Source organism: Serratia marcescens subsp. marcescens ATCC 13880 (assembly GCF_017299535.1).
Classification (GTDB): domain Bacteria; phylum Pseudomonadota; class Gammaproteobacteria; order Enterobacterales; family Enterobacteriaceae; genus Serratia; species Serratia marcescens.
The window spans coordinates 1,421,101-1,647,765 of record NZ_CP071238.1; the positions used below are offsets into that span (position 1 = coordinate 1,421,101).

219 protein-coding genes and 3 pseudogenes (2 of these 222 cut by a window edge) are annotated in these 226,665 nt (G+C 58.8%); 129 read left to right on the forward strand and 93 right to left on the reverse strand.

What is annotated here, in order from left to right:
- Together J0F90_RS06725 and J0F90_RS06730 are read right to left on the reverse strand one after the other, a co-directional pair.
- Positions 1-71, reverse strand: a pseudogene (locus tag J0F90_RS06725) (hypothetical protein) (its annotated part extends 182 nt beyond the left edge of the window); the annotation flags it as partial.
- Positions 52-199, reverse strand: a pseudogene (locus J0F90_RS06730) (IS5/IS1182 family transposase); the annotation flags it as partial. The pseudogenes J0F90_RS06730 and J0F90_RS06725, both read right to left, overlap by 20 nt.
- Positions 200-947: 748 nt before the next feature.
- On the opposite strand from J0F90_RS06730, the gene J0F90_RS06735 reads away from it, so the two are divergent.
- The 19 genes from J0F90_RS06735 to J0F90_RS06825 all read left to right on the forward strand — a co-directional run bounded on the left by J0F90_RS06735 (position 948) and on the right by J0F90_RS06825 (position 20,237).
- Positions 948-1,214, forward strand: a complete 267-nt coding sequence (locus J0F90_RS06735) for an acyl carrier protein (protein ID WP_033640993.1) — start codon at positions 948-950, stop codon at positions 1,212-1,214.
- Between the two features lies 1 nt (position 1,215).
- The gene (locus tag J0F90_RS06740; RefSeq protein ID WP_033640992.1) at positions 1,216-2,112 is read left to right on the forward strand and encodes a hypothetical protein; all 897 of its coding nucleotides are present in this window, start codon (positions 1,216-1,218) and stop codon (positions 2,110-2,112) included.
- Positions 2,105-2,770 carry a hypothetical protein gene (locus tag J0F90_RS06745; protein ID WP_033640991.1) on the forward strand — a complete coding sequence of 222 codons (666 nt, stop codon included), beginning with the start codon at positions 2,105-2,107 and terminating at the stop codon, positions 2,768-2,770. Before J0F90_RS06740 ends, J0F90_RS06745 begins: the two co-directional genes overlap by 8 nt.
- Entirely contained in the window at positions 2,757-3,848 is a 1,092-nt protein-coding gene (locus J0F90_RS06750) for an acyl-CoA dehydrogenase family protein (protein ID WP_227944645.1), read from the forward strand. Before J0F90_RS06745 ends, J0F90_RS06750 begins: the two co-directional genes overlap by 14 nt.
- Positions 3,849-3,869: 21 nt before the next feature.
- Positions 3,870-5,240 carry an MATE family efflux transporter gene (locus tag J0F90_RS06755; protein WP_033640990.1) on the forward strand — a complete coding sequence of 457 codons (1,371 nt, stop codon included), beginning with the start codon at positions 3,870-3,872 and terminating at the stop codon, positions 5,238-5,240.
- Positions 5,241-5,287: 47 nt separating this feature from the next.
- A complete protein-coding gene (locus J0F90_RS06760) occupies positions 5,288-6,862 on the forward strand; it encodes a class I adenylate-forming enzyme family protein (RefSeq protein ID WP_033640989.1) in 1,575 nt (524 codons plus the stop codon).
- On the forward strand, positions 6,859-7,671 hold the full coding sequence (locus J0F90_RS06765) for an efflux RND transporter periplasmic adaptor subunit (protein ID WP_227944644.1): 813 nt from the start codon (positions 6,859-6,861) through the stop codon (positions 7,669-7,671). Before J0F90_RS06760 ends, J0F90_RS06765 begins: the two co-directional genes overlap by 4 nt.
- A 31-nt stretch (positions 7,672-7,702) precedes the next feature.
- Positions 7,703-8,868, forward strand: a protein-coding gene (locus J0F90_RS06770; RefSeq protein WP_103086435.1) for an IS3 family transposase whose coding sequence is annotated in 2 segments (ribosomal slippage) — positions 7,703-7,967 and positions 7,967-8,868 — 1,167 coding nt in all. Because the reading frame shifts where the segments join, the coding sequence is not laid out codon by codon here.
- An 81-nt stretch (positions 8,869-8,949) separates the two neighbouring features.
- A complete protein-coding gene (locus J0F90_RS06775; RefSeq protein ID WP_229601636.1) occupies positions 8,950-9,750 on the forward strand; it encodes an efflux RND transporter permease subunit in 801 nt (266 codons plus the stop codon).
- On the forward strand, positions 9,747-10,694 hold the full coding sequence (locus tag J0F90_RS06780) for a ketoacyl-ACP synthase III family protein (RefSeq protein ID WP_033640987.1): 948 nt from the start codon (positions 9,747-9,749) through the stop codon (positions 10,692-10,694). Before J0F90_RS06775 ends, J0F90_RS06780 begins: the two co-directional genes overlap by 4 nt.
- A complete protein-coding gene (locus tag J0F90_RS06785) occupies positions 10,691-12,289 on the forward strand; it encodes an AMP-binding protein (protein ID WP_033640986.1) in 1,599 nt (532 codons plus the stop codon). The genes J0F90_RS06780 and J0F90_RS06785 overlap by 4 nt, the downstream gene beginning before the upstream one ends.
- A gap of 2 nt (positions 12,290-12,291) precedes the next feature.
- Positions 12,292-13,212: a 3-oxoacyl-[acyl-carrier-protein] synthase III C-terminal domain-containing protein gene (locus tag J0F90_RS06790; protein ID WP_050072209.1), complete on the forward strand. Its 921-nt coding sequence runs from the start codon at positions 12,292-12,294 to the stop codon at positions 13,210-13,212.
- On the forward strand, positions 13,190-14,767 hold the full coding sequence (locus J0F90_RS06795; protein ID WP_161781921.1) for an AMP-binding protein: 1,578 nt from the start codon (positions 13,190-13,192) through the stop codon (positions 14,765-14,767). The genes J0F90_RS06790 and J0F90_RS06795 overlap by 23 nt, the downstream gene beginning before the upstream one ends.
- Positions 14,748-15,668, forward strand: a complete 921-nt coding sequence (locus tag J0F90_RS06800; RefSeq protein WP_033640984.1) for an alpha/beta hydrolase family protein — start codon at positions 14,748-14,750, stop codon at positions 15,666-15,668. The genes J0F90_RS06795 and J0F90_RS06800 overlap by 20 nt, the downstream gene beginning before the upstream one ends.
- Positions 15,661-16,587, forward strand: coding sequence for a transglutaminase-like domain-containing protein (locus J0F90_RS06805; protein ID WP_033640983.1), 927 nt, complete (start codon positions 15,661-15,663; stop codon positions 16,585-16,587). Before J0F90_RS06800 ends, J0F90_RS06805 begins: the two co-directional genes overlap by 8 nt.
- Positions 16,575-17,516 carry a ketoacyl-ACP synthase III family protein gene (locus tag J0F90_RS06810; RefSeq protein ID WP_227944637.1) on the forward strand — a complete coding sequence of 314 codons (942 nt, stop codon included), beginning with the start codon at positions 16,575-16,577 and terminating at the stop codon, positions 17,514-17,516. The genes J0F90_RS06805 and J0F90_RS06810 overlap by 13 nt, the downstream gene beginning before the upstream one ends.
- A gap of 24 nt (positions 17,517-17,540) precedes the next feature.
- Entirely contained in the window at positions 17,541-17,849 is a 309-nt protein-coding gene (locus J0F90_RS06815; RefSeq protein WP_033640981.1) for a hypothetical protein, read from the forward strand.
- A 51-nt stretch (positions 17,850-17,900) separates the two neighbouring features.
- A complete protein-coding gene (locus J0F90_RS06820) occupies positions 17,901-19,163 on the forward strand; it encodes a pyridoxal-dependent decarboxylase, exosortase A system-associated (RefSeq protein WP_227944636.1) in 1,263 nt (420 codons plus the stop codon).
- Positions 19,164-19,202: 39 nt separating this feature from the next.
- Positions 19,203-20,237, forward strand: coding sequence for an alpha/beta hydrolase family protein (locus tag J0F90_RS06825; RefSeq protein ID WP_033641466.1), 1,035 nt, complete (start codon positions 19,203-19,205; stop codon positions 20,235-20,237).
- A gap of 368 nt (positions 20,238-20,605) precedes the next feature.
- Here J0F90_RS06825 and J0F90_RS06830 read toward each other — a convergent pair.
- From J0F90_RS06830 to bhsA (J0F90_RS06840), 3 genes and pseudogenes are all read right to left on the reverse strand, one after another.
- A pseudogene (locus tag J0F90_RS06830) lies at positions 20,606-20,767 on the reverse strand (diaminopimelate epimerase); the annotation flags it as partial.
- Positions 20,768-20,880: 113 nt separating this feature from the next.
- Positions 20,881-21,138 (reverse strand): multiple stress resistance protein BhsA, encoded by a 258-nt coding sequence (gene bhsA, locus J0F90_RS06835; RefSeq protein ID WP_016928601.1) that lies wholly within the window; start codon positions 21,136-21,138, stop codon positions 20,881-20,883.
- A gap of 193 nt (positions 21,139-21,331) precedes the next feature.
- Positions 21,332-21,589 (reverse strand): multiple stress resistance protein BhsA, encoded by a 258-nt coding sequence (bhsA, locus tag J0F90_RS06840; RefSeq protein WP_016928600.1) that lies wholly within the window; start codon positions 21,587-21,589, stop codon positions 21,332-21,334.
- Between the two features lie 176 nt (positions 21,590-21,765).
- Between bhsA (J0F90_RS06840) and J0F90_RS06845 the strand changes: the two genes are divergently transcribed.
- A complete protein-coding gene (locus J0F90_RS06845) occupies positions 21,766-22,410 on the forward strand; it encodes a TetR/AcrR family transcriptional regulator (protein ID WP_016928599.1) in 645 nt (214 codons plus the stop codon).
- Between the two features lie 35 nt (positions 22,411-22,445).
- Here J0F90_RS06845 and J0F90_RS06850 read toward each other — a convergent pair whose 3' ends face one another.
- The 4 genes from J0F90_RS06850 to J0F90_RS06865 all read right to left on the reverse strand — a co-directional run bounded on the left by J0F90_RS06850 (position 22,446) and on the right by J0F90_RS06865 (position 25,650).
- On the reverse strand, positions 22,446-23,264 hold the full coding sequence (locus J0F90_RS06850; RefSeq protein ID WP_016928598.1) for a MetQ/NlpA family ABC transporter substrate-binding protein: 819 nt from the start codon (positions 23,262-23,264) through the stop codon (positions 22,446-22,448).
- Between the two features lie 19 nt (positions 23,265-23,283).
- Positions 23,284-23,952, reverse strand: a complete 669-nt coding sequence (locus J0F90_RS06855) for a methionine ABC transporter permease (protein WP_004939505.1) — start codon at positions 23,950-23,952, stop codon at positions 23,284-23,286.
- Entirely contained in the window at positions 23,945-24,970 is a 1,026-nt protein-coding gene (locus tag J0F90_RS06860) for a methionine ABC transporter ATP-binding protein (protein WP_033640979.1), read from the reverse strand. The genes J0F90_RS06855 and J0F90_RS06860 overlap by 8 nt, the downstream gene beginning before the upstream one ends.
- A gap of 236 nt (positions 24,971-25,206) precedes the next feature.
- Positions 25,207-25,650: an acetyltransferase gene (locus J0F90_RS06865; RefSeq protein WP_033640978.1), complete on the reverse strand. Its 444-nt coding sequence runs from the start codon at positions 25,648-25,650 to the stop codon at positions 25,207-25,209.
- A 242-nt stretch (positions 25,651-25,892) separates the two neighbouring features.
- Between J0F90_RS06865 and J0F90_RS06870 the strand changes: the two genes are divergently transcribed.
- The 3 genes from J0F90_RS06870 to J0F90_RS06880 all read left to right on the forward strand — a co-directional run bounded on the left by J0F90_RS06870 (position 25,893) and on the right by J0F90_RS06880 (position 28,588).
- The gene (locus tag J0F90_RS06870) at positions 25,893-26,765 is read left to right on the forward strand and encodes an oxygenase MpaB family protein (RefSeq protein ID WP_016928595.1); all 873 of its coding nucleotides are present in this window, start codon (positions 25,893-25,895) and stop codon (positions 26,763-26,765) included.
- A gap of 162 nt (positions 26,766-26,927) precedes the next feature.
- Positions 26,928-28,031 carry a suppressor of fused domain protein gene (locus tag J0F90_RS06875; RefSeq protein ID WP_016928594.1) on the forward strand — a complete coding sequence of 368 codons (1,104 nt, stop codon included), beginning with the start codon at positions 26,928-26,930 and terminating at the stop codon, positions 28,029-28,031.
- Between the two features lie 29 nt (positions 28,032-28,060).
- Entirely contained in the window at positions 28,061-28,588 is a 528-nt protein-coding gene (locus J0F90_RS06880) for a cysteine hydrolase family protein (RefSeq protein WP_033640977.1), read from the forward strand.
- Positions 28,589-28,620: 32 nt separating this feature from the next.
- Here the strand turns inward: J0F90_RS06880 and J0F90_RS06885 are convergent, their stop codons facing one another.
- On the reverse strand, positions 28,621-29,496 hold the full coding sequence (locus tag J0F90_RS06885; protein ID WP_033640976.1) for an NAD(P)-dependent oxidoreductase: 876 nt from the start codon (positions 29,494-29,496) through the stop codon (positions 28,621-28,623).
- 290 nt (positions 29,497-29,786) lie between these two features.
- Here J0F90_RS06885 and trpS point away from each other — a divergent pair, with 290 nt between their 5' ends.
- From trpS to urtE, 15 genes are all read left to right on the forward strand, one after another.
- Positions 29,787-30,794 carry a tryptophan--tRNA ligase gene (gene trpS / locus J0F90_RS06890; RefSeq protein ID WP_033640975.1) on the forward strand — a complete coding sequence of 336 codons (1,008 nt, stop codon included), beginning with the start codon at positions 29,787-29,789 and terminating at the stop codon, positions 30,792-30,794.
- A 117-nt stretch (positions 30,795-30,911) separates the two neighbouring features.
- On the forward strand, positions 30,912-31,745 hold the full coding sequence (gene phnC, locus J0F90_RS06895) for a phosphonate ABC transporter ATP-binding protein (RefSeq protein WP_004939485.1): 834 nt from the start codon (positions 30,912-30,914) through the stop codon (positions 31,743-31,745).
- 41 nt (positions 31,746-31,786) lie between these two features.
- The gene (phnD, locus tag J0F90_RS06900) at positions 31,787-32,719 is read left to right on the forward strand and encodes a phosphonate ABC transporter substrate-binding protein (protein WP_004939482.1); all 933 of its coding nucleotides are present in this window, start codon (positions 31,787-31,789) and stop codon (positions 32,717-32,719) included.
- A 78-nt stretch (positions 32,720-32,797) separates the two neighbouring features.
- Complete coding sequence (phnE, locus tag J0F90_RS06905) at positions 32,798-33,661, forward strand: phosphonate ABC transporter, permease protein PhnE (protein ID WP_016928590.1); 864 nt, start codon at positions 32,798-32,800, stop codon at positions 33,659-33,661.
- Positions 33,658-34,557 (forward strand): phosphonate ABC transporter, permease protein PhnE, encoded by a 900-nt coding sequence (gene phnE, locus J0F90_RS06910; RefSeq protein ID WP_033640974.1) that lies wholly within the window; start codon positions 33,658-33,660, stop codon positions 34,555-34,557. The genes phnE (J0F90_RS06905) and phnE (J0F90_RS06910) overlap by 4 nt, the downstream gene beginning before the upstream one ends.
- Positions 34,558-34,786: 229 nt before the next feature.
- Positions 34,787-35,251 carry a YehS family protein gene (locus J0F90_RS06915; protein ID WP_016928588.1) on the forward strand — a complete coding sequence of 155 codons (465 nt, stop codon included), beginning with the start codon at positions 34,787-34,789 and terminating at the stop codon, positions 35,249-35,251.
- Positions 35,252-35,428: 177 nt separating this feature from the next.
- A complete protein-coding gene (locus J0F90_RS06920) occupies positions 35,429-37,996 on the forward strand; it encodes a putative mucin/carbohydrate-binding domain-containing protein (RefSeq protein ID WP_033640973.1) in 2,568 nt (855 codons plus the stop codon).
- 223 nt (positions 37,997-38,219) lie between these two features.
- Positions 38,220-40,049: an allophanate hydrolase gene (gene atzF, locus J0F90_RS06925; RefSeq protein WP_033640972.1), complete on the forward strand. Its 1,830-nt coding sequence runs from the start codon at positions 38,220-38,222 to the stop codon at positions 40,047-40,049.
- Positions 40,050-40,051: 2 nt separating this feature from the next.
- Positions 40,052-43,672 (forward strand): urea carboxylase, encoded by a 3,621-nt coding sequence (gene uca / locus J0F90_RS06930; protein WP_033641465.1) that lies wholly within the window; start codon positions 40,052-40,054, stop codon positions 43,670-43,672.
- 14 nt (positions 43,673-43,686) lie between these two features.
- Positions 43,687-44,406, forward strand: a complete 720-nt coding sequence (locus J0F90_RS06935; protein WP_033641464.1) for a GntR family transcriptional regulator — start codon at positions 43,687-43,689, stop codon at positions 44,404-44,406.
- 26 nt (positions 44,407-44,432) lie between these two features.
- Positions 44,433-45,701, forward strand: a complete 1,269-nt coding sequence (urtA, locus tag J0F90_RS06940) for an urea ABC transporter substrate-binding protein (protein ID WP_033640971.1) — start codon at positions 44,433-44,435, stop codon at positions 45,699-45,701.
- A gap of 56 nt (positions 45,702-45,757) precedes the next feature.
- Positions 45,758-47,338: an urea ABC transporter permease subunit UrtB gene (gene urtB / locus J0F90_RS06945; RefSeq protein WP_033640969.1), complete on the forward strand. Its 1,581-nt coding sequence runs from the start codon at positions 45,758-45,760 to the stop codon at positions 47,336-47,338.
- Positions 47,338-48,414 carry an urea ABC transporter permease subunit UrtC gene (gene urtC, locus J0F90_RS06950; RefSeq protein WP_025302022.1) on the forward strand — a complete coding sequence of 359 codons (1,077 nt, stop codon included), beginning with the start codon at positions 47,338-47,340 and terminating at the stop codon, positions 48,412-48,414. The genes urtB and urtC overlap by 1 nt, the downstream gene beginning before the upstream one ends.
- Complete coding sequence (urtD, locus tag J0F90_RS06955) at positions 48,411-49,217, forward strand: urea ABC transporter ATP-binding protein UrtD (RefSeq protein WP_015377102.1); 807 nt, start codon at positions 48,411-48,413, stop codon at positions 49,215-49,217. Before urtC ends, urtD begins: the two co-directional genes overlap by 4 nt.
- A 12-nt stretch (positions 49,218-49,229) precedes the next feature.
- A complete protein-coding gene (gene urtE / locus J0F90_RS06960; protein WP_028127913.1) occupies positions 49,230-49,928 on the forward strand; it encodes an urea ABC transporter ATP-binding subunit UrtE in 699 nt (232 codons plus the stop codon).
- Between the two features lie 7 nt (positions 49,929-49,935).
- On the opposite strand, the gene J0F90_RS06965 is transcribed toward urtE, so the two are convergent.
- The gene (locus J0F90_RS06965; protein WP_028127914.1) at positions 49,936-50,235 is read right to left on the reverse strand and encodes a type II toxin-antitoxin system RelE/ParE family toxin; all 300 of its coding nucleotides are present in this window, start codon (positions 50,233-50,235) and stop codon (positions 49,936-49,938) included.
- The gene (locus J0F90_RS06970; RefSeq protein ID WP_004939442.1) at positions 50,220-50,483 is read right to left on the reverse strand and encodes a type II toxin-antitoxin system ParD family antitoxin; all 264 of its coding nucleotides are present in this window, start codon (positions 50,481-50,483) and stop codon (positions 50,220-50,222) included. Before J0F90_RS06970 ends, J0F90_RS06965 begins: the two co-directional genes overlap by 16 nt.
- 134 nt (positions 50,484-50,617) lie before the next feature.
- Between J0F90_RS06970 and J0F90_RS06975 the strand changes: the two genes are divergently transcribed.
- Complete coding sequence (locus J0F90_RS06975; protein ID WP_033640967.1) at positions 50,618-51,130, forward strand: DUF2165 family protein; 513 nt, start codon at positions 50,618-50,620, stop codon at positions 51,128-51,130.
- 22 nt (positions 51,131-51,152) lie between these two features.
- Here the strand turns inward: J0F90_RS06975 and J0F90_RS06980 are convergent, their stop codons facing one another.
- From J0F90_RS06980 to J0F90_RS07000, 5 genes are all read right to left on the reverse strand, one after another.
- A complete protein-coding gene (locus J0F90_RS06980; protein ID WP_033640966.1) occupies positions 51,153-51,665 on the reverse strand; it encodes a GNAT family N-acetyltransferase in 513 nt (170 codons plus the stop codon).
- A 24-nt stretch (positions 51,666-51,689) separates the two neighbouring features.
- Positions 51,690-51,995 (reverse strand): type II toxin-antitoxin system RelE/ParE family toxin, encoded by a 306-nt coding sequence (locus tag J0F90_RS06985; protein ID WP_033640965.1) that lies wholly within the window; start codon positions 51,993-51,995, stop codon positions 51,690-51,692.
- Between the two features lies 1 nt (position 51,996).
- On the reverse strand, positions 51,997-52,257 hold the full coding sequence (locus tag J0F90_RS06990) for a type II toxin-antitoxin system Phd/YefM family antitoxin (RefSeq protein WP_016928576.1): 261 nt from the start codon (positions 52,255-52,257) through the stop codon (positions 51,997-51,999).
- Between the two features lie 68 nt (positions 52,258-52,325).
- A complete protein-coding gene (locus tag J0F90_RS06995; RefSeq protein WP_033640964.1) occupies positions 52,326-53,561 on the reverse strand; it encodes an FAD-dependent oxidoreductase in 1,236 nt (411 codons plus the stop codon).
- 76 nt (positions 53,562-53,637) lie between these two features.
- Positions 53,638-54,207 carry a DUF4865 family protein gene (locus J0F90_RS07000; protein WP_016928574.1) on the reverse strand — a complete coding sequence of 190 codons (570 nt, stop codon included), beginning with the start codon at positions 54,205-54,207 and terminating at the stop codon, positions 53,638-53,640.
- A gap of 105 nt (positions 54,208-54,312) precedes the next feature.
- Here J0F90_RS07000 and J0F90_RS07005 point away from each other — a divergent pair, with 105 nt between their 5' ends.
- Positions 54,313-55,182, forward strand: coding sequence for a LysR substrate-binding domain-containing protein (locus J0F90_RS07005; protein ID WP_033640963.1), 870 nt, complete (start codon positions 54,313-54,315; stop codon positions 55,180-55,182).
- On the opposite strand, the gene sseA is transcribed toward J0F90_RS07005, so the two are convergent.
- Entirely contained in the window at positions 55,179-56,024 is an 846-nt protein-coding gene (gene sseA / locus J0F90_RS07010; RefSeq protein ID WP_033640962.1) for a 3-mercaptopyruvate sulfurtransferase, read from the reverse strand. The genes J0F90_RS07005 and sseA overlap by 4 nt on opposite strands.
- Before the next feature lie 106 nt (positions 56,025-56,130).
- Here sseA and J0F90_RS07015 point away from each other — a divergent pair, with 106 nt between their 5' ends.
- A complete protein-coding gene (locus J0F90_RS07015) occupies positions 56,131-56,556 on the forward strand; it encodes an NUDIX hydrolase (RefSeq protein ID WP_033641463.1) in 426 nt (141 codons plus the stop codon).
- A 7-nt stretch (positions 56,557-56,563) separates the two neighbouring features.
- Here J0F90_RS07015 and J0F90_RS07020 read toward each other — a convergent pair whose 3' ends face one another.
- The 3 genes from J0F90_RS07020 to J0F90_RS07030 form a co-directional block, all read right to left on the reverse strand.
- Complete coding sequence (locus J0F90_RS07020; RefSeq protein ID WP_033640961.1) at positions 56,564-57,229, reverse strand: Rossmann-fold NAD(P)-binding domain-containing protein; 666 nt, start codon at positions 57,227-57,229, stop codon at positions 56,564-56,566.
- Positions 57,226-58,251 (reverse strand): AraC family transcriptional regulator, encoded by a 1,026-nt coding sequence (locus J0F90_RS07025; RefSeq protein WP_016928569.1) that lies wholly within the window; start codon positions 58,249-58,251, stop codon positions 57,226-57,228. The genes J0F90_RS07020 and J0F90_RS07025 overlap by 4 nt, the downstream gene beginning before the upstream one ends.
- Before the next feature lie 81 nt (positions 58,252-58,332).
- Positions 58,333-59,769: an aminotransferase-like domain-containing protein gene (locus J0F90_RS07030; RefSeq protein WP_033640960.1), complete on the reverse strand. Its 1,437-nt coding sequence runs from the start codon at positions 59,767-59,769 to the stop codon at positions 58,333-58,335.
- Between the two features lie 180 nt (positions 59,770-59,949).
- Between J0F90_RS07030 and J0F90_RS07035 the strand changes: the two genes are divergently transcribed.
- From J0F90_RS07035 to J0F90_RS07045, 3 genes are all read left to right on the forward strand, one after another.
- On the forward strand, positions 59,950-60,132 hold the full coding sequence (locus tag J0F90_RS07035) for a DUF1127 domain-containing protein (RefSeq protein ID WP_016928567.1): 183 nt from the start codon (positions 59,950-59,952) through the stop codon (positions 60,130-60,132).
- Between the two features lie 15 nt (positions 60,133-60,147).
- On the forward strand, positions 60,148-60,771 hold the full coding sequence (locus J0F90_RS07040) for a glutathione S-transferase family protein (protein ID WP_033640959.1): 624 nt from the start codon (positions 60,148-60,150) through the stop codon (positions 60,769-60,771).
- Between the two features lie 228 nt (positions 60,772-60,999).
- The gene (locus J0F90_RS07045; RefSeq protein ID WP_033640958.1) at positions 61,000-62,130 is read left to right on the forward strand and encodes a Gfo/Idh/MocA family protein; all 1,131 of its coding nucleotides are present in this window, start codon (positions 61,000-61,002) and stop codon (positions 62,128-62,130) included.
- Between the two features lie 102 nt (positions 62,131-62,232).
- On the opposite strand, the gene J0F90_RS07050 is transcribed toward J0F90_RS07045, so the two are convergent.
- Genes J0F90_RS07050 through J0F90_RS07060 form a run of 3 tightly spaced genes read right to left on the reverse strand, consistent with a single transcriptional unit; the run spans position 62,233 to position 65,364 of the window.
- Positions 62,233-64,104, reverse strand: coding sequence for an amidohydrolase (locus J0F90_RS07050; protein WP_016928564.1), 1,872 nt, complete (start codon positions 64,102-64,104; stop codon positions 62,233-62,235).
- Positions 64,105-64,125: 21 nt separating this feature from the next.
- Positions 64,126-64,671: an antibiotic biosynthesis monooxygenase gene (locus tag J0F90_RS07055; protein ID WP_033640957.1), complete on the reverse strand. Its 546-nt coding sequence runs from the start codon at positions 64,669-64,671 to the stop codon at positions 64,126-64,128.
- Between the two features lie 48 nt (positions 64,672-64,719).
- Positions 64,720-65,364, reverse strand: coding sequence for a hydrolase (locus tag J0F90_RS07060; RefSeq protein ID WP_004939390.1), 645 nt, complete (start codon positions 65,362-65,364; stop codon positions 64,720-64,722).
- A 140-nt stretch (positions 65,365-65,504) separates the two neighbouring features.
- Between J0F90_RS07060 and J0F90_RS07065 the strand changes: the two genes are divergently transcribed.
- The 9 genes from J0F90_RS07065 to J0F90_RS07105 all read left to right on the forward strand — a co-directional run bounded on the left by J0F90_RS07065 (position 65,505) and on the right by J0F90_RS07105 (position 73,251).
- Positions 65,505-66,416: a LysR substrate-binding domain-containing protein gene (locus J0F90_RS07065; RefSeq protein ID WP_004939387.1), complete on the forward strand. Its 912-nt coding sequence runs from the start codon at positions 65,505-65,507 to the stop codon at positions 66,414-66,416.
- 43 nt (positions 66,417-66,459) lie between these two features.
- Complete coding sequence (locus J0F90_RS07070; protein WP_033640956.1) at positions 66,460-66,828, forward strand: cell envelope integrity TolA C-terminal domain-containing protein; 369 nt, start codon at positions 66,460-66,462, stop codon at positions 66,826-66,828.
- A 140-nt stretch (positions 66,829-66,968) separates the two neighbouring features.
- Positions 66,969-67,445: an OsmC family protein gene (locus J0F90_RS07075; protein ID WP_016928560.1), complete on the forward strand. Its 477-nt coding sequence runs from the start codon at positions 66,969-66,971 to the stop codon at positions 67,443-67,445.
- A gap of 90 nt (positions 67,446-67,535) precedes the next feature.
- Complete coding sequence (locus J0F90_RS07080) at positions 67,536-68,594, forward strand: fatty acid desaturase (RefSeq protein ID WP_033640955.1); 1,059 nt, start codon at positions 67,536-67,538, stop codon at positions 68,592-68,594.
- A gap of 13 nt (positions 68,595-68,607) precedes the next feature.
- A complete protein-coding gene (gene osmF / locus J0F90_RS07085) occupies positions 68,608-69,537 on the forward strand; it encodes a glycine betaine ABC transporter substrate-binding protein OsmF (RefSeq protein WP_016928558.1) in 930 nt (309 codons plus the stop codon).
- A gap of 61 nt (positions 69,538-69,598) precedes the next feature.
- The gene (locus J0F90_RS07090) at positions 69,599-70,759 is read left to right on the forward strand and encodes an ABC transporter permease (RefSeq protein WP_033640954.1); all 1,161 of its coding nucleotides are present in this window, start codon (positions 69,599-69,601) and stop codon (positions 70,757-70,759) included.
- Positions 70,756-71,691, forward strand: coding sequence for an ABC transporter ATP-binding protein (locus J0F90_RS07095; protein ID WP_016928556.1), 936 nt, complete (start codon positions 70,756-70,758; stop codon positions 71,689-71,691). Before J0F90_RS07090 ends, J0F90_RS07095 begins: the two co-directional genes overlap by 4 nt.
- A complete protein-coding gene (locus J0F90_RS07100; protein WP_033640953.1) occupies positions 71,688-72,461 on the forward strand; it encodes an ABC transporter permease in 774 nt (257 codons plus the stop codon). The genes J0F90_RS07095 and J0F90_RS07100 overlap by 4 nt, the downstream gene beginning before the upstream one ends.
- Before the next feature lie 28 nt (positions 72,462-72,489).
- Complete coding sequence (locus J0F90_RS07105; protein ID WP_080286928.1) at positions 72,490-73,251, forward strand: phosphate/phosphite/phosphonate ABC transporter substrate-binding protein; 762 nt, start codon at positions 72,490-72,492, stop codon at positions 73,249-73,251.
- 6 nt (positions 73,252-73,257) lie between these two features.
- On the opposite strand, the gene J0F90_RS07110 is transcribed toward J0F90_RS07105, so the two are convergent.
- The 3 genes from J0F90_RS07110 to J0F90_RS07120 form a co-directional block, all read right to left on the reverse strand.
- The gene (locus tag J0F90_RS07110; RefSeq protein ID WP_033640951.1) at positions 73,258-73,977 is read right to left on the reverse strand and encodes an SDR family oxidoreductase; all 720 of its coding nucleotides are present in this window, start codon (positions 73,975-73,977) and stop codon (positions 73,258-73,260) included.
- A 106-nt stretch (positions 73,978-74,083) separates the two neighbouring features.
- Positions 74,084-74,464: an HVO_A0114 family putative DNA-binding protein gene (locus J0F90_RS07115; protein WP_004939357.1), complete on the reverse strand. Its 381-nt coding sequence runs from the start codon at positions 74,462-74,464 to the stop codon at positions 74,084-74,086.
- A complete protein-coding gene (locus J0F90_RS07120; protein WP_004939355.1) occupies positions 74,464-74,829 on the reverse strand; it encodes a toxin-antitoxin system TumE family protein in 366 nt (121 codons plus the stop codon). Before J0F90_RS07120 ends, J0F90_RS07115 begins: the two co-directional genes overlap by 1 nt.
- 98 nt (positions 74,830-74,927) lie before the next feature.
- Between J0F90_RS07120 and J0F90_RS07125 the strand changes: the two genes are divergently transcribed.
- The gene (locus tag J0F90_RS07125) at positions 74,928-75,839 is read left to right on the forward strand and encodes a LysR family transcriptional regulator (RefSeq protein WP_033640950.1); all 912 of its coding nucleotides are present in this window, start codon (positions 74,928-74,930) and stop codon (positions 75,837-75,839) included.
- Here the strand turns inward: J0F90_RS07125 and J0F90_RS07130 are convergent.
- The 4 genes from J0F90_RS07130 to J0F90_RS07145 form a co-directional block, all read right to left on the reverse strand.
- On the reverse strand, positions 75,827-76,003 hold the full coding sequence (locus J0F90_RS07130; RefSeq protein ID WP_016928550.1) for a hypothetical protein: 177 nt from the start codon (positions 76,001-76,003) through the stop codon (positions 75,827-75,829). The genes J0F90_RS07125 and J0F90_RS07130 overlap by 13 nt on opposite strands.
- A 103-nt stretch (positions 76,004-76,106) precedes the next feature.
- Positions 76,107-77,030: a drug/metabolite exporter YedA gene (yedA, locus tag J0F90_RS07135; protein WP_033640949.1), complete on the reverse strand. Its 924-nt coding sequence runs from the start codon at positions 77,028-77,030 to the stop codon at positions 76,107-76,109.
- A gap of 108 nt (positions 77,031-77,138) precedes the next feature.
- Entirely contained in the window at positions 77,139-77,633 is a 495-nt protein-coding gene (locus tag J0F90_RS07140; RefSeq protein ID WP_033640948.1) for a DUF2878 domain-containing protein, read from the reverse strand.
- 175 nt (positions 77,634-77,808) lie between these two features.
- Positions 77,809-78,462, reverse strand: a complete 654-nt coding sequence (locus tag J0F90_RS07145; protein WP_028127924.1) for a helix-turn-helix transcriptional regulator — start codon at positions 78,460-78,462, stop codon at positions 77,809-77,811.
- A gap of 103 nt (positions 78,463-78,565) precedes the next feature.
- On the opposite strand from J0F90_RS07145, the gene J0F90_RS07150 reads away from it, so the two are divergent.
- From J0F90_RS07150 to J0F90_RS07160, 3 genes are all read left to right on the forward strand, one after another.
- A complete protein-coding gene (locus tag J0F90_RS07150; RefSeq protein WP_033640947.1) occupies positions 78,566-80,020 on the forward strand; it encodes an MFS transporter in 1,455 nt (484 codons plus the stop codon).
- A 133-nt stretch (positions 80,021-80,153) separates the two neighbouring features.
- Positions 80,154-80,723 (forward strand): helix-turn-helix domain-containing protein, encoded by a 570-nt coding sequence (locus J0F90_RS07155; protein WP_016928546.1) that lies wholly within the window; start codon positions 80,154-80,156, stop codon positions 80,721-80,723.
- A gap of 2 nt (positions 80,724-80,725) precedes the next feature.
- A complete protein-coding gene (locus J0F90_RS07160) occupies positions 80,726-81,244 on the forward strand; it encodes a GNAT family N-acetyltransferase (RefSeq protein WP_033640946.1) in 519 nt (172 codons plus the stop codon).
- A 3-nt stretch (positions 81,245-81,247) separates the two neighbouring features.
- Here J0F90_RS07160 and J0F90_RS07165 read toward each other — a convergent pair whose 3' ends face one another.
- The 3 genes from J0F90_RS07165 to ompC form a co-directional block, all read right to left on the reverse strand.
- A complete protein-coding gene (locus J0F90_RS07165) occupies positions 81,248-82,078 on the reverse strand; it encodes a 5'-nucleotidase, lipoprotein e(P4) family (RefSeq protein WP_033640945.1) in 831 nt (276 codons plus the stop codon).
- A 17-nt stretch (positions 82,079-82,095) separates the two neighbouring features.
- Positions 82,096-82,947, reverse strand: coding sequence for a GNAT family N-acetyltransferase (locus J0F90_RS07170; protein WP_033640944.1), 852 nt, complete (start codon positions 82,945-82,947; stop codon positions 82,096-82,098).
- 179 nt (positions 82,948-83,126) lie between these two features.
- Entirely contained in the window at positions 83,127-84,224 is a 1,098-nt protein-coding gene (ompC, locus tag J0F90_RS07175) for a porin OmpC (RefSeq protein WP_004939326.1), read from the reverse strand.
- 241 nt (positions 84,225-84,465) lie between these two features.
- Between ompC and J0F90_RS07180 the strand changes: the two genes are divergently transcribed.
- The 4 genes from J0F90_RS07180 (at position 84,466) to dinG (ending at position 88,226) form a co-directional block, all read left to right on the forward strand.
- A complete protein-coding gene (locus J0F90_RS07180) occupies positions 84,466-85,122 on the forward strand; it encodes a glutathione S-transferase family protein (RefSeq protein ID WP_033640943.1) in 657 nt (218 codons plus the stop codon).
- 124 nt (positions 85,123-85,246) lie between these two features.
- Positions 85,247-85,579, forward strand: coding sequence for a carboxymuconolactone decarboxylase family protein (locus J0F90_RS07185; protein ID WP_033640942.1), 333 nt, complete (start codon positions 85,247-85,249; stop codon positions 85,577-85,579).
- The gene (locus J0F90_RS07190) at positions 85,569-85,961 is read left to right on the forward strand and encodes a tautomerase family protein (RefSeq protein ID WP_033640941.1); all 393 of its coding nucleotides are present in this window, start codon (positions 85,569-85,571) and stop codon (positions 85,959-85,961) included. The genes J0F90_RS07185 and J0F90_RS07190 overlap by 11 nt, the downstream gene beginning before the upstream one ends.
- Positions 85,962-86,027: 66 nt before the next feature.
- Complete coding sequence (gene dinG / locus J0F90_RS07195) at positions 86,028-88,226, forward strand: ATP-dependent DNA helicase DinG (RefSeq protein ID WP_033640940.1); 2,199 nt, start codon at positions 86,028-86,030, stop codon at positions 88,224-88,226.
- On the opposite strand, the gene J0F90_RS07200 is transcribed toward dinG, so the two are convergent.
- Complete coding sequence (locus J0F90_RS07200) at positions 88,227-88,661, reverse strand: Lrp/AsnC family transcriptional regulator (protein ID WP_016928538.1); 435 nt, start codon at positions 88,659-88,661, stop codon at positions 88,227-88,229.
- A gap of 136 nt (positions 88,662-88,797) precedes the next feature.
- Here J0F90_RS07200 and J0F90_RS07205 point away from each other — a divergent pair, with 136 nt between their 5' ends.
- Positions 88,798-89,706, forward strand: a complete 909-nt coding sequence (locus J0F90_RS07205; RefSeq protein WP_033640939.1) for a DMT family transporter — start codon at positions 88,798-88,800, stop codon at positions 89,704-89,706.
- A 3-nt stretch (positions 89,707-89,709) separates the two neighbouring features.
- Here the strand turns inward: J0F90_RS07205 and prpR are convergent, their stop codons facing one another.
- On the reverse strand, positions 89,710-91,296 hold the full coding sequence (gene prpR / locus J0F90_RS07210) for a propionate catabolism operon regulatory protein PrpR (protein ID WP_033640938.1): 1,587 nt from the start codon (positions 91,294-91,296) through the stop codon (positions 89,710-89,712).
- A gap of 244 nt (positions 91,297-91,540) precedes the next feature.
- Here prpR and prpB point away from each other — a divergent pair, with 244 nt between their 5' ends.
- The 4 genes from prpB (at position 91,541) to J0F90_RS07230 (ending at position 95,839) form a co-directional block, all read left to right on the forward strand.
- Positions 91,541-92,431, forward strand: coding sequence for a methylisocitrate lyase (gene prpB / locus J0F90_RS07215; RefSeq protein WP_016928535.1), 891 nt, complete (start codon positions 91,541-91,543; stop codon positions 92,429-92,431).
- Between the two features lie 33 nt (positions 92,432-92,464).
- A complete protein-coding gene (gene prpC, locus J0F90_RS07220; protein ID WP_016928534.1) occupies positions 92,465-93,628 on the forward strand; it encodes a bifunctional 2-methylcitrate synthase/citrate synthase in 1,164 nt (387 codons plus the stop codon).
- A 50-nt stretch (positions 93,629-93,678) separates the two neighbouring features.
- Positions 93,679-95,130, forward strand: a complete 1,452-nt coding sequence (locus J0F90_RS07225; protein WP_033641462.1) for a bifunctional 2-methylcitrate dehydratase/aconitate hydratase — start codon at positions 93,679-93,681, stop codon at positions 95,128-95,130.
- A gap of 79 nt (positions 95,131-95,209) precedes the next feature.
- Positions 95,210-95,839 (forward strand): LysE family translocator, encoded by a 630-nt coding sequence (locus tag J0F90_RS07230; protein ID WP_033640937.1) that lies wholly within the window; start codon positions 95,210-95,212, stop codon positions 95,837-95,839.
- On the opposite strand, the gene J0F90_RS07235 is transcribed toward J0F90_RS07230, so the two are convergent.
- Positions 95,836-96,675 (reverse strand): helix-turn-helix transcriptional regulator, encoded by an 840-nt coding sequence (locus J0F90_RS07235; RefSeq protein ID WP_033640936.1) that lies wholly within the window; start codon positions 96,673-96,675, stop codon positions 95,836-95,838. The two genes, J0F90_RS07230 and J0F90_RS07235, sit on opposite strands and share 4 nt — an antisense overlap.
- 99 nt (positions 96,676-96,774) lie before the next feature.
- On the opposite strand from J0F90_RS07235, the gene J0F90_RS07240 reads away from it, so the two are divergent.
- The 4 genes from J0F90_RS07240 to J0F90_RS07255 are packed head-to-tail and all read left to right on the forward strand — an operon-like array spanning position 96,775 to position 101,787.
- Entirely contained in the window at positions 96,775-98,199 is a 1,425-nt protein-coding gene (locus J0F90_RS07240; RefSeq protein ID WP_033640935.1) for an MFS transporter, read from the forward strand.
- A 57-nt stretch (positions 98,200-98,256) separates the two neighbouring features.
- A complete protein-coding gene (locus J0F90_RS07245) occupies positions 98,257-98,886 on the forward strand; it encodes an FMN-binding negative transcriptional regulator (RefSeq protein ID WP_033640934.1) in 630 nt (209 codons plus the stop codon).
- Between the two features lie 38 nt (positions 98,887-98,924).
- A complete protein-coding gene (ybiB, locus tag J0F90_RS07250; protein WP_016928528.1) occupies positions 98,925-99,884 on the forward strand; it encodes a DNA-binding protein YbiB in 960 nt (319 codons plus the stop codon).
- Positions 99,885-99,930: 46 nt separating this feature from the next.
- On the forward strand, positions 99,931-101,787 hold the full coding sequence (locus tag J0F90_RS07255) for a M3 family metallopeptidase (protein ID WP_033640933.1): 1,857 nt from the start codon (positions 99,931-99,933) through the stop codon (positions 101,785-101,787).
- Between the two features lie 63 nt (positions 101,788-101,850).
- On the opposite strand, the gene J0F90_RS07260 is transcribed toward J0F90_RS07255, so the two are convergent.
- From J0F90_RS07260 to J0F90_RS07270, 3 genes are all read right to left on the reverse strand, one after another.
- The gene (locus J0F90_RS07260) at positions 101,851-102,486 is read right to left on the reverse strand and encodes a carbonic anhydrase (protein WP_004939270.1); all 636 of its coding nucleotides are present in this window, start codon (positions 102,484-102,486) and stop codon (positions 101,851-101,853) included.
- Positions 102,487-102,773: 287 nt separating this feature from the next.
- Positions 102,774-103,034: a multiple stress resistance protein BhsA gene (gene bhsA / locus J0F90_RS07265; protein WP_004939265.1), complete on the reverse strand. Its 261-nt coding sequence runs from the start codon at positions 103,032-103,034 to the stop codon at positions 102,774-102,776.
- A gap of 168 nt (positions 103,035-103,202) precedes the next feature.
- Positions 103,203-103,832 carry a flavin reductase family protein gene (locus J0F90_RS07270; RefSeq protein ID WP_033640932.1) on the reverse strand — a complete coding sequence of 210 codons (630 nt, stop codon included), beginning with the start codon at positions 103,830-103,832 and terminating at the stop codon, positions 103,203-103,205.
- 118 nt (positions 103,833-103,950) lie between these two features.
- Here J0F90_RS07270 and rlmF point away from each other — a divergent pair, with 118 nt between their 5' ends.
- The 5 genes from rlmF to J0F90_RS07295 all read left to right on the forward strand — a co-directional run bounded on the left by rlmF (position 103,951) and on the right by J0F90_RS07295 (position 108,907).
- Entirely contained in the window at positions 103,951-104,916 is a 966-nt protein-coding gene (gene rlmF / locus J0F90_RS07275; protein WP_168156235.1) for a 23S rRNA (adenine(1618)-N(6))-methyltransferase RlmF, read from the forward strand.
- Between the two features lie 294 nt (positions 104,917-105,210).
- A complete protein-coding gene (locus J0F90_RS07280; protein WP_033640931.1) occupies positions 105,211-106,515 on the forward strand; it encodes a methyl-accepting chemotaxis protein in 1,305 nt (434 codons plus the stop codon).
- A gap of 174 nt (positions 106,516-106,689) precedes the next feature.
- A complete protein-coding gene (locus tag J0F90_RS07285; RefSeq protein WP_033640930.1) occupies positions 106,690-107,259 on the forward strand; it encodes a TetR/AcrR family transcriptional regulator in 570 nt (189 codons plus the stop codon).
- Positions 107,260-107,270: 11 nt separating this feature from the next.
- Positions 107,271-107,909 (forward strand): GNAT family N-acetyltransferase, encoded by a 639-nt coding sequence (locus J0F90_RS07290; RefSeq protein ID WP_033640929.1) that lies wholly within the window; start codon positions 107,271-107,273, stop codon positions 107,907-107,909.
- Positions 107,897-108,907 carry an alpha/beta hydrolase family protein gene (locus tag J0F90_RS07295; RefSeq protein WP_033640928.1) on the forward strand — a complete coding sequence of 337 codons (1,011 nt, stop codon included), beginning with the start codon at positions 107,897-107,899 and terminating at the stop codon, positions 108,905-108,907. The genes J0F90_RS07290 and J0F90_RS07295 overlap by 13 nt, the downstream gene beginning before the upstream one ends.
- Positions 108,908-108,909: 2 nt before the next feature.
- On the opposite strand, the gene ybiO is transcribed toward J0F90_RS07295, so the two are convergent.
- From ybiO to dps, 6 genes are all read right to left on the reverse strand, one after another.
- On the reverse strand, positions 108,910-111,156 hold the full coding sequence (gene ybiO, locus J0F90_RS07300; RefSeq protein WP_033640927.1) for a mechanosensitive channel protein: 2,247 nt from the start codon (positions 111,154-111,156) through the stop codon (positions 108,910-108,912).
- Between the two features lie 154 nt (positions 111,157-111,310).
- A complete protein-coding gene (glnQ, locus tag J0F90_RS07305) occupies positions 111,311-112,033 on the reverse strand; it encodes a glutamine ABC transporter ATP-binding protein GlnQ (RefSeq protein WP_004939230.1) in 723 nt (240 codons plus the stop codon).
- Positions 112,030-112,689 (reverse strand): glutamine ABC transporter permease GlnP, encoded by a 660-nt coding sequence (glnP, locus tag J0F90_RS07310; RefSeq protein WP_004939229.1) that lies wholly within the window; start codon positions 112,687-112,689, stop codon positions 112,030-112,032. The genes glnQ and glnP overlap by 4 nt, the downstream gene beginning before the upstream one ends.
- Positions 112,690-112,791: 102 nt before the next feature.
- Positions 112,792-113,535: a glutamine ABC transporter substrate-binding protein GlnH gene (gene glnH, locus J0F90_RS07315; protein WP_019454486.1), complete on the reverse strand. Its 744-nt coding sequence runs from the start codon at positions 113,533-113,535 to the stop codon at positions 112,792-112,794.
- A gap of 339 nt (positions 113,536-113,874) precedes the next feature.
- Positions 113,875-114,141, reverse strand: a complete 267-nt coding sequence (locus J0F90_RS07320; RefSeq protein ID WP_033640926.1) for a DksA/TraR family C4-type zinc finger protein — start codon at positions 114,139-114,141, stop codon at positions 113,875-113,877.
- Positions 114,142-114,281: 140 nt separating this feature from the next.
- Positions 114,282-114,785 carry a DNA starvation/stationary phase protection protein Dps gene (gene dps, locus J0F90_RS07325; protein ID WP_004939215.1) on the reverse strand — a complete coding sequence of 168 codons (504 nt, stop codon included), beginning with the start codon at positions 114,783-114,785 and terminating at the stop codon, positions 114,282-114,284.
- Between the two features lie 357 nt (positions 114,786-115,142).
- Between dps and J0F90_RS07330 the strand changes: the two genes are divergently transcribed.
- Positions 115,143-115,694 carry a shikimate kinase gene (locus tag J0F90_RS07330; RefSeq protein WP_033640925.1) on the forward strand — a complete coding sequence of 184 codons (552 nt, stop codon included), beginning with the start codon at positions 115,143-115,145 and terminating at the stop codon, positions 115,692-115,694.
- Here J0F90_RS07330 and nanQ read toward each other — a convergent pair.
- Both nanQ and rhtA read right to left on the reverse strand, forming a co-directional pair.
- A complete protein-coding gene (gene nanQ, locus J0F90_RS07335; protein WP_016928512.1) occupies positions 115,676-116,143 on the reverse strand; it encodes an N-acetylneuraminate anomerase in 468 nt (155 codons plus the stop codon). The two genes, J0F90_RS07330 and nanQ, sit on opposite strands and share 19 nt — an antisense overlap.
- A gap of 132 nt (positions 116,144-116,275) precedes the next feature.
- Positions 116,276-117,163 carry a threonine/homoserine exporter RhtA gene (gene rhtA / locus J0F90_RS07340; protein WP_033640924.1) on the reverse strand — a complete coding sequence of 296 codons (888 nt, stop codon included), beginning with the start codon at positions 117,161-117,163 and terminating at the stop codon, positions 116,276-116,278.
- Between the two features lie 400 nt (positions 117,164-117,563).
- On the opposite strand from rhtA, the gene ompX reads away from it, so the two are divergent.
- Entirely contained in the window at positions 117,564-118,082 is a 519-nt protein-coding gene (gene ompX / locus J0F90_RS07345; RefSeq protein ID WP_004939201.1) for an outer membrane protein OmpX, read from the forward strand.
- 90 nt (positions 118,083-118,172) lie between these two features.
- Here the strand turns inward: ompX and J0F90_RS07350 are convergent, their stop codons facing one another.
- Positions 118,173-119,153 carry a nitrilase family protein gene (locus tag J0F90_RS07350; protein WP_033640923.1) on the reverse strand — a complete coding sequence of 327 codons (981 nt, stop codon included), beginning with the start codon at positions 119,151-119,153 and terminating at the stop codon, positions 118,173-118,175.
- A gap of 91 nt (positions 119,154-119,244) precedes the next feature.
- On the opposite strand from J0F90_RS07350, the gene J0F90_RS07355 reads away from it, so the two are divergent.
- A complete protein-coding gene (locus tag J0F90_RS07355) occupies positions 119,245-120,117 on the forward strand; it encodes a LysR family transcriptional regulator (protein WP_033640922.1) in 873 nt (290 codons plus the stop codon).
- A gap of 4 nt (positions 120,118-120,121) precedes the next feature.
- Here J0F90_RS07355 and J0F90_RS07360 read toward each other — a convergent pair whose 3' ends face one another.
- From J0F90_RS07360 to ltnD, 6 genes are all read right to left on the reverse strand, one after another.
- Complete coding sequence (locus J0F90_RS07360; protein WP_016928508.1) at positions 120,122-120,652, reverse strand: GNAT family N-acetyltransferase; 531 nt, start codon at positions 120,650-120,652, stop codon at positions 120,122-120,124.
- Between the two features lie 63 nt (positions 120,653-120,715).
- Positions 120,716-122,086 (reverse strand): GntP family transporter, encoded by a 1,371-nt coding sequence (locus J0F90_RS07365; RefSeq protein WP_016928507.1) that lies wholly within the window; start codon positions 122,084-122,086, stop codon positions 120,716-120,718.
- A 106-nt stretch (positions 122,087-122,192) separates the two neighbouring features.
- Positions 122,193-122,969, reverse strand: a complete 777-nt coding sequence (otnI, locus tag J0F90_RS07370; RefSeq protein ID WP_033640921.1) for a 2-oxo-tetronate isomerase — start codon at positions 122,967-122,969, stop codon at positions 122,193-122,195.
- A 3-nt stretch (positions 122,970-122,972) separates the two neighbouring features.
- On the reverse strand, positions 122,973-123,605 hold the full coding sequence (gene otnC, locus J0F90_RS07375; protein WP_016928505.1) for a 3-oxo-tetronate 4-phosphate decarboxylase: 633 nt from the start codon (positions 123,603-123,605) through the stop codon (positions 122,973-122,975).
- Positions 123,602-124,861, reverse strand: a complete 1,260-nt coding sequence (gene otnK, locus J0F90_RS07380) for a 3-oxo-tetronate kinase (RefSeq protein ID WP_016928504.1) — start codon at positions 124,859-124,861, stop codon at positions 123,602-123,604. The genes otnC and otnK overlap by 4 nt, the downstream gene beginning before the upstream one ends.
- Entirely contained in the window at positions 124,861-125,775 is a 915-nt protein-coding gene (gene ltnD / locus J0F90_RS07385) for an L-threonate dehydrogenase (RefSeq protein WP_033640920.1), read from the reverse strand. Before ltnD ends, otnK begins: the two co-directional genes overlap by 1 nt.
- A gap of 283 nt (positions 125,776-126,058) precedes the next feature.
- Here ltnD and ygbI point away from each other — a divergent pair, with 283 nt between their 5' ends.
- Complete coding sequence (gene ygbI / locus J0F90_RS07390; RefSeq protein ID WP_033640919.1) at positions 126,059-126,826, forward strand: DNA-binding transcriptional repressor YgbI; 768 nt, start codon at positions 126,059-126,061, stop codon at positions 126,824-126,826.
- Positions 126,827-126,975: 149 nt separating this feature from the next.
- On the opposite strand, the gene J0F90_RS07395 is transcribed toward ygbI, so the two are convergent.
- From J0F90_RS07395 to J0F90_RS07410, 4 genes are all read right to left on the reverse strand, one after another.
- Complete coding sequence (locus J0F90_RS07395; protein WP_042706764.1) at positions 126,976-127,503, reverse strand: hypothetical protein; 528 nt, start codon at positions 127,501-127,503, stop codon at positions 126,976-126,978.
- Positions 127,504-127,625: 122 nt separating this feature from the next.
- Positions 127,626-128,393 (reverse strand): molybdopterin-dependent oxidoreductase, encoded by a 768-nt coding sequence (locus J0F90_RS07400; protein ID WP_033640918.1) that lies wholly within the window; start codon positions 128,391-128,393, stop codon positions 127,626-127,628.
- Positions 128,386-128,991, reverse strand: coding sequence for a cytochrome b/b6 domain-containing protein (locus tag J0F90_RS07405; RefSeq protein ID WP_033640917.1), 606 nt, complete (start codon positions 128,989-128,991; stop codon positions 128,386-128,388). The genes J0F90_RS07400 and J0F90_RS07405 overlap by 8 nt, the downstream gene beginning before the upstream one ends.
- A 13-nt stretch (positions 128,992-129,004) precedes the next feature.
- Positions 129,005-129,631 carry a hypothetical protein gene (locus J0F90_RS07410; RefSeq protein ID WP_033640916.1) on the reverse strand — a complete coding sequence of 209 codons (627 nt, stop codon included), beginning with the start codon at positions 129,629-129,631 and terminating at the stop codon, positions 129,005-129,007.
- 140 nt (positions 129,632-129,771) lie between these two features.
- Between J0F90_RS07410 and J0F90_RS07415 the strand changes: the two genes are divergently transcribed.
- Both J0F90_RS07415 and J0F90_RS07420 read left to right on the forward strand, forming a co-directional pair.
- Positions 129,772-130,443, forward strand: coding sequence for a heavy metal response regulator transcription factor (locus J0F90_RS07415; RefSeq protein WP_016928497.1), 672 nt, complete (start codon positions 129,772-129,774; stop codon positions 130,441-130,443).
- Positions 130,440-131,858, forward strand: a complete 1,419-nt coding sequence (locus J0F90_RS07420) for a heavy metal sensor histidine kinase (RefSeq protein WP_033640915.1) — start codon at positions 130,440-130,442, stop codon at positions 131,856-131,858. The genes J0F90_RS07415 and J0F90_RS07420 overlap by 4 nt, the downstream gene beginning before the upstream one ends.
- 13 nt (positions 131,859-131,871) lie before the next feature.
- Here J0F90_RS07420 and J0F90_RS07425 read toward each other — a convergent pair whose 3' ends face one another.
- Positions 131,872-133,338, reverse strand: a complete 1,467-nt coding sequence (locus J0F90_RS07425) for a sensor histidine kinase (protein ID WP_033640914.1) — start codon at positions 133,336-133,338, stop codon at positions 131,872-131,874.
- A gap of 3 nt (positions 133,339-133,341) precedes the next feature.
- Positions 133,342-134,055: a response regulator transcription factor gene (locus tag J0F90_RS07430; RefSeq protein ID WP_033640913.1), complete on the reverse strand. Its 714-nt coding sequence runs from the start codon at positions 134,053-134,055 to the stop codon at positions 133,342-133,344.
- A 150-nt stretch (positions 134,056-134,205) separates the two neighbouring features.
- Between J0F90_RS07430 and J0F90_RS07435 the strand changes: the two genes are divergently transcribed.
- The 4 genes from J0F90_RS07435 to J0F90_RS07450 all read left to right on the forward strand — a co-directional run bounded on the left by J0F90_RS07435 (position 134,206) and on the right by J0F90_RS07450 (position 136,498).
- On the forward strand, positions 134,206-134,817 hold the full coding sequence (locus J0F90_RS07435; RefSeq protein WP_016928493.1) for a cytochrome b/b6 domain-containing protein: 612 nt from the start codon (positions 134,206-134,208) through the stop codon (positions 134,815-134,817).
- Between the two features lie 10 nt (positions 134,818-134,827).
- Positions 134,828-135,604: a molybdopterin-dependent oxidoreductase gene (locus J0F90_RS07440; protein WP_033640912.1), complete on the forward strand. Its 777-nt coding sequence runs from the start codon at positions 134,828-134,830 to the stop codon at positions 135,602-135,604.
- A gap of 71 nt (positions 135,605-135,675) precedes the next feature.
- Positions 135,676-135,966, forward strand: coding sequence for a pentapeptide MXKDX repeat protein (locus tag J0F90_RS07445; RefSeq protein ID WP_033640911.1), 291 nt, complete (start codon positions 135,676-135,678; stop codon positions 135,964-135,966).
- A 64-nt stretch (positions 135,967-136,030) separates the two neighbouring features.
- Positions 136,031-136,498: a YkgB family protein gene (locus J0F90_RS07450; RefSeq protein WP_033640910.1), complete on the forward strand. Its 468-nt coding sequence runs from the start codon at positions 136,031-136,033 to the stop codon at positions 136,496-136,498.
- Between the two features lie 121 nt (positions 136,499-136,619).
- On the opposite strand, the gene J0F90_RS07455 is transcribed toward J0F90_RS07450, so the two are convergent.
- Complete coding sequence (locus J0F90_RS07455) at positions 136,620-139,691, reverse strand: DUF4214 domain-containing protein (protein ID WP_033640909.1); 3,072 nt, start codon at positions 139,689-139,691, stop codon at positions 136,620-136,622.
- Between the two features lie 347 nt (positions 139,692-140,038).
- Entirely contained in the window at positions 140,039-142,075 is a 2,037-nt protein-coding gene (locus J0F90_RS07460; RefSeq protein ID WP_015377179.1) for a choline transporter, read from the reverse strand.
- A gap of 400 nt (positions 142,076-142,475) precedes the next feature.
- On the opposite strand from J0F90_RS07460, the gene betI reads away from it, so the two are divergent.
- From betI to betA, 3 genes are all read left to right on the forward strand, one after another.
- Positions 142,476-143,078: a transcriptional regulator BetI gene (gene betI / locus J0F90_RS07465; RefSeq protein WP_004939107.1), complete on the forward strand. Its 603-nt coding sequence runs from the start codon at positions 142,476-142,478 to the stop codon at positions 143,076-143,078.
- A 14-nt stretch (positions 143,079-143,092) separates the two neighbouring features.
- Entirely contained in the window at positions 143,093-144,565 is a 1,473-nt protein-coding gene (gene betB / locus J0F90_RS07470) for a betaine-aldehyde dehydrogenase (protein ID WP_016928486.1), read from the forward strand.
- A 224-nt stretch (positions 144,566-144,789) separates the two neighbouring features.
- Positions 144,790-146,457: a choline dehydrogenase gene (betA, locus tag J0F90_RS07475; protein WP_033640908.1), complete on the forward strand. Its 1,668-nt coding sequence runs from the start codon at positions 144,790-144,792 to the stop codon at positions 146,455-146,457.
- Between the two features lie 108 nt (positions 146,458-146,565).
- Here the strand turns inward: betA and J0F90_RS07480 are convergent, their stop codons facing one another.
- The 3 genes from J0F90_RS07480 to J0F90_RS07490 all read right to left on the reverse strand — a co-directional run bounded on the left by J0F90_RS07480 (position 146,566) and on the right by J0F90_RS07490 (position 149,700).
- Positions 146,566-148,191, reverse strand: coding sequence for an FMN-binding glutamate synthase family protein (locus J0F90_RS07480; RefSeq protein WP_033640907.1), 1,626 nt, complete (start codon positions 148,189-148,191; stop codon positions 146,566-146,568).
- 180 nt (positions 148,192-148,371) lie between these two features.
- Positions 148,372-148,962, reverse strand: a complete 591-nt coding sequence (locus J0F90_RS07485; protein ID WP_004939094.1) for a LuxR family transcriptional regulator — start codon at positions 148,960-148,962, stop codon at positions 148,372-148,374.
- Between the two features lie 21 nt (positions 148,963-148,983).
- On the reverse strand, positions 148,984-149,700 hold the full coding sequence (locus J0F90_RS07490; RefSeq protein WP_016928483.1) for an EAL domain-containing protein: 717 nt from the start codon (positions 149,698-149,700) through the stop codon (positions 148,984-148,986).
- A gap of 514 nt (positions 149,701-150,214) precedes the next feature.
- Here J0F90_RS07490 and J0F90_RS07495 point away from each other — a divergent pair.
- The 4 genes from J0F90_RS07495 to J0F90_RS07510 all read left to right on the forward strand — a co-directional run bounded on the left by J0F90_RS07495 (position 150,215) and on the right by J0F90_RS07510 (position 155,187).
- Positions 150,215-150,742, forward strand: a complete 528-nt coding sequence (locus J0F90_RS07495; protein ID WP_004939088.1) for a fimbrial protein — start codon at positions 150,215-150,217, stop codon at positions 150,740-150,742.
- A gap of 66 nt (positions 150,743-150,808) precedes the next feature.
- Positions 150,809-151,492 (forward strand): fimbrial biogenesis chaperone, encoded by a 684-nt coding sequence (locus J0F90_RS07500; protein ID WP_016928482.1) that lies wholly within the window; start codon positions 150,809-150,811, stop codon positions 151,490-151,492.
- A gap of 27 nt (positions 151,493-151,519) precedes the next feature.
- Positions 151,520-154,135, forward strand: a complete 2,616-nt coding sequence (locus J0F90_RS07505; RefSeq protein ID WP_033640906.1) for a fimbria/pilus outer membrane usher protein — start codon at positions 151,520-151,522, stop codon at positions 154,133-154,135.
- Between the two features lie 11 nt (positions 154,136-154,146).
- Entirely contained in the window at positions 154,147-155,187 is a 1,041-nt protein-coding gene (locus J0F90_RS07510; RefSeq protein ID WP_016928480.1) for a fimbrial protein, read from the forward strand.
- Between the two features lie 75 nt (positions 155,188-155,262).
- Here J0F90_RS07510 and J0F90_RS07515 read toward each other — a convergent pair whose 3' ends face one another.
- From J0F90_RS07515 to J0F90_RS07535, 5 genes are all read right to left on the reverse strand, one after another.
- Positions 155,263-155,721: a helix-turn-helix domain-containing protein gene (locus J0F90_RS07515; RefSeq protein ID WP_033640905.1), complete on the reverse strand. Its 459-nt coding sequence runs from the start codon at positions 155,719-155,721 to the stop codon at positions 155,263-155,265.
- A gap of 205 nt (positions 155,722-155,926) precedes the next feature.
- On the reverse strand, positions 155,927-157,507 hold the full coding sequence (gene mqo / locus J0F90_RS07520) for a malate dehydrogenase (quinone) (protein ID WP_033640904.1): 1,581 nt from the start codon (positions 157,505-157,507) through the stop codon (positions 155,927-155,929).
- Between the two features lie 461 nt (positions 157,508-157,968).
- Entirely contained in the window at positions 157,969-159,396 is a 1,428-nt protein-coding gene (gene phoA / locus J0F90_RS07525) for an alkaline phosphatase (protein WP_033640903.1), read from the reverse strand.
- A gap of 132 nt (positions 159,397-159,528) precedes the next feature.
- Positions 159,529-160,236, reverse strand: a complete 708-nt coding sequence (locus J0F90_RS07530) for a glutathione S-transferase N-terminal domain-containing protein (protein WP_033640902.1) — start codon at positions 160,234-160,236, stop codon at positions 159,529-159,531.
- 74 nt (positions 160,237-160,310) lie between these two features.
- Positions 160,311-160,994 carry an ArsR/SmtB family transcription factor gene (locus tag J0F90_RS07535; protein ID WP_033640901.1) on the reverse strand — a complete coding sequence of 228 codons (684 nt, stop codon included), beginning with the start codon at positions 160,992-160,994 and terminating at the stop codon, positions 160,311-160,313.
- A 175-nt stretch (positions 160,995-161,169) separates the two neighbouring features.
- Here J0F90_RS07535 and J0F90_RS07540 point away from each other — a divergent pair, with 175 nt between their 5' ends.
- Positions 161,170-161,517: an antibiotic biosynthesis monooxygenase family protein gene (locus J0F90_RS07540; RefSeq protein ID WP_033640900.1), complete on the forward strand. Its 348-nt coding sequence runs from the start codon at positions 161,170-161,172 to the stop codon at positions 161,515-161,517.
- A 31-nt stretch (positions 161,518-161,548) separates the two neighbouring features.
- Here the strand turns inward: J0F90_RS07540 and J0F90_RS07545 are convergent, their stop codons facing one another.
- A complete protein-coding gene (locus J0F90_RS07545) occupies positions 161,549-162,280 on the reverse strand; it encodes an isochorismatase family protein (RefSeq protein WP_033640899.1) in 732 nt (243 codons plus the stop codon).
- 132 nt (positions 162,281-162,412) lie between these two features.
- On the opposite strand from J0F90_RS07545, the gene J0F90_RS07550 reads away from it, so the two are divergent.
- Positions 162,413-163,309 (forward strand): LysR family transcriptional regulator, encoded by an 897-nt coding sequence (locus J0F90_RS07550; protein WP_033640898.1) that lies wholly within the window; start codon positions 162,413-162,415, stop codon positions 163,307-163,309.
- A 318-nt stretch (positions 163,310-163,627) separates the two neighbouring features.
- Here the strand turns inward: J0F90_RS07550 and J0F90_RS07555 are convergent, their stop codons facing one another.
- From J0F90_RS07555 to J0F90_RS07570, 4 genes are all read right to left on the reverse strand, one after another.
- The gene (locus tag J0F90_RS07555; protein ID WP_033640897.1) at positions 163,628-164,134 is read right to left on the reverse strand and encodes a GNAT family N-acetyltransferase; all 507 of its coding nucleotides are present in this window, start codon (positions 164,132-164,134) and stop codon (positions 163,628-163,630) included.
- Positions 164,135-164,195: 61 nt separating this feature from the next.
- Entirely contained in the window at positions 164,196-164,453 is a 258-nt protein-coding gene (locus J0F90_RS07560; protein WP_033640896.1) for a YjhX family toxin, read from the reverse strand.
- A gap of 233 nt (positions 164,454-164,686) precedes the next feature.
- On the reverse strand, positions 164,687-165,157 hold the full coding sequence (gene cynS / locus J0F90_RS07565; RefSeq protein ID WP_025302127.1) for a cyanase: 471 nt from the start codon (positions 165,155-165,157) through the stop codon (positions 164,687-164,689).
- A gap of 20 nt (positions 165,158-165,177) precedes the next feature.
- The gene (locus J0F90_RS07570; RefSeq protein WP_033640895.1) at positions 165,178-165,831 is read right to left on the reverse strand and encodes a carbonic anhydrase; all 654 of its coding nucleotides are present in this window, start codon (positions 165,829-165,831) and stop codon (positions 165,178-165,180) included.
- A 114-nt stretch (positions 165,832-165,945) separates the two neighbouring features.
- On the opposite strand from J0F90_RS07570, the gene cynR reads away from it, so the two are divergent.
- Positions 165,946-166,896, forward strand: coding sequence for a transcriptional regulator CynR (gene cynR / locus J0F90_RS07575; RefSeq protein WP_033640894.1), 951 nt, complete (start codon positions 165,946-165,948; stop codon positions 166,894-166,896).
- On the opposite strand, the gene J0F90_RS07580 is transcribed toward cynR, so the two are convergent.
- Positions 166,820-167,251 carry a hypothetical protein gene (locus tag J0F90_RS07580; RefSeq protein WP_033640893.1) on the reverse strand — a complete coding sequence of 144 codons (432 nt, stop codon included), beginning with the start codon at positions 167,249-167,251 and terminating at the stop codon, positions 166,820-166,822. The genes cynR and J0F90_RS07580 overlap by 77 nt on opposite strands.
- 91 nt (positions 167,252-167,342) lie before the next feature.
- On the opposite strand from J0F90_RS07580, the gene J0F90_RS07585 reads away from it, so the two are divergent.
- Positions 167,343-168,254 carry an alpha/beta hydrolase gene (locus J0F90_RS07585; RefSeq protein WP_033640892.1) on the forward strand — a complete coding sequence of 304 codons (912 nt, stop codon included), beginning with the start codon at positions 167,343-167,345 and terminating at the stop codon, positions 168,252-168,254.
- Between the two features lie 298 nt (positions 168,255-168,552).
- On the opposite strand, the gene J0F90_RS07590 is transcribed toward J0F90_RS07585, so the two are convergent.
- Positions 168,553-169,197 carry a hypothetical protein gene (locus tag J0F90_RS07590; RefSeq protein WP_033640891.1) on the reverse strand — a complete coding sequence of 215 codons (645 nt, stop codon included), beginning with the start codon at positions 169,195-169,197 and terminating at the stop codon, positions 168,553-168,555.
- A 181-nt stretch (positions 169,198-169,378) separates the two neighbouring features.
- Between J0F90_RS07590 and J0F90_RS07595 the strand changes: the two genes are divergently transcribed.
- Positions 169,379-170,971: an ABC-F family ATPase gene (locus tag J0F90_RS07595; protein ID WP_072009684.1), complete on the forward strand. Its 1,593-nt coding sequence runs from the start codon at positions 169,379-169,381 to the stop codon at positions 170,969-170,971.
- 51 nt (positions 170,972-171,022) lie between these two features.
- On the opposite strand, the gene moeB is transcribed toward J0F90_RS07595, so the two are convergent.
- Both moeB and moeA read right to left on the reverse strand, forming a co-directional pair.
- On the reverse strand, positions 171,023-171,778 hold the full coding sequence (moeB, locus tag J0F90_RS07600) for a molybdopterin-synthase adenylyltransferase MoeB (protein ID WP_033640889.1): 756 nt from the start codon (positions 171,776-171,778) through the stop codon (positions 171,023-171,025).
- Between the two features lie 2 nt (positions 171,779-171,780).
- Positions 171,781-173,019 carry a molybdopterin molybdotransferase MoeA gene (moeA, locus tag J0F90_RS07605; protein WP_033640888.1) on the reverse strand — a complete coding sequence of 413 codons (1,239 nt, stop codon included), beginning with the start codon at positions 173,017-173,019 and terminating at the stop codon, positions 171,781-171,783.
- A gap of 157 nt (positions 173,020-173,176) precedes the next feature.
- Between moeA and J0F90_RS07610 the strand changes: the two genes are divergently transcribed.
- The 8 genes from J0F90_RS07610 (at position 173,177) to J0F90_RS07645 (ending at position 181,006) form a co-directional block, all read left to right on the forward strand.
- Positions 173,177-173,713 carry a DUF924 family protein gene (locus J0F90_RS07610; protein ID WP_016928462.1) on the forward strand — a complete coding sequence of 179 codons (537 nt, stop codon included), beginning with the start codon at positions 173,177-173,179 and terminating at the stop codon, positions 173,711-173,713.
- A 357-nt stretch (positions 173,714-174,070) separates the two neighbouring features.
- Positions 174,071-175,027, forward strand: a complete 957-nt coding sequence (locus J0F90_RS07615) for an isoaspartyl peptidase/L-asparaginase family protein (protein ID WP_033640887.1) — start codon at positions 174,071-174,073, stop codon at positions 175,025-175,027.
- 19 nt (positions 175,028-175,046) lie between these two features.
- Positions 175,047-176,921, forward strand: a complete 1,875-nt coding sequence (locus tag J0F90_RS07620) for a dipeptide ABC transporter ATP-binding protein (RefSeq protein WP_033640886.1) — start codon at positions 175,047-175,049, stop codon at positions 176,919-176,921.
- Positions 176,922-176,944: 23 nt separating this feature from the next.
- Positions 176,945-178,480 carry a glutathione ABC transporter substrate-binding protein GsiB gene (gene gsiB / locus J0F90_RS07625; RefSeq protein ID WP_033640885.1) on the forward strand — a complete coding sequence of 512 codons (1,536 nt, stop codon included), beginning with the start codon at positions 176,945-176,947 and terminating at the stop codon, positions 178,478-178,480.
- 52 nt (positions 178,481-178,532) lie between these two features.
- Positions 178,533-179,453, forward strand: a complete 921-nt coding sequence (gene gsiC / locus J0F90_RS07630) for a glutathione ABC transporter permease GsiC (RefSeq protein WP_016928458.1) — start codon at positions 178,533-178,535, stop codon at positions 179,451-179,453.
- Between the two features lie 9 nt (positions 179,454-179,462).
- Positions 179,463-180,371: a glutathione ABC transporter permease GsiD gene (gene gsiD / locus J0F90_RS07635; protein ID WP_181817231.1), complete on the forward strand. Its 909-nt coding sequence runs from the start codon at positions 179,463-179,465 to the stop codon at positions 180,369-180,371.
- Positions 180,372-180,452: 81 nt separating this feature from the next.
- Entirely contained in the window at positions 180,453-180,695 is a 243-nt protein-coding gene (locus tag J0F90_RS07640) for a type II toxin-antitoxin system CcdA family antitoxin (RefSeq protein ID WP_078061989.1), read from the forward strand.
- 2 nt (positions 180,696-180,697) lie between these two features.
- Positions 180,698-181,006: a CcdB family protein gene (locus J0F90_RS07645; protein ID WP_025302144.1), complete on the forward strand. Its 309-nt coding sequence runs from the start codon at positions 180,698-180,700 to the stop codon at positions 181,004-181,006.
- 36 nt (positions 181,007-181,042) lie between these two features.
- Here J0F90_RS07645 and fghA read toward each other — a convergent pair whose 3' ends face one another.
- The 3 genes from fghA to ptrR are packed head-to-tail and all read right to left on the reverse strand — an operon-like array spanning position 181,043 to position 183,974.
- The gene (fghA, locus tag J0F90_RS07650; protein ID WP_015377214.1) at positions 181,043-181,885 is read right to left on the reverse strand and encodes an S-formylglutathione hydrolase; all 843 of its coding nucleotides are present in this window, start codon (positions 181,883-181,885) and stop codon (positions 181,043-181,045) included.
- A 14-nt stretch (positions 181,886-181,899) separates the two neighbouring features.
- Positions 181,900-183,024 carry an S-(hydroxymethyl)glutathione dehydrogenase/class III alcohol dehydrogenase gene (locus tag J0F90_RS07655; protein ID WP_016928454.1) on the reverse strand — a complete coding sequence of 375 codons (1,125 nt, stop codon included), beginning with the start codon at positions 183,022-183,024 and terminating at the stop codon, positions 181,900-181,902.
- Positions 183,025-183,053: 29 nt separating this feature from the next.
- Positions 183,054-183,974, reverse strand: coding sequence for a putrescine utilization regulator PtrR (gene ptrR, locus J0F90_RS07660; protein WP_033640884.1), 921 nt, complete (start codon positions 183,972-183,974; stop codon positions 183,054-183,056).
- Positions 183,975-184,079: 105 nt separating this feature from the next.
- On the opposite strand from ptrR, the gene J0F90_RS07665 reads away from it, so the two are divergent.
- The 8 genes from J0F90_RS07665 to J0F90_RS07700 all read left to right on the forward strand — a co-directional run bounded on the left by J0F90_RS07665 (position 184,080) and on the right by J0F90_RS07700 (position 193,075).
- Positions 184,080-185,237 (forward strand): YbfB/YjiJ family MFS transporter, encoded by a 1,158-nt coding sequence (locus J0F90_RS07665; RefSeq protein ID WP_033640883.1) that lies wholly within the window; start codon positions 184,080-184,082, stop codon positions 185,235-185,237.
- Positions 185,238-185,481: 244 nt separating this feature from the next.
- Positions 185,482-186,147, forward strand: coding sequence for a GTP cyclohydrolase I FolE (gene folE / locus J0F90_RS07670; protein ID WP_004938969.1), 666 nt, complete (start codon positions 185,482-185,484; stop codon positions 186,145-186,147).
- Between the two features lie 79 nt (positions 186,148-186,226).
- The gene (gene yeiB / locus J0F90_RS07675; RefSeq protein WP_016928451.1) at positions 186,227-187,399 is read left to right on the forward strand and encodes a DUF418 domain-containing protein YeiB; all 1,173 of its coding nucleotides are present in this window, start codon (positions 186,227-186,229) and stop codon (positions 187,397-187,399) included.
- Positions 187,400-187,526: 127 nt separating this feature from the next.
- Positions 187,527-188,564 carry an HTH-type transcriptional regulator GalS gene (gene galS, locus J0F90_RS07680; RefSeq protein ID WP_016928450.1) on the forward strand — a complete coding sequence of 346 codons (1,038 nt, stop codon included), beginning with the start codon at positions 187,527-187,529 and terminating at the stop codon, positions 188,562-188,564.
- 264 nt (positions 188,565-188,828) lie between these two features.
- Entirely contained in the window at positions 188,829-189,821 is a 993-nt protein-coding gene (gene mglB, locus J0F90_RS07685) for a galactose/glucose ABC transporter substrate-binding protein MglB (protein WP_004938962.1), read from the forward strand.
- Positions 189,822-189,920: 99 nt separating this feature from the next.
- Positions 189,921-191,429: a galactose/methyl galactoside ABC transporter ATP-binding protein MglA gene (gene mglA, locus J0F90_RS07690; RefSeq protein ID WP_004938959.1), complete on the forward strand. Its 1,509-nt coding sequence runs from the start codon at positions 189,921-189,923 to the stop codon at positions 191,427-191,429.
- Positions 191,430-191,440: 11 nt separating this feature from the next.
- Complete coding sequence (gene mglC / locus J0F90_RS07695; protein ID WP_004938953.1) at positions 191,441-192,451, forward strand: galactose/methyl galactoside ABC transporter permease MglC; 1,011 nt, start codon at positions 191,441-191,443, stop codon at positions 192,449-192,451.
- A gap of 231 nt (positions 192,452-192,682) precedes the next feature.
- Positions 192,683-193,075 (forward strand): tautomerase family protein, encoded by a 393-nt coding sequence (locus J0F90_RS07700; RefSeq protein ID WP_033640882.1) that lies wholly within the window; start codon positions 192,683-192,685, stop codon positions 193,073-193,075.
- 126 nt (positions 193,076-193,201) lie between these two features.
- Here the strand turns inward: J0F90_RS07700 and sanA are convergent, their stop codons facing one another.
- The 8 genes from sanA to metG form a co-directional block, all read right to left on the reverse strand.
- Positions 193,202-193,945: an outer membrane permeability protein SanA gene (sanA, locus tag J0F90_RS07705; RefSeq protein ID WP_033640881.1), complete on the reverse strand. Its 744-nt coding sequence runs from the start codon at positions 193,943-193,945 to the stop codon at positions 193,202-193,204.
- 169 nt (positions 193,946-194,114) lie between these two features.
- Complete coding sequence (locus tag J0F90_RS07710) at positions 194,115-195,812, reverse strand: NAD-dependent malic enzyme (RefSeq protein ID WP_004938945.1); 1,698 nt, start codon at positions 195,810-195,812, stop codon at positions 194,115-194,117.
- A gap of 221 nt (positions 195,813-196,033) precedes the next feature.
- Positions 196,034-196,918, reverse strand: a complete 885-nt coding sequence (gene cdd / locus J0F90_RS07715; protein WP_033640880.1) for a cytidine deaminase — start codon at positions 196,916-196,918, stop codon at positions 196,034-196,036.
- A 137-nt stretch (positions 196,919-197,055) separates the two neighbouring features.
- Positions 197,056-197,751 (reverse strand): CidB/LrgB family autolysis modulator, encoded by a 696-nt coding sequence (locus J0F90_RS07720; RefSeq protein ID WP_016928446.1) that lies wholly within the window; start codon positions 197,749-197,751, stop codon positions 197,056-197,058.
- Positions 197,748-198,155 (reverse strand): CidA/LrgA family protein, encoded by a 408-nt coding sequence (locus tag J0F90_RS07725; protein WP_004938939.1) that lies wholly within the window; start codon positions 198,153-198,155, stop codon positions 197,748-197,750. Before J0F90_RS07725 ends, J0F90_RS07720 begins: the two co-directional genes overlap by 4 nt.
- 138 nt (positions 198,156-198,293) lie before the next feature.
- A complete protein-coding gene (locus J0F90_RS07730; protein WP_033640879.1) occupies positions 198,294-199,508 on the reverse strand; it encodes an MFS transporter in 1,215 nt (404 codons plus the stop codon).
- A gap of 131 nt (positions 199,509-199,639) precedes the next feature.
- Entirely contained in the window at positions 199,640-200,707 is a 1,068-nt protein-coding gene (locus tag J0F90_RS07735) for a sugar ABC transporter substrate-binding protein (RefSeq protein ID WP_033640878.1), read from the reverse strand.
- Between the two features lie 225 nt (positions 200,708-200,932).
- Positions 200,933-202,960, reverse strand: coding sequence for a methionine--tRNA ligase (gene metG / locus J0F90_RS07740; protein ID WP_033640877.1), 2,028 nt, complete (start codon positions 202,958-202,960; stop codon positions 200,933-200,935).
- Positions 202,961-203,119: 159 nt separating this feature from the next.
- Here metG and apbC point away from each other — a divergent pair, with 159 nt between their 5' ends.
- Positions 203,120-204,232, forward strand: a complete 1,113-nt coding sequence (gene apbC, locus J0F90_RS07745; RefSeq protein ID WP_016928441.1) for an iron-sulfur cluster carrier protein ApbC — start codon at positions 203,120-203,122, stop codon at positions 204,230-204,232.
- Between the two features lie 44 nt (positions 204,233-204,276).
- Here the strand turns inward: apbC and J0F90_RS07750 are convergent, their stop codons facing one another.
- Positions 204,277-204,906, reverse strand: coding sequence for a phosphatase PAP2 family protein (locus J0F90_RS07750; protein WP_033640876.1), 630 nt, complete (start codon positions 204,904-204,906; stop codon positions 204,277-204,279).
- A 228-nt stretch (positions 204,907-205,134) separates the two neighbouring features.
- Between J0F90_RS07750 and udk the strand changes: the two genes are divergently transcribed.
- The 4 genes from udk to dcuC all read left to right on the forward strand — a co-directional run bounded on the left by udk (position 205,135) and on the right by dcuC (position 209,888).
- Positions 205,135-205,776: a uridine kinase gene (udk, locus tag J0F90_RS07755; RefSeq protein WP_004938922.1), complete on the forward strand. Its 642-nt coding sequence runs from the start codon at positions 205,135-205,137 to the stop codon at positions 205,774-205,776.
- Positions 205,777-205,901: 125 nt separating this feature from the next.
- On the forward strand, positions 205,902-206,483 hold the full coding sequence (gene dcd, locus J0F90_RS07760) for a dCTP deaminase (RefSeq protein ID WP_019454407.1): 582 nt from the start codon (positions 205,902-205,904) through the stop codon (positions 206,481-206,483).
- 44 nt (positions 206,484-206,527) lie between these two features.
- Entirely contained in the window at positions 206,528-208,360 is a 1,833-nt protein-coding gene (asmA, locus tag J0F90_RS07765) for an outer membrane assembly protein AsmA (protein WP_033640875.1), read from the forward strand.
- Positions 208,361-208,535: 175 nt separating this feature from the next.
- A complete protein-coding gene (dcuC, locus tag J0F90_RS07770; protein ID WP_033640874.1) occupies positions 208,536-209,888 on the forward strand; it encodes an anaerobic C4-dicarboxylate transporter DcuC in 1,353 nt (450 codons plus the stop codon).
- A 31-nt stretch (positions 209,889-209,919) separates the two neighbouring features.
- Here dcuC and J0F90_RS07775 read toward each other — a convergent pair whose 3' ends face one another.
- Positions 209,920-211,503, reverse strand: a complete 1,584-nt coding sequence (locus J0F90_RS07775) for a TerC family protein (RefSeq protein WP_033640873.1) — start codon at positions 211,501-211,503, stop codon at positions 209,920-209,922.
- A gap of 611 nt (positions 211,504-212,114) precedes the next feature.
- On the opposite strand from J0F90_RS07775, the gene galU (J0F90_RS07780) reads away from it, so the two are divergent.
- From galU (J0F90_RS07780) to J0F90_RS07830, 11 genes are all read left to right on the forward strand, one after another.
- Positions 212,115-213,011 (forward strand): UTP--glucose-1-phosphate uridylyltransferase GalU, encoded by an 897-nt coding sequence (gene galU / locus J0F90_RS07780; protein WP_028127951.1) that lies wholly within the window; start codon positions 212,115-212,117, stop codon positions 213,009-213,011.
- Positions 213,012-213,064: 53 nt separating this feature from the next.
- The gene (gene galU, locus J0F90_RS07785) at positions 213,065-213,958 is read left to right on the forward strand and encodes a UTP--glucose-1-phosphate uridylyltransferase GalU (RefSeq protein WP_016928435.1); all 894 of its coding nucleotides are present in this window, start codon (positions 213,065-213,067) and stop codon (positions 213,956-213,958) included.
- Between the two features lie 437 nt (positions 213,959-214,395).
- Complete coding sequence (locus tag J0F90_RS07790; protein WP_033641459.1) at positions 214,396-215,532, forward strand: polysaccharide export protein; 1,137 nt, start codon at positions 214,396-214,398, stop codon at positions 215,530-215,532.
- Between the two features lie 9 nt (positions 215,533-215,541).
- The gene (locus J0F90_RS07795) at positions 215,542-215,976 is read left to right on the forward strand and encodes an arsenate reductase/protein-tyrosine-phosphatase family protein (RefSeq protein ID WP_071796755.1); all 435 of its coding nucleotides are present in this window, start codon (positions 215,542-215,544) and stop codon (positions 215,974-215,976) included.
- A 12-nt stretch (positions 215,977-215,988) separates the two neighbouring features.
- Entirely contained in the window at positions 215,989-218,163 is a 2,175-nt protein-coding gene (gene wzc / locus J0F90_RS07800) for a tyrosine-protein kinase Wzc (protein WP_033640872.1), read from the forward strand.
- Between the two features lie 248 nt (positions 218,164-218,411).
- On the forward strand, positions 218,412-219,566 hold the full coding sequence (locus J0F90_RS07805) for a glycosyltransferase family 4 protein (RefSeq protein WP_072009683.1): 1,155 nt from the start codon (positions 218,412-218,414) through the stop codon (positions 219,564-219,566).
- Between the two features lie 341 nt (positions 219,567-219,907).
- Positions 219,908-221,023, forward strand: a complete 1,116-nt coding sequence (locus tag J0F90_RS07810; protein ID WP_126186486.1) for a hypothetical protein — start codon at positions 219,908-219,910, stop codon at positions 221,021-221,023.
- Between the two features lie 23 nt (positions 221,024-221,046).
- The gene (locus J0F90_RS07815) at positions 221,047-222,123 is read left to right on the forward strand and encodes a glycosyltransferase family 4 protein (protein ID WP_072009682.1); all 1,077 of its coding nucleotides are present in this window, start codon (positions 221,047-221,049) and stop codon (positions 222,121-222,123) included.
- Complete coding sequence (locus J0F90_RS07820) at positions 222,120-223,211, forward strand: glycosyltransferase (protein ID WP_033640870.1); 1,092 nt, start codon at positions 222,120-222,122, stop codon at positions 223,209-223,211. Before J0F90_RS07815 ends, J0F90_RS07820 begins: the two co-directional genes overlap by 4 nt.
- A gap of 199 nt (positions 223,212-223,410) precedes the next feature.
- The gene (gene wbaP, locus J0F90_RS07825) at positions 223,411-224,823 is read left to right on the forward strand and encodes an undecaprenyl-phosphate galactose phosphotransferase WbaP (RefSeq protein WP_015377232.1); all 1,413 of its coding nucleotides are present in this window, start codon (positions 223,411-223,413) and stop codon (positions 224,821-224,823) included.
- A gap of 30 nt (positions 224,824-224,853) precedes the next feature.
- Positions 224,854-226,665, forward strand: partial view of a right-handed parallel beta-helix repeat-containing protein gene (locus J0F90_RS07830; protein ID WP_080286927.1) — the 5' portion only. 204 nt of this gene lie beyond the right edge of the window; only the first 1,812 of its 2,016 coding nucleotides appear in the window; the start codon lies at positions 224,854-224,856; its stop codon lies beyond the right edge, outside the window.

A 226,665-nucleotide genomic window follows, 5' to 3' on the forward strand; every position in this document is an offset into this window, starting at 1 on the left:
ACTTGCGCCGCACCCGGCGTCTGTCAGCCCCCATGCTGTCTGACTTTCCATTCGCCCTCGCCAAAGACCTTCAGGCTGTGCATGCTCAGTCCATGCCGCAATGGCTGACTCATCAAGCCAGACCGCCAGCGAACCGCGGTGCCTTAGCACTTTTGTTGTTGGTGGGCCAGTTGGTGATTTTCAATTTTTGCTTTGCCATGGTGACTTGATATTGAAACGAATGTAGCGATCAGAGCCGTCAGTCACCTAAAAGTTCGATTTATTCAACAAAGACCCATTATGCGACAGAACCGGCATAAGGAGGGATCCGTCAGGGAGGTAGCCGGTACATGGTCTATTTCTTCATAAGAACGATTCGATAGTGTTTGCCGCGCTTTTTTTAAAACATTTAGTTTGGAAATGAGAGGTAATAAAAATGTAATCAGGATATTTGATATTAAATATAATTAGCTAATTAGTTATTTTTATTGAATTCATATTGTATTCGTTTTTTATGGTTTTTTAGGTTTAATGTGGTCGTCGGTATGTTTTTTGGGTTGTTGTTTTTTTGTGATCGCCAAGTAATTTAAGTTATAAAAACGTGATCATGATGTTGACCAAGGTGTTTTTTTTATGTATCTTTTTTCGCCATGAGACTGAGGTTGAAGTTTGCTCATAAAATTTAGATTTACTGACATTAATTTACTGCTCATTCTATATGGAAAAATTAAATTTTAGCTTTGGGAAATCTCAGGGGTAAATAATTACAGGGATGGTGTGGTCATGATCTACCCCCCCCCCGATCCTCCATCATACTTTAGTTTGAAACACTTTTATCATCATGCTTTCGTTGTAATGTAATAATTTCGTTAGTTAATGGCATCAGAATTTTTAATTAAAAGTCTAATCTGTAAATGGGGTGTCCTGACTGTCACTCTTCTCACTTGTGTGCAATCCTTGGGGATATTATGTCTAATAATGTGGAACTGATCGTAACTATCAAAAATATTCTGGCGAAAGAGCTAAATATCGAATCCCTCGACGAGTTAAATGAATCGACATCCTTGCGTGACGATTTAGGTCTTGACTCAATGGCTACACTGACCTTTCTAATGTCTCTTGAAGATAATGTCGACAATTTCACTATTGATGCTAATACCCTTGAAGGGCATCACGTAGAAACAATTGGATCCATCTGTGACTATGTGAATGCGCGGTTAGAGGAAACAGCATGATATGTACTATATAAATCAGGTTTTTTATAAGGTCATGGACAGGCGTGAATTAAGACGAATGCCCAGAGACCGATTTACCATTTACCAGAAAGATTTGCACCGAATAGCGCAGGATGTCCTCACCGAATCAACGTTGCTTGAGGGGGACCAGTATTCCTATACGGAGTTGGGCGACGCGGTGTTGCAGGATGTGGAAAAGGGTCAAGCCCTTGATGGCGTTGATATGGCGATGTTCTGCTACTGGACGCCTGAGTTCGATCCCGACTACTCTGCCTTCGGTCCGTATTTTATGGATCGTTATAAAATAAACGGTCATTCTTTTGATATCTGTGATAACGGCAGTCTGGCCTCAGCCACAGCATTAAACGTTGCTGGCAGTTATCTGAAAAATGGCAGTGTGCAGAAAATACTACTGCTGGGCATGGAGCAAAATACGATACCCAGAAATATAGAGCAAGGCTTTCCCGTTCCATCAAGATCCTGCTCTGTTGCCGCATTATTAACGGCGGAGAAACGGCCTGAAAGCCAATGGAAGCTCATTAATTCTGGCCACATTACGGAATGGGATTCGGGGAGATTAGAAGATAGCTATGGTTTGCTGATCGACATTCTTACTCGGTCAAATACCAATACAGATGATGTCGTATTGTTAACGCAGCGCAGTGGGTATTTCTATAAGAAACTCCGTTTTCATCTGGAAACCACCTCGCAGGAGTTACCAATAGACTATGCATTTCTTCGCCCTGACGTCACAGGGATGAATGCATTACTGACACTCGCAGGTGAAACGCTTGCACCACTCAACAAGCGAACCGTATTACTTATCGAGCATGATATGGAAAGTTTGAGGATGGCATGGTCTGTTTTACAGAAAGTTCAGGAGGTGGATCATGTTTGATATTAATTACCCTTTTGGGTCTAAGCATTATCAGCCGTTTTCCTGGGACGCTGAGGAAATATCACTGAAAGCCTATTCAAACCGACAAAAAGTCGCTGCGCGCGGCGGATTTGCTGTGGTTTCAGAACATCAATTAGCCCATCAACAGTTAAGTTTTATTACAGAAAGTGGTGCTGACTGGCAGGACACGGCCGCGCTGAAGATATACCCGAGCAGCGCTGCCATAACGCGCCATCATCTGGTGGTGTGCCAGCTTCCACCACAGGCTGCTGGCTCTGCCTCGTTTTACGAACGGACGCCTCTGTTTGCCTGGCAGCGCGAAATCGTGTGCAGCCAGCTGGAGTGGATTGGACGCTGGACACAAGTCCTGATGGAGCATGCTGCACAGCGCAAAGTGGGATCATCCACACTGTTGTCTGTCCCTTCCATACGCCTGCGCCTCGGCCAGATCATGCAACACCACGACTTACTGGAGCAATGTCTGGTTCTGGACAACTGGTCGGCGCAGCAGGCGCTGACTGATATCGAAGGCATGGTGGACGCCTTGATCAAGACTGCGGGCGGTCGGGCAATGCTGCAACACGGACTGGTAGAAATGAATAGCTTATTCGCCGTGTTAAACCACATTTATCTCGGAACCTCCCATGATGAATTTTGACCGTTCAGTCGCTCTGACTCACTACGATGAAAAATGGCTGGATCTGGCGCAGCTGTTTCGTTCTCTCTCTCTGGACGTGCTCAACGATCGCGATGTCGTGCTGGCACATCTGGACAGGCCGTATTTTGATGAAGTTTATGCTGATCGTACCAGCACCTGCTTCGAGCGTGCTCGCATGTATGAAAGCCTGTCTTATGGCGATCCGAGCGTATTGCTCTCCTGTCCCGGACCTTCGCTTTCAGGCATCGTGCTGCGGGAATTAGGCTCACCGGAACAACAGGACCAGTTCTTTGACCACGTCTCGGGCCAGCGTGCGCGTACTTGCATGGCTGTAACGGAACCGGAAAAAGGCTCGGATGCCGGTAATCCGACCTCAAGCCTGAACGCTGACCATCTCCTTCAGGCGGAAAAATGGCTGGTGGGCAATGGCCGTGAGGCCACGATGGGCACCATCGTGGTGAGAACCGGTCCGGGCCCCTACAGCATCGTGGTGGTGATGCTTACCCCTGAAACGCTGTCGCATAACGGCACGTTCCGCCAGCTCTTGCCTCTGGCGGGCTTGCAGGGCGCTGGTTTGAGCCACCTGCATTTTGACAATGTGCCCGTCAAACCAGAACAGGTGCTGGGAATGCACCGCCGCCCTCTGGAGCGCGGTATGCATGCCGTGATCAAAACCTTCTATCGTATGCGCCCCTGCGTTTGTGCCATGGCGCTGGGTAATGCACAGGCTCTGCTGGATCATGCGCTGCCGTATTTGCAAACGACCTCGGCGCGGGAACTGCATCGCGCGCTGCAAAGCCAGGCAGACGGCGCTCGTGCACTGAACCTCCGTGCCGCACAACGTATTGACGATCAGATTTTTGATGGCGCCGCCGTGTCTCTGGCCAAAGCGTGCGCGACGGAACTGGCTGAGAAAGTGGCACGCAGTATGCCGTTGCTGACCGGCGTCGCTCATTACCTGACGGATGCCTGGCTGCAGAAAGCCACGACGGATGTCCATGGTTATGAATGGATGGAAGGCAGCCTCGATATGCAGCGTCTGAATATCGTAGCGGGTTACCACTCCCCGGCGAAATAGCCCAACAAACGGATAAACGCGATGGCAATGCATCCTGTGCTCAACCAACGACCGGCTCGCCGTTATCAGGGGTTGAAGTTGTTGAACACGCTCTGGGACACCACCTTCACGCTCTGGGTCACGATGCTGGTATCGTCCATGGCGGTATTAATCAACATTGGCGTCATCAGCCAGAATGCTCCCCAGACGCTGTACGCGTTAGGGTTATTTCTGCCGCTGAACTACGTAATGATGGCCATCCACGAAGGGTTGCGAATTCCGGCACTGCGTTACAGTTCACAGAATCACAGCGACGCACGTGAGGTGCTGGGCACGCGTCTGATATTGCTGTTCAGCGCGATGGTTGTGTTGATGACATTACTTGTCGGCTGTGTCTGGCTGTTCCAGTCGGGCATTGCCGGGCTGTTCCATATTGCCGCGGAACGTCAGAACGATGTCATGGCGTTTATCCTGCCGATGTTACTGGCAGGTATTCCGATTGGTTTTGCAACGCTGATTCTCTCGACCTTATTTGGCCGTGGACTCAATCGTTTTGCCAGCCTGCTGGGTATTAGCGGCACCGCGCTTAACCTGGTGGCGACATGGCTGGCCGCCACGCACTGGCATCAGGGGCTCCAGAGCCTTATCTGGGGGGCATTGATTGGCAGTAGCTACCTGACGCTCAGCGGTGGTGCACTGCTGTACAGTCGCGGGGTCCGGCTCTCACTCACTGGCGTCCGCCGTGAAGCCGTACAGGTATTGAATGATATTGCTTTTATTGGTGCGCCGGTGGCAGGAAGTTTTCTGCTGTTGTTCGGCTTCCTTTTTTCTTTCAACTACCTGGTGTCGTTTTATGGCGCCAGTGAAATCGCCGGTTTTGGCATCGCATTCCGCATCCAGTCATTCGTCATCCTGCCCGCAATTGCTCTCGGAACGGCCATGGCGATACATGCCAATAACGCGATTGCGGATCAAAACTTTCCCCGTATCCGCCAGATCCTCTTTGCCGGGGTAGGGCTCGCCGCCGCACTTTATCTGGTCATCAGCGTGCTGGTGTTTCTGTTACAGGAACGTCTGGTGATGCTGTTCACCCGGGATGAAACCGTCATTGTTCCGGCGTTGCGCTACCTCAACTGTGTTGCGCCGTCCTATCTCAGTCTGGGGGTGGTTCTGGTACTGATGACCGCGTTGGAACAAACCGGGCAGGGGCTGCGGATATTGCTGATCAATATCGTTTTTTACGCGCTGGAAATTGGCATTGCCTCTTTGCTGGGGCTCAACCACGTCGATGCAACGCGGCTCTACCTCGTGATTGCGATTATGAACTGGTTATCCGCGCTTTACGTGGTTTACGAACTGAATAAACGACTTGCCCCCCAGGTCACGTTGCCTCCGCGGGAAATGCAACCTTAACCGTGATGGAACAGGTTCTTATCTTACTGAATGCTCAGGAGTTATGCATGAAGCACAGCTTGGCAGAATTGATTCGCGATGCAGATATAAATTACCCGAACAGAACCGCCCTGATCTTCAAAGATCATCACTATAGTTACCATGATATCTGGATGCGGGTATGTGCTATCGCTGCCGGGATGCGGCACCGCGGACTGCAGCCGGGTGACAGGGTTGTGATTTGTCTGGGCAATCATCCGGACAGCCTTGCCGCATTCTGGGCAGCGCAAAAGCTCGGTGCCTGTCCTTCTCTGGTCGCTATCGATACGGCCGTGAATAAACTGGCTTATATTCTTAATAACAGCGGAGCCAGACAGCTGTTAACCTCTCCGGCCATCTCCGGCGCGCTGATGGCGTTTGGCCTGCAGCAGATCCCTGAGCTCAACACAGTTATTGTCGCGGGAGACCTGAGCAGGACGGAAAAGGGTATATCGCTGGAAGAGTTCATTGCCGATCCGCTAGCAGAAGCACAAATCCCGTTACAGGCCATTAGCGTTGATCTCGCATCGATCATTTACACCTCAGGTTCAACCGGCGAACCCAAGGGCGTGATGCTGAGCCATCAGAATATGCTGGCTGCCACGGACTCTTTAGCGACATACCTGGGCTATCGGCAGGACGATGTCATAATTGCGGTTCTCCCGGTCGCGTTTGATTATGGTCTCTACCAACTTATCCTGAGTTGCTACATCGGTGCCACTGTGGTGCTGGAGCCCGATGGTGTTTTACCTACATTGGTGTTGCGCCATATCCAGCAGTATGGCTGCACGGTGATGCCGGGGCTCTCTTCTCTCTACAGTTTGCTGGACACCTATGCCAGCAGGGGCAAGTTTGACCTGAGCCGCGTGCGTCTGGTTTCCAACACCGGTATGGCATTACGTAAGCAGCATATCCATATGGTAAAGCGCCTGTTCCCGCAGGCGGACATTTTCTCAATGTACGGTCTGACGGAGTGCAAGCGCTGTACATGGCTCCCGCCAGCCGATCTGGAACGTAAACCTGACAGCGTTGGTATCGCGATCCCCAACACGCAGATTCTGGTGGTGAATGATCAGAACCAGCCTTGCTCGCCTGGCGAAGTGGGGCAACTGGTCATACGCGGCGCTACTGTGATGCAGGGTTACTGGCGCAATCCTGAAGCGACAGCGAAAAAAATTGGCATACATCCGCTGTATGGTGACCGTTGCCTGTACTCGGGTGACTACGGCTGGCTGGATGATGAAGGCTATTTTTACTTTGCCGGACGCATGGATGAAGTTGCCAAAATCCGTGGCCGCAAGGTTATTTTCAGTGAGGTTGAGAAAGCCTTATTCCGCCATGAGGCGGTTATCGAAGCAGCGGTCATCGTTCACAATGATGAACAGGATCCTGAGGATCGTATCGTGGCATTCGTCGCCACATCATCGCCTGCCGCACTCACTGAAGCCGAGCTGCGTCAGTTCTGCCTGACGCAGCTGGAGCAGTATCAGGTTCCTCACGTATTCGTTCTGCTGCCGCGACTGCCGAAAAATGCCAACGGAAAATTTGATAAGCATAAGTTGCGCTCAGACTTTAAAGATGCCGCACGGAGGCTGCCGGCATGAGGAACAAGCAGGCACTGGTATTGTTGTGCGCGGTCCTTGCGGTGATTTTTGCAGGCGTGTCCGTCAGTATCACCACCGCACGCACGACGGCACCGGCCGAAACGATCGGCGGTGCGCCACCCGCAGCGTTACAGGGACCACCACCGGCACTGGTTGAAACTGCACAGGTGAAAACCATGTCCTGGCAGGATAAAAAGAACGTGGTGGGGATCGTTAAAGCTGTGTATTACCTTGATGTGCGCACAGAAGTGGCGGGAACAATTCTGCAGGTGGCGCCGGCAGGTGGCCAGTTAGCGGCCAATAGCGTGCTGTTTCGCATTGATGACCGTGCTGAACGTGCGCAACTGAAGCAAAAAGAGGCTAATTTGGCAATGGTGCGGCTAAATGCTCACCGTGCCGATCTGCTGGTCAACAAAGCCATTTCACAGGCTGATCAGCAGGCGGCTCATGTCAACCTCGCTCAGGCCGTCAGCGATCAGGAAGAGTTGCGCAGCTTGCTGCGCAAAATGACGATCACCGCTCCCTTCTCCGGTGTGGTCAGCCTGCATGATTTGGCACCAGGCCAGTCCAGTCAGGCCGGGCAGACGCTGTTTTCCTTTTATGATCCCGCAAAGCTTTATGTCGAGTTCAGCGTGCCGGAAGCGGATATCAGTGCGCTGCATCCCGGTGTGAAAGTCGCGGTTGATGATACGGTGTCCGGATATGCCGGTAGCGCGACCGTTACGCTGATCAATACTGAAGTCAATACGACCAACCGCACGCTGACATGTAGTGGTTCAGCAATTTCGGACACCTCAATAGCCTGTTAATGTAACGACAGAAAATTGAGGTAAGCGAGTAATGACCCAACGTAAACAAACCAAACGCCGTTTTTCTCCTGAGTTCAAGCTGGAAGCCATCGAGCAGGTGACTAAATACCAACAGCGTGCTGTTGATGTCGCTCTAGCCCTGGATTTGGATCCCAGCCAGCTTCGTAAATGGATCCGTCAGTATGAAGCCGAGCTCCAGGGGGTTACGCCTGCCGGCGTGGCAGTGACACCAGACCAGCGTCGCATCCAGGAGCTGGAGAAACAGGTTCGCCGTCTGGAGATGGAGAAAGAGATTTTAAAGCAGGCAGCCGTGTTGATGAGCGAAATCCCCGTCAAATCTGTGCGCTGATCACACGGCTAAAAATGAAATGGCCTGTAGCAGAATTATGCCGTCTGTTGAAGATGCCGCGCAGCGTTTATTACGCATCGCGGTACCAACGTGTTGATGCCGAACGCCTGGAACTGCGAGCACAGATCCGGGCGTTACATCAGCTTAGCCGCGGGTCCGCCGGCAGCAGGACGTTAAGTTTGCTGATGCGCAGGAAGGGTTATGCCATTGGGCGCTGGTTGGCCAGAAAACTGATGCAGGAATGTGGTTTACTCAGTCGCCAACCGGGGAAGCACCGGTATCGTGGAGCCCGAGAAGAAGCAGTCGCCTCGCCAAACCTGCTGAAAAGGCGATTTATGCCGGCCTCACCGAACCAGGTATGGTGTGGAGACATCAGCTATATCCGCCTCCATGGCGGTTGGTGTTACCTTGCGTTGGTCGTCGATCTTTATTCACGCCGCGTGGTGGGCTCGGCACTCTCGTTATCACCGGATGCGAATCTAGCCTGTCGCGCGATGCGTAATGCCCTGGAGACACGGCGGCGTCATGGGCGACTGCTCTTTCATTCAGACCAGGGCTGTCAGTATAAAAGCAAACAATACAGACAGTTATTATGGCGAAGTGGGGTAATGCAAAGCATGAGTCGCCGAGGAAACTGCCTGGATAACTCACCGATGGAAAGGGTGTTCCGAAGTCTGAAAAGTGAATGGATACCGAGCACAGCGTATAAAGATCTGCATCATGCCTCGCAGGATATTCAGAGCTGGCTACAAACCTGGTACAACCAGATTAGGCCACATAAATATAACGGAGGGTTATCCCCCTGCGAGTACGAAAAACAATGGAAAGAGGCTACGAAGGTGTCCTGATTTTGTGAACCACTACAGTATGCCAACACCAAGCTGCAGCCCTTCACTTATGAAGGGCGTACCTATGACGTCATCCTGGGTCTGGATAAGTCTTCGCAGTCGGCAATGAAAACCTTGCTGGACCTGCAGGTCCGAAGTACCAACGGCAGCCTCAGTCGTCTGGGCAGTTTTATGATACCGCAAAATCAGGTTGTACCAGCCTCACTGAAGACCTTTCAGAAACAGGCATCAGTCACCTTGCAGGGAGTTTTAATGCCGGGTGTTGGTCAGTCACAGGCGGCAGAGTTCAGCCGCCAGATACTGGCGGACTTCAAAGCGCGGGGTGTTTCCTACGACCTGGCCGGCGAAACCCGACAAAGCGAAGAAGAGGGGCAGCGTCTGTTGATCACCTTTGCTATTGCTCTGATTGGAATCTATTGCCTGCTGACGTTGCAGCTCACCAGCCACTGGGACCCACTCATAGTCCTGTTCGGTAGCATCCCATTCTCAGTGTTTGGCGCACTGCTGGCACTGCTTTGGTTTGGCATGCCGCTGGATCTGTTTACGCAGGTCGGCATGCTGACGCTGGTCGGTCTGATCAGCAAGCAAGGCATTCTGATGGTGCATACCGCGAACACTCTGAGTGAACGAGGGGTGACCAATATCTGGTTCGCGATTACCCGCGCGTCTGCTTCCCGTCTGCGAGCCATCATTCTGACCTCGCTGACGATGGTGCTTGGCGCTATGCCATTGCTGTTCGCTTCAGGTCCTGCGGCGGAGTCTCGCTTTGAGCTGGGACTGGTCATTGTCGCAGGGATGTTGCTGGGCTCGTTCCTGACCCTCTTCCTGTTGCCATCACTGTATCTCTTTGTGCACAGAAATCGAATGGAGACACGTCTGTGAACCTTACCATCAATGATATTGGTATTTATCTGCCTGAAACCACGTTTGAACTTGATCAGATTTGCATGGAGCCGCGACTGTCGGACGCGGAGATCAAAGTTTATCAACGCTTCTATGGTCTTAAGCGGGTCGCAATCAGTGATATTTCGCTGGAGGACATGATGTTCCACGCCGCCCGGGATGCTCTGATGCGCAGTGGTGTTGCAGCAGATAGCATCAGGCTGCTGGTGCATGTCCACACCTCTGCGGAAACCTGCGCCTGGCCCAATGGTCTGTTGACCCGGTTGTGTCGCCGCCTGGGCTTGCAACACGCAGCGTCTCTGGCGGTACATACCAACAACTGCGCATCTACCCTGAGCGGGCTGATGCTCAGTCAAAACTACTTGGCGGGGAACGGCGAAGAGGGCTACGCGCTATTGCTCACCGCAGATCTGACGTTCAGTGGGATTTTGCAGCAAATACCCAATACGACCCTGTGCGGCGATGCGGCCACAGCCTGTGTTATCAGTCTGAACGGCAGCGGAGCGGTGATGAAATCCCTTGAGCTGGACTATTTCGGCGAACATGCCAAAGGAGCCTGGCAGTCGGAGGAAGAACAGGCCCGGTTTGAAAGCGACTATGCGCAACGTTTGGCAGAAGTGATGCAGCGCAGCTGTCAACAGGCCGGTCTGGAATGGGAGCAAATCCGCTGGATCTTTCCGCACAACGTTAATCTTATCTCCTGGCGAAATGTCGCCGCCAAACTGAATGTCCCGTTAAGCAAAATCTATCTTGATAAGCTGCCTGAACTGGGGCACTGCTTTGGCGCGGATATCTTTATTAACTGGCGTTTTGCCAGTCAGACACTTCAGCCCGGGGATCACATCATGGTGGCAACGGTAGGATTGGGCGCCGTGTTTGGCGCGGCGGTCTTTCAGCTTGCGCAACAGGAGCTTGCATCATGACGATGAACCACCATTTAGGGCAGCTTCTGCAGGCAGCGGCCACGAAATATGCGCACTTAGAGGCGCTGTCGATAAAAGATGACAGCTGGAGTTATCAGCAGCTGCATGAGTTTGCTGCGCTGCTGGCCAGAGGTTTTGCTCTGTCGTCGGGAAAATATTGCGCGTTACTCGGCCCGCGCCACATCGGCACCTTGGCTGGCGCGATCGCCGCATTATGTTACGGAAAAACCTACCTGCCTCTCAATGAAGAGGAACCAGCGGAGCGGCTTGGGTTGCTGGCGCGCAGCACAGGTTTCGATCTGCTGGTCACGCGTGATCAGGAGCGAGCGCTACTGCAAATTCTGCTGGCGCAGAATGAACTGCCACTGGTCATTATTCTCAGTGACTGCGATCTCAGTCCTGACTGGTGTCGCGACTACCCGCAGCATCGTTTCCTGGGGATGGACGAGCTTGCTGCACTCCCCGTCGTTGAGCCCCGCAGCGATAATCCCCATGCCTATCTGATGTTCACCTCGGGCAGTACCGGTACCCCCAAGGGCGTCGAGGTCTCGCACGCCAATGTGGTGCGTTACGTTGAAAATACCGTTGCACTGTACCAGCCCAGCCATAACGATCGTTTTTCCCAGCTGGCGCCGTTAAGTTTCGATTTTTCCGTACACGACCTGTTTGTCCCTTGGGCAGTGGGGGCATCAACCCATGTGTTTGACAGCAGCCAGAGTATGGCGTTGGGGCGTTTAATCGATGAGAAACGGCTGACGTTTTGGGCTTCGGTGCCGTCGACGGCACTCTGGCTGAAGCGGTTGCGCCAGCTGACGCCAGGGGCATTTCCGCATTTGCGCCAGTCGCTGTTTTGCGGTGAACCCCTGCTGCATGGTGCCGCAGATAGTTGGCAGGAGGCGGCACCACACTCGCGTATCGACAATATTTATGGTCCTACTGAAGCCACCGTCGCGGTATGCGGTTACCACTGGAAAAGCGATCCCTCTCTGGCTGCTGGTGCGGTTGTGCCGATTGGTCGTCCCTATCCGGGAACCGTGCTGAAAATTGGCCGCTCGCGTCAGGATGGTCAATCCGGCCACGAAGGTGAATTGTGGATCGGCGGTGAACAGGTCGTGCAGGGCTACTGGCCCGGTTTGCCGGTGCAGGCGGATAACTTCGTTATCGAAAACGGTGAAGCCTGGTATCGCACGGGTGACTGGGGCACTCTGGATTCAGAGGGGTGTCTGCATTTTCTTGGCCGCTGTGACGATCAGCTGAAAGTTCAGGGACAGCGAATCGAACGGCTGGAAATTGAATCCATGCTGCGACAGGTATCCGGCACCGAAGACGTTGCGGTGGTGGGCTGGCCTATCATTGAAGGCAACAGTGTCGAGGGGCTGGTGTTTTTTGTTGGCACACACCACAAAAGTAACCTGGAATTACGCAAATTATGTCAGGAGTCGATGCCGCGCATTATGTGGCCCGGCAAGCTGATACTGGGCGCGATCCCGAAAAACCGCAATGGCAAAACTGACTATAAACAACTGCGTGCTGAACTGGAGGCAGAAAGTCATGCCAGCTGTGGTGCAGAACAACGTGTTACTGGACAGAGGTAAACATGTTCATTCAACACGTTAGCGCACGGCTACCGGCGATATCAGTCAACCTGCTTGAACAGCCAGAGCGGTTTAACCTGACCTCATTCAAGGCGCAGATCTATAAAAAATTCATCGGTATTGAATATGTGCCGGTAGCCGTTCCCGGTGAAATGGAAACGCTACTTGAACAGACCGTGTCTGCGGCTGTGCCAATTGACAGTCGCGAGCGTATCAAGCTGGTCGTGCATGCTCATACCTGCCCGTTGGTCGGCAACTATGGCGCTCTCTCAATGCAGCGCGTCTTACGGCGGCAGCGATTACACAATGCACTGTTTGTCGGTATGTGCGCAAACCGTTGCGCATCAGTTTTCGACGCGATGAGGCTTATCCGGCAGCGTTTGCAGGAACAGCCCGATGCCCTGGCTCTGCTCGTCACGGGTGAGAGTGCGGTAACCCAGGAGCTGAGGCTGGTGGAGAACACCGCAGTGATGGGGGATGCCGCAGGCGCGATGTTGTTCGGTACTCGCGGGCCAGGGAATGAGCTGCTGGCGTGTTGTTCACATACTTATGGTCAGTATGCGCGAGGTGTCTGGCTGGAAGGGGCACCTCGCGCCAGTTACGAGACAAATTATCCCGCCATGATGCTGCAGATTATTCAGCAGACGCTCGCACAGGCGGGGATGACGCTGGATCAGGTGCGCTGGGTTATTCCCCATAACGTAAACCGTAAAAGCTGGATCGAACTGGCGCGGACTATCGATCTGCCACTTTCCCGTCTGATGCTGGCAAACATCCCATTCACGGGGCACTGCTTTGGCAGCGATATGATGCTTAACCTGTCTCACCTGACGTCCACGGGGGCGCTGGAGAAAGGCGACGTTTATCTGATGATAGCCGTAGGATTAGGAGGTTCATTTGGTGCCGCTCTCTTCCGTTACTGAAAATGATGCTCCTCTGTTTATCCGGCGGGTTGAGGAGATTGTCCGGCGTTATCCTGATCATGTTGCGCTATGGGTGGCAGGAGAAACCTACAGTTATGAGCAGCTTTGGCAGGCATCGGCTCTGATTGCCGGAACACTGATGCGTAAAGAGGGCGAGTTCTGCGCCCTGATCGCCAGTAAAAGCTTCGCCAGCTATGCCGCCATTCTGGGCATCATGCGCGCCGGTAAAGGCTACCTGCCCGTGGCCTCGGACGATCCTGTCGATCGTATCGTTGCCGCCCTTGCGCAAATTCACTGTTCCAGCTTGCTCAGTGACAATAGCGGTATGGCATTCGCCGGCATGATTGCCAGCAAATGCCCGGAGGTCACGCCTGTGTCATTGCCGGAAATCATGACGTCTGCGGAAGCCGCCGCCGGGCATAATCTGCCCGGTCCTCAGAAAAATGGCCCGTGCAGCTTATTGTTCACTTCAGGTTCTACCGGCGTGCCGAAAGGCGTGATTACGAGCCATACGGCCTTTGCCGCTTATCTGGATTCCGCGCTGGCAATTTTGTGTCCGCGCCCTGATGACCGCATCTCACAGCTCTCTCCGTTGACCTTTGATTTTTCACTCCACGATATCGGGCTGGCGTGGTGCAGCGGAGCAGCACTGTATGCGATTGACCGTAACGACAGCTTCAGTCTGCCTGGGTTTGTCAGCAGACACCTGCTGACATTCTGGTCATCGGTTCCTTCAGGCTGGCTCAGCATCGAACGGCTGGGCGCTTTACGGCCCGGTAGCCTTGCCTCTTTGCGCACCGTCGTGCTGGGTGGCGAACCGGTACCGCTGGGCCTGATAGCTCGATGTCGTCAGGCTTCGCCTCAGGCTGCGTTTTTTAACATATACGGGCCTACCGAATCGGCGGTAGCGGTCACCATCAGCCGCTGGAGCGATGACTTCCAGGCGCTAGGCGAGTGGCCTCTTGGCTCACCATTACCGGGGAATCACCTGTTACTGCTCGATGATAATCAGCAACCCGTGACTCCGGGAGAGCGAGGCCAAATCTGTATCAGTGGCGTTCAGGTCGCGCAAGGATATGTCGGCGTGCAACCTGCTGGACCATCGAGGTTTATCACGCTACCTGGACAGCAGGGCATGTGGTATTTAACCGGCGATGATGGCATCCAGGATGCCCGGTATGGCCTGTTGTTCCGTGGCCGCCGCGATGCTCAGTGGCAGGTACGTGGTTACCGTGTTGAACGGGGCGAAATTGAAGGTTTGATGCGTAAAGTGGCGGAGACCCCGCACGTCGCGGTACTCCCTGTTACTGGAGAAAATGCCTTGGTCATCAGTATGGCGGTATTTGTCGAAGGTTCTCCTTTCTCAGTAAAAGAGATGCGTCAGCGCTGTCACCAATTTTTGCCCGATTACCTTTTTCCCGGGCAGATCATCGAAATGTCGTTACCGCGCAACCGCAATATGAAAACGGACTATCTCGCGCTGCATCACCATCTGGCGCAGGCATCCTGTGGCGCAAAAACACGGGAGGTACCTGATGCAACATGCTCTGACTGATAGGGGGTGCGGTGTGGCGCATTATGCCTGGCATTCGGTTCTGGGGGACGTATCCGCCAGTCTGTGGTACCCGGCATTCAGCGGAACCGGCAAAGCGGTACATTACCTTCGGGTCCTGCAAGCTCAGGCTGAGGAGGGGGCGATCCCCTGCGGCGCGCGCTGGCCGCTGGTCATCATGTCGCATGGCGCGGGTGGTTCGCGGTTTGATCAATATTATCTCGCGGAATGCCTGGCGGCACGGGGATTTGCCGTGTTGACCGTCGATCATCGCGATATTCAGGACGGGCAACAACGCTGGCGCAATTTACTGACGCGCCCACTGCGTCTGGTTCTCGCTCAACAGGCATTGCGGCAGGAAGGGCTGGCGGAAAATATCGACTTTTCACGCCCGTTATTAATCGGTCACTCAGCGGGCGCATACGATGTGTTGGTGAAGTGTGGCTGTGTGCCACGTTTCGAACTGGAAGAAGAATTCAGCACCGTGCTGACGGAGCTGGGTGCTTTTGACGTCAGCGCCTGCCGCCTGCCTTCGCCGCTTGGCGTCGTGTTAATGGCGCCTGCACTCTCGAACCTGTTTCCGGAAGCATCATTGTCTTCACTGGACATCCCAGCACTGATCCTTTCCGCAGATCAGGATTCCGTGCGCATGCTGGGTACGCCGGCGGATTATGCGGCGCGTCTGCCGACTGTCATCCACCACACTCTGTCCGGTGCCGGCCACTATGCGTTTGTTCACGAGAGTCCTCCGATACTCAGGGCGCTGAACCCTGTGGTGAGCGGTGGCGACGTGCGGCCACGCAAACAACTGCATGAAGAGATCATCAGCCATTTAACGGCTTTCTGCGATCGGTTATGCCATGGAGAGCCAACATTTACCCAGGGAGCAGCACACTATGTTTGACCCAGTCAGTCATTACCGACAGCACACTGCCGTGACCCAGCCGGGGCGTTTTGTCGCTGCGCTGGATGCTTTACCTGACGATGTGGATGGATTGATTGGCGCGGTGCAGAATCTGCTGGTTCATTACCAGACAGATAAAGCGAAACTCTCGCCAGAGATTATCGCTACCCGCAGCGCTGAAGTGGATTTACGCTGGGCAGAGGCAATGCTTAACCGACTGATACAATTACAGGATGGAAACCTGCTTTCACCTCGTGAACCCGCGAAACGGCTGCTGTGCACCTGCCGCGATTTTGCCGTGTTGTTGTGTGCCTTTATGCGCCAAAAGCAGATACCGGCCCGTGTTCGCTATGGCTTCGCGCACGATCAATACAAGCCTGAACGGCCAATGCATGATCATGTGCTGGTGGAATACTGGGATGGACAGCACTGGCGTTATGCCGAAAGTCGTCTGCATGTGCTGCCGGAACCCTTACTGAATATTGAGCAGAAACATTTTCCGCGCGACCTGTTCCTTAGCGGCGGAGAAATATGGCGACAGATCCGGGCCGGCATCCTCAGTGAACGTGCTTTTAGTGGTTACCACTTTAACGACGACTATGGACAGTGGACCGTACGTAACCTGTTTCTGCTCGATATGACTTCATTATGCGGCTACGAGCCCCTGATGTGGGATGCATGGGGCGTATTACTGGAAGAAAAGCCTGGTGCACGGGTTACACACGTTGAGCAGCTGGAGCTGCTCGACAGTCTGGCGCAGCTTAATGTGTGTGATGCATCAGACTGTGCGTCACTGCGTACCGCGTTGTTGTCGTGCTCTGAACTCTGCTGTCAGCACGATGTTCACAGCTTCAGCCCGGTGAAAGGGGCTTACCGCGTCAGTATCCATGAAATCGGGGAGGAGGCATGCGTCCGATGATCATGGAGGGACTGGCCAGCTATCTGCCCGCTACGACGCTGGTGCTTGAGCGCGATTATGAGCGCCTTGGCATTTCGCAGAATCAGGCGCGGGTGTTCAGCCGCATGTATGAACTGCCCAACTGTCCGGTGGAAGAAGGGGATGAACTTAGCATGCTGGTGCAAACCTGCGAGAGTCTGCTGGCAGATGCTCCCCAGTTGCGTCAGCAAATTGACGTTGTGATATATGCTCATACCGGAGCCGTTAGCGGTGTATGGGGGCAGAGCATCGTGACGCAGCTGGTGCGAACCCTGGGGCTGAAGTATGCACAGCCGCTGGCGACCTGCAGTAATAACTGCGTAGCGATCTTTTCTGCTCTGGATTTGGCGAGACATCATCTGCAAAGCGCAGGCTCTGACGCAAAAGCGCTGATTGTGGTGGGAGAAATTGCTGACAATGTTGAATTACGTGTTGTGGCAAATGTGGCGATTGTTGGCGATGGTGCCAGCGCCGGTATTTTCTCATTGTCAGGTTGCGGCCCGAAAATGCAGGCTCATGCGATTCACAACTGGCCAGGCTATGCCCATGGTATCTGGCTGCCGACCAATTCTGACTGCTACAAAGATTTCGAGCTGCACTATCAGCCTCGCCTGAAAGCGGTAATCGATGATGTATTGCGGAAGGCGGACACGGCACTGGACCAGATCAGCTGGATTGTTCCCCACAACGTTAATATATGGATGTGGCGCAAGGCGGCAGCATACCTTGATTTTCCGCTGGAAAAAATATTCCTGAGTAATATTCGCCGAACCGCTCACTGTTTGGGCGCAGACATGTTTATCAATTTTCACTCCCTGCAGGAGAGTGCCGAATTTTCTGCTGGCGACAAAGTGTTGATGGTTTCGGCCGGCGTTGGTGGAGTATTTGGTGCGGCACTTTTTCAGTATTAATTCACTATTAAACGAGGGAGTAGGATGACTAATGAAATAAGCCAGGTGGCAACTTACGGACTAACCACGCTGACGATTATTAAATTATTTACGCTTGCATGGTTATTGGGTGAGGTGCTTATTATCACTTTGTTGTTTACCATCAGAACGCGCAAAGTGATGCGCGTTTCGCTGCCCGGCGGGGTAAATGTTGATAATTCCAGCCGGATAGGGTCGTTAATCGTATTATCTCTGTTCTCACTACTTGCATCTGCAGGGCTGGCGCTGTGCCTGATCGTGGGACAGTGGTTACTGACATTATTCACATCGATTGACGTCAGTTTTTATCTGTAGTTTTTTATTTTTTTAATTACGTTACTGATATTTAAACTAATTTAAGGATAAATGATGACTCAGAACCATAGCGATACCTCTTCAAGTCTTTCCCGGAAAATGGCAGAGAAATTTACTATTGAGAATGACTGCCTGACCATTGGTGGCATCCCTCTTCCCCGGCTGGCACAACAAATTGGGCAAACGCCTTTTTTTGCCTACTCTCGTGAGCTTATAGATCGTCAGGTACAGTTATTAAGAACACATATTCCGGAAAAGATTAGTATTCACTATGCTATTAAAGCTAACCCGTTTGTCCCTGTCATTCATCATTTGTCACGATTGGTTGAAGGGTTTGATGTTGCATCGGCTAATGAAATGGCGCTGGCGTTGAACAGCGGTGTTTCGCCCGAAGATATCAGTTTTGCCGGGCCAGGGAAGACGGTGGAAGAGTTGCAACGAGCAGTGGCCGCTCAGGTGTTACTGAATGTCGAATCAATCACCGAGCTGCAGCGGATCAAAGATATTGCAGTGGAATACGGTATCGCCGCGCGTATCTCACTCCGTATTAATCCTGATTACAATCTCAATTCATCTGGCATGAAAATGGGGGGAGGGCCGCGGCAGTTTGGCATGGATGTTTCTTATGTACAGGATGCCATGATGCTGATCCGCGACAATCCAGGGCAGCTGCATTTCGAAGGTTTTCAGATTTTCCCAGGCTCGCAGAACTTACGCGCTGACTTCCTGATTGAAGCACAGAGCAAGGCGCTGGATCTGGTGATTGAACTGGCGAAAATTGCGCCCGGGCCGGTACGGCGCTTTAATCTTGGTGGCGGATTTGGTGTTCCTTATTTTCAGGGCGACAAAGAGCTGGATGTGGCATCCGTAGGGGAGGCCATGCATGCCCTGGTCGCTAAAGCAGAGCAGCACCTGCCCGAGGCCGAGATCATTCTGGAGCTTGGACGCTTTCTCGTTGCGCCAGCGGGGATCTATGTTGCGAAAATCATTGACCGCAAGGTATCGCATGACGTGACTTATCTGGTCGCAGATGGCGGGATGAACCATCATCTTGCTGCTTCAGGCAACTTAGGTCAGCTTATCCGTCGCAACTATCCAGCCGTCATCGGTAACAGAGTGCAGGGCGAACAACGCGAGGTGGCCAACGTAGTGGGCCCGCTGTGCACACCGCTGGATATTTTGTTGAACCAGGGGGATGTCGCTGTAGCAGGACCGGGGGATTATATTGTTGTTTTCCAGTCAGGCGCTTATGGTCTGACTGCCAGTCCGAACGGTTTTCTTAGCCAGAAAAACGCGGCAGAAGTGTTAGTCTGATTCAAGACAAATTTGTTTGAACAAAAGGTGATGATTTTAATGAGTCAGTTACTCAGCGGTGCAATTAAGTTTATTCGCCATACCGCGCTTTATGCCCTCTGTTCGGGCTTTACATTTTTCGCCTGGGCCCAGCCCGCTGATGAGGCGGGTTTTCGCAGGCTGGCAGTCATTGACCCTGTCGCGAAGAAACCAATGGAAGCGGTCTGGTTCTATCCCGGGAATATGAGCGGGAATACGATGAGCAACTTTGGCCCCTACCATGTGTCGGCACGCAACGCAGTGAAAATGGCACCCGGGCGCTATCCCCTGATTGTAATTTCACACGGCAACGCAGGAAGTTTGTGGAGCCATCATGATCTGGCAACCTCGCTTGCCCGTCAGGGCAATATCGTGATCACCCTGAGTCACCCCGGCGATAATTACAAAGATCAGTCAGGCGCGGGTGCGGCGAGCACCCTGTACGGCCGCCCTCTGCAAATCTCCGCTGCGATTACGGCAGCGCTGAGTACCCCGGATATACGCCAGCATGTTGACGCCGACAAAATTGCTTTTATCGGTTTCTCATCCGGTGGTGAAACGGGATTACTACTGGCAGGTGGCAGGATTGATCCATCACGCTACGTTAGCTACTGTGAAAATCATCAGGCAGAAGCCCTGTGTCTGGCAAAAGGGCATATTAAAAACGATGGTCCCGCTCTCGCACCTGAATCGGACCCGCGCATTAAAGCCTGGGTTCTGATGGCGCCAGTGAGTGCACCTTTCGCCCCTGAGTCCCTTAAAATCTTCACCAAACCGACGCTAATCTTCACTGGTGATAAGGATGAAGAGCTCTCCTGGCGCGAGAACGCCGGCGAGCTGGCAAAAATTCTGCCCGTCAAACCACAACTGAAAGTCATTTCTGGCGCCGGGCATTTTGCCTTCCTTGCCCCCTGCTCGACAGAATTGCGGACTGCCACGCCACTGTTGTGTGAAGATCCACCGGGGATCGATCGAGTGGCTCTGCACAGCATGATTGAGAATGATATCACCCGTTTCCTTACCGGAGTCTGGCAAAAAAGTAAAGGGGGCGCTTAAGGATATTGTAGTACGTGTCACAACGATACGGCCTGGAGTGGCTTAATCAGCAGCAAGTTTACTCGGTTCAGATTCAACGGGTAAGTATAGCGGTTTGCCAACATAATGCCTTTGCTCGCAAACATCCGGCTCTGTCGTATTAAGGTAGCGTCAGATAACATGCTGTTTTTCTGAATTGTTGTCACCTGTAGTGGCAAACTGAATTTGGCCACCTAAGTTGAGGCGATATGCCCACCTCAAAATTTCGCAGGTGAACCAATGGGCAAAGGTAAGCGTACATCGTGTACCGTTTGGTGATTTTCTGACACATTTGCCAAAGTGGTTTCCACCAAAGTAGTAGGAACCACTTTGGCAGATATTCAAAAAGCGGCGTCGCCGCTGTCGATCAGCAGGCCGTCGGAACTGATGCCGTAATGCGGGTGGCACAGCAGGCGGATCTGTTCCTGGCTCAGACGTTCGGCGACCGAGCGGTGGCAGACCAGGTAGTCGTTGCCCAGACCGTGATATTTGTGGAACAGCAGGGGAGTCATGGCGTTGCTCGGCTCAGCGGGAAAAGGTCGCTACAGCTTACAACAGAACGTTGGCGTTAAAGCAAACAAAAGGCGGCCTGAGCCGCCCTTTTGCACGATTGCCGATCCGGCGATTAATTGTAGATGATCGCGGTGCCGTGCAGTTTGTTGTCACCGGTGGTGGCGATGATCTGGAAAGATTTGGCGCCCGCCGCGTCGGCTTTGGCCGCCAGTTTGTTTTCCAGGCTGCTCAGGTCGGACGCGCCGCTGACGGTGACGACGCCGGCTTTTTGCAGGTCGGCGGGTTGCGCGTTAACCAGATCGGCGGCGAAGCTGCCGAAGGAGACGGAGGCCAGTGCGATGGCTGCGATGGTCATTTTCAGGTTTTTCATGGTCTTATTTCCTATCTTTGTTCTTTACGATGTTTGTTTTGTAAGGTCGTTAAATTAATTAACGATCGATAATTTAATGTTAGATGCCGGTTTGACGGATTGCAAGTATTTTTTTAATGCTCGTTAATTAATTTTTTTTACGCCCTGGCGCTGTGAGCAATAAAGGTATGCAGTCCACAGGCTTAATGCTTTGTTATTGATAGATTTCTGCAGTGCCATGCAGCTGGTTGTTACCGCCGGCGCCGATAATGCGGAAGGATTTTGCACCGGCCTGATCGGCTTTGGCGGCCAGGCTGTTTTCCAGCGAGGTCAGATCGGATGCGCCGCTGACGGTGATAACGCCCACTTTCTGCTGGTCAGCCGGTTGGTTCTGAACCAAATCAGCGGCGAAGCTGCCGAAGGAAACGCTGGCCAGAGTGAGGGCTGCTAAGGTTAATTTTAAGTTTTTCATAATGTTAATTCCTTTCCGATAACGGTGAATAGAGGGGTTTAATCCGCTTCGCTAAATTATCTTAACGATCGATAACTAAATGCTAATCGGTTCTCGACGAGCGCGCAATATTTTTTTATAATGATCGTTAAGTTATTTGTGCTAACCCTGCCGTGGAGCGGGATAGGAGAGGAACGATGAGCATCAATGAAGCGGTCTGCGGCAAGAAAAGCCGCGGCAGACCGAAACAATTTGATCGCGATCGGGCGCTGGAAAGCGCGCTCGATCTGTTCTGGCGGCACGGTTATGAAGCCACCTCGCTGGCCGATCTGGTGGAAGTGACCGGCGCCAAGGCGCCGACGCTGTATGCGGAATTCGGCAACAAAGAAGGGATGTTCCGCGCGGCGGTGGAACGCTATTTGCAAAAATACACCACCTGCACCAACCAACTGTTGGAACAGGCGTTGCCGGTGGCCGAGATCGTCGAGGCCTACGTGCGTTCTTCCGTCGAAGTGTTTACCGACCCCGATACGCCGTCAGGTTGTTTTATGGTGTGCGCCTCCGCCGCGCTGTCGTCTGCGTCCGACGACGTCGCCCAGATGCTGCGCAAAAAACATCATGCCCAGGAAGCGGCGCTGAAAGCCTGCTTCGATCGCAAGGTGCAGCAGGGTGAACTGCTGGCGAAGACCGACACCGCGCTGCTGGCGAAGTACGTCATTTGCACCATTGAAGGCATGTCGGTGCAGGCGCGCGAAGGGGCAAGCCGCGGCGATCTGCTGCGGTTGCTGGAGGCGTTGATGCTGGTGTGGCCGCGGCTCAGCCAGATTGGCAATAAGGTGTGACAACCGGCCCGGTTTTCACCGGGCCGTCTAACCCATTACTGATTGACCGGGATCACCGCGCCCTGGTACTTCTCGCGGATAAAGTCCTGAATCGGTTTGGAGTGCAGCACTTTGACCAGCGCCACGATCTCCGGCTTGTTCACGTCGGCTTTGTGCACGGTGATGATGTTGGCGTACGGGTTGTTTTCGCCGCTTTCGACCGCGATCGGATCCTTGGTCGGATTCAGCCCGGCGTCGATGGCGTAGTTGGCGTTGATCACCACCGCGTCGCCTTCGTTGTTGTTATACATCTGCGGCAGCAGCGCGCCTTCAACGTTGGCCTGGAACTTCAGGTGTTTCGGGTTTTCCACCACGTCGGTGATGCGCGCGTCCACTTTGCTCACCCCCGGCTTCAGCTTGATCACGCCTTCCCGTTCAAAAATAGACAGAATGCGGCCTTCTTCCGCCACCGCGTCGCGCATGATGATTTTGCCGTTTTCCGGCAGATCTTTCAGGCTCTTGTACTTCTTCGAGTAGATGCCGATAGGCTCAATATGGATCGCGCCGGCGCTGACGAAGTCGTAGCTCTTGTCGTCGGCGTGGTCTTTCAGCACCGAGTTCAGGTAAGGCACGTGCTGGAAGTAGTTGGCGTCGATGTCGTGGCTGGCCAAGGCGGTGTTCGGCAGAATGTAGTCCTGGAAGCGCTTGATCTGCAGATCGATGCCTTCCTTCGCCAGTATCGGTTTGGCCTGTTCGAGGATCTCGGCGTGTGGCACGTTGGAGGCGCCGACCACCAGCTTGGTCGCCGCGGCGGCGCCGTAAGAGGCGAGGGTGGCGACAGAGGCGAAAGCCAACATCAGTAGGTGCTTTTTCATCATCGTTTTCCTTGGTTAATTAACGTTTATCGAGCGTTCTTGTCAGGGTGTCGCCAATGAACTGAATGACGAAAACGATCAGCAGGATCGTCAGCGTCGCCACCAGCGTCACGTCACTGTGGTTGCGTTGGAAGCCTTCCAGATAGGCCAGATTGCCCAGGCCGCCGGCGCCGATCACCCCGGCCATCGCGGTGTAGCTCACCAGCGCGATCAGGGTGACGGTGATGCCGGAAACCAGCGCCGGCGAGCTTTCCGGCAGCAATACGCGGAAAATCAGGGTGCGGTTTTTGGCGCCCATCGAGCGCGCCGCTTCGATCACTCCTTTGTCGACCTCGCGCAGCGCGATCTCCACCAGCCGGGCGTAGAACGGCGCCGCGCCGACGATCAGCGCCGGCAGGGCCGCGTCCGCGCCGAGAATGGTGCCGATCAGCGACTTGGTGAATGGGATCAGCAGCACGATCAGAATGATGAACGGGATAGAGCGGAAGACGTTGACCAACACGGAGATCAGCGAGTAGACCGCCCGGTTCTGCAACAGCTGGCCCTTCGAGGTTAAAAACAGCAGCACGCCGAGCACGATGCCCAGCACCAGCGTGGCCAAACCGGCGATGCCGGTCATGTATAGCGTTTCCCAGGTGGCGTCCCACAGTTGGTCCAGACGCAGGTGGGGGAACAGGGATTCAATCATGTTGGATAACCTCGACGGCGATGTCTCTTTCGTGCAGCAGGTTGAGCATGTCGGCGACTTGTTGTTCATTGCCTTCGGCGTGGATGTACAGTTCGCCGAACGAACCGTTGAGGGTGTGGCTGATCTTGCCGTGCAGAATGTTGACGGTCAGGGCGTAGCGCCGGATCACTTCAGAGATCACCGCCTGATGGGTTTGCACGCCGACGAAGGTCAGCTTGAAAATCGCCCCCGGCAGGTGGGCGGTGAGCTGCGGGTTGAAGCTCTCTTCGGTGTCCGCATACTGCGACACCTGTTTGACGAACTGTCGGGTGATCGGCTGCTGCGGCCGGGTGAACACGTCAAGCACCGGGCCTTCTTCGACGATGCGGCCGTTTTCCATCACCGCCACGCGGTGGCAGATTTTGCGCACCACGTGCATCTCGTGGGTGATTAGCACGATGGTCAATTTCAGCTGACGGTTGATGTCCAACAGCAGGTCGAGAATGGCGTCGGTGGTCTGCGGATCGAGCGCCGAGGTGGCCTCGTCGCACAGCAGCACGCTCGGGTTATTGGCCAGCGCGCGGGCGATGCCGACGCGCTGCTTTTGGCCGCCGCTGAGCTGCGACGGGTAGGCGTTTTCGCGCCCCTGCAGGCCGACCAGCGCGATCAGTTCCGCCACGCGCGGCGCAATCTGCGCCTTGGGCACGCCGGCGATCTGCATGGAAAACGCGATGTTCTGGCTGACGGTGCGCGACCACAGCAGGTTGAAGTGCTGAAACACCATGCTGATTTTCAGGCGCGCCTGGCGCAGATGGCTGCCTTTGGCGCGGGCGATATCAAAACCGCCCACGTCAATGCGGCCGCTGGTGGGCGTTTCCAGACCGTTGAGCAGGCGGATGAGGGTGCTTTTGCCGGCGCCGCTGTAGCCGATGATGCCGTAAATTTGCCCGGCCTCTACCGCCAGGCTGACGTTGTCTACCGCCACGACGCGGCCCTGTGTGCTGTCAAAAGTTTTGCAAACGTTCGAAAGAACGATCATAGCGAAGCGGATCCTTATCGATACATCACAGCATTCCGTCCAGAGCGCGGTGCGCCGGACAGAGATCGTTCGGCTTTTCGGCTGACGGAACCTCTGTTGCGGGTGAATACCGGGCAATCCTACCGAGGGTTTATAGTGACAGGAAGAATGTAAAATCTATTACTTATTCTGATTTGATATATAAGGCAGCGGGGGAGGCGGGGGAAGAAACCGGCCGCAGGGCGGCCGGCGGAGGGCTAGCGTTTTTCCAGCTTCATGTGCAGCAGCGGGAACGGGTTGCCCTGGCCGTCGAGCGGCGAGCGGCCGGTGATGACAAACCCGTAGTGGCGGTAGAAGCCGCTGGCCTGCGGATTTTGCTCGTTCACGTCCAGCTGCAGCTCATCGTGCAGCGTTTCCGCGTGGGTCAGCAGCGCTTTGCCCACCCCTTTGCCGCGCTGATCGGCGTCGATAAACAACATCTCCACCTTGTTGCCGTTCAGGCCGATAAAGCCGCAGGGATGCCCCGGGCGTTCTTCGGCCACCCAAACGTTGACCGCCGGCAGGTAGTCGTTCAGCACCAGCGGGAACAGCTGCGCGATGTTGTCTTCGGTTAAAAAATGGTGGGTGGCGCGCACCGAACGCAGCCAGATATCTGCCAATTGCGCGTTGTCTTCCGCCACGCGTGCTCTGATGGTAATCATCGAACTCTCTGCTATCTAAGTTGAAGGAAAAGAAACTAGATAGAGGTTTTGTGGGGTTAGTGCCGAATTAACGTGGGTTAACGCCCTGCAAAGCGCCTCTGCAGTGGATCGAATAGGTCCGCCTTGTTGCAAGCGGTATAACAACTGTAATTCAGTAAGTTAATGCTTTCAACCGCCGCAGGGCGCAATGAGGCGATCGCCGCGTGATACACTGGCCGCTGAACCAGCAAGAGGGCGGCAGGATGGAAGCGGTACGCGCAGCGATAGAGAAACAGGTGCTCAGCCTGACCGGGCTGGCGCTCGGCGGCGTCGATTTTGAGAATCCGCCCGGCGATCCGGGGCTGTTCGGCCCGCAGTCTGTCATCTGGCAGGTACATCGCGATTTCACGCCGATGCTGTGCGGCGGCGTCAGCGCCTTGCTGCTGCAAATGCTGCACCCGCTGGCGCTGGCCGGCGTATGGGATCACTCCAATTTTCGCGACGATATGATCGGCCGCCTGCGCCGCACCAGCCAGTTCGTGTCGGTCACCACTTTCGGCCCGACCGCCGAGGCGGAGCGGCTGATCGCCAAAGTCAAAGCCATCCATCTGCGGGTAACCGGCGTCGGCGGCGACGGCACGCCTTATGCCGCCAGCGATCCGGCGCTGCTGACCTGGGTGCACGTGGCGGAGAGCAGCCGCTTTCTGGCCAGCCACCTGCGCTACCGTAACCCCCATCTTTCCCGCGATTTGCAGGATCAATACTATCGTGAAGCGGCGCGCGTGGCCGCCGCGCTGGGAGCCACTGCAATACCTCAGTCCTGCGCGGAGGTCGAAGAATACCTGCAGGCGATGCGGCCGCAGCTGGTGTGCGATGAACGCACCCAAGAGGTGGCGCGCATTCTGCTGAAGGCGCCGGCGCCGAGCGCGTTGGCGCGCCCGCTCGGCGGGGTGGTGATGCAGGCGGGCATCGATCTGTTGCCCGACTGGGCGCAGCGGCAGTTCGGTTTTCATCCGGGCGCGCTGCGGCGGCGGCTGGTGCGAACGGGCGCCGCCGGTTTGGGCAAGGTGCTGGGCGCGTCGATGCGCAACGGTTCCTATCAGCGCGCGGTGCGGCGCATCACTCGGCCGTCATGAGCCGCAGCCGCTATAATTAGCCTTTGTTTATCTTCGTTTACGGCCGTTTTTGAGACTTTTACGGGTGATCCGGCCAGTAATGCGTTTTACACTTGGGGCAAAGCCACATTCCATTTTTGGCGCGCAGCCGATTCTGCCGCGCCCTGACCCTATTGAGGTGATATGAACGAGTCATACGTACTTGCTGAAGTCAGCAATGAGAACCAGACGCTGGTCGCGGTGGTTCAGCAAGATCACCGGGCAGCCTATTTTTACATCTATCCCGCCGAAGCCTACAGCGATCGCTATCAGGTGCGCGCCTGCTGGCTGCGCAACCTGGCCGCCGCGCCGCTGCAGGAGGATCGCGCCGCGTTGGAACAAGGGCAGCCGCCGATGCTGGCGGCGGAGTTTTGCCGCAACCTGGAAGGGGAAGCGCCGCTGAACCCGGAAGGGCTGATGGTGGTGTGGAGCGAAAGCGACGACGGCGCGGCCCTGTGGTATTACGGCCAACTGCTGGCGGTGATCCCCGGCTGGAGCCTGTATATCGACCATTCGGTGTGCTATTCGGCCAGCTGCATCAAGGAGAGCCCACTGGCCTATCCGCTCGGTTCGGCCTCGACCAACACGCAATATGCGCAGGCGGAAAGCACCCGGCAGTTTTGGCGCAGCTGGCAGCGTGAAGAGGGCAATCCGTGGCCGAAGATGCAGCGCGATTTTCAGGCGCGCTATGAGCAGCATTTCGGCCCTTCGGTAAAATATTACGCCATCGATCAGGGCAAGTGGCCGCCGATGGCCATCACTCAGCACGAGCGCGACGGCATCTATTACTTCCTCACCATGGGGGTCAGCATCCGGCCGATGCCGTGGGTGGAGATCCTGTTCAACGACGAGGCTTCGCGCTATCGCCGCATGGAGATGGCGATCGCCATCGACAGCCAATACATGACCGAAGACAACGCGGTGCAGATGGCCAGCGCGCTGGCCGGCTTCGCGCACGCGCCGTGGGCGCGGTTGACCTGGATCGGCGAAGGGCACACGCTGGAGTCCGACGTGGCGCCGTTGGGCTACGAAGGCTATATTTTATCGTCGTCCTTCTATCCGCATCACGCGCACCTGGCGTTGCCGCAGCAGTACGGCGACCCGGTGAACCTGTTTTGGGCCAGCCCGGTGTTTACCGCCGAGCGCCAGCTGGCGCACGCCACGCCGAACGGCGGGCACGATCTGGTGAACCGGCTGCGCGAGCAGGGCGTTGACCACATTTTCCGCCCGCGCCAGCCGGTGTGCTGACGCCATTTATCTTCTCTTCGGGAGCCGCCATGACCACCGCGCTGTTGATTATCGATGTGCAGGAAGGGTTGTTTACGCCGCCGCCGGCGGATGCCGCGGGCACCGTTGCGCGCATCAATCAGTTGAGCGAGCGCGCCCGCCGGGCGGGCGTGCCGGTTGTCGTGATTCAGCACCACACGCCGGACGACGAACTGCCGCACGGCAGCGCCGCCTGGCAAGTGCTCGCGGCGCTGAAGGTGGCGCCGGGCGACCATCGGGTGGATAAAACCACGCCGGACTCCTTCCTGCGCACCTCGCTCGGCGCGTTGCTGATCGCCAACGGCGTATCGCAGCTGGTGGTTTGCGGCTACTCCACGCCGTTTTGCATCGATACCACGGTGCGCAGCGCCGCGGCGCGCGGCTATCCGGTGACGCTGGCGGCGGATGCGCACACCTGCCACGACAAATCCTATGCCGACGGTTTGCTGATCCGCACCCACCATAACGAGACGCTGTCGAATATCGACAGCTTCGGCGTGCCGATTCGCGCCGTGCCCGCGGCGGACATCGTGTTCTGAGAACGGAAAACGGGGGCCAGCGCCCCCGTTCGTTATTTCAGGCCCGCTCGCCGCGCCGCCACCTTGGCCAGCGCCGCCCAGTCCAGATCCGCATCCCCCTGCGCCATCGCGTCGAGGAAGTTGTCTTTCAGCACCCCGGCGAACGGCATCGGCGTATGGCTGTCGGCGCCGGCGGCCAGCGCCAGCCCGACGTCCTTCAGCCCCAGCGCCAGCCGGAATCCGGCGGGTGAATACTTCTCGGCGGCGATCAGCGCGCCATAGCCCTGGTAAGCCGGGGCGGCGAAGACGGTGCCGCTCAGCATCTGCAGGTAGTCGGCGCCGGACACGCCATAGTTGCGCACCAGCGCGCTGCCTTCCGCCATCGCTTCAATGGCGCTGGCCAGCGTAAAGTTGGTGGCGATTTTGACCACGTTGGCCTGCGCCGGATCGGCGCCGAAGTGCCAGGTTTTCTGGCCGAGGGCATCGAACAGCGGCTGCGCTTGCTTCAGCCGCTCGCTATCGCCGGCCGCCAGAATATTCAGCTTGCCGGCGGCGGCCACGTCGACCCGCCCCAGCACCGGCGCGGCGAGGTAGCCGATGCCGTGTTCCGCATGCAGCGTCGTCAGGCGTTTGGCGAGTTCGACCGAGATGGTCGCCATATTGATATGCAGCGCGCCCGGTTTCATCCGCTGCAGCAATCCGCTGTCCACCACCACCTGCTGCGTGGCGGCATCGTCGGCCAGCATGGTGATCAGCACGTCGGCATCGGCCAACTGTTCCGGCCGTTCGGCCTGCCGTGCGCCGGCGCTCACCAACGGCTGCGCCGCCTGCGGCGAGCGGTTCCATACCGTTAAGGCGAAGCCCGCCTGCAACAGGTTGGCCGCCATGGCGCTGCCCATCCCACCCAGTCCGGCAAATCCGATCTTCATCATGCGCTCCTTTTTCAGGTTGAAGGTTTTACCCTAGCGCGCCAGGCCAGGAACGCAAATGCCGGAGTGTAACGCCGTCTTACGCGCCGGCGGCGGGCTATTGACGCGCTGCCGCGGCGGGTATACCTTGATGGCATGAATATATCGATGCACTCCACCCACAATCAGTCATGGTGGCGCCTCTTCTGAGGCGGCACGAGTATTCACATCTCTTTTTAATGCCGCCGGTTTGGCGGCATTATTTTTTGTGGCGTTGATCCGGCGGTCTACAGACCTTCAGGAGCACTGTCATGAGCTACACCATTCTTACCGGCGATCGCGCCACCGGCCCACTGCATTTAGGCCACTTCGTCGGCTCGCTGCGCCAGCGCGTCGCACTGCAGCACCAGCATAACCAAACGGTGATGGTGGCGGATCTGCAGGGCCTGACCGACAACGGCAACAACCCGCAAAAAATCAGCGCCAACGTGCTCAACGTCGTGGCCGACTATCTGGCGGTCGGCATCGATCCGCACAAGACCACGATCTGCCTGCAGTCGGCGCTGCCGGCGTTGGCCGAACTGACGATGTACTACCTTAATCTGGTCAGCGTGGCGCGGCTGGAACGCAACCCGACGGTGAAAAACGAAATCGCCGAGAAGGATTTCGCCCGCAGCCTGCCGGCCGGTTTTCTGATCTATCCGGTCAGCCAGGCGGCGGACATCACCGCCTTCGGTGCCACCCACGTGCCGGTCGGCGAGGATCAACTGCCGATGCTGGAGCAAACCAACGAGATCGTGCGGCGCTTCAACCACATCGTCGGCCAACCGATATTAACGGAGTGCCAGCCGCTGTTGAGCAACGTCGGGCGTCTGCCGGGGCTGGACGGGCAGGGCAAGATGTCGAAATCGCGCGGTAACGCCATCCCGCTTGGCGCCGGCGCCGACGAGGTGCACAAGGCGGTGATGAGCATGTTCACCGATCCCGGCCATCTCAACGTCAGCGATCCCGGCCGGGTGGAGGGCAACATGGTGTTCACCTATCTGGACGCCTTCTGCGAAGACGCCGCGCTGGTGGCGGAACTGAAGGCGCACTACCGCCGCGGCGGGTTGGGGGACGTGAAGATCAAACGGCTGCTGGAGGATTGTCTGCAGAGCCTGCTCGAACCGATCCGCACCCGCCGCGCCGAATTCATCGCCGATAAAGGCGAGCTGACGCGCATCCTGCAGCACGGCACCCGCCGCGTGCATCAGGTCAGCCAGCGGACGCTGCAGCAGGTCAAGGCGGCGCTGGGGCTGGACTTCTTCACCCTGGCGTGAGGTGCACACCGGGGCGGCACGCGTCACGCCCCGGCCATAAAACCATCATCCCACTGTCATAAACTTATCCGTTAATAGGTGCCCATAATGATTAGCCACTGAAACCAGAGAAATCATATGGCTCAGGCACTGTTAAAATTGGCGCAGCACGAGTTCCCAGGACAGCACGCCGCCGCATCCCGCAAAGTGTTATCGGTAAAGGGGCTCGGCAAAGCTTACAAAGCGCAGCAGCGCGTGCTGGATGACATCAATTTCGATCTGCACGCCGGCGAATTCGTGGCGGTGATCGGCCGCTCCGGCGCGGGCAAGTCCACGCTGTTGCATACCCTCAACGGCACCATTCCTTCCAGCTGCGGCGAGATGCTGCACTTCGAAGACGATGGCGTGGCGCAGGATATCGCCCAGCTTGCCGGCCGCCAGATGCGCCAGTGGCGCGCGCGCTGCGGCATGATCTTCCAGGACTTCTGCCTGGTGCCGCGGCTGGACGTGATGACCAACGTGCTGCTGGGGCGCCTGAGCCACACTTCCACCCTGAAATCCTTCTTCAAACTGTTCGATGACGCCGACCGCGCTCGCGCCATCGAGCTGTTGCAGTGGCTCAACATGCTGCCGCACGCGCTGCAGCGCGCCGAGCACCTCTCCGGCGGTCAGATGCAGCGCGTCGCCATCTGCCGCGCGCTGATGCAAAACCCGCAAATCCTGCTGGCCGATGAGCCGGTGGCGTCGCTCGATCCGAAAAACACCCGCCGCATCATGGACGCGCTGCAGAAAATCAGCGAAGACGGCATCGCGGTGATGGTGAATCTGCACTCGGTCGAACTGGTGAAAGAGTATTGCTCGCGGGTGATCGGCATCGCCCACGGGAAGATCGTGTTTGACGGGCATCCTTCGCAACTGAACGAACGGATCCTGCACCAGCTGTATGGCGAAGAAGCCAATCAGATCCATTGAAGCACTTTTGACCTTTACCCTTTACACACAAGGCACACCTGATGAAAAAAGTATTGAGTCTGACCACCCTGATGGCCGGCGCGATGATGGTATTTAATGCTGCCGCAGCGGATGCGCCGAAAGAGCTGAACCTGGGCATTCTCGGCGGCCAGAACGCCACCCAGCAGATCGGCGATAACCAATGCGTGAAGCAGTTCCTGGACAAAGAGTTGAACGTCGATACCAAGCTGCGCAACTCGTCCGACTATTCCGGCGTGATCCAGGGCCTGCTGGGCGGCAAGATTGACCTGGTGCTGAGCATGTCGCCGTCGTCGTTCGCCTCGGTCTACATCAAGGATCCGAAAGCGGTGGACATCGTCGGCATCGCGGTCGACGACGTTGACCAGTCGCGCGGCTACCACTCGGTGGTGGTGGTGAAGGCCGGCAGCCCGTACCAGAAACTGGAAGACCTGAAAGGCAAGGCCATCGGCTTCGCCGATCCGGATTCGACCTCCGGCTTCCTGATCCCGAACCAGGCGTTTAAAAAGCTGTTCGGCGGCACGGTCGACAACAAATACAACAACACCTTCTCCAGCGTCACCTTCTCCGGCGGCCACGAGCAGGACATCCTCGGCGTGCTGAACGGCCAGTTCGAAGGCGCGGTGACCTGGGCGTCGATGATTGGCGACTACAACACCGGCTACACCAGCGGCGCGTTCACCCGCATGATCCGCATGGATCACCCGGACCTGATGAAGCAGATCCGCATCATTTGGCAGTCGCCGCTGATCCCGAACGGCCCGATCCTGGTGAGCAACTCGCTGCCGGCCGACTTCAAGGCCAAAGTGGTCACCGCCATCAAGAAGCTGGATAAAGACGATCACGCGTGCTTTATCAAAGCGATGGGCGGCAAACAGCACATCGGCGACACTACCCTGGCGGAATACCAGACCATCATCGATATGAAGCGCGAGCTGACCAAAGGCGACCGTTAATTCCCGGCTGCCTCGGCCGTTCGAATGAAGGGGTTCAGCATGCTGAACCCCTTGTTCCATCAAGATGGAAGACCTGCATTGAATACCGATTTCGCACACTATTACCAACGGATCCGCAGCAAGCAAAAGCGCGAAGCGCTGCTGTGGTCGCTCGGGCTGGTGGTGTTGTACCTGGGCGCCGGCAACCTCGCCGAGTTCAACCTGCACACCGTCTGGGTGTCTATTCCGCACTTCTTCGACTATCTGGCCGAAACCGTGCCGACGCTGCACTGGAACCTGCTGTTCGCCGATGGGCGCACCGAAGGCTCGCTGGCCTACTGGGGCTATCGCCTGAACATCCAGCTGCCGCTGATCTGGGAGACCCTGCAGCTGGCGCTGGCGGCGACCATTTTCTCGGTGCTGGTGGCGACCGTGCTGGCGTTTCTGGCGGCCGGCAACACCTATACCCCGGCCTCGGTGCGGCTGGCGATCCGCACGCTGGTGGCGTTCTTGCGCACCATGCCGGAGCTGGCGTGGGCGGTGATGTTCGTGATGGCGTTTGGCATCGGCGCCATTCCCGGCTTCCTGGCGCTGGCGCTGCACACCATCGGCAGCCTGACCAAGCTGTTCTACGAATCGATCGAAACCGCCTCCAACAAGCCGGTGCGCGGGCTGGCGGCCTGCGGCGCCACGCCGCTGCAGCGCATGCGCTTCGGCCTGTGGCCGCAGGTGAAGCCGGTGTTTCTCTCCTACAGCTTCATGCGGCTGGAGATCAACTTCCGTCAGTCGACCATTTTGGGGCTGGTGGGGGCGGGCGGCATCGGCCAGGAGCTGATGACCAACATTAAACTCGACCGCTACGATCAGGTCAGCATGACGCTGCTGCTGATCATCGTGGTGGTTTCCGTGCTCGACTACGTGTCGGGCGAGCTGCGCAAGCGCGTGGTGGAGGGGGCAAAATGATAGCGGGCACTCCGGCGTCGGCGGAAACGCTGCGCCAGCTAAAACAGCAGCATCCGGCGATCTTCGCGCAGCAGGGGCGTTACCTGCGCACCGTCGGCCTGATCGCCTTGGCGATCGTGCTGTACTACGTGTTCTTCTTCCTGGTCTTCGGCATTAGCTGGCCGCAGTTTATCAACGGCTGCCAGCAGTTGGGGCGCTATTTCCTGCGCATGTTCGTCTGGCTCGACTTCGCCAACTGGCCGTTCATGTACTACTTCCAGCAGATCGGCATCACCATCGCCATCGTGTTCGCCGGCACCATCACCGCGTCGCTGATCGCGCTGCCGCTGTCGTTCTTCGCCGCGCGCAACGTGATGTCGACGCCGCTGCTGCGGCCGATTTCGGTGCTGGTGCGCCGCTTGCTGGACGTGCTGCGCGGCATCGACATGGCGATCTGGGGGCTGATCTTCGTGCGCGCCGTCGGCATGGGGCCGCTCGCCGGGGTGTTGGCTATCGTGATGCAGGACGTCGGGCTGTTGGGCAAACTGTACGCCGAAGGGCACGAGGCGGTGGACAAGTCCCCCAGCCGCGGCCTGACGGCGGTGGGCGCCAACGGGTTGCAGAAGCACCGCTACGGCATTTTCACCCAGTCGTTCCCCACCTTCCTGGCGCTCAGCCTGTATCAGATCGAGTCCAACACCCGCTCTGCGGCGGTGCTGGGCTTCGTCGGCGCCGGCGGCATCGGCCTGGTGTACGCGGAGAACATGCGGCTGTGGAACTGGGACGTGGTGATGTTCATCACTCTGATCCTGGTGGTGGTGGTGATGATCATGGACAAGGTCTCGTCAATGCTGCGCAACAAGTACATCATCGGCGAAGACATCCCGCTGTATCAGCAAAAAAGCCAAATCGATTGAGAAACCCCTTTCCGATCCCTATACTGCCGCACATTCAAGGTGTGCGGCCATACCCGTCATACTTGGAGTTGCCTCTTTGTTGGCTGCATTTGCGCGCCCCGGTCACATAGTTAACTATGCTCCGGGGGCTTACAAATTTGCCGCCGCGATGCAACTCCAATTATTTTGGGTATGGGGCATTTTTTACAATGCGCACGTCCCCGTTAGACAAATAAGGCAATGCAATCCCATGATGAACAACGACGTGCTGCGCAGCGTGCGCTATATGCTGAGCATTAACAACGCCAAAATGGTCGAGATTATCAAACTGGACGATTTCGAGGTGGCGGTGTCGGCGATGGACGCTTACGTGATCAAAGAAGGCGAGCCGGGCTACGAGAAGTGCCCGGACGAAGTGATGGCGCACTTCCTCAACGGCCTGGTGTTCTTCAAGCGCGGCAAGGACGACAAGTTCCCGGCGCCGGCGGTTGAACTGCCGATCACCAACAATCTGGTGCTGAAAAAGCTGCGCGTGGCGTTCGAGCTGAAAGACACCGATATGCACCAGATTTTCACCGCGGTGGACTTCCGCATCTCCAAGCCGGAGCTGAGCGCGCTGTTCCGCAAAGAGGGCACCAAGAACTACCGCCCGTGCGGCGATCAGATGCTGCGCTACTTCCTCAAAGGGCTGGCGCAGCGCATTCGCGGCGAGTAACGCGCAGCGTTCACCGAACATCAGGCGCAATCGCAAGGTTGCGCCTTTTTTATTGCCGTTCTCCCGCCCGCCGTTGTTGTACTGGCCCTCAGCCACCCGTCATCGATGGAGGGCGTGCCGCCCGTCCGGTTACTTTCTCATGGTCAATTCAATCACCCAAACCATGAGGAAAGCAGGATGCCAACCATCACGAAAACCCAATCACTTTACACGTTGACCCGGCCGGTCTGGCTGGATGCGGCGGGCATGAGCAAGGGCATCGATCACGATCGCCAGCATCTGGGCATCATTCTCGCCGCCGGGCAGGTGCTGCGAGTACGCCAGACCAACGCGGCGTTTACCGGCAAGTTAACGCTACGCTTGCTGAATGACGACAGCAAAACGGAGGCGGAATTCAGCGTCGGCGCGAGCTGGGTCGAGGCCCAAGTCAATGCCGTCTCGGTGCCGTTCATCGATACGCCGTATGGGCAGGGCGAGCCGGCGCTGGAGTTCGAGTATCCGGACACGGCGAAAGCGCTGCCGGTTTATCGCCGTGGCGAAAACGAAGCCGCGTTCTTTGCCCGCTGGGACGAGCGGGACGCCGAGTTTGCCCTGGTCGATGCGGAGTACGCTGTGTTGCTGGTGCCGAAAATCAGTAAACCGGCGCTGAAGTCGCTGGGCGACGCGAAAAACATCGACGGGCTGATCGCCTACTACGATCGCATTTTCACTTTCTATAATGCGCTGACCGGCGTCTCGTTCGAGGCTGAACACGAATCCGATCGCAATATTCGCAACCGCTACTTTATGAAGGCCGATAAGCACGGCGCCGGCGCCGCGTATTACGGCGGCCGCTGGACGGCGGAAACCAGCAACTCGGTCAGCAGTTTCTGGCTGACGCCGAAAGACAGCAACTGGGGCAGCCTGCATGAGATCGCGCACGGCTATCAGGGGCACTTTATGGGCGACAAATATTTCTCCACCGGTGAGATGTGGAACAATATTTATGCCGCTTGCTATCAGGACGTGATGCTGGGGGAACGCAAATACCAGGAGGGGTGGCTGTATAACTACGGCAACGCGGCCGGTGTCGAGAAGAAAATCATCGATTTGATCGCTCAGGGTACGCCGCTCAACCAGTGGGATCTGCGCTCCAAGCTGTTCTTCGCGATGCTGATGGTCGACAAGGCAGGCAAGAACGCCTTCACGCACTTTAATCAGCAATATCGCCAAAGCTGCAACACGCCGGGTTTCGTGCCGTCGGAACATGCCTTGCTGGATCTGCTGTCGGCAAGCTTCGCCGCGGCCGGCGAGCAAATCGATGTGACGCCGTTCGTCGAGCTGACCGGCGGCGTGATCACCCAAGCGCAGCGCGACCGCAACGCGTTCAGCCACGCCAAGGCGGTGTATCCGCTGTATCAACTGGTGGACGCGCAGAGTTTGCCGGCGCTGCAGGCGCAGCTGAAACTGGATTCCTCGCTGCGGCTGGTCGATTCTTGTCAGCTCAAGGCGAGCGGGCTGAAAGGCGACGTCACCCTGAGTCTGGATATCGATGATTTTGCGCAGATCTACGGTGAGGATCTTGTCCTGATGGAAGGGGCGCGCTATGCCCACAAAATCCGTATCGACGCGCCGACCCTGGCCCTGACTGCGCTGCCGATCGGCGTGTATACCTTGCGGTTGCCGACCGGCAAAGATCGCAAATATCGGCCGACGGCGGGTTACCTGACGGTGAAGCAGGGGAAAAACGCGGTGACGCTTCGTTTCGAGCGCAAAGCCGCTTCGCCGATCGTTTCGCAGGAGATCAACCTGTTGGGCCTGAGCGATGCGGTCTTCGCCACCGTGCTCGTCGATCGCGCCAAAGGGGCGGTGGTGGTTGACGTGACCAGCACCACGCCGCACGCCTACTTCCCCGGTGAAACCTATGCTCGGGTGACGCTGCGCGATCGGCAGGGCGCGGTGCGCTTCAGCAAGGAGATTCAGGGCACTCAGGCTACGTTAAGTCATGACGAGCTGCCGTTTGCCGAGGGTGATGACATCGAGATTTACCATGTGGAGCCGAGCCGGGTGCGTTTGAATCCGCCGGCGGCCGGCGTCATCGATAACAAAAACAAAACCAACGTGCTGCGTATCGAAACCAGCGGGCTGAAAAATCCGGCGTTGCCCGGCGATCCCGAGCAAGCGCTGCTGGCGCGCCTGGAACAGGCGGCGCAGCGTTTGCGCCACCTGCTGCCGGCTTACTACGCGCCGTCGTCGTCGTTCAAGGATGATATTTATCTGGCGATCGGCGCCTTTGCCGAGCCGCAGCGCGAGTCATTGTTGGCGACCTATCGGGATTGCCTGCCGGCCGACAATACGCCGCCGGGCGCTAACGTCGGCAATGCGTTTACCGTGGCGTGCAAAGGGATTGGCGATCGCCAGTTTCTGACCTGCGCCGTCGATCTGGTGAAAAAAACCGTGACTGTGACGCTGGCGGCGGGGATTGCTCACCACTACTTCACCGACAGCTACGCCTTCCTCAGCGTGACGGATGCGGACGGCAATATCTTGCTCAGTTACGACGTCATCGGCAGCCAGAATCAACCGGCGAAAACTTGGGTGTTGCCGTTGTCAGGCTACGGCGGTGAGGTGATCCATCTGCGGCATGAAGAGCCGGACAACCGTCTGGCGATCGTCAACGAAATGCAGCACCTGCGGTTGGCGGAGAAGGGCAAGCAACAGACCTACTGCATTACGCCGGTCGATTTGAAACGCATCAACGACTGAGCCCCATCGACCTCCGGGGCGGCGAGTGTCGTCGCCCCGGTTTTTTCTCTGCGCCATCCCGCCATTGCACTCTTTTTGTTCCCCCGCTGCGCGCCGCTGGTGCAGCCCGTTCGCCGCCGCCGTCATAAGTTTTAATTATAATTTATTGAAATCATGAGATTAAAAATTGGCACGCCGGTTGCTCTGTTGAATCCCATCTTGTGTACCAGATGGAATTCAGTCGATGAGCGAACCTGTTGAAGCGTGCGGTTTTACCCTCAGTGAATGGCAGCACCATTATCAAACCCGTCCGGCGGGCGAGCGCCTCGCCTGCGTCAGTGCGACGATCGAAACGCTGGTCGCCGGCCTGAACCCGGACGATAACGCCTGGCTGTATCTCGCCACGCCGGCGCAGCGCGAGCAGCAGTATCAACAGCTGGCGCAACGGCTGGCGGCGGTCGCCGGCGATCTCAGCCGCCTGCCGCTGTTCGGCGTGCCCTTCGCCATCAAAGACAATATCGACGTCGGCGGCTGGCCGACCAGCGCCGCCTGCCCGGCGTTCACCTATCAGGCCGCGGCGGACGCCGCCGTGGTCGCCCACCTGCGCGCCGCCGGGGCGATCGCCCTCGGTAAAACCAACCTCGACCAGTTCGCTACCGGGTTGGTGGGCACTCGCTCACCGTATGGCGCGGTGGTCAACAGCTTCGACAGCCGCTACGTCAGCGGCGGTTCCAGCTCCGGCTCCGCCTCGGTGGTGGCGCGCGGCCTGGTGGCGTTCGCGCTGGGCACCGACACCGCCGGTTCGGGGCGCGTGCCCGCCGGGTTCAACAACATCGTCGGGCTGAAGCCGACCAAGGGGCGGTTATCCAACCGCGGCGTGGTGCCGGCTTGCCGGTTGAACGATACGGTGTCGGTCTTCGCGTTGACCGTGGCCGACGCCGCGCAGGTGGCGGAGCTGGCGAGCGGCTTTGACGCGGCAGACCCGTATTCCCGCGCCGATCCGCATACCGCGCCGGCGGATATTCCCGCCGCGCCGCGTTTCGCCGTTCCCGCCCAGCTGGAGTTTTTCGGCGACGTTCAGGCCGAGCGGGCGTTTCACCGTGCGTTGGCGCAGCTGCGGGCGGGCGGCGCCACGCTGGAACCCCTCGATTTCGCGCCGTTTCGCACCCTGGCGGAACAGCTGTATTACGGCCCCTGGGTGGCGGAGCGCACCGTGGCGATTGAGCAGGTGCTGGAAGCGAGCCCGCAGGCCATCGATCCGGTGGTGCGCGGCATCGTCGGCAACGGCCTCGGCTACAGCGCCTGCGACGCCTACAAGGCGGAATACCTGCGCGCCGAGCTGGCGCGGCAAATCGCCCAGCGGCTGGCGCCGTTCGACGCGCTGGTGGTGCCGACCGCGCCCACTATCCGCACCCTGGCGGAGATGGCGCAGGAGCCGGTGCTGTTCAATTCGCAGTTCGGCACTTACACCAATTTCACCAACCTGGCCGATCTGAGCGCGCTGGCGCTGCCAGGGCCGCTGCGCGAAGACGGTCTGCCGGCGGGCATCACCCTGATTGCGCCCGCCTGGCATGACCGGGCGCTGGCGGCGTTTGGCCTGCGCTGGCAATGGCAATGCGCCTTGCCGCTCGGCGCTATCGGCCGGGCATTGCCGCCGCAGCCGGCGCCGGCCTCGTCTTCGGGACACGTGCGTCTGGCGGTAGTGGGCGCTCACCTTAGCGGCATGCCGCTCAACGTCCAACTGACGCAGCGCGATGCGGTGCGGGTGGAACAAACCGTCACCGCTCCCTGTTACCGCCTGTACGCGTTGGCCGATACCGAGCCGCCGAAGCCGGGGCTGGCGCGCGCGGCGCAGGGGGCGGCGATCCGCGTTGAGCTGTGGGACATCCCGCTGGCCCGTTTCGGCGAGTTTGTGGCGGAAATCCCGGCGCCATTGGGCATCGGCACGCTGCTGCTGGCGGACGGCCGACGGGTGAAGGGGTTCATCTGCGAAGCCTGGGCGCTGGAAGGCGCCACGGATATCACTGAGTTTGGCGGCTGGCGTGATTATCTCGCCAGCGTTGAGGGGGCATGAACATGTTTACTACCGTACTGATCGCTAACCGCGGCGAAATCGCCTGCCGCGCCATTCGCACCCTGAAACGCCTGGGCGTAACCAGCGTGGCGGTCTACTCCGACGCCGACCGCAATGCGCCGCACGTCACCGAAGCTGACAGGGCGGTGGCGCTCGGCGGCGACAAGGCCGCCGACAGTTATCTGCGCATCGACAAGATCCTCGCGGCGGCCGCCGCCACCGGCGCACAGGCGATCTACCCCGGCTACGGCTTTTTGTCCGAGAGCGCCGAGTTTGCCGACGCCTGCGAAGCGGCGGGCATCGCCTTTATCGGCCCGACGGCGGCGCAGATGCGCGAGTTCGGCCTCAAGCACCGGGCGCGCGAGCTGGCGGCGTTGGCCGGGGTGCCGATGACGCCGGGCACCGGCTTGCTGGAGAGCGTTGAGCAGGCGGTCTCGGCCGCCGCGCGCATCGGCTACCCGGTGATGCTGAAAAGCACCGCCGGCGGCGGCGGCATAGGCCTGACGCGCTGTGACGACGAGGCGGCGCTGCGCGACGCGTACGACAGCGTCAAACGGCTGGGAGAGCAGTTCTTCCGCGACGCCGGCGCCTTTATCGAACGCTTCGTCGATCGGGCGCGCCACGTCGAGGTGCAGATTTTCGGCGACGGCCAGGGGCGGGTGGCGGCGCTCGGCGAGCGCGACTGTTCGCTGCAGCGGCGCAACCAAAAGGTGGTGGAGGAAACCCCGGCGCCGCATCTGCCGGCGGCGACCCGCCAGGCGCTGCACCGGGCGGCGGTGGCGCTGGGCGAGTCGGTGAATTACCGCAGCGCCGGCACCGTAGAGTTTATCTATGACGCCGCGCGCGACGAGTTTTATTTCCTGGAGGTGAACACCCGCTTACAGGTCGAGCACCCGGTCACCGAAATGGTCACTGGCCTGGATCTGATCGCATGCATGCTGCAGGTGGCGGCGGGCGACGCGCTGGATTGGGCGGCGTTGCAGCGCACGCCGCAGGGCGCGGCGATCGAGGTGCGCCTCTACGCCGAAGATCCGCTGAAAAACTTCCAGCCCAGTCCCGGCGTGCTGACCGAGGTGCATTTCCCTGACGACGTGCGCCTCGACGGTTGGGTGGCGACCGGCAGCGAAGTGTCGGCGTTTTACGACCCGATGATCGCCAAGCTGATCGTGCACGGCGCCGATCGGGCGCAGGCGCTGGAAAAATTGCGCGTGGCGCTGGCGGCGACCCGTTTGCACGGCATCGCCACCAACCTCGACTATCTGCGGCAGGTGATCGCCACGCCGCAATTTCAGCGTGGCGACGTCTGGACGCGCCTGCTGGACGATTTGCGTTTCCAGCCGCACTGCCTCGAAGTGCTGCAACCCGGCACCTACAGCAGCGTGCAGGATTATCCCGGCCGCCTCGGCTATTGGGACATCGGCGTGCCGCCGTCCGGCCCGATGGACGACTTCGCGTTTCGGCTGGCCAACCGCATCGTCGGCAACCACCCGGCGGCGGCCGGGCTGGAGTTTACCCTGCAGGGGCCGACGCTGCGCTTTCACTGCGACGCCACCATCGCGCTGACGGGCGCGAGCTGCCCGGCCGATCTGGATGGCGAGGCGGTTGCCTACTGGCGGCCGATCGCGGTGCGGGCCGGGCAGGTATTGACGCTGGGGCGCGCCACGCACGGCTGCCGCACCTATCTGGCGGTACGCAACGGCTTTGACGTGCCGGTGTATCTCGGCAGCCGCTCCACCTTCGCGCTGGGCCAGTTCGGCGGCCACGCCGGGCGCACCTTGCGGGTGGCGGACATGCTGGCGATCGCCCAACCGGCGCTGGCGGCCTGCACTACGCCGGCGCCGATCGCCGCGCCGCAGGCGATGGATGACAGCCTGATCCCGCACTACGGTGACCAGTGGCACATCGGCGTGCTGTACGGGCCGCACGGCGCGCCGGACTTTTTCACCGCTGAATCGATAGAGGCCTTCTTCGCCACCGACTGGCAGGTGCATTACAACTCCAACCGCCTCGGCGTGCGCCTGGCGGGGCCGAAGCCCGAGTGGGCGCGGGAGGACGGCGGCGAGGCCGGTTTGCATCCTTCCAACGTGCACGACTGTGAGTACGCCATCGGCGCCATCAACTTCACCGGCGACTTCCCGGTGATCCTGACCCGCGACGGGCCGAGCCTTGGCGGCTTCGTCTGCCCGGTGACCATCGCCAAGGCCGAACTGTGGAAAGTGGGGCAGGTGAAGCCGGGCGACCGCATCCGGTTCCATCCGATCGGCTTCCGGCAGGCGCAGTCGCTGGAGCAGGCGCAGCTCGGCAGCATCGAAGCGCTGGCGGCGGTGAAGGCCATCACCCTGCCGCCGCCGGATCTGGCCCCGGCGGATAGCGTTTCCGCCGCGGTGCTGGCGGCGCTGCCGGCGGCGGACGGGCGCCCAGCGGTGGCGTATCGCCAGGCGGGGGACGGCTACATCCTGATGGAGTACGGCGACAATGTGCTCGATCTGGCGCTGCGGCTGCGCATACATCTGCTGATGCAGTCGCTGCGGCAGGAGGCGATCCCGGGTGTGGCTGAGCTGGCGCCGGGCGTGCGTTCGCTGCAGATCCGCTACGACAGCCGGCTGATAAGCCAGGCCGACCTGTTGCAGCGTCTGCTGGCGCGCGAACGGGCGCTGGGGGACGTCAGCCGCCTGAAGGTGCCAACGCGCACCGTCTGGCTGCCGATGGCGTTCGAGGATTCGGCCACGCTGGGGGCGGTGGATCGTTATCAGCAGACGGTGCGCGCCTCGGCGCCCTGGCTGCCGAACAACGTCGATTTCATTCAGCGCATCAACGGTCTGAGCCAACGCGAGCAGGTGCGCGACATTCTGTTCGACGCCAGCTACCTGATCCTCGGGCTGGGAGACGTCTACCTCGGCGCGCCCTGCGCGGTGCCGCTCGATCCGCGCCATCGCCTGCTGAGCTCCAAATATAACCCGGCGCGCACCCACACCGCCGAAGGGACGGTCGGCATCGGCGGCATGTACATGTGCATCTACGGCATGGACTCGCCGGGCGGTTACCAGCTGGTCGGGCGCACGCTGCCGATCTGGAACAAGTTTCTCAAAAACCCGCAGTTCACCGCCGGTGAACCCTGGCTGCTGCGCTTCTTCGATCAGGTGCGCTTCTATCCGGTCAGCGAGCAAGAGTTGGACGAGCAGCGCGAAGCGTTCCGTGAAGGGCGCATGCAGGTGCGCATCGAAGAGAGCGAGTTCGACTTCGCTGCCTACACCCGTTTCCTGGCCGACAACGCCGAGGCGATCGCCGACTTCCAGCATCGCCAACAACAGGCGTTCAGCGCCGAAGTGGCGCGCTGGCGCAGCGATGACGACGAGGCCGAGGCGCAGCTGTTGCCGCCGGAGGAAGAAGACGCCATCGACGGCGATCTGGTCAGCGCCGATCTGAACGGCAGCGTGTGGAAGATCCTGGTGGAACCGGGGCAGGCGGTGGCGGCCGGGCAGCCGCTGATCGTGGTCGAGGCGATGAAAATGGAGCTGGCGGTCACCGCGCCGCGCGCCGGGATCGTTAAACGCATCAGCTGCCGGCAGGGGCGGCCGGTCGGGCCGGGCGACGCCCTGCTGTGGCTGGAAAAAGCGGTCTGAACGGAGGGGCGATGATGCAAATCACCAACGGAGAGCACAAGGCGCGCCCGGAAGGGCTGGCGGAGCGCATTTATCTGCAGCTCAAGGCCGACATCTTCGAGTTTCGCCTGCTGCCAGGCGATCGCTTCAGCGAAAGCGACGTGGCGCAGCGCATGGCGGCCAGCCGCACGCCGGTGCGTCAGGCGCTGTTTCGGCTGGAGCGCGAAGGCTATGTCGAGGTGCTGTTTCGCAGCGGCTGGCAGGTGCGGTCGTTCGACTTCGCCTACTTCGAAGAGCTGTACGACCTGCGCATCGTGCTGGAACAAGAGGCGGTGAAACGGCTGTGCGAACGCCCGGCCGGGGAAACGCCGGACGCGCTGGCGGCGCTGAGCCGTTTTTGGACCGAAGCGCCGCGCCTGGCGGACGGCAAGGCGGTGTCGCAGCACGATGAGCAGTTTCATCAGGCGTTGGTGGCCGCGGCGGGCAACGGCGAAATGGCGCGCATTCACCGCGAACTGACCGAAAAGATCCGCATCATTCGCCGGCTGGATTTCACCCAGCAGGCGCGGGTGGACGCCACCTACCGCGAGCACGCCGCCATTTTGCAGGCGATCCTGCAGCGGCAAAGCGGGGCGGCGCAAACGCTGCTCGGCGAGCACATCGCCGTCAGCAAGGCAGAGGTACGAAAAATAACGCTGCACATGTTGCACCAGGCGCGGGCTCAGCAGCCTGCGCGCTCGGCGCAACAATTTTGATTTCACACACATCAGGAGTTTGAACTATGCAACGTCGTCGTTTTATCAAAGCTTTTGCGCTGTCCGCCGCCGCGATCGGCATGGGCCTGGCCTGGAGCGCGCAGGCCGCCGACACCATCAAGGTCGGCATTCTGAGTTCGCTCTCCGGCACCATGGCGATTTCCGAGACGCCGCTGAAGGATGTGGCGCTGATGACCATCGACGAGATCAACGCCAAAGGCGGGGTGCTCGGCAAAAAGCTGGAGCCGGTGGTGGTGGATCCGGCCTCCAACTGGCCGCTGTTCGCCGAAAAGGCGCGCCAGCTGCTGAGCCAGGACAAGGTGGCGGCGGTGTTCGGCTGCTGGACCTCGGTGTCGCGCAAGTCGGTGCTGCCGGTGTTTGAGGAGCTGAACGGACTGTTGTTCTATCCGGTGCAATACGAAGGCGAAGAGATGTCGCCGAACGTGTTCTACACCGGCGCGGCGCCAAACCAGCAGGCGATCCCGGCGGTGGAATACCTGCTGAGCGAGGACGGCGGCGGCGCCAAGCGCTTCTTCCTGCTGGGCACCGATTACGTCTATCCGCGCACCACCAACAAGATCCTGCGCGCCTTCCTGCACAGCAAAGGCGTGCAGGACAAGGATATCGAAGAGGTCTATACGCCGTTCGGCTACAGCGATTACCAGACCATCGTCGCCAACATCAAGAAGTTCGCCGCCGGCGGCAATACCGCGGTGATCTCCACCATCAACGGCGATTCCAACGTGCCGTTCTACAAAGAACTCGCCAACCAGGGCGTCAAGGCCACCGACGTGCCGGTGATCGCCTTCTCGGTCGGCGAGGAGGAGCTGCGCGGCATCGACACCAAACCGCTGGTGGGCAACCTGGCGGCCTGGAACTACTTCGAATCGCTGGATAACCCGACCAACAAACAGTTTGTCAGCCAGTGGAAAGCCTACGCCAAGGCGCACAATCTGCCGAATTACGCCACCGCGGTGACCAACGACCCGATGGAAGCCACCTACGTCGGCCTCCACATGTGGGCGCAGGCGGTGGAAAAGGCCGGTACCACCGACGTCGATAAGGTGCGCGCCGCGATGGCCGGGCAAACCTTCGCCGCGCCGTCGGGCTTCACGCTGACCATGGACAAGACCAATCACCACCTGCACAAACCGGTGATGATTGGCGAAATCGAGGGCAACGGGCAGTTCAACGTGGTGTGGCAGACCGAAGCGCCGGTGCGCGCGCAGCCGTGGAGTCCCTATATCGCCGGTAACGACAAAAAACCGGATTACCCGGTGAAAGGCGGCAAGTAACGTCACTCAGCGCCGGCGCGGCTCGACGCGCGCCGGCCCAACAGAAGAGGCAGCTGATGCAATCTCCGTTTTTATCCTTTTTGCGCGTCGGGCTGTGGCTGTTGTGCGCCTGGCCCCTGCTGGCGCAGGCCGGGCCGGCCGATGAGTTCGCGGCGGCCAATCGCGCGCAGCAGGCCAAACTGCTGCAGGCGTGGGCGGCCGAGCCGGACGCCGCTCGCCTGCCGTTGCTGCAGGGGCTGCAGCAGGAAACCGTGGCGATCGACGGGGCGAAACGCGCCTTTATCCGCCAGGGCGACCGCTATCTGCCGCTTGAAGGTGAGGCGGCCCCGGTTGGCGAGCCGAAGAAGGTGTGGCTGAACAACCGGCTGCGCATTCTGATCGCCAACGCGCTGTCAGCGCAGCGGTTGGTCAGCGCGGACGCGGCGGTGCGGCTGCAGGCGGCGACCGCGCTGCAGCGCGAGGCGCAGGGCGAGCAGTTGCCGCTGTTGACCCGGCGGCTGGCGCAGGAGAAAGACCCGCAGGTACGCGACGCGCTGAGCATTGCGCTGGCGAACCTGCAATTGACCGACGCCAGCCCGCAGGTGCGCTTCAATGCGGTGCAACTGCTGGGGGAGTCGGGCGAGCCGGAAACCCGCGCGCGGCTGCAGGCCTTGACCGACGCGGCCAATGAGCCGGACGCCGCGGTGCGCGCCGAGGCGCAACGCAGCCTGCAGCGCGTGCAGCACCGCCTGATGATCGGTGATCTGCTCGGCCAGGCGTTCAGCGGCCTGTCGCTCGGCTCGATCCTGCTGTTGGCGGCGCTCGGCCTGGCGATCACCTACGGCCTGCTCGGCGTCATCAATATGGCGCACGGCGAAATGCTGATGCTCGGCGCCTATTCGGCCTATCTGGTGCAGGGGGTGTTTCAGCAATTTGCGCCGCAGTGGCTGGCGCTCTATCCGCTGGCGGCGCTGCCGGTGGCGTTCGCCATCACCGCCGGGATCGGCATGGCGCTTGAGCGTACGGTGATCCGCCACCTGTACGGCCGGCCGCTGGAAACCCTGCTGGCCACCTGGGGCATCAGCCTGGTGCTGATCCAACTGGTGCGAGTGTTGTTCGGCGCGCAGAACGTCGAGGTCGCCAACCCGGCGTGGCTGTCGGGTGGCGTGCAGCTGTTGCCGAATCTGGTGTTGCCGTGGAACCGCATTGCGGTGATCGCGTTCGTGCTGCTGGTGCTGGCGTTGACCTGGCTGCTGCTGAACAAAACCCGGCTCGGCATGAACGTGCGCGCGGTGACGCAAAACCGCGCGATGGCGGCCTGCTGCGGCGTGCCCACCGGCCGGGTGGACATGCTGGCCTTCGGGCTGGGATCCGGCATCGCCGGGCTTGGCGGGGTGGCGCTGTCGCAGTTGGGCAACGTCGGGCCGGAGCTGGGGCAAGGTTACATTATCGACTCGTTCCTGGTGGTGGTGCTCGGCGGCGTCGGCCAACTGGCGGGGACGGTGGCGGCGGCCTTCGGTCTCGGCATCGTCAACAAGATCCTCGAGCCGCAGATCGGCGCCGTGCTGGGCAAGATCCTGATCCTGGTGCTGATCGTTCTGTTTATTCAAAAGCGTCCGCAGGGGCTGTTCGCCCTTAAGGGCAGGGTGATTGACTGATGAGCCAACCATTGACCGTAACCGGCGTGCAGAAAGCGCCCCGGCTGGCGTTGAGCATCGGCGGGTTGGCGTTGCTGGCGCTGCTGGTGATGCCGTTCATGACGCTGTTGCCGGCGGATCATCCGCTGGCGGTGTCCACCTATACCCTGACGCTGGCGGGCAAGATCCTGTGCTACGCGGTGGTGGCGGTGGCGCTCGATCTGGTGTGGGGCTATGCCGGGCTGCTGTCGCTCGGCCACGGGCTGTTCTTCGCGCTCGGCGGCTACGCCATGGGCATGTACCTGATGCGGCAGGCGGCGGGCGACGGGCTGCCGGCGTTTATGGCGTTCCTCTCCTGGAACGAGCTGCCGTGGTTCTGGAGCGGCACCCAGCATTTCGCCTGGGCGCTGTGCCTGATCGTGCTGGTGCCGGGCCTGTTGGCTTTCCTGTTCGGCTACTTCGCCTTTCGCTCGAAAATCAAAGGGGTGTACTTCTCGATCATGACCCAGGCGCTGACCTATGCCGGCATGCTGCTGTTCTTTCGCAACGAGACCGGTTTCGGCGGCAATAACGGCTTTACCGGTTTCACCACGCTGCTCGGCTTTCCCATCACCGCCGCCGGCACGCGGGTGGCGCTGTTCCTGGCGACGGTGCTGCTGCTGGCCGCCAGCCTGGCCATCGGCTTTGCGCTGGCGCGCAGCAAGTTCGGCCGGGTGCTGACCGCGGTGCGCGATGCGGAAAACCGCCTGACCTTCTGCGGCTACGATCCGAAGGGCTTCAAGCTGTTCGTCTGGACGCTGTCGGCGGTGCTGTGCGGGCTGGCCGGCGCGCTCTATGTGCCGCAGGTCGGCATCATCAACCCCGGCGAAATGTCGCCGACCAACTCGATCGAGGCCGCCATTTGGGTCGCCCTCGGCGGGCGCGGCACCCTGGTGGGGCCGCTGCTCGGCGCCGGCATCGTCAACGGCGCCAAGAGCTGGTTCACCATGGCCATTCCCGAATACTGGCAGTTCTTCCTCGGCCTGATGTTTATCGTCGTCACGCTGTTTCTCCCGAAAGGAGTGATTGGCCTGCTGCGTCGGAGGAAAAGCTCATGAAGGCGATGCAAGTGACCGACGAACTGTTTACCCACCCGCTGCCGGCGGATAAATACCGGCAGCAAACCGATCCGGTGCTGCAGCTCGACAACGTCAACGTCAGCTTCGACGGTTTTCGCGCGCTGACCGATCTGTCGCTGCGCATTGGCGTCGGCGAACTGCGCTGCGTGATCGGCCCCAACGGCGCCGGCAAGACCACGCTGATGGATGTGATCACCGGTAAGACCCGGCCGGACAGCGGCAGGGTGTTTTACGATCAGACCGTCGATCTGACCCGGCTGGCGCCGATGCAGATCGCCCACGCCGGCATCGGCCGCAAGTTTCAAAAACCGACGGTGTTCGAGGCGCTGACGGTGTTCGAAAATCTGGAGATCGCCCAGAAAACCCGTAAGTCGGTGTGGGCCTGCCTGCGCGCCCGCCTGAGCAGCGAACAGCGCGACCGCATCGACGAGATGCTGAAGACCCTGCGGCTGGGGCATGAACGCCACCGGCCCGCCGGGCTGCTGTCCCACGGGCAGAAACAGTTTCTCGAGATCGGCATGCTGCTGGTGCAGGAGCCGCACCTGCTGCTGCTCGACGAGCCGGCGGCCGGCATGACCGACGCCGAAACCGACTACACCGCCGAACTGTTCCGCGAGCTGGCGGGCAAGCATTCGCTGATGGTGGTGGAGCACGATATGGGGTTTGTGGAGACCATCGCCGATCGCGTAACGGTGCTGCATCAGGGGCAGGTGCTGGCGGAAGGATCGCTGGCGCAGGTGCAGGCCGATGAGCGAGTTATTGAGGTATATCTGGGGCGCTGAGGAGGCGTAATCATGCTGCAGGTAGAGGAATTGAATCAATATTACGGCGGCAGCCACATTCTGCGCGGCCTGTCGTTCGAGGCGCGCATCGGCGAGGTGACCTGCCTGCTGGGGCGCAACGGCGTGGGCAAGACCACGCTGCTGAAATGCCTGATGGGGCTGGTCCCGGCGCGCAGCGGCAGCGTCCGTTGGCGGGGCGAAGCCATCACCGGTAAAAAGCCGCATCAGCGGGTGCAGGCGGGCATCGCCTATGTGCCGCAGGGGCGGGAAATTTTCCCGCGCCTGACGGTGGAGGAAAATCTGCTGATGGGGCTGGCGCGCTTTTCCGGCGCCGACGCGCGCGCGGTGCCGGATCCGATCTATGAACTGTTTCCGGTGCTGCGGCAAATGAAGGATCGGCGCGGCGGCGATCTTTCCGGCGGGCAACAGCAGCAGCTGGCGATCGGCCGGGCGCTGGCCTGCCGGCCGCAGCTGCTGATCCTCGACGAGCCGACGGAAGGGATCCAACCTTCGGTGATCAAGGAGATCGGCGCGGTGATCAAACAACTGGCGGCACGGGGCGATATGGCGATCCTGTTGGTGGAGCAGTTCTATGACTTTGCCGCCGATCTGGCGGATAGCTATCTGGTGATGTCGCGCGGCAGCATCGTGCAGCGCGGTGCCGGCAGCAATATGGAACAGGACGGCGTACGCGGGCTGGTGGCGATTTAACGTTGGGTCAGCTGAAAAAGGATTGGCTGAGCGGATCGCGGGAATGATGCAGCACTCTGATGATATTCATTTCCCGCCTGTGCTGTCGAAAATAAATCAGGTGGTTGGCGACGGGCAATACCCATAGGCCGGGGCCGATTGCATCGATGTTTTTGCCGAGTTGGTGGTGGCTAAGGTTATCGAAAGCCTGATGCAGGCGGCGCAGATAATCTTCGGCCACCTGCAAGCCAAAGTGCGCCAACCCGTAAAAATAGATCTCTTCCATATCGTCCAACGCTTTTGGACGAACGGTTACTCTCCTGCGCATCCTTTTGCTTTGCTCCGTATTCTTTCCATGAACACATCACGATCCCATTCGACGGCTTCGCCGCTGTTCTCTCCTTCGGCGATCAAGCGCCTAAGCTCTTCCAGTTTTGAGGCGGCGGTACGTTCGCGCAAAGTGCGCACGGATTCGCGGATGACTTCGCTGGGCGTTCGGTAATCGCCGCTGGCCACCAGGTCTTCGACGAAGCTACGCAGTTCGTCACCCAGATCTACCGTTAGTGTTCTGCCCATTGTTCCTCCTCACTTTCGGCTATGCTGCGTCATTGTAAGATTAGTTCTTACATTGTGCACGTCAAACTATCAGGATCTCAATAGCGGTCCCGTCATGAGGACGGGAGCCACCCGTTTATTCATTAAGGATAACCATGAACGAAATCACTGTGTCACGCCTCGGTTGCATCGTCCTGTCTCTGTTTCCGGCCCTGTGGGGGCTGTTTAGCCTGTTGAACAATACGGCGGATTTCGCCGGCACCGCGCGCAATGCGGTGGGGCCGCTGCTCGCCATGCAGGATACTTATCAAACGCCGGGGCTGATGTGGCGCGCGATCCGCGCCGACTGGGCCTGTATGTTGGGGTTGGCGGTCATCACCACGCTGGAAACGCTGGCCGGCCTATTCGCGGCCGCGGGCGTGGCGCTGATGATCGGGCGATTGAAAGGCCCTTACGCCGCCTTCGCCAAGGGCAAAGCCTGGGCGATGCTGGGGGCGCTTTGCGCAATTGCGGTGTGGGGCGTCGGTTTTATGGTGGTCGCCGGCGACTGGTTCATGGCCTGGCAGGCCAAGAAGGATCCGCTGGCGGTACAGCTGGGGGCGCTGATCTACCTGGCGCCCAATGCGTTTGCCTTGCTGTTCCTGATGCTGCAGCGGGAGCCGCGCTAAACGACGGCGGAGCGGGGCGCGGTTACAGCGCCTTGCTCATATACCAGATGCCTATCGAGCCCTGGGCGCTGGTGTAGCAGGTCTCGCCACAAATGCTTAATCCCTGACGCTGATAAAAACGTTGGGCGCGGGTGTTGCGTTGCAGCACTTCCAGCCACAGCGTTTTTTGCCGGCGCTCGATAGCCCGTTGCTGCACCTGTTCGTACAGGCGCTGGCCATAGCCATTGCCGGCATGGCCCGGCAGGAAATAGATTTTCTGCAGCTCTGCGCCGCGGGTTTGCGTTGGCGCCAGCAGGCTGTCGACGTTGAGCCGCGCATAGCCGACGAGGGCGTCATTCTCATAGGCCAGCAGCCAGCACACGTCGGGATCGCGCAGCGTCCGTTCCAGTGCGGAGACGGAAAAATCCTCCGCCAGAAAGGCCTCCAGCTCGTGCGGGTAGCGCCACAGCTCACCGAAGTGGGCGCGATAGGTGCGGATGCCGATATCGCGCACCAGGGTTAAATCTTCCAGCAATGCCTGACGAACGGTGAACATCAGTGCCCCTTTGAGTAAGAAAAATTACAGCTGCTGTTCCAGATGCCGGTGGGGCACCATCGCCTGATGCAAAATGGCGAGAACGGTGATGCCGGCAGGGCGGCTGCGGTAGTAGATCCTATGGCTGGCGTAAGGAAAACTGCGTATCTCTTCGCCCAGATCGTGGAAGTGAGCTTTACCCGCTTCCGGCATATCTGCCAAATGTTGCATCACCTCTCTCAACTGCTCAAGATAGCGGCGAGATTGCGCTTGGCCCCAGTGCTCGATGGTGAAATGACGAATAGCCAGCAGATCTTGTTGGGCCTGCGGGGTGAGGCGAAACGCGGGCATCTCAGTCTGTTTCATCGGTGAGCAGACGGTTGAAGAAGGCATCGCCGTCTACCGCCTTACCGGCGTCTTCCTCGGCGGTAGCCTGCGCGATTTTTTGCTGCAGTGCGCTTAATTTGAGATCTTCCAGCGCCTGGTAATCTTCTACAGACATGACGACGGCGACCGGTTTGCCGTTGCGATTGATTTGCACCGGTTCACGCTGCGCCTTGAGCAGCAAATCGCCGAATTGGGTTTTGGCCTCGTTCGCGGTGAGTGCGTACATTTAATCGCTCCAGTTAATTAAATCGTTCGATTTAACCATTATACGGCGCGATGAAAAAATCACCAATGCTATTCCGGCGGGCAGGTTTCGTTGGACAGATGCCGCGGCGTTTCACGGCGAAAACCGAGGCCGATGATGCGGCCGAACAGGCGCGGCAGCCAGCGGCTGTTGCTGACGCGGGCGATCAGGCGCGAGCCGCCCGCCGCGCGGCGTTCGCCCGGTTTGCGCTGGCTCATTTTGATCTGCAGAAACTGGATGGCCCGGGTGGGAAATTCGCGCCGGCGCTGCACGCTCAGCAGATGCTTCAGCTGCAGCCGATGCTGGCGCAGCGGCGGGATCAGAGCGTTGGCGGCGGCCACCGCGTCCTGAATCGCCAGGTTGACGCCCACGCCGCCGATCGGCGACATGGCGTGCGCGGCGTCGCCGATGCACAGCACCCCCGGTTTGGCCCAGCGATCCAGACGATCGATGCGAATGCTCAGCAGTTTTACCTGATCCCACTCGACGATCTCCTGCAGGCGATCGTCCTGGAACGGCGCCACCTCGGCGAGGTGCAGCAAAAATTTCTCCAGCCCGCTGCGGCGGATCGCGTCGAAGCTGCCTTTGTCGATCGAATAGCCGCACTGCCAGTAGTCGCCGCGATCGATCATGATGAAGTTCTGTTTCGGCCCGGTGTGGCCCATCGACCAGGCCGGATCGCCCGGCTGCTTGCTGAGCTTCATCCACACTACGTCGCGCGGCGCGCCGAAGGATCGGCTGCTGAGCGCCGCCTGTTCGCGCACCACCGAGTTGCGGCCGTCGGTGCCGACCACCAACTGGCTGCGCACGCGGATCGGGCCTTCCGGCGTGTCGGCCAGCACGCCGCACACCTGGCCGCGGTCGTACAGCAGCTGGTGAACCTGCGTCGAGGTCAGCAGCCTGAAGTTGGGGAAGGCGGCGGCCTGCTGGGCCAAAAAGTTGAGGAACTCCCACTGCGGCATAAAGGCGATAAATTTGCAGCGCGTCGGCAGGCGGGTGAAATCCGCCAGCTTGATGTCGCGCCCGGCGACTTCGGCGTGCAGGGACTCCGCACGCTGGTGCGGCAACGTCAGCAGTTCGTCGAGCAGGCCCAGCTGGTGCATGACTTCCAGCGTCGACGGGTGAATGGTGTCACCGCGAAAATCGCGCAGGAAGTCGGCGTGCTTCTCCAGCACCGTCACATCGATCCCCGCCCGCGCCAGCAGATAGCCGAGCATCAGCCCGGCGGGGCCGCCTCCCACGATGCAGCAGGTGGTGGCGTAAGGTGTGATTGGTGATGACGACATGACGGTTGACCCCGGATAGCGGCCCGCATCCCGCGAGCCGCAAATGAATATGCAATTTTGATAATGATTATCAATATCAGGTTTGACTGTCAACCCGCGGCGCAGTGTGGTCAAAGGGCGCGGACAGATGGCCGACGCGGAACAGTTGACCGTTTTGCGGCCGCGCCTGCGGCGGTTCACGCCAGACATCCAGCCGCACTAACCGCCACTCGGCGGGATCGAACGCCACGATGGAGGCCAGCGCGCCGGGCGCCGCCTGCTGTTGCCGACGCAGCGCAGGCAGATCGCTGTAGGGGGCGATGGCCCTTTCCTGACAGGTCGCCCAGGCGGCCTCGGCCAGATGAGGACGATCGAAATGCGCCAGCCACGGCAGCCAGTGATTGACGCGCGGCCAGCCGAACGCCTGGCTGAGGCCCCTGAAACCCTCGCCGATCAGGAAGTCGCTCATGCCGGCGCCGCTGTTCCACAGGTAGAAGGGAGCGTAGAGATTCTCGGCGCTGCCTTCGCTGCGCTGCGCGTACAGATAGGCTTTGACGATCAGCTGCGGGCAGGCGTCGAGCCGGTGGCCGACATCGGCGATGCGGCGGCGGACGATCGCCATGTCGTAATCGGCGGGCAGGGTGAAACGGTATTGCATCGCGAGCATAAGGATTCTCCTGAAAGACATTGACCGGGAGAGCGTGACACGCCATCTTTATTAGTAAAATCGGTATTATTTTGATTGATAGTTCAGAAAATCAGGATGGTCAGCATGGGGCGAATCACGTTCGATCTCGAGGATTTACGCAGCTTCGTCACCGGCGTCGAGCTGGGCAGCTTCGCCAAGGCGGCTGAACGGCTGGGGCGTTCGACGTCGGCGGTCAGCGCCCACCTGAAAAAGCTGGAGCAGCAGGTCGGCGCGCCGATCCTGCGCAAGGCCGGACGCGGCATGGTGATGACCGAGGCGGGGGAGACCCTGCTTGGTTACGCGCGCCGCCTGCTGGAGCTCAATGACGAAGCCGCCGCCGCGGTGCGCGGGTTGGATCTGCAGGGCACGGTGCGGCTGGGGCTGCAGGAGGATTTCGGCGAGACGTTTCTGCCGCAGGTGTTGGGCAGCTTCGCGCGCGCCAATCCAAAGGTGAGGATCGAGGCGCGCATCGCGCGCAATGCCGAGCTGATCGACTGGGTGCTGAAAGGCCAGCTGGATCTGTCGCTGGCGTGGGATGGCGGTCTGAGCACGCCGTTTCATCAGGCGCTGGGGCAGCGGCAGTTGCACTGGATCGCGTCGCCAGGCTTCGCGCTGGCGCCGTGGCGAGAAGGGGATGAGCCGTTGCCGTTGGTGATGTTCGACGCACCCTGTCTGATGCGCAGCGCGGCGACGCAGGCGCTGGATCGCGCCGGCATTCCCTGGCGCATCGCCTTTACCAGCCGCAGCCTGAACGGCGTGTGGGCGGCGGTGAGCGCCGGGTTGGGCGTCACGGTGCGCACGGCGGCGGGTTTGCCGCCCGGCCTGTCGCCGCTGGCCCCCGATCTGCTGCCCGTTCTCGGCCAGCTCGGCGTGGTGCTGCACCGCGCCGAGGATCAACCTTCGGCCGCCGTGCAGCGGCTGGCGCAGATCGTGGTCGAGCGGATCGAAACCTAATCTTGGGCGATCGGCTGCTTGCCGCTCAGCTGGCCCCATTCGCTCCAGGCGCCGTCATACAACTTGACCTGCGGCGCGCCGAGCGACAGCAGGCCAAACGCCAGCACCGCCGCCGTCACGCCGGAGCCGCAGCTGGTGATGATCGGGCCGTTGATGTCCACCCCCTTGTCGCTGAAGGTTTGGCGCAGCGCCTCCAGCGATTTGAAGCGGCCGTTTTCCAGCAGCTCGCCGTACGGAATGTTGATGCTGCCGGGAATGTGGCCGCGGTGCAGGCCGGGGCGCGGCTCCGGCGCTTCGGCATGGAAACGCGGCGCGGCACGCGCGTCGAGAATTTGCACCGGCGTGCCTAACGCCTGTTCCACTTGCCGCATATCCACCACCGCGTCGGCGTTGAACCGGGCGTTGAACGTCTGCGGTTCAGGCTGCGCCGGGCCGGTGGCCAGCGCCTGGCCCTGCGCGGTCCAGCCGTTCAGCCCTTCGTCCAGTACGTAAACATGCTGGGCGCCGAAATTGCGGAAGGTCCACCAGCCGCGCGGCGCGGAGAACTGGTTACCCTCATCGTAAATCACCAGGGTATCGCGCTCGCTGATGCCCAGCTTGCCCACCGCCTCGCCAAACTCCGCCGCCGTCGGCAGCATGTGCGGCAGCGCGGTGTTTTTGTCCGCCACGTCGTCGATGTCGAAATAGACCGCGCCGGGGATATGGCCGCGTTCGAACTCGGCAAGCATGTCCTTTTTCGGCGTTAGCCCCACCGGCGACATCCGGACGTCGATCACCACCAGATTTTCATCGTTGATATGTTGCGCAAGCCATTGAGGGGTCACCAGAAACGGAGAGTTCATCGTTATTGTTCGCCTGTTGTGAAAACGGATTTTCACTATACACCAGGCCGCGCGGGGATGAAGTATGATGTTCAGTCAAAGGCAATGGGCCGGGAGCGAAGAAATCATGACGGATTGGGCGTTTGGCGGGGCCAAGATCGCACTGTTGTGCGGCGATCTCTTGTTGGTTTACCAACGGGACGACAAACCGGGCATTCCGTGGCCCGGCCTGTGGGATCTGCCCGGCGGCGGGCGGGAAAACGGCGAAACGCCGCTGCAGTGCGTGCAGCGGGAGACGCAGGAAGAATTCGGCGTGGCGATCGCCGAACGTCAGGTTGTCTGGCGGCGGCGCTACGACGGCATTCTGCCCGGCTATCCCCCGACCTGGTTCATGGCCGGCGAGATCGCCCCCGCGCAGATCGCCGCCATACGTTTCGGCGACGAGGGACAGCGCTGGCGGATGATGCCGGTGGATCAGTTCATTCATCATCCGCAGGGCATCGACCATCTGCGTCGCCGGGTGGCGGAGTATTGGCGGCGGGGCGGTGGATGACGTTATTTCACAGCGTCGCCAGCCGGTTGATCTGCGCCGGTTCGACGATGCGCAGCGCGCTTTCCCGTCGCGCCACCGCGAGCATCGCCCGCCCGATTCGTTCGGTGCTGCTTACCCGGGCGGGAAACAGCCGCAATGCGCCGCGCCACAGCGGCTTGAACAGCCGATAGGCCAGATCGTAGAGGCGGGTTTTGGAGCGAATGCCGTGCAGCGGCACAATGGCGCCGGGACGGAACATCACCGCGTGGAACGGCAGCGCCAGCAGCGCGTTTTCGGTGGCGCCCTTGACCCTGGCCCACATGCTGCGGCCGCGTTCGCTGCTGTCGGTGCCGAGGCCGGAGACGTAGACGAAGACCATCGACGGATTCAGCGTTGCCAGCGGGCGGGCGGCGGCCAGCGTCAGATCGTAAGTCACCGCGCGATATTCAGCTTCACTCAGGCCGGAGGACGAAATCCCCAGGCAGAAGAAACAGGCGTCGTAGCCTGCGAGCTGCGGCGCCAGCGCCGACAGATCACGCAGATCGGGCAGGGAGAGCTGGCGCAGTTTGGCGTGGCTTTGCGCCAGCGGGCGACGGCCGATGCTGAGCACTTCGCTGACCCGCGGATCGCGCAGGCATTCTCGCAGCGCGCCCTGACCCACCATGCCGCTGGCGCCGAAAATAATCACTTTCATGCTCTGTTCTCCCACTGGCCGGCGGCGCGCTGCGTGCGCCAGCGGCTGGGCGTCAGCGCTTCCCACTGAATAAAGGCGCGGCTGAACGAATTCAGCTCTTCGAATCCCAGCACAAAGGCGATTTCGCCCGGTTCAAGGTCGGTTTCCGCCAACAATCGGCAGGCGGTGCGGTGCCGGGTTTTGTCCAACAATTGCTGGTAGCTGTAGCCGTGCTGTTGCAAGCGGCGCTGCAGCGTGCGCGGGCTGAGATAGAGTTCAGCGGCCACGCTGTTGACGCTGGGGCGCTGGCCGCGCATGCTGCGGCCGAGGATCGCCATCACCTGCATCGGTAAGTTTTGCTCGGCGCGCACCTCGGCCAACTCGGCCTCCAGCTCCGGCAGCAACTGCGCCAACATGTCCTGATCATAAGTGATGAGCGGCTGCCGCATCAGCGCGCGATCGAACACCAGCACGTCCTGCGGCGCATCGAATCGCACCGGGCAGCCGAAGTGGCGCAACAGCGGCGAGTGGGGATCGTGACGGCGTGTCACCTCAAGCGCCTTGGGCTGCAGCGGCAAGCCGGTGCCACGGCGGCACAGGGCGGTGATAGAAGCGAACATTGTATCGATCAATAATTCCGGCGTATGGTCTTCGATCATCGTCCAGCGCGTATGCAGCCGTATACTGTCGCCGTCTTCCTCCAGCATCAGTTCTTCCGGGCACACCAACCGTTTGTAGCGCGCGACTTTGCGCAGCGCTTCGCCCATCGTGGCGGAGTGCAGTGCGGCGACTGACGCGATATCGTAATGCTCCGGCGCGACGTCGCCGCCCAGCCGCAGACCAAAGGCGGGATCGTCGCTCAGTTGGGCGAGGGCGCGCCAGACGGCGAAGAACTGGTGGGTGGTCAGCCGCACTTTTATGCGCCGCTCGCTGAGCAGCCCGGCGGGCAAGCCGGCCAACTGACCGACCCGTTCGAGATCGACACCTAGCGCCGCGAGGCGCACAGCCAGCGCGCTGGAAACCGGAATTTGATCGCTGCTCATGGTTGTTGCCTGCCAGTGGTAAGAGAAGGCATTACTCTAAAACAGCCTGTCCATGCGCCGATAATCCGATCGCGTCAAGATTTAATCTGATTGCGCCAAACTGTCGGCCGGCATCAGCGCCTGGATGGTGGCGCCGACCCGCTGTACAGCCTGTTCGATCTCCGTCGTCAGCGTCGGCGCATAGTTGATGCGCAGGCAGTTGCGATACTTGCCGGCGGCGGAAAAAATGCTGCCGACGGCGATTTGTACGCCTTGCTGTTCAAGATGGCGGTTCAGCCGCAGGGTGTCGAACGCTTCGTCCAGTTCGATCCACAGCATAAAACCGCCGCGCGGCCGGCTGACGCGGGTGCCGGCCGGGAAGTATTTCAGGATCAGATCGGTCATGCGGTCGCGGTTCTGCTGGTAGCGGGCGCGCATGCGCCGCAGGTGCTGCAGATAGTGCCCCCCGCGGATGAATTCGGCGATCGCCAGCTGCGGCTGGGTGGCGGTGGCGCCGGAGCCGATGAACTTCATGTGCAGCACCCGTTCCAGGTAGCGGCCGGGCGCGATCCAGCCCACGCGCAGCCCCGGCGCCAGCGTTTTGGAAAACGAACTGCACAGCAGCACGCGGCCGTCGTCGTCGAATGACTTGATGGTGCGCGGCCGCGGGTAGTGATAGGCGATGTCGCCGTAGACATCGTCTTCGATGATCGCCGCGTCGTGGCGCTGCGCCAGCGTCAGCAGCCGCTGTTTGTGGGCGTCGGGCATGATGTAGCCCAGCGGATTATTGCAGTTGGGCGTCAGCAGGATGGCCTTGACCGGCCACTGTTCCAGCGCCATCTCCAGCGCCGCCAGGCTGACGCCGGTGAGCGGATCGGTGGGGATTTCCAGCGCCTTGATGCCCAGACCCTTCAGCGTCTGCATGGTGCCGTGGAAGCAGGGCGAATCGACCGCCACGATGTCGCCGGGTTGGCAAACGGCGCGCAGCCCGGCGGAGATTGCTTCCTGACAGCCGGTGGTGATCAGCAACTGATCGGGGCCGATTTGGCAGCCGGAGTCCAGCAGCAGACGGGCCACCTGTTCGCGCAGTGCGGCCACGCCCTGAATGCTGTCGTAATACAGGCTGCGCAGGTCGCCGTGGCGGGCGGCGTTGCGCAGGGCGACGATCAGCGGTTTCATCGTCGGTTCGGCGATATCCGGCATGCCGCGCCCCAGCTGGATCAGGCCTTCGCGCGGCCGGCTGCGCACCAGTTCCAGCACCTGCTCCCATTGCGAAATGTCCACCGGCCGCTGCACCGGCGCCGTCATGGCGGGCAGCTCGGCCTGCGCGCGCCGCGTATGCACGAAGTAGCCCGACTTCGGCCGCGCTTCCACCAGGCGCTGTTCCTCGAGCAACCGGTAGGCTTGCTGCACCGTGCTGATGCTGACGCCGTGCTCCTGGCTCAACGCGCGCACCGAAGGCAGGCGATGGCCGGCCGGATACAACCCTTGCTGAATGCGTTGGCTGAGAATGGCGGCCAGCGTGGCGTAGCGTGTCATACAGAGGCCTCTCATCGGGGGTAAGGATTAAAAAACCGGTACAGATACTTTCAAAATAAACCATTCAGCGGGTTTTTTGGCGCAGCTGTATGAAAAAAATAGCGCCAGCGTGAATCTGTACTGTTTTTTGCCTGGCGCGCATCATCACTACCAGGCGAAAACATCAGGGGGAATAACAAGATGGCTCTGTTTACTGGCGCGCCGCGGCGGCGCTCATTCGGCGGGTCACGCTGGCGTCTGTATCTGCAACGCTACAGGACGCGAAAAGAATTATTATTGCTGGACGATGCGCGGCTGATCGATATTGGTTTGTCGCGTGCAGAAGCGCTGCGTGAAGGATGTAAACCTTTCTGGAAAGAATAGATAAGAGGAAAACCGATGCTGAGAGTCTTGGGCAAGGCTTCATCAATCAACGTGCGCAAAGTGTTATGGACCTGTCAGGAGCTGGGGCTGACGCTGGAACGGGAAGACTGGGGCAGCGGCTTTCGCTCCACGCAGGAGCCGGCGTTTCTGGCGTTGAATCCCAACGGCCTGGTGCCGGTGCTGATCGACGGCGAGCGGGTGCTGTGGGAGTCGAACACCATTTGCCGCTATCTGGCGGGGCGGGAAGGGCGCCGCGATCTGCTGCCGCAGGAACCCGGCGCGCGCGCGGCGGTGGAGATGTGGATGGACTGGCAGGCCACCGATCTGAACGGCGCCTGGCGCTACGTGTTCATGTCGCGGGTGCGTGGGCATGCGGATTATCAGGATGCCGCCAGCCTGGCCGCCGCCGAGCGCGAATGGAATCGGCTGATGGGCCTGTTGGACGCACATCTGGCGCAGCACGGCCCTTATGCCGCCGGCGCCGCCTTCACGCTGGCGGACGTGGTGCTGGGGCTGTCGCTGAACCGCTGGCTGATGACGCCGTTCGAGCGGCCGAATTATGCGGCGCTGGCGGCCTATCAGCAGCGCCTGCTGCAACGCCCTGGCTATGTGCAGCACGGCGCCAACGGTTTACCGTGATATGAAATAAACGGTTCATTTTATCTTGTCCGGATACGTCCCGTCGTGTCCGAACTTTCCTCGTTGCATCATCCCGTCAATGTTTCATGAACGGCATCACGAATATGAACTTTATTTTCCTGTGTGCTTGTTATTGAAATTTATATTCCATATAAACCCGTTATCAACCGGCGCGTTTCATTGAGCGACGCCTGGTTCTACACAGAATTTCGGTCACGGGAGAAAATGATGAAACAGGTACGCGTTGGGTTAATCGGCACCGGTTATATCGGGCGTTGTCACGCTATCGCCTATGCGCAGGCCGCCACGGTCTTTCCTCTGAAAGGGGAACTGGTGCTGGAGATGCTGGCGGAGGTGACGCCCGAGCTGGCGGCGCAGCGCGCGGCCGAATTCGGCTTTGCGCGTTCGACCGGCGACTGGCGGCAGTTGGTGGCCGATCCGGCGATCGATGTGGTGGACATCTGCGCCCCCAACTTCTTGCACAAAGAGATGGCGCTGGCGGCGATCCGTCACGGCAAGCACGTGTATTCGGAAAAGCCGCTGGCGCTGGACGCCGCCGATGCGGCGGAGATGGTGCAGGCCGCGCGCGCCAAGGGGGTGAAAACGCTGGTCGGTTTTAACTACATGAAAAACCCCACCAGCCAACTGGCGCGCGAAATTATCGCCAACGGCGAAATCGGCGAGGTGGTGCATTTTTACGGCACCCACAATGAGGATTATCTGGCCGATCCGCGCACGCCGATCGACTGGCACTGCCGCCGCGCCAGCGCCGGGTTAGGCGCGCTGGGGGATCTGGCGGCGCACATCGTCAATATGGCGCACTACCTGGTGGGCGATATTGTGGCGGTTTCCGGCGATATGCAGACCGTGATCAAACAGCGCCCGGATCCGCAGGACCCGACGCGGCTGCACCCGGTGGAAAACGAAGATCAGGCCAGCGCGCTGCTGCGTTTCGCCGGCGGGGCGATGGGCACTATCGAAACCTCGCGCATCGCCTGCGGGCGCAAGATGGGGTTGACCTATGTGGTCACCGGCACCAAAGGCACGCTGAGCTATACCCAGGAGCGGATGGCGGAGCTGAAACTGTATCGGCACGATGAACCGGCGGAGCGGCAGGGGTTCAAGACGCTGCTGGTGGGGCCAAAGCACCCGGACTACGCGGCGTTTTGCATCAGCGCCGGGCACGGCATCGGCTTTAACGATCAGAAGACGGTGGAGATCCGCGATCTGGTCAATGGCATCGCCGCGGGCGATCGCATGTGGCCGGACTTTGAAGAAGGCTGGAAAGTGTCTTGCGTGCTGGATGCGATAGCCGCCTCCGCCGAACAGCGGCGCTGGCTGGAGATCAACCGCGATTGAAAATGAAATGGCGCTCTCCCGCGGACAGCGCCATTAATTTATTGTGTTGCTAGCTTAATGGCTTATTAAATTAATTTTATAATAAGTTATTGGCTTGATAACTTAGAACGAGAAGCACGAACAGCCGAACGCGCCCCAGAAGGCATTCTCATCCGACACCGGGATGCTGGAACGGCGCGCGATGTCATGCTGGTGCGCGTGCACGCCGCACGGGCCGCAGCATTGATGCGCCTGGCTCACGACCCCGACGCGGGCCGCCGCCGACGGCGGCGCGGAGCGGTAATGGCCCGGCACCTGGGTGACCGGCGACCAGTCCGGCAGCACCGGCAGCGGCGGTGGTGCCAGCGGCGAGAAGCTGCCGGCGGCGTAGACCACTTTGCCGTCCACCACCGTCATCACCGACTCGATGCCTTTGATCTGCTCTTCCGGCACGCTGAAATAGTCCTGCGACAGCACCGCCAAATCCGCCAGTTGGCCGACCTTGATCTGGCCTTTTTTGCCCTGCTCGGTGGAGAACCAGGCGCTGCCTTGCGTCCACAGCATCAGCGCCGTTTCGCGATCCAGCCGGGCGCTGTCGTCGTACATCGCCATGCCGCCGACGGTGCGGCCGGAGACCAGCCAGTACAGCGCCGTCCACGGGTTGTAGCTGGCGACGCGGGTGGCGTCGGTGCCCAGCCCGACCGGCAGCTCGGCCGCCAGCATTTTCGCCACCGGCGGCGTATGTTTGGTGGCTTCGATGCCGTAGCGGTCGGCGAAATACTCACCCTGGAACGCCATGCGGTGCTGGACCGCAATGCCGCCGCCCAGCGCCTTGACGCGCTCGATATTGCGCTCGGTAATGGTTTCGGCGTGGTCGAACAGCCAGTGCAGGCCGTTGAACGGAATATCGCGGTTCACCTTCTCGAACACGTCCAGCATGCGGCTGATGGATTCGTCATAGGTGGCGTGCAGCCGGAACGGCCAGCGGTGCTCCACCAGATGGCGCACCACCCGCTCCAGTTCGTCTTCGGTGCCCGGCGGCAGATCCGGGCGCGGCTGCAGGAAGTCTTCGAAGTCGGCGGCGGAAAACACCAGCATCTCGCCGGCGCCGTTGTGGCGATAGAAGTCGGTGCCCTGGCCCGGCTTGAGCATGTCGGTCCACAGCTCGAAGTCTTCCAGCTCCTGTTTAGGCCGCTGGGTGAACAGGTTATAGGCGATGCGGATGGTCAGCTGCTTTTTCTCGTGCAGCTCGGCAATCACCTGATAATCCTCCGGGTAGTTCTGGAAACCGCCGCCGGCGTCGATGGCGCTGGTGAGGCCGAGGCGGTTCAGCTCACGCATGAACTGGCGGGTGGAGTTGACCTGCTGTTCCAGCGGCAGCTTCGGCCCTTTCGCCAGCGTGGCGTACAGGATCATGGCGTTGGGTTTGGCGATCAGCATGCCGGTCGGGTTGCCGTTGGCGTCGCGCTGGATCTCGCCGCCCGGCGGGTTCGGCGTGTCTTTGGTGTAGCCGACCACCTTCAGCGCTGCGCGGTTGAGCAGCGCGCGATCGTAGAGATGCAGAATAAACACCGGCGTGTCCGGCGCCGCCTGGTTGATTTCGTCCAGCGTCGGCATGCGGCGTTCGGCAAACTGGAACTCGGTCCAGCCGCCGACCACCCGCACCCATTGCGGGCTCGGCGTGCGCAGCGCCTGTTCTTTCAACATGCGCAGCGCGTCGGCCAGCGAGGGCACGCCTTCCCAGCGCAGCTCCAGGTTATAGTTCAGGCCGCCGCGGATCAGGTGCAGGTGCGAGTCGTTCAGGCCCGGAATGGCGGTGTGGCCGTGCAGATCGATCACCTGGGTCTCCGGCCCGGCGTGCTGCATGACTTCGCTTTCGCTGCCGACCGCCAGAAACTTGCCGTCGCGGATGGCGACCGCCTGTGCGGTAGGATTTTGGCGATCGACGGTGTGAAACTTGCCGTTGGTGATGATCAATGAAGCGTGGTGGTTCATAACATTCTCCCGGCGAACCGCCTAGCGGCGGGTCAGCCATTGATGAAAAACGCGAGTCACGATAGGCATCCACAGGTACACCACCAGGGCGACCACGGTGGCGTCATTGAGAAAATGGCCGAGCAGCGTGCCGTCCAGCTGCGGCAGCGCCAGCCCCCAAAACCAGGGCACCAGATTGGTGGAAGGGAAGATCACCAGCAGGGTGATGATGAACTGCTTCCACTGGGGCGGCTGGCGCACGCCGGGGTTGGGCGGGGTAAACCAGAACTCCGCGCCGGGGCGGATCTCGATATGGTCGTTCTCCAGCAACAGCGGAGTGACTTCTTCGATGTATTGCTTGCGCAGCGGCGAGTTGAGCCAGCGGTAGAGATTGTCGAGATTGTCGAAGCGGACCAGCACCGTATAGGCCTGTTCGCTGTCGGATGGGCGGATGACGTTGACGCCCAGATGGCCGGTGAAGCCCGCGGCGTCCGGCATGATGCGGTTCAGCCAGGCCTCATAGGCCTGCTCGTTCCCCGGCGCCAAACGGTGGGTGATCACCAGCGTGACATGCTGCGGATGGGCCATAAAACCGACTCCTGAAAATACCCCGGCGCGGGGCCGGGGCAAGGGGAATTATTTCACCGTGCGGGCCGGTGCGTGGTGCACCATGGTGTAAGCGTAGTCGACGCCCATGCCGTACGCGCCGCTGTGTTCGCGCACCAGCGCCATCACCGCGTCGTAGGTGTCTTTGCGCGCCCAGTCGCGTTGGTACTCCAGCAGCACCTGCTGCCAGGTCACCGGTACGGCGCCGGCTTGCACCATGCGGTCGATCGAACGTTCGTGCGCATCGACGGAGGTGCCGCCGGAGGTGTCGGTCACCACATACACTTCATAGCCGGCTTCCAGCGCCATCAGCGCCGGGAAGGTCAGGCAGACTTCGGTCCACAGCGCGGAGATCACCAGCTTTTTGCGGCCGGTGGCTTCCACGGCTTTGACGAAGGCCGCGTCTTCCCAGGAGTTCATCGAGGTGCGTTCAATCGGGGTGATTTCAGGGTGCACCGCCAGCAGTTCCGGCCAGATATAGCCGCTGAAGCTTTCGGTTTCGACCGAGGTGAAAAGGGTGGGAACGTTGAAAATCTTGCCTGCCTTCGCCAAACCAACAACGTTGTTTTTCAGTTGCTGACGATCAATATTAGCCACGCCGAAGGCCATTTGCGGTTGATGGTCGATAAAAATCAGTGCGGAATTGTCTTTATCAAGCAGTTGAAACTTGGACATAATTTACCTTCCCAGTGATATTTCGGTTGAACATCTGATGAGTGTAACGCCGATAAAACCCATGGTAGGCAGAGGGCGATTTCAAAGATACCGCAGAATTTTTGCCGACTTGTTGAGTTTTTTTATACACGGGAGAAAGCATGAGATTAAACCTGGAAGCGCTGCTGATTTTGGACGCGCTGGACCGGCACGGATCTTTCGCCGCCGCGGCCGCCGCACTGTTTAAAACCCCTTCGGCACTGAGCTATATGGTGCAAAAGCTGGAGAACGATCTCGACATTACCCTGCTGGATCGCTCCGGCCATCGGGCGAAGTTCACCGATACCGGCAAGCTGATGCTGGAAAAAGGGCGGGTGCTGCTGCGCGCGGCGCAGGATCTGGAACAGCAGGCGCGCTATGTGGAGAACGGCTGGGAAAGCGAGATTACGCTTGGGATCGACGCCTCCTTCCCGTTTGCCCGCCTGTTGCCGCTGATCGACGAGTTTTATCGGCAGCATCACCATACCCGGCTGCGTTTCAGCCACGAGGTGCTGGCCGGTTCCTGGGAGTCGCTGGTTTACGGTTGCGCCGACATTATCATCGGCGCCATCTGCGAGCCGCCGTCACGGGTAGGCTATGCGTTCAGCAGGCTGGGGCAGCTGGATTACGTGTTCGCCGTCGCGCCGCAGCATCCGCTGGCGGCATTGCCGGAACCGCTGCCGAAGGACGAAATCCGTCAGCACCGTGCGGTGGTGGTGCGCGACACTTCGCGCGTCAACGCGCCGCAGAGCCTGAATCTGCTGGAAGAGCAGGACACGCTGACGGTCTTCGGTTTCGACGCCAAACTGCAGGCGCAGCTGGCCGGGCTGGGCTGCGGCTATCTGCCGCGTTCTTTAGCGGAACCTTACCTGAACAGCGGCGAACTGGTGGCGAAACGCGTCGAATCGGAACGGTGCAGCGACATCGCCTATTTCGGCTGGCGGGAAAGCGCCAGCGGCCTGGCGGCCAAATGGTGGCGCGAGCGGCTGCAGCGCTATGCGGACGACGGCGAGGCCTACCCGGCGGCGCAGTGAGGGCCGCTCGATAAGGATAAATCCCCCAATAAGGACATCGGGAATGAAAAAGACACTAAGCCTGTTGGCGTTGTTGCTGCTGAGCGGCTGCGGCGCCGGGGCCGGCCATCAGACCGGCACCCCGTTGCCGCAGGCCCCGGCACTGGCCGCAACGCAGCTCAGTTACCCGGAGCGGGTGCATAACGCGGTGAGCCGCGAGCTGCGCTCGCCGGAGCGCGCGCGCGGCCAACGCTGCACCATCAGCATACGGCTGCGGCCGGACGGCAAGCTGGCGAGCAGCAAGATCGTGAGGGGCGATGCGCCCCTGTGCGCGGCGGCGAGCGCTGCGGTGCAGCGCGCGCAGTTTCCGCCGATGACCAACGCCACCGAGTACGCGCTGTTCAACGCCGTGGTGCTCGATTTCGTTCCCTAAAGGGATGTGACCGACGGGCCGCTTGCGCGGCCCGTTTTTTCTCGTCTCGCCGTTTGCGTATTCACGCTTTTCCGCCAATAGTGTTTTCCGGGCATGCATTAAGATGATTTTTCATTGGCCGGCCAACGGGAGAAAAAGGCATGAAAGGCGAGCATCATTATCAGGTGGCGGTCACCTGGCAGGGGAATCTGGGGGCAGGCACGGAAGATTACCGCGCCTATGGGCGCGATCACCTGATCGGCGCCGCGGGCAAGGCAGATATCGCCGGCTCAGCCGATCCGGCCTTCCGCGGTGACGCGACGCGCTGGAATCCGGAAGATTTGCTGGTGGCATCGCTCAGCGCCTGTCACAAATTATGGTATCTGCATCTGTGCGCCACCTCGGGGATTTCGGTGCTGGCCTATCAGGACGATGCCGTGGGGGTGATGCGCGAAGACGCCGCGCGCGGCGGCTTTTTTACCTCGGTGACGCTGCGGCCGCAGGTCACAGTGCGCGATGGTGACGATCTGCAGTTGGCGCAACAGCTTCACGAGAAGGCGCATCACCTGTGCTTTATCGCCAACTCGGTGAATTTCCCGGTGGCGTGTGAGCCGCATGCCGCGTACGCAACCCGCTGAATTTTCACTTAGCTTTGCCATTTTCGTTATTTTGAACGTCGTTACGGCTCACGGATACTGGGGGGAAACTCCTCAACCGCGAGCCGCAGCATGTCCCACGCCCACTATTTGCACCCCGAACAACGCGACCGCATCCGGCGGCTTTATCAGCGTTGGCACTGGCGGCTGGAACTGCCCACCTGGGGGATCATGGCGGCAGTGTACGGCGGCTGGTTCGGCGTGGCGCATTATTGGCAGGCGCTGGGTCCATGGCTTGGCGCGCCGCTACTGATCCTGCTGACCACCGGGTATATGTCGCTGCAACACGAGCTGATCCACGGCCATCCGACGCGCTGGCCGCGCGTCAATCAGCTGTTCGGCCTGTTGCCGCTGGCGGTGTGGTATCCCTACGGGCTGTATCGGGATTCGCATCTGCGCCATCACCGCAACGACCACCTGACCGATCCGCATGAAGATCCCGAAAGTTACTACTTCAGCGCCGCGCAGTGGCGGCGTTATCCCCGCCTGCTGCCGCTGTTGGCCGCGGTGCGCAATACGCTGATCGGCCGGGTGCTCCTCGGCCCGGCGCTGGATATCGTCACCACGCTGTTCGGCGCAGTGAAGACGCTTGCAGCGGGCGATCGGCGCGCCTGGGCGATGTGGCTGGCGCACCTGTCGCTGTTGGCGCTGCTGCTGTACTGGCTGCAGATGCAGGGCATCGGCGCGGCGTTTTACCTGTTGGCCATCAGCTACCCGGCGCTGGCGCTGACCAAGGTAAGATCGTTTTTTGAGCATCGCGCCGTGGACGCACCGCAGGCACGTTCTATTATTAATGAGGCGGGCTGGCCGTGGCGGCTGCTGTTTCTCAATCTGAACTACCATTTAGTGCATCACGATTTGCCCGGCCTGCCCTGGTATGGCCTGCGCGAAGTCTACCTGGCGGAACGCGAGGCGTATCAGCGCCGCAGCCAGGGATTCGTCGCGCAGGGTTATGGCGAGTGGCTACGCGATTACGCGCTGACGCCGATCGACGTCGGCGTGCATCCGCTGAGCGCCGGCGAACGGCGGGAGGAACGCGATGTCCTGCCGAAGAAAAAACTTATTGCGCGCTGGAAGCGTGTTTCTCAGGATTTTCCAACCGAACTGGCCCATGAGCCGGAAAACATATAACCAGAGGAAAAGTATGGCAATCACCTTATCACGCGGACGTTCCTTTGCCGTCGCCCTGGCTCTGCTGGCCGCCAGCGGTCTGGCGCAGGCGGCCGACTCGGTGCGCGTCGGCTCCAAGATCGATACCGAAGGTTCGCTGCTCGGCAACATCATCGTGCAGGTGCTGGAAGCCAACGGCATTAAAACCACCAACAAGCTGCAGCTCGGCACCACCAAGGTGCTGCGCGGCGCCATCACCTCCGGCGAGATCGACATCTACCCGGAATACACCGGCAACGGCGCATTTTTCTTCTCCGATGAGAAAGATCCGGCGTGGAAGAACGCCCAGGCCGGCTTCGAGAAGGTGAAGCAGCTCGATTACGACAAAAACAAAATCGTCTGGTTGGACGCCGCGCCGGCCAACAATACCTGGACCATCGCCATTCGTCAGGACGTGGCGGACGCCAACCATCTCAAAACGCTGGCGGATCTCGGCAAGTGGATCAACGGCGGCGGCAAGTTCAAGCTGGCGGCCTCGGCGGAATTTATCGAACGGCCGGATGCGCTGCCGGCGTTCCAGAACGCCTACGGCTTCAAACTGAATCAGGATCAGCTGCTGTCCCTGGCCGGCGGCGACACGGCGGTGACCATCAAGGCGGCGGCGGAGCAGACCTCCGGCGTCAATGCGGCGATGGCCTACGGCACCGATGGCCCGGTGGCGGCGCTGGGGCTGCAGACGCTGGCGGACCCGAAAGGCGTACAGCCGATCTACGCGCCGGCGCCGATCGTGCGCGAAGCGGCGCTGAAGGCGCACGCCAATCTGCCTGAGCTGCTGAAGCCGGTATTCGCCTCGCTGGACGGGCCGACGCTGCAAAAACTCAACGCGCAGATCGCCGTGGAAGGCCAGGACGCCAAACAGGTGGCGGCCGCTTACCTGAAAGAGAAAGGGTTTGTTAAGGGATAATGCCGAGGTGCCCCCTTTGCCGTCGGGAGAGGGGGTAAACCGAGGGAGCCGGAGCGTTTCTTTGACTATCGCCGTAAAACATCGCGTCTTGTTGACGCTGTTCATGCTGTTGCTGCTGGCCGCCTTCGGCCTGCCGTTCCTCAGTTATGCCCCCAATCGTCTGCTGTCGGGTAAAAGCCTGTCCTTATTCTCCCTGCTGCACGGCCCGGCGCTGTGGCTGCTGTTGCCGCTGGCGGCGTTGGCGATCCTCAGCCTGTTGCCGCCGACGCGGGGACGGGCGCTGCTGACGGCGCTGGCCGCCTGCGGGGTGCTGACGCTGGCGTTCTGGATCAGTGGGCAGGCCGCCGGGCGTCTGGCGCAGGAGGGATCGCGCCTGGCGCGCACCTCCTGGGGCAGCGGCTGCTGGCTGACGATGGCGCTGAGCCTGCTGATCGCCGCCGACGCCATGACGCGCCTCACCGCGTCGCATCTGCGGCGGATGCTGGGCAACGCGCTGGTGCTGGTGCCGCCGGCGCTGCTGCTGTTCGGCCATCAGCTCGATCAGCTGTCGCTGCTGAAGGAGTACCATAATCGGCAGGAGGTGTTTGACGCCGCGTTGTTGCAGCACCTGACCATTCTGCTGGCGACGATGGCCCCGGCGCTGGCGATCGGCGTGCCGCTCGGGGTGCTGTGCTTTCGTTCCGAACGCTGGCAGCGGCCGATTTTCTCCGCGCTGAACATTATCCAGACTGTGCCGTCCATCGCGCTGTTCGGCCTGCTGATCGCGCCGCTGGCGGGGCTGGCGACGGCGGTGCCCTGGCTGGCGGAGCACGGCGTCAGCGGTATCGGCATGGCGCCGGCGATCGTGGCGCTGGTGCTGTACGCGCTGTTGCCGCTGGTGCGCAGCGTGGTGGCGGGGCTGCAAAGTGTGCCGGCCGGCGTGATTGAGTCCGCCACCGGCATGGGGTTGACGCGCGGGCAGATCTTCCTGCGCGTGCAGCTGCCGTTGGCGCTGCCGCTATTCCTGACCGGCGTGCGCATTCTGGCGGTGCAGACCGTCGGCATGGCGGTGGTAGCGGCGCTGATCGGCGCCGGCGGTTTTGGCGCCATCGTTTTTCAGGGGCTGCTCAGCAGCGCGCTGGATCTGGTTCTGCTGGGGGTGATCCCGGTGGTCATGATGGCGGTCATCGTCGATTCGCTGTTTAAATTTTGGGTTTCAATCCTGGACGTATCGCGCCGATGATTCACTTTGAGCAAGTCAGTAAAATTTTTCAGGGCAAGCCGGCGGTCGACGATCTCACGCTGCACATCGCCGAGGGTGAATTCACCGTGTTGATCGGCACCTCGGGTTCCGGCAAGTCCACGACGTTAAAAATGATCAATCGCCTGATCGAACACGATCGGGGCAAGATCCTCTTTGCCGGCGAAGAGATCCAGTCGTTCAAACCGCAGGATCTGCGGCGGCGCATGGGCTATGCGATCCAATCGATCGGTCTGTTCCCGCACTGGACGGTGGAGGAGAACATCGCCACCGTGCCGCAGCTGCTGAAATGGCCGCGCGCGCGCATTCGCGATCGGGTTACCGAACTGTTGGAGCTGCTGCATCTGGAGCCGGATCTGTTTCGCCGCCGCTATCCGCACCAGCTGTCCGGCGGGCAGCAGCAGCGGGTGGGGGTGGCGCGCGCGCTGGCTGCCGATCCCGAGGTGTTGCTGATGGACGAACCGTTCGGCGCGCTGGATCCGGTCACCCGAGCGGCGCTGCAGGCGGAGATCGCGCGCATCCATCAGCTCTCCGGCCGCACCATTGTGCTGGTGACGCACGATATCGACGAGGCGTTGGGCCTGGCGGATCGCCTGGTGTTGCTCGATCAGGGGCGGGTGGTGCAACAGGGCACGCCGCTGACGCTGTTGACTGCACCGGCCAACGACTTCGTGCGCGATTTCTTCGGGCGCAGCGATCGCGGCATCAAGCTGCTGTCGCTGGGTACGGTGGCGGAGCGGGTGCGGCCCGGCGTCGCCGGGGGCGAGCCGATCGCCGCCGCCATGAGTCTGCGCGAGGCGCTGTCGGTGTTTGTGGCGCGCGGCAGCGACTGCCTGCCGGTGGTGGATGAACGGGGCGAAGCGTTGGGGGTGTTGCATTTCAACGATCTGATCGCCGGGCAGGCGCTATCATGAGCGGGCGCATCGGGCGCCTGCTGCGCGATCCGTTGCCCTGGACGCTGGCGCTGCTGTTGGCGCTGGTGTTCGGCATGGATCATCTGCGCGGCTTGTTCGCCGCCTGGTTCCCCGATCTGGAGCGGCCCATTTATCAGCAGGACAGCTTTATCGCGCTGGTGGGGGCGCACCTGTCGCTGGTGGCGATCTCCAGCCTGATCGCGGTGGCGATCGGCGTGGCGGCGGGCGTGGCTGTGACCCGACGCAGCGGCCGGGAATTTCGTTCGCTGGTGGAAACGGTGGTGGCGGTGGGGCAGACCTTCCCGCCGGTGGCGGTGTTGGCGGTGGCGGTGCCGGTGATGGGCTTCAGCGAACAGCCGGCGATCATCGCGCTGGTGCTGTACGGCCTGCTGCCGATCCTGCAGGGCACGCTGGCGGGCATCGAATCGGTGCCGCCCTCCACGCGCGAGATCGCCCGCGGCGTGGGGATGAGCGCCTGGCAAATTCTGTGGCGGGTTGAACTGCCGCTGGCGGCGCCGGTGATCGTCGCCGGGATCCGCACCTCGGTGATCATCAACATCGGCACGGCGGCCATCGCTTCCACCGTTGGCACCAAGACGCTCGGCTCGCCGATCATCATCGGCCTGAGTGGGTTTAACACCGCCTATGTGATCCAGGGCGCGGCGGTGGTGGCGCTGTTGGCTATTATCACCGATATGCTGTTCGAACGTTGGGTGCGTTATCTCACCGCCTGGCGTCAGCAGACGCTGGCGGCCACTTCGGCGGGGTAAGGGGGAAATGATGCAGGTGTCTCTACCGATGTACGGCGTTGGCCGGGAGCAGGCCGAATCCTTCTGGCAGGTGTTGCGCGACAAGCTGCTGCGGCTGGGGTTGCCGGCGGCGCCGGAACGGCTCAGCTGGCCGGACGATCTGGCGCAGCACTGGCGGCGCGACGATCTGCTGCTCAGCCAAACCTGCGGTTATCCGTTGGTCAGCACCTTGCCGCAGGTGCAGCTAATCGGCACCTACCACTACCGGGTGGAAGGGTGCGACGGGCCGAATTACCGCAGCTGGCTGGTGGTGCGCGCGGACGATCCCGGCGAGCGGCTGGCGGATTTTCGCGGCCGAACGGCGGCGTATAACAGCACCGATTCCCAGTCCGGCTACAACGGCCTGCGCGCGCTGATCGCGCCGCTGGCGCAGGACGGGAAATTCTTCGGGGCGGCTATCGCCTCCGGCGCGCATTATCAGTCACTGAAGCTGATCCGCAGCGGGCAGGCGGATATCGCCGCCATCGATTCGATCAGCATGGAACTGCTGCGCCGCGCGCAGCCACAGGCGCTGGAGGGGCTGAAAATCATCGGCCGCACGGCGGCGGTGCCGGGCCTGCCGTTGATCACCGCAGCCGGCACGCCGCCGGAACAGGTGGAAATCCTGCGCGCCGGCGCCCGAGCGATGCTGGATGAGGCGGTCAGCGACCGCCTGCTGATCGGCGATTTCAGCCTGGTGCCGCGTTCGGCCTACCAGATTATCACCGTGCTGGAACAGCAGGCCGCCGCGCAGGGCGTGACGGCGCTCTAGCCGCCGTTACAGCAGGCCGCCGCCGTCGATGTCGATCACGCTGCCGGTGACGAAGCCGTTCTCCATCGCCAGCAGATAACCCGCCGCGACGTCGGCCGCCTGGCCGACCCTGCCGACCGGCAGGCTGACGCTTACGCGCTCGAACAGCGCCTGACGCTGTGCGGCGCTCATGCCGTCGTAGGCTTCGGTGGCGGTGATGCCGGGGCTGACCACGTTCACCCGCCGCGGCGCCAACTCCTTCGCCAGCTGTTTGCCGACCGCTTCCAGCGCGGCGTTGATGGCGGTTTTGACCAACTGACCGTTGAGGTATTTACGCGACAGCTGGCCGGAGGTCAGGGTGATCGAGCCCTGCGGCCCCAGCGTCGGCAGCGCGGCCTGCACCGCGCGCAAGCTGCCCCAGAATTTGACGTTGAAGTCGGCCTGCGCCTGCTCAAAAGCAGTCTCCGCCAGCGGCTTCGCGTCCACCAACGGCCCGGCGGTGATCACCAGATGGTCGAAAGCGCCGACGGCGGCAAACAGCGCATGCAGCGACGCTTCATCGGTCAGATCGACCTGCATCAGATGCAGCGCGTCGTTTTTCTCCCCGGCATGGGGAAGGCGGCGCGAAGCCAGCACCACTTCAGCGCCGCGCGCCGCCGCCGCGTAGGCCACCGCGGCGCCAATGCCGCTGGTGCCGCCCAAGATCACCAGTTTTTTTTGTTTCAGGGGGGAGTCAGGAATCGTCATGTTAAGGCCTCTTTTTAGGTAAGTTTCAACGGGATCTATCTTTCCTGATTGAAAATCACCTAACAATCGGCCTTACTGATAAACACTTATTAATAAATATTAAAGATCATGCCGCGCTAAAGCGGGCGTTTAGCTTCTGATCCACGATGATTTCGAAATCGGTAAACAGCGCTCGGGGTTTCACTGAACGCCCCTGTTTTTCCAGTGCCACCAGGCCGTGCCCGCTCAGTGTTTTCAGCGTGGTGGACAGATTGCTGACCTGGCGCCCCGACAGTTCGGCCAACTGGCTGATGGTCTCGGGGCGGGCAGTGTCGATCAGACGCAGCAGGGCAATATTCTCGTTGCTGAGCACTTGGGCCAGCGCAATCATCGACGTAAACCACACTTTGGGCTCACGTTCCTGTGGCTGGTATTCCCCTTTTGCGATCGCCAGTGTGCGTTTGCGAATCAGTTCTTCAGGCATCACGCCAATCAGTGCTTTCATCATCAACCTCGGTTTTCTCTCTTGCGTATGACTTCGTCTATCCGGGTAAAAAAATCTTCCACCAACTGATAGGCGGAATGAAACTCGTAGGGTGAACCTTTGTCCGTCGGGGAGTCATGTTGGTGATCGTAAACGACGCGGCCTGAAAATTTACCTTTGCGGGGTGTTTTAATGGCATGCGCGTTATCTATGCCAAAAACCCGGGTATTGTGGTTATCATGCAAGGTTAAATTGTAACGGATGCCGTGAGGGATAAAGGCCGTTTGGGTCACCGTCCAAGCCTCGATTTTCCACCAATAGCCATCCTCACGATTGACCCGCGTGCCATGCAGGCTAAGGATGTAGTCCAGTCCGTTGTGTTCATCCATTGATCAAAGCTCCATTAATTATGATCTAATCATAACTATTGGGCGTTTTATCGTCAATCCGATACGCCGTGAATCCGGCTCTCTAAGAAGGGAAATACATGACCTCATTTGTCGATCTCGAGGTGTTTGTCCGCACGGTGGACGGCGGCAGTTTTTCCGCCGCGGCGCGCGCGCTGGATATGACGCCGGCGGCGGCCAGCATCGCGGTGAAAAGGCTGGAGCAGCAGTTGGGCGCGCGGCTGTTGGTGCGTTCCACCCGCAGCCTGAGGTTAACGGAGGAGGGGGCTCGCTATCTCGACAGCGCGCGCCTGGCGCTGGGCGCGTTAGCCGAAGGAGAGCAGGCGATCCGCGAGAAGCATCAGGGGCTGTCCGGGGTGCTGCAGATTTCCGCGCCGTCGGATTTTGGCCGCAATTTGCTGCTCGGCTGGCTGGATGAGTTCCGCTTGCAGCATCCGCATATTCAGCTGCAGCTTCTGATCAACGATCGGCAGGCCGACCTGTTCCGCGAACCGGTGGACGTGGCGTTGCGCTTCGGGCCGCTGGCCGACTCTTCGCTGGTGGCGCTGCCGATCTTGCCGCAGCATCGGCGGTTGATCTGCGCCAGCCCGGATTACCTGCGGCGGCACGGCGCGCCGCAAACGCCGGCCGATCTGGTTCGGCACAGCATTCTGGTGTATCAACCCAGCGGCAAACGGCAGGTGGAATGGCGGCTGTGGCGCGGTGAGGAGCTGGTCGAGCTGCCGCTGAACGGCAGCTATTTTACCGATGACGGGGAGGTAGCGCGGCGCTGGGCGCTGGCCGGGCACGGCGTGGTGCGCAAGTCGGCGATCGACGTGGCGGCGGATATTCGCGCCGGGCGGTTGGTGCAGCTGTTGCCGGAATGGCGCAGCGACGCGGTGCCGATCAATCTGGTCTGCCCGCATCGTTCGCAGGTGTCGGAGCGCGTCAGGCAGCTGCAGCGCTTTTTACAGCAGCGCTGCCAGCGCTGGATGGACGATCACTTGGCCTGAAGGGTTTCGGTTTGCGCCGGCGTAGCGGCGGCATCCCCGGCAGGCGCGCTTTCTTCGTGCGGGGTGGTGGAACGGGTGTAGATGTTCAGCCCGGCGAGGAATACGCCGCCCAGAGAACCGAAGGCGCACAGGGCGATGACGATGACGAACGCTTTTTTCAGCATAGGAATAATTTCGCAGGTTGCTTGGAACAGCGGGAATTATAGCCCCTTCGCCGGGTGAAACAAGAATCGTTTTTAACGGCGGCCCGCAGACCGCCCTTTGTGATCATCGCCGTTCGCAGTCGATGGCCTGCACGTTGGCCGGACGGGCGAACAGGTATTTTCCCAGCGTCACCAGCACCACCGCCGCCACGATGATCACCAGCGCCAGCCACTCGCGCGGCGCCAGCGATTCGCCGGCAAAACCGATGCCGAGCAGCACCGCCACCACCGGGTTGACGTAGGCGTAGCTGGTGGCGACCGCCGGGCGCACGTTCTTCAACAAGAACATATAGGCGCTGATCGCCAGCATCGAACCAAAGACGATCAGATAGCCCAGCGCCAGAAAGCCGCCGGTGCTCGGCATCTGAGTGAGGCGCTCGCCGCTCAGCTGGCTGGCTGCCAATAACGCCACGCCGGCGACCAGCATCTCCGCCGCGCCGGCCATCGGCCCGGCCGGCAGCGAGATGCGCGATCCCAAGACCGACCCAAAGGCCCAGCTGGCCGACGCCAGCAAAATCAGCAGCGCGCCGGTCGGGTTGCCCACCAGGTTGTTGCCGGTGTTGAGCAGCACGATGCCCACCAATCCGAGCGCGATGCCGGCCCATTCCAGTTTGGTGTTGCGCATGCCCCACAGCAGGCTGAAGCAGAGGGTGAACAGCGGCACCGTCGCCACCATCACCGCGGCGATGCCGGACGGCACCTGTTGGTGTTCCGCCACCGTCACCAGGCCGTTGCCCACCGCCAGCAGCAGAATGCCGATGGCGCCGGCGGCCAGCCACTGCTTCAGCGTCGGCAGCGCGTGGCCGCGCCAGGCCAGGAAACTGAACAGCACGATACCGGCGATCAGAAAACGAATGCCGGCCATCATCAGCGGCGGCCACTGCGCGACGCCGAGGCGAATGACGAAATAGGTGGAACCCCAAACGATATATAACGTGAACAACGCCCCGATCAACGGCAGGACGCTACGGCTTTGTTGGCTAAGCATAGGATTGTATTTTGCGGGAATGATTATTATTAGAACGCTCAGTAAACCCGATCGGGCAACCGATAAGCAATGGCCTTCGGCATTATTTTTCCGGCGGCTGAAAGCCGTTCAATGGCCTTGCTGTTTCCACTGCAGCCAGCTGACGGCCGGCAGGTAAATCGACCAGCCGATGGCCAGCAGCAGCAGCATGAACTCGGGCGGCACGCCGGGCAACAAGGCGTCCAGCTTCCAGGACACGGCGTAGGCGAAGGGGCCGACGGCGGCGCCCAACACCGCCAGCGGCCAGGGGGCCGCTCTGACGACGTCCAGCAACCAATACCACCAGCAGCCGAAGCCGATCCACAGCGCGATGCTCCAGAGCGGCAGGCCGTGTTGCCCGCTGTAGTGCAGCACGCCGCTGTAGCTCCACAGCCCATCCATGCCGATACCGCCCAGGGCGGCCAGGGCCGCGCCTTTGCGGCGGGCGGCAGGGGTAAAGATCAGCGCCAGCGCCGCGCCGGCCAGCAGTATGCCGTTGAGCCGATCGCGAGTCAGCAGCGCCAGCAGCCAGCAAACGCCCAGTCCCAGCGTCGCCAGCCAGAATCCGGCATGCGGCTTCTTCATCGTTCAACTCCCGTGGGGTTACTCTGCCGCTGCGCTAAGCGCCGACGGATTTGCCAGAGCGGGCGTGAGGCCCGCTGTTTGCCTGAATGTTCGTTAGTTCAACCTTAGAAGGGAAGGTGCGGGGTGCACAAGCAGAATAATCTGTACCGGTTGAAAACGTGGGCAAAAACCGGTGTTACAGGCGGGAAATCCGGTAGGCGCAGCGGCGCGAGCCGGCCAAAATGTGTTCGGCGCGCTCCACCTGCGCCTGCAGCACTTCGGTGAAGATGCTTAATTCCGCCCGGCAGAAGCCCTGGCAGACGGTGGCGGCGGCGCAGATCGGGCAGTGGTTTTCCACCAGCAGATAGGAACCGTCCTCCTCCTGGCGCCATTCGGCCATATACCCTTCGCGGCAGCGGATCTCGGTCAGGCGCGCCACGCGTTCGCGCAGTTCGGTGGCGCCGATCATCGCCTGCTTGTAGTTGATGCGGTTTTCCTGCTCGCGGCTCTCGATCAGCACGTCGATCGCCTGTTCGCCCAGCTTGTCGCGCACGGTGCGCAGCAGCTGCACCGTCAGATCCGCATGGGTATCGGGAAAGCGCGCGTTGCCGGCCGAGGTCAAATGCCACAACTGCACCGGGCGGCCCACGCCGCGCGTTTCCGCCACCGCTTCGACCAACCCCTCTTTCGCCAGCTTGACGAACTGCTGGCGGGCCGCCTCACCGGTGGTGCCGAGCACCTTTCCTGCGTCAGAAGCTAGCTGCGGGCCGCGGGTTTTCAATAACGTCAGCAAGCGGTCACTGACCGATTGTGCGGTGCCGCCGCTATTTTCCAAGTTTATTCTTGACATATTTCTCCGCCTCGCCCTAACTTATTCCAAGATAACTCTTGTTAAATTTAACGCAATCTTATGACCAACTCAATGCCATTCCTCTGAAAACAGGACGACAACCGTGATAACCCATGACGATAGCCGCTGGAGCGACCTTTTCTCCGGCAAAAATGCGGCCAGTGCGATCGCGCTTTCGCTCGGCGTGGCGCTGCATGCCATCAATATTCTGGTCGCCACCACCATTCTGCCCTCGGTGGTGCAGGATATCGGCGGGCTGGATCTCTATGCCTGGAACACCACGCTGTTCGTGGTGGCGTCGATCCTCGGCTCCGCGCTGTCGGCCCGGTTGCTCAGCGGCTATGGCGCACGCAGCGCCTATCTGGTGGCTTCGCTGTTCTTTATCGCCGGGGCGGCGCTGTGCGCGCTGGCGCCGAGCATGCCGGTGATGCTGATCGGCCGCACGGTGCAGGGCTTCGGCGGCGGGCTGATCTTTGCGCTCTCCTACGCGATGATCAACCTGGTGTTCGAGCAGCGATTGTGGCCGCGCGCCATGGCGCTTATCTCGGCGATGTGGGGCATCGCCACCCTGGTGGGGCCGGCGGTGGGCGGCATTTTCGCCGAGCTGCACGCCTGGCGTTGGGCCTTCGGCATTCTGCTGCCGATCATGGCGCTGTACGCTGCGTTTACCTTCCTGATCCTGCCCAAGGGCAAGGCGCAGCAGGCGGCCGCGCCGTTGCCGACTGCGCAACTGCTGTTGCTGACCGTGGCGGTGCTGGTGGTGTCCGCCGGCAGCCTGGCGCACAGCGCCTGGATCAACCTGGCGGGCATCGCGCTTTCGCTGGTGCTGATGGCCTGGCTGATGAAGCGTGAAGCGCACGCGCGCGCCCGCCTGTTGCCGCATGGCGCATTGCGGCGCGGCTCATCGCTGGCGGCGTTGTACATCACGACCGCGTTGCTGGTGATCGGCATGACCAGCGAAATCTTCGTGCCCTATTTCCTGCAGCTGCTGCACGGTCAGTCGCCGCTGATCTCCGGCTATATCGCCGCCGCCATGGCCGCCGGCTGGACGCTGTCCGAGATCCTCAGCTCCGGCTGGCGTGGGGCGGGCATTCGCCGGGCGATCGTCAGCGGGCCGCTGTTTGTGCTGGTAGGCCTGCTGGCGCTGGCGATCCTGATGCCGACGCCGTCCGGCGGCCACTGGCAGGCGCTGGCGCCGATCGTCATTGCGCTATTGCTGGTGGGATTCGGCATCGGCTTCGGTTGGCCGCACCTGCTGACGCGCATTTTGCAGGTGGCGCCTGAAGCGGACAAAGATATCGCCGGCGCTTCAATTACCACGGTGCAGCTGTTCGCCACCGCATTCGGCGCGGCGCTGGCTGGGATGATCGTCAATCTGGCGGGGCTGAACGATCCGGGCGGCGCGACGGGCGCGGCATCGGCGGCGCGTTGGCTGTTCCTGGCGTTCGCGCTGGCGCCGCTGCTGGCGGTATTCAGCGCCTGGCGCTGCGCGGCGATCGCGCCGCCGGGGGCCGAAACGGGAAATTTTGTACAAACCCCGCCCTCGCGCGAGAGCTAGAACGCTTCTCCTCACCTGGTGATGTTCGCGGTGATCCAGGCGTTATTCCTGCGCGACATTTTAAAATCCGCTTGCTATATCTCTAATTTGAGATTATTTCTCTTATATGGGATTTTTAAGCGGAGTATGAACGATGGATAACGGTTTGGAGACTGCCGACCTGAGGTTGGCGCAGCGGCTGGCGGATTTGCGCCAGCAGCGGGCGTGGTCGCTGGAGGAGTTGGCGCAGCGCACCGGCCTTAGCCGGGCGACGCTCTCGCGGGTGGAGCGCGCCGAGACCAGCCCGACGGCATCGTTGCTGAACCGGCTGTGCGCCGCCTACGGGTTAACCATGTCGCGCCTGTTGAGCGAAATCGAAGACGAACCGCCGGAGCTGCTGCGGCCGCCGCAACAACCGGTGTGGGTCGATCGCGCCAGCGGTTTTCACCGTCGCTCCGTTTCCCCGCCTGCCGCGCTGTATAAGGCCGAGTTTATCGAAGCCCGGCTTGATGCCGGCGCGCAGATCGATTACGACCTGCCGTCGATTCCGGCGCTGGAACATCACCTTTGGTTGCTGTCCGGGCAGTTGGAATTGACCCTGGAAGGGCGCGTTTTCCGGCTGTCGGCCGGCGACTGCCTGCGCTACCGCCTGTTCGGCGCCTCCCGTTTCCATGTCCCCGGCGATGAGCCGGCCCATTACACCCTCGTTATCTGCAGGCCATAGCCATGATTGAATTGCAACAGTGGGACGCCGACGCGGCGCAAAGCGCCATTGCCGACTTGGCCGAGATGCTGCACGCCAGCGTGGCGCACGGCGCCAGCATCGGTTTTGTCATGCCCTTTACGCAGGAACAGGCGCAGGCATTTTGGCAGGGGTTGCTGCCGGCCATCGCGCGGGGAGAGCGTGCGATGCTGGTGGCGCTCGCGAACGGCCGGCCGGTCGGCACCGTGCAGCTGTTACTGGCGATGCCGGACAACGGCCGCCACCGCGCGGAAGTGGTCAAGCTGATGGTGCACCCGCAGGCGCGGCGGCAGGGCGTCGCCCGGTTGTTGATGCAGGAAGTGCAGGCGCTGGCGGCGCGTCATTGCCGCAGCCTGTTGGTGCTGGATACTCTGAGCGGCAGCGCGGCGCAGGGGCTGTACCGTCAACTGGGGTTCGAGGCGGCGGGCGACATCCCGCAATACGCCCGCGCCAGCGACGGCGGGGCGTTGGAGGCCACCTGCTATATGTACAAACTGCTGTGAGGCTTAGCGCCCGCGCCAGGCCTTGATCGCCTGTTGGCGCACCTGCAGCTTCTGTTGCGGCGTCAGCTTGTTGTAGTCGCGAGCCAGGCCGCTTTCCCAATCGCCGTACAGCGGGTTGGGCAGCACGATGAATTCGGTGCCGAACTTGCCCTGATTCTCGCTGACGAACGCCCGGCGCTGCGCATTGTCCTGGTGGTAAGTCGCGGCGCCGAAGTCGTTCAGGTTGTCGCCTGCGTACACCACGATGTCATAGCCGGCTTGTTTGATGGCGTCGAAGCGCGCCTGCTTATTGGAGGTATCGGTGCTGAGCAGCACGGTTTTTTCCGACATGCCGGTGAATCCGAGTTTCTGCATGTTGGCCACCGTGGCGGCGTATTCGCTCTGCTTGCGGTTCGAGACGTAGAACATCGTCCCCTGGTGGGCGTTAACGTAGCGGGCAAACGACACTGCGCCCGGCACCGCGCCGGCCTGTTCGGCCTGCGTCCATTGGGCCCAGGTGGCGCCGTCGTACGGCTGGCCGTGCTGCGCCTGCCAGCCGGAGTAGGCGCTGTTGTCCAACAGGGTTTCATCCAGATCGACCACCACCGCCTTTTTGCGGCCCGACGCGGTCTTGGCCTGATCGAAGGCGCGTTGCGCGCTGTTGAACGCCTGATGCGCCAGCGCCTGGTATTCGCCGGACTGTTGGAACCAGTTCACCGCCAGCACCGACTGATCCGCCAGCCGCTGCTGGGCCTGGGCGTCGGTGTGCGGCGGCTGCGCACAACCGGCCAACGTCAGCAGCGCGACGCCAACCGCCGCGCCGAGGGTGAGTTTCCTTGCCTGTTTTCCTGCCATTGTTATCTCTCTCGGTTTTATTTTTGTGGGCTGTCCAGCAGCATATCCATCTCGAACTGGCGCAGGGGATCCTGCCGCCAGCCAAGATGCGTAAAGAAGGGGGCGGCCACCTCGGGCACAAAAACGTTGGCGGTCAGCGGCAAAGGGGCGAACTGCGCTTGCAGGGCGGCCAGCAAGGCGCGGGCATGCCCCTGGCCGCGGTGCTGCGGCGGCACGTAGATCAGGCGCAGCCAGCAGTGCTCGGCGCCGGGCATCACCACGGCGTAGGCCTGACGATTGAGCGTATAGGCTCGCGGTGTGCCCGGCAGCTTGAACAGCGATTCGGGGGCAATCAGCCAGGGCAGGTCGGTAGCGCCTTCCGCCGTCAGGCGGTGGCTGACGGTCAGCGGATCGACCGCCTGCAGCGCCGCCGTGCCTGGCGGCACTTCCGCCGGCGCCTGATGGCCGGTCAGGGTGCGCACGATGCGCAGCCCGGCGCGATGGTATAGCGCCAGCGCGGCGTCGTTGCCTTCGATCACTTCCAGCGACAGCCGATGGTCGCCGCGTTGGCGGGCATCCGCCACCAGCCGCTGCATCAGCGCCTTGCCCAGCCCCTGGCCGCGCATCTCCGGGCGCACGGAAAAAGCCGCAACCCGGCTGTGACGGCCACGGCGGGCGATCAGCGCCACCGCCACCGGTTCATGGCGGTGGGTGACGATCAGGCTGTCGTTCAGGCTGAGATCTTCGGCGCCGAAGCGGGCGGCGAAAGTCGATCCGTCGAGCACGAAACGCACGATGTAGTTTTCAAAACAGTGGTTGAGGATGTTGGCCAGTTCGTCGCTGCTGTAGCGCAAGGCGTTGTGGTAGTCGAAGCGTCCGTCGTTATGCATGGCTGATTCCGCTCGGGGGAAAGCTATACATGTAGACCCGTTTGTTTTGCAAGGCAAGCGGGGGGATTCGCTGGCGGGGAAAATAAAAACAAAAAAGCCGGACGCAGCCGCCCGGCGAAATAAAACTCTGGGTATCAAGTGACGCTAAAGTTTGCAGTGGTGGTTATTCATTCATCACATCAGAACTGGTAGGTCAGGGCGACAACAACGACGTCGTCGTTTTTCAGACCCAGTTTGTTGTCGTCATCAAGCTGGTTGATTTTATATTCGACATAAGTGGACATGTTTTTGTTGAAGTAATAGGTCGCCGCGACGTCGAAATATTTCACCAGATCGACGTCGCCGATGCCTTCAATATCTTTTCCTTTCTGCTGAACGTAACCCAGCGATGGGCGCAGACCGAAGTCGAACTGATATTGCGCGACCAATTCAATCCCTTCCGCTTTATTGGCGAAGCCGCTAACGGAGGTCGAGTTATTATTGATGGTGGCGGTGCCGGAAATAGGCGCGATATTGCGGCTCTGCGAATAAGTCGCGGCCAGGTAGACATTGTTGTTGTCGTATTTCAGACCGCCGGCCCAGATATCGGCCTTGTCGCCTTTACCGAAGGTGCCCGCCTTTTGCGTGGCGGTGCGGTTGGAAGAGGCATAGGCGGCGCCCACGCTCAGGCCGTCGATGATTTCATAGCTGGAGGAGAGACCCCAGCCGTCGCCGTTCGCCTTGCTGGCGGAGCGGCCGTCGTTTTCGTTCTTGCCCTGGTACTGCACGGCAAATTTCAGGCCGTCAACCAAACCGAAGAAGTTGTTATTACGGTAGGTGGCGACGCCATTGGTACGGCCGTTCATAAAGTTGTCGGTCTTGATATAAGCATCATCGCCGAATTCAGGGATCATATCCGTCCAGGCGCCAACGTCGTAAATGATGCCGTAGTTGCGACCGTAGTCGAAGGAGCCGAGATCCTTATATTTCAGACCGGCGAAGCCCAGACGCGTTTTGGTGTCTTTGGTGCCGTCGGATTCAGAATGGTTGGCGGCGATCTGATATTCCCACTGGCCATAGCCGGTCAGCATATCGTTAATCTGAGTCGCGCCTTTAAAGCCGATACGGACGTAAGTTTTATCACCGTCGTTGCCGGCATCATCGGAGAAATAATGCAGGGCTTTCACACGACCGTAAAAATCGAGCTTGTTGCCGTCTTTATTGTAGATTTCTGCTGCCTGTGCCGCTTGCGCAAGTAAAAGTGCCGGAATAATAACGGCCAGAAGATTACGTTTCATGGGTTACCCTGCTTTATTCGATTGAAAGACGCTTATCATCAGTTGCATTGCTGTTTTACTGTGCCGCCTGATTGTTGGCGGCGGAGAATTTTTACCGTAGTAATGTGATCTATTTATGACAAAAAATTCATTTTCATGTCGAACGATTAAAAAAGTCGCGCAAAGGGTGAATTTTTTCTTCAGTCGATGGTCGGCGGCTGGTCTACAGTTACCGATACCTTGTTCCGCTGCGGGAGGAATCATGCACGATACTTATACTTTGTTCGGTACGCAGGGCTGCGGCTCGACCATCGTGGCCGCCGCGTTGGCGTTGACCGCTTTCCCCTGGGGCTATGAGGAGGTGGATTACACGCAGGACGGCCCGGAGCGCGATCGCCTGCTGGCGCTGAACCCGCTGGGTCAGGTGCCCACCTTAGTGCTGCCCAATGACGAAGTGATGACGGAGAGCGCGGCGATTATCCTGCTGCTGCACGATCGCGCACCGCATGCCGAACTGGCGCCGCCCGGCGGTTCGCCGCTGTTGCCGCGTTTTCTGCGCTGGCTGCTGTTCATCAACGCGGAGATTTACCCCACCTTCACCTATGCCGACCATCCGCAGCGCTGGCAGCCGCAGGCGGCAGGGGCGGAACAGCTGAAAAACGCGGTAATGGATTATCGCGAGCGTTTATTGCGGCAGTTGAACGCCGCCGCAGGCGCGTCTGGCCCGTGGTTTCTCGGCAAGAGCTTCAGCGCGCTGGATCTGTACCTGGCGGTAATGTGCAACTGGCGGCCGGGCCGCGCGTGGTTCCGGCAACACTGCCCGCGACTGTACGCCATTGCCGAACGGGTGGAACAGCGGCCGGAGCTGAATGCGCTGCTGAGCGCCCATTTCGACGGCGTTGCCCCGCTGGAACCGTGACATCGCCCCGCCGCCCGGCGGGGAACCCTCCCGTTTTTCTGAACTGAGACTGCCGAAAATCCCGATTTTCACTCGCCTCGCTGGCGGGTAGCGTAAGGCTATCCGCAACTGACAGGAGAGTGTGATGCCATCAAAATCCCAGGCCGGGCAACAGGCGTTCGGCGATATCGCCCCCAAGCTGGCGCAGCTCAGCGACAGCGTCTTGTTTGACGATGTCTGGCAGCGGCCGGCGCTGAGCCCGCGCGAACGCAGCCTGATCACCGTCGCCGCGCTGGTGGCGCTTAACCGCGTGGAACAGCTGCCGTTTCACCTGCAACTGGCTCAGCGCAACGGCGTGGCGCATCAGCAGCTGGCTGAGCTCATCACCCACCTGGCGTTCTACGCCGGCTGGCCCGCGGCGGCGTCGGCCGTGGCGCGCCTGCGCGAGCTGGAACCGGAGGCGCCCCATGCCGTTTAGCCGCATCGCCCTGCATCAGGGCAAGTCCGCCGACTATCTGCAAACCTTGTCCGACAGCCTGCATCAGGCGCTGGTGGAGGCGTTCGACGTGCCGCCGGCGGACAAATTTCAGGTGATCGATCAATACCGCCCCGGCGAGCTTATCTACGATCGCGACTATCTCGGCGGGCCGCGCAGCGCGGATTTCGTGCTGTTTTACATCACCGCCGGGCGGCCGCGCGACAGCGACACCAAGCGGCGTTTCTACCGACGGCTGGCGGCGCTGCTGGCGGAAAAGCTGCGGCTGAACCCCGAGGATGTGATGGTGGTGATCGCCACCACCCAGTTGGACGAGTGGTCGTTCGGCGGCGGGCGCGCCTCAATGATCGATCCGCAGGCGTAACTCGGGCTGACGTCGCCGGCGGTCTGTGGGACAATAGCGCCATCATTTCGTTTAGATAAGAGTTGAATGGCGCTCTCCTCCGCAGTTAAAGATCAGATTGGCCAGTGGTACAAAGCCCTGCAGCAGCAAATACCGGATTTTATTTCCCGCGCGCCCCAGCGCCAGATGATCGCCGAAGTGGCGAAGACGCTGGCCGGCGACTACCCGCGCCATCTGGCGATCGAGGCGCCGACCGGCGTCGGCAAAACGCTGTCTTACCTGATCCCGGGCATCGCCGTCGGGCGGGCGGAGAGCAAGCCGCTGGTGGTGAGCACCGCCAACGTGGCGCTGCAGGACCAGATCTACAGCAAAGATTTGCCGCTGCTGAAGAAGATTATCCCCGATCTGAAATTTACCGGCGCCTTTGGCCGCGGGCGTTACGTCTGCCCGCGCAACCTGGCGGCGATGAGCACCGACGTTAGCCAACAGGGCGATCTGACGCTGTTCCTCGACGACGAACTGGCGCCGTCCAGCGGCGAAGAGCAGGCGCTGTGCCAGAAACTGACCAAGGCGTTGGCCCGCTTCGAGTGGGACGGACTGCGCGATCACTATCAGCAGAGCATCGACGATCCGCTGTGGGCCAAGCTGAGCACCGACAAGGCCAACTGCCTGGGGCGCAACTGCCATTACATCCGTGAATGCCCGTTTTATATCGCCCGCAAAGAGATCGAGAGCGCCGACGTGGTGGTGGCCAACCACGCGCTGGTGATGGCGGCGCTGGAGACGGAATCGGTGCTGCCGAACCCGAAAGAATTGCTGCTGGTGCTGGACGAAGGCCACCATTTGCCGGAGGTGGCGCGCGATGCGCTGGAGATCGACGGGGAAATCACCGCGCTGTCGACCAACCTGCAGCTGGACATGATCGTCCGCCAGGTCGAGCAGTGCATGACGCAGTACCGGCCGAAGAATCCGCCGGGGCTGGCCAACAGCGAACGGCTGAAGAATCATTGCGAGGAGCTGCGTGAGCTGGTGCAGATCTTCGAGCATCAGGTCAGCGCCTATCTGCCCGGCGACAGCGTGGCGGCCGAGCACCGTTTTGAAATGGGCGAGCTGCCCGCGGAGATGGTGGAGAGCTGCGCGCGGCTGTTCAAACTGACCGATGCGCTGCGCGGGCTGGCGGAGTTCGTGCTTAACGATCTTACCGAGCAGACCGGCAAGCACGACATCATGCGCCTGCACCGCGCCATCTTGCAGATGAGCCGCACGCTGGGCTATCTGGAGGCGATGAGCAAGCTGTGGCGGCTGGCGGCGCTCGACAAGTCGTCCAACGCGCCGATCTCCAAATGGGTCACGCGCGAACTGCGCGATAACGTCACCCATCTGTATTTGCACTGCGTCGGCATCCGCGTCAGCGATCAGCTGGAGAAGCTGCTGTGGCGCAAGGTGCCGCACGTGGTGGTCACCTCGGCCACGCTGCGTTCACTGAACAGCTTCGCGCGTTTGCAAGAGATGAGCGGGCTGAGCGAGAAGGCCGGTGATCGCTTCGAAACGCTCTCATCGCCGTTCAATCACGTCGAACAGGGCAAGATTGTCATTCCGCAGATGCGCTATGAACCGGCGCTCGCCAACGAGGCGGAGCACCTCGAGGAAATGGCGCGGTTTTTCCGCGCCGAGCAGGCGAGCGGCAAGCACAAAGGCATGCTGATCCTGTTCAGCAGCCACCGGGCGATGCAGACTTTCCTCAGCTACGTGACCGATCTGCGGCTGATGCTGCTGGTGCAGGGCGACCAGCCGCGCTACCGGCTGGTGGAAGAGCACCGCAAGCGGGTGGAAAAGGGCGTCGCCAGCGTGCTGGTGGGGCTGCAATCGTTCGCCGAAGGGCTGGATCTGAAAGGCGAACTGCTGACCCAGGTGCATATTCACAAAATCGCGTTTCCGCCGATCGACAGCCCGGTGATCATCACCGAAGGCGAGTGGCTGAAATCGCTGAAGCGCTATCCGTTCGAAGTGCAGAGCCTGCCGAGCGCCTCGTTCAACCTGATCCAGCAGGTCGGCCGTCTGATCCGCAGCAACCAATGCTACGGCGAGATCGTGATCTACGATCGCCGGTTGCTGACCAAAAATTACGGTTCGCGGCTGTTGGCGTCGCTGCCGGTGTTCCCGATCGAGCAGCGCGCGGTGCCGGAGGCCGACAAGGCGCATCTGGCGGCGCTGCAATCCGCCGCCGATGCGGCCAAAAAAGAGAAGAAGCGCGGTAACCCGTTCGCCCGCAAGCGGCGGCGTTAATCAGAGCAGCGGCGGCAGGCGGCGCTTGACCGGCGTGGTTTTCACGATCGAGGTGTTGCTCTGCGCATGCTCGGCCAGCCGATCGAGAGTGTGGTCGAGCTGCGCCATCGAGTGCGCCACCAGCCGCACGATAAAGCAGTCTTCGCCGGTCACCTTATCGCATTCGACCACTTCCGGGATCGCCTGAATCAGCTGCTCGACCTTCTTCAGCATGCCCGGCAGCGGCTTGATGCGCACCAGCGACTCGAAGGCGTAGCCCACCGCCTGCAGATTGACGTTCAGGGTATAGCCCTGGATCACGCCGCTTTCTTCCAGCCGCCGCAGTCTTTCCGACGTGCTTGGCGACGACAGCCCCACCTGCGCGCTCAGCGTCTTCAACGACGCGCGCGCATCTTCCGCCAGAATGGTCAGGATTTGGCGATCGATATCATCCATAACGCCTCCGTTAGGTATTTTATTTATTATAGCTGCGAGAAAAAGGCAGTTAAGCATATTTGCCTTTTTTATGCTATGGAAAGCCGCCCTGCGAAGCCGCAAGCTATGTCTCTGGGCAAGCTTCGAGGAACGCAGAATGAATGCAGAGATAAAACGCGGATCGCTGGAGATGGCGGCGGCGATGTTGATTTCCGGCTCTATCGGCTGGTTTGTGTTGATGTCCGGCCAGCCGGTTATCAACGTGGTGTTTTGGCGCTGCGCGGTAGGCGCGCTGGTGCTGCTGGCGGTGTGCGGCGTATTGGGGCAGCTGCGACGCGATGCGCTGACGCGCGCCACGCTGCTGCTGGCGATCGCCGGCGGCGTCGCGCTGGTGATCAACTGGCTGCTTCTGTTCGCCGCCTATTCCTATGCGTCTATCTCCATCGCCACCGCGGTGTACAACACCCAGCCGTTTATGCTGGTGGGGCTGGGGGCGCTGTTTCTGGGGGAACGGCTGACCGCCCGCAAGCTGCTGTGGCTGGGGCTGGCGTTCGGCGGCATGATGCTGGTGGTGCTGGCGCAGCCGCGGCAGGCGGGGGAGCAGAGCCATTATCTGGCCGGCATCGCGCTGGCGCTCGGCGCGGCGTTTTTCTACGCCCTGATGGCGCTGGCGGCCAAGCGGCTGAAGGGCACGCCGCCGCATCTTATTGCGCTGATCCAGGTGGCGGTGGGGGCGGTGATGCTGCTGCCGCTGGTGGATTTCCACGTTTCGGCCAGCGTTGGCCAGTGGGGGATGCTGGCGACGCTCGGCGTGTTGCATACCGGCCTGATGTACGTGCTGATGTACGGCGCGTTGCAGAGGCTGCCGACCCACCTGATCGGCTCGTTGTCGTTCATCTATCCGATCGCCGCCATGCTGGTGGATCGCCTGGCGTTTGGCCACCGGCTGTCTGTGTGGCAGCTGCTGGGCGCAGCGATCATTCTGCTGGCGGCGGCGGGCATGAACCTGCTGGGCGATCGGCGAGCGCGGCTGCTGCCGGCCTCGGACGGCCGGCGCGCCGGCTGATGCTCAGTTCGGTTTTTTCAGCCGGCGCCATAAGGTGGTGCGGCTGATCCCGAGCAACCGGGCGGCGGCGGCGTGGTCGCCCCCGCACCGCGCCAGGGCTTCGTGGGCGGAGACGGGCGCCGCCGGCGTCTCGGGCGGCGGTGCCACCGCCAGCTCCGGCAGCAGCCACTGCAGGCTCTCGCCGCTCGGCGCAGCGCCGGTACTCAGCATCAGCGCCACCCGTTCCATCATGTTGCGCAGCTCGCGCAGGTTGCCGGGCCAGGCGTAATGACTGAGTGCGGTGTAACACCCGGCCAGGGCGGCGCGCAGCGGCTCCGTCAGCGGCACGTCGAGCGCCGCCAGCGACTGTTTCAGAAAGTGTTCCGCCAGCATCTCAATATCGTTGCCGCGCGCCCGCAACGGCGGCAGCTGCAGCCGCAGGGCGCTCAGACGGTAAAACAGATCGGCGCGAAAATCGCCCTGTTGAATCGCCTGCTCCAGGCGGGTGTGGGTGGCGCTGATGACGCGAAAGTCGACCTTTACCGGCTGTTGCCCGCCCACCCGGGTGATGGTTTTTTCTTCCAGCGCCCGCAGCAGCCGGGTTTGCAGGTGCAGCGGCATTTCGCCGATCTCGTCCAGAAACAGGGTGCCGCCGTTGGCGGTTTCCAACAGCCCGCGTCGGCCGCCGCGTCGTGAGCCGGTGAAGGCGCCTTCCTCATAGCCGAACAGCTCCGCCTCCAGCAGCGATTCGGCGATGGCGCCGCAGTTGATGGCGACGAACGGCGGCGTCGCGCCGCGCCGGGAAAAGTATTCGCGGTGGATCGCCTGCGCCGCCAGCTCTTTGCCGGTGCCGGTTTCGCCTTCGATCAACACCGCCGCCGGCGATCGGGCGTACAGCATGATGGTGCGTCGCGTCTGTTCCATCTGCGGGGAATCGCCCTGTAAATCGCTCAGCCCATAGCGCGGCTGCAGGGTATTGCGCGCGGCGTAATCGCCGCCGCGTTTGCCGCCGCCCAGCATCAGGCGCGTCACGTCCAGTGCGTCGCTGAAGGCGGCGCGCAGGGTGGCGGCGGAATAGAGAAAAATGGCGGTGAGCCCGGCCTCTTCCGCCAGATCGCTGATGAGGCCGGCGCCGACCACCGCCTGAATGCCGGCGGCTTTCAGCTCGGCGATCTGGCCGCGCGCGTCCTCTTCGGTGACGTAACTGCGCTGCTCCAGCGGCAGATCGAAGGTTTGCTGGAACTCCAGCAGCGCGGGCAGGGGCGTTTTGTAGGTGATGACGCCGATCCGATCGGCGGTTCTGCGCGCCTGGCTCAGCGCCTGCAGCAGGTCGAAGCCGCCGGGTTTGACCAAAATGACCGGCACCGACAGGCGGCTTTTCAGGTAGGCGCCGTTGGAGCCGGCGGCGATGATGGCGTCGCAAGGCTCGGTCGCCAGGCGAGCGCGGATATGCTGCACCGCCTCCTCAAAGCCGAGGCGGATCGGGGTGATGGCCGCCAGGTGGTCGAACTCGAGGCTGATGTCCCGGAACAGTTCGGACAGGCGGGTGATGGAGACGGTCCAGATCACCGGTTTGTCCGGCGTGCGGGATGGCGTGATGTGATCGCTCATGGTGGGTTACCGAATGGAAGTGGCTGCATTAGGTGTAGCCTTGTTTCAATCATGTTTCAAATATGCCGATTGAAACCGCGATTGAAACGTTAACTGAAACGTTTTTTATCGCTTGGTCTGCCCAATGGCGACGCGAATTTTATAACTCACTTATTTTTATCGCTTTTAATTTTTTCCTCGCCAAAGTGCAACCTGGCCCGCCCCTTGCTCTGTCTGTTCCATCTAGCTAATCGGAGAGAACGTCATGACGCTGCGCTCACCCGGGCTCGCCTTTCGTCAGGCCCTGAGTAAAGAAAAACCCCTGCAAATCGCCGGCGCGATCAACGCCAACCATGCCCTGCTGGCTCAGCGTGCGGGGTTCCAGGCCATCTATCTTTCCGGCGGCGGCGTGGCGGCCGGTTCGCTGGGGCTGCCGGACCTGGGCATTTCGACGCTGGACGATGTGTTGACCGATATTCGCCGCATCACCGATGTCTGCCCGCTGCCGCTGCTGGTGGATGTCGACAGCGGTTTCGGCGCATCGGCGTTCAACGTCGCCCGCACGGTGCGCTCGGTGAGTAAGGCCGGGGCGGCGGCGCTGCATATCGAAGATCAGGTCGGCGCCAAGCGCTGCGGCCATCGGCCCAATAAGGCCATCGTTTCCACCGAAGAGATGGTGGATCGCATCAAGGCGGCGGTGGATGCGCGCAGCGATCCGGACTTCGTGATCATGGCGCGCACTGACGCGCTGGCGGTGGAGGGGCTGGAGGCGGCCATCGAGCGCGCTCAGGCTTACGTGGCGGCCGGGGCCGACATGCTGTTCCCGGAAGCGATCACCGAACTGGGCATGTACCGCCGTTTCGCCGAAGCGACGCAGGTGCCGATCCTTGCCAACATCACCGAATTCGGCGCGACGCCGCTGTTCACCACCGACGAGCTGCGCAGCGCTCGGGTGGATATGGCGCTGTATCCGCTGTCGGCCTTTCGGGCGATGAACCGGGCGGCGGAGCGGGTGTACCGCGCCCTGCGCGAGGAGGGCACGCAGAAAAGCGTCATCGACACCATGCAGACCCGCAACGAGCTGTACGAAAGCATCAACTACTATTTGTTCGAAGAGAAACTCGACGCTTTGTTCGCTCGCCAGCGCGACGAATAAGCGCCATTCACGCAGAAGCCAAATGAGGACAGTATGAGCCAAGCGATCCCCCCGCAAAGCCCGACTGGCGTTAAGCCGAAAAAATCCGTGGCGTTATCCGGCGTGCCCGCCGGGAATACCGCGCTGTGTTCCGTAGGGCGCAGCGGCAACGATCTGCACTACCGCGGTTACGACATTCTCGATCTCGCGCGCCACTGCGAGTTTGAAGAGGTCGCCCATCTGCTGATCCACGGCAAGTTGCCCAACCGCGACGAGCTGCAGGCCTATAAACACCGTCTCAAAGCGCTGCGCGGCCTGCCCGCCAGCGTGCGCACGGTGCTGGAGGCGCTGCCGGCGGCGTCTCACCCGATGGACGTGATGCGCACCGGCGTTTCGGCCCTCGGCTGCACGCTGCCGGAAAAAGAGCAGCACGGCGCGGCCGGCGCGCGCGACATCGCCGATCGGCTGCTGGCGTCGTTGGGATCGATGCTGCTCTACTGGTATCACTACAGCCACAACGGCGAGCGCATTCAGCCTGAGACCGACGACGATTCCATCGGCGGCCACTTCCTGCACCTGCTGCACGGCGCAGCGCCTTCTGCCAGCTGGGAACAGGCCATGCATGCGTCGCTGATCCTGTACGCCGAGCATGAGTTCAACGCCTCGACCTTCGCCGGCCGGGTGATCGCCGGCACCGGATCCGACGTCTATTCGGCGATCGTCGGCGCCATTGGCGCGCTGCGCGGGCCGAAGCACGGCGGCGCCAACGAGGTATCGCTGGAGATCCAGCAACGCTATGAAACGCCGGACGAAGCGGAAGCCGACATTCGCCGCCGCATCGATAACAAAGAGGTGGTGATCGGCTTCGGGCACCCGGTGTACACCGTCTCCGATCCGCGCCATCAGGTGATCAAAGAGATCGCGCTGCGCCTGTCGCAGGACGCGGGCGCGATGAAGCTGTATGACATCGCCGACCGGCTGGAAAGCGTGATGCGCGACACCAAAAACATGTTCCCCAACCTCGACTGGTTCTCGGCGGTGTCTTACCACCAGCTGGGGGTGCCCACCGAAATGTTCACGCCGCTGTTCGTCATGGCGCGGGTGAGCGGCTGGTCGGCGCACATCATCGAGCAACGGCAGGACAACAAAATCATTCGCCCGTCCGCCAACTATACCGGGCCGGAAGCGCGGGCGTTCGTGCCGCTGGATCAGCGCTGAGCGCCGATCGTTATCGTGTCGTTTTCACTATGGAGCCTTTGGGAATCATGATGCTTGAGTCTGCCAACACCGGCCGTCCGCCGTTCGATCGCGAAATGGTCGATATCGTCGATTATGTAATGAAAGAGGCCGTCGATACCCCGGCGGCGTACCGCACCGCTCACTATTGCCTGCTCGATACCCTCGGCTGCGGGCTGGAGGCGCTGAGCTACCCCGCCTGCAAGAAACTGATGGGCCCGGTGGTGCCGGGCGCCGAGGTGCTGAACGGCAGCCGGGTGCCGGGCACCCGTTTCCAGCTGGATCCGGTGCAGGCGGCGTTCAATATCGGCGCCATGATCCGCTGGCTCGACTTCAACGACACCTGGCTGGCGGCGGAGTGGGGCCACCCGTCGGACAACCTGGGCGGGATCCTGGCGGTGGCCGACTGGCTCTCGCGCCAGGCGGTGGCGGCGGGCAAAGCGCCGCTGACCATGCGGCAGGTGCTGATCGCCATGATCAAGGCGCATGAGATCCAAGGCTGCCTGGCGCTGGAAAACGCCTTCAACCGGGTGGGGCTGGATCACGTGCTGCTGGTGAAGGTGGCGTCCACCGCGGTGGTGGCGCAGCTGCTCGGCCTGAGCCGCGAGGCGATCCTGAACGCGGTGTCGCTGGCGTGGGTGGACGGGCAATCGCTGCGTACTTATCGCCATGCGCCGAACGCCGGCACCCGCAAATCCTGGGCGGCGGGGGATGCGACCGCCCGCGCGGTGCGGCTGGCGCTGATGGCCGCCACCGGCGAGATGGGCTATCCCTCGGCGCTGACGGCGCCGACCTGGGGATTCTACGACGTCTCGTTCGACGGCAAACCTTTCCGCTTCCAGCGGCCGTACGGCGCGTACGTGATGGAGAACGTGCTGTTTAAAATTTCGTTCCCGGCGGAGTTCCATGCCCAGACCGCCGTGGAGGCGGCTATGACGCTGCACCGCCAGATGCAGGCCGCCGGCAAAACCGCCGCCGATATCGCCAGGGTGAGCATCCGCACCCATGAGGCCTGCCTGCGCATTATCGACAAGCAAGGGCCGCTGGATAACCCGGCGGATCGCGATCACTGCATTCAGTATATGGTGGCGATCCCGCTGCTGTTCGGCCGGCTGACGGCGGCGGATTACGAGGACCGGGTGGCCGAAGATCCGCGCATCGACGCATTGCGTAGCAAGATACATTGCCATGAAGATCCCGCCTTCACGCGCGATTATCACGATCCGGAAAAACGCTCGATCGCCAATGCGCTGACGGTGGAGTTCGCCGACGGCAGCCGTCTGGATGAGGTGGCGGTGGAGTACCCTATCGGCCATGCGCGGCGGCGTGAAGCGGGCATCCCGCTGCTGATCGAGAAGTTCAAAACCAACCTGGCGCGCCAGTTCCCGGCCCTGCAGCAGCAGCGCATTCTCGAGGTGTCGCTGGACCGGCAGCGGCTGGCGCAGATGCCGGTCAACGAGTATCTCGATTTGTGGGTGATCTGACGCGAGCGGCGCTGACAAGCCACGTCGGCGTCGCTATGATGGACGCTCCATTCCCGTCTGTCTTCTTATCAGGTGATTCATGGTTGATGCCGCAACGCTGTTGTTGTTTTCCGGCGCCTGCGTGGCGCTGGCGCTGACCCCCGGCCCGGATATGCTGCTGATCGCTTCGCGCAGCGTCAGCCAGGGGCGGCGCGCCGGTTTCGCTTCGCTGGCGGGCATTCAGCTCGGCACTTACTGCCACGCGCTGGCGGCGGCGCTGGGGCTGTCGCAATTGTTCGTCGCGGTGCCGCTGGCTTACGATGCGGTGAGAATGTTGGGCGCGGCCTATCTGCTCTATCTGGCGTGGAAAACGCTGCGATCCGGCAGCAGTCTGCAGGCTTCCGCCGGGTTGCAGGCGGTGCCGACGGCGCGCATTTTCCGTCAGAGATTGCTGACCAACATCCTCAACCCGAAGATGGCGCTGTTCGTGTTGGCGCTGTTCCCGCAGTTTATCGATCCGCGCGCCGGCTCGGTGGTGGTGCAGATGCTGGCGCTGGCGACGGTGCTGAATCTGGTCGGCTTGCTGATTAACGGCGGGGTGATCCTGGCGGTCAGCGGCATGAAAAGCCGTTTCGTCGGCCGTCGCTTCAGCGCCCGTTGGCCGAACTATCTGCTGAGCGGCGTGTTCGCCGGGCTGGCCTGCAAACTCATTTTCGACAGCCGTCGTTAATCTTCGCGCAGCAGCGCTTCAAACGCCGCGCTGGCCGGTTCGTCCGGCAGCGCGCTGTACATCACCAGCCGCAGGTGGTTCTCTTCGTCGACGATGAAAGAGGCGTGGTCAAAGGTGACCGGGCCGATCTCCGGGATGGTGAAGCTGCGCCGCCCCTGGCAACGTCCGTGAATATCATGCTGCCGCCAGAGCTGGCGGAACTGCGGCGATACCTGCTCCAGCGCCTGTACCCGTTGGCGCATCACCTCATCCTCCGGCGCGCGGGCGTAGTCGCGGCGGAAGCTGGCCAGGATTTGCGGCGCCTGCGCCCGCCACTCCAGCAGGCGCGCATTGAGCTGCGGATCGGCAAACAGCATCCACAACATGTTGCGCTCTTGCGCCGGGCGCTCGCCGATGGCGAACAGCCGCTGCGCCGCCGGATTCCAGGCGATGATGTCCCAACTGAGGTTCATGACGTAGGCCGGCCGCAGCGTCAGATCGTCCAGCAGGCGCCGCACCAACGGCGAAACCTGGCACCACTGATGGCCGACCGGCACCGGCGGGCGCTGATGCGCCAATAAAAACAGGTGGTAGCGGCCGGCGGCGTCGAGCTGCAGCACCCTCGCCAGATTTTCCAAAAACGTCACCGACGCATTGATTTCCCTGCCTTGCTCCAGCCAGGTGTACCAGGTGAGGCCGACGCCGGCCAGCGCCGCCACCTCCTCGCGCCGCAAGCCCGGCGTGCGGCGGCGGCTGCCGCTCGGCAAGCCGACTGACTCTGGCGACAGTTGTTCTCGCTTTTGCCGCAGAAAATCCCCCAGTTCGTGGCGGGTGCGTTCGAGGGTGCGTGGGGGCATGTCGGCCGTCCTGTTGCTGTCAGTAATAGTATAAATGGCTATATAGTAACAGTTTAAACTCTATTCCATACTGCGGCCATCATAATCTCTGGAGGTGGTATGGAACATTCATTATCTGTTGAACGGCGGGGATTGCCCGGTCTGCCGGTGCTGTTGTTAGGCGGCTTCGTCACGGTGTTCGATCTGTTTGTGGTCAACGTGGCGGCGCCGGTGATCCAGCAACAGTTCGCCGCCGATTTCGCCGGTATCGGTTTGATCGTCGCCGGTTATGAACTGGCGTTTGGGGTGCTGTTGATCGCCGGTGGGCGTCTGGGCGATCGCTTCGGGCGTCGGCGTCTGTTCAGCCTCGGCATGCTGGGATTCACGCTGAGCTCCCTGTTGTGCGGGCTGGCGGGATCGCTCAGCCTGTTGATCGCCGCGCGTATCCTGCAGGGGGCGGCGGCGGCGCTGTTGTTCCCGCAAATTTACGCCTTGATGCGGGTGCTGTACGCGCCGCAACAGCGGCGGCGCGCCTTCGCCTGGCTGGGCATGACGCTGGGGTTGGCGGCAATCTTCGGCCAGATCCTCGGCGGATTTATCATCGAGGCCAACCTGTTCGGCAGCGGCTGGCGCATGATCTTTTTGATCAATTTGCCTATCGGCGCGCTGGCGCTGTGGGCGGCGCGGCGCATTCCCGAATCGCGAGTGGCGCAGGCGCAGCGGCTGGACGGCGTTGGCCTGTGGCTGGCGGCGGCCGGCCTGTCGCTGTTGCTGCTGCCGTTGCTGGAAGGCCCGGCGCGCGGTTGGCCGTGGTGGATCGCGCCGATGTTGGCATTGGCGTTGCTGACGCTGTGGGGCTTCCTGCGTTGGGAGCGCCGCCTGGCGCAGCGCGGTGATGATGCGGTGCTCGATCCGGCGCTGTTCCGCCAGGCGGGCTTCGCGCCGGGCATGGCGGTGGTGCTGGCGATTTATGCCACCGCCTCCTCGTTTTTCTTGTGCTTCGCGCTGCTGCTGCAGGCGGGGGCGGGGCTGACGCCTTTTCAGGCGGGCAGCCTGTTCGCCCCGGCCAGCGCGGCCTTTATGCTGGCCTCGATGCTGGCGCCCCGGCTGACGTTGCGTTGGGGCAACGGCGTGCTGAGCGCGGGCGTGGCGATTTACGCCGCCGGGTTGGCGCTATTGATGGCGCAGGCGCTGTGGGGCGGGGCGCTGGCGCATCCGTTGCGGCTGCTGCCGGGGTTGGTCGTGCTGGGATTCGGCCAGGCGCTGAGCATGACGCCGCTGCTGAATCTGGTGCTCGGTTTGGCGCCGGAGCGGCAGGCGGGCATGGCGGCGGGTCTGGTGGCCACCGTGCAGCAGGTGGGGGGCGCGCTGGGCATCGTGGTCAGCGGCGTCGGTTTTGTGCCGCTGTTGGCGAGCGGCGGCGCGGCGGAACGCTATGCGCAGGCCTTTGCCGGCGCGATGCTCTGTAATTTGGTGGCGATGGGTGTCGCCCTGATCTTGTTAAACCGGATCACTCGAAATACTCAGAAAGCGGATCTTAAGTAGGCCGCCGGCGGGTGCTTTACTGTCGACATCATGAGAGAGCGATAAGGAGCCACACTGATGTTTCAACCCGCCGCATTTCGCGAAGACGATCTGGATGCCCAACTGGCGTTGGTGCGCGCCCACCCGCTGGGGCTGTTGGTCAGCCACGGCGAGCAGGGATTGACGGCCGATCCGCTGCCGTTTCTGGCCGATGTCGAACAGGGGCAGATCCGGCTGCGGGCGCACCTGTCGCGCGCCAACGAGCACTGGCGACGGTTGCGACAGGCGGCGGAATGTCTGGTGATTTTTCAGGGCCAGGAGGGCTATGTGTCGCCCAGCTGGTACCCGAGCAAGCGCCAGACCGGCAAGGTGGTGCCGACCTGGAACTACAGCGTGGTGCAGTTGCATGGCGTGCCGACGGTGACGGACGACCCGGCCTGGCTGCGCCGCCAACTGATCGATCTCACCGCGCAGCAGGAAGGGCGGCGTCCTGAACCCTGGCGGATCGAGGATGCGCCGGCCAACTACATCGCCGCACAGCTTAAGGGCATCGTCGGTATCGAGATCGCCATCACCCGGCGCGAAGGCAAATGGAAAATGAGCCAAAACCGCAGCGCCGAGGATGCCGGCGGGGTGATCGCCGGGCTGCGCGATGGCGATGAAGCGCAGCGGCGACTGGCGGCGGAGGTTGAGCGGCGGCGCGGATAGGGTATGCTAACCGAAGAGTGAGCTGAGGGAACCTTCGGATGGATTACACCAAAATTATCAAAGAAATAGGCCGCGGCAAAAACCATGCGCGCGATCTGGATCGACAGACCGCCTTTGAGCTGTATCAGGCGATGCTGGCCGGGGAGGTCCCCGAGCTGGAGCTGGGCGGCATTCTGATCGCGCTGCGCATCAAGGGCGAAGCCGAAGAGGAGATGCTGGGGTTCTATCAGGCGATGCAGCAGCAGGTCTTGCCGCTGCAGGCGCCGCAGGGGCGGCCATTGCCGGTGGTGCTGCCGAGCTATAACGGCGCGCGCAAGCAGGCCAATCTGACGCCGCTGCTGGCGCTGCTGCTCGCGAAAGTGGGCCTGCCGGTGGTGGTGCACGGCGTGCTGGACGACAGCACCCGCGTGACCAGCGCCGAGATTTTCCGCGCGCTTGGGCTGCCGTGGTCGGAACAGGCCGCTCACGCCCAACAGCGTCTCGATAACGGCGAGGCGGTATTCATGCCGGTTTCCGCGCTGTCGGCGCCGCTGGCGCGGCAGCTCGGGCTGCGTTGGCGCATGGGGGTGCGCAACAGCGCCCATACGTTGGCCAAGCTGGCGACGCCGTTCGGCGAACAGGATGCGCTGCGTCTCGCCAGCGTCTCACACCCGGAGTATGTCGGCCGAGTGGCGTCGTTTTTCCGTCAGATCGGCGCCCGCGGGTTGTTGATGCACGGCACCGAAGGCGAAGCCTACGCCAATCCGCTGCGCTGCCCGCAGATTCACCATATCGTCGGCGGCGAACAGCGCATATTGCTGGAGCGCACCTTGCAGGATGAAACGCCGGCGTTGCCGGCGGCGAAAGACGCGGCAACCACCGCGCGCTGGACCGAGCGCTGCCTGGCGGGCGAGGTGGCGATCCCGCAGGCCATCCAGCGGCAGGTCGCCTGTTGCCTGGTGGCCGCCGGCGAGAGCGAGACGCTGGAGCAGGGGCTGAAACGCCTGCATCAGGCCTGAGCGCGACTATACTGGGATATTTCCTCATCGGCTGAGAAGGACGGTTATGCAACAGGCTCTCGATTACTTCAATCAATTGAACCAGGATTACCTCGACGTTCACCGCGCCAAAGAAGAGCTGTTCTGGCAAAACTACATGGGCACCGGCGATGAAGGCGTGTCGGCGCGCTTTTCCGCCGCGGAAAGCGCCTATAAGCGCTTTATCGCCGAACCGCGCCGGCTGGCCGAGATCCGCACTCTGCTGGCCGGATTGGAAACGCTGCCGCAGGAGGCGCAGCGCGATGCGCTGATCCACGGCCTGCAAGGCTGGCTGCGTTTCTTCGACTGTAACGCCATTGAAGATCCGCAGGCGCAGGCGCTGTTGGATCAGATCATCCACGCCGAATCCGATCTCTACTCGCGCCGCAAGGGCTATCAGGTCACCCATCTGAATGCCGACGGCCGGCGCGTGGCGGCTTCGCTCGGCGAGCTGTTGACCAACCAGGCGACCAACCCGAACGAAGACTACCGCCGCAGCTCGCAGCAGGCGCTGCGCGATCTGGAGCAATGGCTGCTGCATAACGGCCTGCCGGAGCTGATCGGCCTGCGCAACCGCTTTGCGCGCCAGATGGGCTATCGTAACTATTTCGACTACAAGGTGAACAAGACCGAGCGCATGACGCCGGAGCAGCTGTTCGCCATTCTGGATCGCTTCGAGCGGGAAACCCGCGAGGCCAACGCGCGCAGTCTGCAACAGCTGGCGGCTGAGAAGGGCAGCCAGGCGCTGGAGCCATGGAACGTCCGCTTCGCCAGCGCCGGCGACGTCACCCGCCAACTGGATCCTTATTTCCCGTTTTCCCGTTCGCTGGAACGCTGGGTCGACAGCTTCAAACGCCTGCACATCGGTTTTGGCGGCGCGGAGATGAACCTCGATCTGCTGGTGCGCAAAGGCAAGTATGAGAACGGCTTCATGCACGGCCCGGTGCCGCCGTTTGTACGCCAGGGGGAATGGGTGCCGGCGCGCATCAACTTCACCAGTCTGGCGCAGCCGGGGCAGGTGGGCAGCGGGGCTTACGGGCTTAACACGCTGTTCCACGAAGGCGGCCATGCGGCGCATTTCGCCAACATTCGCCAGAATGCGCCGTGCTTTTCGCAGGAGTTCCCGCCGACTTCGATGGCCTATGCCGAAACCCAGTCGATGTTCTGCGACAGCCTGCTGGACGACGCCGATTGGCTGAAACGCTATGCGAAAAACGCCGCCGGTGAGGCGGTGCCCGATGCACTGATCGAAGCCGGCATCGCGGCGCGCCAGCCGATGCGGGCGTTCAACGAACGCCATATCCTGCTGGTGCCGTACTTCGAGTGGGCGCTGTATCAGTGGGATGACGGGCAGCGCACGCCGGAAGCCATCACCGCGCTGGCGCGCGAGGTTGAGCAGAAGATCCTCGGCATCAGCGGCAGCCCACGCCCGACGCTGGCGATCCCGCATCTGCTGTCGCTGGAGTCCGCCTGTTCTTATCAGGGCTACCTGCTGGCGATGATGGCGGTGGAACAAACCCGCCACTTCTTCCTGCAGCGCGACGGTTATCTGACGGACAACCCGGCCATTGGCCCGGATCTGGCGCAACACTACTGGTTGCCGGGCAACAGTGTCAGCCATGACGACACGCTGCGCAGCCTGACTGGCGAAGGGTTTAATCCGGACTATCTGGCGCAGGCCTGCAACCAGACGGTGGCGCAGGCGTGGCATGAGGCGCAGCAGACGATGGCCGCCGCGGCCAAGCGCCCGCAGCCGCCGGCGGATTTCGATTTGCAGGCGCACATCCGGGTGGTGGATGGCGAGACGGTATTGGCGGACAACGCCGAGGGTGACGAGCGGATGTGCCGCGACTTCGCTGCGGCGATAGAGGCGCGCTTGCCTTAAGGCTGACAATAAAATCCACGCCGCGGCGTGGATTTTATTTAATGATAAAAACCGGGCGTTATTTTATTCGAAATAGACGTCGGGATTATCGGCCAGAGACACGAAGCTCTTGGTGTTTCTATCCAGCGTGCGAATTTCGCCGCTTTCGATGTCGTACACCCAGCCGTGCAGGCGCAGCCCGCTGTTGCGCAGACCCACCGCCACAGAAGGATGGGTTTTGATATTATTTAGCTGAGCAATAACGTTCTCTTCCACCATAGCGTTAACTTTGTCTGTTTCGCTATTCCAGGTTTTCTTCTCGACCACCGCTTTGGCCGCATCCGCATAGTGCAGCCAGTGAGCTACCGCAGGCATGGGGTCGAGGCACTGGCAGGACGCGATAGCCTTCATGGCGCCACAGTTCGAGTGGCCACAAATCACGATATCAGTAACACCCAATGCCACCACTGCGTACTCGATGGTCGCAGAAACCCCACCCGGCTCCGGGCCAAAGGAAGGAACGATGTTGCCGGCGTTGCGGATAACGAACAGTTGCCCAGGTTCTTGCTGCGTCACCAGCTCGGGAACCAGACGGCTGTCAGAACAGGAGATGAAAAGCGCTTTAGGATTTTGGCTGGAGGCAAGGCTGCGAAACAGTTCCTTACGCTGTGGGAAAATCTCTTTCTGGAAACTGAGGAAACCTTCAATGATATGTTGCATACAACGCTCTCTGCATCTGTAGTCTGCGTAACATGATAATCATCCTCTTCCGTTAGTCCAGCCATGGGCAGGTAAAAAAATGTGTGTGCAAGCACCCCGCAAACCCCATTGAATACAGGGTTTCTGCCTGTTTGCGACGGTATTTCCCGGGTCGTTGACGCGTGGGGTGGTGATAATGCGGACGGCAAAAAACTCGCTGTCGTACCCATTCAGCGCTGACGTACGCGAACATAAAAAAAGCCCGCCGGGGTGATATCCGGCGGGCTTTTTGACGTCTGGGGCGGCGATTATTTGTAGATAACCGCGGTCGCGTGCATCAGGTTATTGCCGCTGGTAGAGGTGATGGTGAAAGCCTTGGCGCCTGCGGCATCGGCTTTGGCGGCCAGCTGAGACTTCAGGCTGCTCAGGTCGGTTGCGCCGCTGGCGACGATCACGCCGGCTTTTTCGAATTGGGCGGCATCCTGGGCGCTGACGTGTTCAGCGGCAAAAGTAGTGAAAGAAGCGGTGGCCAGGGCGATAGCGGCAGCAAAAGTTTTGATGGTTTTCATGTTCGTCATTCCTGTCAAAGTGAATTAGGGAGAAAGGGGTTTGCCTTTCGATGGGAAGATTATTGCGCAGTGACAGGCGGGATGAAATCGGAGAGTGTTGACAGTTTTGTTCAGATTTTTTGATTATTAATTCCCCCGTTCATCTTCTGCATAAACAGGGGGAGACGATCAGCGCGTCGGGCGCGCCAGATCGAAACGGTGCTGTTCGGAAATGCCGTAGTAGGCGGTTGGGCCGCCGGCGCGCAGGATAGGTTCGGCAGCGGCGGTCTGGTAGACGCCGTGTTCGTCCAGCAGCGCCGGATCGAGGTGCACCGCCACCACTTCGCCCAATATCAGCCAGGTCTCCACCTGTTCCCCGGCGGCGGTTTGCAGCTGAATGCACTGGGTCAGCCGGCATTCGAAGTTCACCGGGCTTTCGGCCACGCGCTCGGCTTTGACCCGGCGCCCGGGCAGCGGCGTGACGCCGGCGAAGGCGAATTCATCCTCGCCGCGCGGCAGGGGGATGGAACTGTGGTTCATCGCTTCCGCCAGCGGGCGTGTCGCCAGGTTCCAAACGAACTCACCGGTTTCCACGATATTCGCCACGCTGTCTTTCCAGCCGGTGCTGGCGAAACCGATGATGGGCGGGCGATAGTTGAAGCAGTTGAAAAAGCTGTAGGGCGCCAGATTACGCAAGCCGGCGGCGCTGCGGGAAGAGATCCAGCCGATGGGGCGCGGGCCGACGATGGCGTTCAGCGGATCGTGCGGCAGGCCGTGGCCGGCGGCGGGTTCATAATAATAACGAGATTCACGGTTCATGGGGGATCCTGCGGCAATCGATGAAGCTTTCATTGTGCCGGGTTTCCCGCCGCTGCGCCATTGCGGGCCGGATGTGTTATCTTACGCGCCGGAAATCCCTTCAAGAGAGCCCGTCACGGTGGAAAAAAAGAAAACCTTCCCGCAGCAGAAAAGCGGCTTGCATCCGCGCAACCGTCATCGTTCGCGCTACGACTTCCCGGCGCTGATCGCCAGCTGCCCGGCGCTGGCGCCGTTCGTAAAACCGAACGCCTGGGGCGATGTCTCGGTGGACTTCGCCGATCCGGCGGCGGTGAAAATGCTCAACCGTGCGTTGCTGCAACACTTTTACGGCATCGAACACTGGGATATTCCGGCTGATTATCTGTGCCCGCCGATCCCCGGCCGCGCCGACTATCTGCATCACCTGGCGGATCTGCTGGCGACCAGCAACGGCGGCGAGATCCCGCGCGGCAAGGGCGTGGCGATCCTCGACGTCGGCGTCGGCGCCAACTGCATTTACCCGATCGTCGGCCTGCGCGAATACGGTTGGCGTTTCACCGGCTCCGAAATCGATCCGGTGTCGCTCAACTCGGCCAAGATGATCGTCGAGATGAACCCGACGCTGCGCAACAGCGTGCGCCTGCGGCTGCAAAAACAGCCTGAGCTGATTTTTAACGGCATTATCGGCGTGGCCGAGAAATTCGACGCCACCCTGTGCAACCCGCCGTTCCATGCGTCCGAGCAGGAAGCGCGCGCCAGCACCCGCCGCAAGCTGCATAAACTGGGCAAAGGGGAAGTGGCCGCCAAGCCGGTGCAAAACTTCGGCGGCAAGAACAATGAGCTGTGGTGCGAAGGCGGCGAAGAAGCCTTTGTGCGCAAGATGGTGGAGGAGAGCGTCGGCAAGGCCAACAACTGCCTGTGGTTCACCTCGCTAATCTCGAAAAATACCACGTTGCCGGCCATTTATCATGCGCTGAAGGTGGCGGGCGCGGCCGAGGTGCGCACCATCGAGATGGCGCAAGGGCAGAAGATCAGCCGCTTCGTCGCCTGGACCTTCCACGACGCAGAGCAACAGGCCGCCTGGGCAGCCGAACGCTGGCGTTAATCTTCCCGGCGCCGGTTATCCTGCCGGCGCCGATAAAAATCCGCATTTTACCTTTCAATTTTCATTACTTACGTTATTCTCATTACGCATTTAATAATAAAAATCTTAGGTTGTTGGTTTATTTAAATTCGAATAATTACTTTACTGAATAAATAAATTTAATCCGGTTAATAGCAATAACCAGAAGGTTCGGCGCTGCCCGTTCCTTCCGCGATGGCACGTCTGCGTGTGGGCGCGGCATGTGGCCAGACAAAATAAGAAAAGCGCCATCATCTGCCACAAGGACTACACCTTATGCTGTTACGATTCAGTCAGTTAACTACCCACAAAGGCGCCGAACTGGGCGCGATAGAACACGCCGTTCCCATGATCGTATTCTCGCCCGACGGCACGGTCTTGCGCGTCAACGATCTCTTCCTCAACACGCTGGGATTTCAACGCGATGACGTGATTGGCCGGCATCACCGTATTTTCTGCGAGCCGAACTATGTCGCCAGCCCGTTATATCGCAAGCATTGGGAGACGCTGAATAAGGGGCAGCCCATCACGGACACGATAAAGCGCATCGCGAAAAACGGCGAGGCGGTGTGGCTGCAGGGCACCTACGCGCCGGTGCTGAATAAACAGGGTAAGGTGGTGGAAATCGTCAAGATCGCCAGCGAAGTGACCGAGCGAGTGACCCAGGCGCAGGAACACCGCAGCCTGCTGGCGGCGCTGAATCGATCGATGGCGATGATCGCTTTCACGCCGCAGGGCACCATTGTCAGCGCCAACGACAATATGCTGGCGCTGATGGGCTATCGTCTGGAAGAGGCATGCGGGCAGTCGCATGCGGTGCTGTGCCCGCCGGCGTTCGCCGCTTCCGACGATTATCGGCGGCATTGGCAGCGCCTGGCGCGCGGCGAGTTCATCACCGGGCGTTTTGAGCGCGTCAACCGGCGCGGCGAACGGGTATGGCTGGAGGCCAGTTACAACCCGATCCTCGACAATGAAGGCCAGGTGGTGAAAGTGGTGAAGATTGCCCAGGACATCACCCGGCTAATGCAACAGCAGCAGCACGAAGAAGAGATGGTGCGCAACGCGCATCATCTGTCGCTGGATACCGATCGGCAAGCGGCGCAGGGCGCGGTCATCGTGCAGCAGGCGGTGAAAGGCATGCAGCAGGTCGAAGCGGCGGCGCGCGAAACGTCGGGCGTGGTCACCGAGCTCGGCAAGTGCTCTCAGCAGATCGGCACCATCGTCGAAGCCATTCGTAAAATCGCCGCCCAAACCAACCTGCTGGCGATTAACGCCTCCATCGAAGCCGCTCACGCCGGTGAGCACGGGCGCGGTTTTGCGGTGGTGGCCAATGAAGTGCGCACGCTGGCGGAGCAGTCGCGCAAGGCGGCGACCGAGATCGAACGCATGACCAAGTCTATCCAGCAAGGCGTGGCGGCGGCGATCGCCGGCATGGCGACCTGCGTGGAACAGGCCGGCGGCGGTGTGGCATTGACCCACGATGCCGGAGAAGTGATCAACCAGGTCAATATCGGCATGCATGACGTCGTGAAGCTGATGCAGGCGTTTACGTCGGTGAAACAAGGCGACGCGTTGCACTGAGTCTGCCGGACGCCGCCCCTGAAAGCGGGGCGGCGTTTTTATATTCCCGCCGATTCGCACGCCGTTGAGCTGCGGTTCAATTTTACCGGTCTATGCTAAACTTAATGTGAACGAACGTTCGTTCATGTCAATTTATGGCGCCAGGCGCCCCCTTCACCGTTTCGGGAACTGACGATGGGAAACCGAGAAAAGATTGTTGAGGCCGCGCTGCACAGCTTTACCCATAAGGGATTTCACCAGACCAGCATGCGGGATATCGCCCAGGCGGCGGGCGTCAGCGTGGGCAACCTCTATAACCATTTTTCCGGCAAGGAGGCGCTGATCGGCGAGATCGCGCTGCTGGAAAACGGTGTATTCGCCGAGTTCGCCGCCGGATTATTGGCCGACAGAAAGCGGCCGAAAGAGGCGCTGTCGGCCTTTTTCACCGCCTATCACGCTTTTGTCGCCGAACCGGACAATGTGCAACTGTCGGCGGAGATTGTGGCTGAAGTGGCGCGTAACCCGGCATTGGCCGAACCGTTCAGCGCCAACCAGCGGCAGTTGATTGAGGCGCTGGCGACGACGATCGCCGAAGCTCAGCAAATCGGCGAGATAGCGCCGGCGATAGCGCCCTTGCCGCTCGCGCAACTGGTGCTGGACGTGATCGAAAGCCAGGCCTGGCGGCAGGCGATCTTCGCCTCGCCTTCGCCGGAGGCGATCACGCCGGTGCGGCTGTTGGAGCAACTGCTCTACCGCCAACCCTAGTCGAGGTTGATATGTTGCACATTGAGCCTTATCGCGACGCTGACCGGCTGCAAACGGCGGCGTTGATCTACGCCGCGTTCAGCGACAAATTCCAGCGCGCGCGCCGTCTGAGCGCCCGCCTTCAGTGGCGTCTGTTCTATCGGCTGTGGCGTTGGCGGCAAAGCGGCAGCCGGGAGCGCAGCTTCGTGGTGAAACAGAATGAACAGGTGGTGGCGGCTTTTGCCCTCAATGCGGCCGAGGCAGAGGGCGACGGCGGGTTGCGCCCGCGCGCATTGCCGATTTGGCGGCTGTGTCGCCGCTATGGCTGGCTGAACGTTTGGCGCATGTATCTGCAAATGGTGGTGTTGCAGCATGCCCCGGCGGCCGATGAGCTGTATCTCTCTTACCTGGCGGTGGCGGAGAATCAGCGCGGCAAAGGGGTGGGCAGGCGGCTGCTGCAGTGGATGAACGGCTACGCCGCCGAACAAGGCGCAGGCCGACGTCTGAGCCTGCACGTCAGCCGGCGCAACGTGGATGCGCAGCGTCTGTACCGGCGCTGCGGCTTTCAGGTGCGACGCGAAGAGCATTACGCCTTGCTGGGGCTGCTGTTCGGCCAGGCCGATTGGATATTGATGGAGAAACGCAACGGGGAGACGACGTGCGCAAAATAGGGCTGTGCCTCGTGGCGCTGGTTTTGGCGGCGCTTGGCTGGGTGATTTACGTCAACGACTTTCGCTTTGTCACCGAACCGGTCGCGGTGTCCGCCGGCGGCAATCGGTTGACCGGCACGCTGGTGCTGCCGGAGCATGCGCCGTTCAAGCCCGGCGTGGTGGTGTTCGTGCACGGCGATGGGCCGGCCAACGCCAGCCGCGACGAAGGCTATTACGGCATTTGGGAGGCGATGGCGCAGCAAGGCTATGCGGTTTTATCCTTCGATAAGCCGGGTGTTGGCGGCTCCGGAGGTAACTGGCTGCATCAGACCATGGCGGATCGCGCGCGGGAAACCGCCGATATCATCGACTGGGTCCGGCGAGACGGGCGCTTCGATGCGCGCTGCGTGGGGTTGTGGGGAACCAGCCAGGCGGGGTGGGTGATGCCGGAGGTGGCGCGTTTGCGCCCCGACATCGCCTTCACGCTGGCGTTGGCGCCGGCGATCAACTGGCTGCGACAGGGGCGCTATAACACCCGGGCGGCGATGGCGGCCGCAGGGGATGATGAAGCGCAGATCCAGGCGCGCGAGGCGCATTGGCGCCATATCCAAACGCTGCTCGAACAACCGGACGGCTACGCGGAGTACCGCCGCGAGTATGGCGCCGCCGCCGCATTGAGCGCCGACCGCTGGCGCTTTATCCGCGCCAACATGGCCAGCGACGCGACGGCGGGATTGCGGCATTTCGCCACGCCGGTGCACCTGATCCTGGGCGGGCGCGACGTCAACGTGGACGCGGACGAAACCGAGCGTGTGTATCGGCAAACGATCCCGGCCTCGCTGCTGACGGTGACGCGCATCGACGAGGCCGATCACGTGATGGTCAAGCCGCTGTTCGCGCGCCATCCGTGGCTGATCAACGTGGTGGGCCTGTTTGCCCCGCGCTCGGTGCAATACGACGCCTACCGGCAGGACGTGGCGGCCTTCCTGGCCGCTCAGCCCTGCGGGCGCGGGCGCTAACCTCAGATCGCCGCGGGCGGCGCCTGCTCGTCATGCGGCTGCGGCGCGCGGGAAATCTGCATCGCCTGCTGCGGCATGCCGATGCCGGCCCGATCGAAATGGATTTTCACCAGCCGGTCGAGGGCGTATTGCACCACCCACTGTTTCAGCGCCTGCGTGCGCACCGTCACGCGGGTGGTGAACGAGCGATCGCCCAGCGCCACCACGCCGTTGAAGACCGGCTCGCCAATCAGGAAATGCTTCACCTGTTCATCCTGCTTCAGCGCCTCGATGGCCTGATGCAGCACCGCATTGACCCGATCGATGTCCTCGTCGCGGCTGACGGTGTAATTGGCGCGGTATACCCCGAACTCACGCGCATAGTTGGCCAGCGTGGTGATCGAAGAGTACGGCACGATGTGATAGACGCCGTAGTCGTCGCGCAGGCCGATCGAGCGGATGGTCATGCGCTCCACGGTGCCGGTGATGCCGCTGACGGTCACGTATTCGCCGGTGTTCATGCCGTTTTCAAACTGGATGAACACGCCGGTGATCACGTCTTTCACCAGCGTCTGGGCACCGAAGCTGATGGCCAGCCCCAGCGCGCCGGCGCCCGCCAGCAGCGGCGCGATGTTCAGTCCGACCTGCGACAGCACGATCATCACGGTGATGGTGCTGATCACGATAGCCAACACGTTGCGAAACAGCGTCAGCAGCGTGCGTTCGCGCGCGCTCGGCCGCACGCCGTTGCTCAGCTCCAGCGCCAGGCGGTGCTCGATGATGCTGGCCATCAGCGTCCAGCTGAACACGGCGATCAACAGGATCAGCAGAATATGCACCAGCCCGCCGAGCGTCCGCTGGCCATTTTCGCTGCCCGCCCACTGGTACAGATTAATCAGATGCCAGGCATCGAGCAGGAACAGCGTCACCGCCAGCACCACCATCACCCGCAGTATCTTCAGCCCGTTCGGGATGTAGGAGTTGATGCGCCGCTCGAGCATCGGGTAGCGCAGATTGACGTCGGTCGGCAGTGAAATGCGGCGGAAAATCCAGCGGGTCAGCATGCCGGACAGCAGCGCGCCGACGCCGACCACCAACAGGCTTTTCACCGTGGCGCTCATCATAAAGCGCAGGCTGTTGCCGATGTCGAACTGGGACAGCACGAACAACACCAGAAAATAGGCGATCGCCAGCAGATGCCAGATATGCCCCAGGCCGCGCAGGATCACGCTGAAAAACGCCATCGACCGTTCGGCCAGCAGGTTGATCTGTTGCTGTATCGGCTTGCGGTTGTGCAGGATCAGCCAAAGGGCGTACAGCGTCAGCGCCAGCATCACCACCAGGTTGACGGTGGCGGCGGCCGGGTAGCTTATTTGTACCGCCACCACCGGCACCACCACCATCAGGCCGTAGCCGATCAGGCCGCTGAGCCAGGCGAGGCGCGTGTTCCAGTAGTGCGCGCTCCGGTCGCTGAAGGGGAAGGGGCGCAGATAGTCGAAGTTGGGGGCGAAAATCAGCCGCAGCACCGCCTTGAAAAATTCAATCACCGCGAAGGCGCTGAGAAACAGGGTCTGCAGCCGCAGAATGGTGGCGCTGTCGGCGTGGACGTGGCGGGCGAACAGATTGCCCGCCGCCAGCGCCAGCAGCAGCACCAGCAGATCGATGGCGAAAGCGCCGAGAATGGCGGCGGGGCGCTTATACCACGGGCCGCGCTGTAGCCGCGCATTGTGTCCCCAACTGCCCATGCGTTTGTACAGCGGCGCGATCAGCCGCCGGATCAGGTGGAACAGCGCAAAGGTGACCGCCACCGTCAGCAGAAAGTAGCCCAGCGCGCGGAAAAAGCCGGCGGGATTGAAAACGCGCTTCGGGCCGGAGTCGATCAGCTTTTGCAGCGCGCCAAGCTTTTGGTTAAAGGTGCCGATGCCTTCCTGCGCCAGCGAGTTCAGGCTGTCGCTCAGCGTAGCGGGCGTCGATTCTTCCGGCGTTGCCGGCGTTGCCGGCGTTGCCGGCGTTGCCGGCGCGGCGGCAGGGGCGTCGCCGGCGGTCTGTTTCAGGTGGTTGATGAGTTCCGCGCGCGCTTTGTCGTCTTGCAGCAGATCGGCCAGCGCGGCGTAGGCGGCTTTCTGCTGCTCGCTCTTGTCGGCGGGCGCGGACGGCGCATTTTGCGCCAGGGCCGGTGGTGCGAAGACGTTCAGGGCCAGCAACAGCAGCAGGAAAAGCAGGTGTTCTCGCAGATGAGAACCTCGTCGGGAGTATGCGTTTGGCGGCATGGTTCCTCTCTTTGGCGTTCTGTGATCGGCGGATATAAAAGCAATACGATGAAAAACAATGAATATAGTAGGAAAGGTGGCGCGACGGGGCGTGGGAGAGCGTGCGGAATGAAAGCGGCGGGCGCGTGGCGCGCCCGCCGTTAAACCGCCTGGGTCAGGACACGTGCTGCAGGAACTCCTGCAGACGCGGGCTTGGCGGATGATTGATCAGATCGTGCGGATTGCCGTCTTCGGCAATCCGGCCCTTGTCGATAAAGATCAGGCGCGACGCCACTTTTTCGGCAAAGCCGACTTCATGAGTGACGATGACCATCGTCATCCCTTCTTCGGCCAGATCCTGCATGACCTTCAGCACTTCGTGGCGCAGTTCCGGATCGAGCGCGGAGGTCGGCTCGTCGAACAGCATCATTTTCGGCTTCACCGCCAGCGCGCGCGCGATCGCCACGCGCTGCTGCTGGCCGCCCGACAGTTCGGACGGGTAGTGGTGGGCGCGCTCCGCCAGACCGACCTTGGCCAGCAGCTCGCGCGCCAGCTTTTCCGCATCGGACTTCTTCGCGCCGCGTACGCGGATCGGGCCGAAGGCGACATTTTCCAGCGCCGTCAGGTGCGGGAACAGATAGAACTGCTGGAACACCATGCCGGCTTCCTGGCGGATCAACCGATCGTCCACTTTCGGATCGTTGGCTTTCAGGCCGTCGACGATCAGATCGCCGCTGGTCACCTCTTCCAGCTTGTTGATGCAGCGCAGCAGGGTGGATTTGCCGGAGCCGGACGGCCCGATGATCACCACCACTTCGCCTTTGTCGATCTTCAAATCGATGTTGTGCAGCACCTGGGTTTGGCCAAAATGCTTGGAGACGTTTTTAAATTCAATCACAGGATTTTCATCCTTCTTTCCAGACGACGCAGCACGAAGCTCAGCACCAGGGTAATAATCAGGTAGATAACCGCCACGGCGCTCCAGATTTCCAGCGCGCGGAAGTTACCGGCAATAATTTCCTGACCCTGACGGGTCAGCTCCGCCACGCCGATCACGATGAACAGCGAGGTGTCTTTGATGCTGATGATCCACTGGTTGCCCAGCGGCGGCAGCATGCGGCGCAGCGCCAGCGGCATAATGACGTAGCGGATGGTTTCGCGGCGCGACAGGCCGAGCGCCAGGCCGGCCTCGCGGAAACCGTTATGGATAGACAGCACCGCGCCGCGGGTGATTTCCGCGATGTAGGCGCCGGAGTTGATCATGATGGTCACCACCGCCGCGGTGAACGGATCGATGCGCAAATCGGTGAACGCCATCGGCAGGGCGAAGTAAATGAACATCACCTGCACCACGATCGGCGTGCCGCGGATCACTTCGATAAACACCAACGCGATGTGGTTGGCGATCCAACCGCCGTAGGTGCGGGCAAAGCCGGCGACGAGGCCGATGATCAGGCCGCCAATCAGACCGAGGACCGAAATCCACAGGGTCATTTTGGCACCCTCTAACAAGATAGGAATGGCGGGCCAGATGGCGCTCCAGTCGAACTGCATGATATTTCTCCCGGTGATCCCAAACGTGGGTATCAGATACAACGAAGCGCAGGGGGTTAAGCGCCCCCTGTGCTTAAGTTAATAGCTTGCCAAATTCACAGCTTACTTAGGTTCGGTGCCGAACCACTTCTTGTAGATTTCGTTATAGGTGCCGTTCTCGCGCAGGGTTTTCAGCGCGCCGTTCACCTTCTCGCGCAGCGCGTCGCTGCCTTTAGGGAAGGCGATGCCATACTGCTGCGCTTCCAGCGAATCGCCGACGGTTTTGAACTTGCCGGCGCCGGCCGTCTTAATGAAGTATAGGATGTTTGGCGTGTCGTGCAGCACCGCATCGGCGCGCTTGGTGCCCAGTTCCATGTAGGCGTTGTCGATGTTAGGGAACTGACGCAGATCCTTGGTTTTGATGTGCTGCTTGGCGTAATCCACCGAGCCGGTGCCGCTCTTCACCGCCACCACTTTGCCGTTCAGATCGTCGATGCTTTTCACGCTGTTGTTGTCGGCGTTGACCATCACCAGCAGGCCGCTCTTGTAGTAACCGTCGGAGAAGTCGATGGCTTTCTTGCGCTCATCGGTGATGGTGATGCCGGCCAGCGCCAGATCGACGTTTTTGGTCTGCAGCGCCGGAATGATGCCGCCGAAGTCCATCGGTTTCAGGGTGTAGTCCAACTTCAGCTCTTTGGCGACGGCGGCCCACAGGTCGATGTCGAAGCCGACGTATTTGTCGCCTTGCTTGAACTCAAAAGGAACGAAAGCGGTGTCGGTGGCGACCACCAGTTTGTCTGCTGCGTGAGAACTTACGGCAAAGGCCAGGGAGAGTGCGGCCAGGGAGACTTTAAAAATCGACTTCATGAGAGGAATTCCTGTACAGGTTGCGGATTACCCATTTTTTATATTGCAGTTGGTGCCATGAAAAAATCGTGCCATGTTTTCAACTACTATAAAAACAAAGAGTTACTTCGTGATGTTGTGCCGGAAAGGCGAATTGTTATGGTTGTGCACCACAATGAGGCACTAAAATGGTGCGTAAGAATTATCTTGGTGCACGGGGCTATCATTAACCAAATTTTGGCTGTGAAACAACCGTTCTTTAACGTTTTTGCTTCAATATTGATAACTAACTCTAACTTTCATGATGCACCGACGGTGCAAGCGGGGGCCGCGAGAGGAGAAAAAGGGGAGCAGATAATGCTAACGCAACTGGCTGTCTTTGCTGCCGCGCCGGTTGTACAGGCTGGTGGCCGCGTGTTTTTTGTCTTGTTCGGTCTGGCAGGCGAGGCAATAACGCACGCCTTTTAACGCCTTGCGGCGCGCCTCGGGGATCGGTTCTCCGCATTCCTGGCAATAGCGTTCGCTCTCGCCGTGCCCGAGCGCTTCACGCGCGCGCTGCACCGCATCGTCGACGGTGGAATCAATCTGATCTTGTACGGCGCCGTCCGCCGCCCAGCCGCTGGCCATCATCACCTCCTGACAAGGAAACCCTACCGTTTAATATGGGCCGTTTTTTGTACAATGCAACGGTCGTGCAAAAGAAAACAGGCCGGGCGAAGCCCAGCCTGCGCTGCCCGGAACAACGGGCGATCTGCAACGCTTTCGCGTTATTCGATATTGGATTCGATGAACCACAGGAATTTGTCCAGATCGCGCGAGGCGGCGGTGAACATATCGGCGGTGTCTTCGTCTTCCACTTCGGTAATGGCTTTGCGGATGTCATTCGCGACCGCGCCGTAGCGATCGGCCAGCGCTTTCAGGTGCTCTTGCACGCTGTGGATATTGGTCGGGTAGCTTTTCAGCGGCGTCCGATCGTTCACCACCTGTACGGTGCCCAGCGCCACGCCGCCCAGTTGCACCACGCGTTCGGCGAAGGTGTCCTGATGCTCGATGATGGCGGTGCGGAAGCCGTCCAGCATTTCATGGACCGCAATGAAGTTCGCGCCGCGCATGTTCCAGTGCGCCTGTTTGGTGATCAACGAAAGATCGATAAATTGCACGACCTGATGGTTCAGCGCCTTGATGGCGGCCAGTTTAACTTTTTCGTCCAGATCGTTACGGGTATACAGCAGATCAGAAGATTTCGTTTTCACCAGTTTAGCGGTACTCATATCAGATATCCTCTTGATTAGTCGTTGTCCTATTTCGTTACGGGATCAATTATAGCAGGGCTGTTTATTTTTGCCGGACGAAAATGGCTATTGCACAAATAGGGTTAGCCTACGAATAATTGGTCTGGTTGAATTTTTATTTAATGCAACAGCATGAAAAATATAATTATTTATCATTCACTGATTTATTATTTATGGCTGTGAAAATTTACCTTGGTTATTTTATTTTTTCGCCTGCGGGTTTCGGCTAAATATCCGCTTTGTTATCGTGGTGTTAATTTCTCATCCATTCATATTGATAGCGGTAATTGATGCCGCTACAGTAGGGCAATTATCCTCTCTCTTTATAGGCGAATAATGAAAATTAACGTCGTCGGCACCAGCGGCAGCGGTAAAAGCACCCTGGCGCGTCAACTGGCGGAACGGCTTGGCGTGCCCTATATCGAGATGGACAGGCTGTATTGGCGGCCCGAATGGCAGGGAACGCCCGATGACGCGTTCCTGGCGCGGCTTGAACAGACGCTGGCCGAAGCGGGGGATGGCTGGGTGCTGGACGGCAATTACAGCCGCACGCAACCGATCAAGTGGCGCGAGGTCGATTATATCCTGTGGCTGGACTACGGTTTCTGCCGCACGTTGTGGCAAGCCGTGCGGCGCGCGTGCCGACGCGCGGCCAGCAAAAGCGAGCTGTGGCCGGGCACCGGCAATCGGGAAAGCTTCCGCCGTTCTTTCTTTAGCCGCGAGTCGATCGTGCTGTGGACGATCCGCACTTACTCTAAGAACCGGCGAAAATACCTGGCGGAGATGGCCCGTCCCGATGCAGGGCGCCGTTTCGTGCGCTTGCGCTCTCCCCGCCAGGCCGCCGATTTTCTACGGACGCTGCCGCAGGCTCACAGCAGCAGGCGGTGATGGATCCTCACCACCGCTTTCTTGACGTGCTGCGGCTGCTGCCACAGGCAGCCGGTCTTATGCGGTTCCATCTGGAAAAAGATCGCGAACATACCGTGCGTCATGTGCAGCGTTTGCGGGTGGCGTTTGATGTCCAGCAGCAGCAGGTCGCTATTTTCTGCATGCGGATGTTCGCGATGCCAGTCGCCCGCCAGGCCGTATTCGATGCGTTCTTCGCCGCTGATCAGCAGATGCAGCGCGATGTACTCCTGATGCATTTCGGCACGCTTTTCCGCCGCCGGCACGGTGGTCAGCGTCATCACGTCCATAAAGATGTTATCGCCGTCGATCGGGTGATGGCCCAGCGCCAGTTCGGGCAGGTCGCATCGGCGCAACTCGGTCAGGGTTGAAACCAGCGCTGGCGCGAGTCCGCGGCCGAAGCGTGGGTTGAACAGGCTGTTGTGAATCACTGTTATTCTCCATGTGAGCGAAAGTCCAAAGAGCCTGCGATACAGGCTAAGGGGAAGTATGCCGATTTGTCACGAGGAAAACAGTTAACCCGCCTGCATTCCGGCGTTGCGGTCGGCAGGCGAGTCAGGCGATCAGGAAAGGCTTTCGAGGCGCGGTTTGGGGCGAATGGTCAGGGCGGAACCCATGGAGGCGGCGATGATCGCCGCCAGCGCCAACCATTGTACGCCGCTCAGGTGTTCGCCGAGGAACAGCATGCCGGACAGCGCCGCCATCGCCGGCTCCAGGCTCATTAAGGTGCCGAAAGTGCGCGCCGGAATTTTGGGCAGCGCGATGATCTCCAGCGAATAAGGCAGCGCGGTGGAGAGGATCGCCACCGCCAGCGCGACCGGCAGAATATCGAGGTTGAACAGCACGCTGCCGGTTTGCCAGGCGCCGATCGGGCAGAACACCAACGCGGCGATCAACGAACCGAGCGCCACCGTGCCGGGGCCGTGATCGCCGCCGGCCTTTTGGCCGAAAATGATATAGACTGCCCAGCAGGCGCCGGCGCCGAGCGCACAGGCGGCGCCGAACGGATCGATCCCGCCTACGCCGTGGCCGAGCGGCAACAGGAACCACAACCCGGCGATCGCCAGTACCACCCAGAGAAAGTCGATCGGCCGCCGTGACGAGAACATGGCCACCGCCAACGGGCCGGTAAACTCCAACGCCACGGCGATGCCGAGCGGCACGGTGCGCAGCGACAGGTAGAACAGGTAGTTCATCGCGCCGAGCGACAGGCCGTAAATCAGCAGCGGCAAGCGGCTGCCGGCGGCGATGCGCATACGCCACGGGCGGAAGATAATGAACAGAATCAGGGTGCCGATGAAAAGACGCAGCGTCGTAATGCCTTCCGCGCCCACGATCGGGAACAGGCTTTTGGCCAACGAGGCACCGCTTTGGATAGACACCATGGCGATGATTAACAGACAGATGGGCAGCAGCGCGGAGGGCGCTCTGCCGGAAGTAGATAACGACATCCTTAACGAGCCTTTTTTGCGCCGTTCCTCAGCCTTGAGAAAACGGTCGAAACGGGGATGCGAGCAGTGTAAATGAAATGGCGAAAATCTGTCTGAGAAAAGCGCGCATCGCGGTGAAATCCGCCGATCCTCGGATGAGATGTGGCGAATTTGGTCAAAAAGTGCGCTTTTTCTTGAGAATTATCTGGATATTAAATTGGTGATTTTTGTCACAGAACGCCGTAGAATACGGCCGAAAATAGAGCGAAAAGAAGCAGATACACTGTTCTTGAAATCTTCTGTTACACGATATAAAGCATTAGACACTCATTTCAAGGCAGAGTTTCACGCTAATTTTTGTTATATTTTCAAAGCATGAACAAATGGATGTACTTAATAATAAAACGCGTTTGAGGTGGTTATGAAAAAAATTGCATGTCTTTCCGCAGTAGCAGCTTGCGTATTAGCAGTTAGCGCAGGTACCGCATTCGCTGGTCAGAGCACCGTATCCGCTGGCTATGCGCAGGGTGATCTCCAAGGCGTTGCTAACAAGGCCAACGGTTTCAACCTGAAATACCGTTACGAGTTCGACAACAACCCACTGGGTGTGATCGGCTCCTTCACCCACCTGGAAAAAAATCGTTCTGAAAGCGGTTTCTACAAGAAATCTCAGTACGATTCCATCACCGCAGGTCCAGCTTACCGCTTCAACGACTGGGCGAGCATCTACGGTGTGATCGGTGTTGGCTACGGCAAAAACATCGACAACGCCCAGGCTGGCGGTAACAAAGGTGGCAACAGCGACTACGGCTTCACCTACGGTGCCGGTCTGCAGTTCAACCCAATCGAAAACGTTGCCCTGGACGTTGGCTACGAGCAGAGCCGCATCCGCAGCGTGGACGTTGGCAGCTGGAACGTTGGCGTAGGCTACCGCTTCTAAGATTTCTTCATGCCTGCGGGCGTGAATGCGCGGCACAGGTTGCCGCGCGGATAAAAAATCCGCCTTCGGGCGGATTTTTTTTATCTGTCATTAGCCGCCGCGCCCCGTCGGCTGCGTCGAAAAGCGCGCGCTGCGGGCATCGCGCTCATAGCCTTGCGGTTCGGTCAGTAAACCGTACAGCTCGGGGCGGCGTCCGTAAATCCAGCGGCGGCCGGTGCTGAGCGGGATCAGCGTCAGATCGAGATCGGCGCTGACCAGCCGGTCCTCCGCCGCCCAGGTCTCCGCCACGATGCGGCCGTAGGGATCGAGGATCATCGCATTGCCGGTGCGTACCTCATCGTCATCGCGGCCCACGCCGTTGCTGAACAGCAAAAACAGTCCGTTGTCATGAGCGCGCGAGGGCAGCCAGCGCATCAGCCAGCCGCGGCCGTGTTCGCCGCGAAAGGCGGCTTCTATCGCCTGCGGATCTTCCGCTCGCCGCTGCCACAGCGCCTGTGGGATCGGCTTCATACCGTGCGGGCTGCGCGAATGGGTGCCGCCGGTCTGGTGCGGGGCCATCAACACCTCCGCGCCCAGCAGCGCCGTCGCGCGCGCATTCTCCACCAGATTGTTGTCCCAACAGATCAATACGCCCACGCGCACGCCCCAGGGGGTGTCGAACACCGTATAGCGATCGCCGCTGGCGAGAGCCGGATGTTCGAAGGCGTGCAGTTTACGGTGCACATGCAGCGCGCCGTCCGGCAGGCATACGGCGTAGGCGTTGTAGCAACGGCCGTCATCGCCCAGCTCGATCAGCCCGACGCCGATCGCCATGTTGTAACGCTCCGCCAGCGGGCGAATGCGCGCCAGCGAAGGGCTGGCCGCGATCGGTTCCGCCAGCGCCCGCACTTCGGCGTCGGACAGATGGCGTACGTGCCAATAGCCGGTGATGCACATTTCCGGGAAGGCCAGCAGCTGTACCTGCTGCTCGGCCGCCTGAGCGATAAAGCGCTCGATGGTCGACAGGTTGTAATTTTTATCGTTGGCGCGATGCTGGAATTGCACCGTGGCGGCGCGCAATGAGATGGTCATGGGGTCTCTCCGGTTAGGGTCTGCGTTGATTACAGCAGGTGGATTGATTACTGTATAATCAATTAAATTCCTTATTCGATAACTTAATGGAATGGATATAAAACAACTGCGCGCCTTGGTGGCGCTGGCCGAACAGGGCAACTATCGTCAGGCGGCGAGCCGGCTATGCATCAGCCAACCGGCGCTGAGCAAGCAAATTCAGGCGCTGGAAACCCAGCTCGGCGTTCGATTGTTCGAGCGTGGCCGACAGGGGGCGGTGCTCACCGCCGGCGGGCAGCGGCTCTACCCGGAGGCGCAGGTTCTGGTGGCGCAGTACCAGCAGTTTCAGCGGCGCGCGCGGCGGGTGGCCCTCGGGGAAGCGGGGCGGCTGTCGCTGGGATTTGGCCTTTCCAGCTTTCATCTGGCGCCGCAGCTGGTGGCGGCCTTTCGCCAACGGTTCCCCGAGGTGGCGATCGGCCTGGAGGACTTGCCGTCGGAACGCCAGTATCAGCTGTTGCTGCAGGGAGAGTTGCAGGCGGGGTTCGTGCGCTTGCCGGTCAATACGCCTCTGTGCGGCGTGGCATTGCTGAGCGATCGGTTGGTGCTGGCCGCGCCGGGCGCGCTGGCGCTGCGCGCCGACGATCTGATGGCGCGTTTCAATCAGTTGCCGCTGTTGCAGCTGACGCCCAAACGCGGGCGCGGGCTGAGCGATCAGTCGCTGCGGTTTATCGCCGCTCACCGGTTGACGCCGAATGTGGTGCAGCAGGCCGGTGATATCCAAACGTTGTTGGCGTTGGTTGCCGCCGGCGTCGGTGTCGCGCTGCTGCCGCACAGCATCACGCATATCGCGCCGGCCGGCATCGACATTTTACCGCTGAGCGGCGAGGAGACGGAGTGGCAGGTCGGTATCGCCTGGGATCCGCAGCGCACTGACGCGCTGCGGGACAACTTCATTCAGACGGCGTTGACGGTGCAACGAGCTTAGGCATTCAAAGCGGGCAATGCATCACGACAATCGGGCTCTGGTGATACTCGCTGCGGTGGCTTTCGCTAAAGCCGACTTTTTTCGCCAGCGCCAGCGAGGCCTGGTTTTCCGGCGAGATGATGCAGACGGTTTGCGCGCCCGGCAGATGCGTCTTACCCCAGGCCAGCGCCGCCCGCAGCGCCTCGGTGGCGTAGCCTTTGCCGTGCGCCGAGCTCACCAGCGTCCAGCCCATTTCCGGCGCGTCGAGCGCCGGGGTGATGTCGCGCAGGAAGTTGGAGAAGCCGATGCTGCCGAGATACTCGCCGCTTTGTTTGTCACGCACCGCCCAATACCCGTATCCCAGCAGCGCCCAGTGGCCGACGTAGCGCATCAGGCGCCCCCAGGAGTCTTCCCGGTCGCGCGGCGTGCCGCCGATATAGCGCACCACCAGCGGATCGGCCCACAGCGCGGCCAGCGAGTCGAAGTCGTCCAGCGTGTGCGCGTCCAGCCGCAGGCGTTCGGTGATAAGCGTTGGCGCGGTGTTGATTACGGTCATGTTGCTGCTCCTGCACAGGGTGAAAGGCGATGAAAAACAACGGCGTTCAGTATGCCAGAGAAATCACACCGCCAGCCACAACAGCCAGGTGAACAGAAAGCCGCTCAGACCGAGCAGGGTGGTCAGCACCGTCCAGGTCTTCAGGCCATCGGCCACCGACAGCCCCAAATAGCGCGTGACGATCCAAAAACCGGAGTCGTTGACGTGGGAAAGCCCCAGCCCGCCAAAACAGGTCGCCAACGTCACCAGCACCAGCTGCAGCTGATTCAGCCCGCTGACCGCTTCTGACAACAGGCCGCCGGTGGTCAGAATCGCCACGGTGGCGGAACCCTGTGAAGCGCGCAGCGCCAGCGAAATGATAAAGGCGGCGGGCACCAGCGGCAGGCCGATGGCCGTCAGTACTTCGGCCAGCGCCTTGCCGACGCCGGATTCCACCAGCACCTTGCCGAACACGCCGCCCGCGCCGGTCACCAGGATCACCACCGCGGCGGTCGGCAGCGCGGCGCCCATCACGTCGCTGGCGTGTTGCAGGCTCCAGCCGCGGCGCAGCGCCAGGAAGTAGAAGGCCAGCAGCAGGGCTATCATCAGCGCCACCGCCGGCGACCCCAGCAGAGACAGCGCATCGCGCAGCGCCGAGCCTGCCGGCAACAGCGTGGCGGAGACGGTGCCGAGCATGATGATGGCGATCGGGATGACGATCAGCGCCGCCACCAGGCCGGCGCCGGGCGGGTTGATGCGATCGCTGAGGGGCGCGTGATCTTCCGGCCGCGGCTCCGGCGCCGCCAGCTGCAGCTGTTCCAGCACCTCTATCGATAACGGATAGGTTTTGCGGTTGAGGTAGTTGGCGGCGAAATAGCCGATCACGCCGACCGGAATACAGATCGCGAGGCCGATGATGGTCAGCCAACCGATGTCGGCGTTGAGCAGGCCGGCGGCGGCGACCGGGCCGGGGTGCGGCGGCAGCGCGACGTGTACCGTTAACATCACGCCGGCCATCGGCAGGCCGAACTTCAGCGGCGACACTTTGGCGACCTTGGCGAAGCCGTAAATAATCGGCGCCAGAATGATAAAGCCGACGTCGAAGAAGACCGGAATGCCGAGGATAAATGCGGCGAGGGTCAGCGCGGCGACGGTATGTTTCGGCCCCAGCCCCTGGCTGAAGCGTTGCGCCAGCGACTCGGCGCCGCCCGAGTGTTCGATCATGCGCCCGAGCATCGCCCCCAGACCGATGATGATGGTCACCGAGCCGAGCACGCCGCCCATCCCGGCGGTCATCACTTTCATCACTTCACCGGTCGGAATGCCGCTGGCCAACGCCACCAGCAGACTGACCACCAACAGCGCGACAAAGGGTTGCACCTTCGCCTTGATCACCATCAATAACAGCAGCACCACGCCGAGTACGGCAATCAGCAACAGCAGAGAGGTAGACATGAAAAAAGCCTTTCGTTGGGTAAGCGTTGGGCACCGCGATCGCCGCGTGGCGATACGGGTGCGTTTCATTGTTATAAAATCGTTTTCCTGGTGTCGGCGTGCGGCTTTAGCGGTAAGGCTTCAGCCAGCCGAGTCCGGCGGCGGTGTCGCCGCGCGGGCGGTATTCGCAACCGATCCAGCCCTGATAGCCGAGCGCATCCAGCTTGTCGAACAGCCACGGGTAATTCAGTTCGCCCTCGTCCGGTTCATGACGATCCGGCACCGAGGCTATCTGGATATGCGCGTAGCGCCCGGCCAGCGTTTCCAGCAGCCCGCTGATATTGCCGTCCACTAACTGCGCGTGGAAAAAGTCGAACTGGATGAACACGTTCGGTCTCTCGATCGCCGCCACCGCTTCCGCCGCCTGATGTTGACTGGCGAACAGGTAGTCGGGCTTGACCGGCGGGCTGAGGGCTTCGATCAGCACCTTGACGCCGTGCGGGGCGAAGGCGTCGGCGGCATAGCGCGCATTGGCGATAAAGGTGTCGAGATAACGCTGCCGATCCGCGCCCGCGGGCACCACGCCGGCCATCAGGTGCACGCAGGGGCAGGAAAGGGCGATGGCGTAGGCCAGCGCGCGATCGATATCAGCGCGCGCATCTTGCTCGCGGCCCGGCAGCGCCGCCAGCCCCCATTCGCCGGCGGCGACATCGCCGGGCGCGGTATTGAATAGCACCTGTTGCAGGCCGTGTTCGCGCAGCTTTTCGGCCAACAGCTCGGCGGGATATTCGTAAGGGAACATGAATTCCACCGCGCTGAAGCCTTGTTCGGCAGCGGCTGTGAAGCGATCGAGGAACGGCACCTCGGTAAACATCATCGATAAATTGGCGGCAAATTTAGGCATGGGTCAGCTCCGTAATTCGGCAATTTCATCATCGGTCAAATAGCGGATCGGACGATCGCCGAGGGTGAAGATCAGCCGCGCCGCATCTTCCATCTCTTCGGCATTGTCCGCCGCCGCTCGCAGGTTTTTACCGGTCACCACCGGCCCGTGGTTGGCCAGCAAAAAGGCGCGGTGGGTCGGCGCCAGGCGAGCCAGATCCTGCGCCAGCCTTTCGTCACCGGGGCGATAGTAGGGCACCACCGGCACCTTGCCGACGCGCATCACCACATAGGGGGTGAACGGTTTGATGGCGTTGTCGACGTCCAGCCCCTGCAGGCAAGAGAGCGCCGTGAGGTAGGTGCAATGCAGGTGCACCACCGCTTTGCATTCAGGATTGTTCAGATACAGCGCTCGGTGAAAGCTGATCTCTTTCGACGGCTTGTCGCCGGAGAGCCAGTCGCCGTTCAGGCTCACTTTAGACAGGCGATCGGCCTGCAGCTCGCCCAGGCAAGAGCCGGTCGGCGTCGCCAGCAGCGCGCCGTCCGGCAGCAACAGCGAGAGGTTGCCGGCGGAACCGGTGGCGTAACCGCGTTGAAAAAACGAGGCGCCGAGGCGCACCATCTCTTCGCGCGCCTGTTGTTCGATGGTCATGGTCATACTGGAAACTCCGTTTGCGCGCGCGCGAAGAAGGCTTCATCGCCAAAATTGCCTGATTTCAGCGCCAGGGAAATCGCCCGATCGCTGGCGCGCACCCAGGGAACGCCGGGGGAAATGCTGGGGCCAATATGGAAGCCGCGAATGCCCAGCGCCTGCGTGACCACGCCGGAGGTTTCTCCGCCGGCGACGATAAAGCGGCTGAATCCCAACTGGCGCAGTTGCACCACCAGTTCGGCGAACAATGCCTCCACCGCCTCGCTGGCGGCGCTACCGTGCTGCCGTTGCGTTTGCTGCAGCGCTTCCGGCGCCGCGGTGGCGTAGATCAGCGGGGCAAGCGCCTCCCCGGCGTGATGCTGCGCCCAGTGCGCCAACTCGGCGGCGTAGGCGGCGCGTGCCTGCGGTTCGAGGCAACGGTCGATATCGATGGCCTGCGCCGAAGCGCGCTCGCGATAGTGCGCCACCTGCCGGTTAGTCATCACAGAACACGAGCCCGACAGCACCGCCGCTTTTTCCCCCTGCGGCGCGCCGGCCGCCTCTGCCGCACGATCGCCGCTTTGCGCCCATTGCCGCGCCAGGCCGATCGCCAGGCCTGAACCGCCGGTCACCAGCTTCATCGTTTTCAACGCTTCACCCTGGATGAGCAGATGCCGCTCGTTGAGCGTATCCAGCACCGCGTAGCGCACGCCTTCCTGGGCCAGTTGGCGCAGCTTCTCGCTGACCGCCTCGGCGCCGCGATCCATTTCCGCCGCCGTCACCAGCCCGCAGCGCCCGGCGGCCTGGGATTCCATCAGGCGCAGCAGGTTGCTGTCGGTCATTGGCGTGACCGGGTGATGACGCATGCCGGATTCAGACAGCAGCTGTTCCCCGACGAACAGGTGGCCCTGATAGACCGTGCGGCCGTTTACCGGCAACGCCGGTGAGACAACCGTGAAATTTTCCCCCAGCGCGGTGAGCAGGGCGTCGGTCACCGGGCCGATATTGCCCTGTGCGGTGCTGTCGAAAGTGGAGCAGTATTTGAAGTAGAACTGGCGGCAGCCCTGTTTTTGCAACCAGGCCAGCGCCTGCAACGACAGTTCGACCGCCTGTTCTGCCGGGCAGGAACGCGATTTCAGGCTGATGACCGCCGCCTGCGCATTGATCTGGGTTTCGTCTTGCGGCACGCCGTTCAGCTGCACCGTCGGCAGGCCGTTTTGCACCAGAAAACTGGCGATGTCGGTCGCGCCGGTAAAGTCATCCGCGATTACGCCAAGCAGCATCAGAGCGCCTCCTTTTTCTGCGGCAGATCGATGCCGGCAAAGATTTTGATTACCGCACTGTCATCTTCTTTACCGTAACCGGCGTTGCTGGCGGCGGTAAACATGGTGAAAGCGGTAGAGGCCAGCGGCAGCGGGAAGTGCAGCGCCTTGGCGGTATCCGCCACCAGTCCCAAATCCTTGACGAAGATATCCACCGCCGATTTGGGCGCATAGTCGCCGTCGACCACGTGGCGCATGCGATTTTCGAACATCCAGGAGTTGCCGGCGGCGTGGGTGACCACGTCGTACATCACGTCCAGCGGGATGCCGGCGCGGGCGGCCAGCGCCATGGCTTCCGCTCCGGCGGCGATGTGCACGCCGGCCAACAGCTGATGGATGATTTTTACCGTCGCGCCCAGGCCGATCGTCTCGCCGATGCGGTAAACCTTGCCGGCGATGGCGTCCAACACGGGTTGCAGACGCTCGAAGGTGGCGTCGGCGCCGGCGGCCATCACCGTCATCTGGCCTTCCTCCGCCTTGGCCGCTCCGCCGGAAACCGGCGCGTCCAGCATCGGTAGCCCGTATTCCAGCAGCCGTTGCTCGATCTGTTTGGCGTCATCGGCGGAAATGGTCGAAGAGACCATCACCGCGGTGCCTGGCTTGAGCTTTGGCGCCAGGCCTTGTTCGCCGAACAGGATCTGCTTCACCTGGGCGGCGTTCACCACCAGCAGCAGCACGGCGTCCAGCTCGGCCGCGAAGTCGCAGGCGCTGGTAGACGCTTGTTTCGCGCCAGCCTGTTGCAGCGTCGCCAGCGCCTGCGGATTCAGGTCCGCCCCGTAGGTGGTCAATCCGGCGCGGAGGCACGAACGCGCCGCGCCCATGCCCATCGCGCCCAGTCCGATGATGCAGACGGCATAATTCCCTGGGTGTGTCATACTGCACTCCTGTTAATTTTAGTGATAATTTGTTTTGTTGTGTTAAATGTAAGCGCTTGTCGACGGTTTATCCGCGATCGATATCACAATAATTAACAATATGTGAAACGAATTTTTCGTCTGATTTCTGGCCCGTATCAACATTACTATTATGTTTTTAAATAAGTTTATGTTTACCTGGCCTAACTGCGCGCGTCGTCACGCCGCGAAAAATTAGGGCTATCGGTGAACGAAAATTGACGTAAAATCACAATTATTATCACCGCAGCAACGAGAGGGAACCGTGATACCTGTAGAACGCCATCAACAAATTCTTGCGCTGGTATCCGAACGCGGCGTCGTCAGCATTGCCGAGCTGACCGAACGGCTGGGGGTGTCGCACATGACGATCCGCCGTGATTTGCAAAAGCTGGAGGAACAGGGCGCGGTGCAGTCGGTCTCGGGCGGCGTGCAGGCGCCCGAGCGGGTGGCGAGCGAACCTTCGCACCAGGCCAAAGAGGGGATGTTCAGCCGGCAGAAACTCGCCATTGGCCGGCTGGCGGCGCGGCAAATTCCCGCTGGCAGCTGTATCTATCTGGATGCCGGCACCACCACGCTGGCGTTGGCGAAACAGATCGGTGAACGTGACGATTTGACGGTGGTGACCAACGACTTTGTCATCGCCGGCTTCCTGATCGAACACAGCCAGTGCAGAATCATCCACACCGGCGGCACCGTGTGCCGGGAAAACCGCTCCTGCGTCGGCGAAGCGGCGGCACAGGCGCTGCGCGGTCTGTTTATCGATCTGGCGTTCATCTCCGCCTCTTCGTGGAGCATGCGCGGCCTGTCGACGCCGAACGAAGACAAGGTGATGGTGAAGAAGGCCATCGTCGAGGCCAGCCGCCGCCGCATTCTGCTCAGCGATACGTCCAAATACGGCAAGGTCGCGACCTACCTGGCGCTGCCGATCGCTGCCTTTGACGCCGTCATTACCGACGAAGGGTTGCCCGCCGCCGCGCGGGAGGCCATTGAGCAAGCGGGGATTGCATTGCTGACGGCGGGAGAAGAATAAGAACGAACCGGAATCAGGATGAAAGTTCGGTATCGATGCCACGTGCGGGCGCTTCACTTGCTTCAATGCCGCCGCGTTCACGCCATTCGCGGCGCCTTTGTTCCCACCACTCTTTGTGGAAAGCTTGCATCTCTTTCAGGCGCTGTTCCTTAACGTGCTGCTGGTAAGTGTGGGATGCTATGGGGGCTACGCGGGATTTCGATGACATAGAGGCCGTCCTTTATAAACTCTATTTTGTATAAATAATGCCCTTTGTGAGCGTATTTTTTCAACAAAAAATCATAAATTTTAGCTAATGCTGGCCTTAACGGTGCGCTTAAGATGATCCTGGCATGATACTGATAGGCAAACTTGAGAAGGGTTTCTCCAATGCCAACTACGAATAATCGTTCGCGTTGGAAAAGGGTGTAATGCATTGCGGTATAGGTATCGAAAGCTGAGCGCCGATGCCTGTCTGCGTCGCTCAACGCCTTAACATCATAAAACTCCAGAGAGAAAGCATTATTGAGGAGAGTCGTGTCCACATACACTGGGGCAAACCAATGGTGCATGTTTTGCCCAATTTTCTTGAAATCCAAATGATAGATGGCCGTTTTACCATCATCTTTTCTGACCGCAATCTGATACCTGTATGTGTCTGCTACCCCTGTATGTGACTCCCTCACATCAATCTCCATGATAAAATCCTTTTTACTATTATTTTTCCTATAGTTATCCCCTTTGTGACGAACAGATTATTAACCGCGGCGGAGACAATCCTCCAGCCGCCGATGAGGGTTGTGCGCAGCGCCGCGCAAAACTAAATGCCGCTGAACCAGTTGTAGCCCTGATCCTCCCAATAGCCGCCCGGATTGACGTCGCTGACGAAGATCGCGGCGATATGTTTGGCGTTTTTGAACCCCAGTTTGGTTGGCACGCGCAGCCGCAGCGGGTAGCCATAGTCCGCCGGCAGCGCCTTGCCGCCGAAATCCAGCGCCAGGATGGTCTGCGGGTGCAGCGCGGTGGCCATGTCGAGGCTGGCGTAGTAACGATCGGCGCATTTGAAGCCGACGTAACCGGCATTCAGATCCGCGCCGACGTGCTGCAGAAAGGTGCGCAGCGGCACGCCGCCCCATTGACCAATGGCGCTCCAGCCCTCAATGCAGATCAGACGCGTGATCTGACTTTGCTGTGGCAGCCGCTGCAGCTGTTCCAGCGTCCAGGGCGCTTTTTTCTCCACTTTCCCCGCGACCTCAAGCCGATAGCCGGCAAGATCGATCTCGGGGACGTTGTATTCCGGGTAAAACGCGTTGAAGGGGAAAGGCTGGGTAATCTGATCGGGGCGGTAAGTTTGCGCCAACCGCTGGCCGCTGAACAGCCAGGCCTGCACCCGGTCGTTCCAGCGCGACATGGCCCACAGCACCTTATCCACCCGATCGCCGTCTTGCAGGTTGCAACCGGTGAGCATGGCGATGCCGCCCAGCGTCAGCCCGGAGCGCAACATCAGCCGGCGTTGCAGATTGACCAACTGCTTTTTTTGGTCCGGTTCCAGCGTCGGCGCGGCTGCCCGCTGTTTTTTCTCATTCATGTTTGCCACCCGTTATCATCGCCCACAGGGTTTTGGGCACGACAGCCACCATAAAGACGTGGATCGCCACGAACAGGCCGATGCCGGCCATGGCGAAAAAATGCACGTAGCGTGCGAAATCGAAGCCGCCAAACAGCGCGACCAATCCCTGCAGCTGAACCGGCTTCCAAATCGCCAGGCCGGACAGCACCAGCAATAGACCCAGCGCCAGTACGCCGAGGTACATCAGTTTCTGAATGGCGTTATAGTGGCCATGCCGGTGGCGCAGGCGCAGCGTCAACGCCAGCCAGATATCCTGCCGCAGCGTGCCGATGCGAAGCGGCAACAGATCGCGGCGAAAATGACCGCTGAACAGGCTCCACAGCAGATAGCAGACGGCGTTGAGCGCCAATAGCCACATCACCGCCAAATGCCAACCAATCGCGCCGCCCAGCCAACCGCCCAGCGTCATCTGCGGCGGAAAGCGGAAATCGAACAGCGGCGAGGCGTTGTAGATTTCCCAACCGCTCATGAACATGCACACCATGGCGAACAGGTTGATCCAATGAGTGATTCGAACCGGCCAGCGATGCACCGGCCGCGACGCGTTGGTTTTCATGGCTTTCCTCCGGTTACATCGGCGGCACGGTGCCGTCTTTGCCGGCGGAAATGCGGGTGGCGATGCGTTCGCCCTTATCGTTGACGGCGGAGAACAGCACAATGTGCACGCCCGGTTTCAGCAGGCTCAGATCGCCCGGATCCAGCGTCACGATCGGCACGTCTTCCGGCACGACGACGGTTTTCTGCTGGTTGCCGTAGGTGACGGTCAGGGTGCGGCCGTTGGATTTGAGCAGTTTACCGACGGTGCCGTTGGTCATGGTGTCCACTTTGCCGTCGGCGGATTCCCAAGCCGAATGCCCTTCGCCGGTGCCGCGCAGGCTGGCGGCGAACACGTGCACCTCCAGCGCTTTGAGCGTGCCGTCCGGCTGCGGCACGGCGGCGGTGCCGATAAAACTGTCCGGTTTGATGTCGTCCAGCGTGGCTTTGGAAACGCTGAGCACTTTGGTCTGATCGTTCAGCTTGACGCTGAGTGTCTCGCCTTTGCGATCGGTCAGTTGCAGATTGCCGTCGGCAACCTGGCTGATGGTGCCGCGCAGCGGCGCAATCACCTTGCCCGGCGGTTGGGCGGCGGCGGCCAAGCCGCTGGACAGCAGTAATGTGGATAACAATAAACCGGCTATACGATGACGGGTAATCATAACGTTCTCCTGAAATGAGTTTGCCGGTTAAGCATGGTTGACCTACTGGGTCAGCGCCATGGCCGTTTGATGACATTAATGTCATCAAGTTTGTCCGCCGAAACTGCTAGTATTTTTGCAGACGTAACGAGGTGGCGAGCATGCGAATACTGGTTGTTGAAGACGATATCGGCACAGGGGATTACCTGAAGAAAGGGCTGGGTGAGGCGGGCTACGGCGTCGATTTGGCGCGCACCGGCACCGATGGGCTGTTTCGTGCGTTGGAGCAGGATTACGATGCGATCGTGCTCGACGTGATGCTGCCGGGGCTGGACGGCTGGCAGGTCATCGAGGTGCTGCGCAAGAAAAGCGACGTACCGATCCTGTTTCTCACCGCCCGCGACGGCGTGCAGGATCGCATCCACGGTCTGGAGCTGGGCGCGGACGACTATCTTATCAAGCCGTTTTCCTTTACCGAGCTGGTGCTGCGTTTGCGCACCTTGCTGCGCCGCGGGCCGGCGCGCGAAGCCGATCATTACGCCATCGCCGATCTGCAGTTGGACGTATTGCGCCGCCGGGCGGTGCGCCAGGATCAGGTGATCCCGTTGACCAACAAGGAGTTCATGCTGCTGCATCTGCTGGTGCGGCGCGAAGGCGAAGTGCTGTCGCGCACGCAGATAGCCTCTCAGGTGTGGGACATGAATTTCGACAGCGACACCAATGTGGTTGACGTGGCGATCAAACGCCTGCGCGCCAAGATAGATCGGCCGTTCGACGTCAAGCTGATCCACAGCGTGCGCGGCATCGGCTATGTTTGCGAGCCGCGCTCGTGAACGCCCGCGCTTCACGTCGGCCGGTGTCGCTGACGCTGCGCACCGCCATGCTGTTCGCGCTGGTGGCCGCCTGCGTGGTGAGCGGGGCGGGCTGGTATCTGTTCGGCGCCATGCGTCAGGAAATGACGCTCCGCAGCGATCTGCAGGTGACCGGGCGCATCGAGTATTTCCGCCATTTACTGGGGCAGCGCTTTCCTTTGGCGCGTCTGACCGCCAATAACGGCCTGTTCGAAAATATGCTGGGCAATGAACAGGACGTGCTGATTTTCCAAATCCCGGGGCAAAAGCCGCTCATCAATGTGAATCCGGCCAGGGTGGCCCTGCCGCCGATCGCGCCGACGCCGCCCGAACAGGCGCAGACGCTGGCCGCCGTGCGCGGCGGGGAAACGGCGCAGGGGGTGCCGCTGCGCGCGGCGTCGGCGATGGTGCGCCTGGAAGACGGCAGTTTGCTGCAGATCTCCGCCGCGCACGTGATGGTCAACGAGCAGAAGATGCTGGCGCGTTACCTGTGGCGCATTGTCGCGGCGGTCATTGTGGCTTTCCTGCTGATTGCGCTGCTGGGCTATGGGGTCATGCGCCGGGGATTGAAGCCGCTATGGCGCATGGCGGCGCAGGCGTCGCAGATCGCGCCCAATACATTGTCGACGCGCCTCAGCGAACAGGGGGCGCCGAAGGAATTGCAGCAGCTGACCCGTTCGTTCAATGCGATGCTCGATCGGTTGAATGAAGGTTATCAGCGGCTGACGCAGTTTTCCGCCGATCTGGCCCATGAGATCCGCACCCCGGTGGGCGCGTTGATGGGCCAGTGTCAGGTGGCGCTGTATCAATCCCGCAGCGTGGAAGAGTACGAAACCCTGCTGTCGAACAATATGGATGAGCTGGAGCGCATTTCGCGCATGGTGGAAAACATCCTGTTTCTGGCGCGCGCCGGTGAGGCGCAGTCCGCGTTGAACTACAGTCGTCTGGATGTGGCGGCCGAGCTGCGGCGGGTGGCGGATTACTTCGAAGGGCTGGCGGAAGAACGCGGCATCGCGCTGAGCTGCGAGGGGGAAGGCGAGCTGAAGGCGGACGCGATGTTGTTCCAGCGGGCGCTGAGCAACCTGGTGGCCAACGCGGTACGTTATGCCGACGAAAACAGCCTGATCGTCCTGCGGGCTGAACGGCGCGCCGATGCCTGGTGGGTGCAGGTCATCAATCAGGGGCAGCCGATCGCGCCGGCACAGTTGGAAAAATTGTTCGATCGTTTCTATCGCGCCGATCCCGCACGCAGCGCCGGCAATCATGCCAGTGGGCTGGGGCTGTCTATCGTGCGCGCCATCATGACGCTGCACGGCGGTGAGGTGCGCGCCGAATGTATCGGGCGCGCGCCTGTCGCCAACATCCTCTTCAGCCTGCGGTTCCCGATCGCACAATAACCGTTGTGTCGTGTTAACGCGGCGGAATGGCGAAGCGGAAGCAGGCGCCGCTTTGCGCTTGTTCGATCAGCTGAATATCGCTGTCGTGCAGCTGCAGAATACGCCGCACGATCATTAACCCCAGCCCGCCGGCGGGGCGTCGGGCGCCGCTCAGGATCGACGGCCGCACGAACAGATCGGCGCGCAGCGTCTGCGGAATGCCGGGGCCGCTGTCGCTGACCTGCACCATCACCCGACCTTCCTGCCGCCACAGCCGCACGCCAATGTCGCCGCCGGGCGGCGTATGGCGAATGGCGTTGTCCAGCAGGTTGGTCAGCACCCGCTCAATCATGCTGAGATCGGCGAACACCGGCGGAATGCCGGGAGCGATGTCGGCGTGCAGCCGCTGATTGCGCGCCTCCGCCGCCAGCTCGAACTTCTGGAACACGTCTTGCAGCAGTTCGCTGAGGGAGAAGGGTTCTTTCTGCGGTTTCACCACGCCGTACTCCAGCCGCGCCAGCTCGAACAGCTCCTGCGCCAGCTTGCCCACCTTGCGGCTCTGCGCCAGCGCGATCTCCAGATAGCGCCGCCGATCGGCGTCACTCAGGGTGGCGGCCTTGACCGACAGCGTTTCCAGATAGCCGTGCAGCGAGGTGAGCGGGGTGCGCAGATCGTGCGAGACGTTGGCGATGAATTCGCGCCGCAGCCGATCCTGCTGCGCCAGCGTTTGCCACTGTTCGGCGAGGCGCTGCGCCATGCGGTGGAAGGCCTGTTGCAGCTGGCTCACCTCGTCGCGCCCGGCCGCCACCGCCGGTAGCGCCGCGTAGGCCTGCACCGCCTCAATGCCGCCGCTGTCCAGCGCATTGACCTGACGGGTCAGGCGCCGGATGGGGCGAGTGACCCAGTAGAACGCGAAACCGCCGGCCAGCAGGCTGAACAGCACCATCACCCCGGAGGTCCACAGCGCCATCCTGGCCGCCGAGTTGAACTGGGCGTTGCTGGCCAACGCCGTGTACTCTTCACCGAGCAAAACCACATACAGATAGCCCTCGACCCGGCCGTCGACCTTCAGCGGCGCAACGCTGAACACCTTGCGCCCGTCCGCGCTGCGCGGATCGTCGCCGTACACCGGCATCTGCGCGCCATCGAGCAGCGCCTGCAGCGGCGCCAGCGCGACCCGCTGCCGCTTCAGATGCCCGGCCGGCGCGGCGTTGCCGATGATTGCGCCCTGTTTGTCGAGCAGATAAACCTCAACGCTGGGGTTCACCGCCATCAGCTGATCGAACAGGGTATGCACCGCCTGTGGATCCGGCCCGTTCACCCCCAGCAGCGGATTGCTGTCGGCGATATGCTGCGCCAGGTTGCCGGACAGGCGCTGGATCACCCCCTGGCTGTACTGGGTATTGCTGCGCACCTGCATCCAGCCGGAAAAGGCGCAGCCGATGACGATCAGCAGCGCGAAGATAATCGTGAGGCGTTGCGCTAACGTAAGGTTTTTCATGGCTCACTCTTGCGGCGCGGCCGCGAATTTATAGCCCATGCCCCACACCGTGAGGATGCGCTCGGGTTCCGCCGGGTTGCGCTCGATCTTGATGCGCAGCCGGTTGATATGGGTGTTGACGGTGTGCTCATACCCTTCGTGCTGATAGCCCCAGACCTGATTCAACAGGCTGAGGCGCGAGAACACCTGGCCCGGGTGGCGGGCGAAAAAGTACAGCAGGTCGAATTCGCGCGGCGTCAGCTCGAGCGGCTGTTGGTGCAGGCGCACCTCGCGGGCGATAGGATCGATGGTCAGATCGTTGAAGCTGAGCGCGCCGGCGTCCATGCGCAGGTTGCGGCTCATCGCCTCCTGACGGCGAAACAGCGCCTTGACCCGCGCCACCAGCTCCAGCATGGAAAAGGGTTTGGCCAGATAGTCGTCGGCGCCCAGCTCCAGCCCCAGCACACGGTGCACCTCGCTGGAGCGCGCGCTGGTGATGATGATCGGCGTGTAGCGCGTCATGGTGCGCGCCCGGCGGCAAATCTCCAATCCGTCCACGCCCGGCAGCATCAGATCGAGGATCAAGGCGTCCCAGCCGCCCTGTTCCAGCATCGCCATGCCCTGATTGCCGTCGGCGGCGTGGCTGATGGCGTAACCCTCGTCACGCAGATGCAGCTGCAGCAGCTCGGCGATGTCGCCGTCGTCTTCGACGATCAAAATTCGTTTTGGCTTGTCCATTCTCATTACCGCTGATTGCCCGATTCTCTCTGAAGTCTACACAACCGCCACCGGCGGAGTTATCACATTTTATTTAACTCTGCGTGAGGTCTTGGGGAACAAATCCGGGGAATACTCGGTTCATCGCATCGTTAGCTGGCAGGAATCGTTATGAGCCTCACTCTCACCCCGGAACAACGACAGACCGTACATCCGCTGTGGCTGCGGTTAACGCATTGGCTGAATGCGCTGGCGATGCTGATCATGGTGACCAGCGGCTGGCGCATCTACAACGCCTCGCCGCTGTTCAACTTCAGCTTTTTCAACGAGCTGACGCTCGGCGGCTGGCTGGGCGGCGCGCTGCAGTGGCACTTCGCCGGCATGTGGCTGTTTGGCGTCAACGGGCTGTGCTACCTGCTGCTTAACCTGACCAGCGGGCGTTTCAAACGCAAATATTGGCCGCTCAGCCCGAAGCAGTTTCTCGCCGATGTCGGCGCGGCGTTGCGCGGCCGGTTGCAGCACGCCGATCTGCGCCACTACAACATGGTGCAGCGCGTGGCCTACCTGTCGGTGATGCTCCTTGGCGTGCTGAGCGCGCTGTCCGGACTGGTGCTGTGGAAATCGGTGCAGTTTCCACTGCTGCGCACGCTGCTCGGCGGCTATGAAGCGGCGCGCTATATCCACTTTTTCGCCATGTCGGCGCTGGTGGCCTTCGTCGCGATCCATCTGGTGATGGTGGCGCTGGTGCCCCGCACGCTGTTGGCCATGCTGCGCGGACGCTAAGGAGTGAATGATGGAAAAGGATAAACAGATCATGACGATCGTTGAAGGGCAGGCGATCGTCAAAGAAGCGCAGCGCTTGTTGACCGCGTCATCCCGCCGCCGCTTTCTGCGCAACGGCCTGACGTTGGGCGGTATCGCCATGCTTACCGGCTGCGATCTCAGCGGCAACGCCAGCGTCGAGCAGGCGTTGAGCCGCATTTCGCGCCTCAACGATCGGGTGCAGGGCTGGCTGTTCAACGGCGATCGTTTGGCGCCGGTCTACCCGGAGTCGATGATCACCCGGCCATTCCCGTTCAACGCCTTTTACGCCGAGGAGGACGCGCCCTACATCAACGGCGACGACTATCGGCTGGAGGTGGCGGGGTTGGTGCAGGACAAGCGCGCCTGGAGCCTGCCGCAGCTGCATCGGATGGCGCAGGTCAGCCAGGTGACGCGTCATATTTGCGTCGAGGGTTGGAGCGCCATCGGCAAGTGGGGCGGCGTGCCGTTCGCCACCTTTCTCAAGGCGATCGGCGCGGATCTGAGCGCCCGCTACGTCAGCTTCAAATGCGCCGACGACTACTACACCAGTATCGACATGGCCACCGCGCTGCATCCGCAGACGATTATCGCGCTGACCTACGACGGCCAGATCTTGCCGCGCAAGTACGGCTACCCGATGAAGCTGCGCATGCCGACCAAGCTGGGCTACAAGAATCCGAAGCACATTCAGGTGATCGAGGTCACCAACCGCTTCCCGGGCGGTTACTGGGAAGACCAGGGTTACAACTGGTTTGGCGGCAGCTGAGGCGGCAGCTGAGGCGGCCGCCGGCCATTCTCCGGCACTCCGGTGCCTTTGACATGACGGAAGGAAATACCATGAAAAAGTTATTCGCAATGATGATGTGCAGCGCGCTGATGCTGGGCGTGGCCGGCGCCAACGCCGCGGACGGCATGAGCAAAGACGCGATGAAAAAGGACGGCATGAGCCAGATGTCGCACGACGGCATGGCGAAAGATGGGATGAAGAAAGCGTGCATGGGCAAGGACTGCATGAAGAAAGACAAGATGGGGAAAGACGCCATGAAAAAGGATGGCATGGCGAAAGACGGTATGGCCAAAGACGGCATGAAGAAAGACGAAATGAAAAAGGACGCGATGGGGCAGTAAGCCGCCGTACCCCGCGGTCGCAAGCGGCAAACCGCGGCGGCCGCGGGCAACATAAGGAGAGAGGATGATGCTGGCGACATGGCTGCGGCGCTTTCAGCGCTCGAATGGGGACGTTATCTTTATGCGCGCGGCGCTGGTGGTGATCTTCGCCGCCTTCGGCTACGCCAAGTGGTTTGATTACGAAGCGCAGGGACTGGTGCCACTGATCGGCAACAGCCCGCTGCTGAGCTGGATGCACCAGGCGTTCGGCATCCGCGGCGCCAGCTATGCGCTGGGCGTCGCCGAGTGGAGCTTCGGTTTGCTGCTGCTGGCGGGATTCTGGTCGCGACGGCTGGGGTTGCTGGGGGCGATCGGATCGACGGTGACCTACCTGACCACGCTGACGCTGATCTTTTCCACGCCGGGCGCCTGGGAGCCCTCCGCCGGCGGTTTTCCCGCCATGGCCGGCGCCACCAGCTTTTTAATCAAGGATCTGGTGTTGCTGGCCGGTTCCCTGGTGCTGTTGAAAGCCGATTTGCCGGCCGAGCAGTGACCAATACTAATATGGTTGACACAATTTAGCCCTAAAAAGCCCGATGTACTCATCGGGCTTTTACATTTTAGCGACAGAATGGTTACTGCATGTTTATATTTTAACCAATTCCTGTTTTTTATTAATAATATAGTTGTGATGCAAGGAGTTCAGTATCTGGCTGTCCGGATATTTTTATTAGTGCATCTGAGTTATCAAATATTTTGTTATTATTAAGATCCACCACGATATACGTATCTTTTTTCAAATTACTGTCCAGAGTGGAAACGACACCAGCCTTCCCTTTAAATTGCAATGGGTTTTCTGGGTCTGAAATGAACTCTATATATCCATAGTTGTCCAAGCTACTCCCTCCACTAACGTTATCTACGAAAGGTATTTTCTCCCCTTCTTTTCTTCCTGAAATATAAAAATTATCATCACTGAGAGCGATAATATCTTCTCGTGCATTAAAATCATAAAGAGTACTGGTGTTTTTAGCGATTGACATAATATTAAACATGTCTGCCCCTTTTCCTCCAATGGCTGTTACGATATCACTCACGTCAAAATAATCGTCCCCATCGCCGCCGATGAGTTTTATAGTGCTTGATACCTCTCGGTATATTGAATTCGAGAGTGCAAATTTATTGCCTTGCGAACCGCCAAAAATGACGATGTTCTTACTTATTGTTGTAAATAAATCAGGTTCAATCGAAAGATCTACACCAGGGTTTTTTGAAGCGTCAATAGTAAATTCAGTAGTATTGTTATCTCCTCCAAGAATAGCATTCAATTTTATTTTGTGTGTGCCTTCAATAGTTATTTTTTCAACATGTGACTTGGTTAATTTTAACGTCAAACCATTTTTGTCATTTGATTCCCCTACGGTTTTTATATTAACATTCCTCAGGTTTTCCCCCATTAACTCAAATGCTCCTGCATAAATAACGCTTTTAGTGCCAGATGATTCCACCGATTTGTTTAATGTGTCTTCACCATTTTTTTGATTGGTAATGAAGTTTAATTCTGTTACATCATTCTTAAATTTCAGTGAGTAATTTACATTACTCACAGAGTAAGGTCCGTCACTGCGGTTTCCAATATAAAAATTTGCCGCCTCTTTAGGTATGTTGATAACGGAAACTATATCTGCAGTGGCAGGTTTTGATTGATTCGCTGTGTTTATAAATGAGAACCCTGCTTTGCCAATTTGATTAATATTCCCTCCACTAATGATGTTGGTGTTTTCATTAAATATATCATAATCTAAAGTGTTGCTGATTACTGATGATATTCTGGATATAGTGCCATCTACATTTTTTGTATAAGTTAATGTTGATATTTGACCTGTGTATTTATATAAGTCGATAAGCGAGAAGTTTTTAAATTGATCGAGATTGCTTGTATATTGGATGCTCTTTGTGTCTGGAGCACCATTAATACCTTTGGTGATTGTTATTTCAGTTCGAGTATTGATAAAGTTCGCAGATATTGAGTTGACTCCGTTACCGCCATCTGCCGTAAACAAAGTGTTTATTTTATTTCCAGATTTGTTGCTATTATTTCCTGTCCATCCAAGAAAATCGTTACCGATACCAAAATTAAAATGAGTTGGCGCTGTGGTGATATCAGCTGACTGTGTTAACATTAATAATGTGTTTGCTTTTTTAGACGTTAACTCTGAAATGCTTCCGTTAATATAAGCGAAAATAAAATCATTAACATTATTATCGGGCAAAGCTATTTTCACAGGTTGGTTTCCGCTAATGCTTATTTGCTTAATGTTTGCTGCCTGATTAAGGTTAATATTGCTTTTTGTTGCAAGATTGATATCTATTTTTTCTAATTTTGACATTTCTATTTTACTGATATTATGTAGCAACCCAGAATTAACACTACTAGAAAGATAGTTATCTGAGTTGTTTGTCAATGTCGCATAGGTTTTATAATTCAGGCTGTCTGCAACTCTAAATATGAATTGGAACTTCTCATGAAATTCATTTGTTGTGCCCGCAGTGGTATTTAGTGCGCTGTTTATTACACTTTTAATTATCTCACCTTTATCGGATAGGGTAACAAGTTGCTGTATTGTGGCGCTATCTGCATCATGTCCATAAACAAAATTATACACTTTTTGCGCGTATGCGGTAATTTCTAAATATGTTGATATGCGAGTGAACTCAGAAGTATTGAGTAAAATATCTACCATTTTGTCGTAGCTGGTACCTGAGGCCATTTTTTGGCTCCAGCCAAATAGTGCTTCAGAGTTTAGATTTCTTCCCGCGCCAGCTAAATAAAGTTCGGCGATAAACTCCTGATACTCTAAAGGAGGCAGTTCTCCTGCTTTATAAACATATGAAGCGCCTTTTAAATGTTCCCTTGCAACGTGATCTTGTTCATTGTTACTTTCTTTTAATGTATTCATTAATTTTATTGCAATCTCTCCACGAGATATTCCCGTTGATAATAGATTGACATAAAAGTTCAATTCATTATCAGATGCTGAACGCTCATAACCATTCTCGAATAACTTTTGTATAAATGTCTTATTAGTTACTTTACTTAGATATGGACGATCATTAATAAATTTTTCTGTGGCTTGAAGTAATGTTCTTTCATGGTTATTGATTAATGGAGCCCAATACTCAATCACATCACGGGTGATTCCTGCCCCTAAGATATGAAAAATGCCTTGAATATCAGCTGTGCTATCAGTTTCATTCGTTGATGATGGGGAGGGAGAGCCAGGATAAAGAGCCTGATTTCCGTTGTCTACAAAATGCTCCCTATCTATCTGACGTTGTACCGGGTAATTATATTCATAACTATTATTTATACTCCAGTCGTCGTTCAGTTGAGGCCATGGTGCCGTATTAGTTACAAGTTCCTTAGTAATTTTGAAGAGATTATTATTGAGATTAGGGTTGATATATGATTCGTTTGACCAGAGCTTAAACTCTATTTCTCCCATGGTTCTACCGTGAATGGTGTTAAAAAAGAAAAACATGATCTCAAAGTTATTATGATATCCACCATATATTTCTTTTGCTTCAGGCGTCTTCATTAGCCTTGTGATTAAATCCTCTAAACCCGCAGGTCCATTTTTCTGTAAATTTTCACTAAGTGATTTTAAATCTTTTTCAGGTGGGCTTTTCCGAGTGATTGCATAATAAATGCTGGCAATCTGTTTTTCGTATTTTATCTCAGCCATAATTTAATTCCTCATTGTGATAATGTTTTTTACTAATGACTTGCAGTTCTTTTTTTAAGGCTAAGTAATTATAGGAAAGAATTGAAAGTTTGGCTGAGGAAATTTATGATATTGTATGCATGGTCATCATTTTATCTATGCTGGTAAGGTATAAATGATGTTTTTGTTTATGCAAAATAAATTTAACTATTTGTAGTTTATAGGGTTTTAATTGTCTTGGAGTGTCTTTTAATCTTCAAAAAAGATACTTATGATGTTTTTTGATGGGGTTTGGAATAAATATGTATTGAGTTTTTTTGGGGAGTATATTCCCACCAACTAATAGGGCTGGTGGGAATGGCATTATTTTAATCAGGATAGGTCAGGGTGCCCCCCGGCGCTTCGCGATGAATGTGCAGGAAGTTCAGGTGCTTCTCATACTGGTCGAGGATATCGCCAATCACCTGTTCCTTGCTGTAGTCCATCAGGTCGTTGCCCTGGGTGCCTTCCATCAGGAAGGTTTCCAGCCGGTAGTAGTGCGACTTGCCGGAGCGGGCACGGTAGGTGAAGCCCGGCACCGAGTAGCGCATCGGCCAGATCTGATAGATAAAGTTCTGTTCCTCGCCCAGGTGCACCAGCAGCTCTAGGTGGTTCAGGCGTTCGTCTTCGGTCGGCGGCACTTCGCTGAACTCCACTTTCGCGCCGCGCAACTCCAGCTCGCGCGCCACGTCCTGCATCGCCGGACGGCAAACCTTATCCAACATTTTCTGTGTGTACTGCGTGCCCGGGTAGTTCATCACCCGCGACAGACGCTGTTTCCAGTTGAGCACGTCGTGGCTGGAGACCGGCACCGGCGCCAGGGTGCTGAGCGCGCTGGCCTTGCGGTAGTCTTCCACCCGCAGCGATTTATACAGCCCGGCCATCACGAAGAAGATCACGAAGCTGAACGGCAGGCCCATGATCACCGTGGTTTTCTGCAGCGCCGGCACGCCGTCGGTCATCAGCATGCCGATGGTCAGCAGGCCGATGGCCACCGACCAGAAAATCCGCAGCCAGTTCGGCGCATCATTATTGATGTCGGCCAGGCGCGAGGTGAAGTTGCCCAACACCAGCGAGCCGGAGTCCGCCGAGGTGACGTAGAACAGCAGGCCGGTGATGGTGGCCACCGAGGCGCTGAAGGTGAAGCCGGGGTATTGCGCCAGCAGGCTGTAGAAGCCGCGCTCCGGGAACTGCATCACTTCCTGAGCAAACTCGGCGTTGCCGTGGATGATCTGGTACAGCGCGCTGTTGCCGAAGATAGACAGCCACAGCAGGGTAAACACGAACGGTATGATCAGCGTGCCGACCACGAACTGACGAATGGTGCGCCCGCGCGAGATGCGCGCCAGGAACAGGCCGACGAACGGCGACCACGCCACCCACCAGGCCCAGAAGAACAGCGTCCAGTTGTTCATCCATTCCACCGGCCGATCGAAGGCGAAGCTGTTGAGCGTCATGCCCATAAAGCGGTTGACGTAATCGCCGACGTTAAGCACCAGCGCGTTGAGCAGGAACTCGGTGTCGCCGAAGAACAACACGAACAGGATCAGACCCAGCGCCAGCAGCACGTTCAGCTCGGACAGGATGCGGATGCCCTTGTTGACGCCGGAAGTCACCGAGATGGTGGCCATGATCACCGACAGCAGGATTAGCGAGCCCTGCACCGTCAGGTTTTCCGGGATCTCGAACAATACCTTGAGGCCGTAGTTGAGCTGCACCACGCCAATGCCCAGCGTGGTGGCGATGCCGAAGATGGTGCCGAGCACCGCGGCGATGTCCACGCTGTGGCCGATCGGGCCGTTGATGCGCTTACCGAAGATCGGGTACAGCGCCGAGCGGATGGTCAGCGGCAGATTGTAGCGATAGCTGAAGTAGCCGAGGGCGATGCCCATCAGCGCATACATCGACCAGCCGGTCAGGCCGTAGTGGAACAGCGTCCAGACCATCGCCTGGCGCGCGGCCTCCAGCGTTTGCGCGTCGCCTTCCGGCGGCATCATGTACTGGGTCACCGGCTCGGCGACCGAGAAGAACATCAGGTCGATGCCGATGCCGGCGGCGAACAGCATCGCCGCCCAACTCATCAGGCTGAACTCCGGTTTGGACTGTTCCGGCCCGAGCTTGATGGAACCGAAGCGCGAGGCGGCGATAAACACCACGAACACGATGTACAGCGTCGCCGCCAGCAGGTAGTACCAACCGAAGGTGGTCGACACCCAATTCAGCGTGCGGGTGATCCACTGCCCGGAGAAGTCGGTGAAAAAGATGGTCATCAGCGAGAAGGCCAGGATCAGCCCCGCCGAGGTGAAGAAAACCACAGGGTTGAGGCGGTCCTGCTGCGGTTTGGAGGAGGTTTCGCGTGTTGTCATCGTCATCCTCTGAACTGAGTAAAATCGTGCCGCTCCGCATTTCGGGGCGCGTTGGCGCCGCCGGAAAACGGGCGAATGAAGGCGGCGGCCATCCCCATGGGAATGGCCTGAGTAACGCCGCTTTCGCCTGTTGCTGAAGCACCGGAGCGCTTCGCGGCGGGAACCGCTTACAGCCACTGATTTTGGTCAGATTCGTTAATTACCTCACAAAAATCAGCCAGTTCCACAACCAGATAGTACAAATTTTTAACCAGGCGGCAATAAAATATATGCAATTTTTATTGAACGTTCAATCAAAAAAAAGTTTAATAGTCCTCATGATGACCTGAATCACGGGCGAAACGGCAGTGAAATTTGCCCGCTGAGATAAGGCCGAAGTCGGTTTTGTGAGAGTCGAAATATGCCAAAGGTAGGAATGCAGCCAATCAGAAGGCAGCAGTTGATTGATGCCACGCTCGCCGCGGTAAACGAAGTGGGAATGCATGACGCCACCATCGCGCAGATCGCGCGGCGGGCCGGCGTTTCCAACGGCATCATCAGCCATTATTTCAAGGACAAGAACGGCCTGCTGGAAGCCACGATGCGCTATCTGATCAGCCATCTGGGCGAGGCGGTGAAGTTGCGCTTGCAGGCGCTCACCGATAACAGCCCGGCGGCGCGGCTGCAGGCGATCGTCGCCGGCAACTTCGACGACAGCCAGATCAACAGCGCGGCGATGAAGACCTGGCTGGCCTTTTGGGCCAGCAGCCTGCACCAGCCGCAGCTCAACCGGCTGCAACAGGTGAACGGCCGCCGGCTTTATTCCAACCTGTGCGCCGAATTTCGCCGCGTCATGCCGCAGCCGCAGGCGCGGTTGGCGGCCAAGGGGCTGGCGGCGCTGATCGATGGGCTGTGGCTGCGCAGCGCGCTGCGCGGTTCGGCGTTCAATCAGGCGCAGGCGCTGGCGCTCACGACCGAATACATCACGTTCCAACTCCGGGGGCAAACGCCGCCCGGAGGCTAACTCAAGGAGATCCTATGTCCCGTTTTGGCTTGCAGAAGCTCTATATTCATGGCGCCTATGTAGACAGCACCGCTGGAAAAACCTTCAACGCCATTAACCCGGCGAACGGCGAAGTTCTGGCTGAAGTCCAGTCCGCCGGCGCTGAAGACGTCGATCGTGCGGTGGCCAGCGCGGCCAGCGGGCAGAAGGTGTGGGCGGCGATGACGGCGATGGCGCGTTCGCGCATCCTGCGTCGCGCGGTGGATATTCTGCGCGAGCGCAACGATGAGCTGGCGGCGCTGGAAACGCTGGATACCGGTAAAGCGATGTCGGAAACCACCGCGGTGGACATCGTCACCGGCGCCGACGTGCTGGAGTACTACGCCGGCCTGATCCCGGCCATTGAAGGCGAGCAGATCCCGCTGCGCGATACCTCGTTCGTCTACACACGCCGCGAACCGCTGGGTGTGGTGGCTGGCATCGGCGCCTGGAACTACCCGATTCAGATCGCGCTGTGGAAGTCCGCGCCGGCCCTGGCGGCGGGCAATGCGATGATTTTCAAACCGAGTGAAGTCACGTCGCTGACGGCGCTGAAGCTGGCGGAAATCTACACCGAAGCCGGCCTGCCGGACGGCGTGTTCAACGTGGTGACTGGCAGCGGCGCGGAGGTGGGGCAGTACCTGACCGACCATCCGGGCATTGCCAAAGTCTCTTTCACCGGCGGGGTGAAAACCGGCAAGAAGGTGATGGCCAACGCGTCGGGTTCGACGCTGAAGGAAGTCACCATGGAACTGGGCGGCAAGTCGCCGCTGATTATCTTCGACGACGCCGATCTGGATCGCGCCGCCGATATCGCCATGATGGCCAACTTCTACAGTTCCGGCCAGGTGTGCACCAACGGCACCCGCGTCTTCGTGCCGGCGGCGCTGCAGGCGCAGTTTGAGGCGAAAATTCTCGAGCGCGTGAAACGCATTCGCCTCGGCGATCCGACCGATCCGCAAACCAACTTCGGGCCGCTGGTCAGCTTCGCGCACATGGAATCGGTGCTGCGCTTTATCGAGAGCGGCAAAAACAGCGGCGCGCGCCTGCTGTGCGGCGGCGAACGCGTCACCCACGGCGAATTCGGCAAGGGCGCTTATGTGGCGCCGACGGTATTCAGCGACTGCCGCGACGACATGGAAATCGTGCGCGAAGAGATCTTCGGACCGGTGATGAGCATCCTCAGCTACCAGAGCGAAGAGGAAGTGGTGCGCCGCGCCAACGACACTACCTTCGGCCTGGCCGCGGGCGTGGTGACCCACGATCTGGCCCGCGCGCACCGCGTGATCCACCAGTTGGAAGCCGGCATTTGCTGGATCAACACCTGGGGCGAGTCGGCGGCGGAAATGCCGGTCGGCGGCTATAAGCAGTCCGGCGTCGGCCGCGAAAACGGCCTGACCACGCTGGAGCACTACACCCAGATCAAATCGGTGCAGGTCGAGCTGGGCGAATACGCCTCGGTATTTTAACTATCCCCGTCGTCTTTCAAGCTACAGCGTTGTTGGCTGCGAGCGCAGACCCCAGTCACTTACTTGAGTAAGCTCCTGGGGCTCTGCGCCCTTGCCGCCTGGCTGTAACTCGAAATCCATAGGGGATATATCTTTTTTGCATCCAAAACTGCCTCGATATATTCAGCATGCGGAATTCAAGCCATTCGCATCATTCAGGCATATGAATATTTAGGAGATAATGAATGGAATTTGACTACATCATTATCGGTGCCGGTTCCGCCGGCAACGTGTTAGCCACCCGATTGACCGAAGACGCCGACGTCAGCGTCCTGCTGCTGGAAGCCGGCGGCCCGGATTACCGGATGGATTTCCGTACCCAGATGCCGGCCGCGCTGGCGTTTCCGCTGCAGGGCCGCCGCTATAACTGGGCGTATGAAACCGATCCTGAGCCGCACATGAACAACCGCCGGATGGAATGCGGCCGCGGCAAAGGGCTGGGCGGTTCATCCCTGATCAACGGCATGTGTTACATTCGCGGCAACGCGATGGATTTCGACAACTGGGCCAAGGCGCCGGGTCTGGAAGACTGGACCTATCTGGACTGTCTGCCGTATTTCCGCAAGGCGGAAACGCGCGATATCGGCCCGAACGATTACCACGGCGGCGATGGCCCGGTAAGCGTCACCACGCCGAAGGCCGGTAACAACGAACTGTTCCACGCCATGGTGGAAGCCGGCGTACAGGCGGGCTATCCGCGCACCGACGATCTGAACGGTTACCAGCAGGAAGGATTCGGCCCGATGGACCGCACCGTGACGCCGAAAGGGCGCCGCGCCAGCACCGCCCGCGGTTATCTGGATCAGGCGCGTTCACGGCCAAACCTGAAGATCGTCACCCATGCGCTGACCGACCATATCGTGTTCGAGGGCAAGCGCGCAGTGGGCGTCAACTATCTGCAGGGCGACAGCAATCAGCTGACCCATGCCAAAGCGCGCCGCGAAGTGCTGCTGTGCGCTGGCGCCATCGCCTCGCCGCAAATTCTGCAGCGTTCGGGCGTCGGCCCGGCGGCGCTGCTGAAAAGTCTGGACATCAACGTGGTGCACGATCTCCCGGGGGTGGGGGAAAACCTGCAGGATCACCTGGAGATGTACCTGCAGTACGCCTGCAAGAAACCGGTGTCGCTGTACCCGGCGTTGCAATGGTTTAACCAGCCAAAGATCGGCGCGGAGTGGCTGTTCAACGGCACCGGCATCGGCGCCAGCAACCAGTTCGAGGCCGGCGGTTTCATCCGCAGCCGCGCAGAGTTCGCCTGGCCGAACATTCAGTATCACTTCCTGCCGGTGGCGATTAACTACAACGGCAGCAACGCGGTGAAAGAGCACGGCTTCCAGGCGCACGTCGGTTCGATGCGTTCGCCGAGCCGCGGCCGGGTACAGGTGAAATCGAAGGATCCGCGCCAGCACCCGAGCATTCTGTTCAACTACATGGCGACCGAACAGGATTGGCAGGAGTTCCGCGACGCTATCCGCATCACGCGCGAAATCATGGCGCAGCCGGCCTTGGACGAATACCGCGGCCGCGAGATTAGCCCAGGGCCGGAGGTGCAGACCGACGAGCAGTTGGACGCCTTCGTGCGCGAGCACGCCGAAACCGCCTTCCACCCGTCCTGCTCGTGCAAGATGGGCGAAGACGAAATGGCGGTGGTCGACGGCCAGGGCCGGGTGCACGGCATGGATGGATTGCGGGTGGTGGATGCATCAATCATGCCGCTGATCATCACCGGCAACCTGAACGCCACCACCATCATGATCGCCGAGAAGATCGCCGATCGCATTCGCCAGCGCACGCCGCTGCCGCGCAGCACCGCCGACTACTACGTCGCCGGCGATGCACCGGTGCGTAAGCAGTAACCGACACGCCCTCTCGCCGTTGAGGGGGAGGGCCGCCGTAGCAAGCAACCCCTCTCCATATGCTCTTCCCCAAGGCGAGGGGGCAACTCTCTTTTATCCCTTATCCCATCATGCCGCCGGCAGCGAGATCGCCTGATCGAAACTGGTGGGCGTCGCCATGCGCCACATGCGGGCGTAGAACTCGCTTTTGATCTCCGGCTGCAGCAGCGCGCCGGGCTCCAGGTAGTAATAGATATCGGCGTACACCTTGATCTCGGTCGGCGTGATGCGGCGCAGCATATGGTGCGAGGTCAGCTGCTCCGGGCGGCTGACGCCGGCCGCCGCCAGCATGTCCGCCAGCGCTTTCACCGTATTTTGATGGAAGTGATAGACGCGCTCCGCCTTGTTCGGCACCACCAACGCCTTTTGCCGCAGCGGATCTTGCGTCGCGACGCCGGTCGGGCAGTGGTTGGTGTGGCAGCTTTGCGACTGGATGCAGCCGACGGCGAACATAAAGCCGCGCGCCGAGTTCACCCAGTCGGCGCCGAGCACCAGTACGCTGGCGATGTCAAAAGCGCTGATGATCTTGCCGCTGGCGCCAATCTTGATTTGGTCGCGCAGGCCGCAGCCCACCAGCGTGTTATGCACGAACAGCAGCCCTTCGCGCAGCGGCATGCCCATATAGTTGGAGAGTTCGAGCGGCGCGGCGCCGGTGCCGCCTTCCTTGCCGTCCACCACGATAAAGTCCGGCAGAATGCGGGTGTGCAGCATCGCCTTGACGATAGCGACGAACTCCCACGGGTGGCCGATGCACAGCTTGAAACCGACCGGCTTGCCGCCTGACAGCTCGCGCAGCTGCTGGATGAAATGCATCATTTCCAGCGGGGTGGTGAAGGCGCTGTGCGAAGCCGGCGAGATGCAATCCACGCCTTCCGGCACGCCGCGGGTGGCGGCGATTTCCGCATCCACCTTTTTCGCCGGCAGAATGCCGCCGTGGCCGGGTTTAGCGCCCTGGCTGAGCTTGATTTCAATCATTTTCACCTGCGGGCTTTGCGCCTGTTCGGCAAAGCGGCGCGGATCGAAATGGCCGTCGGCGGTGCGGCAGCCGAAATAGCCGCTGCCCAGCTCCCACACCAGATCGCCGTTGTTTTCGCGGTGATAGCGGCTGATGCTGCCCTCACCGGTGTCGTGGTAGAAGTTGCCCTTGGCCGCGCCGAGGTTGAGCGCGCGGATGGCGTTGGCGGAGAGCGCGCCGAAGCTCATGGCCGAAATGTTGAAGATCGACGCGGAGTAGGGCTGGCGGCAATCAGCGCCGCCGATGGTGATGCGGAAACTGGTTGGGTCGGCGGCTTCCACCGGCCGCATGGAGTGGCCGATGCACTCATAGCCGGTTTGGTACACATCCAGCAGGGTGCCGAACGGTTTGTCACCCATCTCATTTTTCGCACGGCGATACACCAGCGTGCGCTGGGTGCGCGAAAACGGGATCTCTTCATTATCCTGCTCGAGGAAATACTGGCGCAGTTCCGGGCGGATGAACTCGAAGAAGAAGCGCAGGCGGCCGATGATCGGGTAGTTGCGGCAGATGGCGTGGCGCTGCTGCGTGAGATCGTAGATACCCAGCACCATCAGGCAACCGCAGGCCAGGGCCGGCAGCCAGAACCACGGATGGTTGTGCATCATGATCAAGAAAACCAGGGTGAGCAAGATGCTCAGCACAAAGCAGGTATAGCGGCTGAATAAGGACGACTTCATAACATCTCCTGATGTTTATTTTAATCCACACGACATGACTCACGGATAATCCGTGTGCAAATCGTAACCAACAGGAGAGGATGTTGTGTGTCTGTTGCTGCTTTGTCGCCGGTTGTTACATTAATTTAACCTGACGGAAGGGGGTTGCCGCGCGGCGTGCCGCGCAACAAGCCAAGATGTTTATTTTCCGGCGACGAAGATGGTGCTCATGCTGCGCAGCCGCAGCTTTTTCATCGCGCTGTATTTTTGCGAGAAGATGGTTTTCGGGTGCGTGCCGCGTTTTTCCGCAATGTGCAGCAGGCTGTCGCCGCGCAGCAGATTGAAGATCACGTCGCTTTCCGCCGGGCTGAGCTCGCGGGTTTTCTGCACCCGGATGCCGCCCGGTTCCTTGCTTTCCAGCAGCCGCTGGATTTTTTCCTGCAGCGAATAAAGCGGAATGCGGGTAGAAACCAACTCAACGGAAATCCCCAGGATCGACAACAGTTTCACTACGCGCTCGTCGTCATAGAACACCAGCAGGCGCGTCTTGCTGTTGTATTGCTGGTGCAGGGACACCAGGCTTTCTATCACGTTGACGCTCTGTTCCAGGTTTTGCGAGGTGAAAATCAGCGCGATATCGTGCTTGGTGATCTTCTCCGCTTTGGCGCCGCCATGCATGAAATCGGAAAACAGGCGGATATCGTACGCGCCGTAGTGTTTCTTCAGCAGCACCGACAGACCAACATAGCTGTACTTACACTCACTAATCACAAGAACGTTGTTTTTAGACATAGGGCAAACACCAATACCGAGTTAAAAGTATTCAGCTGTAAGAAGCGAATTCAAATCCTTGATGCTGGATTCCTTCCACAGCTTTCCCTGCAGTGCGTAATATGGCATTTCATCCAGCCATTTCTTGTGTTCGGGAGTTTCAACTCCTTCGATAATTACCTTGTAATGATTAAGGTAAAAGAAGCGCAGTAACGCGCGCATCAAGCCCTCGCCGCCGGACTTTTTCATAAAGTCCCAAAGCAAAAAACGGTCGAGCTTAACGAAGCGGAACTGGCTGTTGTACAACGCGGAAAAACCCGCATAGCCAGAACCAAAATCATCGAGCCAAAATGAATAACTATTCAATGACGGATCGCCGTGCACGCGATCTTTCACCAGCCGGGTTGAATTCTCGCTGATCTCAAAATGAATACAGCGCAGGGCATTAATTCTTTCGGCAAAGTGAGTATTCGCCAGCGATTGCAGGGAATAATCGTCAACATTCAAAGTGGCTATCACTTGGTTTTCATGAAACCAGTGTTTGTATTTATCGATCAGATTGATCTGATCCATCAAAATCTCAATCCGGGTTGCGCTGTCGGCGTGACGAAAGAACTGTTCAGGAGAAAAATGGGCGTATTCGCTATTAAACGTAAAGCGAGACAGACATTCAACGGCCAGCAATTGTCCCGATTTTGCGAACATTGGCTGAAAAACATAATTAATGCCGTTATTTTTCTCTCTGAAAGAACCGCTCATTTCCCAATCCTTGGATTGATATTTAACTTGTTGATTTTAAATGGTTAAAAAGAAAGTTACTCCAGGTTTATTGGTAAATTTCTTATTTAAAGCGTCAGGATGGCCGAAACGTGTCGACAGACCATTAAACGCGTAATTCGTGCCAAAGTCCAAACGTCGCAATATGTTACTAAGTGTAAATATTCGGGATAATATTCTGATTTTCAGGCCTTAATGCAAAATCTTGAACTCTGCAGCTTTCCCAAACACAGATTATTCCTATTCATATGAATCGTCAACATCGATCGATAGGTATCCGCCGATAGTTTATTCCTATCAAGAGGGGGCTTATGAATGTTTTAAACGATTTAACATTAAGAATATGCTTAGTCTATATTTCGTCCGGCAATGAGTTCATCGAGGCAACGCTCCTTTTCAGCAAGGGAGTGCTATCGCTGAGTGTATGCTCAGTGGCGGCAATATATATATAAGCCCGCCACTGAATCGATTATTTTATTGTTCTATGGAGCTGGAAATGAAAAAAGTATTATTGCCTTTGGCTGCCCTGGTATTGTCTGCAACTGCTTCCAACGCAATGGCAGCAAACGGCAACGTTAAATTCACCGGTGAAATTGTACAGTCCACCTGTAAAGTTGTTGATAAAGACCAGAATAAAGAAGTTTACCTGGGTAAATATCCTACCACCGCTTTCCCAACTGCCGGTTCTACCAGCGGTGCTAAAGCTTTCGATATCAGCCTGGAGAAATGTGAAGCGGGTAACTACACCCTGCGTTTCGACGGTAACACCCCAGCCGGCCACCCAGAGCTGTTGGCTGTAACTGGCGGCGCGACTGGCGTTGGCGTTGAAATTCTGGATAACAACGGTTCTACTCTGCCAATCTCTCAGGAAGTGGCTACCCCAGCTACCGTAACCGTTGCTGCTGATGGCGATAACCCAGGCGCTGCAACTTTCAACCTGCGCGCTCGTTACAAATCCTTCCAGGATCTGGTAACTGCCGGTCAGGCAAACTCTAACGCTACCTTCACCATCGAATACAAATAATTCGCTGGCAGGATAGATAGAGTTATTGGCCAAGGATGGCTAAATTTTGAGAGTTGAGACATTCCGATGAAAAAAATTCTGACTGGTATTTTATTCGCATTCTCTGTTAATGCCTTTGCCGGCATTCAGGTTGATGCGACGCGTGTCATCTATAACAGTGCAAGTAAATCCGCATCGCTCTCAATCAGCAATGACAGCGACGATACCTACATGGTGCAAACCTGGCTGGATACTGGCGATGCAAGCCAGATGCCTAAGAATTTGCCGATCGTGGTGACGCCACCCATTTTGAAGCTGGCTGCCAAGAAAGACGCCATTTTGCGTTTTATCTATTCCGGCAGCGGTTTGCCGCAGGACAGAGAATCTCTGCTCTGGGTCAACGTACAGGAAATTCCGCCAACGCCTAAGCAAGATAACGTGCTGCAGGTGGCGATCCGTACCCGTATCAAACTGTTCTATCGCCCGGATTCGTTGAAAACCAACCTGCAACAGCAGGCGGAAGCGCTGAAGTGGAAGCGCCAGGGCGGCAATTTAGTCGTGACTAACGATGGCCCGCTGTTCGTCACGCTGGGCGTGCTGAACCTGAAGAGCGGCGGCAAGAGCTGGAAAGTGAACGCCGACATGGTCAAGCCACACGACAGCCTGCGCATCTCCCTGCCTCAGGGGGCGCAATCAGCCAACACTATGTCGTTTACCTATATCAACGACTATGGCGGTCACACCGAGATTAAAAACGTCGCACTGAATTGATTTGAAGCACTTCAAGGAATGAAAGAAATGGCACACAAAAGAATAACAACCCTCGCGCCAAAACGTTTGGTGAAGCTGATTAATGGTGTAATTTATTTTTCTGCTGTGCCTTTTTCATTCTCACAGATGGCCATGGCGGAGGAGCAGTTCAACACCTCCTTCATCCATGGCGATGACAATATCGCCCAGGTGGCGTCGTTGGCCAGCGGGGATGATATTCTGCCGGGTAAATATCCGTTTGATATCTATCTCAACGGGCAGCGTATCGATCACCGCGAAATCGAGTTCAAGAAAGAATCCAAAGACTCTCCGGTAGCGCCGTGCCTGACGGCGGTGGACTACCAGGATTACGGCGTAAAGCTGCCCGGCGATCTGACCACCGCCGGTGCCGCGCAATGCTACGCATTGCCACAACAGATCTCCGGCGCCAAGCTGAGCTATGACGCCGCCGTACAGCGTATGGATCTGGAAGTGCCGCAGGTGTTTCTGATCCCGCGCCCGCAAGGCGCTATTTCGCCGAAAGTTTACGATCGCGGCATCAATGCCGGCTTTGTTAACTATAACTTTAGCGGCACTCATAACCGCTACGGCAACAACCAGAACGACAAGACTTCCGACTATTACTTCCTGAGCCTTAACAATGGCCTCAATATTGGCGATTGGCGCCTGCGCAACAACTCGACGTTGAACCAACAGTCGGGCGCCGGTACGCATTGGAAGAACATTTCCAGCTGGGCGGAAACGGACATCGTTTCTCTGCGCAGCCGTCTGGTGATCGGCCAGACCAACACTAATAACAATGTTTTCGACAGCATTCAGTTCCGCGGTGTGCAGATGTCCAGCGCCGACGACATGCTGCCGGAAAGCCAGCGCGGCTATGCGCCGGTGGTGCGCGGTGTGGCGACGACCAACGCGCGCGTTGAAGTGCGTCAGAACGGCTATACCATTTACAGCACCAACGTGCCGCCAGGGCCGTTTGCGCTGACGGACATTTTCCCAAGCACCCTGAGCGGTAACCTGGACGTGACGGTTATCGAAGCCAACGGTTCGAGAACCTCTTTCGTCGTGCCGTTCTCCTCGGTGCCGAACATGCTGCGCGAAGGGATTTGGAACTATCAGCTGACCGCCGGTAAATACCATGACGGCACCAGCCGCTATCAGCCCAAGTTTGTCCAAGGCACCTTGTCGCACGGTATGGCGTATGACATCACGCCTTACGGTGGCGTGCTGGTGGCGGAAAACTACCGTTCAGCGGTCGTGGGCCTCGGTAAAAACCTGGGGAACTGGGGGGCTGTCTCTTTTGATATGTCCTATTCCGACACCAACCTGGTGAACGGCGATGACAAGCAGGGGGAGAGTTTCCGTTTCCTGTATTCCAAGTCGCTCAACGATTGGGGGACGGAATTCCGCATTGCCGGTTACCGTTACTCGACCTCCGGCTATTATGATTTCTCCGATGCGGTTGCCGAGCGCGAACGCTATGAGAACGGTTATTACCGTAACGATTACTACGATCAAAACGATCGCAACCTGGGCGTGCCGGACTGGGCGGAATCTCGCCGTCGCAGCTATTACACCAGCCGTTTCAACAACAAACGCCAGCGCGTTGAGCTGTCTGTCAACCAGCGCATCGCCGGTAATTCGACGCTGTACGCCAACCTCAGCAACCAGTCTTACTGGGGCGGATCCGGCGAAGACCGCACCGTACAAACCGGTTTCAACAGCAGCTATAAAAATATCAGCTATGGCGTCTTCTATCAGGACAGCCGCAGCAACTACGGCTATAAAGACCGCAGCGTCAACCTGACCGTATCGATTCCGTTCAGCTTCTTCAGCAAGGATTCGTCGGACATGACCGCCAGCTTCAACGCCGGCCACAGCAAGCAGAGCGGCAATACCTACAGCGCCGGCCTGAGCGGCACCGCGCTGGATGACAACCGCTTGAACTATGCGGTGCAAAGCGGTCATGATCGTTATTCGGGCCAAACCAGCTCGGCCAACGTCGGTTATCAGGGCAGCATGGGGACCATCAATGCCGGTTATAGCTACAGCAAAGATTATCAGCAGTCTTCGTTGGGCGTGGCGGGCGGCATCGTCGCACACTCCGGCGGCGTGACGTTGACCCAGCCGCTGCAGAATACGTTTGTGCTGGTGGAAGCCAAAGACGCCAAGGGCGTTCGTATCGAAAACCAACCGGGTGTCGCCATCGACCGCTTCGGTTACGCGGTGATGACCTCTGCGTCGCCATACCGCCATAACCGCGTGGCGCTGCGCACCGAAGATATCGGCAACGGCCTGGATATCCCGATGGCGGCGAGAGACGTGGTGCCGACTTACGGCGCAATCACCCGCGTGAAGTTTGAAACGCACACGGGCCAAAGCCTGTTGGTACACAGCAAGATGGCCGACGGCAGCGTACCGCCGATTGGCGCCAACGTCTTCAGTGCGGACGGCAAGAACAACGGTACTGTCGGTACCAACGGCGATATTTATATTTCAGGGGCTTCCGCAGGGGATCGCCTGCTGGTGAAATGGGGCAACGACGCGGGCGAAAGCTGCTCACTGGTGGTGCCGGAATTGAAAGCGGCGACCGAACAGCTGATGGGTTATCAGGAACTTTCGCTGACCTGCGGAAAACCGTAAAAGGAAAGGATATGTCTTCTTTGTTAAAGCACAAGAATCTCGGGTTGGCGGCTGGGCTGCTGGTCACGCTGGGCGCGTTTTCGCAGAGCAGCTATGCGCTGTCGTGTAAGCAGAACGGCAGCATTCGCCAGGATATCGTGCTGGATAAAGCCATCAAGGTGTCGACCGCCAATACCGCGCCGGGCGCGTTGCTGTGGCGTTCGCAGACCTTTACCTCGACCTTCCAATGTACGGATGACTGGAACAACCCGAAAGGGGAAAATGCTTACCTGTACTGGGATCCGCAGTCCCGGATGAGTCAGATCCATAATTCGATCGAAGTGGGTGTCACTTATCAGGGGATCGATGTCAAACCGACTAAAGGCGCACGTCAGGACGTCGGTCCCGGCACGGAATGCCGCCGTTCGGGCAGCCGTTGTTTGTCTCCGGCCAGATCGCTGACGGTAACCGTGTCTTACGCCATCTATATTAAAGCAACCGGCAAGGCGCCGCCGGCCGGCGGCAAGATCAACGACAACAACTCGTACTCGGTATTCCAGGTTGATGGCGTCGGCGGCTTGAACGGCACGCCGAACAGCAACTTTAACGCCTACATTTCCGGGCTGGGCAACATTCAGTTTATTTCCTGCAACCCGAAAATCACCGTGGTGGCCAACAACGGTTCGACGGTGAACTTCGGCACTATCCCGCGTCAGAATGCGGTGGTGGGCAAAATCGAGAAACAGGTGCCGTTCTCGGTGGCCGCCAATATGTCCGATCCGACGACCGGACAGGACTGCCAGGGGGAGACGCTGCAGGCCAGCTTCAGCAGCACTTATCCGCTGCAGGATAACAGCGTGATCCTGCCGACCAGCGACAGCGGCTTCGGTATTTTGATCTCGCAGGCGGCGACGCCAAATACGCCGATCATGATGAACAGCCCGGTCGATCTGGGCCTGGTCAACGGCACCATCGTTGAAAAGAACTTTATGGCCAGCCTGAAATGGTTGAGCACCAACCCGAAAGTGGGGCCGTTCAGCGCATCGGCGAATATTGACGTCACCTTCAAATAATTCGGTGCCTGGTCAATAAAGAAAGGGTTCAGTTCTCGCGAACTGAACCCTTTTTTGTGCCTTATACCGCGCTGATTAACGCAGCCCCATCCAGCTGGTGCAAACGCCTTCCAGCGGTTTGCCGGCGTACCAACGGGGCAGCGTAGGGGCATCATGGCGCGGTTCGGCCTGCATTTCTATCGGCTGCGCCGGCCATTCTGCGACGTCCCAGCGGGTGGTGCGGCGATACACTGCTGGGGTTTTGCCGAACTGTTTCTTGAAGGCGCGCGAGAACGAAGGCTGAGAGTCGAAATGGTATTGCAGGGCGATATCCAGGATCGGGCGTGGGGTGGAGCGCAGCGCCTGCGCCGCCTGCGACAGGCGCCGCTCGCGGATATAACTGCCGAGCGCGTGGCCGGTAGTGCTGCGGAACATGCGCTGCAGGTGCCATTTGGAGTAGCCCGACTTGGCGGCGACGTTATCCAGCAGCAGCGGCTGATCCAGATGAGTTTCAATCCAGTCTAGTAAATCGTGAATGATATTGACGCGATCCATGGTTTTAGTTCTCCCGCAAAAACGACATTCAGGTCACAGTGACTTAGCTTAATTATCCAAGTATATTCTTTGATAATAGGCGTGAGTGCGCCGTTACGCAAGGGTAAACCGGGGGTAAAAAGGTGGCCAAAAATGCTCTTTGAATGGCAGGGGGATAAAAGAAAGGCCGCATAAAGCGGCCTTTTCAGTAGGAAGTGACGGAAAATCAGTTAGTTTCTGGTTTCACTTCAATGTAGTTCAGACCCAGTACGCTGCTGGTGTAACCGCGGATCTTGTTGGTCATCTCGATATCGCCGTTCAGCTTGTGGCCGTAGGACGGGATGATCTCTTTCAGCTTGCTCTGCCATTCCGGCGTCGCCACTTTGTCTTTGAACACGGTTTCCATCAGGTGCAGCATGATTGGCGCAGCGGTGGAAGCGCCCGGCGAAGCGCCCAGCAGAGCGGCGATGCTGCCGTCTTCAGAGCTGACGACTTCGGTGCCGAACTGCAGCACGCCGCCTTTATCCGCGTCTTTCTTGATGATCTGCACGCGCTGGCCTGCGGTCCACAGCTTCCAGTCTGCCTGCTTGGCGTCCGGGAAGTACTCTTTCAGCGCGGCGAAGCGATCGTCGTCGTTCATCATCAGCTGGCCGACCAGGTATTTCACCAGATCGAAGTTATCCAGACCGACGTGGGTCATCGGCATCAGGTTCGAGGTGCTCAGCGAATGCATCAGATCGAACAGCGAACCGTTCTTCAGGAACTTGCTGGAGAAGGTGGCGAACGGCCCGAACAGCAGCACGCGCTTGCCGTCCAGCATGCGGGTATCCAGGTGCGGTACGGACATCGGCGGCGAACCTACGCTGGCCAGGCCATACACTTTGGCCAGGTGCTGGTTGGCGATCGCCGGGTTGGTGGTGACCAGGAACTGGCCGCCGACCGGGAAGCCGCCGTAGCCGTCGGCTTCAGGGATGCCGGATTTCTGCAGCAGGGTCAGGGACGCGCCGCCTGCGCCGATGAACACGAACTTGGCGTTAACGGTGGTTTCTTTGCCGTCGCGGTTCAGATCGGCAACGGTCACGCTCCAGGTCTGATCGGCGTTGCGCTTGATGTCGCGCACTTCGTGGCTCAGGTTCAGCTTGAACTTGTCGCTGGCGCTCAGCGCGTCAACCAACTGGTGGGTGATCACACCGAAGTTAACGTCGGTACCCAGCGGCATGCGGGTCGCGGCGATTTTCTGCGCCGGATCGCGGCCGTTCATCACCAGTGGCGCCCACTGTTTGATTTGCGCAGGGTCTTCGGAATATTCCATGCCGCGGAACAGGGTGCTGTGCTGCAGCGCCGCGTAGCGTTTACGCAGGAAGTTGACGTTGTCGTCGCCCCACACGAAGCTCATGTGCGGCACGCTGTTAATAAAGGATTTCGGATCTTTCAGGACATTGTTTTTCACCTGATAAGACCAGAACTGACGGGAGATTTCGAAAGACTCGTTGACCTTCACCGCCTTGCTGATGTCGATGGTGCCATCGGCTTTTTCCGGCGTGTAGTTCATTTCGCTGAAGGCGGAGTGGCCGGTACCGGCGTTGTTCCAGCCGTTGGAGCTCTCTTCCGCCACGCCGTTCATGCGCTCATACATGTCGATGGTCCAGGTCGGCTCCAGCTCATGCAGATAGGTACCCAAGGTGGCGCTCATGATGCCGCCGCCGATCAACACCACGTCGACGTTTTTATTCTTCTCTTCAGCCGCCGCCTGCTGCGTAACGCCAAACAGGCTGAGACTGAAAATCAGGACGAGTAATTTTCTCATTGAATTAAATCTCTTGTGTGTAAATTCTACTCATTGCAGGTGAAAGAATTTAGCGGGAGTTACCCTGGAAAATAATGAAGCCGACCGCCCGGCGTGAGCCGATAGGCAGCGATAATGCCTTTTTGTTAATAGGGTATTTAACGAAAAGTGAACTATTGCAGGCCGTCCGGGTGCAAATTGATCGGTTCACGTTACTGGCGGGGTATTATTGTTTGCGAGAATGTTAAAAACTACTTTTGTAACTAAAAAAAATGAATATAAGCAAAAATAGGCCGGTTGCTGTCGCAGTAATAAACAAAGAGGGGGGAGAGGCCGTATAACCGCGTTATTTTAGGGGGTTAATTGTCGCGCAATTAAACGTTATTTCGTTATCACACAATAATTGCGGTTAAATTGCAAATACCTATCGGTAACCAATAATAAATGGCCGCCGTTGCGGGCGGCCATCGTGCGGCAGGCGGTTACTGGATGCCCATCGCATCGCGCATGGTGAAGAACAGATCGGTCTGATCGGTCAATCCCACCACGTTGGCGGCGTGCGGGCCGTAGGCCGCGACGCGCAATTGGGTGCCGGTGTGCCCCTGCGATTCTTCTTCCGAGTTGCCGTAGCTGAGGGTCATCGGCGCGCCGTCTTTGGTGGTCAGCAGCTGGGTCAGGCCCGGCGCTTTGGCGCCGGCGGCGACGATCTGGCTGGAGTGCGCATGGTCGGCGGTGACGATCACCAGCGTGTTGCCGTCGGCGCGGGCGAAGGCCAGCGCTTTTTGCACCGCTTCGTCCAGATCGACGGTTTCACCAATCTGCCCGCACGGGTTGGCGGCGTGATCCTGCTTATCGATCGACGCGCCCTCGACCTGCAGGAAGAAGCCGTTCGGGTTATCTTTCAACAGCGCGATCGCTTTTTCGGTCATCGCCGCCAGCGTTGGCGTGGCCGCGGTGCGCGCCGGGTTGTTTTCGCAGGTTACCGCAGGCTTGTCGAGGTTGCCGTGATAGCTGGCTTTCGGCCCCAACCAGCGCACCGGCATGTTGCCGTCGGCGAACAGGCCCAGCAGCGGTTTTTGCTGGTTGGCCAACGTAACGGCCTGCAGCTCATCCGCGTTGCTCACCCATTGGTAACCCTGCGCCGCCGCCTGATCTTTCAGCGATTTTCCTTGCCATTCGCCGCTTTTCGCCAGCTGGTTGAAGGACTTCGCGCCGCCGCCCAGCGTGACGTCGGCGCGGGTTTTCAGCAGCTGCTCGGTAATGGAGCCGCGGCCGCCGTTTTCCAGTGCGTTAGCGGCGCATTTCTCGCTGGTTTCCTCCGGGCCGTAGCATTTGCGCGAGGTGACGTGCGACACCAGCGCCGCCGGCGTAGCGTCTTGCAACTCGGCGGTGGAGACGTTGCCGGTGGCCTTGCCGGCCGCCTTGGCGATCTCCAGCAGCGTCGGCTGATCTTTGCCGTTCACGTCCACGCCGAGCGCGCCGTTATAGGTTTTCACCCCGGTGGTCCAGGCGGTGGCGGAGGCGGCGGAATCGGTCACGTAATCCGGCTTGCGGGTTTTCTTGTCCAGCGAGTAGTGGGTGTATTGCCCGGTCAGCGGCAGGGCGTCGATGCCCTTGAAGTAACCGCCTGCGCCTTCAGCGTAGTTGCGCGCGGCGGTGATCTCGGAATCCCCCATGCCGTCGCCGATCAGCAGTATCACGTTTTTCGCCGTTTTGTCCGACAGCGACGCCTTCAGCGCGGCGGTCTGATCGCCGGCCAGACGACGGGCTCCGCCCGGTTCGGCGAGGTTGCCGCGTGCGGCGCGCTCGGTCAGGCCATCAGCATTGGGCGAGGTTTCCGCCGCGATGGCGGAGGAACAGAGCAGGGCGGACAGCACGGCGCCGGCGAGCAGGGATACAGCAGGTTGCATGGGGTAAGCTCCTTGTCGTAATACAACAATATAAATAACATCAAATTGTTACGTAAGGAGAGTAGAGCAGAGGGATGACAATTTTATGACAGCGAAAGGCGGGATGGCCCAGCGGCCACCCCGTTTGGCGTCTCAGGCCGTGCGCGCCGGAATAGCCAGCCCGCGCTGCACCGCCGGCCGCGCCAGACCGCGCTCCAACCACTGTGCGACGCGCGGGAAACTGTCGAACTCCACCAGTTCGCGCGCCTCATAGAAGCCGATCAGGTTGCGCACCCAGCCCAGCAGCGAGATATCGGCGATAGTGTACTCCGCGCCCATGATCCAGTCGCGGCCCTCCAGGCGCGTTTCCAGCACGCCGAGCAGGCGTTTCGATTCGTTTTTGTAGCGCTCCAGCGGCCGCTTGTCTTCATATTCGCGCCCGGCGAATTTATGGAAGAAACCGAGCTGGCCGAACATCGGGCCGACGGCGGCCATCTGGAAGAACACCCACTGAATGGTTTCGTAACGCTGCGCCGGATCCTGCGGCAGGAAACGGCCGCTCTTTTCCGCCAGGTAGAGCAGAATGGCGCCGGATTCGAACAGCGGCAGCGGCCGGCCGCCGGGGCCGTCGGGATCGATGATCGCCGGGATCTTGCCATTCGGGTTCAGCGCCAGGAACTCCGGCGTCCAGGTCTCGTTGTTGCCGATGTCGATCAGGTGCGCTTCATAAGGCAGGCCGATCTCTTCCAGCATGATGGACACTTTGACGCCGTTCGGCGTCGGCAGAGAGTAGAGCTGCAGCCGTTCCGGATGTTGAGCCGGCCAGCGTTTGACGATCGGGAATTGGGTGGAATCGAGCATGGAAACTCCTCGGGTTGGCGGGGTCGCTTAAGCGTACCCCTAGAGTATTGCAGTAAAACTACCCTGTCGCCGGGTTACACCGTGAGGTCAAAATGTGCGGCCAGCGCTTTTTTACCGGCGGGGGTCAGCTGCAGCTCACGGCTGTCGAGCCGGCGAAGGATCCAGCCGCGTTGGATAAAGACGGCCAACAGCGCGGCGCCCAGCGCGCCGCCGAGGTGAGATCGGCGTTCGCTCCAGTCCAGGCACCCGCAGGCGAAGCGGCGGCGGGTGGGGGCGGGCGAGCAATCGACGCCCAGCCGCCTCAGCGCGGCCTGACCGGTGTCGCTTAACCGGTAGTCTTCTTCGCCGGTCAGCCAGTTCAGCGCATGCAGCCGATCGTGCAGCTTCACCGCCACCTCGCCCGCCATATGGTCGTAGCAGGTGCGGGCATACTGCAGCGAGGTAGGCGTGCTGCTCTTCACCGATGGGCGCGGCACGCCCGCCAGCGCCATCAGGCCTTCCAGCGCTGCGGCCACCGGTTGCCCGGCCAGCCGGAAATAGCGGTAGCGCCCCTGTTTGACGCAGGCAATCAGCCGCTGCTCCAGCAGTTTCGCCAGGTGTGCGCTGGCGGTAGACGGGGCGACCTCGACCGCCGCGCTGAGCTCGGTGGCGGTGTAGGCGCGCCCGTCCATCAACAGGCACAGCATGCGCGCTCGGGTGCGGTCAGCGATGGCGGCGCTCAGCGCCGCTAAACGATCTTCTATCTCGATGTTATGCATACTTCGATGTTAGACGAAGTATGACTGCTCGTCCATCGCTAACCTGTGGTTATCGCACTCTGGTGCTGTGTGTCTGCGTTCGCTGGATATTGATGAGCGGGCGTTGAAATCGGTGCAGTGGCGCCGTTCGTTCAATGCGCGTGTGCCGGAATTTTACCGTTGAGAGGAGATGAGGATGATCGCCGTGATTTTTGAACTGCAGGCCGCCGACGGGCAGCGGGAGACCTACCTGGAGTTGGCGGCGGCGCTGAAGCCGCTGCTGGCGCAGGTCGACGGATTCATTTCCATCGAGCGCTTTCAAAGCCTGGCCGATCCCGAGCGCCTGTTGTCGCTCTCCTTCTGGCGCGACGAGGCGGCGGTGCAGCAGTGGCGCAATCTCGAACAGCACCGGGCGGCGCAGGCGGGCGGCCGTGGCGAGGTGCTGGCGCAGTACCGGCTGCGGGTGGCGGAGGTGGTGCGGGACTACGGGCTGGAGAGCCGCGACCAGGCGCCGCAGGATAGCCGTTGCTATCACCGCACCTGAAAAAAGCCCGCCTGCGGCGGGCTTTCGTCCGCTATTTCGCTTCGCTGCCCACCTTCATCGCCCCGGCGTAACTGGCGCCCATCCCCCAGGCGGCGCCGTGGTCGCGGGCGATCTGCAATACGCCCCCCGCCGTGGCCTTGTGGCCCCAGTCCTGCTGCCATTCCAGCATCAACGCCACCCAGTTGATAGGGGTGGCGCCTGCTTGTACCAGGCGCTGCATGGCGTTGTTTTGACTATCTGGCGTAATGTCGCCGGTGACGTCCGACAATATGTAGACCTCATACCCCTCGCCCAGAGCGGACAGCGCCGGCAGCATCACGCAGCTGGCGGTCCACAGCCCGCCGATGATGATTTTCTTGCGGCCGGATTGTTTGATCAGATCCACCACGCGCCGATCCTGCCAGACGTTGATGGCGGTGCGATCGTACACCTGCAGGTCCGGGCGTGCCTGCGTCACCTGCTGGAATACCGGCCCGGCGAAGCTTTTGGCGTTGGCCGAGGCCAGAATGGTCGGCACGTTGAACACCTTGGCGGCCTTGGCGATGCCGGCGGCGTTATTCACCAGATTGGTTTGATCGATAGAGGAAATGGTCATGCCGAACATGTCCTGCAGATCGACCAGCAGCAACAGGCTGTTGTCGGCGGTCAGCGGTTGCACATAACCCGCCTGGCGGCTATCGGCGGCGGGGGATTGCGCCAGCGCGGCGACGGGGGCGGTGGCGGCGCTCAGGCCGAGCATCAGGGCGAACAGGGTCTTTTTCATTATTAACTCCATGATTATCAGTAGATTAAATTCACTTCCCACTCAGGGAAGCGGTTGGATAAAGTCTACTGAGGTTGTTGAGGTTAATAATCTGTGTTTTATTGAATTAATAATTAACCTGTAGGACATAATATGGACGTGCTACTGACGATGCGCGCCTTTCGCCGCGTGGTTGAGCGCAACAGTTTCTATAAGGCGGCGGAGGATCTGGCGATCACGCCGGCGGCGTTGAGCAAGCAGATTAAGCAGTTGGAAAGTCGGTTGGGGACGCTGTTGCTGGTGCGCACCACCCGCAGCATGAGCCTGACCGAAGCCGGGCAGCTCTATTACCAGGAAGCCTGCCGGTTGCTTGGCGAGTTCGACGCGCTGGAGCAGACGGTTGCCGCCAGCGCGCAGCAGGTCTCCGGCACGCTGCGGGTCAATGCGCCGCTCTCGTTCGGCCTGACGGTGCTGTCGCCGCTGCTGCCGCCGTTTATGCAACGTTACCCGCAGCTGCAGGTGGAACTGACGCTGGACGACAGGGTATTGGACGTGGTGGCGGCCGGTTTCGATATTTCCTTGCGCATTCGCCGCCGACTGCCGGATTCTTCCCTCAGCGCCCGGGCGCTGGGTGACGTGCATCAGCGAATTTGCGCCGCGCCCGGCTATTTGGCGCAGCACGGCGTGCCGCAAACGCCCAATGAATTGCAGCGACACAGCTGTCTGGCCTATTCCCTGGCGGAAAAGCCGGGGCAGTGGCAGTTCACCGCTGGCGAGGAGAGCCTGAGCGTGACGTTCACTCCCCGGCTGATCGCCAACAACAGCCTGATGCTGCGGGATATGCTGATGGCGGGACTGGGCATCGGTTCGCTGCCGTCGTTTGTGGCGGATCCCGAGATCGCTGCCGGCAGACTGGTGCGGCTGTTCCCTGAACAGATTGCCGACGTGCATCAGGTCTTCGCGGTTTACCCGACGCGCCGGCATGTGCAGCAGAAAGTGAGTTTATTCACCGAGTTTGTGCGAGAACAGGGATTGATGACGGCGAATTGACAACGGCGTACGGTTGTCATATTCCTTAGTTATGAAAAGATCCTATCGCCCATTCGCGCAAATTATTATCACCATGCTTCGTGTGGTGGGATAGCGCGTGTGTCGCCAATAAAAAACCCGCCGGCAGGCGGGTTTTTTTTATCCCCTTCCGGCAACGACCGGAGAACGTCATGCAAACCTACCCTGCAGTTTTACACCTGATGTGCGGCAAGGCCGGCGCAGGGAAATCGACGCTGGCGCAGCGGTGGAATGAATGACCGTCTTGCGTTATGGCGAACGGGACTGAAAACCGGCGCCATGACGGCGCCGGCAACAGGGTTATGCGTCGGCGTTAAACGCGTTGTGGAAGGCGACCTCCGCGCACGGCAGCGCGCCCTGGAAGGCGATGGCGCGGAAGTAGTCTTGCGGCACGCCCGGCAGGGTCAGCGCGCTTTGCGCCTGGAAGCCGAAACGGCCGTAATAATTCGGATCGCCCAGCACCACGCAGCCTGCGGCATGCCGTTCTTGCAGTTCGGCCAATAGCTGGCGGATCAGCCGGCTGCCGATCCCCAAGTTCTGACAGGCCGGCAGCACCGACACTGGCGCCAGCCCGTACCAACCGGCGGCGCCGTTGCTGAGCACGACCGGCGAGACGGACGCGTGCCCGATCGGTGTGCCATTTTGCTCGGCGACCAGCGACAGAGTGAGGGCTCCCGCCGCGCGCAGCGCATTGACGATAAACTGCTCGGTGTGGCTGCTGTGTTCGGCGTGCAGGAACGCGGCGGCGGTCAGGGTGGTGATGGCGCCGACGTCGGCCGGCGTTTCGTGGCGTAACGTGATGTTCATGGTTGTATCCTGATTAAAAACGCTGAACCGACCGGACTGCCTGCCCGGCCGGTATCGATGATTAACGGTTGTCCAGCTGCGCCCGCACGGCCTTGAGCTCGGCGAAGGTGACGCGATAAGGGCGCCCCTGGCGAGAGAGGATCAGGCGTTTGGTTTTGAGCTTGGTGAAAACGGCCAGCGAGCAGTCGGCCAGGCCGAGCCCTTCGCGGGTGTAGCATTCGACGTGGGTGACGCGACCGGCGTCGTTGCGGGTGAAGGCGATATAGCCGCCTTTGGCCAACACGTGCAGCACGCGTTGTTCCGCTTTGGAAATGTTCATGTTGGGAGATCCTGTAATAACCCCAGATACGCGCATCCCCGCGCAAACGCGCGTCGGATACGTCAGAGTCCCTCGCCATACGACAAGGAAGCGACTATCGGGTGGTTACAATCTCCAACATACAGGCCTCGGGCAGTGAAAAACGCCAGGGCGGCGTTTCAGCGCAGTTAATGTAGCCAATGGCCGGTTGGCTGTCAATTTGCCGGCAGCGCGGGCCGCCGGCGCAAGGCCAATCAGAAAGGCTTGGTCGGCAGGTATTTGCCGTCCAGGGTGATCACCGCGCGTTCGCCGCCGTCCGGATCGGCGACCTTCTTGATATCCAGCTTGAAGTTGATGGCGCTGATGATGCCGTCGCCAAACTGCTCGTGCACCAGCGCTTTCAACGTGGAGCCGTAGACCTGCAGCATTTCATAGAAGCGATAAATGGTCGGATCGGTCGGCACGCCGCCGGGAATGCTGCCGCGCAGCGGGATGGTTTGCAGCAGCAGCACCGCCTCTTCGTCCAGCCCCAGCTTGGCCGCCACCGTGCGCGCCGCCGGTTCCGGCAGCGCGTGCTGCCCCAGCAGGGCGGCGGTGACAAACGCCAGGCTGAGGCCGGTGCCCTCGGCCAGCGCTTCGAACGTCAGGTTATGGCGGATCTTGGCGGCCATGATGGTGTCGGTGAGCGCTTCGCGCGGGGCGGCGTTGTGCAGAGAGTGTGTCATGTTAGCTCCTTATTGTCGGCTTAAAAACGGGCGATCGCCGGGGTGGCGGTCACCTCGGGATGGGTAGCGAGCGGCACGAAGCGGCGGGTTTCGCCGTCCAGCGCCTCGATAGCGCCGCTGGCGATGTCATAGACCCAGCCGTGCAGCGCCAGGCGGCTCTGATCCAGCGCCAGGGCGACGGAAGGGTGCGTTTTGATGTTGTTGAGCTGGGCGATGACGTTCTCGCGCACCATCGACGCGACCCGCGCCTCGTCGGAGGCGTGCGGATAAGCCTGATTGACCGCCTTGGCGGAATCGGCGTAACGCAGCCAGCCGGCGACCGTCGGCAGGTGATCCAGGCACTGGCAGGTGGCGATGGCGGTCATCGCGCCGCAGTCGGAGTGGCCGCAGATCACGATATCTTCCACGCCCAGCGCGGCGACGGCGTACTCGACCGAGGCGGTCACCCCGCCGGGTTCGGGGCCGAAAGAAGGCACGATGTTACCGGCGTTGCGGATCACAAACAGATCGCCCGGCTCGCGCTGGGTGACCAGCTCCGGCACCAGGCGGCTGTCGGAACACGAGATAAACAGGGTGCGCGGGTTTTGGCGGGTCGCCAGCCGCTGAAACAGCGCCGTGCGTTCAACAAAGGCTTCGCGCTGGAACTTTAGGAAGCCTTCAATCACCTCTTTCATCCGTTTCTCCATTGGGTGTCGTTATGCGATGGCGGCATGATGAACGCTTCTGGCTATAGGGTCTAAGACCCATTTATAATGTCGGCTATAGGTTTTACTAATAGCTGGGGCGCTATGCTGCTGCGACACATCCGTTATTTTCTGGCCGTTGCCGAACAGGGCAACTTCACCCGCGCCGCCGAAGCGCTGCACGTCTCGCAACCGACGCTCTCCCAACAGATCAAACAGTTGGAGGATACGCTGGGAGCGCCGCTGTTCGATCGCAGCGGCAGAGCCGTGCGCCTGACCGACGCCGGTGAGGCCTGGATGCGCTATGCGCGGCTGGCGCTGCAGGATCTGGACGCCGGCGCGCGGGCGATCCATGACGTGGCGACGCTGGCGCGCGGCCATTTGCGGCTGGCGATGACGCCGACGTTCACCGCCTATCTGGTGGGGCCGGCGATCGATGCGTTCTACCGCCGCTACCCGGGGATTACGCTGAGCATTGAGGAGATGGCGCAAGAGCGGATCGAGGCGCTCCTGGCGCAGGATAGGTTGGATCTGGGGATTGCCTTCGAGATGGCGCAGTCGGCGGAGGTAGAAGCCATGCCGTTGTTCAGCGAGACGCTGGAGCTGATGGTCGGTGCCGATCATCCCCTGGCGGCGCGGCGTCGGCCGCTGACGCTGGCGGAGTGGCAACATCTGCCGCTGGCCTTGCTGAGCGGCGACTTCGCCACGCGGCAGTTTATCGATCGCTACTGCACGCAGCTCGGTTTTCGGCCGCAGGTGGCGGTGGAGGCCAATGCGCTGGGCGCCATCGTCGAGATCGTGCGGCGCGGGCAGCTCGCCACGCTGCTGCCGGCCGCCATTGCGCGCGAGAACCGGCAGTTGAAAAAAGTGGCGTTGGCCAACGCCATGCCGGCTCGGCAGGCGGTGTTGCTGCAGCGTAAAGACGCTTACCGCAGCGCCGCCGCGCAGGCGTTTATCGCCGTCTTGCAGCAACAGGGCGTTACGCCAACGCCCCCCAGCGCTGCGTCATCCCCAGCAGATGCACCAGCCCGAAGCCGAGGCAAATCAGCGAGCTGACGACGATAAAACGCTGGCTGCGGCCGGTATCGCGCAGGGCGAAAGGGCCGGCGACACCGCGCAGCAGATAGATAAAGGTGATGATAAACAGCGCGGGCCGCAGCAGCGGCAGCGGCGCGATCAGGCCCGCGCCGGACAGCGCGTACAGCGCCCAAATAAACAGCACCAGCGCGATACCGGCGGTGACGACGGCCGGGAACTTTTTACCCGCTTCCGCCGCCTTAATGAAGCGATCGCCGGCGCCGCACAGCCGATAGCCGCGCGGCCCGGCGGCGATCACCCAAATATGCAGCAGGGCGGCGATGGCGCTCAGCGCGGCGCCGATCAGCAGTGCGGTGTTATAGAGGTGTGGCATGGTAAGGCTTCCCTGTCAGAAACGTGATTGGCATGAAGCGTAGACCAGAAAAGACGAATTAACCGAACGCAACAGGGAAGAGGAGCAAGTGATGAGAGTGGCGACAGGCATGCTGAGCGTATTGGCGCTGTGGAGCGGGCTGGCGATGGCGCAATCTGCAGCGCTGACGCTGCCGCGGGAGGATGGTTCGAGTATTCATTACTATCTGGACGCTGCGGTGCCCGGGCAATCGTCGGCGGCGCTGTTGGTGATCCTGCAAGGTTCGGATTGCAACAGCGTGCGGCATATCCGCCTGGTCACGCCGATGCGGCAGGTGTTACCCGCCGCAGACCTGCTGACGGTGGAGAAATACGGCATCGACGACACCTTGCCGTACCGCGAAGAGGTGCCGCGGCAGGATTGCCCGGACGCTTTCGTGCAGCATGATACGCCGCAGCGGCGGGTGAGCGATGTCACCCGGGTGTTGCAGGCGGTGATTGCGCGCAACGGCTATCAAAAGGTTGTGGTGCTGGGGGGCAGCGAAGGGGCGGTGATCGCCAGTTTGGTGACGGCCTCCTCGGGCCTGGTTGACGCTACCCTGGCGTTCAGCGGCGGCGGACGCTGGTTTATCGACGACGTGCGCCACAGCGTGGCCGACGCGCCAAAAGAAGAGAAAGCCGGGTTGAACGCATTTTTACAGCAGGTGCTGACAGCGCCGCCGTTCCCCCTGAACGCCAGTGACCATGGCTATGGCTGGTGGCATGGCATGCTGAACATCGATCAGCTTGCCACCCTGCGCAGCATCAAGACGCCGGTGCTGATCGTGCAGGGTGACCAGGATCGCGCCGTTTCGCCGGGGGCGGTCGGGAAAATGATCGCCGAGCTGCGGGCCGACGGCAAAACGAATATCACTTACCTGAATTATCCGGCTTTAGACCATGTGATGCGGCGCGAAAATGGCGAGAGTGAAATGACGCGGGTGGTGGCGGATATGCGCGCGTGGCTGGAGAAGCAGCTGCGCTGAGCGTCGGTATTAGGACAAACTATGTAATAATTGACGCGAGTTTCTTTGGACTGAGTGATCTGCTGCTCAATTGAACACAATGTTATTTAATCAGGGCTTCCGTCGTGTATTTTTTTAACCGCAAACCTGAAAATGAAATACCCTAAGAAAATTCCAGCTATGGAGGTCGCAACCCACAGATACTTAAAACTATCGTCGGAATAAAACATGAACCAGACAATGGCTAACAGCGAGAGGGCTACCACTCCACACCCTATGCCCTGAATAATTCTGGATAAAGCCGCCAGCATAAAGTTCTTCATACGTTAACCTTTGCAAAAAAGTACTGACAAATTTGGTTGAATTTCTTTCGATCTCTTTCCCAAACCGAGACGGCATCCTCGAATGGTCGGACTTTGTTTTCTAACAGAAAGTACAGCAGATCGAGGTTTCCCAGGCGTCTGAGTTGATCATACATCCGTGAGTTTCTTGCCCTCAAGTCGCGTGATGTATAGACAGAGCGCGATATGCTTGCCCCAGCGGTGAGAATTGAGCCAACGGCAACACCGGAGACAAGCCGTGGGATGATTTGTTTAGAGAATATATATCCCATGTTTGCGGTGGCTAACTGATTAAAGGCGAATTTGCCGATGAGTTTGCCTGATGTTCTTATGGTCATGTCCTTAACATCTTCAAACTTGACCTTACTGGCGAAGTTTTCGATGAAGATATGAGCCACTTTCTCGATGCTCGCTTTATTGGCCATGCCTGACTTGATGAGTCTGATAAATCGCTCTTTATCTTGCGAGTTTAACCATCTGTTTTCAGTATCAATATAGTCGTAGCCCAGGTAGTAGAAATCGACCGGTACGCTGATAAAACCTTGTGCAAACCCGCGCACTAAATTGCTGTCAATATTTACGGCATCGGCCATATCGTTGGCTATCTGCTTTGCGCTTTTCATAGAAATCCTTTTCAATATGAAGCGCCGAATCTAGCAGACTTTTTGTACGCAAGCCAATGCCCACCGGCAAACGGCGTGAACCCACCGCTCAAAATGTCACCGAAACTTCCCGCGATCTCTGCACCCCGTTGTGGCATAATGCGCGCCAAATCACATTCCCTATGTATAAAGAGCGAGCGCTGTGTTAAGCACTAACAACATCACCATGCAGTTCGGCAGCAAGCCGTTGTTTGAAAACATCTCTGTTAAATTCGGCGGCGGCAACCGTTACGGCCTGATCGGCGCCAACGGCTGCGGCAAGTCCACCTTTATGAAAATCCTCGGCGGCGATCTGGTGCCGAGCGGCGGCAACGTGTTCCTCGATCCGAACGAGCGCCTGGGTAAACTGCGTCAGGATCAGTTCGCCTTCGAGCAGTACAGCGTGCTGGACACCGTGATCATGGGCCACACCGAACTGTGGGCGGTGAAGGAAGAGCGCGATCGCATCTACGCCATGGCGGAGATGAGCGAAGAAGACGGCTATAAAGTGGCCGACCTGGAAGTGGCCTACGGCGAAATGGACGGTTATACCGCCGAAGCGCGCGCCGGCGAACTGTTGCTCGGCGTGGGCATTCCGGTGGAACAGCACTATGGCCCGATGAGCGAAATCGCGCCGGGCTTCAAGCTGCGCGTGTTGCTGGCGCAGGCGCTGTTCTCCGATCCGGAAATCCTGCTGCTCGACGAACCGACCAACAACCTGGACATCGACACCATTCGTTGGCTGGAGCAGGTGCTGAACGAGCGCAACAGCACCATGATCATCATCTCGCACGACCGTCACTTCCTGAACATGGTCTGCACCCACATGGCGGATCTGGACTACGGCGAGCTGCGCGTCTATCCGGGCAACTACGACGAATACATGACCGCCGCCACCCAGGCGCGTGAGCGTCTGATGGCGGACAACGCCAAGAAGAAAGCGCAGATCAGCGAGCTGCAGTCGTTCGTCAGCCGCTTCAGCGCCAACGCCTCCAAATCCAAGCAGGCCACCTCGCGCGCCCGCCAGATCGACAAGATCCAGCTGGAAGAGGTGAAAGCCTCCAGCCGCCAGAACCCGTTCATCCGTTTCGAGCAGGACAAGAAGCTGTTCCGTAACGCATTGGAAGTGGAAGCGCTCACCAAGGGCTTCGACGAAGGCCCGCTGTTCAACAAGCTGAACCTGATGGTGGAAGTGGGCGAGAAGGTCGCGGTGCTGGGCGCCAACGGCATCGGTAAAACCACCCTGTTGAAAACGCTGGTGGGCGACGCACAGCCGGACAGCGGCACCGTCAAGTGGTCGGAAAACGCCCGTATCGGTTATTACGCACAGGATCACGAATACGAGTTCGACGACACCCTGACCGTGTTCGACTGGATGAGCCAGTGGAAGCAGGAAAAAGACGACGAGCAGGCGGTGCGCAGCGTGCTGGGCCGTTTGCTGTTTAGCCAGGACGACATCAAGAAGCGCGTGAAGGTGCTGTCCGGTGGTGAGAAGGGCCGCATGCTGTTCGGCAAGCTGATGATGCAGCGCCCGAATATTCTGGTGATGGACGAACCGACCAACCACCTGGATATGGAATCCATCGAATCGCTGAACATGGCGCTGGAGATGTACGAAGGCACGCTGATCTTCGTCTCCCACGACCGTGAGTTCGTCAGCTCGCTGGCGACCCGGATTCTGGAAATCACCCCGAACAAGGTGATCGACTTTACCGGCAACTACGAAGACTATCTGCGCAGCCAGGGCATCGTATAACCCTCGCGGCAACGCATCAGGGCGGGAATTATCCCGCCCTTTTTTTATCCGTCATTCCCCGCCGCACACTTCGCAGTGCGGATCCTTCGGCAGCTTCATTTCGCGGAACTGCATGCTCATCGCATCGAACATTAACAACTTGCCGCGCAGCGGCTGACCATAGTCGGCCAGTAGCTTGATGGCTTCCATCGCCTGCAGGGTGCCGATGGTGCCGACCAGCGGCGCCATCACGCCCGCTTCTACGCAGGTGAGGGCGCTGTCGCCGAACAGCCGGCTCAGGCAGCGGTAGCAGGGTTCGCCCGGCTGATAGGTGAACACGCTGAGCTGGCCTTCCATGCGGATCGCCGCGCCGGAAACCAGCGGTTTGCGCTGTGCGTGGCACAGGCGGTTCAGCGCGTCGCGCGCCGCCACGTTGTCGGTGCAGTCCAGCACCAGATCGCTGGCGGCGATCTCTGCCGCGACCGCGTCATCTTCCAGACGGCCGTCGATGGCGTCGATGCGGATATGCGGATTGATGGCGCTCAGTTCCTGCCTGGCGGAGCTGACTTTACTCTGGCCGATGCGATCGTCGCGGTGCAGGATCTGACGCTGCATGTTGGAGAGCGAGACGGTGTCGAAATCCACCAGCACCAGATGGCCGACGCCGGCCGCCGCCAGATATGGCGCGGCGGCGCAGCCCAGCCCGCCCAGCCCGGCGATCAGCACGCGGGCGGCCTTCAGCTTCTCCTGGCCGTCGAAGTCAAAGCCGCGCAGCACGATCTGGCGGTTGTAGCGCAGCGCTTCGGCGTCGGTCAATTCCGGCAACATGTTCAGCTCCTCAGCAGGGCGTTGAACGGCTCGATCTCCACCGTTTCGCCTACCGCCACCGAACCGCGTTCGCGCTCCAGCACAATGAAACAGTTGCCCTGGCTGTAGGAGCTGAAGACGTGCGAGCCCTGGTGGCCGGTAGTGCTGACCTCCAGTTCGCCCGCGGCGTTGCTGCTGAACACCCCGCGCTGGAAATCGAGGCGGCCCGGCGATTTCTTCAGCGGCGTCAGCGCGCGGGCGCGCAGGCGCGGCGGCAGGCGCCAATCGCTGTGGCCGGCCAGCTTCGCCAGCAGCGGTTGCACCAGTTGGTAGAAGGTCAGGGCGGCGGAAACCGGGTTGCCAGGCAGGCCGCAGAACCAGGCGTGGCCCAGTTTGCCGAAGGCGAACGGTTTGCCGGGTTTGATCGCCAGCTTCCAGAAGCTGACCTGGCCCAGTTCATCGAGCATCTGTTTGGTGTAGTCGGCTTCGCCGACCGAGACGCCGCCGCTGCTGATCACTACGTCGGCCTGGCTGTTCGCCTGTGTGAAGGCGTCGCGCAGCGCATCACGATCGTCGCGGATAATGCCGAGATCGAGCACTTCACAGCCCAGCTGCTCCAGCATCAGGCGCACCGCGAAGCGGTTAGTGTCGTAGATTTGGCCCGCCTGCAGCGGCTGGCCAACCGGCTGCAGCTCGTCGCCGGTGGAGAACACCGCGACCTTCAGCTTACGCATCACCTGCACTTCGGCGATCCCAAGCGAAGCCAGCAACGGCAGTTGCGCGGCGCCCAGCTTCACGCCGGCCGGCAACACGCTCGCGCCTCGACGAATGTCTTCACCCGCCAGACGGATATTCTGGCCGGCTTCTGCCGGCGCGGTAAAACGCACGCCTTGCTCGCTCACTTCTGCCTGCTCCTGCATGATCACCGCGTCCGCCCCGGCCGGGATCGGCGCGCCGGTCATGATGCGCACGCAGCTGTTGGCCGGCCATTCACCGTCGAACGGCGCGCCGGCGAAAGCTTTCCCGGCGACCGGCAGCGGCGCATTGGCCGCCAGATCGGCGAGGCGCACCGCATAGCCGTCCATCGCCGAGTTGGCGAACGGCGGCACGTCGAGCGGCGAGACCACCGGCGCGGCGGTGATGCGGCCGGCGGCGGCGGTCAGTGCGACGGATTCGGTCTGTTGCAGCGGGGCGATCTGCCCGAGCATTTTTTCCAGCGCTTGCTCCAGGGAGATGAGATCGGAAGTATGGCAATGATCCATAAGGGGAACTCCGTAATCAGGGTGCGCAATGATAGCGACAAAGTGCGGGTATTATGGCAGAGAACGCCGGGGGGGAGAACGGGTTATGCCCGCCATCTTTCGCACTGCGGCGTCAGGGCGATCGGGTATAAACTGCGAAAAACAGAGGAGGATCATGATGCATAAACAGGTTATCGAGTTCTGGTTCGACGAGATCGAACCGATCATGTGGTTCAAAAAGGACGACGATTTCGATCGTCTGCTGCACAGCCGTTTCGGCGAAATCTGGCGGGCGGCGGCGGCGGGGGAGCTGGCGCATTGGCGCGACACCATCGAAGGGCGCCTGGCGGAGGTGATCGTGCTCGATCAGTTCAGCCGCAACCTGTTTCGCGGCACGCCGCAGTCATTCGCCTGCGACGGCATGGCGCTGGTCCTGGCACAGGAGGCGATCCGCAGCGGGGAGTGCGAACGGCTGAGCCGCGAGCAGCGCGGCTTCCTTTATCTGCCGTTCATGCATTCGGAATCGCCGCTGATCCACCAGCAGGCGCTGGTGTTATATACCGAGCTCAATAATGGCGACCAGCTGGAGTTCGAGCTGCGGCATAAGGCGATCATCGATCGTTTCGGCCGCTACCCGCATCGCAATGCGATATTGGGGCGCACCAGCACGCCGGAAGAAGAGGCCTTTTTACAGCAGCCAGGATCGGGTTTTTAATCGTCGGATCATCTGCGCCCGGCCGGGTAAAAACAGCAGGCCGGGCGCCGCAATAAGCGTGACTCAGCGCGAACGTTTATTTCATTACGCTCTACCGCTATTTCCTCTCGCGAAATTACCAATAATCCCAGCCGCACTGTCAGCGGTTTGCCGCTTTTTATAACCTGCTGTTTTTATTCCAATAAGCTATTTCAAGGTGCGAAATGGTCTAAGCGCGCTACGCTAAAAGCGGGGCGTGGACGTTATGCTGTACTTCCACTGTAGGACTAAATAGAGTCGAAAAAGACTGAATAATAATGATACCGCGTTCAGCTTATTCGCTGTGCAACGGCGGGATTAACACAGGGTGTCAGGCAAATGAGCAAACCAGTGATTGCCATTCATGGCGGCGCGGGCGCAATTACCCGGGCGGCGCTGAGTGCGGAAAAAGAACGGCAGTATATCCAGGCGCTGTCCGAGATCGTGGCCGCCGGGCAGGCGGTATTGGCACAGAGCGGCAGCGCGCTGGACGCGGTGACCGAAGCGGTGCGGCTGCTGGAGGAATGCCCGCTGTTCAATGCCGGCAAAGGCTCGGTGTTTACCCATCAGGGCACCCACGAACTGGACGCCTGCGTGATGGACGGCCGCACCTGCGACGCCGGCGCTGTCGCCGGCGTCAGCCATATCCGCAACCCGGTGCTGGCGGCGCGCGCGGTGCTGGAAAACAGCGAACACGTGCTGTTTGCCGCCGAAGGCGCCGAGAAGTTTGCCGCCGCCCACGGCCTGGAAATGGTTACTCCCGACTTCTTCTTTACCCAAGAACGCTTTGATCAGCTGCACCGCGCCCAGGCGGAGCAGGGACGAGTCTTGCTCGATCACGACGGCGCGGCGCAGGCCGGGGATCCGCTCGATCCCGATCGCAAATTCGGCACCGTCGGCGCGGTGGCGCTGGATGCGCTGGGCAACCTCGCCGCCGCCACTTCCACCGGCGGGATGACCAACAAGCAGGCCGGGCGGGTAGGCGACACGCCGATCATCGGCGCCGGTTGCTATGCCAACAACGCCACCGTGGCGGTCTCCAGCACCGGCACCGGCGAAATCTTCATGCGCGGCGTGGCGGCCTATGACGTCTCCGCCCTGATCGAATACGGCGGGCTCAGCCTGCAAGAGGCCAGCGATCGGGTGGTGATGGAGAAGCTGCCGGCGCTGGGCGGCAGCGGCGGCATGATCGCCGTCGATCGCCACGGCAATATCGCGCTGCCGTTCAACAGCGAGGGGATGTACCGCGGTTTTGGCTATGTCGGCGATGCGCCGTCCGTCGGGATTTATCGCTAAGCGTTCACCGGGAGGGTGTATGACCGACGTTTCATTCCGGCCCGCCGGCGACGGGTTGTCATTGCCGCCGCAGCGGGTGCTGGCGGTGCGCGATCTGAGCATCCGTTTTCCGCAAGCGGACGGCGCCGTGGAAGCGGTGCGCAACCTGTCGTTCGATCTCGATCGCGGCGAGACGCTGGCGATCGTCGGTGAGTCCGGCTCCGGCAAATCGGTCACTTCGCTGGGGCTGATGCGGTTGGTGGAGCAGGGCGGCGGGCGTATCGTCAGCGGCGCCATGACGCTGCGCCGGCGCGACGGCGCGCTGCTCGATTTGGCGCGCGCCTCGCCGCGCACGCTGCGCACGGTGCGCGGCGCCGATATGGCGATGATCTTCCAGGAGCCGATGACCTCGCTCAACCCGGTGTTTCCGGTCGGCGAGCAGATTGCCGAATCGCTGCGTTTGCATCAGGGCATGGACCACCGCAGCGCGCGCCAGGAGGCGCTGCGCATGCTCGACCTGGTGCGCATTCCGGAGGCCAAAGAGGTGCTGGGGCGCTACCCGCATCAGCTTTCCGGCGGCATGCGCCAGCGGGTGATGATCGCTATGGCGCTCTCTTGCAAGCCGGCGTTGCTGATTGCCGATGAACCGACTACCGCCCTCGACGTCACCATTCAGGCGCAGATCCTGCAGCTGATCCGCGTGCTGCAACAGGAGATGCAGATGGGGGTGATCTTCATCACTCACGACATGGGCGTGGTGGCAGAGATAGCCGACCGGGTGCTGGTGATGCGCCGCGGCGAGCAGGTGGAACAGAATCGAGTGCGTGAATTATTCGCCGCGCCGCAACAGGCCTATACCCGGGCGCTGCTGGCGGCGGTGCCGAAGCTGGGGGAGATGGCCGATCGGCCGCTGCCGGCGAAGTTTCCGCTGGCGGATGGCGAGGGGGATACGGCGCCGCAGGATACCGTGCCGCCAGACGCTGCGCCGATCCTGCGGGTGGAGCATCTGGTCACGCGTTTTGATCTGCGCGGCGGGTTGTTCAATCGGGTCACTCGCCGGGTGCACGCGGTAGAAAACGTCAGTTTCGATCTTTACCCTGGCGAGACGCTGGGGCTGGTGGGCGAGTCCGGCTGCGGTAAGTCCACCACCGGGCGCGCTTTGCTGAAGCTGGTGGACAGCCAGAGCGGCACCATCAACTTCGCCGGGCGGCGGATAGACCAATTGAAGGGGTCGGCGCTGCAGCATCTGCGGCGCGATATTCAGTTCATCTTTCAAGATCCTTACGCCTCGCTCGATCCGCGCCTGACGGTCGGTTTCTCCATCATGGAGCCGCTGTTGGTGCACAACGTGATGCGCGGCCGTGAGGCGGAACGGCGGGTGGCCTGGCTGCTGGAACGCGTCGGTCTGCAGCCGGAGCATGCGCGCCGCTATCCGCACGAATTTTCCGGCGGCCAGCGCCAACGCATCTGCATCGCGCGCGCGCTGGCGCTGAACCCGAAAGTGGTGATCGCCGATGAAGCGGTCTCGGCGCTGGACGTGTCGATTCAGGCGCAGATCGTCAATCTGCTGCTCGATCTGCAGCGTGAGTTCGGCATCGCTTTTCTGTTCATTTCACACGACATGGCGGTGGTGGAGCGTATCAGCCACCGGGTGGCGGTGATGTATCTCGGGCAAATTGTCGAGATCGGCCCGCGGCAGGCGGTATTCGACAATCCGCAGCACCCCTATACCCGCAAGTTGATGGCGGCGGTGCCGGTAGCCGATCCCGCTCATGCCCACAAACGGCAGCCGCTGCCGGCCGATGAGATCCCGAGCCCAGTGCGCGCACTGGGCGATGAACCCGTTACCGCACCGCTGGTGCAGGTTGGCGCCGGGCACTTTGTCGCCCGCCACCCGATCGCCGGTGCTTTTTAAAGACCTCAGGAGAGACAAGCGACATGAAGCACACATTCAAACGCAATGCGCTGTTGGCCGCCATACTGCTGGCGGCGGGAACCGGCCCGGTTTGGGCGGCGAAGGACGCGGTGATCGCCGTGGCCTCCAACTTCACCACCCTCGATCCCTACGACGCCAACGACACGCTGTCGCAGGCGGTGGCCAAGTCTTTCTATCAGGGGCTGTTCGGCTTCGACAAGGACATGAAGCTGGTGAACGTGCTGGCGGACAGCTATGAGGTCAGCAAAGATGGCTTGACCTATACCGTCAAACTGCGCCAGGGCATTAAATTCCACGACGGCACCGCATTCAACGCCGAGGCGGTGAAGATCAACCTCGATCGCGCCAGCAACCCGGACAGCCACCTCAAGCGTTACAACCTGTTCAAGATGATCGACAAAACCGAAGCGGTGGACGCCAATACGGTGAAGATCGTGCTGAAGGCGCCGTTCTCGGCGTTCGTCAACAACCTGGCGCATCCGGCGGCGGCGATCATCTCCCCGGCGGCGCTGAAGCAATACGGCAAGGAAATCGGTTTCCACCCGGTGGGCACCGGGCCGTATCAGTTCGTGACCTGGAACCAGACCGATTTCGTCAAGGTGAAGAAGTTCGACGGCTACTGGCAGCCGGGGCTGCCGAAGCTCGACAGCATCACCTGGCGCCCGGTGGTGGATAACAACACCCGCGCGGCGATGCTGCAGACCGGCGAGGCGACCTTCGCCTTCCCGATCCCTTACGAGCAGGCCAAGGTGCTGGAAGGCAACGCCAAGCTGGACGTGGTGGCTGCGCCGTCGATCCTGCAGCGTTACATCAGCATGAACGTCACTCAAAAGCCGTTCGACAACCCGAAGGTGCGCCAGGCGCTGAACTACGCGATTAACAAGGACGCGCTGATCAAGGTGGCGTTCGCCGGCTACGCGGTGCCGGCGGAAGGACCGGTGCCGCCGGCGATCGATTTCGCCGCCCGCTATAAGCCGTGGCCGTACGATCCGGCCAAGGCGCGCGAGCTGTTGAAAGAGGCCGGCTACCCGAACGGCTTCACCACCACGCTGTGGTCTTCCCACAACCACAGCACCGCGCAGAAGGTGCTGCAGTTCACCCAGCAGCAGCTGGCGCAGGTGGGGGTGAAAGTGACGGTGACGGCGATGGACGCCGGGCAGCGCGCGGCGCAGGTGGAGAGCGTCGGGGTGAAAGACACCGGCGTGCGGCTGTTCTACACCGGCTGGTCGGCCTCGACCGGGGAAGCGGACTGGGCGCTGTCGCCGCTGTTCTCTACCCAGGCGGCGCCGCCGAAGCAGTTCAACACCGCGTTCTACAGCAATCCGCAGGTGGACAAGGATCTGACCGACGCGCTGGCGACCACCGATCGCGCCGAGAAGCAGAAATTGTATCAGGACGCGCAGGATCGCATCTGGGCCGACGCGCCCTGGATCTTCCTGGCGACCGAACGTCTGTTGTCGGCCAACAGCAAACAGCTGAGCGGTTTCTACGTGATGCCGGATACCTCGTTCAACTTTGATAACGCCGATCTGAAATAAGGCGCCCATCCCCGCCTGCGGCCCGACGGCGGCGGGCGGGGGAAGGAATGAGATGCTCAATTATTTTCTGAAACGACTGCTGGGTCTGATCCCGACGCTGCTGATTGTGGCAGTGCTGGTGTTCCTGTTCGTCCACCTGCTGCCGGGCGATCCGGCGCGGCTGGCGGCGGGGCCGGAGGCCGACGAGGCGGTGGTGCAGCTGGTGCGCAAGGATTTGGGGCTGGATAAGCCGCTGCCGCAGCAGTTCGCGCACTTCTTCGGCAACGCGCTGCGGGGCGACTTCGGCATCTCGATGGTGTCCAAGCGCCCGGTGAGCGAAGAGATCGCCTCGCGCTTTATGCCGACCTTCTGGCTGACCGTCGCCAGCATGCTGTGGGCGGTGGCGTTCGGTCTGGCGATTGGCGTGGTGTCGGCGGTGTGGCGCAACCGCTGGCCGGATCGCCTCGGCATGACGCTGGCGGTGTCGGGGATCTCGTTCCCGGCCTTTGCGCTCGGCATGCTGCTGATGCAGGTGTTCTCGGTCGAGCTGGGGTGGCTGCCGACGGTGGGCGCCGACAGCTGGCGGCACTACATTCTGCCTTCGATCACCCTGGGAGCGGCGGTGGCGGCGGTGATGGCGCGCTTCACCCGCGCTTCGTTCGTCGAGGTGTTGCAGGAGGACTACATGCGCACCGCGCGCGCCAAGGGCGTGCGGGAAAGCGTGGTGGTGATGAAGCACGGCCTGCGCAACGCGATGATCCCGGTAGTGACCATGATGGGGCTGCAGTTCGGCTTCCTGCTCGGCGGTTCGATCGTGGTGGAGAAGGTATTCAACTGGCCGGGGCTGGGGCGCTTGCTGGTGGATTCGGTGGAGATGCGCGATTACCCGGTGATCCAGGCCGAGGTGCTGCTGTTCTCGCTGGAGTTCATCCTGATCAACCTGCTGGTGGATATGCTGTACGCGGCGATCAACCCGGCGATTCGTTACCAATGAGGATGCGGCATGATTAAGCATTGGCGGCGCAACGCCGCACTGAAGGCGATGCCGCTTATCGACCCCAACGCGGTACGCACGCCGTGGGGCGAATTTTGGCGGCGTTTTCGCCGCCAGCGGGCGGCGCTGGTCGCCGGCCTGTTGGTGCTGCTGCTGATTGCGGCGGCGCTGCTGGCGCCTTATCTGGCGCCGTTCGATGCGGAAAATTACTTCGATTACGACCGGCTGAATGAGGGGCCTTCGCCGGTGCACTGGCTGGGCGTGGATTCCCTCGGGCGCGATATCTTTAGCCGCATCCTGATGGGCACGCGCATTTCGCTGGCGGCCGGGGTGTTCTCGGTGCTGGCGGGCGGGGCGATCGGCACCCTGCTGGGGCTGCTGGCCGGCTACTATGAGGGCTGGTGGGATCGCCTCACCATGCGCGTCTGCGACGTGCTGTTCGCGTTTCCCGGCATTCTGCTGGCGATCGGCGTGGTGGCGATCATGGGCAGCGGCATGGCCAACGTGATCGTCGCGGTGGCGATCTTCAGCATTCCGGCCTTCGCCCGCTTGGTGCGCGGCAATACGCTGGTGCTGAAGCGCCTAACCTATATCGAGTCGGCGCGCAGCATCGGCGCCTCGGACTGGACCATCATCCTGCGGCACATTCTGCCGGGCACCCTGTCTTCGATCGTGGTCTATTTCACCCTGCGCATCGGCACCTCAATTATCACCGCCGCCAGCCTGTCGTTTTTGGGCCTGGGCGCCCAGCCGCCGACGCCGGAGTGGGGAGCGATGCTTAACGAGGCGCGCGCCGATATGGTGATCGCACCGCACGTGGCGATCTTCCCCAGCCTGGCGATATTCATCACCGTGCTGGCGTTCAACCTGTTGGGGGATGGATTGCGTGACGCGCTCGATCCGAAATTGAAGGGGTGAGGGCATCGCTGAATTGGCATACCCCTGTTTTACGAGTATAATTGATGAAAATTTAACCCGTGTATATTACAGGGATGGGGAATGGATATGGCAAATAACAATGTGACGAAAAAGACAGTCAACGTAACCATCGATCGCGATCTTTTCCAGCGCGCAAAATCCCTGGGCGTCAATGTGTCATCTGTATTGACGGACGCATTGAGCGTCCGTGTCAGGGACATTGAGATTCAACAGTGGCGCGAGCAAAATCGTGCGGCGTTAGAAGAACTTAATCGTATCACTGAAGAAAATGGTTTGTTGTCTGATGAATATCGGACATTTTGAACATGCAATTTACCGTATATGACAATACGTATCCGGCATCAGCCTATCCCTACTTACTGGACGTTCAAAGCGATCTTATTGATGTCCTCTCGACCCGGTTAATGATCCCTCTTTATGCTTTGGATAATGTCAGGGTTAAAATTTCTGCACGTTTATGCCCGGAGATTGAGGTCAACGGCGAAAAGTTTCTTGTTATGACGCATGAGATGGCTGCCGTACGTATTTCGCAGATTGGGAAGGCCGTTGGTAATGTCAATGAGCACAGGAATCAAATTAAAGCCGCCATCGATTTTCTGATTGATGGTTTTTGAAGAAATCCGGGCGGTTAAACCGCCCGGATTTTTTTATCAGCGGAACAGGTGCTCGGCGTGGAAACGCAGGTGATCTTCCACGAAGGTGGCGATGGTGAAGTAGCTGTGATCGTACCCCGGCTGAATGCGCAGCGTAAGCGGCCAGTCGCGCTGGCGCGCCAGCTCGGCCAGCCGCGCCGGCTGCAGCTGATCGGCCAGGAACTGGTCGTCGTCGCCCTGATCGATAAGGACCGGCATTTTTTCCGCGCCGCTGGCCAGCAGATGGCAGCTGTCGTACTGCAGCCACTGGCTTTCGTCGCTGCCCAGATAGGCGGTGAACGCCTTGCGGCCCCACGGCACCTGGCACGGGTTGACTATCGGCGCGAAGGCCGATACCGAGCGGAAGCGCTGCGGATTGCGAAACGCCATCATCAGCGCCCCGTGGCCGCCCATCGAGTGGCCGAAGATCGACTGACGATCGCTGACGCTGAAGTGCTGTTCGATCAGCGCCGGCAGTTCGGCGCTGATGTAGTCGTACATGCGGAAGTGGCGATCCCACGGCGCCTGGGTAGCGTTCAGGTAGAACCCGGCGCCCTGGCCCAAGTCGTAGCCTTCGTCGTTCGGCACCTCGTCGCCGCGCGGGCTGGTGTCCGGCATCACCAGCACCAGGCCCAGCTCGGCGGCGATGCGCTGCGCGCCGGCCTTCAACGTGAAGTTCTCGTCGTTGCAGGTCAGCCCCGACAGCCAGTACAGCACCGGCGGCGGGTTGTCATCGCGCGGCGGCGGCAGGTAGATGCTGAATGTCATGTTGCAATTCAGGCTCTGCGCCGCGTGGCGATAACGCTGTTGCCAGCCGCCGAACATGCGGTGCTCTTCGAGAAGTTCCAATGACAACGTCATCTCTGCCTCCTGGCTTATTTGTCGAAGTGGATGACGGAACGGATCGATTTGCCTTCGTGCATCAAATCGAACGCTTCGTTGATCTGCTCCAGCCCCATGGTGTGGGTGATAAAGTCGTTCAGCGCGAATTCGCCGTCCAGATAGCGCTCGACGATGCCCGGCAGCTGCGAACGGCCCTTGACGCCGCCGAATGCCGAACCGCGCCAGACGCGGCCGGTGACCAGCTGGAACGGCCGGGTCGAGATCTCTTCCCCGGCGCCCGCGACGCCGATGATCACCGATTCACCCCAGCCCTTGTGGCAGCACTCCAGCGCGGAACGCATCACGTTGACGTTGCCGATGCACTCGAAGGAGAAGTCGACGCCGCCGTCGGTCAGCTCGACGATCACTTCCTGAATCGGTTTGTCATAGTCTTTCGGGTTGATCAGATCGGTAGCGCCCAGCTTGCGCGCCAGATCGAACTTGCTGGTGTTGATGTCGATGCCGATGATGCGGCCCGCGCCGGCCATCTGCGCGCCGATGATCGCCGACAGGCCGATGCCGCCCAGGCCGAAGATCGCCACGGTGTCGCCCGGCTGCACTTTGGCGGTGTTCATCACCGCACCCATGCCGGTGGTGACGCCACAGCCCAGCAGGCACACTTCTTCCAGCGGCGCTTCCTTATTGATTTTCGCCAGTGAAATCTCCGGCACCACGGTGTATTCGGAGAAGGTGGAGGTGCCCATGTAGTGGAAGATCGGCTTGCCGTCCTTGAAGAAGCGGGTGGTGCCGTCCGGCATCAGCCCTTTGCCCTGGGTGGCGCGGATCGCCTGGCATAGGTTGGTCTTGCCGGATTTACAGAATTTGCACTCGCCGCACTCCGGGGTGTAGAGCGGGATCACGTGGTCGCCGACCGCCACGCTGGTGACGCCTTCACCGACCGCTTCCACCACGCCGCCGCCCTCGTGGCCGAGGATCGCCGGGAACACGCCTTCCGGATCTTTGCCGGACAGGGTGTAGGCGTCGGTGTGACAAACGCCGGTGGCGACGATCCGCACCAGCACTTCGCCTTTTTGCGGTGGCATCAGCTCGACTTCTTCGATCTTCAGCGGCTGGTTCGGACCCCAGGCAACGGCGGCGCGGGTTTTGATCATCTCCATCATAGTCTCCTCAGTGGTTTTCTTTTAAATCAGGCGATATCGCTAACGTCTGTTAAATTGTTGGGGGTGCTTTCATCAACAGCGGCGGTTTCCGTCTGTTCAATAATCAATTCTTTCAGCGCGCGCACGTTTGGCCCGAACGCGTCGCGGCGCCACAGCAGCCAGGTGGCGGTGTCGGCCACGTCCGGCGGCAGGGCGTGAACCCGGACCCGCTCATGGCCCGGCAGCAGGCTGAGCACCGAATGCGGGATCATCGCCAGCCCGGCGCCGCTGGCGACGCAGGCCAGCATGGCGTGATAGGACTGGATCTCCATAATCTGCCCCGGCCGCGCGCCTTCGCGCTTGAACCAGGCTTCCAGCCGCAGGCGGTAGGAGCAGCTGGCGCGAAAGGCAAACAGCGTTTCGCCGTTGGCGTCTTTGGCGCTGTGGATCGGCGGGTGATCGAGACAGGAGATCACCACCATATGTTCAGGATAGGCGATACAGCCGTTCAACTCGTCATAAGGCACCGGCCCGTCGACCAGGGCGGCCGCCAACGTGCCGGCGCGCACCCGATCGGCGATTTCGCCGGAGGTGCCGGTGGTCAGCGACAGTGAAACCTGCGAGAAGCGCTGGTGGTAAGCCGCCAACAGCGAGGGCAGGCGGGTGGCGGCGGTGCTTTCCATCGAACCGAGGGCGAAGTTGCCCGCCGGTTCGCCGGCGTGGGTGATGCTCATCGCCTCGTCGCTCAGCGCCAGGATGCGGTTGGCGTAGCACAGAAAGTTATGGCCCATCGGCGACAGGCGCAGGCGCTGTTTTTCGCGGATAAACAGATCGGCGCCCAGCTCCTGCTCGAGCTGGCGCAGCCGGGTGGTCAGATTCGACGGCACGCGGTGCAGCTGCTCGGCGGCGCGGGCGACCGAGCCGGTTTCCGCTACGCAGCAGAACATGCGAAGCTGGGTCAGATCCATAATGTTCTCGTTTCGTGATTAACTTGATTAGTATTATTCAGTTTTTGTGAGTTTAATACTGCGGCATGATACTGGCAACTTTCTTTTAACCTTTTGGATACCGGTATGGCTTTACGTATTGCCTTGAGCGGGTTTGCCGCGCTGATCGTTGCGATGGGCATTGGCCGCTTCGCTTTCACCCCGCAGGTGCCGCTGATGATCGCGGAACATCAGTTCAGCCTGACCGGCGCCGGGCTGGTGGCGGCGATCAACTATTTGGGCTACCTGTGCGGCGCCTACGACGCGATGCGCGCCACGCGCCACGTCGAGCGGCGCCTGTGGCTGGGCGTATGGGGCGCGATGGCGCTGACGTTGCTGTCGGCGCTGGCGCAGGATGAATGGACGCACGGCGCGCTGCGCTTCGTCATCGGCTGGGCCAGCGGCTGGGCGATGGTGCTGGTGGCGGCCTGGACCAACGAGCGGTTGGCGCACTACGGCCGGCCGGCGCTGAGCGCGGCGGTGTTCGCCGGGCCGGGCGCCGGCATCTTCCTCAGCGGCATGCTGGCGGTGGGCATCAACGCGCTGGGGCTGACGGCGGCGCAGGCCTGGCTGGTGTATGGCGGGCTGGCGCTGGTGCTGGTCGGGGGGATTAGCGCCTTTCTACCGCGCAGCGGCGAGCTGCATCGCCCGGACGTGGCCCCGGAGCCGCTGCTGCTGACGCCGGCGCTCAAACGCCTGGTGTGGAGCTACAGTCTGGCCGGCTTCGGCTACATCCTGCCGGCGACCTTTTTGTCGCAGATGGCGGCGGCGCGCTTTCCCGCCAGCCTGTTCGCGCAGTTCGTCTGGCCGGTGTTCGGCGGTGCGGCGGTGCTGGGGATTGTCATCGGCATTCTGACCCGCCATCGGCTGACCACCCAGACCCGGTTGGCGATCACGTTGTGGATACAGGCGGTGGGCGTGCTGAGTGCCGAAGTGGTGCCGGGCGTGGCCGGCCTGGCGCTCGGGGCGCTGCTGACCGGCGGCGGTTTCCTCTGCGTGGTGCAACTTGCTCTTCAGCACGGGCGTGAGCTGGCGCCGCGTCATGCGCGTTACATGGCCGGACTGTTGACCACCGGTTATGCGATCGGCCAACTGGTCGGGCCGATGTTGTCGGCGCTGTCGACCGCCATGACCCATCGACTGGAGCCGGCGCTGTATGTGGCGGTGGCGGCGCTGTTGGCGGCCGGGGGGCTGGTGGTGAATACCCCGGCGCGGCGGTTGGCGCAAAAAACGGCGACTCGGTGATTAAAATCCATACAAAAAGCATGGAAACCCGCAGCCGGCCCGATTGTGCTAAATGCGAATATTTCACCTGCGGATGAAGCACTATCGCTGGATAATCGCCGCGCTCTCATCTACAGTGGGGGCAAAATCTTGACCGGGTTCACGTTATCCACCACGAAAACTCTGCCGTCACGAGAGCAAGCAATTCGCCGGCCGCACGCCCTACCAGGCCGCCGGCGGGTTCCGTCCGCAGGAGAACAAATACATGACATCATTAAGTAAAGAAGCCGCGCTGGTGCATGCGGCACTGGAAGAGCGTGGTCTGGAGACGCCGCTGCGCGGGGAAGTGCTGGATCGCGAAACGCGCAAGCGTCGCATCAAAGAGCACATGACCGAAATCATGCAGCTGCTGAATCTCGATCTGTCCGATGACAGCCTGGCGGAAACGCCGCATCGCATCGCCAAAATGTATGTCGACGAGATCTTCTCCGGGCTGGACTACGCCAACTTCCCGAAAATCACCGTCATCGAAAACAAGATGAAGGTGGATGAGATGGTGACGGTGCGTGATATCACACTGACCAGCACCTGTGAACACCACTTCGTGACCATCGACGGCAAGGCTACCGTGGCCTATATCCCGAAAGACTCGGTGATCGGCCTGTCGAAGATCAACCGCATCGTGCAGTTCTTCTCCCAGCGTCCGCAGGTGCAAGAGCGCCTGACCCAGCAGATCCTGGTCGCGCTGCAGACTCTGCTCGGCACCAATAACGTGGCGGTATCGATCGATGCGGTCCATTATTGTGTCAAGGCGCGCGGCATTCGTGACGCGACCAGCGCCACCACCACCACCTCGCTGGGGGGGCTGTTCAAGTCCAGCCAGAATACCCGCCAGGAGTTCCTGCGTGCGGTGCGTCATCACCAGGGGTGATGGCGTTGCGGGGCGACCCGCAAGACGACAACAGGCGCCTGCGGGCGCCTTTTTCATGAGCGGAAGACAGCGATAAAAAATGAACAGTCATCCTCTGCCGCGCATCGCCACGCTGGACTGCGTGCGCGGCATCGCCATCCTCGGCATTTTATTGCTGAACATCAGCGCTTTCGGCTTGCCGAAGGCCGCCTACCTCAACCCGGCCTATTTGGGGATGCCGTCATCGCGCGACGCCTGGACCTGGGCGCTGCTCGATCTCTTCGCCCAGGCCAAGTTCCTGGCGATGTTCGCGCTGCTGTTCGGCGCCGGGCTGCAAATGCTGCTGCGGCGCGGCAAAAGCTGGATCCGCGCGCGCTTGTCGTGGCTGGTGCTGTTCGGCCTCGCACACGCGATCTTCCTGTGGGACGGCGACATTCTGCTGGCCTACGGGCTGATCGGCCTGGTGTGCTGGCGCATGATCCGCGAAGCCAAAGAAACCGTCCAACTGCTGAAAACCGGCGTGGTGCTGTACTTGATTGGCGTGGCGGTGCTGCTGCTGCTCGGCTTCGTCTCGCACGGTGAGCCGGGCAGCTTCTGGCAGCCGGGCGTGGCGGAGTTGCAGTACGAGAAGTTCTGGAAGCTGCAGGGCGGTTTCGAAGCCTGGCGCAGCCGCGCCGATTTGCTCTCCTCCAGCCTGCTGGCCATCGGCGCGCAGTATGGCTGGGAGCTGGCGGGGCTGATGCTGTTCGGCGCCGGGCTGATGCGCAGCGGCTGGCTGCGCGGCAGCTACTCATCCGGCTATTACCTGCGGCAGGCGGCGTGGCTGCTGCCGCTTTCGGTGCTGATCCAGCTGCCGGCGGTGGCGCTGCAATGGCAGGTGCAGTGGGACTATCGCTGGAGCGGTTTCCTGCTGCAGGTCCCGCGCGAGCTGGGCGCACCGCTGCAGGCGATGGGCTATCTGGCGCTGTGTTACGGTTTTTGGCCCGCACTGTCGCGCCTGCGCATCGCCCGCTGGCTGACCCTGGTGGGGCGTATGGCGTTGAGCAACTACCTGCTGCAAACGCTGATCTGCACCACGCTGTTTTATCGTTTCGGCCTCTATGAGCAGTTTGACCGGCTGCAGCTGTTGGCGTTCGTGCCGCTGGTCTGGCTGACCAACCTGGCGTTTTCCGCACTGTGGCTGCGTTACTTCGAGCAGGGGCCGATGGAATGGCTGTGGCGCAAGCTGACGCAGCTGGCCGCCGGCGCAGCGGAACCCAGGACGCTGAAGTGAGCGCCCGTCGGCAGGTTAAAAAAATGTATGTAAACGTTTTCTTTCCTGTGACGTAATTCACGCAGAGCAGCGGGCCAATCGGGGTAGGATAGCGCCACCGGCCACAACCCCGATTTCAGGATCCCGCATGCCTCCAGTTCATCCGATCACCATTCGCGACGTGGCGAAACGCGCCGGGGTCTCCGTGGCGACCGTCTCCCGCGTGCTGAACCACAGCGCGCTGACCAGCAAAGAGACGCGCGAGCAGGTGCTGCAGGCGGTGGCGGATCTGGGCTATCGCCCCAACGCCAACGCGCAGGCGTTGGCGACCCAAAGCAGCGATACCCTGGGCGTGGTGGTGATGGACGTCTCCGATCCGTTCTTCGGCGCGCTGGTGAAAGCGGTAGACACGGTGGCGCAGAAACACCACAAGTATCTGCTGATCGGCAACAGCTATCATCAGGCGGACAAAGAGCGCCACGCGATCGAAGTGCTGATCCGCCAACGCTGTAACGCCCTGATTGTTCACGCCAAAGCCCTGAGCGACGCCGAGCTGATCGGTTTTCTGGAGCAGGTGCCGGGCATGGTGCTGATCAACCGGATTATCCCCGGCTATGAGCCGCGCTGCGTCGGGCTGGATAACGTCTGCGGCGCAGAAATGGCGATGCGTCTTTTGCTGTCGCAGGGCCATCGGCGCATCGGCTATCTGGGCTCCAATCACCCGATCGAAGACGGGCCGCTGCGCCAGCAGGGCTATGCGCAGGCGATGGCCGCCGCCGGGCTGGCCACGCCCGACAACTGGCGTGCCTATGGTTCGCCGGATCTGCAGGGCGGCGAGGCGGCGATGGTGGAGCTGCTGGGGCGCAACTTACAGCTGAGCGCAGTGTTCGCCTACAACGACGCCATGGCCGCCGGCGCTATGGCGGTGTTGAAAGAAAACGGTATCACGGTGCCGCAGCATTTCTCGCTGATCGGCTTCGACGACATCCCCATCGCGCGTTACACCAGCCCCAAACTCACCACGGTGCGCTACCCGATCGTCTCGATGGCCACGCTGGCCACCGAGCTGGCATTGCAGGGCGCAGCAGGCCTGGCGGAGCCGCAGGCCGGTCATCTGTTCATGCCGACGCTGGTGCGGCGCCATTCTGTCGCCCCCTGGCAAAGTGAGGCGACGGTCACTCTCTGACGATTTAATCTTGTGTAACCGTTTTCAATCTGTGAGAAAATTCACAGAATATTAACATCGCGCCGTCTATGCTCTAGGCGTTTTCCGGCGCAAAGGCCCTTGCCGCTGCAACCTTTATCTCGCGCTGACACAGCATTTCTCGGAAATAACAAGATCCACGGACGACAGGTGTTGAGTGGAAATCGCCAGGCCTGGGGTGTGCGCACTGCCGGTGACCATTGGCTCAAAGACGAGTAATACCCTACACAGAACCGGAGACTGACAATGAATAAGAAGGTTTTCACCCTGGCCGCCATGGCCGCAGCCATGATGTTTGGCGCCGCAGCCCATGCTGACACCCGTATTGGCGTCACGATTTACAAATACGACGACAACTTCATGTCGGTGGTGCGCAAGGCGATCGAGAAAGACGCCAAGGCTTCACCGGACGTTACCCTGTTGATGAATGACTCGCAGAACGACCAGTCCAAGCAGAACGATCAGATCGACGTGCTGCTGGCCAAAGGCGTGAAAGCGCTGGCGATCAACCTGGTCGACCCGGCCGCGGCGCCGGTGGTTATCGATAAGGCGCGCGCAAACGATATCCCGGTGGTGTTCTACAACAAAGAACCTTCCCGCAAGGCGTTGGACAGCTATGACAAGGCATATTACGTCGGCACCGACTCCAAAGAGTCCGGCGTGATCCAGGGCGAACTGATCGCCAAACACTGGCAAGCCAACCCGGCCTGGGATCTGAACAAAGACGGCCAGATCCAGTTCGTGTTGCTGAAAGGCGAGCCGGGCCACCCGGATGCCGAAGCGCGCACCACCTACGTGGTGAAAACGCTGAACGAAAAAGGCATCAAGACCCAGCAGCTGCAGATGGATACCGCGATGTGGGATACCGCGCAGGCGAAAGACAAGATGGATGCCTGGCTCTCCGGCCCGAACGCCAACAAGATCGAAGTGGTGATCGCCAACAACGACGCCATGGCGATGGGCGCGGTGGAAGCGCTGAAAGCGCACAACAAGACCAGTATTCCGGTGTTCGGCGTCGATGCGCTGCCTGAAGCGCTGGCGCTGGTGAAATCCGGCGCGATGGCGGGCACGGTGCTGAACGACGCCGACAACCAGGCGAAGGCCACCTTCGAGCTGGCGAAAAACCTGGCGGCGGGCAAGCCGGCCACCGAAGGCACCCAATATAAAATCGAAAATAAAGTCGTGCGTATTCCTTACGTCGGCGTAGATAAAGACAACCTGTCTCAGTTTGTTAAATAAGAATTGAGATCCCGCTAAGACCCCGCCTGCGGCGCCAACACCAGGGATACCGCCGGCGGGGATGTTTACGACTGCAAGATCGTTAAGCCAGGTGTATTTATGGCCGATAGCTCACGCGAATTTTTGCTGGAAATGACGGATATCTGTAAGTCATTTCCCGGCGTCAAAGCCTTGGACAATGTCAATTTACGCGTCCGTCCGCACTCGATTCACGCCCTGATGGGGGAGAACGGCGCGGGGAAATCGACGTTGTTGAAATGCCTGTTCGGCATTTACAAAAAAGACAGCGGCAGCATTGTATTTCAGGGCCGGGAAATCGATTTCAAGAGCTCGAAGGAAGCGCTGGAACACGGCGTTTCGATGGTGCATCAGGAGCTGAACCTGGTGCTGCAACGCACCGTGATGGACAACATGTGGCTGGGGCGCTATCCGACCAAAGGCCTGTTCGTCGATCAGGACAAGATGTTCAAAGACACCCAGGCGATCTTCGACGAGCTGGATATCGACATCAACCCGCGCGAAAAGGTGGGCAACCTGTCGGTGTCGCAGATGCAGATGATCGAGATCGCCAAGGCGTTTTCCTACGATGCCAAGATCGTCATCATGGATGAACCGACCTCTTCGCTGACGGAGAAAGAGGTCAATCACCTGTTCACCATCATCCGCAAGCTGAAAGAACGCGGCTGCGGCATCGTCTATATCTCGCACAAGATGGAGGAGATCTTCCAGCTGTGTGACGAGATAACGGTGCTGCGCGACGGCCAGTGGATTGCCACCCAGCCGCTGGAAGGGCTGGATATGGACAAGATCATCGCCATGATGGTCGGCCGCTCGCTGAGCCAGCGCTTCCCCGACAGGCAAAACACGCCGGGTGAGGTGATCCTCGAGGTGAAAAACCTGACGTCGCTGCGCCAGCCTTCGATCCGCGATGTGTCCTTCGATCTGCATCAAGGGGAGATCCTCGGCATCGCCGGGCTGGTGGGCGCCAAACGCACCGATATCGTCGAGACCCTGTTCGGCATTCGCGAAAAGGTGGCGGGCACCATCAAGCTGCACGGGAAAGCGATCGATAACCACAGCGCCAACGAAGCGATTAACCACGGTTTTGCGCTGGTGACCGAAGAGCGCCGATCCACCGGGATTTACGCTTACCTCGATGTGGGCTTCAACTCGCTCATCTCCAACATTCGCAATTATAAAAACAAGCTCGGCCTGCTGGATAACGCGCGGATGAAGAGCGACACCCAGTGGGTGATCGACGCCATGCGGGTGAAAACGCCGGGGCATCACACCCATATCGGCTCGCTGTCCGGCGGCAACCAGCAGAAGGTGATCATCGGCCGCTGGCTGCTGACGCAGCCGGAGATCCTGATGCTGGATGAACCGACGCGCGGCATCGACGTGGGCGCCAAGTTCGAGATTTATCAGCTGATGACCGAACTGGCGAAGAAGGGCAAGGGGATCATTATCGTCTCGTCCGAAATGCCGGAGCTTTTGGGGATCACCGACCGTATTTTGGTGATGAGCAATGGTCAGGTTGCGGGCATCGTTAACACCAAACAGACCTCGCAAAATGAAATCTTACGTCTCGCCTCCCTGCACCTTTAAGGATCGGAATTATGAACGCGCTAAATAAAAAAACCTTATTTACCTATTTCAAGGAAGGCGGCATTTACGTGGTGTTGCTGGTGCTGTTGGCCATCATCATCATTCAGGATCCTACCTTCCTCAGCCTGATGAACCTGAGCAACATCCTGACGCAGTCTTCGGTGCGCATCATCATCGCGCTGGGCGTGGCGGGGCTGATCGTGACTCAGGGCACCGACCTGTCCGCCGGGCGGCAGGTGGGGCTGGCGGCGGTGGTGGCGGCCACGCTGCTGCAATCGATGGATAACGTCAACAAGGTATTCCCGCACATGGAAACCTGGTCGATTCCCCTGGTCATCCTGCTGGTGTGCGCGGTCGGCGCGGTGATCGGCCTGGTTAACGGCCTGATTATCGCCTATCTCAACGTGACGCCGTTCATCACCACCTTGGGCACCATGATCATCGTCTACGGCATCAACTCGCTGTATTACGATTCGGTCGGCGCGTCGCCGGTCGCGGGTTTCGATCCGAAGTTTTCCACCTTTGCCCAGGGCTTCTTGCGCTTCGGCGACTTTAAGCTGTCCTACATCACCTTTTACGCGCTGATCGCCATCATATTCGTCTGGATCCTGTGGACCAAGACCCGCTTCGGCAAGAACATCTTCGCCATCGGCGGCAACCCGGAAGCGGCCAAGGTGTCCGGGGTCAACGTGCCGTTGAACCTGATCATGATCTATGCGCTGTCCGGCGTGTTCTACGCCTTCGGCGGCTTGCTGGAAGCGGGACGCATCGGCAGCGCCACCAATAACCTCGGCTTTATGTATGAGCTGGACGCCATCGCCGCCTGCGTGGTGGGGGGCGTCTCCTTCGCCGGCGGGGTGGGTACGGTGTGGGGCGTGGTGACCGGGGTGATCATCTTTACCGTCATCAACTACGGCCTGACCTATATCGGCATCAACCCGTACTGGCAGTACATCATCAAGGGCAGCATCATCATCTTCGCCGTGGCGCTGGACTCGTTGAAATACGCCAAGAAGAAGTAGGTTTACCGCAGTACAGACAACAAGGCCGGCCTATTGCCGGCCTTGTTACGTTAGGGCGCTGTACGGTGCCAGGCAAAATAATAAGGCATTATTTGGCAATGGCTGGCGAGGTATCTCGGGATATCGCCTGATCTTAGGCTGGATTGGTTACAGCGTGACACAGTTTTCGGGCTACCAACGCGGTATGAAGTCAGTAAACTTGTTTCACCTACCGTTTCCGGGGAGCAAACTATGCCTGTATTTACCATTACGCTGAAAAGTCGTAATACGCTTGATAAGAAAAGAATTTCATCAGCTATTCACGCGGCGGTAGTAAAAACCGGCTATCCTGCGAACGATCAATTCCAGCGCTTTATCCGTCTTGAGGAAGACGATTTATATGTGGATCCCACTTATCCTGACCTGGATTCCCCCCGCAGCGCCAACTTCGTGTTGATTGAAGCCATGCTTTCTTCTGGTTCCCCTGACGCCCGCAAACAATTGCTCTTGCAATCACTGGTACAGGAACTCGCCCTGATTGGACTGGACAGCAATGATCTGATGGTCCTCTTCATTGAATTGGACCGTTTGAATAGTTCATTCGGCGGTGGCAGAAGGGCATCCCCGCTTTCAATGCCGCAATAAGCTGTCAGCGTACGTAGAGAGCGCTTTACGCAAATCATCCGGTATTCGTTAACACTTTGTTTTATCTCGGATAATACGCCCTTTTAGCGTGTTGCCGAGGCGGGTGTCAAACCCTCTGCCGGATGATTAAGGCTGTTTGGTTCTCTGCTTCTCTTCTTTCAGCTTGTGCTCCAGCTCAACCAACTGTTCCGGTGACACGGCGGGATAGCCCTGGGCGTCTTCCGGCACGGTGTGCATGGCGGAGATTGGGATCAGCGGGCCGAGGAAGCGCGGTTCGCGCTTGAGGATGTACAGATCGGTCAGCGCGCCCAGGCGAGCGAAGATCTCGCGGGCGCGCACCGTCATCATGTCTTTCGGCGACGGCACCGCGTAACACTGCGCCTGAATGCCCATGTGCAGGGCGATGAATAGCGCGCGCTCGCAGTGGAAGCGCTGGGTGATGATGATGAAATCGTTGGTGTCGAACACCTTGCGGGTGCGCACGATGGAGTCCAGGGTGCGGAAACCGGCGTAGTCCAGCACGATATCGCTCGGCGCCACGCCGGCGGCGATCAGATCGCGCCGCATGGTCATCGGTTCGTTATAGCTTTGCTGGGCGTTGTCGCCGCTCAGCAGCAGGTATTTCACCTTGCCGCTGTTATAGGCGTTGATCGCCCCCTGAATGCGGTAACGGTAGTACTGGTTGATCACTCCGGTGCGGTAATACTTGGCGGTGCCGAGCACCACGCCGACCTGGCGGTGCGGCAATTCCTGCAGTTCGTCGTAGACGTAAGGCGCGGTTTTCCAACTGATCCAGCGATCGAGCGCAATAGCCGAACCCATCAACACCGCAATGATGATGAACAGGCTGATGATCAGGCGTTTCCACATGTTGTTGCCTTACGCGCGCCGGGCTGAAAAAGATGGATCAAGGCTACTTTACCTGACCGACCGACGCAAGACGCGAACCGCCTGAAGCACGCGCGCCGCCGCATTTTTCGGCGGTTTTGCCGCACAAAAAAGCCCGGCGGAGCCGGGCTGGGTCATTTCAGCTCACCATTCAGAACGAGGTGCGCTTGTAGCTGCGGTACTGCGGCCGCCAGAAGTTGTGCTCGATGGCTTTCGACAGCGCATCTTCGGAGGTGACGATCGCCACGCCCTGCAGCTGGGCGGCTTTACCCACTTCCATGGCGATGCACTTCGACACGCCCTGAATATCGTCGATATTCGGCAGCAGCGCGCCGTGGCCGTCGGTGGCCAGCGGCGAACAGTCCGCCAGCGCGCGGCTGGCGGCCATCAGCATGGCATCGGTGACGCGAGTGGCGCCGGAGGCCAGCACGCCCAGACCGATCCCCGGGAAGATGTAGGAGTTATTGCACTGGGCGATCGGGTACAGCTGCTCTTTATAGCTTACCGGCGCGAACGGGCTGCCGGTCGCCACCAGTGCGGCGCCGTCGGTCCAGTTGATGATGTCTTCCGGACGGGCTTCCACGCGCGAGGTCGGGTTGGACAGCGGCATCACGATAGGGCGTTCGCAGTGCTTGTGCATCTCGCGGATCAGCTCTTCGGTAAACAGCCCCGGCTGGCCGGACACGCCGATCAGAATGGTCGGCTTGGCGTTGCGCACCACGTCCAGCAGCGAGATGGCGTCGCTGGCGGTTTCCCAACCGGCCAGATTGTCGCTCTTCTGCACCAGCTTGCTCTGAAAGTCGAGCAGGTTCGGCAGTTTGTCGGTCAGCAGGCCGAAACGGTCAACCATGAACACGCGGGCGCGCGCTTCGTCTTCGCTCAACCCTTCGGATTTCATCTGCGCGATGATCTGCTCGGCGATGCCGCAGCCGGCGGAACCGGCGCCGAGGAAGGTGACGGTCTGATCGCGCAGCTGGCTGCCGGCGGCGCGGCTGGCGGCGATCAGGCTGCCGAGGGTGACCGCGGCGGTGCCCTGAATGTCGTCGTTGAAGCAGCAAATCTCGTCGCGGTAGCGGTTCAACAACGGGGTGGCGTTGTTCTGCGCGAAGTCTTCGAACTGCAGCAGGACGTTCGGCCAGCGGCGTTTGACCGCCTGAATAAACTCTTCGACGAAGGCGTGATATTCCTCGCCGGAGATGCGCGGATGGCGCCAGCCCATGTACAGCGGATCGTTGAGGCGCTGCGGGTTGTTGGTGCCGACGTCCAGCACCACCGGCAGGGTATAGGCCGGGCTGATGCCGCCGCAGGCGGTATACAGCGACAGCTTGCCGATTGGGATGCCCATGCCGCCGATGCCCTGGTCGCCCAGGCCGAGAATGCGTTCGCCGTCGGTGACCACGATCACCTTAACGTTCTGCTTGGTGGCGTTTTGCAGCATGTCATCGATGCGATCGCGGTTCGGGTAGGAGATGAACAACCCGCGCGCACGGCGATAGATATCGGAGAAGTGTTCGCAGGCCTCGCCGACGGTCGGGGTGTAGATGATCGGCATCATCTCGCTCAGGTGCGAGTCCAGCAGACGGTAGAACAGGGTTTCGTTGGTGTCCTGGATGTTGCGCAGGTAGATGTGCTTATCATTATCGTTCTTGAAATCCTGATACTGACGGTAGGCGCGTTCCACCTGTTCTTCGATGGTCTCCACCGCTTCCGGCAGCAGGCCGTGCAGGTTAAAGTGGCTACGTTCTTCCTCGGTGAAAGCGCTGCCTTTGTTCAGCAGCGGAAATTCCAGCAGAATCGGGCCGGCGTAAGGGATGTAGAGCGGGCGTTTGCTTTCGTATTCTAGTTCCATCAGTTTTACTCTTCACGTATCAGATAACTGTATTGCCGACGATCCTAAAAGATAAAGAGAAGATGTACAGCATTTGTTGCCCGATGATGAACCAGGTTGGCGTAATTATCGACAATCAAATGATTTTTTAACTAAAGAAAGTGTCTCTGGCGGCGTCGGGGCATTGTATTTGGCGGGCGGTGCTGTTAGCGGCGGAACCGGATGGCCCCGCCGTCGTGCGCTTAGAAGGCGGCGCGGCTGACGTTTTGGCAACCCAGCCCCGCCAGGGTGACGCGGGTGGCGTCCCATTGGCTGATGCTCGCGTCCTGCGGTTCGGCCAGGACGGCGCGACGGATAGCCCGGCAGTCGCCGCCGGAGAGGTTCAGCAGGATCAGCGCGGCCTGCAGCGGCGGCAGGCTCGGGTTAAAAGCGGCGTTTTCCGCATAGCGGCCGGCGTAGATATTGCCGTCTGCCGTTTCCAGCGCCACGCCGCTGTGGGCGTTGCTGTACGGCGCGTGGCTCCGGTTGGCCGCCGCCAGCGCCGCTTGCGTCAGCGCATCGTTCAGCGGCAGTTGATGCCCGTGATTGACCTCGTCCATCAGCAGTGAAGCGACATCCAGATCTTTCGGGCCGAAGGCGTCCGGCAGATAGTCCGCCAGCGTGGCCGGCGCGCGGCCAGGCAAACGGATTTGCAGCGCGCCGCCGCTGTTCAGCTCATTCATAAACTGGCGGCAGTGGCCGCACGGCGTATAGTTGACGGTGATCGAGGCCAGCGCTTTTTCGCCGCGCAGCCAGGCGTGAGTCACTGCGCTTTGTTCCGCATGCACGGATTGCTGCAGCGGCGCGCCGCTGAATTCCATATTGGCGCCGAAATAGAGATTGCCGCTTTGCCCGCGCGCGATGGCGCCGACGTGGAAATGCGATATCGGGGTTAACGAGCAGGCCGCCGCCAGCGGCAGCAGCGCGAATGCCAGCGCGTCATCGTCCAACCCGCAGCCTGAACGGATCGCCGCCGCTTGCTCGGCCGTGAACATCGCCGGAAAGTCGGACGCGTCCAGATAGGGCTGCAGGGCGGATTGCAGTGTCGCGGGCAGTGCGCTGAAAGCGGTGTGAAAACGCGGATGCATAGAAAGTCTCTCTACGGGTTAACGGGATAACATTCTAGGCAGGCCAGAGACATTAAAGTGTGATTAATGTCTCTTAATTAATGAAATTAATGCAATGAAATACATAAATGCGAGATGTATCGCAAGTTTCACCCTGATCAACCGAACAGATGCAGCAGCACCGGAAACACAAACGGCGCCAGCAGCGAGGTGATGATGCCGCAAATGACCAACGCCAGCGAGCCGAAGGCGCCCTCCTGATAGTCCATCTCCGCGCAGCGCGCGGTGCCCAGCGCGTGGGAAGCTGTGCCCATCGCCAGGCCACGCGCCGAGGGGGTGGTGATTTTCAACAGGTTGAACAGCGTGTGGCCGAACACGGCGCCGAGGATGCCGACGAAAATAACGCAAACCGCGCTGATCGCCGGAATGCCGCCGAGCGAGTCCGCGACGGCCATCGCGATCGGCGTAGTGACCGATTTCGGCAAGATAGAGGCGGCGATTTCCGGCGTGGCGCCCAACCACAGGGCGATGGCGCCGCCGCTGATCATGGCGGTCAGGCTGCCGATGAAGCACACCGTGATAATCGACTTCCAGCGTGCGCGGATTTGGTGCAGCTGCTCATAGAGCGGGAAGGCCAGCGCGACGACCGCCGGCTGCAGCAGATCGTTGAGGATTTTGCTGCCCTGAAAGTAGCGCTCATAGGGAATGCCGGTGAGCAGCAGCAGCGGGATGATCACCGCCATGGACACCAGCAGCGGGTTGAGCAGCGGCATATTCAGCTTGCGCGCCAGCCAGCGCGCGCCGAAATAGACCGCCAGCGTCAGCGGCAGCGACCACCAGATTTCGTGGATCATGAGTTGCCCTCCGTGTCGTCGGGCTTGCCGGCGATGCGGCGCTCGCGATGAAAATAGTGTGAGGTATAGCCGACCACCACCAGCACCATCAGCGTGCTGATGAGGCAAGAGATAACCAGCGGGCCCAGATGCGCGACGATCTGGTCGTAGTATTTCATCACCCCGACGCCGATCGGCACGAACAGCAGCACCATATAGCGGATCAGCAAATGGCAGCCGGGTTTAACCCATTTGGCCGGCATAATCTGGGTTGAGAGCAGGGCGAACAGCAGCAGCATGCCGATGATGCTGCCGGGAATGGCAAACGGCAGCAGCGCCGCCACCGCGTTGCCGACGAACAGACACAGGTAGATGAGGAGCAGGGCCCTTAGGTATTTCCAGCACAGTGTGAGCACGTTGGCCATTGTCTTTTCCCGTTTAACTGATGTATTCATCATACAATTAAACTGTGAGCCATGCCACAGATCGCACCATGAATTCTCGCTATGGGTGCTATGCCCGAGCGGCGGGTTGACAGCCCGTATTGGCCGCTGCCTGCGGGATCAGCGTACGTCTTCGGCCGCCGCCGCCGCGTGTTCTGCCAGCCGGTGGCCGAGGAAGAAAAACAGCAGGCTGAGCAGGGCGGCGGCGATCAGCATCACGAACATCAACGGCGGCGCGGCATAGCTGAGCAGCACCCCGCACAGCACCGGGTTGATGGCGCCGCCCAGCGCGCTGAGGTTTTGTACCCCATAGTAGCTGCCTTTCAGGTGCGGCGGCGCGATAAAGTCGATAAACATGTATTCCACCGGGATAACGATGATTTCGCCGAGGGTAAACACCGCCATCGCCGCCAGCCATAGCCAGACCGCCTGGCCGGCCGCCATGAAACCGAGCAGCCCGACGATGAAAAACAGCGTGCCCAGCACCAGCCAGCGCAGCATGTTTTCCTGGCGCATGCCGCGGCTGAGCAGGTATTGCAGGGCGATGACGATGCTGGCGTTGACGATCATCACCAGCCCGATGATTTTGTAGGCGAACTCGGCGCTGGAGACGGTGATCAGATACTGCGACAGATAGCCGGTGAACTGACCGAACACCACGGCGCCCAGGGTGCTGCCGAGGGTGAAGTAGATCAGCCGCCGATCGCTCCGCAGGATAGTCAGCGTCTGGCGGAAGTTGGGGAGCGCGGCCGGTACAGCGGCGGCAGGCGTTGCGCGCTGTTGCCGGCCGCGCAAGCGCAGGCTTAGCGCCGCCACCGTCGCCAGCGCCAACCCGCCCGACAGGTAAAACGGCAGCAGCGGGCTAAGCCCGGCCACCAGAACGCCGAGCGCAGAACCGATCGCCCAGCCGACGTTGACCAGCGTGTAGTTGATGGAAAAAGCCTTGATGCGCTGCTCAACCGGCAACCCGTCGGCGAAACAGGCCTTAATGGTGATGCTTAGCACCGAATAACAGGTATGCAAGATGGCCAGCACCACGATCACGCCGCCGGGGCGCGGGATCCAGGGAATGGCTAAGAAGCTCAGCGCAAACAATACAATCGACAGCAGGATCAGGCGGTTCTTGCTGAATTTGTCCACCAGATAGCCGCCGTACAGGCTGGCAAGGATGCCGAGGGTCAGGCTGACGCCCAGGATCACGCCCACGCTCTTCGGCAGCAGATGGAAATGCTCGGTGAGGTAGATGGTGATGAACGGCAGCGTCACGCCGCGGCCGATGGTCAACACCAGCGAACTGGCCAGCAGCATGTTAATCAGCGAGGGGAATCCCTTCATTCGAAGCCTGTTTATGCATACAGTTATTGGGCGATGCAGATAACATAGCGTATTTTGGCGAGGACGGAAGGGGAAAGCCGATAATTAGTTTAAAAACAGAGGCTGCGTCGGCAGCCTCGTCAAAAACAGCATTATTTACCGTGTTCGGCCTGCAGCGTGGCGAACCACGGCTGAACGAAATCGCTGCTGGTGCCCCAGCCGGGGATGATCTTCGCCAGCCCGGCGACGTTGACCGGCCCCGGCTGCGCCAGCAGCAGCGCCTGCGGAATGACCGCCGCTTTGAATTGATAGCTGTCCGGCGTGCTTTCCCCGGCGATCTTGTTGGCCACCAGGCGCAGGTTGACCGCGCCGATCAGCTTCGGATCCACCGCCACGCTGACCTGCCATGGGCTGCCGGCTTCGCGCATCAGCTGCAAGTCCTGGTTGGAGATGTCGATGCTGTACAGTTTGATTTCGGTGCGGCCGTTCTCTTTCAGCGCCTTGTAAGCGCCCTGGGTGAAAGCGTCCCAGGTGCCCCAGATGGCGTCAATCTTGCCTTTCGGGTATTTCGCCAGCACCGCACCCACTTTATTGGCGGTATCGCCCTGCACGTCGGATGAAACCGCGCCAATCGATTCCAGCTCGTGAATGCCCGGATGCTGTTTCAGCAACTGCTGATAGGCGGCCTGGCGGCGCTCCATCGGCGGGAAGCCTGCTACCCAGAGTTTGATGATGTTGGCCTGGCCGTTGAAATCCTTCACCAACTGGCCGAACGAGGCGTTAGCCAGCGAAGCGTCGTCCTGCTGCGAGACGGTGACGCCGGGAACGTGGCCGCCGACGTCGGTATCGAACGCCGCGACGGCGATGCCGGCCGCCGCGATGCGTTTAACCAGCTCGGTGGAATAGGGGGCTCGCCCCTGCGAGAGAATAATGCCGTCATATTTCTGGCTGATAGCCTGGTTGACGAAGTCCTGGAAGCGCGCATCGTCGCCGTTGCTGAGGAAGGTGTCCACCTTGAAGCCCAGCTTGCGCCCTTCCTGAATGGCGCCCGCCAAAAATTGCGTGGTGTTGTCGTCGGATCCGAGGTTGCGGATCACCGCGATGCGCACCGGCCCCTGATGTTGAGCGATGGCGGCCGGCACGGCGGCGTTTTCCGCCGCCTGCAGCGGCAGGGCGGCCAGCAGACTGAGGGCGAGCAGCGAAGTTTTGAGGTTTTTCATTATTATAGGCTCCAAAAAAGCAGGGAAACGATCCCGGTGAAGGTCTGTTATAGCAGTCTTTCTGTCTGGACGTCTATTTTGGGTTTCGGAGCATCATAGCCGGATGCGGCGAGCAGGGGAATCAGGGCGGTTATGACTTTTTCTTCATGCTTATAACGTGGGGATTGGGGCATAAAAAAAAGGGCCGAGCAAGCTCGACCCTCCCTATGCCACGCATCTGCGCGATTACTTGACCTGCATGCCAGGCTGCGCGCCGCTGTCCGGGCTCAGCAGGAAGATCTCTTTCCCACCGGGGCCTGCCGCCATCACCATGCCTTCTGAAATGCCGAAGCGCATTTTGCGCGGCGCCAGGTTGGCGACCATGATGGTCAGGCGGCCTTCCAGCGCTTTCGGATCCGGGTAAGCGGAGCGGATGCCGGAGAAGATCTGGCGCGATTCACCGCCCAGGTCCAACTGCAGTTTCAGCAGTTTGTCGGAGCCTTCGACAAAGTCGGCGCTCTTGATCAGGGCGATGCGCATGTCCACCTTGGCGAAGTCGTCGAAGGTGATGGTTTCCTGAATGGGATCATCGGCCAATGGACCGGTCACCGGTTTGGCGGCGGCCATGTCTTCCTTCGAGGCGTTGACCATTTCGCTGACCTTGTCCAGATCGATGCGGTTGAACAGCGCTTTGAATGCGTTCACCTGATGGCCCAGCAGCGGTTGCGGGATCGCGTCCCAGCTCAGCTCGGCGTTGAGGAACGCTTCGGCACGTTCGGTCAGCGAAGGCAGCACCGGCTTCAGGTAAGTCATCAGCACGCGGAACAGGTTAATGCCCATCGAGCAGATGGCCTGCAGATCGGCATCGCGGCCTTCTTCTTTCGCCACCACCCACGGCGCCTGCTCATCCACGTAACGGTTGGCCAGATCGGCCAGCGCCATGATTTCGCGGATCGCGCGGTTGAACTCGCGGCCAGCGTAGGCTTCGGCGATGCTCTGCGCCGCGTCGACGAAGGTCTGGTACAGCGCCGGATCGGCCAGGCTGTCGGCCAGCTTGCCGCCGAAGCGCTTGTTGATAAAGCCGGCGTTGCGTGACGCCAGGTTCACCACCTTGTTGACGATGTCGGCGTTCACGCGCTGCACGAAGTCTTCCAGATTGAGATCGATGTCATCAATGCGTGAAGAGAGCTTGGCGGCGTAGTAATAACGCAGGCAGTCGGCGTCCAGATGCTGCAGGTAGGTGCCGGCCTTGATGAAGGTGCCGCGCGATTTGGACATCTTGGCGCCGTTCACCGTCACGTAGCCGTGCACGAACAGGTTGGTCGGTTTGCGGAAATTGCTGCCTTCCAGCATCGCCGGCCAGAACAGGCTGTGGAAGTAGACGATGTCCTTGCCGATAAAGTGATACAGCTCGGTGGTGGCGTCTTTGCGCCAGAACTCGTCGAAGTCCAGATCGCCGCGCTTGTCGCACAGGTTCTTGAAGGAACCCATGTAGCCGATCGGCGCGTCCAGCCAGACGTAGAAGTATTTGCCCGGCGCATCCGGGATTTCGAAGCCGAAGTAAGGCGCATCGCGGGAGATGTCCCACTGCTGCAGACCGGATTCGAACCACTCCTGCATCTTGTTCGCCACCTGCTCTTGCAGCGCGCCGGAGCGCGTCCACGCCTGCAGCATTTCGCTGAAGGCCGGCAGATCGAAGAAGAAGTGCTCCGAGTCGCGCATCACCGGCGTCGCGCCGGAAACTACGGACTTCGGATCGATCAGTTCCGTCGGGCTGTAGGTGGCGCCGCACACTTCGCAGTTGTCGCCGTACTGATCCGGCGATTTGCATTTAGGGCAGGTGCCCTTCACGAAACGGTCCGGCAGGAACATGCCTTTCTCCGGATCGTACAGCTGAGAAATGGTGCGGTTCTTGATAAAACCGTTTTCTTTCAGGCGGCTGTAAATCAGGGTGGACAGCTCACGGTTTTCATCGCTATGGGTCGAATGGTAGTTGTCATAGCTGATGCCAAAGCCGGCGAAATCCTGTTGGTGCTCTTGGCTCATCTCCGCGATCATTTCTTCCGGTTTCACACCCAGTTGCTGCGCTTTCAGCATGATCGGCGTGCCGTGCGCGTCGTCCGCGCAGATGAAATGCACTTCGTGGCCGCGCATTCGTTGGTAACGCACCCAGATATCCGCCTGGATGTGCTCGAGCATGTGGCCGAGATGGATGGAACCATTTGCGTACGGTAGCGCGCACGTCACCAATAATTTTTTCGCGACTTGAGCCATAGTGAGAACTTGCTTTCTGTAATGAATAAAAGGGCCTTCGATGTTAACCGATCGCGCCCTTCGCTGCTAGGGCGGTTTCTTACAGGTTATACGCGCCAGCTACCGGGCAGTTCTGATATGCTTAGCCGGAAGCGACTCATTCAAAATCAAGGAGCCGGGATGAACGCAAAATCCCCTGAGCAGACCAACCCCGAAGTTCTGCGCGCCCTGGTGACCGGTGTACTGGCCGCCTTTGAACACCCGACGTTGAAAAACAACCTGACCGCGCTGAAGGCTATTCATCACTGCGCATTATTGGACGACGTACTGCATATCGAACTGACGATGCCGTTTGCCTGGCAGAGCGGTTTTGAAGCGCTGCAGGCGAGCGTCGGCCCTGAGCTGTTGCGCGTGACCGGCGCCGCCGCCATCGACTGGAAGCTGAAACACGATATCACGACGCTGAAACGCGCCAACGGCCAAGCCGGGATCAAAGGCGTGCGCAACATCATCGCCGTCAGCTCCGGCAAAGGCGGGGTGGGGAAATCCAGCACCGCCGTCAACCTGGCGCTGGCGCTGGCCGCCGAAGGCGCCAAGGTCGGCATTCTGGACGCCGACATTTACGGCCCGTCGATCCCCAATATGCTGGGCACCGAACATGAACGGCCGACTTCGCCGGACGGGCAGCACATGGCGCCGATCATGGCGCACGGCCTGGCGACCAACTCCATCGGTTATCTGGTGACCGACGACAACGCCATGGTGTGGCGCGGCCCGATGGCCAGCAAGGCGCTGATGCAGCTGCTGCAGGATACGCTGTGGCCGGATCTGGATTATCTGGTGCTGGACATGCCGCCGGGCACCGGCGACATTCAGCTGACGCTGTCGCAGAACATTCCGGTGACCGGCGCGCTGGTGGTCACCACGCCGCAGGATATCGCCCTGCTGGATGCCGCCAAGGGCATCGTGATGTTCGAGAAAGTGCATGTGCCGGTGCTGGGCATCGTCGAAAACATGAGCGTGCACATCTGCAGCCACTGCGGCCACCATGAGCCGATCTTTGGCACCGGCGGCGCCGAGAAGCTGGTGCAGAAATATAACAGCCGTCTGCTGGGGCAGATGCCGCTGCACATCTCGCTGCGCGAAGATCTGGATCGCGGTACGCCGACGGTGATCAGCCGCCCGGAGAGCGAATTCGCCGACATGTATCGTCAACTGGCCGGCCGCGTGGCCGCGCAGATGTATTGGCAGGGTGAAGCGATCCCGACGGAGATTGCCTTCCGCGCGCTGTAATCTGCCTATGGCGATGAAAAACCCGGCTTAAGCGCCGGGTTTTTTTATGGGATGCGGGTAGGGTTGTGCAAATCTGCCCGGGTATAAGGGCGTTCGATCTGCGCCAGCGTTTTGGCGATATGTTCCAGCAATCCCTGGGTGGGGGCCGGCTGCCGCTGTCCCATCAGCGCCAACGGCAAGGCCAGCGCGATGGCCAAATGCGGCCAGGCAAGCTGTGGTCGCGCTTTCCCTCGCTGCAGCCATAAAAACAGCGCGCTGGCCAGGTAGCCTAACATCAGCCCGCTGATGACCTCGGATACCGAATGCACGCGGATTTCCAGGCGCGACACGCCGATGGTGAAAGGCAATATCCATCCGGTCACCAGCGCGATGCTGCGCACCGGATGGGAAAATCGACCGGTTAAAGCCCAAAGCAGCGGCGGCCAGATGCTGGCCGCGAGGGCCGAATGGCCGCTGAATCCGGTGAAATCATAACTTGCGCTACCAATGCCCCAGCCCATAAAGGCCAACTTGGACAGGCAGACCAGTCCGCCGGTGAAACCGAAAATCAGCGCCCATTGCCAACCTGCAACGCGGGTGGCGGGCGATGCGAGCAGCAATAAAAACAGAATCAGCGCGCAGGGCAGCAGCAGCATGCTGTCGCCGAAAAAAGTCAAAAAATACCAATCCAGCACATCATTCTCCGATGAAAGACTACGGGGTCCCTAAGTCAGCGCAGGAGTGTAACCTGTTGCGGGGCATCGCCCTAGCCGTGAGAATCTTAAAATGCCGCGTGCCCGTGGCGTGGCAGCCCGAATTCACCCGCCGCCGCGCAATATACAGTGGCGCAATCCCCGGCGACTCCCTATAATTGTCGCGTTTTAGTTCCCCCCTTCACACTATGAAATCAGGTCTTTAATTTTATGACTGACAATCCGCATCAGTGCGTCATTATTGGTATAGCTGGCGCATCTGCCTCCGGAAAAAGCCTTATCGCCAGCACGTTGTACCGCGAACTCCGCGAGCAAGTCGGTGATGAGCACATCGGCGTTATTCCAGAAGACAGTTACTATAAAGACCAGACTCACCTGACCATGGAAGAACGGGTCAAAACCAACTATGACCACCCGAGCGCCATGGATCATAACCTGCTGTTCCAGCATCTGCAGATGCTGAAGGCCGGTAAGGCGATCGAGCTGCCGCTGTATAGCTACACCGAACACACGCGCAAGAAAGAAACCGTCCACCTGGAACCTAAAAAAGTGATCATTCTGGAAGGGATCTTGCTGCTGACGGATATCCGTTTGCGCCAGGAGATGAACTTCTCGATCTTCGTCGACACGCCGCTGGATATCTGCCTGATGCGCCGTATGAAGCGCGACGTCAACGAGCGCGGTCGCTCGATGGATTCGGTGATGGCGCAATACCAGAAGACCGTGCGCCCGATGTTCCTGCAATTTATCGAACCTTCCAAACAATACGCCGATATCATCGTCCCGCGCGGTGGCAAAAACCGTATCGCGATCGATATTCTGAAAGCCAAAATCAGCCAATTCTTTGAATAATGCCCCTTAATGGCCGGAAATGTGCATTTCCGGCCGGCGGCCAACTATTTGCACCCCGGCGTAGACCTTTCGCCCGTTGTGTGGCAATTTTTGTTTAGTTATGCGTTTTGATGGAGAAGAGAGACATGAGACTGTGCGACCGCGATATAGAAGCCTGGCTGGATAGCGAGAAACTGGTGATTTCCCCGCGCCCGCCGCTCGAACGCATCAACGGGGCCACAGTAGATGTCCGTTTGGGCAATCAGTTCCGCGTGTTCAGTGGCCATACCGCGCCTTTTATCGATCTTAGCGGACCGAAAGACGAAGTCAGCGCCGCGTTGGATCGCGTGATGAGCGACGAGATTGTCCTGCCGGAAGGCGAGGCATTCTTCCTTCATCCCGGCGAGCTGGCCCTGGCGGTGACGTTTGAATCCGTGACGTTGCCGGACGATCTCGTGGGTTGGCTCGACGGCCGTTCTTCTCTGGCGCGCCTGGGGCTGATGGTACACGTCACTGCGCACCGTATCGATCCGGGCTGGCATGGGCGCATCGTGCTGGAGTTTTACAACTCCGGCAAGCTGCCGCTGGCGCTGCGGCCGGGGATGCTGATTGGCGCCTTGAGTTTTGAGCCGTTGTCCGGCCCGGCGGCCCGGCCTTATAACAGCCGGCAGGACGCAAAATATCGCGATCAGCAGGGCGCAGTAGCCAGTCGAATCGACAAGGACTAACGGCGCGGGATGCACCGTCGGTGTGGCGCTGACAAGAGGGTGGCATGAGAAGATTACTGACGACATTGGCGATTTTATTGGTGGTCGTGGTGGCGGGAATGTCCGCGCTGGTACTGCTGGTCAATCCGAATGATTTTCGCGGTTATATGGTCAAAAAGGTCGAGCAGAAGAGCGGCTACCAGCTAACGCTTGAAGGCGACCTGCGTTGGCATATCTGGCCGCAGCTCAGTATTTTGGCCGGGCGCATGACGCTGACCGCGCCGGGCGCCAAGGCGCCGGTGGTGAGCGCGGAAAACATGCGCCTTGACGTCAAACTGTTGCCGCTGCTGTCGCATCAGCTGTTTGTGAAACAGGTGATGTTGAAAAATGCCGTCATTCGTCTCACGCCCGACAGTGAAGAGCACTCGCAAGTGGACGCCCCGATTGCGCCGGCCGGCAGCGGCGCTGATGCGGCAGACACGGCCTGGAAGTTCGACATCGATAACTTGCGCGTCGTGGACAGCCTGCTGATTTGGCAGCGCGCCGACAACGCGCAAATCAATGTCCGGGACATCAATCTTACCCTGCAGCAAACGGAGAAACGGCAGGCGCAGCTTGAACTGTCCAGCCGGGTCAACCGAGATCAGCGCGACCTGGCCTTCAGCATGACGGCCGATATCGATCTGCAGCAGTTCCCGCACCAGATCGGCGCCAAAGTGACCCAGTTCAATTATCAACTGGCCGGGGCGGACATTCTTAACGGCGGCATTCAGGGCGAGGGCAATGCCCAGGTGGTCTATCAACAGACGCCGGCACAGATTGCCGTCAGCCAGCTGAACGTCAGCGCCAACAACAGCCAGTTGGCCGGCGATATCAGCGCCACGCTGGGGGCGGTGCCGGGCTATGTGGTGAATCTCAATTCAGCTAACCTCGATCTCGACGCGCTTTCCGGCTGGCAATCCAGCACCAATACCGCCGAACAGCCCGCCGTAACCGCCCCGCCGGTGATCGCCAGCCAGGTCGACGATCGGCAGCAGAACCTGGAAGCGCTGCGCGATTTCAACGCGCAGTTGAACCTGCAAGCGGCGCAGTTGACCTATCGCGGTATGAACGTCACCCAATTGGCCGTTGCCGCGGACAATCAACGCGGCCTGCTGACGCTGCATAAGCTTGCCGGGCACTTGGCCGGCGGTGATTTCTCCTTGCCGGGATCGCTCGACGCACGCGGCAATAAACCGGTCATCAGCGTGCAACCGACGCTGAACCAAATTGAGCTGGGCACGGTACTCAAAGCTTTCGACATGCCGCAGATGCTGACCGGCAAGTTCAGCATGAAAGGGGATCTGACCGGCGATCGCCTCTCTTCACAGTCATTTGAGCACCGCTGGCGCGGTACGGCGCAGCTGGCGATGCAGGATGCGCAACTGCACGGTTTGAACATCCAGCAACTGATCCAACAGGCCGTGGCGCGCAATGACAACAGCGTGCGCGGTCAAGACAGCTATCAGCGCTATACCGAAGTCAAAAATGTTTCGGCGCAAGCTACCCTGAACCAGGGCACGATCAAACTCAGCGGCCTGACGGCGGATTCGCCTTTGCTGGCGCTGACCGGCGCCGGCAGCATCGATATGCCGGGCAAACAGTGTGATATGGCGCTTAACGTGCGCGTCACCGGCGGTTGGCAAGGGCGCGGCGAGCTGATCGAACAGCTGCAAAAAACGCCGATCCCGCTGCGGGTCTACGGGCCGTGGCAACAGCTGAATTATCAACTGCAGGTCGATCAGGTGCTGCGTAAAACGCTGCAGGATCGGGCCAAGGATGCGCTGAACAAGTGGGCTGAAAAGAACAAGGGTTCGCGCGAGGGTCAGGATCTGAAAAAGCTGCTCGACAAGCTGTAATCCCTCCTGACGCGGGCCGTTTTGCGGCCCGCGTCAGTATCGACGTTTCCCGCGATAATTTCCCTCCGTTACCTTGATGAAGGTCATGAAGACCCGCGATCAATTTGTGCAGAGTAAGGGCGCATTCTGCTATGACTATGCGCCTGAGCGCGAAAAAATGACGAGTTGAGGAAACATGATAGAGCTTCTTATTGGCGCGGCGGTGGCGGCGGGCGTGGGCCGTTATATCATCAAAGGGTATTCCGCCACGGGCGTCTTGATGGTGGGAGGGCTGCTGCTGCTTGGCATCAGCGCCCTGATGGGGAAAACGCTGTTGCCGTCCGGCGCCGCATCTACCGGCTGGCGCGCGACCGATATGATCGAGTACGTCAAGATCTTGCTGATGAGCCGCGGCGGCGATCTGGGCATGATGATCATGATGCTGTGCGGTTTCGCCGCCTATATGACGCATATCGGCGCCAACGACGTGGTCGTCAAGCTGGCCTCGCGCCCATTGCAGATGATCAATTCGCCTTATCTGCTGATGGTGGCGGCCTATTTTGTCGCTTGCCTGATGTCATTGGCGGTTTCTTCCGCGACTGGACTCGGCGTATTGCTGATGGCGACGCTGTTCCCATTGATGGTGAACGTTGGCATTAGCCGCGGCGCCGCGGCGGCCATTTGCGCTTCGCCGGCGGCGATTATCCTGGCGCCGACTTCCGGCGACGTGGTGCTGGCAGCCAAGGCGGCGGAAATGCCGCTGGTGGACTTCGCGTTCAAAACCACGCTGCCTATCTCGATTGCGGCCATCGTCTGCATGGCCGTGGCGCACTTTTTCTGGCAGCGTTATCTCGATAAGAAGAGTGATGAACAGCACCACATCATGGACGTCAGTGAAATAAAAACGCATGCGCCGGGGTTCTACGCGATATTGCCGTTTACGCCGATCCTCGGCGTGCTGATCTTCGACGGCAAATGGGGGCCGGAGCTGCACATTATTACCGTGCTGGTAGGGTGCATACTGTTGGCGGCAGTGATCGAGTTCGTGCGCAGCTTCAGCGCCAAACAGGTATTCAGCGGCCTGGAAGTGGCGTATCGCGGTATGGCGGATGCATTCGCCAGCGTGGTGATGCTGTTGGTGGCCGCGGGTGTCTTCGCGCAAGGGTTGAGCACTGTCGGCTTTATCAGCGGGTTGATCGGGTTGGCGCAGTCGTTCGGTACCGGCGGTTTGATCATGATGCTGGTGTTGGTGGTGATCACCATGCTGGCGGCCATGACCACCGGCTCCGGCAATGCGCCGTTCTATGCGTTTGTCGAACTGATCCCGAAACTGGCGGCACAGATGGGCGTGAATCCTGCCTATCTGGTGATCCCGATGCTGCAGGCCTCTAATCTCGGCCGTACGCTGTCGCCGGTTTCCGGCGTGGTGGTGGCGGTCTCCGGCATGGCGAAAATCTCGCCGTTTGATGTGGTGAAGCGTACTTCAGTGCCGGTAATTGTCGGGTTGGTGGTGGTGATCGTGGCGACGGAGCTGCTGGTTCCCCAGTAAAAGGAAGGCCGGGCGATGCCCGGCCTCGATGTTAAACCTCGTACTCCTCCGGTGGAGGCGGCGGGGTGATATTCACTTTCAGGATGCGGTGGCTGTTGACCTCCAATGGTTCGAACAGGTAGTCACCGATCTTGATTTGTTCTCCTTCTTGCGGCACGCGCTGGCTGTGTTCCATCAACAGCCCCGCCAGCGTGTGGTATTCGCGCTTTTCTTCCAGCGGCATCGGCAGATACAACACCAGATCTTCCAGCGGCATATAGCCGTTGGCGGTCCAGCTGCCGTCCTCGTTTTGCTGAATGTCGTGGCGTGCGTCCACCTCTTCGCCGGCCTCCGGCAGGTTGCCGGCGATGGTTTCCATCACGTCCGTCAGGGTGACGACGCCTTCGACGGAGCCGAACTCATCGACCACAAAGGCAAAATGCGTCTGCGCCTGGCGGAATTGCTCCAGGGCGCTTAACAGCGTGAGCTGCTCCGGGAAGATCAACGGTTGGCGTATCAGCGCTCGCAGATCCAGCGGCGCCTGCGCCAGTTGCTGTTTGAGGACGTCGATGGTGTGGATCACGCCCAGCGGTTCGTCGCTGGCGCTGCTTTCCACCACCACGATGCGCGTGTGCTGATTACGTTCCAGCAACTGCGTCAGCTTTTCCTGCGGATCGTTCAGCTCAAGGTATTCGACGTCGTGACGCGAGGTCATGATGCTACTGACCGTACGCTGCGCCATGCCGAGTACGCGTTCGATCATGCGCCGCTCTTGCTGATTGAAGATCTCGCCGTTTTCGCTGTCGCTGTCCGCCAGCAGGTTGGCGGAATGGCTGTCGACTTCCGCTTCTTCATGTTTGCCGCTCAGCATGCGCAGCACCGCTTCGGCGGTGCGTTCACGCAGGGGCCGCACCTTCGACAGGAAGCGACGGCGGTTGAACTGCGCCAGCTGGTTCAGCGCCTCGATCATGACCGAGAAGCCGATCGCCGCGTAGAGGTAGCCTTTAGGAATGTGATAGCCAAAGCCCTCAGCCACCAGGCTAAAGCCAATCATCAGCAGGAAGCTCAGGCACAGGATAACGATAGTCGGGTGCGCGTTGACGAAGCGCGTCAGCGGTTTGCTGGCCAACAGCATCAGGCCGATGGCGATACAGACCGCGATCATCATCACCGCCAGGTGATCGACCATCCCCACCGCGGTGATCACCGAGTCGAGCGAGAAAACGGCGTCCAGCACCACGATCTGCGCCACTACCGGCCAGAAACGTGCGCCTTTGCGCGCGCCGTGCTGCTCTTCGTCCTTGCCTTCCAGCCGCTCGTTCAGCTCCATGGTGGCTTTGAACAGCAGGAATATCCCGCCGACCAGCATGATCAGATCGCGGCCGCTGAAGGGGTGCTCCGCGACGATGAACATCGGTTTGGTCAGCGTCGCCAGCCACGAGATGGAGGCGAGCAGCGCCAGACGCATGACCAGCGCCAGCAACAAACCGACGACACGGGCCTTATCTCTTTGTTGTTTTGGTAATTTGTCCGCCAGAATGGCGATGAAGACAAGGTTGTCTATACCCAGCACGATTTCCAGCACGACCAAAGTGGCCAGGCCGGCCCAAATTGTTGGATCAGCGATCCATTCCATACGCCCAATTTCACCTGTAAGTTCTACGGCTTATGCCGCACGGGAATGATGGGCGTTGAGGCGGCAAAATTCAACTTTAATCGGGAGGATGTGGTTCAGAACAGGAGGATTGCCGTAAACATCGATCGGCGCCGAGCGGCCAAAGGAATCAAGGGCCTGGGGAGCAAATATCTACCGGGATGCCATGCGCTCAGAAAAGAAACGCCTTATTAAATTTATTTAAATCAAAACATTAAAACAATTTTCTTTGGCTATGATTCTTATCGGTATGCGGCACGAGTAGTCTTATTCTGAAAACGGCTGACTGGGGGGATCTAAGGCTTGTATCACTTAGACATTAGTATAAGAATCTTAGTCATATAACGGCAGTAACTAACATTGTTTGGTTATAAAGGCACCGGTTTTTTTATTTTTTTGTGAACAGCATGACAGTTCAAACGAAGAATGAGTGCCGCTTTGCATAAAAATTGCCTGTCTCATGCAATGACGTGGGGGGATGCGTCATTAACAGTACTTTGGTAGCTGCAAGCCAAGGGCGGTAGCGTGCCCGATTGGATCCCCTTGTTCACGCTGCACAGATGAATGCAGCGCTACGATGAATTGGAATGAAAATGCAAACAAGACTTAAGGCAGTGATCCCCGTTGCGGGCTTGGGAACCCGTATGTTGCCGGCGACCAAGGCTATCCCTAAAGAAATGTTGCCCGTGGTCGATAAGCCCTTAATTCAGTACATTGTTGCTGAATGCGTGGCGGCGGGGATTAAAGATATCGTATTGGTCACGCATTCATCGAAAAACGCGATTGAAAACCATTTTGACACTTCGTTTGAGCTGGAGGCCATGCTCGAAGCGCGCGTGAAGCGCCAACTCCTGAGTGAAGTGCAAAGCATTTGCCCCCCGGATGTGACCGTGATGCAGGTGCGTCAAGGACAGGCGAAAGGGCTGGGGCATGCGGTGCTGTGCGCCAAACCAATGGTGGGTGATGCTCCTTTCGTTGTGCTGTTGCCCGATGTTTTATTGGATGATTCTACGGCGGATTTGCGCAAAGAAAATCTGGCTAAAATGATCCAACGTTTTGGTGATACGGGTTACAGCCAAATCATGGTTGAACCTGTGCCGGAACAAGATGTGTCCAAATACGGTGTGGTAGATTGCGCAGGCGCGACGATCGCCGCGGGAGAAAGCGCTCCGATGACGGCGGTGGTTGAGAAGCCGGCCCGCGAGGATGCCCCTTCCAATCTGGCCGTCGTCGGCCGGTATGTGCTTGCCGCCGATATTTGGCCGCTACTTGAGAAAACCCCTCCCGGCGCGGGTGATGAGATTCAACTGACCGATGCGATTGCGATGCTGATGGATGAACAAACGGTTGAAGCATTCCATATGAGCGGTAAGTCCCATGATTGTGGCGACAAGTTTGGCTATATGAAGGCGTTTGTGCAGTACGGTCTGCGTCACGGTTCGGAAGGTGAAAATTTCAGCCGCTGGTTGAAGCAGACGTTGGGAAAGTAACAGGCTGTCGCCACTGCGGCTGAAAGCGATCACGAGATTGAATGAGGTCTACCATGACGAAGTTGAAAGCGGTTATTCCCGTTGCCGGATTGGGCATGCGTATGCTGCCGGCGACCAAAGCGATTCCGAAAGAGATGTTGCCAATCGTTGATAAACCGTTGATTCAATACATTGTCAACGAATGCGTCGCGGCGGGGATTAAAGAGATCATCCTGGTGACGCATTCTTCCAAGAACGCCATTGAAAACCATTTCGATACCTCATTCGAGCTGGAGGCGATGCTGGAGGCACGCGTGAAACGGCAACTGCTGGATGAGGTGCAGTCGATAACGCCAAAAGGTGTGACGCTGATGCACATTCGCCAGGGGCAGCCAAAAGGACTGGGACATGCCGTTCTCTGCGCTAAACCGTTGGTCGGTGATTCTCCATTTGTCGTTCTGTTGCCGGACATCTTGCTGGATGACGCAAAAGCCGATTTGAAGAAAGACAACCTGTCACACATGATTGCGCGCTTTGAGCAGAGCGGCCTGAGCCAGGTTTTGGTGCAAAAGGCAGACGAACACGTACTGCATGATTATTCCGTGGTTGAGTGTGAGGCCAGCAACCTGAAACCGGGTGAAAGTGCTCGTATCACATCGATTATTGAAAAACCGGCGCCGGAAACCAAGTTGGAATCCAACTACTCTGCGGTAGGGCGCTATGTCTTGTCTGCCGATATTTGGCCGCTGCTGGAGACCACGGAACCGGGAGCCTGGGGGCGTATTCAACTGACCGATGCGATTGCAGAATTGTTGAAACACAAACCGGTAGAGGCGACGGAGCTGGTGGGGGAATCGTTCAACTGCGGTGAAAAACTGGGTTACCTTCGCGCTTTTGTCACTTATGGGTTGCGGCACCCAACCCAAGGCAAAGCTTTCCGTGAATGGGCTGAACAGCTGTCGCTTTGAACAAGACTGGATGGTTTCCCACCGGCCCGAACACGGCGAGTAAGTCAGGATAGTGGTTGAATTTTGGGGAATTTCACTGTCTCAATTTTTATATTAGTATACATTCAATAGCGGGTTGCTGAGTTGCCTTGGCGAGTGATTTTTGTTCGAGCTTGCCAAGCTACTCTGCAACATACTGTTATTAATACAAATTAAAGTCCTAATCGGCCCCGGTATCGATTTTTCGCCAATGCGAGGCTTCTCAGCTTATTTATCGTACCAATAATAGCTTTGCTCTTATCAACGGCAGATAAACGTTATGGAAAATTGCAACAGGGCGCTTATTGAGAGACGACTCAGCAAGTGTCAGGCATTTTGATAAGGTTACAGCGACGCAGCCACGGTTGGCTAGCATTGTAGCTTTGCAGATACATTTACTTGAAAGTGATGATAATTTGATGGCAAAACGACAATTGAAAGTGATATCGCTATTGATATCAATCAGCGTAATCAGTGGATGCACGGTGTTTCCTGGTCAACATTTGAACACTGTGGGGAAAAATACTGTAAAACAGGAAGATAGCGACTTCAATATTGATGACTTGGTTAATGTTTATCCTGTTACGCCCAAGTTAATCCAGAAATTACGTCCTACCAAAGTGGTTGCTCAGCCCAATTCATCGCTGGAAGCCTCCTTGCGCAATTACGAGTATCGAATTGGCGTTGGCGATGTGTTAAACGTTACCGTTTGGGATCACCCTGAACTGACTACGCCGGCAGGGCAGTATCGCAGCGCCAGTGATACCGGTAACTGGGTTCAATCTGATGGCACTATTTTTTACCCATATATAGGCAAAGTGAAAGTTGTTGGCAAAACAGTTGGCCAGGTACGTTCGGAAATAAGCGGCCGCTTGGCGCAGTATATCGAAAGTCCTCAGGTTGACGTCAATATCGCGGCTTTCCGTTCACAGAAAACGTATGTGACCGGGGAAGTCAAGACATCGGGGCAACAACCGATCACTAACGTGCCATTAACGGTTCTGGATGCCATTAATGCTGCAGGAGGGCTCAGTGAGAACGCGGATTGGCGTAATATCGTTCTGACGCATGATGGCAAAGAGCAGCGCCTCTCCTTACAGAAACTGATGCAGAACGGTGACTTGACCCAGAATAGGTTGTTGTATCCAGGCGATATTCTTTACGTGCCACGGAATGATGACCTAAAAGTATTCGTCATGGGGGAAGTTAAAACCCCTTCAACGCTGAAAATGGATCGTAGTGGTATGACGCTGACCGAGGCCTTAGGGAATACTGAGGGGATCAGCCAAACCGCTGCTGACGCGACGGGGGTATTCGTTATTCGCCCTCTTCACGGTTCCCAAGGCAACAAGCTGGCGGATATATATCAGTTGAATATGGCTGATGCGGCAGCGATGGTTATGGGGTCAGAGTTCCACCTACAACCTTACGATATTGTTTATGTCACAGCGGCGCCTATCGTTCGCTGGAATCGCGTAATGAGCCAACTGGCCCCGACGATAGCCAGCTTCAATGATCTTACAGAAGGCGCGCTGCGCGTTCGTAATTGGCCATAGGAATGAACGATGTTTGATTCAATCTTGGTTGTTTGCGTAGGTAATATTTGCCGTTCTCCAACGGGAGAGCGATTATTGCAGCGATTGGCGCATGGAAAAAAAATAGCCTCAGCAGGAATTGGAGCTCTTGTCGGTAAACCTGCTGATTCTGTAGCTGTTGAAGTGGCTAATCAGCATAATTTATCGCTTGACGGCCATATTGCTACACAATTAACCAAAGAAATGTGCCGAGAATATTCGCTTATATTAGTTATGGAAAAAGGGCATATTGATGCTGTATGTCGTTTGGCTCCCGAAGTAAGGGGTAAAACGATGCTGTTTGCCCATTGGCTTGGGCAGCGGGAAATTCCAGATCCGTATGGTAAAAGCCATGAGGCTTTTGAATTTGTATACCGCTTACTTGCTGATGGCGCTGAAAAATGGGCGCAGGCATTAAATCGTTAATCAGAGATTACAATGACTGAAAATACAAAGATGAATACTGCTGCAAATAATAGCAATGATGAGATCGATTTAGGTCGATTGTTAGGTACATTATTAGATCATCGTTGGTTGATTATTGGTGTAACTGCATTGTTTGCGGTAGTCGGGGTTGTGTATTCTCTATTTGCGACCCCGGTATATCAATCTGACGCGTTAGTCCAAGTAGAACAGAACGCTGGTAATTCGTTACTCAACAATCTTACAGAAATGTTACCTTCCAGCCAACCAGGTTCCTCGACAGAAATCGAACTGATTCAGTCGAGATTGGTGACGGGTAAGACAATTGATGATTTGAATCTAGATACGGTTATTGAGCAAAAGTATTTTCCAGTTTTCGGCCAGGGTTGGGCCCGTTTGATGGGAGAGGTACCTGGAGAAATAGCCTTATCACGCCTTACTATACCTGAGTCATGGAAAAGTATCCCATTAGACCTTAAAGTCACTAGTGATAACACTTATAGCTTAAGTAATGATGGGGTTGAAATATTAAAAGGAAAAGTTGGTGAGCTTGCAAGTGGTAATGGTGTATCCCTGCTAATTAGTGGGCTTGGTGCCAAGATTGGCACTGAGTTCACAATTGTACAGCAACCAAAGTTGGTTGCTATTAATGATTTGCTTGCGGTTCTGTCGGTCCAGGATAAAGGAAAAGATACGGGGGTATTGGCACTTAGTTTGACTGGGGCCGACCCAACATTGGTACGTAAAACCCTCGATAGCATCACTCGCAATTATTTACTGCAAAACGTTGAGCGTAAGTCGGAAGAAGCAGCAAAAAGCTTAGAGTTTTTAAAAGAACAGCTCCCTGAAGTTCGTGGAGCATTAGATCTTGCAGAGGATAAGCTCAATCGTTTTAGGCAGCAAAATGATTCTGTCGACTTATCGCTTGAAGCTAAATCTGTGCTGGACAGTATTGTTGCGGTAGAAGCACAATTAAACGAGTTAACTTTTCGTGAAGCAGAAATTTCAAAGCTGTATACCCGTGAACACCCTGCTTATCGGGCTTTGATGGAAAAACGAGCTACGCTTGAGCAAGAGAAAAATCGTCTAAATAAGCGTGTAGGAGGTATGCCAAAAACGCAGCAAGAAATCATTCGTTTAACTAGAGATGTAGATGCTGGCAAAGAAATTTACATGCAATTACTGAATAAACAGCAGGAGTTAAGCATTACCAAAGCAAGTACTGTAGGTAATGTCCGTATTGTGGATCCTGCGGTTACACAGCCAAAGCCCGTTAAACCCAGAAAGTTGCTTATTATCTTGTTGGCGACCTTCTTGGGGGGGATGATTTCAGTTGCTATTGTCTTGTTGAAGACAATATTGCACAAAGGAATTGAAACTCCAGAGCAGCTAGAGCAAGATGGAATTAACGTATATGCGAGTATTCCTCTTTCAGAATGGCAACAGAAAAAAGATCGGGAGACGTTGTTATCTTCAAAACGTAAATCAAATACACGTTCTAATAGTCTCTTAGCTGTAGGCAATCCGGCCGACTTGGCTATTGAGGCTATCCGAAGCTTGAGAACTAGTTTGCACTTTGCCATGTTAGAGTCAAAAAATAATGTACTAATGATTTCTGGTGCAAGTCCGAATATTGGTAAAACTTTTGTCAGTATAAATTTAGCTGCTGTTATTGCACAGGCCGGGCAGCGTGTATTAGTAATTGATGCCGATATGCGTAAAGGTTATTCACACACCTTGTTAGGCGTAGGTTGGCAGAATGGTCTGTCAGACATATTGTCGCAGCAGACAACATTTGAGGAATCTATTCGTAAAACAGAAATTGAAGGTATGGACTTTATCCCTCGTGGGCAGGTTCCACCCAATCCTTCTGAGCTATTAATGCGAATTCGTCTCAAAGAGTTAATTGATTGGGCAAGCAAGAAATATGATATCGTATTAGTAGATACACCGCCCATCTTGGCGGTAACTGATGCTGCTATTATTGGCCACCATGCAGGAACCGCTCTCATGATTGCTCGCTTCAGCATGAATACTGTGAAAGAAATAGAGATCAGTATGCGGCGCTTTGAACAGAATGGCATTGATATTAAAGGTGTTATACTGAATGCGGTGGAGCGCAGAGCGAGTAGCTATTATGGCGGATATGGCTACTATCAATATGAGTACCGTTCGAATGATAAGGCATAGTCAGCACCATATATAATCATGATGTCAGGTGGGATTAAGTCCCACCTGATATTTTTTTAGGAAAAAATAAATCGTCATCTATAGATTAGTTATCTTGTAAATAATATTAAATACGCGTGATTAGATTATGTTTATTTTGATGGAAAGGTGTTTCAATAATATAAAGGATGCTCTTGTAATGCTTTATAAAACGTAAACTCATTTCCAAATGAAAATTTACAAGCACACTTTATTTTTGGTCAAAAATAATGAAAATACTAATAGTCAATACAATATATGCACCATTTAAAGTCGGTGGAGCCGAGGTTTCTGTACAACTATTAGCCGAGGAGTTGGTGAAAAATGGACATTCAGTACTTGTAGTGACTTTGCATGATAAGGCGAATAAAGAGAAGGCGACTATAAATGGTGTGAATGTACATTACTTGCCACTTAAAAATATTTATTGGCCATTTTTCAACGATGGTGAGAAAAGGAAAAAGTGGGAAAAAATCGCTTGGCATGTTATCGATAATTATAATTTCAAAATGGCAAGATTATTTTCTGAGGAGCTTGACAGTTTCAAACCCGATATAGTTCACACTAATAATATTTGTGGTTTTTCAGTTTCAATTTGGAAAGAGATCAAAAAAAGAGATATTAAACTTATCCACACTTCTCGAGATTATTATCTTTTTCATCCAAGCTCTACATTATACTCAAGAAATAAAAATATAAATGTCAATGCACTATCTGTTAAGTTGTGGTCCTTTTTGAAACGTTCAGCCAGCCACAGAGTTGATACCTATGTTGGCATAAGTGATTTTATTAAAACGTTTCATATCAACAATGGTTTCTTCAAAAGAGATAGCGCTTTTTATATCTATAACGCGGTGAATAGACCTAACTATCAATCGGACAAAGGGAATAAGACTCGTTTTGGATTCATCGGTCGATTGACAAGAGATAAAGGGTTTGATGACTACTGCGAGTTTGCGAGTAACAACCCCGATGCTGTTTACTATGCAGCTGGTCGCTTTCCGAGTGGTAAAGAAGGGGATGAACTAAAAAGACTGGCAGCGAAAAGTAATATTAGATTAATGGGTTTTATATCTATTGATAAATTTTTCTCTCAGGTTGACGTGGCCTTTTTACCAGTAAAATGGCGAGAGCCGTTTGGAAGGGTGGTAGTTGAATGTGTATTTGCTAACAAAATAGTGTTGACAAATGCGGTTGGTGGTATTTCTGAATTGGCCATGCATCTCCCAAATATTTACTTTATTGATAAAGGAAAGGATGTGATTGCAGGGTGTGCTGTGAATGAAGTTACGAACGAGCAACTTAAGATGTTCAGTCAGGATAAAATAACCTTAGAGTATCTTTCAGTTTATCTTCACACCATAAGAAATGGTTCTGTTAATTAGTGATGAAACTTATCGCTACCAATTTTTTAAATATATTGGGGTGCTAGATGGACTTTCTTATATTACAAGATTCAATAGTTTTCTTTTTATTCTTAGCTATTGCTTTTATATACTTTCTCATTATCGCCAAAAAAAACGGCTTCAATATATATACAATAATTTTATTTTCTATTTATATAATATGCTCTTACTCATCATATAATATTATGGTGAAGCCGATACATGACTTCAACATAGCGATACCACGAACGGGGATTTATCATTTCAAAGTTATCGGGCCATTAGCTCCGATTGATATTATATTCTTGCTGCTTTTTGCTTTCGTTTTTATGAAAAAGATAATGACAAGAAGTTTGTTTAGTTATCAGATTGTAAAAAACTCGGCGATAATATCAAAATATATAACTCTCCAGGGCGTTCTGTTGGCGATAATTTCCAGCATGGGATTTGTTGCCTATATGAAAAATGGAGGACAAGGTGAGGTAAACGATCAGCTAATTTATTGTAGAGGGATTATATATTTTCTAGTTTCAATATTTTTATTTCAAAAATCATGTGAAAATTTGAAAGGTTTTGATTTTTATAAATTGTTCAAAATCTTTTGTGTCATTGATGTGCTTAATTTAATATCTGGTTTTATTTCCAGCATAATTTTTCATGACTATGTATGGGAACGGTATGGTGTAAAAATAACAATTATTGATCAAGATAAGGCCACAGCATATTTTGTTATCTACGCATTGCTTATAACTTCACTTTTATTCACCAGGCCATTAAAAAATAAAGTGATTTACATTTCGACCCTGCTTATTGGCATTTTTATGTTTTACAATATGTACAAATTTGTTTTCTCCTTGGCATTTCTCTATATTATTTATGAATTCTTCATCAACGCAATTCGAGGTCGAATAGCGGTGGTAAAAATGTCGTTACTAACAGTAGGCCTAGTTGCAGTAATGTCTACGGTATTGATGCTTTCAAATAGTAAGGCAATGAATACGCGTTCAACACAATTTGGTGACTACTGGGAGTATACAGGTAGTAAATTTCCTGCTATTGCATTGGGAATTGGCTTTGGTGGGCAATACTATTCGCCATCAGATACTGATGATCAGGGGGAGATAAAGCAAATCGACGTTGAGAATGGAACTGCTAACTACCGTAAAAGCATACAAACTCCGTTCTTGAATCAAATAAAAAATGCGGGCTTGATAGGTTTCTTTATAACTATTTTCTTTGCTATCTTTGCTGTCATATATATGGCTAAGATTAATATATCCTTACCTTTTAATATTCTTTATAACGCTATATGCTTTAATATAATGTGGTTTATGTGTAGTGGCAGCATTATGCTTCAACCGACACCAATAGCAATAGTTACTGTCTCCAAGTTATTATTGTTGTTCTACTTGTTGCGAGAAAGAGAAAAAAATAATAATGCCGCAGTTAAAGTTTAGCCATTATTACAAATGGGGTTCTTATGCTTTACATAAATGGTAGGTTCTTGACTCAAGAAATGACTGGTGTGCAGCGTTTTGCTGAGGAAATAACTCGCCAGTTGAATAAAGTAAGAGATGATGTGGTGGTTCTAGCGCCAGAAGGCATTTTGAATAAGTCATTATTTAGTGAGTTTAATATTGAGGTTGTACAAGGAAAAAAGGGTCATTACTGGGAGCAAATCGATCTCCCTCGAGCTCTAAGGAAAAAAGGTGGGCCCTTATTATTGAATTTGTGCAGTACTGCTCCCGCTTTTTATAAGAATCAAATTGTTACTCATCATGATGTGACATACAAACGCTACCCTGATAGTTTTTCTAAGAAATTCAGATTTGTATATGGCCTTCTTGTTCCGATAATGTTGAAGAATAGTCGACATTTGCTTACTGTCAGTGAGTTTTCTAAGAGGGAAATTCATGATTGCTTTGACTACCCTACGGAGAATATCTCAGTTATTTATAATGCGGTAAATAACTCATTTTCAAAGACAGAAGAGAAAGATATAACGAGGGGTGATTACTTGCTTGCTGTTTCCTCTCCTAATTACCATAAAAATTTCCATGGTATGTTATCGGCATTTGAATCTGTATCAGAGAAGTATGAAATATCACTTAAAATAATTGGGAAAACGGCGGTGAGTTTCTCTCAACAGGATTTCTCAAAACTGATATCCAATACTGATAAAGTGGAGTTTATGGGGAGGGTCGACGATAAAACCCTTATACAGCTTTATCAAAATGCGGTGGCTTTTGTTTTTCCATCATATTATGAAGGGTTTGGAATTCCACCGTTAGAGGCTCAATCTTGTGGTTGTCCAGTTATATCATCAAATGCTGCATCTATGCCTGAAGTTTTGCAGGATAGCGTGATATATTTCGATCCGAATAATACGGAAGCGATTTCTGATGCCATGATAAAAATAATCACTGACAATAAATTGAGGGCTGACCTCTCGCGAAAAGGTAATGATAACGTGAAACGTTTTTCTTGGCATTCCTCGGCGGAGAAGATTAGTAAAATAGTTGATGATTTTCAAAATGATGGGTTGTCATCTAAATGAAAGTATTACATGCAGCGGAAACAATAAAAGGTGGCGTTGCCACTGTAATGCGCCAACTTGTGGCAGGGCAGATTAACGACGAATCTATTGATGTCAGATGCATTGTTCCTTCGGAGCAAGTGTCTGAATTGGGTGTAGGTAAAGAAAATATCATCGTTTTCTCTCGCTCTGGCAGAGATATTTATTCATTTTTTATTTTCTTCCTTACATTCATTAAAACTATTATTTCGTTTAAACCGGACTTGGTACATCTTCATAGTACATTCTCTGGTTTTATGGGGAGGGTTGCGCTTTATTTATTGTGGCCATTTTACCGACCCAAAGTAATTTATTGCCCTCATGCTTTTTCATTTATGATGAAGGGTGGAGCAAAAAAATTAAAACTATATGCAGCACTTGAGCGTGCTCTTTCGCCTATCACAGATGTCATTATTTGTGTGAGCCAGTATGAGAAAAGCTGCGCAATTGAATACGGCTTATCAGAAAGAAAACTGAAAGTTGTTCATAATGGTGTTCCGGATAAACTACCATCAGGATCAACTTCTAATCCCTTTGAGCCTGATGTGATTAATGCTATTTTCGTTGGAAGGTTTGATTATCAGAAGGGGTTCGATATTTTGCTTGACGCCATGACCAGAGTTAAGGGGGAAGCAATTTTTTTGACTGCCATCGGTAGTGCTGTTCATGGCAAGGATAATCCAAGAGAAATGATGCAAACATCATATACGGGATGGCTCAGCAGTGATGAGTTAGCACCGTATCTTATTAATGCAGATGTATTAGTAATGCCTAGTCGCTGGGAGGGCTTCGCTATGGTAGCGTTAGAAGCAATGAGCTATGGCTTGCCTGTGTTGGCGAGCAATTGTAGTTCATTTCCTGAAATGATTGAAGATGGCCATACTGGAATTCTATTCGAGGCTGAAAACTCAAAAGATTTGGCTAATTATCTTAGGAATACATCTAAAGATCAGTGGGCTAAAATGGGAGAGAATGCTAGAAAGGTTTTTCTCAAAAACTATACCTCAGTGAAAATGTGTAGAAATACGCTATCTATCTACAACTCTTTGGCTGCTGAGACGCAGCGATAAATGTTCTATTGGATATGATTTATTTATTTTTCTGTGTGAGTAAAAATATAAGTCAACTCTATGCTAATTACTTTTTTTTGGTGTGCTGACACTTTTAAAATGTTATGGATGTCAACTTCATGAAAGAAAATTATACTTCTTCGCTATTTCATAAAATAATATTCCTTGGGCGAATCTTATGAGTATGGAAAACGGGTCTATGGCAAATTATATTACTAAGTTATCTTTGGCATTGTCTGATATTTTTTTATTTAATGTTTCAGTATATCTTTCCTATCTTATTATTTATAATGTTTTTGGTGGCATAGAGGAGTTCATTCCGAAAGATGAATTTGCTGTTAGGGCTGCAGCTCAATTTATTCTTTCTGTTTTGTGTGTTATTTGGTTTTGGACTAGACTCCGTCATTATACATATAGAAAACCATTTTGGTTTGAGCTAAAAGAAATCGTCAGAACACTCATTATTTTTGCTATTTTAGATTTGGCGCTTGTTGCTTTCTCAAAATGGAATTTCTCCCGTTATGTATGGATTATATCTTGGGCGTTGATTATTTTTCTTGTTCCTTTAGGCAGATCATTAACAAAAAGAATGCTTAACAAGTTCAACCTCTGGAAGAAGCACACAATAATAATCGGTACTGGAAAAAACGCATTTGAAGCTTACGCTGCACTACAAAGTGAAGAGGTTCTCGGGTTTGAGGTTGCAGCCTTTGTATGCTCAGATGACTCTTGTGCTGAAAACAAATTTAACATTCCTATTATTAGGGATGAGCGAGAGCTATGGAAGTGTTCTGATGTTGAGAGCACTCAATTCATTATTGCGCTTGAATTTGAGCAGCATGCATTACGGGATTGGTGGTTAAAGAATTTGGTGAAACATAATTGCCGTTCAGTTTCTGTCATTCCAACACTACGAGGTGTTCCATTATACGGAACTGATATGTCATTCATCTTTAGCCATGAAGTGATGATCTTGCGTGTAAGTAACAATCTTGCTAAGCGTTCATCAAGGTTATTAAAGAGGGTGTTTGATATAGTAGGATCTCTTTCTATTATCGTTGCCTTAATGCCTATATTGATTTTTTTGGCTTACAAAGTATCGCGAGACGGTGGGAAGGCAATCTATGGACATGAGCGTATTGGATATAATGGAAAGAAGTTTAAGTGCTTAAAATTTCGTTCAATGGTAACTAACTCACAAGAGGTCCTCAGTGAGTTACTTGAAAGAGATCCAGCGGCTCGCGAGGAGTGGAACAAGGATTTTAAACTCAAAAATGATCCTCGAATTACTAAAATTGGTGCGTTTATACGTAAAACTAGCCTTGATGAATTACCACAACTCTGGAATGTCTTAGTAGGTGAAATGAGCTTGGTTGGCCCAAGACCTGTTGTAGAGGCTGAGCTTGAACGATATGCAGGTGATGTTGACTATTATCTTATGGCTAAGCCTGGCATGACGGGATTATGGCAAGTCAGTGGGCGAAATGATATTGATTATGATACTCGTGTTTATTTTGATGCTTGGTATGTAAAAAATTGGGCTCTATGGAACGATATCGCTATCTTGTTTAAAACTATTTCAGTTGTTTTGAAACGGGATGGAGCTTATTAACTTTTGAGTGTTGGATGATAAGGGGGGAGGATGGAGAGGCGAGAACTTGTAAAAAGCATGCTGCTTGCGGCGGCTGGTGCTTCTGTAGCTGGTATATCTTCAAGTGCTGAAAGCAGTGGTGAGGCCACTTCTAACTCTGTAGGTTTTGATAAGCTGCGCCCTGGCTCATTTAAGAATGATGGGGCTAAAACGATAAAGTTAAGCCCCGAAATGTTTTTTAATGGGAGGAGTTTGGATGGCACCAATCAATCGCTGACAGAAGTTAATATGCAGATACAGCGAGATAGCTATGATAGTTTTGATAAAATGCTACAGCAAGCTAGAGTTCTCTCATCGAATAATATCGTTGAAATTACATTGGGAGGGTATTATAGAGTAAGTAAAGGTAACTTCGAGTTGCCATCCAATTGTCATATTATCGGAGGAGGGACAGTATTTTTAGATAATGAGGAAAGTGATCAGGCTGTTTTTAAGGTTGAGAATAAACAGAACTTTATTTTAAAGAATATCACAATATCTTCATCAAAAACCACCGATTTGTGGGGGAAAACATGCAATGGCATTGAAATTAGAGGGTGTTCAAATTTTGAACTTAGTGGTTTAAACATAAGCTACCGTACAGATGCAATATCAATATCAGATTCATCTCATTTCAGAGTGGAGAATTGTCTTGTTCATAAGTTAGGTGAAGAGGGAATTGCTATTCGTGCCTGCTTCTCATGGCTTGTTTTTAACAATGATATATATGAGCATAATGGTGACGGTATCCTTCTGAAAACAAGTGGGTCCCCATCATATGATGGGAAAATCATTTGTAATAGGATATTTTCCGCTACAGATGCCTTTGGTTTAAAAGGAACTCTGGGGGGAGGTATTACTCTTAACGATGAGAAAACTGGATCCAGTACTACTTTTAGCAATCTTTTAGTGAGCGGTAACTCTATTAGTAATACTTCTTATGGTATTGCTTTTACTAATATTCAAAATCTGAAAGTAGTTGCAAATGATATTGATACGGTAGTTCGATTTGGCATTATCGTCGATAATGCCCTTCACAATAACCCACAGCAATACCCAATTAAAAAAACAATCGTCTCTGGCAATACGGTGAAAAATACAGGCCAAGCCGGGGTGGCATTCTTTAGTGCAAATGGCATCGATGTTCAGAATACCATTATATCTGATAATATTTTAGAAAGGTGTGGGTTGCAAGAGAGTGGCGATTATCCAGCTATTTCTTCTACTAATGCGACAATATCAGCTAATCGTATTAGCGATAGCCGTACTTTACTTAACGCTATGGATAGCATCATTAATGCTAACTTTTTTGCAAGCAGTTTAAAAAAAACAGCAGGTGAAAACATTGCCGATTTTAAGCTCGGAGGCTCCATAAATTTTATAGGTAATATCATTGAAAATAAAGGGATGGGACATATTCGGCTTTTAGATATTTCCAATCTGATTTTTATTGGAAATCAAGTAGAGCTAAGCTCGCCATTCTCTGTTTTCCATCTGGCATCGGCACCTTCAGGAACAGTATTGATTAAAAATAATCATATTCAATCACCCGCTAAGAATGTTTTCACTGGTATGATGACAGCAGCACATATGGTTGATACGGATTTTTCTTCGTTTGGAAATAAAGTGTGCTTATTTGGTGTTCCCAAATATGGTGAGTTTAAAGCCGGCGATAGAGCCATACAGCGCTGTCCTGAACCAGGTATGCCCTCTGAATGGGTATGCATTGAAAGTGGTTCGCCGGGTATTTGGAGTATTGAGAAGTTTGCCAACATAAGTTGTCGCAGTACTCCTCAAAAAATCAATTTGGCTCCTAGTGAAAAA

Excerpts from the sequence above, each read along its gene's own strand:
- J0F90_RS07165 (WP_033640945.1), bottom strand. The coding sequence starts at position 82,078 with ATGGCAGGAAAACAGGCAAGGAAACTCACCCTCGGCGCGGCGGTTGGC.
- J0F90_RS07450 (WP_033640910.1), top strand. The coding sequence starts at position 136,031 with ATGATGCTGGCGACATGGCTGCGGCGCTTTCAGCGCTCGAATGGGGAC.
- J0F90_RS07045 (WP_033640958.1), top strand. The coding sequence starts at position 61,000 with ATGAAACAGGTACGCGTTGGGTTAATCGGCACCGGTTATATCGGGCGT.
- J0F90_RS07030 (WP_033640960.1), bottom strand. The coding sequence starts at position 59,769 with ATGACACGCTACGCCACGCTGGCCGCCATTCTCAGCCAACGCATTCAG.
- J0F90_RS07270 (WP_033640932.1), bottom strand. The coding sequence starts at position 103,832 with ATGAACCGTGAATCTCGTTATTATTATGAACCCGCCGCCGGCCACGGC.
- J0F90_RS06735 (WP_033640993.1), top strand. The coding sequence starts at position 948 with ATGTCTAATAATGTGGAACTGATCGTAACTATCAAAAATATTCTGGCG.
- J0F90_RS07580 (WP_033640893.1), bottom strand. The coding sequence starts at position 167,251 with ATGCCACACCTCTATAACACCGCACTGCTGATCGGCGCCGCGCTGAGC.
- J0F90_RS07665 (WP_033640883.1), top strand. The coding sequence starts at position 184,080 with ATGGCTTTACGTATTGCCTTGAGCGGGTTTGCCGCGCTGATCGTTGCG.
- J0F90_RS07330 (WP_033640925.1), top strand. The coding sequence starts at position 115,143 with ATGAAAATTAACGTCGTCGGCACCAGCGGCAGCGGTAAAAGCACCCTG.
- J0F90_RS07455 (WP_033640909.1), bottom strand. The coding sequence starts at position 139,691 with ATGGCTGAGATAAAATACGAAAAACAGATTGCCAGCATTTATTATGCA.
- gsiC (WP_016928458.1), top strand. The coding sequence starts at position 178,533 with ATGCTCAATTATTTTCTGAAACGACTGCTGGGTCTGATCCCGACGCTG.
- betB (WP_016928486.1), top strand. The coding sequence starts at position 143,093 with ATGTCCCGTTTTGGCTTGCAGAAGCTCTATATTCATGGCGCCTATGTA.
- sseA (WP_033640962.1), bottom strand. The coding sequence starts at position 56,024 with ATGAACTCTCCGTTTCTGGTGACCCCTCAATGGCTTGCGCAACATATC.
- ompC (WP_004939326.1), bottom strand. The coding sequence starts at position 84,224 with ATGAAACGTAATCTTCTGGCCGTTATTATTCCGGCACTTTTACTTGCG.
- J0F90_RS07350 (WP_033640923.1), bottom strand. The coding sequence starts at position 119,153 with ATGACCATCTCATTGCGCGCCGCCACGGTGCAATTCCAGCATCGCGCC.
- J0F90_RS06970 (WP_004939442.1), bottom strand. The coding sequence starts at position 50,483 with ATGGGCAGAACACTAACGGTAGATCTGGGTGACGAACTGCGTAGCTTC.
- galU (WP_028127951.1), top strand. The coding sequence starts at position 212,115 with ATGCAAACAAGACTTAAGGCAGTGATCCCCGTTGCGGGCTTGGGAACC.
- udk (WP_004938922.1), top strand. The coding sequence starts at position 205,135 with ATGACTGACAATCCGCATCAGTGCGTCATTATTGGTATAGCTGGCGCA.
- J0F90_RS07810 (WP_126186486.1), top strand. The coding sequence starts at position 219,908 with ATGACAAGAAGTTTGTTTAGTTATCAGATTGTAAAAAACTCGGCGATA.
- cynS (WP_025302127.1), bottom strand. The coding sequence starts at position 165,157 with ATGACACACTCTCTGCACAACGCCGCCCCGCGCGAAGCGCTCACCGAC.
- ptrR (WP_033640884.1), bottom strand. The coding sequence starts at position 183,974 with ATGGATCTGACCCAGCTTCGCATGTTCTGCTGCGTAGCGGAAACCGGC.
- J0F90_RS07445 (WP_033640911.1), top strand. The coding sequence starts at position 135,676 with ATGAAAAAGTTATTCGCAATGATGATGTGCAGCGCGCTGATGCTGGGC.
- dcuC (WP_033640874.1), top strand. The coding sequence starts at position 208,536 with ATGATAGAGCTTCTTATTGGCGCGGCGGTGGCGGCGGGCGTGGGCCGT.
- J0F90_RS07645 (WP_025302144.1), top strand. The coding sequence starts at position 180,698 with ATGCAATTTACCGTATATGACAATACGTATCCGGCATCAGCCTATCCC.
- rhtA (WP_033640924.1), bottom strand. The coding sequence starts at position 117,163 with ATGTCGTTATCTACTTCCGGCAGAGCGCCCTCCGCGCTGCTGCCCATC.
- otnC (WP_016928505.1), bottom strand. The coding sequence starts at position 123,605 with ATGACCATGACCATCGAACAACAGGCGCGCGAAGAGATGGTGCGCCTC.
- J0F90_RS07415 (WP_016928497.1), top strand. The coding sequence starts at position 129,772 with ATGCGAATACTGGTTGTTGAAGACGATATCGGCACAGGGGATTACCTG.
- J0F90_RS07815 (WP_072009682.1), top strand. The coding sequence starts at position 221,047 with ATGCTTTACATAAATGGTAGGTTCTTGACTCAAGAAATGACTGGTGTG.
- metG (WP_033640877.1), bottom strand. The coding sequence starts at position 202,960 with ATGGCTCAAGTCGCGAAAAAATTATTGGTGACGTGCGCGCTACCGTAC.
- J0F90_RS06875 (WP_016928594.1), top strand. The coding sequence starts at position 26,928 with ATGAACGAGTCATACGTACTTGCTGAAGTCAGCAATGAGAACCAGACG.
- glnP (WP_004939229.1), bottom strand. The coding sequence starts at position 112,689 with ATGCAGTTCGACTGGAGCGCCATCTGGCCCGCCATTCCTATCTTGTTA.
- J0F90_RS07485 (WP_004939094.1), bottom strand. The coding sequence starts at position 148,962 with ATGTCTAAAAACAACGTTCTTGTGATTAGTGAGTGTAAGTACAGCTAT.
- otnI (WP_033640921.1), bottom strand. The coding sequence starts at position 122,969 with ATGCCTAAATTTGCCGCCAATTTATCGATGATGTTTACCGAGGTGCCG.
- galU (WP_016928435.1), top strand. The coding sequence starts at position 213,065 with ATGACGAAGTTGAAAGCGGTTATTCCCGTTGCCGGATTGGGCATGCGT.
- J0F90_RS06915 (WP_016928588.1), top strand. The coding sequence starts at position 34,787 with ATGATGAACAACGACGTGCTGCGCAGCGTGCGCTATATGCTGAGCATT.
- J0F90_RS07480 (WP_033640907.1), bottom strand. The coding sequence starts at position 148,191 with ATGAAGTCGTCCTTATTCAGCCGCTATACCTGCTTTGTGCTGAGCATC.
- urtB (WP_033640969.1), top strand. The coding sequence starts at position 45,758 with ATGCAATCTCCGTTTTTATCCTTTTTGCGCGTCGGGCTGTGGCTGTTG.
- J0F90_RS07155 (WP_016928546.1), top strand. The coding sequence starts at position 80,154 with ATGGATAACGGTTTGGAGACTGCCGACCTGAGGTTGGCGCAGCGGCTG.
- J0F90_RS07110 (WP_033640951.1), bottom strand. The coding sequence starts at position 73,977 with ATGACGATTCCTGACTCCCCCCTGAAACAAAAAAAACTGGTGATCTTG.
- J0F90_RS07535 (WP_033640901.1), bottom strand. The coding sequence starts at position 160,994 with ATGCATAACATCGAGATAGAAGATCGTTTAGCGGCGCTGAGCGCCGCC.
- J0F90_RS07015 (WP_033641463.1), top strand. The coding sequence starts at position 56,131 with ATGACGGATTGGGCGTTTGGCGGGGCCAAGATCGCACTGTTGTGCGGC.
- J0F90_RS07365 (WP_016928507.1), bottom strand. The coding sequence starts at position 122,086 with ATGTCTACCTCTCTGCTGTTGCTGATTGCCGTACTCGGCGTGGTGCTG.
- J0F90_RS07020 (WP_033640961.1), bottom strand. The coding sequence starts at position 57,229 with ATGAAAGTGATTATTTTCGGCGCCAGCGGCATGGTGGGTCAGGGCGCG.
- J0F90_RS07235 (WP_033640936.1), bottom strand. The coding sequence starts at position 96,675 with ATGCCCCCACGCACCCTCGAACGCACCCGCCACGAACTGGGGGATTTT.
- J0F90_RS07515 (WP_033640905.1), bottom strand. The coding sequence starts at position 155,721 with ATGGATCGCGTCAATATCATTCACGATTTACTAGACTGGATTGAAACT.
- dinG (WP_033640940.1), top strand. The coding sequence starts at position 86,028 with ATGGCGCTCTCCTCCGCAGTTAAAGATCAGATTGGCCAGTGGTACAAA.
- J0F90_RS07225 (WP_033641462.1), top strand. The coding sequence starts at position 93,679 with ATGCTTGAGTCTGCCAACACCGGCCGTCCGCCGTTCGATCGCGAAATG.
- J0F90_RS07655 (WP_016928454.1), bottom strand. The coding sequence starts at position 183,024 with ATGGAGATGATCAAAACCCGCGCCGCCGTTGCCTGGGGTCCGAACCAG.
- J0F90_RS06805 (WP_033640983.1), top strand. The coding sequence starts at position 15,661 with ATGTTTGACCCAGTCAGTCATTACCGACAGCACACTGCCGTGACCCAG.
- phoA (WP_033640903.1), bottom strand. The coding sequence starts at position 159,396 with ATGCAACCTGCTGTATCCCTGCTCGCCGGCGCCGTGCTGTCCGCCCTG.
- J0F90_RS07400 (WP_033640918.1), bottom strand. The coding sequence starts at position 128,393 with ATGAATGAGAAAAAACAGCGGGCAGCCGCGCCGACGCTGGAACCGGAC.
- galS (WP_016928450.1), top strand. The coding sequence starts at position 187,527 with ATGCCTCCAGTTCATCCGATCACCATTCGCGACGTGGCGAAACGCGCC.
- J0F90_RS07170 (WP_033640944.1), bottom strand. The coding sequence starts at position 82,947 with ATGCATAACGACGGACGCTTCGACTACCACAACGCCTTGCGCTACAGC.
- J0F90_RS07425 (WP_033640914.1), bottom strand. The coding sequence starts at position 133,338 with ATGAAAAACCTTACGTTAGCGCAACGCCTCACGATTATCTTCGCGCTG.
- trpS (WP_033640975.1), top strand. The coding sequence starts at position 29,787 with ATGAGCTACACCATTCTTACCGGCGATCGCGCCACCGGCCCACTGCAT.
- glnH (WP_019454486.1), bottom strand. The coding sequence starts at position 113,535 with ATGAAGTCGATTTTTAAAGTCTCCCTGGCCGCACTCTCCCTGGCCTTT.
- J0F90_RS07500 (WP_016928482.1), top strand. The coding sequence starts at position 150,809 with ATGAAAAAAATTCTGACTGGTATTTTATTCGCATTCTCTGTTAATGCC.
- J0F90_RS07230 (WP_033640937.1), top strand. The coding sequence starts at position 95,210 with ATGGTTGATGCCGCAACGCTGTTGTTGTTTTCCGGCGCCTGCGTGGCG.
- mglC (WP_004938953.1), top strand. The coding sequence starts at position 191,441 with ATGAACGCGCTAAATAAAAAAACCTTATTTACCTATTTCAAGGAAGGC.
- J0F90_RS07285 (WP_033640930.1), top strand. The coding sequence starts at position 106,690 with ATGGGAAACCGAGAAAAGATTGTTGAGGCCGCGCTGCACAGCTTTACC.
- J0F90_RS07005 (WP_033640963.1), top strand. The coding sequence starts at position 54,313 with ATGGGGCGAATCACGTTCGATCTCGAGGATTTACGCAGCTTCGTCACC.
- J0F90_RS07495 (WP_004939088.1), top strand. The coding sequence starts at position 150,215 with ATGAAAAAAGTATTATTGCCTTTGGCTGCCCTGGTATTGTCTGCAACT.
- J0F90_RS07700 (WP_033640882.1), top strand. The coding sequence starts at position 192,683 with ATGCCTGTATTTACCATTACGCTGAAAAGTCGTAATACGCTTGATAAG.
- J0F90_RS06755 (WP_033640990.1), top strand. The coding sequence starts at position 3,870 with ATGGCAATGCATCCTGTGCTCAACCAACGACCGGCTCGCCGTTATCAG.
- dps (WP_004939215.1), bottom strand. The coding sequence starts at position 114,785 with ATGAGTACCGCTAAACTGGTGAAAACGAAATCTTCTGATCTGCTGTAT.
- phnD (WP_004939482.1), top strand. The coding sequence starts at position 31,787 with ATGAAAAAAGTATTGAGTCTGACCACCCTGATGGCCGGCGCGATGATG.
- J0F90_RS06820 (WP_227944636.1), top strand. The coding sequence starts at position 17,901 with ATGATGACTCAGAACCATAGCGATACCTCTTCAAGTCTTTCCCGGAAA.
- J0F90_RS07610 (WP_016928462.1), top strand. The coding sequence starts at position 173,177 with ATGCATAAACAGGTTATCGAGTTCTGGTTCGACGAGATCGAACCGATC.
- mqo (WP_033640904.1), bottom strand. The coding sequence starts at position 157,507 with ATGAGAAAATTACTCGTCCTGATTTTCAGTCTCAGCCTGTTTGGCGTT.
- ybiO (WP_033640927.1), bottom strand. The coding sequence starts at position 111,156 with ATGCCGCCAAACGCATACTCCCGACGAGGTTCTCATCTGCGAGAACAC.
- J0F90_RS07490 (WP_016928483.1), bottom strand. The coding sequence starts at position 149,700 with ATGAGCGGTTCTTTCAGAGAGAAAAATAACGGCATTAATTATGTTTTT.
- J0F90_RS07620 (WP_033640886.1), top strand. The coding sequence starts at position 175,047 with ATGACCGACGTTTCATTCCGGCCCGCCGGCGACGGGTTGTCATTGCCG.
- J0F90_RS07615 (WP_033640887.1), top strand. The coding sequence starts at position 174,071 with ATGAGCAAACCAGTGATTGCCATTCATGGCGGCGCGGGCGCAATTACC.
- wbaP (WP_015377232.1), top strand. The coding sequence starts at position 223,411 with ATGGCAAATTATATTACTAAGTTATCTTTGGCATTGTCTGATATTTTT.
- bhsA (WP_016928601.1), bottom strand. The coding sequence starts at position 21,138 with ATGAAAAACCTGAAAATGACCATCGCAGCCATCGCACTGGCCTCCGTC.
- J0F90_RS07000 (WP_016928574.1), bottom strand. The coding sequence starts at position 54,207 with ATGCTCGCGATGCAATACCGTTTCACCCTGCCCGCCGATTACGACATG.
- prpC (WP_016928534.1), top strand. The coding sequence starts at position 92,465 with ATGAGCCAAGCGATCCCCCCGCAAAGCCCGACTGGCGTTAAGCCGAAA.
- J0F90_RS07775 (WP_033640873.1), bottom strand. The coding sequence starts at position 211,503 with ATGGAATGGATCGCTGATCCAACAATTTGGGCCGGCCTGGCCACTTTG.
- urtE (WP_028127913.1), top strand. The coding sequence starts at position 49,230 with ATGCTGCAGGTAGAGGAATTGAATCAATATTACGGCGGCAGCCACATT.
- J0F90_RS07505 (WP_033640906.1), top strand. The coding sequence starts at position 151,520 with ATGGCACACAAAAGAATAACAACCCTCGCGCCAAAACGTTTGGTGAAG.
- J0F90_RS07710 (WP_004938945.1), bottom strand. The coding sequence starts at position 195,812 with ATGGAACTAGAATACGAAAGCAAACGCCCGCTCTACATCCCTTACGCC.
- J0F90_RS07080 (WP_033640955.1), top strand. The coding sequence starts at position 67,536 with ATGTCCCACGCCCACTATTTGCACCCCGAACAACGCGACCGCATCCGG.
- J0F90_RS07125 (WP_033640950.1), top strand. The coding sequence starts at position 74,928 with ATGACCTCATTTGTCGATCTCGAGGTGTTTGTCCGCACGGTGGACGGC.
- yedA (WP_033640949.1), bottom strand. The coding sequence starts at position 77,030 with ATGCTTAGCCAACAAAGCCGTAGCGTCCTGCCGTTGATCGGGGCGTTG.
- moeA (WP_033640888.1), bottom strand. The coding sequence starts at position 173,019 with ATGGATCATTGCCATACTTCCGATCTCATCTCCCTGGAGCAAGCGCTG.
- fghA (WP_015377214.1), bottom strand. The coding sequence starts at position 181,885 with ATGACGTTGTCATTGGAACTTCTCGAAGAGCACCGCATGTTCGGCGGC.
- mglA (WP_004938959.1), top strand. The coding sequence starts at position 189,921 with ATGGCCGATAGCTCACGCGAATTTTTGCTGGAAATGACGGATATCTGT.
- J0F90_RS06980 (WP_033640966.1), bottom strand. The coding sequence starts at position 51,665 with ATGTTCACCGTTCGTCAGGCATTGCTGGAAGATTTAACCCTGGTGCGC.
- J0F90_RS06785 (WP_033640986.1), top strand. The coding sequence starts at position 10,691 with ATGACGATGAACCACCATTTAGGGCAGCTTCTGCAGGCAGCGGCCACG.
- J0F90_RS07585 (WP_033640892.1), top strand. The coding sequence starts at position 167,343 with ATGAGAGTGGCGACAGGCATGCTGAGCGTATTGGCGCTGTGGAGCGGG.
- J0F90_RS06855 (WP_004939505.1), bottom strand. The coding sequence starts at position 23,952 with ATGATTGAATCCCTGTTCCCCCACCTGCGTCTGGACCAACTGTGGGAC.
- J0F90_RS07240 (WP_033640935.1), top strand. The coding sequence starts at position 96,775 with ATGGAACATTCATTATCTGTTGAACGGCGGGGATTGCCCGGTCTGCCG.
- J0F90_RS06920 (WP_033640973.1), top strand. The coding sequence starts at position 35,429 with ATGCCAACCATCACGAAAACCCAATCACTTTACACGTTGACCCGGCCG.
- J0F90_RS07320 (WP_033640926.1), bottom strand. The coding sequence starts at position 114,141 with ATGGCCAGCGGCTGGGCGGCGGACGGCGCCGTACAAGATCAGATTGAT.
- J0F90_RS07130 (WP_016928550.1), bottom strand. The coding sequence starts at position 76,003 with ATGCTGAAAAAAGCGTTCGTCATCGTCATCGCCCTGTGCGCCTTCGGT.
- gsiB (WP_033640885.1), top strand. The coding sequence starts at position 176,945 with ATGAAGCACACATTCAAACGCAATGCGCTGTTGGCCGCCATACTGCTG.
- phnC (WP_004939485.1), top strand. The coding sequence starts at position 30,912 with ATGGCTCAGGCACTGTTAAAATTGGCGCAGCACGAGTTCCCAGGACAG.
- J0F90_RS07790 (WP_033641459.1), top strand. The coding sequence starts at position 214,396 with ATGGCAAAACGACAATTGAAAGTGATATCGCTATTGATATCAATCAGC.
- uca (WP_033641465.1), top strand. The coding sequence starts at position 40,052 with ATGTTTACTACCGTACTGATCGCTAACCGCGGCGAAATCGCCTGCCGC.
- J0F90_RS07290 (WP_033640929.1), top strand. The coding sequence starts at position 107,271 with ATGTTGCACATTGAGCCTTATCGCGACGCTGACCGGCTGCAAACGGCG.
- J0F90_RS06975 (WP_033640967.1), top strand. The coding sequence starts at position 50,618 with ATGAACGAAATCACTGTGTCACGCCTCGGTTGCATCGTCCTGTCTCTG.
- urtA (WP_033640971.1), top strand. The coding sequence starts at position 44,433 with ATGCAACGTCGTCGTTTTATCAAAGCTTTTGCGCTGTCCGCCGCCGCG.
- ybiB (WP_016928528.1), top strand. The coding sequence starts at position 98,925 with ATGGATTACACCAAAATTATCAAAGAAATAGGCCGCGGCAAAAACCAT.
- J0F90_RS06880 (WP_033640977.1), top strand. The coding sequence starts at position 28,061 with ATGACCACCGCGCTGTTGATTATCGATGTGCAGGAAGGGTTGTTTACG.
- J0F90_RS07055 (WP_033640957.1), bottom strand. The coding sequence starts at position 64,671 with ATGGCCCATCCGCAGCATGTCACGCTGGTGATCACCCACCGTTTGGCG.
- J0F90_RS07095 (WP_016928556.1), top strand. The coding sequence starts at position 70,756 with ATGATTCACTTTGAGCAAGTCAGTAAAATTTTTCAGGGCAAGCCGGCG.
- J0F90_RS07160 (WP_033640946.1), top strand. The coding sequence starts at position 80,726 with ATGATTGAATTGCAACAGTGGGACGCCGACGCGGCGCAAAGCGCCATT.
- atzF (WP_033640972.1), top strand. The coding sequence starts at position 38,220 with ATGAGCGAACCTGTTGAAGCGTGCGGTTTTACCCTCAGTGAATGGCAG.
- betI (WP_004939107.1), top strand. The coding sequence starts at position 142,476 with ATGCCAAAGGTAGGAATGCAGCCAATCAGAAGGCAGCAGTTGATTGAT.
- folE (WP_004938969.1), top strand. The coding sequence starts at position 185,482 with ATGACATCATTAAGTAAAGAAGCCGCGCTGGTGCATGCGGCACTGGAA.
- J0F90_RS07550 (WP_033640898.1), top strand. The coding sequence starts at position 162,413 with ATGGACGTGCTACTGACGATGCGCGCCTTTCGCCGCGTGGTTGAGCGC.
- J0F90_RS06790 (WP_050072209.1), top strand. The coding sequence starts at position 12,292 with ATGTTCATTCAACACGTTAGCGCACGGCTACCGGCGATATCAGTCAAC.
- J0F90_RS07360 (WP_016928508.1), bottom strand. The coding sequence starts at position 120,652 with ATGACCGTAATCAACACCGCGCCAACGCTTATCACCGAACGCCTGCGG.
- J0F90_RS07395 (WP_042706764.1), bottom strand. The coding sequence starts at position 127,503 with ATGGAGATTGATGTGAGGGAGTCACATACAGGGGTAGCAGACACATAC.
- J0F90_RS06765 (WP_227944644.1), top strand. The coding sequence starts at position 6,859 with ATGAGGAACAAGCAGGCACTGGTATTGTTGTGCGCGGTCCTTGCGGTG.
- moeB (WP_033640889.1), bottom strand. The coding sequence starts at position 171,778 with ATGTTGCCGGAATTGACCGACGCCGAAGCGCTGCGCTACAACCGCCAG.
- J0F90_RS06740 (WP_033640992.1), top strand. The coding sequence starts at position 1,216 with ATGTACTATATAAATCAGGTTTTTTATAAGGTCATGGACAGGCGTGAA.
- J0F90_RS07555 (WP_033640897.1), bottom strand. The coding sequence starts at position 164,134 with ATGAACATCACGTTACGCCACGAAACGCCGGCCGACGTCGGCGCCATC.
- J0F90_RS07530 (WP_033640902.1), bottom strand. The coding sequence starts at position 160,236 with ATGCTCGATTCCACCCAATTCCCGATCGTCAAACGCTGGCCGGCTCAA.
- wzc (WP_033640872.1), top strand. The coding sequence starts at position 215,989 with ATGACTGAAAATACAAAGATGAATACTGCTGCAAATAATAGCAATGAT.
- apbC (WP_016928441.1), top strand. The coding sequence starts at position 203,120 with ATGAACGCAAAATCCCCTGAGCAGACCAACCCCGAAGTTCTGCGCGCC.
- J0F90_RS07805 (WP_072009683.1), top strand. The coding sequence starts at position 218,412 with ATGAAAATACTAATAGTCAATACAATATATGCACCATTTAAAGTCGGT.
- J0F90_RS07060 (WP_004939390.1), bottom strand. The coding sequence starts at position 65,364 with ATGTCCAAGTTTCAACTGCTTGATAAAGACAATTCCGCACTGATTTTT.
- J0F90_RS07115 (WP_004939357.1), bottom strand. The coding sequence starts at position 74,464 with ATGATGAAAGCACTGATTGGCGTGATGCCTGAAGAACTGATTCGCAAA.
- J0F90_RS06935 (WP_033641464.1), top strand. The coding sequence starts at position 43,687 with ATGCAAATCACCAACGGAGAGCACAAGGCGCGCCCGGAAGGGCTGGCG.
- J0F90_RS07040 (WP_033640959.1), top strand. The coding sequence starts at position 60,148 with ATGCTGAGAGTCTTGGGCAAGGCTTCATCAATCAACGTGCGCAAAGTG.
- prpR (WP_033640938.1), bottom strand. The coding sequence starts at position 91,296 with ATGAGCGATCACATCACGCCATCCCGCACGCCGGACAAACCGGTGATC.
- gsiD (WP_181817231.1), top strand. The coding sequence starts at position 179,463 with ATGATTAAGCATTGGCGGCGCAACGCCGCACTGAAGGCGATGCCGCTT.
- J0F90_RS07185 (WP_033640942.1), top strand. The coding sequence starts at position 85,247 with ATGCCATCAAAATCCCAGGCCGGGCAACAGGCGTTCGGCGATATCGCC.
- yeiB (WP_016928451.1), top strand. The coding sequence starts at position 186,227 with ATGAACAGTCATCCTCTGCCGCGCATCGCCACGCTGGACTGCGTGCGC.
- J0F90_RS07075 (WP_016928560.1), top strand. The coding sequence starts at position 66,969 with ATGAAAGGCGAGCATCATTATCAGGTGGCGGTCACCTGGCAGGGGAAT.
- J0F90_RS07355 (WP_033640922.1), top strand. The coding sequence starts at position 119,245 with ATGGATATAAAACAACTGCGCGCCTTGGTGGCGCTGGCCGAACAGGGC.
- J0F90_RS07260 (WP_004939270.1), bottom strand. The coding sequence starts at position 102,486 with ATGCAACATATCATTGAAGGTTTCCTCAGTTTCCAGAAAGAGATTTTC.
- J0F90_RS07245 (WP_033640934.1), top strand. The coding sequence starts at position 98,257 with ATGTTTCAACCCGCCGCATTTCGCGAAGACGATCTGGATGCCCAACTG.
- J0F90_RS06995 (WP_033640964.1), bottom strand. The coding sequence starts at position 53,561 with ATGTCGTCATCACCAATCACACCTTACGCCACCACCTGCTGCATCGTG.
- J0F90_RS07120 (WP_004939355.1), bottom strand. The coding sequence starts at position 74,829 with ATGGATGAACACAACGGACTGGACTACATCCTTAGCCTGCATGGCACG.
- J0F90_RS06825 (WP_033641466.1), top strand. The coding sequence starts at position 19,203 with ATGAGTCAGTTACTCAGCGGTGCAATTAAGTTTATTCGCCATACCGCG.
- J0F90_RS07050 (WP_016928564.1), bottom strand. The coding sequence starts at position 64,104 with ATGAACCACCACGCTTCATTGATCATCACCAACGGCAAGTTTCACACC.
- J0F90_RS07140 (WP_033640948.1), bottom strand. The coding sequence starts at position 77,633 with ATGAAGAAGCCGCATGCCGGATTCTGGCTGGCGACGCTGGGACTGGGC.
- J0F90_RS07435 (WP_016928493.1), top strand. The coding sequence starts at position 134,206 with ATGAGCCTCACTCTCACCCCGGAACAACGACAGACCGTACATCCGCTG.
- J0F90_RS07730 (WP_033640879.1), bottom strand. The coding sequence starts at position 199,508 with ATGAAGGGATTCCCCTCGCTGATTAACATGCTGCTGGCCAGTTCGCTG.
- J0F90_RS06865 (WP_033640978.1), bottom strand. The coding sequence starts at position 25,650 with ATGATTACCATCAGAGCACGCGTGGCGGAAGACAACGCGCAATTGGCA.
- J0F90_RS07640 (WP_078061989.1), top strand. The coding sequence starts at position 180,453 with ATGGATATGGCAAATAACAATGTGACGAAAAAGACAGTCAACGTAACC.
- J0F90_RS07590 (WP_033640891.1), bottom strand. The coding sequence starts at position 169,197 with ATGAAAAGCGCAAAGCAGATAGCCAACGATATGGCCGATGCCGTAAAT.
- J0F90_RS07035 (WP_016928567.1), top strand. The coding sequence starts at position 59,950 with ATGGCTCTGTTTACTGGCGCGCCGCGGCGGCGCTCATTCGGCGGGTCA.
- J0F90_RS06850 (WP_016928598.1), bottom strand. The coding sequence starts at position 23,264 with ATGAAAAAGCACCTACTGATGTTGGCTTTCGCCTCTGTCGCCACCCTC.
- J0F90_RS07795 (WP_071796755.1), top strand. The coding sequence starts at position 215,542 with ATGTTTGATTCAATCTTGGTTGTTTGCGTAGGTAATATTTGCCGTTCT.
- J0F90_RS07820 (WP_033640870.1), top strand. The coding sequence starts at position 222,120 with ATGAAAGTATTACATGCAGCGGAAACAATAAAAGGTGGCGTTGCCACT.
- urtD (WP_015377102.1), top strand. The coding sequence starts at position 48,411 with ATGAAGGCGATGCAAGTGACCGACGAACTGTTTACCCACCCGCTGCCG.
- J0F90_RS07540 (WP_033640900.1), top strand. The coding sequence starts at position 161,170 with ATGATCGCCGTGATTTTTGAACTGCAGGCCGCCGACGGGCAGCGGGAG.
- J0F90_RS06870 (WP_016928595.1), top strand. The coding sequence starts at position 25,893 with ATGGAAGCGGTACGCGCAGCGATAGAGAAACAGGTGCTCAGCCTGACC.
- J0F90_RS06760 (WP_033640989.1), top strand. The coding sequence starts at position 5,288 with ATGAAGCACAGCTTGGCAGAATTGATTCGCGATGCAGATATAAATTAC.
- phnE (WP_033640974.1), top strand. The coding sequence starts at position 33,658 with ATGATAGCGGGCACTCCGGCGTCGGCGGAAACGCTGCGCCAGCTAAAA.
- J0F90_RS07280 (WP_033640931.1), top strand. The coding sequence starts at position 105,211 with ATGCTGTTACGATTCAGTCAGTTAACTACCCACAAAGGCGCCGAACTG.
- J0F90_RS07205 (WP_033640939.1), top strand. The coding sequence starts at position 88,798 with ATGAATGCAGAGATAAAACGCGGATCGCTGGAGATGGCGGCGGCGATG.
- mglB (WP_004938962.1), top strand. The coding sequence starts at position 188,829 with ATGAATAAGAAGGTTTTCACCCTGGCCGCCATGGCCGCAGCCATGATG.
- asmA (WP_033640875.1), top strand. The coding sequence starts at position 206,528 with ATGAGAAGATTACTGACGACATTGGCGATTTTATTGGTGGTCGTGGTG.
- J0F90_RS06745 (WP_033640991.1), top strand. The coding sequence starts at position 2,105 with ATGTTTGATATTAATTACCCTTTTGGGTCTAAGCATTATCAGCCGTTT.
- J0F90_RS07430 (WP_033640913.1), bottom strand. The coding sequence starts at position 134,055 with ATGGACAAGCCAAAACGAATTTTGATCGTCGAAGACGACGGCGACATC.
- cdd (WP_033640880.1), bottom strand. The coding sequence starts at position 196,918 with ATGCATCCGCGTTTTCACACCGCTTTCAGCGCACTGCCCGCGACACTG.
- betA (WP_033640908.1), top strand. The coding sequence starts at position 144,790 with ATGGAATTTGACTACATCATTATCGGTGCCGGTTCCGCCGGCAACGTG.
- J0F90_RS07200 (WP_016928538.1), bottom strand. The coding sequence starts at position 88,661 with ATGGATGATATCGATCGCCAAATCCTGACCATTCTGGCGGAAGATGCG.
- J0F90_RS07545 (WP_033640899.1), bottom strand. The coding sequence starts at position 162,280 with ATGAAAAAGACCCTGTTCGCCCTGATGCTCGGCCTGAGCGCCGCCACC.
- J0F90_RS07720 (WP_016928446.1), bottom strand. The coding sequence starts at position 197,751 with ATGATCCACGAAATCTGGTGGTCGCTGCCGCTGACGCTGGCGGTCTAT.
- J0F90_RS07025 (WP_016928569.1), bottom strand. The coding sequence starts at position 58,251 with ATGAGCAGCGATCAAATTCCGGTTTCCAGCGCGCTGGCTGTGCGCCTC.
- J0F90_RS06800 (WP_033640984.1), top strand. The coding sequence starts at position 14,748 with ATGCAACATGCTCTGACTGATAGGGGGTGCGGTGTGGCGCATTATGCC.
- sanA (WP_033640881.1), bottom strand. The coding sequence starts at position 193,945 with ATGTGGAAACGCCTGATCATCAGCCTGTTCATCATCATTGCGGTGTTG.
- J0F90_RS06860 (WP_033640979.1), bottom strand. The coding sequence starts at position 24,970 with ATGATCGTTCTTTCGAACGTTTGCAAAACTTTTGACAGCACACAGGGC.
- J0F90_RS07510 (WP_016928480.1), top strand. The coding sequence starts at position 154,147 with ATGTCTTCTTTGTTAAAGCACAAGAATCTCGGGTTGGCGGCTGGGCTG.
- J0F90_RS06885 (WP_033640976.1), bottom strand. The coding sequence starts at position 29,496 with ATGAAGATCGGATTTGCCGGACTGGGTGGGATGGGCAGCGCCATGGCG.
- J0F90_RS07725 (WP_004938939.1), bottom strand. The coding sequence starts at position 198,155 with ATGGCCAACGTGCTCACACTGTGCTGGAAATACCTAAGGGCCCTGCTC.
- J0F90_RS07070 (WP_033640956.1), top strand. The coding sequence starts at position 66,460 with ATGAAAAAGACACTAAGCCTGTTGGCGTTGTTGCTGCTGAGCGGCTGC.
- J0F90_RS07410 (WP_033640916.1), bottom strand. The coding sequence starts at position 129,631 with ATGATTACCCGTCATCGTATAGCCGGTTTATTGTTATCCACATTACTG.
- J0F90_RS07570 (WP_033640895.1), bottom strand. The coding sequence starts at position 165,831 with ATGAAAGAGGTGATTGAAGGCTTCCTAAAGTTCCAGCGCGAAGCCTTT.
- J0F90_RS07255 (WP_033640933.1), top strand. The coding sequence starts at position 99,931 with ATGCAACAGGCTCTCGATTACTTCAATCAATTGAACCAGGATTACCTC.
- J0F90_RS06845 (WP_016928599.1), top strand. The coding sequence starts at position 21,766 with ATGAGCATCAATGAAGCGGTCTGCGGCAAGAAAAGCCGCGGCAGACCG.
- J0F90_RS07560 (WP_033640896.1), bottom strand. The coding sequence starts at position 164,453 with ATGAACATTTCCAAAGCGGAACAACGCGTGCTGCACGTGTTGGCCAAA.
- urtC (WP_025302022.1), top strand. The coding sequence starts at position 47,338 with ATGAGCCAACCATTGACCGTAACCGGCGTGCAGAAAGCGCCCCGGCTG.
- prpB (WP_016928535.1), top strand. The coding sequence starts at position 91,541 with ATGACGCTGCGCTCACCCGGGCTCGCCTTTCGTCAGGCCCTGAGTAAA.
- J0F90_RS07440 (WP_033640912.1), top strand. The coding sequence starts at position 134,828 with ATGGAAAAGGATAAACAGATCATGACGATCGTTGAAGGGCAGGCGATC.
- ompX (WP_004939201.1), top strand. The coding sequence starts at position 117,564 with ATGAAAAAAATTGCATGTCTTTCCGCAGTAGCAGCTTGCGTATTAGCA.
- J0F90_RS06985 (WP_033640965.1), bottom strand. The coding sequence starts at position 51,995 with ATGCCCGCGTTTCGCCTCACCCCGCAGGCCCAACAAGATCTGCTGGCT.
- J0F90_RS07460 (WP_015377179.1), bottom strand. The coding sequence starts at position 142,075 with ATGACAACACGCGAAACCTCCTCCAAACCGCAGCAGGACCGCCTCAAC.
- cynR (WP_033640894.1), top strand. The coding sequence starts at position 165,946 with ATGCTGCTGCGACACATCCGTTATTTTCTGGCCGTTGCCGAACAGGGC.
- J0F90_RS07100 (WP_033640953.1), top strand. The coding sequence starts at position 71,688 with ATGAGCGGGCGCATCGGGCGCCTGCTGCGCGATCCGTTGCCCTGGACG.
- J0F90_RS06815 (WP_033640981.1), top strand. The coding sequence starts at position 17,541 with ATGACTAATGAAATAAGCCAGGTGGCAACTTACGGACTAACCACGCTG.
- bhsA (WP_004939265.1), bottom strand. The coding sequence starts at position 103,034 with ATGAAAACCATCAAAACTTTTGCTGCCGCTATCGCCCTGGCCACCGCT.
- J0F90_RS07180 (WP_033640943.1), top strand. The coding sequence starts at position 84,466 with ATGCACGATACTTATACTTTGTTCGGTACGCAGGGCTGCGGCTCGACC.
- J0F90_RS07105 (WP_080286928.1), top strand. The coding sequence starts at position 72,490 with ATGTACGGCGTTGGCCGGGAGCAGGCCGAATCCTTCTGGCAGGTGTTG.
- J0F90_RS07065 (WP_004939387.1), top strand. The coding sequence starts at position 65,505 with ATGAGATTAAACCTGGAAGCGCTGCTGATTTTGGACGCGCTGGACCGG.
- J0F90_RS07190 (WP_033640941.1), top strand. The coding sequence starts at position 85,569 with ATGCCGTTTAGCCGCATCGCCCTGCATCAGGGCAAGTCCGCCGACTAT.
- J0F90_RS07145 (WP_028127924.1), bottom strand. The coding sequence starts at position 78,462 with ATGTCAAGAATAAACTTGGAAAATAGCGGCGGCACCGCACAATCGGTC.
- J0F90_RS07735 (WP_033640878.1), bottom strand. The coding sequence starts at position 200,707 with ATGAAAAACCTCAAAACTTCGCTGCTCGCCCTCAGTCTGCTGGCCGCC.
- J0F90_RS07405 (WP_033640917.1), bottom strand. The coding sequence starts at position 128,991 with ATGAAAACCAACGCGTCGCGGCCGGTGCATCGCTGGCCGGTTCGAATC.
- J0F90_RS06810 (WP_227944637.1), top strand. The coding sequence starts at position 16,575 with ATGCGTCCGATGATCATGGAGGGACTGGCCAGCTATCTGCCCGCTACG.
- J0F90_RS06990 (WP_016928576.1), bottom strand. The coding sequence starts at position 52,257 with ATGTACGCACTCACCGCGAACGAGGCCAAAACCCAATTCGGCGATTTG.
- dcd (WP_019454407.1), top strand. The coding sequence starts at position 205,902 with ATGAGACTGTGCGACCGCGATATAGAAGCCTGGCTGGATAGCGAGAAA.
- bhsA (WP_016928600.1), bottom strand. The coding sequence starts at position 21,589 with ATGAAAAACTTAAAATTAACCTTAGCAGCCCTCACTCTGGCCAGCGTT.
- osmF (WP_016928558.1), top strand. The coding sequence starts at position 68,608 with ATGGCAATCACCTTATCACGCGGACGTTCCTTTGCCGTCGCCCTGGCT.
- otnK (WP_016928504.1), bottom strand. The coding sequence starts at position 124,861 with ATGCTGCTTGGCGTAATCGCGGATGACTTTACCGGCGCGACCGACATC.
- ltnD (WP_033640920.1), bottom strand. The coding sequence starts at position 125,775 with ATGACACACCCAGGGAATTATGCCGTCTGCATCATCGGACTGGGCGCG.
- J0F90_RS06750 (WP_227944645.1), top strand. The coding sequence starts at position 2,757 with ATGATGAATTTTGACCGTTCAGTCGCTCTGACTCACTACGATGAAAAA.
- J0F90_RS06965 (WP_028127914.1), bottom strand. The coding sequence starts at position 50,235 with ATGCGCAGGAGAGTAACCGTTCGTCCAAAAGCGTTGGACGATATGGAA.